Here is a 223269-nt window from a genome sequence, read left to right as displayed (position 1 = left end):
CCGGTGCCGTCGTGCTTGGTGATGACGGCCGTACCGTCCTCATGGATCTCGGCGAGCGGGAAGCCGGGCCGCAGCAGTTCCCGCTGCGAACGCTCCCCGAAGAAGGCGTAGTTGCCCCCGGTGGCCTGCGTCCCGCATTCGAGGATGTGCCCGGCGACAACGGCCCCGGCGAGCCGGTCGTGATCGCCTTCCCCCCACCCGAAATGCGCGGCGGCGGGCCCGGTCACGAGGGCGGCATCGGTGACGCGCCCGGTGACGACGACATCGGCTCCGGCGCGCAGGCAATCAGCGATTCCGCCGCCGCCGAGGTAGGCGTTGGCGGTGAGCGCGTCCGGGAAACGCCCCCCGAGATCATCACCTTCGACATGCGCGACGCGCACGCCCACCCCGAGCCGCCCGTCCAACTCCCGTACGGCATCGGCGAGTCCGGCGGGATTCAGTCCACCCGCATTGGCGACGATCTTGACGCCCCGCTCCTTGGCGAGGCCCAGACTCTCCTCCAGCTGCCGCAGGAAGGTCTTCGCATAGCCGCGCACGGGGTCCTTGAGCCGGTCGCGCCCCAGGATCAGCATGGTCAGCTCGGCGAGATAGTCGCCGGTGAGGACGTCGAGCGGGCCGCCGGTGAGCATGTCGCGCAGGGCGTCGAAGCGGTCGCCGTAGAACCCGGAAGCATTGCCGATCCGCAGCGGGGCGGTCACCGACCGCTCTCCTTGGCCGGGCGCCCGGCACCCGGCGGCCCCGCGAAGGCCTGCGCGATGTCCAGCCACCGCTCGGCATCGGCGCCCTCCGCGTGCACGGCGAGGTCGTCCCGGTGCGCGCGCTGCGTGACGAGCAGACAGAAGTCGAGCGCGGGCCCGGTCACTCGCTGCCCGGCGTCTTCGGGCCCACTGACCCACAACTCACCGGAGGGCAGTCGAAGTTCGACCCGAAAGGCCGCCTCCGGCGCGCTCGCGCCCCGTACGCCGAACGAGAAGTCCCGGGCCCGGACCCCGATATGGGCCACGTGCCGCAACCGGTCCGTCGGCACCCTCTCGACACCCAGCGCGTCGGCGACGTCCTGCCCGTGGGCCCAGGTCTCCATCAGCCGGGCGGTCGCCATGGAGGTGGCCGACATGGGCGGCCCGTACCAGGGAAACCGGGTGCCGCGCGGGGCGGCCGTCAGGGCTTTCAGCAGCGCGTCGCGCCCGCCACGCCACCGCTCGAGCAGCTCACCGGGCGGCAGCACGGCGCCTTTCGCCGCCCCGTCGTCGACGAATGAATCGGGAGCCGCGAGGGCCTCCTCGACGAGCGCCCCAAAGGCGTCGGCGTCGGTGACGGCGGTCAGCGAGGCCTGGTCGGTCCAGGCGAGATGGGCGATCTGATGGGCGACGGTCCAGCCGTCGGCGGGGGTGGGGAGCGCCCAGCGCTCCTCGCTCAACCCCCCGACCAGCTGGTCGAGTTCCTCACTCTCACGGCGCAGATCGTCGAGTACGGGCACGGCTTCGGGCACGGAGCGCTCCCCTCGGGGCACGAATGGGGTCTCCCCTGCTCGAACGAAGTTGAGAGCTTGGGGAAGTGCCCTGGAGCATGGCAGCGCCCAGAGAAACAAGCAAGCGTGCTTGCATTACTTTCCGGACGTCTCCGGAACGGGTTCGCCGGCGGCGACAAGGGCCGCCTCCGGGGTACCCCCCGACACGACCTCCCCGTTCTTCCGGGCCCGGCCGCGCCCGACCTGGGTCCGGACGGCACCCATGCTCGCGGCGATGACGAGCGAGATGGCCAGCGCCTCATTGACGGAGAGGGCCTGGTTGAGCACGAGGAACCCGGCGACGGCCGCGATGGCCGGTTCCAGGCTCATCATGATCGCGAAGGTGGAGGCGGGAAGCCTGCGCAGGGCGAGCAGTTCGAGCGTGTACGGCAGGACGGACGACATCACCGCGACGGCCGCACCGAGCCCGAGCACCTCGGGCCGGATGAGCTTCTCCCCCGACTCGACGAGGCCGAGCGGCAGGAAGAGGACGGCCGCGACGACCATGGCGAGGGCGAGCCCGTCGGCCTGCGGGAAGCGACGCCCCGTACGCGAGCTGAAGACGATGTACGTGGCCCACATGACACCGGCGCCGAGGGCGTAGGCGACACCGGCCGGATCAAGCCCGCTGAACCCACCGCCACCCCCCAGCAGAAAGACACCGCAGAGGGCGAGCCCGGCCCAGACGAGATTCAGGGCACGCCGGGACGCGAAAACGGACAGGGCGAGCGGCCCGAGCACCTCGAGCGTGACGGCGGGGCCCATCGGGATCCGGGCGACGGACTGATAGAAGAGCCCGTTCATCCCGGCCATGGCCACACCGAAGGCAAGGACGGTCCCCCAGTCGGCGCGCGAGTGCCCCCGCACCTTGGGCCTGCAGACGATCATCAGCACGAGCGCGGCGAAGGCGAGGCGCAGGGTCACGATGCCGAGCGCTCCGGCCTTGGGCATCACGCTCACGGCGATGGCCCCGCCGAACTGGACGGAGACGCCGCCCGCGAGCACGAGCCCGACGGGCCCGAGGGCCTCCCAGCGCCCTCCGGCCGCCGCCTCCTGACCACTACGCGACGCGTCCACAACAACCCTTTCCCTTACCTGGACCCCAACCAACCAACCAACCGACCAACCAGTCCACTTCCCTGAACCACCCCGTCCAAGGTAATAGACCACGTAAGGATTGTGGAGCCCTTTCACTGCTGTACGCAAACCACGTCCACATTCCGAGGCAGCGGCCTCCCCACCCCGACTGCAGGAAAGTCCCACCCCCGCAGGGCGTACACCGCGCCACGGCGGAATTTCTGTGTCCCGGCGTCGTCGACAAGTCCGGCCGCGTGCACCTCATCGGTTACGGCCGCGCCAACCGTGCTGAGGCCCGGTCAAGACGGCGTGAACTCGTACTGCAAGGGTTCGTGCCGTGCTCCGCGACTTCAGTGAGCCAGCGATAGGGCCCTCCGGCTCCAGCGGGAGCCACGTACGCCGCTGGACGCAGCGTCTGCTGCCGGTGCTCGCGAACGGTGACCGCCGCCCCTGCGCGGCCAACGGCCGCGCCGCCGCCCCCTCAGCTCAGCACCCTCCACCGCGCCCCGCGGGCCCTCACCCCTCCCCCAACCCCTCAGCCAACACCTCCGCCAGATGCCGCCCCCGCGCCCCCTCCCCCAGGTGCTCCAGCTGCGTCCGGCAGGAGAAGCCGTCCGCCAGGACCACCGCCCCGCCCTCCGCCTCCGGCACGGAACCCCGCACCGCCGGGAGCAACTGCTCCTCCGCGCACGCCACCGAGACCTCGTAGTGGCCCGCCTCGAAGCCGAAGTTCCCCGCGAGCCCGCAGCAGCCGCCGCTCAGCTCGCCCACCAGGCCCGCCTTCTCCCGCAGTCGGCGTTCGGCCGCGTCACCGAGGACCGCGTGCTGATGGCAGTGCGTCTGGCCCACCACCGGCCGCCCGATCCGCGGCGGCGACCACTCCGGGGCCAGCTCCTCCAGGGCCTCGGCGAACGTCCGTACCCGGCCCGCCAGTTCAGCCGCCCGCGCATCCTCCCCAAGCAGCTCCACCAGGTCCGTCTTCAGCGCCGCCGCACAGCTCGGTTCGAGGACCACGAGCAGCGCCCCCGAGTCAAGGAGCGGCCCCATCCGCTCCAGCGTCCGCCGCATCACCGCGCGAGCCCGGTCGAGCTGGCCCGTGGACACGTACGTCAGCCCGCAGCACACATCCCCGGGCGGCACCACGGGACGCAGCCCCGCGTCCTCCAGAACCCGCACCGCCGCCCGGCCCACCCCCGGCGACAGATGGTCCGTGAAGGTGTCGGGCCACAGCACGACCGCCGGGCCCTCCGAAGCGCCGGCATCCTTCCGCCCGCGGAACCACCGCCGGAAGGACTCCCCCGCAAGACGCGGAATCTCCCTCTCCCGCGCGATCCCGCCCACCCGCTTCGCGAGCGACGCCAGCACCCCCACCCGCATCAGGGCATTGGCCACCCCCGCCGTGCGCGTCCGGTCCGCGAGCCGCAGCCACACCGGCAGCCAGCCCATCGCGTAGTGCGCCGCGGGCCGCCTGCGTCCTTCGTAGTGGTGATGCAGGAACTCCGCCTTGTACGTGGCCATGTCCACGCCCACCGGGCAGTCCGACCGGCAGCCCTTGCAGGACAGGCACAGGTCGAGCGCGTCCCGCACCTCCTCCGAGCGCCAGCCGTCCGTGACGACCTCCCCCGCGAGCATCTCGTGCAGCAGCCGGGCCCGGCCCCGCGTGGAGTGCTTCTCCTCGCCCGTGGCCCGGAAGGAGGGGCACATGACGCCGCTGCCCGAACCAGCGGATGCGGTACGGCACTTCGCGACCCCCACACACCGCCGCACCGCCGCCGAGAAGTCCCCGCCGTCATGGGGGTAGCCGAAGGCCACGTCCACCGGCTCCCTCGGCAGCACCGCGAACCGCAGGTTCGCGTCCAGCGGCGCGGGGCGCACCAGCATCCCGGGATTCAGCAGGTCCGCCGGGTCCCACACCCCCTTCACCCGCTCGAACAGCCGGACGAGGTCAGCCCCGTACATCTTCGGAAGCAGTTCCGCCCGTGCCTGGCCGTCGCCGTGCTCGCCCGACAGCGAACCGCCGTGCGCGACCACGACCTCCGCCAGGTCCTCCGAGAAGCGCCTGAAGCGCCGCACGCCGTCGTCGCTCATCAGGTCGAAGTCGATGCGTACGTGGATGCAGCCGTCCCCGAAGTGCCCGTACGGAGTGCCGCGCAGGCCGTGGTCGGTGAGCAGCCCCCTGAAGTCCCGCAGATACGCCCCGAGGCGGGCGGGCGGCACCGCGCAGTCCTCCCAGCCCGGCCATGCCTCGCTGCCGTCCGGCATCCGCGTCGCCGTCCCGCTCGCGTCCTCGCGGACCCGCCACAGGGCTCGCTGCCCCGCCGGGTCCGTCACGACCACCGAGTCCACCGTGTCCCCGGAGACCGCCCGCGCGATCGACTCCGCACGCGCGCGTGCCTCGCCCTCGCTGCCGCCACCCGTCTCCACGAACAGCCAGGCGCCGCCCTTGGGGAGCCCCGTCGCTCCCCGTACGAGATCGGCCGCCATGCCCTCCACCGTCAGGGGCTGGTGGGGCAGCAGTCCAGCCGCCGCCTCCGCCGCCGCGCTCTCGTCGGCGTAACCGAGGACCGCGAGGGCACGCGCGCGTGGCGCTTCTACGAGGCGTACGACCGCCTCCGTCACCACGCCCAGCGTGCCTTCCGAGCCGCAGAAGGCGCGGGCCAGGTCCACGCCGCGCTCGGGGAGCATGGCGTCCAGGGCATAGCCGGAGATACGGCGCGGCAGCTCCGGGAAGCCGGTGCGCAGGAGCTCGAGGTCTCCTTCCACGAGCGGGCGCAGGCCCTCAGGGGCGCCGGACCAGCCCTGCCCCAGAGCGAGCCGGGCGCCCGCCCCGCTCACGACCGAGAGCGACGAGACGTTGTCGGCCGTCGTGCCCCAGGCGACCGAGTGTGAGCCGCAGGAGTTGTTGCCGATCATTCCGCCGAGCGTGCAGCGGTTGTGGGTGGACGGGTCGGGGCCGAAGGTGAGGCCGTGCGCCGCCGCCGCGCCCCGCAGGTCGTCGAGTACGACACCCGGCTGTACGACGGCCGTCTTCGACTCCGGGTCCATCGAGACGATGCGGTTCATGTGGCGGGTGAAGTCGAGGACGAGACCCGTGCCGGTCGCCTGGCCCGCGATGGAGGTGCCCGCGCCGCGTGCGACCACCGGGATACCGCGCTCCCGGCACAGCGTCAGGGCAGCCGTCACGTCGTCCGCGTCCCTCGGGGCGAGGGTGCCCAGCGGCACTCTTCGGTAGTTGGACGCGTCCATCGTGTTCAGGGCGCGTGCGGTGGTGGAGAAGTCGACCTCCCCGCGCACGGCCTTCCGCAGTTCCCGCTCCACGTCTCCCAGATCGCTCATGCCATTCCTCTTCCCCGATCCCGCCCCTTCCCGAACTGGGCTCCGCCCTCTCATGCGCACCGTCCATCACCGGAGGCGTCCACGCTGTGGGGCGGGACGATCTCACCCGGCGGACACCCGGAAGTCGGCCCACCCCGAGCCGCTAGGCTCACCCCGTGGCTGAGATCCGGATTCCCGCTGACATCAAGCCCGCCGACGGACGTTTCGGCGCGGGCCCCTCCAAGGTGCGCACGGAGGCTCTGGACGCGCTCGCCGCCACCGGCACCTCTCTGCTCGGCACCTCCCACCGCCAGGCCCCGGTCAAGAACCTGGTCGGCAAGGTGCGCGAGGGTGTGCGCGACCTCTTCTCCCTCCCCGAGGGGTACGAGGTGATCCTGGGCAACGGCGGCTCCACCGCCTTCTGGGACGTCGCGACGCACGGCCTGATCGAGAACAAGTCGCAGCACCTCAGCTTCGGCGAGTTCTCCTCCAAGTTCGCGAAGGCCTCGAAGCTCGCCCCGTGGCTCGCCGAGCCCACCGTGATCACGAGCGACCCCGGCACGCACCCGGAGCCGCAGGCCGAGGCGGGCGTGGACGTCTACGCGTTCACCCACAACGAGACCTCGACCGGCGTCGCGGCCCCCATCAAGCGCGTGGCCGGCGCGGACGCGGGTTCCCTCGTCCTGGTGGACGCCACCTCCGGCGCGGGCGGCCTCCCGGTCGACATCGCCGAGACGGACGTCTACTACTTCGCCCCGCAGAAGTCCTTCGCGTCGGACGGCGGTCTGTGGATCGCCGCGTTCTCGCCCGCCGCGATCGAGCGTGCCGAGCGCATCCACGCGTCGGGCCGCCACGTACCGGAGTTCTTCTCGCTCCCCACGGCGATCGACAACTCCCGCAAGAACCAGACGTACAACACCCCGGCCCTCGCCACGCTCTTCCTGCTCGCCGAGCAGCTTGAGTGGATGAACAGCCAGGGCGGGCTCGACTTCACGACCGGCCGCACGGCCGCGTCGTCGCAGGCGCTGTACGGGTGGGCCGAGGAGTCCAAGTACGCGACGCCGTTCGTCACGGACCCGGCCAAGCGGTCGCAGGTCATCGGCACGATCGACTTCGCGGACGAGATTGATGCGGCGGCGGTGGCGAAGGCCCTTCGGGCTAACGGCATCGTGGACACGGAGCCGTATCGGAAGCTGGGCCGGAACCAGCTTCGTGTGGCGATGTTCCCTGCGATTGATCCTGCGGATGTCTTGGCGCTCACGAAGTGCGTGGACTATGTCATTGGGCAGCTTTAGCTTCGGCAGCTCCTAGGCGGAGGGGGCGCCGGGCAGGTATCACCTGCCCGGCGCCCCCTTTGCGTTGACCGGCTCGGCTCTCACCCGCGGATGCGTCGTGGCTGGTCGCGCAGTTCCCCGCGCCCCTTCGGGCGCCCTCTCAGCGCACCCCTCACCTGCTCAGTTGCTTGAACTTTCTTACCGCTAGTGGCAGGAACAGGAGTGAGACTGCCACCGGCCACACCACCGCCATCAGTACCGCGTTCTGCTCGACCCAGCTCGCCCCGCCCGCCCCGGGGTTGCCGAACAGTTCGCGTGCTGCCGTGCCCGTGGAGGACACCGGGTTCCATGCGGCGATCGGCGCCAGCCAGTCCGGCATCAGGGACGGGGCCACGAAGACGCTGGAGATCATCGTCAGCGGGAAGGCGACCGCGTAGAGGCCGCCCGCCGCCTCCGGGGTCGGTACGACGAGGCCCAGGAACACGCCCACCCAGATCAGGCTGAACCGCAGGAACAGCAGGAGCCCGAAGGCCGCCAGGGTCTCTGGCAGCCCCTCGCTCGACCGCCAGCCGATCGCGAGCGCGGTGAGCGCGAGGATCGTCAGCTCGGCGCAGGCCACGATCAGGTCGGCGAGGCCGCGCCCCGCCGCCACCGCCGAAGGCGCCATCGGCATCGAACGGAAGCGGTCGATGACGCCCTTCGTCGAGTCCGTGACCACCGCCATCGCGGTGTTCATGAAGCCGAAGGCCATGGTCATCACGAACATGCCCGGCATCAGGAACTGCTTGTAATCGCCGTCCTCACCCCCGCCCGGCACCTTCATCGCCTCGCCGAAGACGAACCCGTACAGAAGCACGGAGATGATCGGGAAGCCCAGTTGCCAGGCGATGTTGACGGGCTGGCGCTGGAAGTGGGTGAGGTAACGGCGGGTGACGTTCCAGGTGTCGGCGAGCGCCCAGTAGAGGCGTCCGCGCGAGGGCTGGGTGTCCATGGCATCCACGGTCTGTACGGCGCTCATGCCGCGACCCCCGTCTTCTCGTCGGTGTCGGCGGCCGGTTCCCCTGCCGTATCCGTCTCGTTCTCCGTGCGGTGTCCCGTGAGCCGCAGGAACACGTCGTCGAGGCTCGGCCTCCGCAGTCCGATGTCCTCCACCGCGACCCCCTGGTCCCGCAGCGTCCGCGCCACGTCCGTCAGGGCGCCGACCCGGTCCGTCACGGCCGCCTGGACGCGCCGCTCCAGGGCGACGGATTCCGGTACGCCTTCGGCGACGCGGGACACGGCGGTCCATGCCGCCCCGAGGTCGGCGGCATCGCGCACCACGACCTCCAGATAGCTGCCGCCCACGGTGTTCTTGAGGCCGTCCGGGGTGTCGTCGGCGATGGCGCGGCCCTGGTCGATGACGGTGATCCGGGATGCCAGTTTGTCGGCCTCGTCCAGATACTGGGTGGTGAGCAGCACGGTCGTGCCGTCCGCGACCAACTTCCTTACGGTGTCCCAGACTTCGAGGCGGCCTCGCGGGTCGAGCCCGGTGGTCGGCTCGTCCAGGAAGAGGACGGCGGGCGCGAGGATCATCGAAGCGGCGAGGTCGAGCCTGCGCCGCATTCCGCCGCTGTACTGGCCCGCCCCCTTGTCGGCCGCGTCCACCAGGTCGAACTGATCGAGGAGCTCCTGCGCGCGCCGCGCGGCCCGCTTGCCGCCCAGGTGGAAGAGGCGGCCGAACATCTCCAGGTTCTGCCGCCCGGTGAGGACCTCGTCGACCGCCGCGTACTGGCCGGTCAGGCCGATGCGGCCGCGTACGACATCGGGGCTGCGTACGACATCGGCGCCCGCCACCTCCGCTCGCCCGCCGTCGAGCCGCACCAGCGTCGAGAGGATGCGTACGGCGGTGGTCTTGCCCGCGCCGTTCGGGCCGAGCAGTCCGTGCACCGTGCCGCGTGCGACGCGGAGGTCGAAGGCGTCCAGGGCCCTCTTCTCCCCGTAGCGCTTGTCGAGCCCCTCGGCCCGCACCGCGTATTCGTTCTCGCTCACTGCCCCTCCAGTCTTTGAGTACGCCGTACCCAGTGGAGAGTACACCGTACTCAATTTCTTGGGTACGGTGTACTCAATAAGCGATCCGACGATTAAGGTGAGCGCCATGACGAGCACGAACGGCGGCGGCACCGACGGCAGCAGCAGCGACGAAACCCAGCGCACCGGCGGCGACATCACCCGCAGCCTGGAACTGCTCTGGGGCGGGGGTGAACGTCCCACGCGGGGCCCCAAGCCCGGCCTCACCCTGGACCGGATCGTCACCGAGGCGGTGCGCCTCGCGGATGCCGAGGGGCTCACGGCGGTCTCGATGCGCCGCCTGTCCACCGAGCTCGGCACCGGCACGATGTCCCTGTACCGCTACGTCCCCGGCAAGGGCGAACTGCTCGACCTGATGCTGGACCGCGTGTACACACCGGCGGGCGAGGCCGAGCCCCCGAGCGGCGGCTGGCGCCAGGCCATGGAGGCGTACGCCCGCGAGACGCTCGTCCTCTACCACGCGCACCCCTGGCTGCTCCAGGTCAACCAGGCCCGCCCGGTACTCGGGCCCGGCTCGGTCGGCGGCCTGGAGCGGACCCTGTCCGGCATCAAGTCGATGCGCCTGACCGACCCCGAGCTGATCGGGGTGATCGTCATGGTCGAGGGGTACGTCACCGGGGTCGCCCGCACCCAGGTGCACGAGGTGGAGGCGGTGAAGAAGAGCGGCCTGACGGACCGGGCGTTCTGGGAGGCGCAGTACCCGACCCTCCACCGGATCATGAGAAGCGGCCGCTACCCCCACCTCGCAGGCCTCTCCGAGGATGCGTTCGGCTCGGACTTCGACCACTTCGAGTTCGGCCTCCAGCGCCTGCTCGACGGTCTCGACGTACTGGTGGCCCAGCGTGAGGAGGGAGAGGAGAACGGCGCCCGGGTCGCCCGGGGGGCATGACAAACCAGGTGATCACTGCCTAGATAGAGACATGACGCCGAAACCCGCGAATCACGCGAATCCCGGAGAGAATCCCGGAGCGAGCCCCGCTCTCGCCCCGTTCGTGAAGCAGTACGCCGTCCTGCTCACGAGCCACAAAAAGGACGGCACGGGCGTGGGCACCCCGGTCAGCATCGTCGTCGAAGGCGACCACGCGTACGTCCGCACCTACGCCACGTCCTGGAAGGCCAAGCGGATGCGCCGCAACCCCCAGGTCGAGATCGCCCCGTCGACGCTGCGCGGCTCGCCGACCGGGCCCGAGATCAAGGCGCGGGTACGGCTCCTCGACCAGGGCAGCGAGGAGAACAAGCACGCGTCGAAGCTGATGCGGCGCAAGCATCCGGTCATGCACGGGGTCCTCGTCCCGCTCGCGCACAAGGTCAAGCGGGACAAGACGCTGCATTACGAGGTGCGGGTGCTGGACGAGTAGCCCCGGCCCCACCCCAGCCCCGCTACTTCCGCTACTTCCGCTACTTCCGCCGGAACATCCGCTTCAGTCCGAAGAAGGCGGCGAGCACGACGGCGACGGCCAGCGCGCCCATCTTGACGTCACCGCCGAACCCAGAGGCCCCGCCCGCCCCGGCCTCACCTGAACTCCCGCCGCTTGAGGACGAGTTGTGGCCTCCGCCCGCGCCATCCACCGCGACGGCCTCGACTTCGCTCTGCTCGCCCTCGGTGCCGTACATGAGGGTCGTCCCGTCCAGGGTGTACGTCACGGACTCGCCCTGCCGCTGCAACGGCACGCTCAGCCGCCCCTCGCGCTCGGGCTTCTCGCCGTCGCCCTTCCAGGCGTACGAGACACCGCCGAAGTATCCGCGCAGCGAGAGCTGCTTGCCGTCGGGCGAGAAGGCGCCGTCGGTGGTCCAGAGCCCCGTACTGGCCACGCGCTTGAAGACATTGACTCCGGAGGCGGACATCTGGGCGGGCCCTTCGTAGAGTGCGCCACCCTCCTCCTTCTTGTCGGCGATGTAGATCCGCCCGGTCTTGGGATGCACCATGAGCGCCTCTGCATCCCGCGCCCCGTCCGCGTACTTCACCGTGTACTGGGTGGCGCGGACCGTCTGGTCGCCCAGCTTCTTCGGCTCGGGCAGCTTGTAGATCCATACGTGGGACCAGGTGCCGCCCAGGTTGTCGCCGATGTCGCCGACGTAGATGTTGCCGTCGCTGCCGACGGAAATGGCCTCGACGTCACGGGGCGTCCCGACGCCGGTCATGGTGACGGTGGCGACGGTCTTCCCCGTCCTGCTGTCCACCGCGTAGAGGAGCGCCCCGCCCTTGTCCTGGTCGTTGTGCGTCCAGTAGACGCCCGGGTGGGCACGGGACGCGGCGAGGCCGCTGGACTCGATGATGCGGGGGTCCTTGACGGTGAACCCTTCGTGGCTGTCATCGGCGGCGGCATGACCAGCGGTGGCAAGGAGGACCAGGCACCCGGCACTCATGGCGCCAATGGCACCCCTGGCACCCCTGGCACCCAGCAAGGAACAACGCAGTGAACGCATGGGCCCAAGCCTGCCACCCCCACCCGGCAGGGCGGGTGTTCAGCCTCACATCGCAGGCCGGGGCGTTGATCCGGGATGATGAGCGGATGCTCAGGTTCATGTTCGTCGGCGATTCGATGACGATCGGAAGCGCGGGGGAACACACCTGGCGCTACCGCATGTGGCAGCACCTGCGGGCGTCGCTCGGTGACGCGCGTTTCGCCGTGGTGGGCCCCCGCCGGGCGCTGCACGACAAGGCCACGGGCGAGCCGGTCTCGTACGCGTACGCCTGCGAGGACCCGGACTTCCCCCGCCACCACTTCGCAGGCTGGGGCGAGGGCTGGCTGCACATGGCGCCGCAGATCGCGGATGCGGTGCGGCGCGATCGCCCCGACGTCCTGCTGATCTCCCTGGGCCTGATCGACCTGGGCTTCTACACGAACGCGGAACAGACAGCGCGGAACATGCACGCCTTCGTCGCGGCAGCGAGGTCGGCGAACCCGCACATCCGGATGGTCATGCTCCCGGTGATCCCGAACGTCCGGGCCAGGACGGACGCCCCCTTCGCGACGGAGGTGTCCCGCTTCAACACGCTCCTCGCGAAGGCGGTGGCGGACCTGGACACGGGCCCGTCCCCGCTGCTCCTGGCCTCGTCACCGCTGTCGTACGAGATCGAGAACGACACATACGACGGGACGCACCCCAACGGAAGCGGCGAGCACAAGCTGGCTGCGGCGTTCGCGGAGGCGATGCATCAGGCGTGGGGAGTGGGGGCGCGGTACGAGCCCGCACCCCCAGCCCCTCTCCGCCCCCTGAACGATCTCTCCCCTACCGGCTGAAGTTGGCCTTGAGGGCCTTGAGCCCGGCGATGTCCCACTTCGTGTACTGCCCGGCGTACTTCCTGGCGCGGGCGTCGGTGCCGCCCTTGGCCCTGCCGTGACCCCCGTTGGGGGAGCACATCACCGGCAGGTCCTTGCTGCTGTTGGAGACGCACTCGTACGGGTCGGCGGTCTTGTTCGCGTCCGGGCCGTCCACATTGGCGTGGTCGAGCCCGATCGAATGCCCCACCTCGTGGCTCATCATGTTCGACACGCGCGCCGGAGACGCCGCCCAGTCCCCCGGGATCCAGTACTCACTGTCGACCCATATCCACCCGCCCCACGCACTCTGGTTACCGCTCGCCGAGCAGGGGTGCGCCTGGGAGTAGCCGGGCTTGTTGCCGGGGGTGAAAGGCCGGTACTTCAGCCCCACGGCGATGACGTGACGCTCGGCGGTGGAGCAGGCCGTCTCCTCCTTCTGATAGCCGCCGGCCAGCGTGAACTTGGTGCCGGTGACCGAAGTCAGCTGGGCGGCGGTCTTCTTCAACTGCGCCCTCAGCTGGGCCTCGGCGGCCTTGGTCCGCGCGGCGTTGAGCTTGGTGTCGGCCGCCTTGGGCTTGACGATCTTGATGACGTACGGGTCGGGGCTGAGCGACTGGATGCCCCGCTGCTTGAGGATCTTCCACCCGGTGCCCTGGTAGACGTCCCCCGCGGCGTGAGCCGGATTACTGAGTGCGACGAGCCCTACGGCGGCGGCGAGAACGCCGAGCGAGCGGGCAATCTTCTTCACGGTCATGCCCCGCATCCTCGCCCACCCCACCAACAACTCCCCAACACCCCCTCCTTCGCCGGACCGCCCTGATCGGCATCGCGGTGGAGCGGGCAGGGCGGCGCGGGCCGATGGAGGTGGCGTTGCGGCGGGTCATGTACCGGGGGTATCGGAGGTGAGGGCGCGGTGCGGGCGGCGCCTCACGCGCCTCACGTGGCCCGCGTCAGCCGGTTCGCCAGCGTCGACATCGTGTACGTACCGATGCCCATGACCACCTCCAGGGCGTTGCGCTCCGTGTGGCCCGCCGCCAGGAACCTCTTCAGCTCCTCGTCCCCGACGCCCCCGGCTGCGGCAAGCACCTCCAGCGTGAACTGCCGTACCGCGTCCAGCCGTTCATCACCCGGCGCCCGCCCTTCCTGCAACGCGGCGATCAGCTCGGCGTCCGCGCCCAGCTTCCGCAGTTTGGCGGTGTGGATGGTCACGCAGATGTGGCACTCGTTGCGTACGGCGACGGTCATGACGACGACCTCCCTGGCCACCGGTTCCAGCGTCGTCCGATCGAAGGACGCGCTCAACTCCAGGAAGCCGTTGAGCAGTTCGGGCGACTCGGCGAGGCGGGCCACCGCGCTCGGCGTTCTACCGAAGGCCGCGGCCGTGCGCTCCATCGCGGCGCGCGACTCCGCGGGGGCGGTTTCCACGGTGTGCTCAGCGAACAAGGCGAACGAGGCAGACAAGGTGTACCCCTTACGATGGACAACATGGTTGACGGAAATAAAGTAAACCAGGTTGTCGATTCTGGCAAGGTGAACGACCCTCCGGCGGACGACGTACGCGGCGACGACGTACGCGGCTTCGAGCTGCCGCTCCTCCTCTTCGCCGGGTTCCGCACCCTGATCGACCGGCTGCACGCCGAGCTGGCCCGCCAGGGCCACCCCGAAGCCCGCCCGGCCCACGGCTTCGCGATGCAGGCGATCGGCGTGCGGGGCGCGAGCGCGAGCGACGTAGGCCGCCGGCTCGGCGTCTCCAAGCAGGCCGCGGGCAAGACCATCGACCGCCTGATCACCCTCGGCTACGCGGAACGCACCGACGACCCCGCCGACGCCCGCCGCAAGCTGGTCCGCCTCACCCCGCACGGCATCGACATGCTGCGCCGCTCGGCGGCGATCTTCGACGAGCTGCGGGGGGAGTGGGCCGGGCAGCTCGGCGCGCGACGCCTGGACGCCCTCCAGGACGACCTGCGCTCGGTCGTCCCCCCGGAGGCGTTCCGGCTCGACGCGGCGGGGTGGCTCGGCGGGTCGTGACCTTGTCTCCGTGCGTATCGTTGTACTGCGCGGCTGTGCTCGACCGAGAGGCGGCCGGGGAGGAGCGCCACGATGACCGTCGTAGAGACCGACAGGATCGAGATGGCTGACGACAACGCCGAGTGGAGCTTGGACCAATGGTTCGAGCTGATCGAGCGGATGGCCCCCGAGGGAATCAAGGCAGAAGTCGTCGAGGGGGCCGTCTACATGGTGCCGCAGCGTGACAGTCACTGGGACATCATCCGCAGGATCGTGCGAGCTGTGGAGGACCAGTTCGGCATGAAAGTCCTGGTCAAGTCGGACGTACGGATCGACTTTCCAGGCCATGACAACGGCTTCTGCCCAGACGTGGCAAAGCTGCGAGACGGGGCCAAGAAGGACGAGCGTGGCCGCTGGAACTACGAGGACGTCGAGTTTGTCACCGAGGTCATCTCACGAGGGACCGGCTTGAACGACTACGGGCCGAAAAAGGCCGCGTACGCCGAAGCCGAGGTCCCCGTCTACCTCATCGCCGATCCGTACCAGGGCCGGTGCCACGTCTACACCCATCCCAAGAATGGCGATTACCTCACGGTGTCGAGGTCCGACTTCGGCGACGAGGTCGACCTGACCGGCACCGTCGTCGACCTGGTCCTCAAGACCGACGAGTTCCCCCGCGACTGACCCACCCCCCCTTGCATAGAGCGCACTCCAAGTCGTTGGCTGGGCAACCATGAAGTACACGCAGCTGGGACGCACAGGACTCAAGGTCAGCCGACTCGCGCTCGGGACCATGAACTTCGGGCCGCTGACCAACGAGTCCGACAGCCACACGATCATGGACGCCGCGCTCGCCGCGGGCATCAACTACTTCGATACCGCCAATGTCTACGGCTGGGACGAGAACAAGGGCCGCACCGAGGAAATCATCGGCACCTGGTTCGCCCAGGGCGGCGAGCGGCGCGACAAGGTCGTGCTCGCCACCAAGATGTACGGGAACATGGCCCTCGACGGGAAGCCCGCCTGGCCCAACCACGATCTGCTCTCGGCGGTCAACATCCGCCGCTCCGTGGAAGCTTCGCTCAAGCGGCTGCAGACCGACTACATCGACATCTACCAGTTCCACCACATCGACCGCCGCACTCCCTTCGAGGAGATCTGGCAGGCGATCGACACCCTCATCACACAGGGCAAGATCCTTTACGCGGGGTCGTCGAACTTCCCCGGATACAAGATCGCCCAGGCCAACGAGATCGCCAAGCGGCGCGGCAGCTACGGCCTCGTCAGCGAGCAGTGCCTCTACAACCTCGCCGAGCGCAGTGCCGAGATGGAGGTCATCCCGGCCGCCCAGGACTACGGCCTCGGCGTCATCCCCTGGTCGCCGCTGCACAGCGGGCTGCTCGGCGGCGTACTGAAGAAGGAAGGCGAGGGCAAGCGGCGCGTCGGCGGGCGGGCCGCATCGGAGCTCGCCAAGCCCGAGGTGCGCGCGCGGGTCCAGGCGTACGAGGACCTGCTCGACAAGCACGGCCTCGCGCCCGGTGAAGTGGCGCTCGCCTGGCTGCTCACCCGGCCCGGCGTGACCGGGCCGATCGTCGGTCCTCGCACCTCTGAGCAGCTCTCCAGCGCTCTGCGCGCGGTCGAGCTCGAACTCTCGGGTGAGCTGCTCGATGCTCTGGACGAGATCTTCCCGGGGCCTGGTCCCTCGCCGGAGTCCTTCGCCTGGTAAGGCCTACGCCTGTGCGGCCGCGGTCATCGCAAGGGGCATCGCCTCACTGGCCGACCGCGGCCGCCACTGCCACCACGACGAACATCAGCACGAGCACACCGGCCATGATCCGGTTCCTGGTTTTCGGGTCCACGTAGTCGAGGTTAACCGGCCCCGCCGAGCGGCCATCGACCGACCACCTCGTAACGGGGCCGCTCCCCCGGCACTCCGCTCCTGGGCAGATTGCTTCGTACGAGGGTCAGCTCGGTCACGGTCCACTCCCCGCCCTCGAACCCGGCAAGATCCTCGACGTACGGGCGAAGGTCCTGCTGCTCGCGGCCACGGGCCAGCGTCAGGTGCGGGCGGAAGTGGCGGTGCTCCTCCATGGTGATGCCGGACTTGTGGGCCGCGGCGTCCGCGCGGCCCGCGAGGATGCGGAGGGCCTCAACGTCGCCCTTGGCCCCTGCCCACAGGGCCCGGTCGCCGAAGTGACCGCCGCCGTGGAGGGAGAGGGGGAAGGGTGCCGTGCGCTTCGCCGCTCGGGACAGCCGCTCGGACAGCTCCGGGACGGTGCCGTCCTCGACCTCGGACATGAAGGCCAGGGTGAAGTGCCAGCTTTCGCGGCGCGTCCAGCGGAGGGTTTCGGCGCCGGGCAGGGTCTTCAACTTCTCCACTGCGTGGGCCAGTTCGTCCACCGGCGCTGCGGGCGGCAGGAGGGCCGCGAAGAGTCTCATAGGGAGAGTCTGGCCTCCGGCGCTTCTCTCCCCGATCCCGCCCCTTCCCGAAGCTGGGGCTCCGCGGCGAAGCCGGTTTCGGGAAGGGGCGGGATTGGGGAAGGCATCCCGCATGGACAGCCACATAACCATCCGCCCCGCCGGACCCGCCGACATCCCCACCGTCCTCGCCCTCTTCGACGACGCCGTCGCCTGGCTCGTATCGCAAGAACGCACCGGGCAATGGGGCGACAAGCCCTGGTCGGGCAACCCGAAGACCGTCGCTCTGGTCGAGAAGTATCTGACCACCGGTTCCGCCTGGATCGCGGAGATCGGCGGCGAACCCGTCGGCACCGTGACCCTCACCGACGGCCCGGGGGCGTACATCCCGGCGGTGGAAGAGCCGGAGCGCTATATCCACCTGCTGGCCGCCCGGCACGGCACCGGCGCGGGCAGCGCCCTCCTCGCGCACGCGGCGGAGGAAACCCGGCGACAGGGGATCTCCCTGCTCCGGGTCGACTGCTACGCGGGCGGTGACGGCAAGCTCGTCGCGTTCTACGAGCGCAACGGCTTCACGCGGACCGAGGCCTTCCTAGAGAAGGACGGCACCTGGCCGGGCCAGATCCTGGCCCGGCGGGTGTGACCGGCCAAGGGCTCACGCCGCCGTAGCCAACTGCTCTCGCGGCACGAACTGCACATGCTGCCGACCGCGCCGCAGATCCACCTTCAGCCGCAGGTTCGCGGCGCGGGCCAGCATCAGGCCGACACCGACGGCGGCGACCGCGCATATGAGCCCGCCGATGGCCATGCTGATCCGGACGCCGTAGGCGTCGGCGAGCCAACCGAAGAGCGGGCCGCCCAGCGGCGTACCGCCGGTGAAGACCATCATGAACAGCGCCATGACACGGCCCCGCATCTCCGGGTCCGTGGCCATCTGGACCGAGGAGTTGGCGGTGACGTTCACCGTCAGGCCGAGGATGCCGATCGGGACGATCAGCGCGACGAACATCCACAGCTCGGGCGCGAACGCGGCCACGATCTGCAGGACGCCGAAGGCGATCGCGGCCCCGGCGAGCAGCCGAAGACGCGAGGTGCCGCGGCGGGCCGCGAGCAGCGCGCCCGCCAGCGAGCCGATCGCCATCAGGGTGTTGAAGAGCCCGTACATCCCCACGCCGCCGTGGAAGATGTCGTCCGCGAAGGCGCTCAGCCAGATCGGGAAGTTGAACCCGAAGGTGCCGACGAAGCCGACGAGGACGATCGGCCAGATCAGCTCGGGGTGCTTGGAGACGTAGTTCAGGCCTTCCTTCAGCTGTCCCTTGCCCCGCGGCTTGCGCGGGGTGTGGTGCAGCTCGCTCGTACGCATCAGCAGCAGGCCGGTGAGCGGCGCGAGGAAGGACAGGCCGTTCGCGAGGAACGCCCAGCCGGGGCCGACGGCCGCGGTCAGACCACTCGCCACGGCGGGTCCGACGAGGCGCGCGGACTGGAAGTTGGCGGAGTTCAGCGATACGGCGTTGCGGACCTGGTCGGGTCCCACCATCTCGGACACGAAGGACTGCCGGGTCGGGTTGTCGACGACCGTGACGAGGCCGGTGAAGAAGGCCGCGAGGTAGACGTGCCAGACCTGGACGTTGCCGCTCAGGGTGAGCGCGGCCAGGAAGAGACCGCTGATGCTCATCGCACCCTGGGTGCAGAAGAGCAGCTTCCGCTTGGCGAAGCGGTCGGCGATGACGCCGCCGTACAGGCCGAACAGGAGCATCGGCAAGAACTGCATCGCGGTGGTGATGCCGACCGCTGCCGAGGATCCTGTAAGGCTCAGGACCAGCCAGTCCTGGGTGATGCGGGCCATCCAGGTGCCGGTGTTGGAGACAACGGCGCCGGAGGCGAAAAGCCGGTAGTTGCGGATCTTCAGCGAGCTGAACATCGATGACTTCGCGGCAGGGGTTTTGTCGAGGGCGGTTGGTGCGGGGGCGGAGTCTGCTCCGGATCCCGTACTCAAAGGCGGTTCGCCTCCTTGGCGTCGTACGGCAGTGCCGATAGGTCTGGTGAATCCGAGTGCGGGTGGGGGTGCGGGTGCGGGTGCGGGTGGGGGTGGGGGTGGGGCTTACAGATGCGCGAGCTTCTCCAGTACCGGAGCGGCCGCGCGCAACCGCGCCCACTCGTCCTCGTCGAGGTCCTCGACCAGACCGGCGAGCCAGGCGTTCCGCTTGCTGCGGCTCTCCTCGAGCATCGCTTCGGCCGTCTCCGTCTGGGTCACCACCTTCTGGCGGCGGTCCTCGGGATGCGGCTCGAGCCGGACGAGACCCTTGGCTTCGAGCAGCGCGACGATGCGGGTCATCGACGGCGGCTGCACATGCTCCTTGCGGGCCAGCTCACCGGGGGTGGCGTGGCCGCAGCGGGCGAGCGTGCCGAGTACCGACATTTCGGTCGGGCTCAGCGACTCGTCGACCCGCTGGTGCTTGAGTCGACGGGAGAGGCGCATCACGGCGGAGCGCAGAGAGTTCACAGCGGCGGCGTCGTCACCATGGGAGAGGTCCGGCATGTTCGTTAGAGTAACTCATTACTCTGGCTAAAGACCACTCGGTTCCCGCGCTACGGGCCACGGAACCCTTTCGTCACCCATATGAGTGAGGCGACTTCGGAAAGTGAGACACGGCCGCGGGGGCGGCAGCGACCCTGTCACGCATGGGATCGACAGTGCTCAGCCTGCGGATAGACGGTGAGCTGCTCGAGCGGCTCAAGCGGCACGCCGCCAAAAGGGGAATGAGCGTCCAGGACTATGTCGTCGGGACGCTCATCCGTGATGACTTCGACGAGCGCTTCCAGAGCGCCGTCGAGGAGACAGAGAGGTTCTACGGGGCGGCCTGACCGACGCGCCCGAAGGGGCGCGGGGAACTGCGCGCCCAGCCCCCACGGGCCCGCAGAGAAGAACGAGCCTACGTAAGCCCCAGCGCCGGCATCAGGTAGTAGAACCCGAACACCGCCGACACCACGTACATGGCGACCGGCACCTGCCGCCCACGGCCTGCGGCCAGCCTCAGCACGGTGAAGCTGATGAAGCCGATGCCGATGCCGTTCGTGATCGAGTACGTGAACGGCATCATCAGCATCGTCAGGAACGCCGGGATCGCGATGGTGAAGTCGGCCCAGTCGATCTGGCCGATGGACCCGGACAGGATCAGGAAGCCGACCGCGAGCAGCGCGGGCGTGGCCGCCTGGGACGGGACCATCGTCGCGATGGGCGTGAGGAACAGCGCGACGGTGAAGAGACCGCCGGTGACGATGTTGGCGAAGCCCGTACGAGCGCCTTCGCCGACGCCCGCCGTGGACTCCACGAAACAGGTGGTGGCCGACGAGGACGAGGCGCCACCGGCGGCGACGGCGATGCCGTCGACGAAGAGGACCTTGTTGATGCCCGGCATGTTGCCGTTGGCGTCGGTCAGCTTGGCCTCGTCGCCGATGCCCATGATCGTGCCCATGGCGTCGAAGAAGCAGGACAGAAGCACGGTGAAGACGAAGAGGATGCCGGTGAGCAGGCCGACCTTCTCGAAGCCCCCGAACAGACTGATCTGACCGACGAGCCCGAAGTCCGGCGACGCGACGGGGTTGCCCGGCCACTCGGGCGTCGTCAGGCCCCAGGAGGGAATCGTCGCCACCGAGTTGATGACCATCGCCGCGATCGTCATGACGACGATGCTGATCAGGATCGCGCCGGGCACCTTGCGGACGAGCAGGCAGAGCGTGAGCAGCGCGCCGAGGACGAAGACCAGGACGGGCCAGCCGGTGAGATGACCGTTGCCGCCCAGTTGCAGCGGCACCGTGGTGTGCGCGGCGTCCGGGATGCGCGAGACGAAGCCGGAGTCGACGAGGCCGATCAGCATGATGAAGAGGCCGATACCGATCGCGATGCCCTTGCGCAGGCCGAGTGGCACGGCGCTCATCACGCGCTCCCGCAGACCGGTCGCCACGAGCAGCATCACGACGAAGCCGGCGAGGACGACCATGCCCATCGCGTCGGGCCACGACATGCGCGGTGCGAGCTGGAGGGCGACGACGGTGTTCACACCGAGTCCGGCCGCGAGCGCGATCGGGACGTTGCCGATGACGCCCATCAGGAGCGTGGTGAAGGCGGCGGTCAGCACGGTCGCGGTGACCAGCTGCTTGTTGTCGAGCTGGTGCCCGTACATGTCCTTCGCGCTGCCGAGGATGATCGGGTTCAGCACGATGATGTAGGCCATCGCGAAGAAGGTGGCGAAGCCGCCGCGGACCTCCCGGACGAGGGTCGAGCCCCGTTCGGTGATCTTGAAGAAGCCGTCGATACCACCCTGCGGGGGCATCGGCGGCTCTTTGGCGTCGACCGGAGCGGTGGCCGAGGAAGACATGCGGGACCTCGTGGACTCAGAGAAGGGGAAGATCGTTAAGTAGTGGCTGCCGGTGATCAATTTGTTTGTTCTTACGAAAACAACCAGCCATTAACGAGTCGTTTCAGTATGAATACATGAGGGGGAAATCGCTATCTCCGCGCGTAGACCCTTGCCCCAACCGGGCACACAAGCCCTGCATCGGCGCTGCATCAGCCCCCTAGGGGCCCCGCCCCGAGTACTCGTAAACTGTCCGCATGGAGAAGTGGACCCCCAAGCACGACGCGCCTGAGCCCCTGGAGGGCCCCGTCGTCGCCACCATCACGGGGGGCACGATCCTCTGGTTCGTCCTCTTCCTCGTGCAGCTGCCGTTCTACGGCTGGTTCGACGACCGCGACGCCACCTGGTGGGTGTGGACCTGCCTGGCCGGCGCGGGCCTCGGCCTGATCGGCATCTGGTACGTACGGGGCCGCGAGGCCGCGATCAAGCAGGACGCGGAGAGCAGGACCGCGGCTGCCCCCGAGTAACCCTCCCGTACTACCCCGGGAGGGTCCGTGTCCTACCGTGGTCGGATCTTTGGGGCACTCGAGGGGTGAACCCCTCATCTCGCCCGTACCGTCGAGTGCATGACGCATATCGACGCGGGCGCCGAGCTCGACCCGGTCCATCCGGTGGCGCTCCCCACCGGACGTGCCACGGGGCTGAGCGCCGCCGAGGTCGCCGAGCGGGTCGCACGCGGCGAGGTCAACGACGTACCCATCCGCAGTTCGCGCTCGACCAACGAGATCGTCCGGGCGAACGTCTTCACCCGTTTCAACGCGATCATCGGCGTGCTCTGGCTGATCATGCTCTTCGTCGCGCCGATACAGGACAGCCTCTTCGGCTACGTGATCATCGCCAACACCGGCATCGGCATCATCCAGGAGCTGCGCGCCAAGAAGACCCTGGACGGACTCGCGGTCATCGGCGAGGCCAAGCCCACCGTGCGGCGCGACGGCAGGGCGGCCGAGATCTCCACCTCCGAGATCGTCCTCGGCGATCTGGTGGAGCTGGGGCCGGGCGACAAGATCCCCGTCGACGGCGAGGCGGTCGAGAGCGACAGCCTGGAGATCGACGAGTCCCTTCTGACCGGTGAGGCCGACCCGGTCATCAAGAAGCCCGGCGACAAGATGATGTCGGGCTCGTTCGTGGTCGCGGGCGGCGGCGCGTTCACCGCGACGAGGGTCGGCCGCGAGGCGTACGCGGCACAGCTCGCCGAGGAGGCGAGCCGCTTCACGCTCGTCAACTCCGAGCTGCGGAACGGCATCTCCACGATCCTCAAGTACGTGACGTGGCTGATGATCCCGACCTCGATCGGCCTCGTCATCAGCCAGCTCGTCGTCAAGGACGACAACTTCAAGGAGTCCGTCGCCTACACCGTGGGCGGGATCGTCCCCATGATCCCGGAGGGGCTCGTGCTCCTCACGTCGGTCGCCTTCGCGATCGGCGTCATCCGCCTGGGCCGCCAGCAGTGCCTCGTCCAGGAGCTCCCCGCGATCGAAGGCCTGGCCCGCGTCGACACGGTCTGCCTCGACAAGACCGGCACCCTCACCGAGGGCGGCATGGACGTGACCGAGCTGCGCCCCCTGAACGGCTCGGACGAGGCGTACGTACGCAAAGTCCTCGGCGCCCTCGGCGAATCCGACCCACGGCCGAACGCATCCCTCCAGGCGATCATCGACTCGTACCCCGACAGCGTCGAGTGGCGCTGCACCGAGTCGCTGCCCTTCTCATCGGCCCGCAAGTACAGCGGCGCCTCCTTCAGCGAGGGCGACGGCGACAACTCGACGTGGCTGCTCGGCGCCCCTGACGTCCTGCTGCCCGCCGAAGACCCGTCCCTCGCCGAGATCGAGGACCTCAACCAGCAGGGCCTGCGTGTGCTGCTCCTCGCCCGCGCCGCCGGTGAACTCGACGACCCGGACGTGGCCGCCGGGGCCCGCGCCACCGCCCTGGTCGTCCTGGAGCAGCGGCTCCGCCCGGACGCCGCCGACACTCTGCGGTACTTCGAGCAGCAGGACGTCAGCGCCAAGGTCATCTCCGGTGACAACGCGGTCTCGGTGGGCGCGGTCGCCGGAAAGCTGGGCCTGCCGGGCGCGGAGAACACCGTGGACGCCCGTCGGCTGCCCACGGAACAGGGCGAGATGGCGGAGTCCCTGGACGCCAACTCGGTCTTCGGCCGGGTCACTCCACAACAGAAGCGCGACATGGTGGGCGCCCTCCAGTCACGCGGCCACACGGTCGCGATGACGGGCGACGGCGTGAACGACGTCCTAGCCCTGAAGGACGCCGACATCGGCGTCTCGATGGGCTCGGGCTCGGAGGCGACGCGGGCGGTGGCCCAGATCGTGCTCCTGAACAACAGCTTCGCGACACTGCCGTCGGTGGTCGCGGAGGGCCGCCGGGTCATCGGCAACATCACGCGGGTCGCGACACTGTTCCTGGTGAAGACGGTCTACTCGGTCGTCATCGCGCTACTGGTGGTCTGCTCGCAGGTGGAGTACCTGTTCCTCCCCCGCCACCTGACGCTGCTCTCGACCCTCACGATCGGCATCCCGGCCTTCTTCCTGGCCCTGGCCCCCAACAAGGAGCGGGCCAAGCCCCACTTCGTACGAAGGGTCATGCGGTACGCCATCCCGGGCGGGGTCGTCGCGGGCGTCGCCACCTTCTGTACGTACCTCCTGGCACGGCACCACTACGCGGGCGCGGGCGCACGGGAAGCCGAGACCAGCGCAGCCACGCTGGCGCTGTTCCTGATCGCCATGTGGGTCCTCGCGATCATCGCCCGCCCCTACACGTGGTGGCGGCTCTGCCTGATCGGCGCGATGGGTCTCGGCTTCCTGCTGGTGCTGACCGTGCCGTGGCTCCAGGACTTCTTCCAGCTGAAACTGGTGGGCACGACGTTGCCGTGGGCGGCGGTCGCGATCGCGGCGGCGGCCTCACTGGTCATCGAGGTCATCTTCCGCTGGGTGGACCGCCGGTTTCCGGCGTAGTCGGGTGCTGGGTACTAGTTGACGTCCACGAAGTCACTGGTCGACGTGACGGCCGGGGTGGTCGATGTGCCCGCGAAGACGTAGCGGTAATAGCCGTCCGCGGAGGCCGTCACCGTGGTCTTCAGGTTGCCCTTGTAGTCGGACGTGACCGTCTTCAGAGTGGAGTAGGAGGTCGCACCCTTCTTCTTGTACTGGAGCTTCACGGACTGCTTGGTGTAGCCCGCGTACTTGGAGGTCTCCCAGTTGGCGCGGGTCAGGGCGCCGGTGACCGTGAGGGTCTTGCCCTTCTTGATGGGCTCTGGGGAGGCGTTGGTGGTGAGGCGGGCATTGCGCTGCATGCTGGCGTAGCCGAACGTGTCCTTGGTGACGTAGTCGCCGTCGTTGCCGATCGCGTTCGCCGACACCTTCCACTTGCCGGCCAGGATGTTGCTGTAGAGGTCGAGCGTCGGGTCGACCGTGACGTTGACCGTGCAGGTGGAGGTAGTCGCGTCGACGACCTTGCACGTGGCCCCGTCCTCATCGGAGAACAGCAGGCCGTCGATGTCGTTCTCGATGTCCGAGCCGTGCCACAGGAAGGCATCGGCGTCGTAGATGCCCTCGAGGTCGGTCGCCGTGATGGCGACGGTGAACTTCTTCTTCTCGGTGGTGCCGACCACGATGTTCTTGCCACCGTTGACGGCGACCTTCGTGATCTCGGTGTCGCCTACGGCCTCGTCGACGGGGGCGTTGGCTTTGAAGGGCGCGAAATTCGGGACGCTCGGCCCGTCGGCCGCCTGAGCGGCCGGGACGACGAGTGCGGACAGAGCCAGGGTGCCGGTCAGTGCGGCCACGGTGGCACGGATGCGCATGTGTTTCCCCAGGTGGGAAGGGGGTTCCGCGGTGCATTGGGGGCTGTCACGCGGAGCCCGGTGATCTAGGAGTCTGTTGACTCGGAAGATCAGACCCGCGAGCGAGGCCTCTGGTTGTACGGGAAGTGAAGATTTTGTGACCGGGATCCGGCCGGACCGCGGGATCCGGCCGCTGCGATACGAGCCCCAAAGGGGCGCGAGGAACGGCGCGACCAGCCACGACGCACCCGCGGACGAGCTAGTCGAACCAGCGGTCCCGGGCCAGTTCCTCGGTCCGCGACGGATCCTCGAGCAGCGCGGCCACCTCGAAGCGGCGCGGCCACTGGTCCGCCGACCAGGCAAGACCGGCGGCGACGCCCTCCAGCGTCGCGGCGTGGACGGTGCCGTCCGGCGTCCGGCGCCAGTCGAGCTCGACGTCCCCGGCGAACAGTTCCTCGTACTCGATGTACGTCTGAGGGGTCGCGGGACCGAGCAGAATCCGCACCGAATCCGGCACCGGATGCTTGGCGCCATCGCCCGTGGGCTCCACCGCCGCCGTCTCGCTCAGCCTGCGCACCTGAAACAGCTCGGCCAGGTCCCGCGCCTTGCGGGGCTGCACGGGGAGCAGCGCCACTCCCCCGGCGAGCGGCAGCAGGTCTGGGGCGTCGGCGACGACCGCGTCCGCCACGTCGACCACCACGACCTCACCGTCCACGACGGCCCGGACCTCGTCCGGCAGCGTCACCTGCTCCGGGTCCAGATCGGCGAGGGCGCCGTACAGGGCATGCAGTTGGGCCGCCGAAACGGTCCTCTCCGGGTCCGCGAGGCGGTCGAGCAGCTCGGCAGCGCCGCCGGGCTCCTCCAGGAGCGCGGCGACCGACGTGCGTACGCCGAGTGCGCGAAGCACCTGCTCGTCGTCGAAACCGGAGGCGTCGGCGGCGTCGTAGAGCCCTTCGAGCAGCGGATCGCCGCCCGAGGCCCGCAGACCGGCGGGGCGCCGGCCGCCCAGAACCGGATTCCCGCGCAGCCACCACGCCGTGTACGAACGGACCGTCTCCGTCGTGCCGTCCGGGAGCAGAATCCGCAGCGGCTGCGTCAACGCGTCGCGCAGCGGCGGGCGCGAGAGCATCGCCAGGGCCTGCGGCCAGCAGTCGTCGTCGACCAGATCCAGATCCCGTACGGCGATGATCTCGGTGGCGACCGGCGGCACGGGAGTCTCCGGCAGCCGGTCGAGCACGTCCTCGGCCCACACGTCGACGGCGTCGAGCAGACCGGCGTCATCGGGCTCGGCGAAGTCGCCGTCGCGCGGCTCCAGTTCGTCGGGGTCGAGTACGACGTCCGTGGTGCGGACCAGCGCGAAGGTGGCGAGGACGCCGCACGCGGCGAGGGGCTGCTCGCCCCAGCGCTCGGCGAGTTCGGCGTCCACCGTGGCGAGTTCGTCCTCGCGCATGACCTGCGCGAAGGGGCTGCCGGGCAGGACCAGTTCACCTGCGGGGGCGAGTTCGCCGTCCTCGTCGTCGGGGAGGGCGAGGGCGCCGAGCCAGGGCTCGTCGCCGGGCGCGAGGTTCGCCTCGCGGGCGAGCGAGAGCACGATGTCCGCCAGTTCCTCGGCGTCCAGGGCGTCCTCGTCCCAGGTGTCGTCGTCGAGCGACGCGGCGACGGCGGCACGGACCTGCGGGGTCGTCAGGACGGCGCGGGGCGTGGCGGGCAGCGCGCCGAGCTTCTCCAGGAGGGGGTGCACGGCGTCGGGGTGCGCGACCTTGAGGCCGAGGCGGGCGAGGGCTGCGGGATCGGTGGTGTCGTCGCCGGTGACGGGGAGGAGGACTTGGCGGGGTCCGATGGTGGTGCGGCCGTCGGCGAGAGGGACGGGAAGTCCGGTCAGCCGGTCGGGGTCGACACCGGCCAGGGTCTCGTACAGCCGCCGCCACCAGCCCGCCTCACGCTCAAGACCGGCGAGCCGGTCGATCGCCTCGGTCAGCGGTACGCGGGCGACACCGAGGGTGCGCAGCTCTGCGCGCCGCTCGAGCCCGGCGGGCAGCAGGCTCGGCAGGACGTCGGCGAGTACGCGTACGGTCTCGGCGCCCGCGCCCTCCACGACCTCCGCGTCACGCGGCCGCAGCGCGACGGGGGCCTCCCACTCGGGCACATCGTCCGAATCCGCCAGGGGTACGGGCTCCACGGCGGGCGGCAGGAAGGGGGTGCGGGGCAGCCGGTCGAGGATGGCCTGACGCAGGCCGCCGTCGAGCTCGCTCTTGCCGAGCGGGCCGGGGACGAGGCTGATGATGCCTTCGCCCACGGGGCGCCAGTCGGCGAGGAGTTCGGCGTACGCGTCGGCCGCGCGCTGCACGAGGAAGTCGGTGAGGGGTCCGGGCGCCGCGTGCCGCCGGGTGGTGTCGAGAGGGAACGACGCGATGAGCAGGGCAGGCACCCCGAGGGGCTCGTCACTCGGGGTCGGCGCGTGCAGGACGGGGGCGCTGCGGGGCGGCCGGGGGGCGCCTTCGCGGTCGGTGGGGACGGCCCAGGTGACGGACCAGTGGGGCCGCAACCGCTCTTCCACGGGCCGGTCGGCGAGGAGGTCCGGCTGGAGCGCCCCTTGCCGGCTGACGGTGCGCCAGCGAGTGGTGCCTTCGCTCTCGCGACTGTCGGAGATGTCCACATAGCCGGGTTCGGCGGTGCGGCGGAGGGTGCGGGGTGTCTGGTCGCCGATCTCGACGACGACTTCCTCGAGCCCGGGAAGGGCGAGGAGCAGCGCATCGTCGATCCCGTCCAGCAGACGGACGACGAGGTCTTCGGCGGCGGCATCGCGCAGCGGCAGGATGACGACGGTGTCGTATCCGTCCGGGGCGGTCCCCTCGGCGGCGAGGGGCAGCCGCAGCAGGGGCACGTGCCCGTCGCGCCGCCGGACCTCGTCCCCGAGCCCCGGGCTGAACCGGGCTGTCTCAGCGGCGAGTTCGCGTGCCTCGCCCAGGGACCAGCGGACGCCGCCGGTACGCCCGACAAGGGCAGGCTCATCCGATACGGCGAGCACCGCGGCAAAGCCGACACCGAAGCGCCCGACGGCACCGTTGTTCTGGTCCTCCCGCTTGGCGGAGGCGCGAAGGGTGGAGAGGGACTCGACGCCGGTGGCGTCGAGGGGGGCGCCGTTGTTGGCCGCGGCGAGGACTCCGTCCCGGAGGGTGAGGGCGAGGCGGCCCTTCACCCCGGTGCGGGCTGCCGCGTCGGCGGCATTCTGGGCAAGCTCGACGATGAGGCGGTCCCGGTACCCGCCGAGTGCGAGGTCCTCCTCGGCGTTGGCGTCCTCCCGGAACCGGGCAGGGCTTGCCGCCCAGGCGTCGAGAACACCTCGCCGGAGCCGTGCCGTGCCGAACGGGTCAGTACCCTCGGCCGCCGGCCGCACGGTCTTGCTCACGGTGTCGTCTCCCTCGCTTGGTTCGCGGGGCGAACGGTATCGCGTCCTGGGGTTTCCCCCTGCGGGGCGGGGCTGTCCGTCCTTCCCCGCGGGGTGCGCGGGGCGCGCGGGGCGCTGGGAACTCGATGTGCGGGCCGGGGGTCGTTGTCCCCGCGCTCCGCGCGGGGTGTTTCCCGCCCACCCGCCCGTTTACCCCGCGGTGATCGTGTGGGTAGGCCCTTTACCGCAGGGCAATCGGGTGGGTGGGCGGGAAAGATCCCGCGCGGAGCGCGGGCCAAAGGAACACCGACCCGCAGGCGGAGAAGAACGGTCAGCCCCACCCACGCAGGGGTAGGCCCCACCCCGCGAGCGCCAGCCCACCCCGCAGGGGGCAGCCCCACCCCGCAGGGGGCAGCCCCACCCCGCAGGGGCAAGCCCACCCGCAGGGTCAGCCCCACCCCCAGTCGCCCCCAGCGGGAGCTCAAGAGTGGCCGAGCTCCTCCGCAGGCCCCTCCAGCGGCACCGAGCCCGAGTCCGGGGCCGGGCGCAAGGGCAGGACGTCCACCCGGGTCTCGTCCAGGACCGGTGCCGCCGGGCGCGAAGCCTTCGGCATCACGGCCGCTTCCGAGTGGCCCCCGCAGCCGTACGCGAGAGACACCACATGGCCGTCCGCAGGACCGAACTCGTTCGCGCACACACCGAACGCCTGCCCGAGCGATCCGCCGATCGGGGCGAGGAAGCCACAGCTGACGCAGGACGCGGGCGCCGCCTGCGCCATCGCCGTCTTCGCGCCGTGCGACTCCTCCCAGCGGTCGGCCGCGACATGCAGGCCATACCGGGAGAGGACGCGCGCACGGCGCATACCCAGCTCGTCCGCGAGCGCGGCGATCGAGCCACGCGCAGGCGCAGGCGGCAGCTCGGCGGCCGGCTCCGCGGTGATCTCGGCGTCCTCCGCCTCGACGAGATCCGCCATCTCCTCCGAGAACACGGAGTTCGGCGGCGGCTCCTCCTCGCCCGAGTAACCGGGCTCGAGGCGCAGATCCTCCGCGTCCGTGGGCAGCAGGTCCCCCGGACCCATGTCACCGGGCCGGAGCCGCTCGCTCCACGGCACCCACTCGGGGGCGAGGAGGGCGTCGGGCCCAGGAAGGAGCACGGTCTCGTCGAGCGTGACCACCTTCGCCCGCGACGCGCGGGCCACCGTCACCGCCCAGCGCCAGCCCCGGTAGCCGAAGTCCTTGCACTCGAACAGGTGCGTGACCACACGGTCGCCCTCGACCACGGCCTCGACATGCTCGCCGACCACACCGGGTGCGGCGGCCTCCTCGGCCGCGTCCCGGGCCAGTCCCACCGCCTCGACGCACAGGCGGTCGGGAGTACGCGGGGTACGCGGGGTACGGCTTCGCGTTGTCGCTGCGCTCACAGGTATCGCTTCTCCATTACGCCGTCTCACGAGTGCGCCACCCATACGCGGGAGTGCGGACGGAGCGGACCAAAGGGCCGCGTCGACGTCCGCGCCCGAACGTCCTCGGGCGCACCTACGTCATCCATTCTGCGGGATGACCGAGAGGCGCGCGGCCAAGAACAACCGCCGCAGGCGCGCTACGCACGCTACCTTCTCCTGGCCCCTGGGCCTACACCGGCGTGCCCGCCCGGCTGCGCCGGGGGCACTCTGTCGCCGCTTCGCGGCGGTTTTCCCACTCACCCGCCCGATTGCCCAGCAGCCTATGCGCACTAGTACACGCCAATAAGGGGCACTATGACGAGGTGGCCACCGCAAGGTCGTCGTCCCACGGAGTGAGCGGACAGCGTCCGGTACTGAACCGGGCCGCCCGCTGGGTCGGCCGCGCCCTGCACCTGCCGTTCACCGGCACCGCCCGCGGTATCCGCAAGGCCACGCACGCCCACGGCGCGGGCGAGTCGGGGCTCGGCAAGCTCATCGAACTGCACGCCGTGAACGGCGCGGGCGACGTCATGATCACCATCGCGCTCGCCTCGACCGTCTTCTTCTCCGTACCGACGGACGAGGCCCGCGGCCGCGTCGCCCTCTATCTCGCCATCACCATGGCGCCCTTCACCCTCCTGGCCCCCGTCATCGGCCCCCTCCTGGACCGCCTCCCGCACGGCCGCCGCTACGCGATGGCCGCCGCGATGCTGGCACGCGCCCTCCTCGCCCTGCTCCTGTCCGAAGCGGTGATCACCGGGAGCCTGGAGCTGTATCCGGCCGCGCTCGGCGTCCTGGTCGCGTCCAAGGCGTACGGAGTGGTGCGAAGCGCCGTGGTGCCACGGCTGCTGCCCAAGGGGTTCTCCCTGGTCAAAGCCAACTCCAGGGTCACGCTCGGCGGGCTTCTCGCCACCGGTATCGCCGCGCCCATAGGAGCGGGACTCCAGGCACTCGGACCGCGCTGGCCCCTCTACGGCGCCTTCGTCATCTTCATCGTCGGGATGTTCCTCTCCCTCTCTCTGCCGCCCAAGGTCGACTCGGCGAAGGGTGAGCGCAAGGCGCTGCTGGCCGCCGACGAGGAGCATCTGCACCTCCTCGCCCGCACCGAAGCGGCGGCGGACACCTCCAAGAAGCGGCGCCTGGGACTGCGTACGGTCGGCCCGGCCGTCACGCACGCCCTCACCGCCAACGCGACCCTGCGCTGCCTCTCCGGGTTCCTCATCTTCTTCCTCGCCTTCCTCCTGCGCGAGGAGCCGCTCGCAGGCCAGAGCGCCGCGGTGTCCCTGGGGATAGTGGGTGTCGCGGCGGGCGTGGGCAACGCGCTCGGCACGGCCGTCGGCGCCGGGCTCAAGTCGCGGGCGCCGGAGGTCATCATCGTGACGGTCGTCGCCGTCGTACTCGGCGTGGCGATCACCGCCGCGGTGTTCTTCGGGGCGGTGGGCGTCGCCTGCCTGGGTGCGGTGGCGGGCTTCGCGCAGGCCATGTCGAAGCTGTCCCTGGACGCGCTGATCCAGCGGGACGTGCCGGAAGAGGTACGGACCTCCGCCTTCGCCCGCTCGGAGACCATTCTTCAGGTGGCGTGGGTGGTGGGCGGCGGAATCGGCATGGCCCTTCCGCTGATCGGGTCACTCGGTCTCTCGGTGGCCGCGGCGATCGTCGCCGTCGGCTGGCTGTCGACGGCACGCGGCCTGCTCGCGGCGGCCCGCCACGGCGGCAGACGACGCCCCCGGGTGGCGTGAGCGGCCCTCCGGGCGCGGCCACGGGCCACGGCACGCCGCGACCCCCACGTGGCGGGACGGCGCGGGGTGCCCGATAGCCTTCGCCCATGACCTCCCTGCTCCGCGGCGGAGCCGCACTCGTAAGCAGCTCGGCGCGCCGCCGCCGCTCCGTGGCCGCCCTTGGCGCTGTCTCCGCCGGACTCCTCGTCCTGTCGGCCTGCGACAAGCCGACGCCGATCGCCACCGTCACCATCGGCAGCAACTCGGTGAACACCGAGGCCTCCTGCTACAACGACGGCAAGGAGCTCAAGCCGTCCCAGCTGCAGGGCTGCCTCAAGGACAAGGACATCGAGTCCATCAAGGTCGATCCCGACGAGAAGGTCCGCTTCGGCGTCGACCCCGAGATCGCCGATAAGGGCTGGACCCTTCTGATGAACGGTCAGCCGCTCACCGAGGCCAGCAAGAAGACGTACGTCGTCATCCCCGGCAGCGTCTTCTTCAACCAGCAGTACGGCGGCGGCACCAGCGCCACCACCGTCAGCCTGCTCGAGGGCGGCAAGGGCTCGCAGGCCAAGGCGACGGGCCTGTGGTCGTTCAAGCTCAAGAAGGACTCCTGACCACGTCCTCCCCACCGGCTCTCCGCGTCCTGGTGGCCACCGCGGTCCCGGCCGAACGGGACGCGGTGGCTGACGGGCTGCCCCCGCACACCGCCGCGATCGCCGTCGGCGTCGGCCCCGCCGCAGCCGCCGCACACACGGCCGCGGCCCTCGCGCGCACCCCGTACGACCTCGTCGTCTCCGCCGGTATCGGCGGGGGCTTCCAGCCGGACGCGCCCATCGGCTCCCTCGTGATCGCCGACGAGATCACCGTGGCCGATCTGGGCGCCGAGACGCCCGACGGATTCCTGCCGGTGACCGAACTCGGGTTCGGCGCCGTCACCCACCGTCCGCCCGCTTCCCTCGTACGAGAGCTGGCCGCCGCCTGTGGCGGACAGGCCGGCACCGTGCTCACCGTCTCCACCGTGACCGGCTCCGCCGCACGCGCCGCCGAGCTGCGGCGACGCCATCCGCACGCCCTCGCCGAGGCGATGGAGGGGTTCGGGGTCGCCGAGGCAGCCGCCGCGTACGGACTGCCCGTCCTGGAGATCCGCGCGGTCTCGAACGCCGTCGGGCCGCGCGACCGCGCCGCCTGGCGGATCGGTGAGGCGCTCGGCGCGCTCGGGGGCGCGTTCGGGAAGTTCGCGCCCGTACTGGAGAGTTGGAACAGGCATGACTGAATCACCGGCTGAATCACCGACTGAATCACCGAAGGACCCGGCCGCCGCGCCGCTGCAGATCGCCTACTCCCCCTGCCCGAACGACACGTTCGTCTTCGACGCCTGGGCCCACGGGCGAGTGCCCGGCGCGCCCGGCCTCGACGTGAGTTTCGCCGACATCGACATCACCAACGGCATGGCCGAACGCGGCGAGTTCGACATCCTGAAGGTGTCGTACGCCGTCCTGCCCTGGGTCCTCGACGAGTACGCGTTGCTGCCCTGCGGCGGAGCGCTCGGCCGTGGCTGCGGGCCGCTGGTCCTGACGCGGGAGCCCGGGGTCGATCTCACCGGCAAGACGGTGGCGGTACCGAGCGAGCGATCGACGGCGTACCTGCTGTTCCGGCTCTGGGCCGCGGACACCCTGTCCGGCGGTGGGGTGGGCGAGATCGTGGTCCTGCCCTTCGACCAGATCATGCCCGCCGTGCGGGACGGGAAGGTCGACGCGGGTCTCGTCATCCACGAGGCGCGCTTCACGTTCCAGAACTACGGGCTCAACTGCCTTGCCGACATGGGCGAGCACTGGGAGCAGACGACGGGCCTGCCCATTCCGCTGGGCGCGATCATCGCGAAGCGGTCACTGGGGGCCGAGCGGCTGCGGCAGCTCGCGGACTCCGTCCGGACCTCGGTGCGGATGGCCTGGGACGATCCCGAGGCGTCGCGGCCGTACGTGCAGGAACATGCGCAGGAGATGGATCCGGCCGTCGCCGATCAGCACATTGGCCTGTACGTGAATGAGTTCACCGCGGATCTGGGGGAGAGCGGGTATGCGGCGATCCGGGGATTGCTGACGCGGGCGGCCGCGGAGGGGCTGGTTCCGCCTCTCGCACCGGATGCGTTGCGCTTCGCTTGAGATGCGGTACTTGAGATGCGGTGATTGACCCCGCGCGCCGGTGGGGGCTGGTCGCGCAGTTCCCCGCGCCCCTCAAGGGGCGCGGGGTTGCCGCCTACACGTCCAGCTGGTCCGCCACCGCCCGCAGCAGGCCCGCGATCTTCGACCCCGATGCCTTGTCCGGGTAGCGGCCCTTTTCCAGCATCGGCGTGATGTTCTCCAGGAGCGTCGTCAAGTCCTGGACGATCGACGCCAGTTCATCCGGCTTACGGCGCTGTGCCGCCGCCACCGACGGGGTCGGGTCGAGGATCGCCACCGACAAGGCCTGGTCACCGCGCTGGCCGGCGACGACGCCGAACTCGACGCGCTGGCCGGGCTTGAGTGTGTCGACGCCTGCGGGCAGTACGGAGGAGTGCACGAAGACGTCGCCGCCGTCATCGCGGGAGAGGAAGCCGAAGCCCTTCTCGCTGTTGAACCACTTGACCTTGCCGGTAGGCACGTGAAGTCCTCGTCCTCGTACTTGTCGTCGTACGCGTCTATGCCGCGGAAAACGGCTCTGGATAGCACTACAGCGGGTCGCCCGACCCGCCGGAACCAAGACTATTGGTCCGGGAGCCGGTGACAAGACGTCCCCGGATTCTTCCTTCGGGCAGGGAACTACCCTGGTCGAGTGCGTGACAAAACCCAAGCGAATTCCGCCGGACCGGGCGATGGCCTCGTCCGGGCCGGAGCGATCGTCTTCTTCCTCGGAGCCCTGGCCACTCTGGTCACGGTGGCCCCACTGTTCCTCGGCACCGACCCCTTCCCATCCATCGCTTATGCGGTGTGCATGATGATGGGCGTCGGGTTCCTCATCGCCGTGGCAGGAGTGCTGCGGGGTATCGCCGTTCAGCGACGCCAGGCGAAGTCCGCGGCTACTTAGGCGCTCGCGCGATCAGCCTCGTACGACGCGAGCCAGGCGGGGAACTCCGTCAGGTCGGTGAGCACGACGTCCGCGCCCGCCGCGCGCAGTTCCGCTGCGTCGCACGGCCCGGTCGCCACCGCGACGGAGAGCGCGCCCGCCGTACGCGCGCCGCGTACATCACCGGTGTGGTCACCGACGTACACCGCCGCGTCGTGCTCGCGCAGCGCCTCCGCCTTCGCCTCGGCCCAGAGCCAGCCGATCACCGCGTCCGCCTCGATGCCGAGGTGCGCCAGGTGCAGCTTCGCGTTGGGCTCGTGCTTGGCGGTCACCACGATCGCCCGGCCGCCGTGGGAGCGCACGGCCGCGATCGCCTCGCGGGCGCCGGGCATCGCGAGCGTGGGGGCGATGGCGTATGTGGGATAGATCTCACGGTAGCGGTCGGCCATCTCCTCGATCCGCTCCTCGGGGAACCAGTGGCGCAGCTCCTGCTCCAGGGGCGGGCCGAGCCGGGAGATCGCGAGATCGGCGTCTATGTACGTTCCGGTCTCGGCGGTCAGGGCCAGGAAGGCCTCCCTGATGCCGGGCCGGGAGTCGATCAGGGTCATGTCGAGGTCGAAGCCGACGGTCAGAGTGCGTGAGGTCATGGGTCCATTGTGCCGAGGCCTCCGGCCGGGAGCTGGGTTCGAGGCCCCCCTTAGACTTAGCCAAGCCTTACCGCACCTACCTTCTTTGCTGCGCCTGCTCAGCCCTACCGACCCGAAACGAGCTCAGCCGATGCGTGTGCCCGCCAGACGCGCTGTCGCGATGACGGTGGCCGTCGTGGCCCTGTTGCTCGCGGTCCTGTTCAGCCTCTCCGTCGGCGCCCGCGCGATCGCGCCGTCCGCCGTCGTCGACGCCCTGCTGCACGGCGGGAACAGCGACGCCGCCGACGTCATCCGCGAGATGCGGGTGCCCCGCACGCTCATCGGCCTGATGGTCGGCGCCGCGCTCGCCCTCGCGGGTACCGTCCTGCAAGGCATCACCCGCAACCCCATCGCCGATCCCGGCATCCTCGGCGTCAGCCAGGGCGCCTCGGTGGGCGTGGTCATGGCGATCGCGTTCGCGGGGGTCCACACCCTGACCGGATACGTCTGGTACGCCTTCGTCGGCGCGGGCATCGCGTCCGTCGCGGTGTACGCGATCGCCGCGAGCGGAAGAGGCGGGGCGACCCCCGTGAAGCTCGCACTCGGCGGCGCCGCGATCAACGCGCTCCTCGTCTCCCTGACCACCGCGGTCCTCACCACCAAGGCATCGGCCCTCGACGAGTTCCGCTTCTGGCAGGTGGGCTCGCTCTCCGGGCGCGACGCGGAGATCGTCGGGCAGATCTGGCCGTTCCTGCTCGTGGGCCTGGTTCTTGTGCTGTCCGTGGCCCGGGGGCTCGACGCGCTCGCCCTGGGCGAGGACGTGGCCAAGGGGCTCGGGCAGAAGGTCGCCACCGTACGGATCGTCGGAGGGCTCGGGGCGACCGTCCTCACGGGGGCGGGCGTCGCCGCCGCCGGGCCCATCGCCTTCATCGGCCTCGCGGTCCCGCATATCGCTCGCGCGATCGTGGGCAGCGATCATCGCTGGGTGCTGCCCATGGCCGCTGTCCTCGGGCCGGTCATGCTGCTCGTCTCCGACACTGTGGGGCGGGTTGTCTTTCCGCCGAGCGAGGTGCCTGCCGGGGTGATGACCGCGCTCATCGGGGTGCCGTTCCTTGTGACTCTGGTGCGTCGGAAGGGGGTGGCTGCCTGATGTCCGTTGCCTCTGAACCGCCGCTTAGCGGCGGATCTCTCCCACCCAGCCACCCGACTCACCGCATCAAACCCGCCGGGTACACCGTGCTTCGGGTTCGCCGTACCGCCTTCCTGCTGCACCGTCGCGCAGCCATGGTCGCCGTCGGCCTCGCCCTACTCCTCGCGGCCTCCTGCCTCACGTACCTCTGCGTGGGCGAGTCGTTCGTACACCCCGCAGAAGCCCTGAAGGTCGTCTTCGGGCAGCCGTCCCCCGACGAACTGGTCGTGGGAACGCTGCGCGAACCCCGTCTGGTCGTCGGCCTCCTCGTCGGTGCCGCGTTCGGCGTCGCCGGCGGGCTCATCCAGACCGTCGCCCGCAACCCCCTGGCCAGCCCCGACATCATCGGCATCAGCCAGGGCGCGAGCGCGCTGACGGTGGGGGCGATGACCCTCGGGGTCACCTCCGCCACCGTCCTGCCCTACCTCTCGGTGCTCGGCGGAGTCGTGGCCGCCTCCCTCGTGTACGCCTTCGCCTGGCGCGGCGGCCTGCACGCCACCCGCTTCGTGCTCATCGGCATCGGCTTCGCGATCGCCCTGCGGTCCGTCACCACGCTCTTCATGACGAAGGGCGACTACCTCGTCGCCCAGCAGGCCCAGATCTGGATGACGGGCTCGCTCAACGGCCGCGGCTGGACGGAGGCCGCGCCGCTCGCATCGGCCCTGCTCGTCCTGCTCCCGTTCGTGTTCTGGGCCGCCCGCGCCCAGCGCTCCGTGACCATGGACGACGACACGGCGACCGCCCTCGGGGTGCGCCTGGGACACGTACGCCTCGGTCTGGTGCTGCTCGGCGTCGTCCTCGCCTCCGTGGCGACCGGCGCCGCCGGGCCCGTCGACTTCGTGGCGCTGCTCGCCCCGCAGATCGCCCGCCGCCTGACCCGCACCGCGCAGATCCCGCTGTTCTGCTCGGCCCTGCTCGGCGCGCTGATCATGGTCGTCGCCGACCTCCTCGCCCGGCGGCTCTTCTCGCCCACCGAGCTTCCGGTCGGAGTGCTCACGGCGGCCGTCGGAGCTCCGTACCTGATCTGGCTGATCGTCAGAAGCCACAGCACCCGTAGCCGTTCCGCCCGCAATGGAGGCACCTCGTGACCGCCCCCGCAGCCCGCCTCAGCGCCCGCGAGCTGACCCTCGCCTACGAGGACAACGAGGTCGTGCACGAGCTCGACCTGGCCGTCCCCGACGGCAAGGTCACGGTCATCGTCGGACCCAACGCCTGCGGGAAGTCGACCACCCTGCGCGCCCTCGGCCGCCTCCTCAAGCCGAAGAGCGGCGCGGTGCTGCTCGACGGCGAAGCACTCACCGGACTCCCCACCAAAAAGATCGCCCAGCAGGTCGGACTGCTCCCTCAGACGCCCGTCGCGCCCGAGGCGATCACCGTCGCCGACCTCGTCGCACGCGGACGCCAGCCCCACCAGCACTGGTGGCAGCAGTGGTCCGACGAGGACGAGCGGGCCGTGACGGAGGCGATGGAACGCACCGACGTCGCCGCGCTCGCCGAACGCCCCGTGGACGAGCTCTCGGGCGGTCAGCGGCAGCGGGTGTGGATCGCGATGGCCATCGCCCAGGAGACGGACATCCTGCTCCTGGACGAGCCGACGACGTATCTCGACATCGCGCACCAGGTCGAAGTCCTCGACCTGGTGCGCCAGCTGGCCGCCGACACCCCGGAGGGCGAGCGCGGCCGGACAGTGGTCGTCGTCCTGCACGACCTCAACCAGGCCGCCCGGTACGCCGACCATCTCGTCGCCATGAAGAAGGGACGGATCGTCGCGGAGGGCGCGCCCGCCGAGGTCGTCACCGAGGAGCTCGTACGAGAGGTCTTCGGCCTGGAGTGCGTCGTGGTGCCGGATCCGGTGACCGGTTCACCACTGGTCGTCCCCGGCGCTCCGTGGACAGCGGGCCCGCGCCTCTCACCCGACCGAAAGGTGGCCCAGAAGCCATGACCAGTTCCCTGCACAGCCGCCGCACCCTGGCCGCGGGGGCGCTCGCCCTCACCGGCACGCTCGCGCTCTCCGCCTGCGGCTCATCGGACTCCGACACCGACTCTGCCTCCGGCAAGACGCACGTCATACGGACAGCCATGGGGGACGTGAAGGTCCCGGTCGCCCCCGAGCGAGTCGTCGTCCTGGACACGGCCGAGCTGGACTCCGCGGTGACGCTGGGCGTGAAGCCGGTCGGTGCCACGCACGTCGAGGCGTCGTCGGGCTTCCCCGGCTACCTGCCCAAGAAGAAGCTCAGCGGCATCAAGGACGTCGGCGAGATGCTGAACCCGAACATGGAGGCCATCGCGGCCCTCCACCCGGACGTCATCCTCACCAGCAAGATCCGGCACGCCGCGAAGTACGACCAGCTGAAGCAGATCGCGCCGACGGTGATGACGGAGAACACCGGATACCCCTGGAAGGAGAACTTCCAGGTGCACGCGGACGCACTGGGCAAGAAGGCAGCGGCGACGAAAGCCGTCTCCGCCTACGAGGCACATGCCAAGAAGGTGACCACGGCCGTCGGCGGCCCGGCGAAGGCCAAGGCGACGAAGGTCAACGTCGTCCGCTTCGTGGAGGGCGCGGACATCCGCATCTACGGCGAGCAGACGTACATCGCCACGCTCTTGAAGGACGTGGGTCTGGGCCGCCCGGCCATCTCCGCCAAGGCCAAGGACGGCTTCTCGTACGACGTGTCGCCCGAGAAGATCGATCTCGCCGACGCGGATGTCATCTTCCGTGCCACGTACGGCGATCCGAAGAAGGCCAAGGAGAACCAGACCATAGGCAGCAGCCTGTGGAAGAACATGGGCGCGGTGAAGAAGGGCAACGTCCACACCGTCGACGACGAACTGTGGATCCAGGGCATCGGATACACGGCGGCGAACAAGATCCTGGACGAAATGCAGAAGGACCTGACGGCGAAGAAGTAGCTGAAGAAGTAGCTGAAGAAGTGGCTACTGCCGGCGCTGCGATCTCCACAACAGATAGAGGGCGGAGGCGACGGCCGCGCCGCGGACCACCCACGGCCACGTATCGGCTATCGCGCCGCTCATGTGGCCGTCGCTGATGGGGTCGCCCCAACGCTCGTCGTTCCTGCCCCACAGCCAGGTGACCCCGGCCGCCACGGCAAGGCCCGGCAGCCCCAGGACGGCCCACTTCGCCTCGGCGCGGGTCAGCCTGCGCGAGGCGTAGGCGAGGAGCCAGCCGCCGCCCAGGGCGAGCCAGTTGCCAAGGATGGCGCCGACGGTGAGGAGGGCAGCGGCGAGCAGGAGGAGGGGGTTGCTGAAACGCGGGGCGGCGGAGGAGTCCGACGCGGGGCGACGCCTACGGATACGGGGCCGCCGCCGGCCAACATCCTCGACCGCATCCTCTTCCTCGTCCTCCCACTCCTCCTCTTCCTCATCCTCTTCGTCTCCCTCTTCTTCCAGGCGCTTCTTCTGCGGGGGCTTGAGTATTTCCGGGATCTCCACGCCGCCCGTGAAGCCGGGGACGCTGTCGGCGAGGCCGAAGGGGCCGCTGTCCCCTCGCTCGACACGCCACCAGTCGGGCTCGGAGCCCGAATCGCCCAGCTCGTCCGTACTGGCGAGGTGCGGCGGGGACGGGCGGAAGTCCTCCTCGGGCAACTCCGGTTCATCGGCCGCAGGGCGGGGCCGGGGAACGATGCGGCGCAGGCGCTTGGGCCGGTCCTGCGATGCGGAGGTGCGCTGGGTGGGGACGGCGGGGCGGGGTACGGCCTTCTCCGCCCCGTCACCTGAACCCGCGGCTTCGACCAACTCCTCCGGGGTGCCGAGGCGGTCCAGGATGCGGCGTATCGCCGCCGGGTTGTCGGCCGTGGCCTTCGCCCTGCTCCGGTCGATCTCGTTCCGCAGCTCGGAGACCAGGCGCATACGGGTGCCGGAGGGCAACTGCCGCTGCTGGGCCAGGTCGCCGACCCTGCTCAGATAGTCGAAGACGAGCTGATCGCTCTCGATCCCCACGAAGTCCCCTCCGGGGCAGCCCCGTTGACGCGCCGCCCGTTGTACCCGGTGGGACGACGGTACCGTGTCCTCCGGCAGGTGGGACCCCCATCCCGATCGCCCCGCTGTCGGCAACGGACGCGCGGGGTCGTGTCGGTATTTCCGCCCGGAGCACGGTTCCCAGAACTCCGGTGCCGCAGCACCCACGCGCCCAGACCGTGATGGCGAGGACGGACATACCGGCGCGGCCCCGCTGCCACCGACGAACCGATGCCGCGTCGCCAACCCCCACCCAACGAGCCACAGGCGCCGCAGGCACCCCCACCCACACACCCGCACAGGCCCGGCAACCCACGCCCCACCCCCCACGAACGCCCAGACCCGCAACCCAACCCGCTACCGTGAGCCTGATGAGCACCGACGAGCAGCCCCAGCGCCCAGCGGACACCCCCCGGTCCCTCGCCGAGGCACTCCGCTCCCGTGACGACGAGTCCCTCGGCGCACTGCTCCATGCCCGGCCCGACCTCCTCACGCCGGTCCCGAACGATCTCACCCAGCTCGCCACCCGCGCGGCGACCCGCGCCTCCGTGGTCCGCGCCCTGGAGCGGCTCGACCGGTTCTCCCAGCAGGTAGCCGAGGCACTCGCCGTGGCCCCGGAACCAGCGACGTACGAAGAACTGCACGCGCTCGTAGCCGGAGACGAGCGAGGCGACACCGCCGTCGACCTCGCGCTCAGCCGCGCGCTGGCCGCCCTCCGCGAGCAGGCCCTCGCCTGGGGCCCCGACGACAAGGTCCGCCTGGTCCGCACCGCACGCGAACTCCTCGCGCCCGCCCCCCAGTACCCCTCCCCCACGGGCCTCGGCCCGACCGTCGGCGAGGCCACCGCGGGCATGTCGCCGAACCGTATGCAGGACATCGTGGCGGCGGCCGGGCTCCCGTCCACGCACGACGCGGTCTCCGCGGTCCGCTCGCTCACCGAGCTTTTCACCGACCGTACCCGGATGTCCGAACTCCTCGACCAGGCCCCCGCCGAGTCCGTCGAGGTCCTCTCGCGGCTCGTCTGGGGCCCGCCGTACGGCCAGGTCACCGCCGACCCGGCCCGCCACCTGCGCTGGCTCCTCGACCGGGGGCTCCTGCTCCCCACATCGCCGGGCACCGTCGTACTCCCCCGCGAAGCGGCCCTGCATCTGCGCGCGGGCCGCGCCCACCGGGTGCTCGAACCGGTGCCGCCCGCCATCGAGCCGCTGCGCGATCACCGTCCACAGGCTGTGGACGCCGCGGCGGCGAGCCAGGCGTACATGGCGCTCGACACCATCGAGGAGCTCCTGAAGGACTGGGACGAGGGCGGCCCCACGGTCCTGCGCGCCGGAGGCCTCAGCGTGCGGGACCTGAAGCGGACCGCGGTGGCCCTGGACGTGCCGGAGCCGGTCGCGGCATTCTGGGTCGAACTGGCCTACGCGGCAGGCCTCGTGGCACCGGACGGTGACGCGGACGAGCGGTACGCGGCGACGCCCGCGTTCGACGACTGGCAGGAACGGCCCGCCCCCGAACGCTGGTCGGTCCTCACCACGGCCTGGCTGACGGCGACCCGCACGGCGGGCCTGATCGGCGGGCGTGACGGCAAGGACCGCACGCTGTCGGCCCTCGGCCCGCACCTGGACCGCTCATCGGCGCCGGAGATCCGCCGCCGGGTCCTCACCCTCCTCACCACACTGCCGGACGGCGCGAGCCCGACGCCGGACTCGCTGCTGGCGCGCCTGCGGTGGGAGCGTCCGCCGAGGGGCTCCTCCGGGGGCGGCGCATCCGCGGGCGGCGTGTCCTCCGGAGGGCACACCTCCGGAGGACACCCCGCCTCCGCGCCCATGGAGCTACGGGCCCGCATCGCCCAATGGACGCTGAACGAAGCGGAGTTGCTGGGCATCACGGGCCGCGGGGCACTCTCGTCGCACGGCCGCGCACTGCTGGGCGCCGACGAGGCGCAGGCCCCCGCGGAGGCCGAGCCCCTGACCGGCACCGGCCCCACCGCGGCCGAGCTGGCCCTCTCCGGCGCCCGAGCCGCCAGGCTCCTCGCCCCCCTGCTCCCCGAACCGCTCGACCACGTACTTCTACAGGCAGACCTCACCGCGGTGGCCCCGGGCCCACTGGAGCGACCGCTGGCCGAGACGCTCTCCGTGCTCGCCGACGTCGAGTCGAAGGGCGGGGCGACGGTGTACCGGTTCACGCCCGGTTCCGTACGGCGGGCGCTCGACGCGGGGAAGGCCGCGTCCGACCTGCACGCGTTCCTGACCGCGCACTCCCGTACGCCGGTGCCGCAGCCCCTCGCGTACCTCATCGACGACGTCGCCCGTAAGCACGGGCATCTGCGGATCGGCGCCGCGTCCGCGTACGTCCGCTGTGACGACGAGGCGCTCCTGAACGAGATCCTGGCCGACAAGCGCTCCCAGAGCCTGCGGCTGCGCCGCCTCGCGCCCACCGTGCTCGCCGCGCAGGCAGACCCCGGGGCGCTCCTCGAAGGCCTGCGGGGGATGGGCTTCGCGCCCGCCGCGGAGAGCGCCGAGGGCGACGTACTGATCACTCGGGCACACGCCCACCGTTCGCCGCCGCGCACGGCGCCCGAGCCGGTCCACGACGGCCCGCAGGTGCCCGACGAGACGCTCCTGGGCGCCGCCGTACGCGCCATCCGCGCCGGCGACCTGGCATCGACCGCGCCCCGCAAGGCGGCCCCCGACGCGGGCAGCGCGCTGCCCCGCACAACGGCCGCGGAGACCCTCGCCACGATGCAGGCCGCGGTCCTGACCGGCGAGGCGGTGTGGATCGGCTATGTGAACGCGGAGGGCTCGGCGAGCCAGCGCGTGATCGCCCCGATCCGGGTGGAGGGCGGCTTCGTCACGGCGTACGACCACACGGCGGACGAGGTGCGGACGTATCCGCTGCACCGGGTCACGGGGGTCGCGGAGCTGGCGGAGTGACGGGGCTCCCGCCGGGCTGAATCCCCCGAAAGTCCCGGCGACACGCCGCGTATGGCGGCGTATCGCCGGGACTTTCGCGCAACGACCAAGCAGTCGGAGGACGCGGCGGAGTTCCGGAAGGCTGCCGTGCCGGGCCTGTAGCCGACGTCGCCCCCCCCGCCCCTCGCCCGATGCGGCACACTGGACGTTTGGCCTTGGCCGATCGTTTGTGGCGGAATCCCATCCCGACCGCTCCCGGTCGGAGCCGGACCACTCCCAGCCGTAGCCGGAAAGAGGCGCACGTGAACGGTCCCCTGATCGTCCAGTCGGACAAGACTCTCCTGCTCGAGGTCGACCACGAGCAGGCCGACGCCTGCCGCCGTGTCATCGCGCCCTTCGCGGAGCTGGAGCGTGCTCCCGAGCACATCCACACCTACCGTGTGACGCCGCTCGGCCTGTGGAATGCCCGTGCGGCGGGGCATGACGCCGAGCAGGTCGTGGACGCTCTTGTGGAGTTCTCGCGGTATCCCGTGCCGCATGCGCTGCTCGTGGACATCGCGGAGACGATGGCGCGCTACGGACGGCTCACGCTGTCGAAGCACCCCGTGCACGGTCTTGTCCTCACGTCCACCGACCGGCCCGTCCTGGAGGAGATCCTCCGCTCCAAGAAGGTGCAGCCGCTGGTCGGGGACCGGGTCGACGCGGACACCGTCGTCGTACATCCGTCCGAGCGCGGGCAGATCAAGCAGACGCTCCTGAAGCTGGGCTGGCCCGCCGAGGACCTTGCCGGGTACGTCGACGGCGAGGCGCACCGGATCGAGCTCGCCGAGAACGGGTGGGCGCTGCGGCCGTATCAGAAGCAGGCGGTCGAGGGGTTCTGGCACGGCGGGAGCGGGGTTGTCGTCCTGCCCTGCGGCGCCGGTAAGACGCTCGTCGGGGCCGGTGCCATGGCCGAGGCCAAGGCGACGACGCTGATCCTGGTGACCAACACCGTCTCCGCGCGACAGTGGAAGAGCGAGCTGATCAAGCGGACCTCGCTGACCGAGGAGGAGATCGGCGAGTACAGCGGGACCCGGAAGGAGATCCGGCCCGTCACCATCGCCACGTACCAGGTCCTGACGACGAAGCGGAAGGGTGTCTACCCGCACCTCGAGCTGTTCGACTCCCGGGACTGGGGCCTCATCGTCTACGACGAGGTGCATCTGCTGCCCGCGCCCGTCTTCAAGTTCACCGCCGATCTTCAGGCGCGGCGGCGGCTCGGCCTGACGGCCACGCTGGTCCGGGAGGACGGCCGGGAGTCCGACGTCTTCTCGTTGATCGGGCCCAAGCGCTTCGACGCTCCGTGGAAGGAGATCGAGGCGCAGGGGTACATCGCGCCTGCGGACTGTGTCGAGGTGCGGGTCAATCTGACGGACTCGGAGCGGCTCGCGTATGCCACCGCCGAGGCCGAGGAGAAGTACCGATTCTGTGCGACGACCGCGACGAAGCGGAAGGTGACGGAAGCGCTGGTCAAGAAGCACGCCGGTGAGCAGACTCTCGTCATCGGCCAGTACATCGACCAGCTGGATGAGCTGGGCGAGCATCTGGACGCGCCCGTCATCAAGGGCGAGACGACGAACGCGCAGCGCGAGAAGCTGTTCGGGGCGTTCCGGGAGGGCGAGATCTCGGTTCTCGTCGTCTCGAAGGTCGCCAACTTCTCGATCGACCTGCCCGAGGCTACGGTCGCGATCCAGGTTTCGGGGACGTTCGGCTCCCGGCAGGAGGAGGCACAGCGGCTCGGTCGCGTGCTGCGTCCGAAGGCCGACGGTCACGAGGCCCGCTTCTACTCCGTCGTGGCACGGGACACCATCGACCAGGACTTCGCCGCGCATCGGCAGCGGTTCCTGGCTGAGCAGGGGTACGCGTACCGGATCGTGGATGCGGATGAGTTGCTGGCCGACAGCTAAGGGCTAGGGCTATGGCTAGCCCCAGCGCCAGCAAGGGATACGGCGACGCCAGCGGTTGTTGCCAGTGAGGTAGTCGCAGGTCCAGGTCGCCCTGGTGCGGGATCAGCCACAGGGTGCGGGCCGTGAAGAGGGTCGCCACCGCCGCAGTCAGGCGGGGGCGGCCCTCTGCCATGAGCAGGGTCAGGAGCGGGACGCACCAGATCCAGTGGTGGGACCAGCTGATGGGGGAGATCAGCAGGGCGGTGAAGGCGGCGAGGAGGATGGCGCGGGGTTCTGTCCTTGCCCGGCGGGCGAGCCACAGGCCGGTGGCGGCGGTGAGGGCTGCGGGGAGGGCCCACAGGAGGCCCGGGTGGGGGTCGTGGGTCGCTCGGGCGATCAGCCCTTGAAGTGACTGGTTGTCGACGATCCATGCTTTGCCGATGCGGCCCGTCTCGAAGATCCGGTGCGTCCAGAAGTCGACGCTGGCGGTGGGCAGTACGAGTGCGCCGAGTACGACGGTTCCGGCGAGGGACGCGGTGGCGGTGACCCCTTCGCGTACGCGTCCTCTGATGAAGAGGTACGCGATGAAGACCGCCGGGGTCAGCTTGATCCCGGCGGCGATGCCGATCGCGAAGCCCTTGCCGGTGGCGCCCGGGGGTCTGGTCAGGTCCCAGAGGATCAGGCAGGCGAGGGCGAGGTTGATCTGCCCGAAGAGGATCGTCTGGAAGACCGGCTCCAGCCAGAGCGCTGCCGCGGTTCCTGCCAGGAGGGGGGCTGGGCGGGTGGGGGTGCCGGTGGGGGTGCCGGTGAGGCGGCAGGAGAGGTGGATGAGGAGTGCGAGGAGGGCGATGTTCCCGATGATGAAAGTGAGCTTGAGGGCGGGGAGGGGGAGCCAGGTGGTCGGTACGAAGAGGATGGCGGCGAAGGGTGGGTAGGTGGCGGGGAGGTCCCACTGGGTGACGGTGAACCCGTAGAGATCGCTCCCGTTCGCGACGGCGGCGCCTTCGGCTCGGTAGACGAGGGTGTCGGCCATGGGGATGCGTTGGGCTGCGCAGAGGGTGCCTAGGGCGGCTAGGGCGGCTAGGGCGGCTAGGGAGCCTGCGACGGTGACTACGTGGAGTGACGGTTTGATCACGGCCGTGACCTTAGTGGGTGGGGAGGCCTGCGGCGCCTGTGGCTCGTGGGGTGGGGGTTGGCGACGCGGCATCGGTCTGTCGGTGGCAGCGGGGCCGCGCCGGTATGTCCGTCCTCGCCATCACGGTCTGGGCGTTGGGCTTCTTCGGTTCTGGAGTTCTGGGAACCGTGCTCCGGGCGGAAATACCGACACGACCCCGCGGGTCCGCTGCCGACAGCGGGTGCATCGGGGCTGAGCCCGGACGGCAGGGCGTGTTCGCAACCCTGCCGACGAGTTCACCACCCCACCCGCCCACGCCATACTGCCCGCTACCCACCCACCGGGCGTACGGGCCACCCACCCACCCCTCAATCACTGCGGGGCAATCGGGCGGGTGGGCGGGAAAGGCTTGTTCGGTACAGGCAACGCTGCGGGGCAATCGGGATGGGGGTCCCCCCTGCTCTTTAAGAGCTTGAGGGAGGGCGGGAAAGCATGTTCGGTGCTGGCAACGCTGCGGGGTGGGCCGGAAAGGCCCCTCGGTGCTGGCGGGGCCGCCGTCCCGGCCCGAGGGTAATTCGGTGGCCCCTCCACGCAGGGGGGCAATAAGATGCTCGGTCTGCCCGCGTGGAACGCGGTCGTCGGCCGGACGGCAACCGGCCGGCCAAGATCCCGCACCCCGGCCGGAGGCACCCGTGCAAGCACATCCAGACCCGCTCTCCCGAGAGCGGAACCACCTCGCCGCATCCCGCTCGGCCCTCCGAGCCATGCGTGAGGACGCCGAGGCGCTCGACATCCGGGATGTCACCGCGAACTGGGTCAACGCCGCCGTTCTGCAGAGCCAGATCGACGAGAGGATCAAGTCCCTCGCCGACCTCTCGCACACCCCCCTCTTCTTCGGGCGGCTCGACTATCTCCATGCCCCCGGCGCCGACCAGGCGGAAGGTGCCGAGGGCGAGCAGTTCTACATCGGGCGGCGGCATGTGCACGATGACGACGGTGATCCCATGGTCATCGACTGGCGCGCCCCCGTCTCGCAGCCCTTCTACCGGGCCTCCAAGAAGGCCCCGATGGACATCGCCCTGCGGCGGCGTTTCGGGTACACGGGCGGGGACCTCACCGCGTACGAGGACGAGCACCTCAGTGACGCCGACGAGGTGGAGCAGACCAGCAGGCTTCTCCAGCAGGAGATCGAGCGGCCCCGCGTCGGGCCCATGCGTGACATCGTCGCCACCATCCAGCCCGAGCAGGACGAGATCGTGCGGAGTGGGCTCGGGGGGTCTGTCTGCGTGCAGGGCGGGCCGGGGACCGGGAAGACCGCCGTCGGACTGCACCGTGTCGCCTACCTCCTGTACGCCCACCGGGAGCGCCTCGCCCGGACCGGCACCCTGGTCATCGGCCCCAACAAGTCCTTCCTGCATTACATCGAGCAAGTGCTTCCCGCCCTGGGCGAGTTGGAGGTCAAGCAGGCCACCGTCGACGACCTCGTCGCCCACGTCGAGGTGCGGGGCGTCGACGAGTCGGCCGCCGCCGTCATCAAGGGCGACGCCCGCATGGCCGAGGTACTGCGGAAGGCTCTGCGGTCTCATGTGAGTACGCCCGGCGAACCCGTCATGGTGGTGCGCGGATCCCGGCGATGGCGCGTCCCCGCGTACGAACTCGAAGAGCTCGTGGGTGAGTTGCTTGCCCGCGACATTCGGTACGGGGCTGCCCGCGACGCCCTTCCGCAGCGCATCGCGCACGCCGTGCTCGTACAGATGGAGCGGGCGGGCGAGGCCCCGGACGACCGCGTGCAGGATGCGGTAGCCCGTAACGCCGCCGTGAAAGCCGCTGTCAAGGCCGCTTGGCCGCCCGTCGATCCCGCCAAGCTCGTGCTGCGGCTGCTCTCCGACGCCGAATTCCTCGCCGTACACGCGGAGGGGATCCTCGATCCCGACGAGCAGAAACTCATCCTCTGGGCGAAGCCCCCGCGCAGCCTCAAAGCCGCCAAGTGGTCCGCTGCCGATGCCGTGTTGATCGATGAGGCCGGTGACCTCGTCGCCCGGACCCACTCCCTCGGGCATGTCGTACTCGATGAGGCGCAGGACCTCTCCCCCATGCAGTACCGGGCCGTGGGTCGCCGGTGCACGACCGGTTCCGCCACCGTCCTCGGCGACCTCGCGCAGGGCACCACCCCGTGGGCGACCCGGAGTTGGGAGCAGGCGCTGGAGCATCTGGGGAAGGGGGACGCCGTCGTGGAGGAGCTCACCGCGGGTTTCCGTGTGCCGCGGGAAGTCATCGCCTACGCGTCCCGACTGCTTCCCGATATCGCGCCGGGCCTCGCCGAGGTGAAGTCGGTGCGTGAGTCCGCGGGTTCGCTCGTGGTGCGGCGCGTCGACGATCTGGACGCCGCGTCGCTGGCCGCGTGCGTCGAGTCGCTCGGACAGGAGGGTTCCATCGGCCTCATCGCCGCCGACGCCCGCGTTCCCGCGCTGGCCAAGGCCTTGGACGCGGCCGGGAGGACGTACCTCGCCCCGGGTGAGGAGACCACCCCCGACACCCGGCTCACCCTCGTCCCCGCCTCCCTCGCCAAGGGACTCGAGTACGACTATGTCGTACTCGACGAACCCGCCGCCGTCGTCGACGGCGAGCCCGATGAGCGGACCGGCCTGCGGCGGCTGTACGTGGCGCTGACCCGTGCGGTGTCGGGGCTGACCATCGTGCATTCGGCCGGGCTGCCCGAGCAACTCGCCTGCTAGGCAGGCGGGTTCGGGCCGGGCTCTCCCCTCGTGGGGCCGTCCGCCGGGGCGTCGGCGGACGGCAGGTGCGTGACGACGAGCACGATGCCCGCGAGCGTCACGATCCGCGTGGCCGCGTCAAGGCCGTTCCAGTCCTCCGACTGCCACATGGCGAACCACTCGCCGCCGATCCCGATGAAGCCCGCCCCGAACAGGACGAGGATCATCAACAGGCCGATCGTTCCCGCCTGTCGGGCTCGGCGCAGCCCTCGGGGACGGCGCAGGGCCCCGATCCACCGGGCCGTCGCCGCGAGGAGGATCAGCGCGGCCAGGGTCTCCCAGACGATGATCCCGACGTACGCGGTGTCCTGCAACGCGGTGGATCCCACCGCGCGCCACATCAGGTCGTCGTCCTTGAAGGTGGTGTCCATCGCCAGGACATGGCGTACGAACTGCTGGTTTGAGTCGAAATCGGTGATGTTCCCGAACGCGACGAGCGTGATGTAGAGCGCCACCGTTCCGGTGAGCAGCGTCGCGGCCACGGGCAGCGCCCCGGCCGCGAGTATCCGGTCCGCAGGGCGCGTCTTGTTCGCTGGTGTCGGCATGAAGTCCCCCTTTTTGCCTCACCAGTTGTATCGCGTCCCGCGGGGAACGCGATCAGCGCCCCACACGGAAAGGGATCAGGCGTCCACCGCTGCCCGCCACCGGGCGACGGCCTCGGCGGAGACAGGTGCCGCCCAGCCGTCCGGGCGCGACGCCCCGCCGATGTGGAACGCGTCGACGCCCGCCGCCTTGAGCCGCGGGAGGTGGTCGAGGCGGAGGCCGCCGCCCACCAGGATCTGCTGTTCGTAGCCCGGTTCGCCGGACCGCGCGGCCTCGGCGAGCAGCGTGGGCAGGCCCTCGTCGACGCCTGTCGCCGTGCCCGCGGTGAGGTAGGTGTCGAGGCCTGGCAGGTCCCCCAGTTGCTTGCGCAGGGCGTCGCGGTCGGGGGTGCGGTCGATCGCCCGGTGGAACGTCCAGCGGCAGCCGTCGAGCGCGCTCACCACCGATTCCACCGCGGCGATGTCGGGGCCGCCCGTCTCGTCGAGGAAGCCGAGCACGAACTCGTCGGCGCCCGCGCCGCGCAGCTCGTGGGCACGGCGTACGAGAGCGTCGACCTGTCGGGGGTCCCCCGCGGCGAAGCCGTCCGCGAGGCGCAGCATCACGCGCAGGGAGATGTCCACGGCGGCGCGGATCTCGGCAAAGGTCTCGCGGGACGGAGTCAGGCCGTCCGCGGCCATGTCGGTGACCAGCTCGAGGCGGTCGGCGCCTCCCGCCTGGGCGGCGACGGCGTCCTCGGCGTCGAGGGCGATCACCTCCAGGACTGCACGCTTGCTCATGGATGTCTTCCTTCGGGTCCGGGGCCACGAGGGCGGAGTCTTCGGCGACTCCATCTACAGGTCTAGTCCAATTACCCAGCCTACGCGCAGATCACCCCCGGCGCGCCCAAGCACACCGGGGGTGATCGTAATGCCATGTACACGTCGCCCTCACCGCAGGTTGAGACCCGCGTCCCCCTGCCGTTCAGCTCAGCGGCTTGAACCCCCGCAGCCGCAGGCTGTTGCCGACCACGAAGACCGAGGAGAACGCCATCGCGGCGCCCGCGATCATCGGGTTCAGGAGGCCTGCGGCGGCCAGCGGCAGCGCGCTCACGTTGTAGGCGAATGCCCAGAACAGGTTGGACCTGATCGTGCCGAGCGTGCGGCGGGAGAGGCGGATCGCGTCCGCCGCCGCTCGCAGGTCTCCTCGTACGAGAGTGAGGTCGCCCGCCTCGATCGCGGCGTCCGTGCCCGTGCCCATCGCCAGGCCCAGATCGGCCTGGGCGAGCGCCGCCGCGTCGTTCACGCCGTCGCCGACCATCGCCACGCTCCTGCCCTGTGACTGGAGGCGCTTGATGACGTCCACCTTGTCCTGGGGCATGACCTCCGCGATCACGTCATCAGGGGCGATGCCCACCTCTGCGGCCACCGATGCCGCGACCGCCTTGTTGTCGCCGGTCAGAAGGATGGGCGTGAGACCAAGGGCACGGAGGCGGCGGATCGCTTCCGGGCTTGTCTCCTTGACCGCGTCCGCCACCTCCAGGACCGCGCGCGCCTCGCCGTCCCAGGCGACCGCGATGGCCGTACGTCCGGCCGCCTCGGCCGCCGTCTTCGCGCGCTCAAGCTCCACGGGGAGCCGGATCGCCCACTCCCTCAGCAGCGCCTCGCGGCCGACCAGGACCGCGTGACCCTCGACGATGCCCTGCACGCCCAGGCCCGCCACGTTCGCGAAGTCCTCGGGGGTGGGCAGCGGGCCGACCTCGGCCGCTGCTCCGGTGGCCACCGCCTGGGCGATGGGGTGCTCGGAGGAGTGTTCCAACGCGCCTGCCAGGCGCAGGACTTCAGCCTCGGTGGTGCCGTCCGCGACGTGCGTGGCGAGCAGGGTCATCTTGCCGGTGGTGACGGTGCCGGTCTTGTCCAGGACGATCGTGTCGACCTTGCGGGTCGTCTCCAGGACCTCCGGGCCCTTGATCAGGATCCCGAGCTGGGCGCCCCGTCCGGTGCCGACCATGAGCGCGGTCGGCGTCGCGAGCCCCAGGGCGCAGGGGCAGGCGATGATCAGTACGGCCACGGCTGCGGTGAAGGCGGCCGTCAGACCGGAGCCGTTGCCGAGCCAGAAGCCGAGGGTGGCGACGGCCAGGGCCATGACGATCGGCACGAAGACCGCCGAGATCTTGTCGGCGAGGCGCTGGGCCGCCGCCTTGCCGTTCTGCGCGTCCTCGACGAGCTTGGCCATGCGGGCGAGCTGGGTGTCGGCGCCGACTCGGGTGGCCTCGACGACGAGCCGTCCGCCGACGTTGAGGGTGGCGCCGGTGACGGAGTCGCCGGACGCGACCTCGACGGGGACCGACTCGCCGGTGAGCATCGAGGCGTCCACGGCGGAGGCGCCCTCGACGACCTTGCCGTCGGTGGCGATCTTCTCGCCGGGGCGTACGAGGAAGCGGTCGCCGACCTTCAACTCGCCTACGGGGATGGTCTCTTCACGGCCGCCGTCACGGATGACGGTGACGTCCTTGGCGCCCAGCTGGAGCAGCGCCTTCAGGGCGGCCCCGGCCTTCCTCTTCGACCGGGCCTCGAAGTACCGCCCGGCGAGAATGAAGGCGGTGACGCCGGCCGCGGCCTCCAGGTAGATGTTCCCGGCGCCGTCGCTGCGGGCGATGGTCAGCTCGAAGGGGTGCGTCATTCCGGGCTCGCCCGCCGTACCGAAGAACAGCGCCCACAGCGACCAGAGGAAGGCCGCGGACGTGCCGACGGAGATCAGCGTGTCCATCGTCGCCGCGCCGTGCCGCGCGTTGGTGAAGGCGGCCTTGTGGAAGGGCCAGGCCGCGTACGTCACGACCGGCGCCGCGAGGGTCAGGGACAGCCACTGCCAGTACTCGAACTGCAGGGCAGGGACCATCGCCATCGCGATGACGGGGAGGGAGAGGAGAACCGCCGTGGTCAACCGATCGCGCAGGGGCCGGAGTTCGTCGTTCGCCTGCCGCTCGTCGTCGGCCGGGGTCAGCTCCTCCGTGCGGGCCGGGGCAGGCTCCTTGGCGGTGTAACCGGTCGCCTCGACGGTCGCGATCAGATCCTGTACGGCGATGCCCTCGCCCCGGTAGCTGACCTTGGCCTTCTCGGTGGCGTAGTTGACGGTCGCCTCGACGCCGTCCATGCGGTTGAGCTTCTTCTCGATACGGGCGGCGCACGAGGCGCAGGTCATGCCACCGATGGCGAGTTCTACCTCTGCCACCTCGGTGGTGCCGGTGGTGCCGGGTGTGGTGGACATGGCTGCGGGCTCCTTATGACGTGGGCGGGGGCTGGAGCTGGTACCTGGGGCGGGTACCGCTTACGAGGTCCATTTATACCCCTGGGGGGTATCGAACGCAAGAGTGCCCACCGCTTGACTTCATACCCCTAGGGGGTATCTTCGTCTGTATCGGGAGCCGCGCGGCTCCACTCGTTCACCCCTTCCTCTCGCTCTCTCCGTCCCTCAGGAGTCGTCATGAACACCGGACTGAAAATCACCGCCTTCGCCGCAGCCGTCGCCGCGACGTTCGGGACCGCGTACGGCGTCGGCACGGGCGTCGGCCCTGTGACCTCGGAGAAGAAGCCCGCGAGCGAGCACGGGGGACACGGCGGGGACGAGGAGACCGCCCCTGAGAAAGGGGCTGCCGAGAGCCAGGGGGACGCCGTCCCCGGTGGCCTTCAGATCTCCGAGCGCGGCTACACGCTCGACCTGAAGACCGCCCGCATCGGCGCCGACAAGCGCGAGAAGCTGCGGTTCGCCGTCGTCAAGGACGGCAAGGACGGCAAGGACGGCTCCGGCAAGAAGGTCACGGCGTACGAGAAGGAGCATGGCAAGGAGCTGCACCTCATCGTGGCTTCGAGGGACCTGACGACCTACCGCCACCTCCACCCGACCCGCGCGGCGGACGGCACCTGGTCGACGCCGGTCGAGCTGCCCGAGGCGGGCGGCTACCGCGTCTTCGCCGACTTCAAGCCGGCGGGCGCGAAGGAGGGGCTGACGCTGGGGGCGGATCTCGCGGTGGCGGGGAAGTACGCGCCGAAGGAGCTGCCGGAGCATGACGCCACGGCGTCCGTGGACGGGTACGAGGTGAGTCTGCGGGGTGACCTGAAGGCCGGGAAGTCGGCGGATCTGACCCTGGACGTGGAGAAGAACGGCAAGCCCGTCACGGATCTTCAGCCGTACCTGGGCTCGTACGGGCATCTCGTCGCGCTGCGGTCTGGGGATCTGGCGTATCTGCATGTCCACCCGAATGGGGAGCCGGGTGACGGTAGGACCAGGCCTGGGCCTGGTGTTTCCTTCGCCGCGACTGCCCCTAGCGGGGGCGCTTATCGGCTGTTCCTGGACTTTAAGCACGAGGGGGTTGTGCGGACTGCGGCGTTCACTGTTCACGTGGGGGGCGGCAGCGGTGGTGGTGACTCTGCCGAGTCGGGCGACTCAGGGCACTCGCACTGAGCCCTGCGGGGGGGCTGCGGGTTCGCTGACTGCGGGTGCGTTGTGGTTGCTCGCGCAGTTCCCCGCGCCCCTAAAGGGCGCCCTCGCACCCCGAAGTGGGGTTCCGCCAGAAAGCCCCGGCCGAAATCGGCCGGGGCTTCCCTTCGTGCCCCCGCCCTCAGTCGAAGATCGGCAGCTCTGCCTCCTTGGCGCCCGCCAGTTCGTAGCGTGTGCCCGCCAGGGGGCGGCCCGTGTAGAGGCGGATCAGGGTGGGGGCGTCGCCGATGTAGCGGGCCGGGGAACGTTTGCCGTCGTGGGCACCGAGGGCGAGCGGCTCGTCGTAGCCGTCGACGTCCGCGTGCAGCGGCAGCGCTTCCGTCCGCCTGCTGTACTCGCCGAGCAGGGCAAGGGCGTCGGGGAGCCCCGCGCCGCCGTACGCGCCGGGCAGGCCCCAGGCCTCGCGTACGTCGCCGGCGTGCACCCACTCCCCCAGCGACACGCCGTCGAGCCGCCCCTTGAACTCCGTGATGACCGGGCCCGCCTCCGTCATGCCGCGCTCCAGCTCGTCCACGATGCGGGAGTTGGACCAGTCGGCGCGCTCGGCGATGTCGCGGTCGTTGCTCTCCGGGCTGTACACGCCCTCCTCGAAGCGCCGCTCGACGACGCGCAGCAGCGCGGAGCTGCAGTGCGCGAGAACGTGCCGCACGGTCCATCCCGGGCAACAGGTCCTGACCGCGTACGCCGAGTCGTCGGCGTCCCTCAACAGCGGGATCAGCAGGTCGCGTTCGGTGCGGAGGAGGCGACCGGGGCGCTCGGGGTCGTAGGTCTCGTCGTGGTGCGAAATGGTGGTCATGCGGCCAACCCAATCGCGTACGCCAGCACACAGCAACGGGCCCGGACCCAGGAGATTCCGGACGCCGCACACGCCGACGGACGGGCCGGAGAAGTATCCAGCCCGTCCGGCGTTTGAGGACGAGTAACGGCGGAGCCGACGATCTGCGGCCACCGCGCTAGGCGTTCGCCTTCTCCTCCGAGGCGGCAGCAGAGGCCGACTCCCCCCGCATCACCAGCAGGGTGATCACACCACCCACGGCAGCTATGGCCCCCGCGCCGGTGAACGCCGCGCTGAAGCCGTCCGTCAGGGCCGGCAGGTTGCCCAACTCCCCCGCCCCCTGCGACGTCGCAAGGGCGGTGAGCCCCGCGAGGCCAAGCGCGGAACCCACCTGGTAGGTGGTGTTGACGATGCCGGAGGCCAGGCCCGCCTGCTCCTGCGGGGCGCCGGACATCGCCGCCATCATCGCCGGGATGTAGGCGAGGGACATACCGAGGGCGGCCACCAGCGAGGCGGGCAGCACGTCGATCACGAAGGAACCCGTCGGGCCGACCTGCGCCAGCCACACCAGGCCGAGGGCAAGCACCAGCAGCCCGCCGCCGATCAGCGGCTTTGCGCCGAAGCGGCCGAGGAGCCGAGCCGTGATCACCGTCATGAAGACCATCAGCAGGCCCGTCATCGGCAGCAGTGCCGCGCCGGACGCGAACGCCCCGTACCCCATGACCTGCTGGAGGTAGAGGTTGAGGAAGTACCACATCGGGATCCAGGCCGCGCCGAGCAGCGCCATCGCCAGGTTCGCCGAGCCGAGCCGCGGCACGCGCCACACCTTGAGCGGCATCAGCGGTTCGCGTACGGACTTCTGGACGAGAAGGAAGAGCGCCAGCAGGGCTGCGGCGCCTACAAGTTGGAGGACCGTCGCCGTCGAGCCCCAGCCCTCCTCCGGCGCCCGGACGACCGCGAAGACGGCGAGCGCGAGCCCTGCCGTGACGGAGACCGCGCCGAGGATGTCGACCGAACCGCGCTTGCCCTCGACGGCGGGGAGGAGTCGTGTCGCGGCCAGCGTGGCGATGCCGATCGGGATGTAGATGATGAACACCCAGGGCCAGCTCAGCCACTCGGTGAAGACGCCGCCGAGGAAGACACCGGCGGTGCCGCCCGCGGGAGCGGCCGCTCCGTAGAGGGCCATCGCCTTGCCGAGCTCCTTCGGGTCGTGCCCGAAGAGCATCATCAGGAGGGTCATGGCGGCGGGCGCGATCAGCGCGCCGCCGACGCCCTGCACGGCACGCCCGACGACCTCGACGGTCGCGGACTGCGCGGCGGCGGCGAGGACCGATCCGGCGAGGAGGACGACCCAGCCGGAGACGAAGACCTTGCGGGCCCCGAGCAGGTCGGAGAGGCGCCCGCCGAGCAGCAGAAGGCCGCCGAAGGCGATGACGTACGCGTTGAAGACCCACTGCAGCTCGCCCTGCGAGAAGCCGAGGTCACGCTGCATCTCGGGGAGCGCGACCCCGATGATCGAGGTGTCCATGATCACCATGAACTGGGCGGTGGCGAGCACGAAGAGCGCCCACCAGCGCTTGGGATTGGCGGTTGACATGACGGATCCCCTCCGACGATTGAGTACCCCCTAGGGGTATCCAGCGCTGGGACGTTAACATACCCCCTCGGGGTACTCAAGAGTCAGGAGGGCAGGGGGTTAGGGTCGCCCCATGGCCGACGACGAGAACCACGAGCTACTGCGCAGGCGCTGGCTCGGGACACTGCTGCGGGCGCGGGACACGGACGAGTGCATCTACGACCCGTTCAGGTACGCCGACAACCTGCTCGCCCGCTGGGCCGAGCCGCAGCGGCGGTACCACACCACCGCTCACCTGACGGCGGTCCTCGACCACATCGATGTACTCGAAGAGCACGCAGACGACCCCGAACTGGTGCGGCTCGCGGCCTGGTTCCACGACGCGGTGTACGCGCCGGACCGCTCGACCAACGAGGAGCGCTCGGCCCGCCTCGCCGAACGCGCCCTCCCTGAGGCCGGGTTGACCGCCGGACAGACCGCCGAGGTGGCGCGCCTCGTCCGTCTGACGATCACCCACGACCCCGCCGACGACGACCCCAACGGCGAGACGCTGTGCGACGCCGACCTCGCGATCCTGGCCGCCGCCCCGGACGCGTACGCCGCGTACGCAGCCGCCGTCCGCGAGGAGTACTCCTTCGTGCCGGACGAGGACTTCCGCGCGGGCCGGGCGGCGGTACTTCGCCAGCTCATCGCACTGCCGAGACTGTTCCGCACGCCCTACGGGGCAGCGCGGTGGGAGGGCCCTGCCCGCGCCAACCTGGCGACGGAAATTGATCTGCTGAGCGCCTGACGCTCCCGTACGCTCGGCGCATGCTTTCCATGGGTGGGGATCAGGTGGACGAGGCCGTGGCGTACGCGGCTAACGTGCTGCGACCGGCGGCGGGGCTCGACTGGAGCGTCAAGGCGGGCGGCCTCGACTGGAACTGCCTGGAGACCGTCGAGCACTTCGCGGGCTGTCTCGTCGCCTACTCGGGGCAGTTGACGGGCCGGGCGACCGACACGTGGGTTCCCTTCGAGGTCATCCTGGACGAGGGCTCCGGGCCCGGTGACGCGATCAGCGTCATCGAGTCGACCGGCGGCCTGCTCTCGGCGGTGGTGCGGACCGCGCCGCCGGGAGTCCGGGCCTTCCATCCGTACCCGCACGGCAGCGCGGACGCGACGGGCTTCGCGGCGATGGGCGTCGCGGAGCTGCTGCTCCACACGTACGACATCGCGCAGGCGCTCGGCGTCGACGCGGAGCCGCCCGCCGCGCTGTGCGAGGCGGTACTCGCCTGGCTCTTCCCGCACGTCATGCCGCCGACCGCGCCCGACGCCCAGTGGGCGACGCTGCTCTGGGCCACGGGGCGCGGCACGCTGCCCGGCCGGGCCCGGCTCGAGCGGTGGCGTTGGCACAACCTCATGGAGATTCCCGCCGCGCGGGTCGCCCTCCGGGAGGTGTCCCCCGCCGCGGCGGCCGATCTCGCCGCGGGCGGCACGGGAGGTCTGACGTGGATCGAAGGCGGGCCCTTCGACGGGACGCGGCGGGCGGCGGAGGGTGTGACGAAGGCGTACGCCTCCGGGGTGCATCGGCCGGGGTGGGGTCTGTTCGCCCTGGTCCGCAGGGAGGACGAGGTCGCCGTGGGTGGGATGGGGTTCCATGGGGCGCCGGACGAGGACGGGGTCGCCGAGGTCGGCTATGACCTGGCGGTCGCCGCGCGAGGGCAGGGCTATGCCTCGGAGGCGCTGGCCGCCCTCTCCACCTGGGCTCTGGACCGCCCGGAGGTCTCGTCCCTCCTGGCCGTCATCTCCCCCGAGAACGCGGCCTCGCAGGCGGTGGTCTCCCGTGCGGGTTACGTCCGGGCCTCGGACCGGGAGGGACTTCGGGCGTACGTGCGGGGCGGCGAGGCCGCGTAAGGCCACGTAAGGCCACGTAAGGCCACCGGCCCGATTGCCCGACTGCCCCGCAGGACACACGCCGCGCCCCGCGCGAAGCCCCCCGCCCGGGATGCTGCTCGCCCAGGCCGTCGCGCGCGATGTCGAAGCGGCGCGGATGCAGGCCGAGTTGGACGAGGTGATCTGATGCCGATCACCGTCGACATCGACGTGATGCTGGCCAGGCGGAAGATGTCCGTGGGCGAGCTCGCGGACCGCGTAGGGATCACGCCCGCCAATCTGGCGGTACTCAAGAACGGCCGCGCCAAAGCGGTGCGCTTCGCGACGCTCGCCGCGCTCTGCGAGGTACTCAAGTGCCAGCCGGGTGACCTGCTGCGCTGGGAGGCCGAGGACGATGTCTGACATGGACGCCGCCGATCCCGGTGCGGCGTCCCCGCCGAAGCGCTCGGTCACGCCGCGCCGGCCTGGATGCGCTCACGCCAAGGGCCGCAGGAACCGCCGCTCATAGCGCCGGATGCACCCCGTCCGGCGTGCGAGCTCGACGGCTTCCTGGCACTCGGGGTCGGTCGCGGCGTCGGTGCGGTACTGCTCGTACGCGGCGAAGCCCGGGAAGGAGAAGAGTGCGTACGCGATGTCGCTGTCGCCCTCGCTGGGCAGGAAGTAGCCGTGGTGGGTGCCGCCGAAGCGGTTGACCAGGACGACCCAGCGGCGGCCGTACTCCTCGAAGTCGTCCATGCGGTCGGGATCGATCTCGTACTTCAGGTGAACCGTGATCATGCGGCCCAGCGTAGGGCTCACGGCTCCCGTTACGCGGGCCTTCCCTTGGGCCTCCGCAGCCCCGCCGCCGTGAGCCTGCGCACCAGTTCCTTGGAGCCGATCTCGACCGCGCCCGCCCGCACCGCGTCCTCGTAGCGGTGCGACGGCAGGTCGTAGTGGTCGCGCTCGAAGGCGCGCGACGGGGCGCCGATGCCCGAGGCGAACGTGTGCAGTTCCTCGTACGAGGCGTCGCTGACCAGGTGCGACCACAGGCGGCCGTGGCCCGGCCAGGTCGGCGGGTCTATGTAGACCGTCACGTCAGGCCGCCCACCGGGGCCACGACGACGCCCGCCTTGCCGCACACCCAGTGCGGGTCCGGGCCCAACTCCGGTTCGACGTCGAGGGCGTGGGGATCGCCCGAGCCGCAGACCGGGCACAGCGGCCAGCGGCCGTAGCGCTCGAGGAGCGCGTCCTGGACGTCCTGGGCGACGAGGCCCGCGACGTACTCGATGCCTTCGGGCCACTGCTCGACCCACCAGCGGCGGTGCGCCACCGACTCCTCGACCAGCGAGACGACCTCGGCCTGGACCACCTCGCGGGTCACGAGGTCGGCTATGACAAGTGCACGAGCGGCGTGCAGCGCCTGCTCCAGGGGGTCGATCGCATCCATGGAGCCATTGTCCACCCCACGCGCAACCCGCCGAAGATCCATCCGCGGTCCGGCCGGGATCGGGACCAACGGGGCCTTGACCCACCCCCCGTATGAAAATATCTTTCAAGCGTGACCAATGATGTGAAGGAAATTTTCGCGGGCATGGCGCCCCCCGCCCCGGCCGCCCTCGCGGCCAAGGTGCGGACCCTGGCGCCATCCATGACCCGCTCCATGCAGCTGGTCGCCGAAGCCGTCGCCGGCGACCCCGCGGGCTGCGCCGCCCTCACGGTCACCGGCCTCGCCGAGCTCACCGGCACCAGCGAGGCCACGGTGGTCCGTACCGCCCGCCTCCTCGGCTATCCCGGCTACCGCGACCTGCGCCTCGCCCTCGCCGGACTCGCCGCCCAGCAGCAGTCGGGCCGCGCGCCCGCCGTCACCGCCGACATCGCCGTCGACGATCCGATCGCGGACGTCGTGGCGAAGCTCGCGTACGACGAGCAGCAGACCCTCGCCGACACGGCCGCCGGACTCGACACCGTCCAGCTCGGCGCCGCCGTCGCCGCGCTCGCCGCCGCGCCCCGCGCCGAGATCTACGGCGTCGCCGCATCCGGTCTCGTCGCCCAGGACCTCGCGCAGAAGCTGCTGCGCATCGGCCACATCGCCTTCGCGCACTCCGACCCGCACCTGGCCGTCACGAACGCCGTCACCCTGCGGTCCAAGGACGTGGCGATCGCGATCACGCACTCCGGGTCGACCGGCGACGTCATCGAGCCGCTGCGGGTCGCCTTCGAGCGCGGGGCGACGACCATCGCGATCACGGGCCGGCCCGGCAGCCCCGTCTCGCAGTACGCGGATCACATACTGACCACATCCACCGCGCGCGAGAGCGAGCTCAGGCCCGCCGCGATGTCGTCCCGCACGAGCCAACTGCTCGTCGTGGACTGCCTGTTCGTGGGTGTCGCCCAGCGGACGTACGAGACCGCGGCCCCCGCCCTCGCCGCCTCGTACGAAGCGCTCGCCCACCGGCACAGTCCGCGCGGCGGCAGCCGCTGAGCCCGGCCCCACCCCCGTACCGCCCACATCGGCGCCACCCCCGCCGCACACGAAAGAGCCGCACCTCATGACCTCCTCCACGACCGACGCCACCCCTCCCCCCGGCAGCGGGGACGAGTACAGCGAACTCCGCGCCCAGCTGGACACCCTCACCACCGAGGCGTTCCGGCCCGAGCTCTCCGAGATCGACCGGCTGCCCACGCTGGAGATCGCGAAGATCATGAACGGCGAGGACGCCACCGTGCCCGCGGCCGTCGCCGAGCAGCTCCCGGCGATCGCCGCGGCCATCGACGGCACCGCCGAGCGCATGGCCCGCGGCGGACGGCTCATCTACGCGGGCGCGGGTACGGCGGGGCGGCTCGGGGTGCTCGACGCGTCCGAGTGCCCGCCCACCTTCAACACCGACCCGGCCGAGGTCGTCGGGCTCATCGCGGGCGGCCCCAAGGCCATGGTCACGGCGGTCGAGGGCGCGGAGGACAGCAAGGAGCTCGCGGCCGATGACCTGGACGGGCTCGGCCTCACGGCGGACGACGTGGTCGTCGGCGTCTCGGCGTCCGGCCGCACCCCGTACGCGATCGGCGCGGTGGAACACGCACGCGCACGCTACGGCGCGCTCACCATCGGCCTCTCCTGCAACGCGGACAGCGGCCTCGCGGCAGCCGCCGACCACGGCATCGAGGTCGTCGTCGGCCCCGAACTCCTCACCGGCTCCACCCGCCTGAAGGCGGGCACGGCCCAGAAGCTCGTCCTCAACATGCTGTCGACGATCACGATGATCCGCCTCGGCAAGACCTACGGAAACCTGATGGTGGACGTACGCGCGTCGAACGAGAAGCTGCGCGCCCGTTCGCGCCGCATCGTCGCCCTCGCCACCGGCGCCTCCGACGAGGAGATCGAGACGGCGCTCGCCGCGACCGACGGGGAGGTGAAGAACGCGATCCTCACGATTCTCGGCGGAGTGGACGGCCCGACAGCCGCCGACCTGCTCGCCACATCGGACGGCCACCTCAGGGCCGCCCTGGAATCCGCACGCACGACCCGTACCACCTGACCACCCTCAGCCGCTGGAAGAACAGCGCCACCCCGCACGCACAGCAAGGCACCCCGAACATGGCAACTGACAAGAACCGCGCCACAGCCGCCGCGATCCTTCCCCTCGTCGGCGGAGCCCAGAACGTCACATCCATCGCCCACTGCATGACGCGCCTGCGCCTCTCCCTCGCCGACCGCTCGCTGGTCGACGACGAGGCCCTGAAGGCGCTGCCCGCCGTCATGGGCGTGGTGGAGGACGACACGTACCAGATCGTGCTCGGTCCGGGGACGGTCGCCCGCGTCACGCCGGAGTTCGAGGCGCTGGTGGCGGAGGGCCGGTCGGCGGCTCCCGCACCGGAGCAGACGGTGACCGCCGATGAACTGGCGGCGCAGGGAGCCGCGCTCAAGGCGGCCAGGAAGGCGAAGAACTCAACCCCCTTCAAGCTGTTCCTGCGCCGCATCGCGAACATCTTCGTGCCGCTGATCCCGGCCCTGATCGGCTGCGGAATCATCGCGGGCATCAACGGCCTCCTGATCAACCTGGAGTGGCTGCCGGGCATCACCCCGGCCCTCGCGGCGATCGCCTCCGGCTTCATGGCGCTGATCGCGGTGTTCGTGGGCTTCAACACGGCGAAGGAGTTCGGCGGTACGCCGATCCTGGGCGGCGCGGTGGCGGCGATCATCGTGTACGCGGGTGTCGCGAACATCGAGGCGTTCGGCCAGAAGCTGTCGCCGGGTCAGGGCGGCGTACTGGGCGCGCTGGGCGCGGCGGTCCTCGCCACCTACGTCGAGAAGTGGTGCAGGAGGTGGGTCCCGGAGGCGCTCGACGTCCTCGTCACCCCCACCGTCACGGTCCTGCTCTCCGGCCTGGTCACGATCTTCGGCTTGATGTTCCTCGCGGGCGAGGTCTCGACGGGCATCGGCACGGCGGCGAACTGGCTCCTGGACAACACGGGCGCGTTCGCGGGCCTGGTCCTGGGCGGCCTGTTCCTCCCCCTGGTGATGCTGGGCCTGCACCAGGCCCTGATCCCCATCCACACCACGCTCATCGAGCAGCAGGGCTTCACGGTCCTGCTCCCCATCCTGGCGATGGCGGGAGCGGGCCAGGTGGGTTGCGCGATCGCGGTCTACAAGCGCCTGCGACACAACACCTCAATCCGTACGACGATCAAGTCGGCGCTCCCCGCAGGCTTCCTGGGAGTGGGCGAACCCCTGATCTACGGCGTCTCGCTCCCCCTCGGCCGCCCCTTCATCACGGCATGTGTGGGCGGCGCGGCGGGCGGCGCGTTCATCGGCTTCTTCTCGATGATCGGCGACAAGGTCGGCTCCACGGCGATCGGCCCTTCGGGCTGGGCCCTGTTCCCGCTCCTGGACGGCAACCAGGTCCTGGGCCTGACGATCGCGATCTACGGCGGCGGCCTGCTGGTCGGCTACGTGGTGGGCTTCGTCGCGACGTACTTCTTCGGGTTCAGCAAGGAGATGCTGGTGGAGTTGAACGTCGACGACACGAGTGCTGCCGCCCCGGAGCAGGTCGTGGCAGGTTCCCCCGCCACGCCCACGGACCCGGCCAAGGCACCGGCGGCGGTCTGACACTCCGGCACCCGAAGGCGGCATCCAGAGGCGGGGCCCCCCCCCCCCCGGGGGGGCCCCCCCCCCCCCCCCCGGCCCCCCCCCCCCCCCCGGGGGGGGGCGCCCCCCCCCCCCCCCCGGGGCCCCCCCCCGGGGGCCCCCCCCGGGGGGGGGGGGCCCCGCCTCACGCCCTCGCCCGTACCGGTCTCCGGAGCAGGTAGACGCCCGCGGTCGAGACCAGGACCGCCATGCACGCGATGAACACGAGACCCGCACCCTCCAGACCCATCGGCCCCGTCAGTACGCCCACCCCGATGACCGGCAGCGAAATGCCCGTGTACGCGACCACGAACAGCGTCGAGATCACCGCCGCGCGCCGGTCCACGGGAGACGCCTCGGCCACCGCCGACAGCGCCCCGCGAAACGCGAGACCCTGCCCGCACCCGCCGACCAGTGCGCTGAGCACCACCAGCGGCAGCAGGTCCCACCGCAGCGCGCCCGCGAGCAGCGCGAGGCCGACGAGAAGACCGGCGCAACCCAGTGGCAGTGATCGCCCCACGCCGACCCGGCCGATCGCCAACTGCCCGGCGGTCGAGGCGAAGAAGGCCAGCGCGACGACAAGACCGCTCACGGCGTGGTTGTCCACGTTCAGGGACTGTGCGAGGAACGCCGGGCTGACCGAGGTGAACACCCCGAACAGCGCGAACCCCACGAACGAGGCGATCCCCGCGGGCACGAACACCGCCCGCACCTGCGGGGGCAGGCCGGGCCGCTTCGGGCGTACCGTGCTCAGCGGCCGCGGCTCCCGTACGGTCTCCGGAAGCCGCAGCAGGACGGCGGCCGCGCCTGCGACCAGTGCGAGGTGCACGGCGAACGGCAAGTACAGCGGCCAGGCGGCGTACTGCGCGAGCACACCGGCGAGCAGTGGACCGCAGCCAAGACCGCCCATGTTGGCAGCTGTCGCCACGAAGGTGGCCCGGGAGGCGCCGACGTGCGGTGCCGAGTCCATCACGTACGCCGTGGCGGCCCCGGTGAACAGTCCGGCGGACAGTCCCGAAAGCAGCCGCCCCGCGTACAACCAGCCGATCCCGACGGCGCACAGGAAGCAGACGGCGCTCGCCGCCGCGCATCCCAGGCCCCACAGCAGCACCGGTCGTCTGCCCACGGCGTCCGAGACGTTGCCCGCAAGCAGCAGCACGCCGATGACCCCGAAGGCGTACACGGCGTACACGACGGTGACCGTCAGCTCGGAGAACCCGAACTTTTCCCGGTAGAGGCCGTAGAGGGGGGTCGGCAGTGTCGTGCCGGCCATGCACACGGCGAAAACCGCTCCGCTGAGGAGGCACTGGCGCCAACGTCGGTGATCAACGTCCATGCGCCGACGCTAACCTCGCACACGCGTCGCTCACGGCCGCCGCTCGGAGTCGTCCGCGAACTTCCCCGGAATTGTCCTTGATCGGTAACGGACTCAACCCCGGTGCATCCTTCGGCCGCCGAACCTCGTCCTGCCATGTGGTCGCAAGTGACCAGGGTTCGGCGAGGGACTGTACGCAAAGGGGCGGACATGGCGCGGCACAGTGGTGGGCGGGGCTGGTACAGCAAGATGGTCGGGGCGGCGCTCGGGGTGACGATCCTCGCCACCGGCGCATCGGTGTGGACCGCACAGGCCTCGGGCGACTCACCGACGGCGAAGGCGCCGACCAAGGCCGTCAAGCCGGTCTCCACGACCATCGCGCACTCCTCGGATGCGGGGAAGCGCGGCGTCAACCTCACCATCGACGACGGCCCCGACCCCAAGTGGACGCCTGAAGTACTCGCCGTGCTGCGGGAGTACGACGTGAAGGCCACCTTCTGCATGGTGGGGACGCAGGCCGAGGCGCACCCGGACATGGTCAAGAAGGTCGTCGCGGCCGGGCACCGGCTGTGCGACCACACGGTGTCGCACAACACGGGCATGGACAAGGACTCCAAGGCCTACCAGTCCCAGCAGATACTCGACGCCGAACGCATGATCACCAAGGCGTCCGGGGGCGTACGGCCGATGTACTACCGCGCGCCCGGCGGAGCCTTCACCCCCTACAGCCGCAAGCTCGCCGCCGACCGGGGGATGCGCCCGCTGGGCTGGAACGTGGACACCAAGGACTTCGAGCGACCCGGCACGAACGCCATCGTCGCCACCGTCCAGCGGGAGCTGCCCAACGGCCCCACGCTCCTCTTCCACGACGCGGGCGGCGACCGCACCCAGACGGTCGAAGCCCTGCGCCGTCTCCTCCCCCAACTCAAGGAGCAGGGCTACACCTTCGGCTTCCCGGTACGCTGAGCGCCACGGCCCGGCCCCGGCCCGGACCCCACCCTGACCCCGCTACGCGGCGCGGTCCGCCACCTCGTTCTGTCCCGAGTATCGCGCTTCCGCCCGGTGGCAAGATCCCTGGCGGTGACGATGCCTCGCGGGCGGGTGTGGCGCCCGTGTCCGTTGTTGGCATCGGGCTGCATCTGTTCTTCGCGCCGAGCCGGGAGGAGGTGCAGTGGGCGGCGGACAGCACGGACTCCGACGAACATCAGCTGACCCTGCTGCTGGCGTTGAAGTCGTACCAGCGCAACTGGAAGGACCTGGCCTTCTACCGGCCGCCCAAGCAGACGAAGTACGTGCACATCGACGCCCTGTTCGGCGAACCCGGCACGAAGGGGAAGGTCGGCGTGATCACCGCCTACTGCAGAGGGGTGCAGAAGTGCCCGTCATGGGTCAACAGCTAGCGGCCATCTCCCCAGATGCGCTGTCCCGTACGCAGTGCGCCGTCGCGGCTGCGTTGTGGCACTACACGACCACTCCGGTCGCCAAGCCGTACTACGTGCGCGGGTGCATCCCAGACCTGAACGGGCCGCGGGTGACTGTAGCGCTGTGGACCGGTCCCGCGGCGCGCGAGAAGAAGAACCTCTTCCTGTCCATCCCACTGGTATCCGAAGGTTCGCCCCTCTCGGCGACGCAAGTCACCCTAGGGCTGCTGCGGCTGGGCCGGGGAACTCATATGTTCGGCTTCACCGGCCACCGCTTCGATGGCAAGCGCGTCCTCAACGGCAGCGCGTTGGTCGAGGGCGTCGCAGCGGTATCACCACCTGGAGAGAGCGGCGGACGGCCGGAAGTGAGAGGCTTCTACTTCGAGCGCCCCGGGCAGTTGAAGAAGTACTGAGCCGACCCGGAGCCCATTGTCTACAGGCAACCAGTGCGCCAAGAGCGGACGCCATCACCCGGAGCAGCGGCTGGAGACTTAAGCCGGCGCGCCTCACTTCCCGCCCGGCGCGCGGAGCGGCTCGGAAGTGTCGGCAAACGATCGTCTGAATCTCATGCCGGAGCGTGGCCTCAAGGTCGAGAAGTACCGCAAGGGCCGCGCCCGGACAGACGGGGCTCTCGCACCCCGTGGGCACTTCAAGGGCCACGGGGAGTGGTCAGCCACGGACGGTGGTGTCCTCATGGCCGTCGAGATCACTTCCCACGACACTGACACCGACCGCCGGCACCGCATCGACAAGCCCGTCGGGTACGCAGAGGCCGGTATCCCCGTCTACCTCCTCATTGACCGGGACAACAACACCCTCACTGTCTTCAGTGACCCGAAGGACGGGGCGTACCAGCAGAACCCCTCGTATCCGTACGGCGCCGACGTCGCGCTCCCCGACCCCGTCGGCATCACCCTGGACACCGAAGAGCTCAAGGACTACACCGACTGATCCCGCCCCCTCTCCGGTCGCCTTCGGGACATACTTCTTCGGGACATACTTCCGCCGTTCCGGCGTACGGGCGCAGACCGCTCGGGGAACCGAGATGGCCGACGCGCCGCCGGTGCCCGCCGGCTCCCCCGCCACGCCCGCCCCTGCCCCCTGGCCAGAGCGTCGCCCCTGCCTCGCGTCACCCCCGTGGACGGCCGAAGTCATGCTGTCCGAAAGGCCCTTCATCCCCGCCCGGATCGCCGCGACCACCTACCGAAGGCCACCCGACGTATCGAAGATGACACCGCACGTCATCACGTCATCGAAGCGGCATAACCGGAGGGGACCTTCATGACCGAGCCCAACGAGCCCGACGAACAGCAGATCTCCGAAGCCCTGGGCGCCGCCGCCCGCATCACCCTCGCGCCCGGCCCCAGGGAGGTCTACGAGGCCGCCCCCGACCCGGACCAGGAGTGGGCGTTACCCGGTGGCATGGCCTGGGTGTACCTCGCCGACCCCGAGGGCGGGCTCACCCGGCCGGTGATCCTCAGCGACGGCTTCAACACCGGGCCCAGCGACCTGAACTTCTTGTGGGAGGGCCTGGAGCGGGGCGGGTACCCGCTCATCAGCGAGCTGCGGCAGCGCGGACGCGACGTCGTCCTGCTCGGCTTCGACGAGCGCAGCGCCTCGATCCTGGACAACGCCAAGGTCGTCAGGTCCGCCGTCCTGGAGGCGCTCGCGCGGCGCACCGGCGGCCACCCGCTCGCTGTCGGCGGCTTCAGCATGGGCGGTCTTGTCACGCGGTACGCGCTCGCCAGGATGGAGCACGAGGGCGTCGACCACCAGACCGCGCTGTACTTCTCGTACGACAGCCCGCATCGCGGCGCCTGGATCCCCATCGCGCTCCAGTCGTTCGCGCACTACATCCGGCGGCTCAACGCGGCCTTCTCGAACCAGATGAACAGCCCGGCCGCGCGGCAGCTGCTGTGGCAGCACATCTCGGAATGGAACGACACCCCCGAGACCGACAAGGAGCGCGTCGAGTTCCTCGCCGAGCTGGAGCGGGTCGGCGGCTGGCCACAACGGCCGATGAAGATCGGCGTGGCCAACGGCGTGCGTACCGGCGAGGGCAACGGCATCGCCCCCGGCGAGCGGGCGTTCCACGGCAAGGGCCTCGCCATCACCGGCACCCACCTCTACACCCAGTCCGCGGGCGAGGACCAAGAGGGCCAACTCGTCGCCCAGCTACGGGTCGTGACCCTGCGCAAGCCACAGATCCGCACCTCGGGCCTGCCCGAGACCGACGGCGCCCCGGGCGGCATCCTGGAGGGCTTCGGCATCCTCGCGGACGAGCTGGACAAGATCCCGGCCATCATCGGCCTCGGCTCGGAGGCGGAGATCCGCGAGCACTGCTTCGTCCCCGCGGTCAGCGCGGTCGCCCTCCGCGACATCGACACCCACGAGAAGCTGTACGAGCCCTTCCCGGAGAGCTCCGGGGAGAGCGAGCTCGACGAGTACCTCTGCGCCTCCCAGAACGAGGGCCACACCCTGGTCACGGAGGAACTCGGCAGCTGGCTCCTGGACCGGCTGCCGTAGCCCCGGCAGGACCGGCAGCACCGGTCGGGCGGCCCCGCCGAAGCGGGGCCGCCCGGCCACCCTCATGCCCCTACGGAGTCGTGAACAGCCACCACTGGTCGGTCCCGTTCTGCGAGCAGAAGAACGACTGCCACTGGCCCGCCTGCTGGCCGTTGTTGCCCGCGACCCAGCAGGACTCGTAGATGGCGTACGGGCCGTACACGCCTCGCGGCGCCGACGCCGACGTGGCGGCGGGGCCGTGGTGCGAAGTGACGGCCGCGGACGAGGCGCCGGCCGTCATCAGCAGTCCTGCCGCCGCGGTCACCGCAACGGCCGCGATCCGAAGGACGCTCTTGCTCATGCGCATGGTGTCTCCCTACTGAGAGGAGTCGGGGCCGGACCCCCTTGGGCCAGCCTCCCCTCACAAGTACCGGCCGCATACCCGCCCTGACCAGGCACTCAGCCCGTCATTCACTCGTGTGAGCTAGGAAGAATCGATCTCTCACCGGGGAGCCGGGGACACGTTCCGTCACCGCGAACGCCGCAGGGGCGGCACCCTCCCGAAGGAGAGTGCCGCCCCTGCGTACGAGCTGCCCGTACAGAAAGGCGCGTACGGACTACGTGCTCAGGACGAACCGATCCGCGAGGATCAGAAGTCCATGTCACCGCCCGGCATACCGCCGCCGGCCGGCGCAGCGCCCGCCTTTTCCGGCTTGTCGGCGATGACGGCCTCGGTGGTGAGGAACAGCGCGGCGATCGACGCGGCGTTCTGCAGGGCAGAGCGCGTGACCTTCGCCGGGTCGAGGATGCCCTCGGCGATCATGTCGACGTACTCACCGGTCGCGGCGTTCAGGCCGTGGCCGATGGGAAGGTTGCGCACCTTCTCGACGATGACGCCACCCTCAAGGCCGGCGTTGACGGCGATCTGCTTCAGCGGGGCCTCGAGGGCCAGCTTCACAGCGGCGGCACCCGTGGCCTCGTCGCCCTCGAGCTCAAGCTTCTCGAAGACAGCGGCGGCCTGGATGAGGGCCACGCCACCACCGGCGACGATGCCCTCTTCGACGGCGGCCTTCGCGTTGCGAACGGCGTCCTCGATGCGGTGCTTGCGCTCCTTGAGCTCGACCTCGGTCGCGGCACCGGCCTTGATGACGGCCACGCCGCCCGCGAGCTTCGCCAGGCGCTCCTGGAGCTTCTCGCGGTCGTAGTCGCTGTCCGAGTTCTCGATCTCGGCGCGGATCTGGTTGACGCGACCCTGGACCTGGTCGCTCTCACCGGAGCCGTCGACGATCGTGGTCTCGTCCTTGGTGATGACGACCTTGCGGGCGCGGCCGAGCAGGTCGAGACCGGCGTTCTCCAGCTTGAGGCCGACCTCCTCGGAGATGACGGTGCCACCGGTGAGGATGGCGATGTCGCCGAGCATGGCCTTGCGGCGGTCACCGAAGCCCGGAGCCTTGACGGCGACGGACTTGAAGGTGCCACGGATCTTGTTGACGACCAGGGTCGACAGGGCCTCGCCCTCGACGTCCTCGGCGATGATCAGCAGCGGCTTGCCGGACTGCATGACCTTCTCGAGGAGCGGAAGGAGGTCCTTCACGTTCGCGATCTTCGAGTTCACGATCAGGATGTACGGGTCGTCGAGCGACGCCTCCATACGCTCCATGTCCGTGGCGAAGTACGCCGAGATGTAACCCTTGTCGAAGCGCATACCCTCGGTGAGCTCAAGCTCGAGCCCGAAGGTCTGCGACTCCTCGACAGTGATGACACCTTCCTTGCCGACCTTGTCCATCGCCTCGGCGATGAGCTCGCCGATCTGGGTGTCGGCGGCGGAGATGGAGGCCGTAGAAGCGATCTGCTCCTTGGTCTCCACGTCCTTGGCCTGCTCGAGCAGGGCGCCCGAGACGGCCTCGACGGCCTTCTCGATGCCACGCTTGAGGGCCATCGGGTTGGCACCGGCGGCTACGTTGCGCAGGCCCTCGCGGACCAGCGCCTGCGCCAGGACGGTCGCGGTCGTCGTGCCGTCACCGGCGACGTCGTCCGTCTTCTTCGCGACCTCCTTGACCAGCTCGGCGCCGATCTTCTCGTACGGGTCCTCGAGCTCGATCTCCTTGGCGATGGAAACACCATCGTTGGTGATCGTGGGGGCACCCCACTTCTTCTCGAGGACGACGTTGCGACCCTTGGGGCCCAGGGTCACCTTGACGGCGTCGGCGAGCTGGTTCATGCCGCGCTCGAGGCCGCGCCGTGCCTCCTCGTCGAACGCGATGATCTTGGCCATGTGAAGTGGTCCTCCCGGACGGGGTGGAAACGCAAACGGATCGGGGCTGCGCCCGCGACGGACGGCCTGCGTGCCGTGTGGTTCCTTGCCCCACCCGGCCCGCGGGCCTCGCTGACCCGACCCAAGTTCTGTCACTCTCACTGGGAGAGTGCTAAGCCCAATGATTAGCACTCGACCCCTACGAGTGCAAGCGCCTCTCATGGATCCCCCGGGTGTACGGGGGTGCGTGTATGGGGGTGCGTGTACGCGGATAGCAGGTGGGGACGCACGAGGGGCCCGCACCCCTGCCGGGATGCGGGCCCCTCGTCACTAGTTGAAGTCGCTGGCCGATCGCGCCGAGATCAGACGGCGAGCTTGACCATGTCCGCCTGCGGACCCTTCTGGCCCTGCGAGATCTCGAACTCCACTCGCTGACCTTCTTCAAGGGTGCGGTAGCCGTCCATCTGAATCGCGCTGTAGTGGACGAATACATCCGCACCACCGTCGACCGCGATGAAGCCGTACCCCTTCTCCGCGTTGAACCATTTGACGGTGCCCTGAGCCATGCCTAACTCCCCTATTACTGGCCCTTGCACGGGCCCGCACTTCGCGGACCCGGGTCAGACCTCACCCCCCCAATGGGTTGTGGAGGCGTGCGCCGGAACGCGTCGACCGCGGCTGAATGTATCTGTCCAACTGCCCTCTGCAACAGGGCAATCGGACGAGAATTCTGGGCACGCGCGATCGGTAATATGCGGAGAATTTGCCGGAATTCAGGGCAAGTCGGGCCAGACAAAGGCCGCAAGAGGCTCAAAAGGGCAGGGCACTTTGGCTACTTCTTGTCGGCCTCGGGCCAACTTCGTATATGCGCTCGGCACAGACGGGGAAGCTCGCTTCCCAACTGTACCGCGCTCAACCATACAGAATTGCCCCCTCCGCTTCTCTCGCGGAGGGGGCAATCAGGTTTACGCAGGGTGTTTCTTTAAAAGATCAGCCACCCGCGACGGCGGGAATGATCGAGACACCCGCGCCGTCCGGCGTCGCCGTCTCGAGACCCTGCTCGAAGCGCACGTCGTCGTCGTTCACGTACACGTTCACGAAGCGCCGCAGCTTGCCCTGATCGTCCAGGACACGGGCCGCGATGCCGGCGTGGTTCTTCTCCAGGTCGGCGATGATCTCACCGAGATTCGCACCCTCGGCGGCGACCTCGGACTGACCACCGGTGTAGGTGCGAAGAATGGTGGGGATGCGGACGTTGACGCTCATGGGGTTCACCTCGGTAACTCAGGGGGCGTGGAGCGCCCCGTCAGGGGCGCGGGGAACTGCGCGACCAGCCACAACGGCCCGCAGTCAAGCAATCAAGCTCAGCCTGCGAGCCCAGCGGCGCGGAACGCCTCGAGGCTAGGACGAATGGTCGCGGTGGCCTGGGACGTCTCGGCGACAGCGTCGAGAGTCTTGAGCCCATCCCCGGTGTTCAACACCACCGTGGTCAGCGACGGGTCGATGAGCCCCGCCTCGAGCAGCTTCTTCGTGACGCCCACCGTCACACCCCCCGCGGTCTCCGCGAAGATGCCCTCGGTCTGCGCGAGCAGCTTGATCGCGTCCACGACCTGCTCGTCGTTCACGTCCTCGACGGCCCCGCCCGTGCGGCGCGCGATGTCCAGGACGTACGGGCCGTCGGCCGGGTTGCCGATGGCGAGCGACTTGGCGATGGTGTTCGGCTTCTGGGGGCGCACGACGTCCTGCCCGGCCTTGAAGGCGGTGGACACGGGAGAGCAGCCCTCGGCCTGGGCGCCGAAGATCTTGTACGGCTTGTCCTCGACGAGGCCGAGCGTGATCAGCTCCTTGAGACCCTTGTCGATCTTCGTGAGCTGCGAACCCGAGGCGATCGGAATGACCAGCTGGTCGGGGAGGACCCACCCCAGCTGCTCGCAGATCTCGTACGCGAGGGTCTTGGAGCCCTCTCCGTAGTACGGCCGCAGGTTCACGTTGACGAAGCCCCAGCCCTCGCCCAGCGGGTCGCCGATGAGCTCGGAGCAGAAGCGGTTCACGTCGTCGTAGTTGCCCTCGATGCCGACGAGCTCGCCGCCGTAGACCGCGGCCATGACGACCTTGCCCTGCTCCAGGTCGTGCGGGATGAACACGCAGGAGCGGAAGCCGGCGCGGGCCGCCGCGGCGCCCACGGCACCGGCGAGGTTGCCGGTGGAGGAGCAGGAGAGCGTGGTGAAGCCGAAGGCGCGTGCCGCCTCGATGGCCTGGGCGACCACGCGGTCCTTGAAGGAGTGCGTCGGGTTGCCCGAGTCGTCCTTGACGAACAGCTTGCCCTGCTCGACGCCGAGTTCACGGGCAAGGTTGTCGGCCTTGACGAGCTTGGTCCAGCCGGGGTTGATGTTCGGCTTGGACGCCACGTCCGCCGGGACGGGCAGCAGGGGCGCGTAGCGCCAGATGTTGTCGGGGCCGGACTCGATCTGCTTCCGCAGCGCCTCGGGGTCCCCGGTCGGCAGGTCGTACGCCACTTCGAGCGGGCCGAAACAGGCCTCGCAGGCGAAGATCGGGCCGAGGGCGTAGAGCTCACCGCACTCGCGGCAGGAGAGGCCCGATGCGGGGCCGAGATCCACGGAGCCCGTGGAGGTGGAGGGGGTGGTGTCGTTCTGTGCGACAGTCTGCGCAGCCATGGAGGCGAGGCCCTTTCTCCTCATCTTCCCCGCGGCGCATCTCGCCGCGAGACGGAATTGGCACCTTCCCCACCGAGACCTCGCGTGCGCGGTCGGCGGGATGGTTGCCGGGGCTTCAACGGGCCGTATCCCTCTGCCCCTCTGGATGAGCGGTATGGCGCCGGGCTCGCGGGCTCCGGGCATTTGTTACGCGACGACCCCCGACATGCGATGGTCATTCGCGTTGTTCAAGACTGTAACCGACGGCCTGGACGGTTGAGATAGTCGTCCGAACCGCGAGATGGATCACATGTAGGTCCCACACAGGCCACACACCGGAGGAGCAACCCGTGCTGGAAGAGGCCGAGCGCTGGCTGACCAGGCGTTCCTGGTCCGTCGCCGACCGTCCGCTCAGCGCCCTCGTCGCCGCCAAACGAGCGTCGGGGGCCACGGTGAGTGTCGTGCTGCCCGCGCTCGACGAGGAGGGGACGGTCGGCGGGATCGTCGCCTCGATCCGCCGTGAGCTGATCGAGAAGGCGGCCCTCGTCGACGAGCTCGTGGTGCTCGACTCCGGCTCGAAGGACCGCACCGCCGAGGTCGCGCGGGACGCGGGCGCGCGGGTCGTGCACCGGGACGACATCCTGCCGCGCATCCCCGCGGTGCCCGGCAAGGGCGAGGTCCTGTGGCGCTCGCTCCTGGTCACCGAGGGTGACATCGTCGCGTTCGTGGACGCGGACCTGAAGGAGTTCTCGGCGGACTTCGTCACCGGGATAGTGGGCCCGCTCCTGACCGAGCCCGACGTGGCCTTCGTGAAGGCGATGTACGACCGTCCCCTGGAGGGGAGCGCGGGCCAGGGCGGCCGGGTCACCGAGCTGATGGCGCGCCCGCTCCTGAACATGCACTGGCCCCAACTGGCGGGCTTCGTCCAGCCGTTGGGCGGCGAGTACGCGGCCCGCAGGTCCCTCCTGGAGCAGCTGCCGTTCCCCGTCGGTTACGGAGTGGAGCTCGGCCTGCTCGTCGACGCGCTGCACACGGTGGGCCTCGACGCACTCGCGCAGGTCGACGTCGGCGTGCGCAAGCACCGGCACCAGGACGGGCAGGCGCTCGGCCGGATGGCGGCGGCGATCTACCGGACGGCGCAGCTGCGCCTCGCGCGCGGCCATCTCGTACGCCCCGAACTCACCCAGTTCGAACGGGGCGAGCAGGGGTTCGAGCCGCGCACCCATTCGGTGGACACGGAGGAGCGCCCACCGATGGCCGAGATCGCGGAGTACGCCGCCCGCCGCGTGGCGTAACCACCCTTATTGGGCATTTTGTCTACATTCCCCACTTATGTGGGTCAGACAGGTAATGGAAAGCGCGCGACGCATCGGTGGCGTGGCCATGGCCACCGCCACACTCGCGGCAGGGGCGCTCGGCGCCGCCGCCACTGCGCCCGCCGCGGCGGATGTGATCGAACCCTTCGCCAAGCGCTACGACGAATCGCTGTACGGCGACTTCAAGACCATCGGCAACACGGTCATGGGCTGCCCGACGACGCCCGCGGACATGGCGGCGCGCTGCGCCACCGCCGCGGGCGGCCAGGGCAAGGACAACAACAACACCTTCGTCATGCGGCGGATCAACACCGCGGGCATGGACCCCGACCACGGATCGAGCACCGGCCGGGTCGCGATCCCGCCCGGCGCGAAGGTCGCGTACGCACGCCTCTTCTTCGGCGGCAACGACGGCACGTACAAGGGTCCGAGCGGCGCGCAGCTGGCGCGCTGCGACATCTCGGGCGCCAATGTGCTGCCGTCCCCCGGTGACCCGCTCGCCGCAGTGCCCGCGGTCAGCGTGGCCGGCGCCACCCCCTCCAACGTCACCCCGTCCCACCTGGTCAAGGACCCGGCGTCGACCAACGGCCCGCACTACTACACCGGCGAGGCCGACGTCACCGGCCTCTTCAGCGGCGTGACCGGCACCGGAACGCCCGTCCCCGTCGCGGTCGGCGACATCTGGGCGCCCACCGGCAAGGGCTGCGTCGCGGGCTGGTCCCTCACCGTCGTCTACAAGTACGACGCGCCGAACGACGACTACGCCCCCGACCGCCGCAACGTCTACGTCTACGGCGGCCACGTCCTCCAGCGCTCCACCTCGCCCGCCACCAGCGTCAAGGTCGACGGTTTCTACCGCACTGACGGCAAGCCGCGCGCCAGCGTCACCGCGTACGAAGGCGACTGGAACACGCCCGGCGACCGCTTCCGGGTCGGCGGCCAGAACATCACCGAGGCACACACGGGCAACACCAACAACTTCTTCATCAGCGAGGACGACGGCGCCCTCGCCCCGAAGATGACCAACAACCTGTCCATCGACGCCAAGGAGTTCGACGTCACGGGCAGCGGGACCCGCGCCCCGGCCGCCGCCGAGCCGATCCCGGTCGGTTCGACCTCCACGACGCTGAGCTTCTCCACGAAGGGCGACACCTACGTCCCCTCGGCCCTCGCGCTCTCCGTCCCGGTCCCCGACCTGGAGGTGACGAAGACCGCGAGCCCCAAGACGGTGAAGCCGGGCGGCACCCTGACCTACACGGTCAAGGCGAAGAACATCAGCAAACTCCCCTATCCGAACGCCAAGTTCAGCGACGACCTGACGGACAACCTCGACGACGCGACGTACAACCACGACGCGAAGGCGAGCACGGGCGACGTCTCGTACACCAAGCCGAAGATCAGCTACACCGGCGACATCCCCGCCGGGCGGACGGCCACGGTGACGTACTCCGTCAAGCTCAACGACCCCGTCAGCGGCGACGGCAAGCTGCTCAACGACGTCGACGTCGCGTCCCCGCGCTCCAACTGCGACGCGGGCAGCACCGACCCCCGCTGCGGGGCCGCGCCTGTCATCTCGCGCACGCAGCCGAAGCTCACGGTCACCAACGTGCCCGCGCGGCGGACCGCACCCGTGTGCAGCGACGTCAAGAACACGATCACCCTCAAGAACCCCTCGGGCAGCACGCGCACCGGAGCCACCGCTTCCTGGCAGGTGACGCCGGGCTCCAAGCCCGTGGCGAGCAGCGGGAAGGTGACGAAGCAGGGCTCGAAGTACGTCTGGAAGGGCGACGTCCGTCCGCACGGCAAGGTCACCGTCACCCAGCAGGTCAAGGTGTCCTGCACTGCCGGAGCGGTCAGGGTGATCACCGTGACCGCCCCCGGCAGCAACTGCCCCAGGTCCGTCCGGGGCGGCGACGACCCGTGCACATCGGCGATCCTCGCCCAGCGGGTGCAGGCGCGCCCCGCCCCGCAGGAGCCGGGCAAGAACGCCAGGCAGGGGCAGCCGGGCAGCGCGCTCGCCGAGACCGGCAGCGACTCGCACACCTTCCTGTACGCGGGCCTCGCGGTGTCGCTGTGCGTGCTCGGCACGCTGGCGGTGGCGGCGGCGAGGAGCAGGCGGGACTGAGTGAGGAGCAGGCGGGACTGATCGCGGGTCTCTGAACGTATACGGCCGGGCCCCTCCAGGGTCCGGCCGCACGTTTGAGGCATTCCGGGAGGGGCTAAGTTTCGCGACATGGTCTCCGAGCACGTCGCCGCCGCCGCCCAGGTACTCGTCGCGTCCAACCGCGGCCCCGTCACCTACGCCCTCGAAGAGAACGGGGAGCTGACGGCCAAGCGGGGCGGTGGCGGACTCGTCTCGGGCCTGAGCGCGATCGGCGGCTCCGGCGACCCCGACGGCTCCGGCGGGGGCACCGAAGCCCTGTGGGTCTGCGCGGCCCTGGGGGACGGCGACCGGGAGGCCGTGCGGCGCGGGGTCGGTGAGCCAGGCGTACGGATGCTCGACATCGACGCGGGCTCGCACGACGGGGTGCACGCCGACGCGTACAACGGCATCGCGAACTCGGTCCTGTGGTTCGTCCACCACATGCTCTACCAGACGCCGCTCGAACCGGCCTTCGGCACGGAGTTCCGGGACCAGTGGGCGTCGTACGAGACCTACAACCGGGCCTTCGCGGAGGCGCTCGCGGAAAGCGCGGCGGACGGGGCGGCGGTCCTCGTCCAGGACTACCACCTGGCGCTGGTGCCGGGGATGCTGCGCGAACTGCGCCCCGACCTCCGCATCGGCCACTTCTCCCACACCCCCTGGGCCCCGGTCGACTACTTCCGGATGCTGCCCGACGACATCGCGGAGCAGCTCCTGCGCGGCATCCTCGGGGCCGACAGGGCGGCGTTCCTGACGGGACGGTGGGCGGACGCGTTCACGGCGTGCTGCGTCGACGTCATCGGCGGTACGTCGGGTACGCGGATCGGGGTGCACGGGCTCGGGGCGGACGCGGATTTCTTGCGGGAGCGGTCGCGGCGGGGGGATGTGGAGGAGCGGCTCGTCGGGTTGCGGGAGCAGGTGGGTCTCGGCCGGAAGGTGATCGTCCGGGTGGACCGGACGGAGCTTTCCAAGAACATCGTGCGGGGGCTGCTCGCGTATCGGCAGCTCCTTGAGGATCACCCCGAGTGGCGTGAGCGGGTGGTGCATGTCGCGTTCGCGTACCCGTCGCGGCAGGACCTCGCGGTGTACCGCGACTACACGGCGGAGGTGCGGCGGGTCGCCGACGAGATCAACTCCGAGTACGGGGTGGCGGGTTGGACTCCGGTCGTGCTGCACGTGAAGGACGACTTCGCGCGGTCGCTCGCCGCGTATCGCCTCGCGGACGTGGCGCTGGTGAATCCCATCCGGGACGGGATGAACCTTGTTGCCAAGGAGGTGCCTGTCGTCTCCGACGAGGGGTGTGTGCTTGTGCTTTCCCGGGAGGCGGGGGCGTACGAGGAGCTGGGCGAGGATGCGGTGGTCGTGAACCCGTATGACGTGACGGGCACCGCTTCGGCTCTGCACGTGGCGCTGACGATGCCGGTGGAGGAGCGGGCAGAGCGCACGAAGCGGCTCGCTGCGGCGGCCACGGCGTTGCCTCCGGCTCAGTGGTTCCTGGACCAGTTGCGGGCGCTGGGGGCCTGATTTCTCCCCGACAAGAAATCCGTCCAACCCCCGCCCACGTTTGTCCATGGGCCCGGGGACCCCCACCTCGCTACCTTCCCGGCATGTCCCTACGCCGCCGCACGAGCACCGTGGCCCTCACAGCCCTCGCCCTGGCAGGGGCCATCACCACGCCCGCCACCGCTGCCAAAGCGGCCACGTACTACGTCGACTGCCAGCGAGGCGACGACGCCGCGCAAGGTACCTCCGCCGGAACGGCCTGGCGGAGTCTCGCCAAGGCCGGCGCTCACACATACCGCCCCGGCGAGAAACTCCTCCTGAAGCGCGGCACAAGCTGCACGGGGGTGCTGGCTCCCAAAGGTGCGGGTGCGGCCGGCGCCCCCGTGCTGATCGACGCGTACGGCAGCGGGGCCGCCAAGCCCCGCATCCAGGCGAACGGCGCCCGCGCCGCCCTGCATCTCGTGAACACCGAGCAGTGGGAGATCCGGAATCTGGATCTCTCCAACACCGGGGCCGCCACCACCACCGACCGACGCGCCGGGCTCCTGGTCCAGCTCACCGACTACGGAACAGCGGAGCACTTCCTCGTCGACGGAGTAGACGTCCACGACGTGAACGGCGCCGACTTCAAGGACCCCGACCCCTCCGGGGGAATCCTCTTCGTCGTCCAGGGGACACAGACTCCCACCCGCTTCGACGGGCTCCGCGTCGAGGACTCCACCGTCCGCCGCGTCGACCGCACCGGCATCGGCACCATGTCGACGTGGGGCAGCGGCACGGATAACGACGCCCAACTGCTCTCCAGCGGAGTGGAGTTCGTACGCAACAAGGCCTACGACATCGGCGGCGACGGCATCGTCATCCACGAGACCCGCAAAGCCCGCGTCGAGCACAACTACGTCGACGGCTTCAACATGCGTTCGGCGGGCTACAACGCCGGCATCTGGGCCTGGGAGGCGCAGGACGCGCTCTACCAGTACAACGAGGTCACCGGTGGCCACGGGACGCGGGACTCGATGGCGTACGACATCGACGGCGGCAACGTACGCAACACCTACCGCTACAACTACAGCCACGACAACGAGGGCGGTTTCCTGCTCGTCTGCAACGGCGAGGACACCGTCAGCGACGGCAACCGCATCCACGACAACATCAGCGTCAACGACCGGAACACGACGTCCCCTTACGGCGTGATCTCCGTCGTCTGCGGGGCCGCCACCGATACGCAGGTCTATCGGAACACCGTCGTCACGAACCGCGCCGACACCGCTCTCGTCTCCAACAACGGACCCACCGGCGTCACCTTCCGCGACAATGTCTTTGTGGGCGCCCCTGGCGCCGGATCGCCCGTCAAGGACACCGTCAGCACCTTCAGCAGCAATCTGTACTGGAACACCAGTCAGCCCCGCGACACCACCGGCGTCACCGCCGATCCCCGATTCGCCGACACGTCACCGGACGCGCCCGGTGACATACGGCTCAAGTCCGGATCCCCCGCTCGCGGGCTCGGCACGGCCGTCGACGACGGGACCACCCGCGACTACTTCGGCAACCTGATCCCAGATCCGCCCAACCTTGGCGCAGATCAGGGGAGTTGAGCAGCCAGCGAGCCGAGCAGCCGCACCACGCCCTGCGGGCCGTCCACCACCAGGTCGGCCCGCTCGGCCAGTTCCTCGACCTCACCGCTTCCGCTGCACACCAGCAGGCCCCGCACCTGGTCCGATCGGAGCTTCTCCACTGCCGCGAAGGCGGGCAGGTCGCCCAGGTCGTCGCCCGCGTAGAGGACGGTCTCGGCGCCCACTTCGCGTACGTACTCGGCGAGGGCCACGCCCTTGTCCATGCCGGGTGGCCTCAACTCCAGGACCAGGCGGCCCGGTTCGACGATCAGGCCGTGGCGGGACGCCAGCTCGGCGAGCGGGTCGCGCAGGGCGTCGAAGGCGGCCTGCGGGTCGCGCGCGCGGCGGGTGTGGACCGCGACCGCGCGGCCCTTCTCCTCTGTCCACGTGCCGCGCCAGGCGCCGATCGCGTCCAGGAAGCCGGGCAGTTCGGCGCGCACGGACGCCACGCCGGGGTGCGGCTCGGCGGCGTGGACCGTGGAGGAGACGGCGTCCCAGCGCTCGGCGCCGTAGTGGCCGAGGACGACGAGGTGTTCGAGACCGGGGACTCCCGCGAGGCCGCCGTAGCGCACCGCCACGCCCGCCGGGCGTCCGGTGACCACCGCGACCGACCGCACCTTCGGCGCGAGCGCGGCCAGTACGGCAACGGCGTCGGGGTGGGCGCGGGCCTGCTCGGGGTCGGGCACGATCGGGGCGAGCGTGCCGTCGAAGTCGAGCGCGATCACGGCACGTTCGGGCCGTGCGAGGAGTGCGGCGAGGCCTTCGCGGCCGGCCGGGGTCACGGGTTCGGGCAGCTCGGCGGAGTAGGAGTACACAAGGTCACCCATGGGCCCGACCCTACGCTCAACGCTCCCCGCGCCGGGACTCCCTGACCCGCCGGAGTCGGTTGACGGTGACCGGATCGTGCGCGAGGGCGCGGGGGTCGTCGAGCAGGGCGTTCAGGAGCTGGTAGTAGCGGACCGGCACCATGTCGAGCTGCTCGCGGATCGCGCGCTCCTTGACGCCGGGACCTGCGACCCAGTCGCGCCGCTCCATGGCGAGAATCGCGCGGTCGCGCTCGGAGAGCCCGGCGGGCCCGGCGGCGTCCGGGGGTCCGTCGTCCTTGGCGTCGCTCATGCCCGCCACGCTATTCCGCGTTCTCCTCGGTCGCCGCGTTCGTCTGGATCTGGCCGAGGATCGACGCCGGATTGCCGTTCTTGTCGACGGCCTTGCCGATGTACTTCTTGATCTCGACGGAGACCTGCGCCCAGGACGTCTTGCCCACCGGGTACAGCTGCGAGGTGGGCAGCTCGTCCAGGAACTCGGCGAGCGCCTTGTCGTTCTTGTTGTCCGTCATCTCCTGCGCGGCGGAGGTCGTGACGGGCAGCAGGTCGTACTCGCGCGAGAAGTCCAGGACGTTCTTCTTGCTGTAGGCGAAGTCGAGGAACTTGCCGATCTCCTCGCGGTGGCCGTGCTGCTTGAAGGCCATCATCCAGTCGGCGACGCCCATCGTGGCCTTGGCATTGCCGTTCACCCCGGGCATCGGCACCATGCCGTACTTCACGCCCTTCTTCGCGGCCATCTGCATCAGCGTGGGATGGCCGTTCAACATGCCCACGTCGCCGCGCGTGAAGGCGGCGAAGGCCTCGGCGCGGTCGAGCTTGGCGGGGGGCGTGGGGCCGGTCAGACCCTTGTCGACGAGGTCGTTCTTCAGCCATTCGAACGTCTTTACGTTCTGCGTGGAGTCGATGTCGTACGTGCCGACGTTGTCGGTGTAGCCGCCGCCACCGCTGAGCAGCCACTGCATCGTCTCGGCCTGCGCCTCTTCCTTGCCGAGCGGCAGGGCGTAGGGGATCTTCACGCCGCGCGCCTTGAGCACCTTGGCGTCGGCCGCGAGATCGGTCCAGCTCTGCGGCGGGGTGAGACCGGCATCCTTGAAGATCTTCTCGTTGTAGAAGAGCAGGCGCGTGGAGGAGGCGAACGGCATTCCGTACTGGACGCGGTTGACCTCGCCCGCCTCGGAGAGGGGTGCCATGAAGTCGGCCTGGGTGGAGATCGAGACCAGGTCCTCGGTGCGGTACAGCTTGTCCTGCGCCGCATAGTCGGCGTACGCGCCGATCTGGGCCATGTCGGGGGCGTCGCCCGCCTTGACCATGTTCTTGACCTTGCGGTCGACGTCGGTCCAGGAGTAGACGCTGACATCGACCTTGATGCCGGGGTTCTCGGCCTCGAACTTCTCGGCGAGCTTGTCCCAGTACTTCTGGGAGCTGTTGCCCTTGGAGTCGCCGTAGTCGGCGGCCACCAGTTTGAGGGTGACATCGTCCGAGCCGCCGGGACCGCCGCAGCCGGCGAGCACCGCCGCCATACCCAGTGCGGATATCGCCGCCGTCAGTCCTGTCGCACGCCGCTGCACAGCCTGTTCCCACCCTCGATGATCTACGTGAACTGCGATTTTCCCCCGTGTACGCACACGAGGTCTACACCACTTCAGTATCGCTTGTGCAACGGGGTGCTGCTGACGTCCCACCATTGCCGAGAGGGCCGGGCGACTGCTAAGCACGTCCCGTTCGTGAAGTTCCGCACTGGCAAGGAGCCTTGGCGCATGTCGCGTACCGCAACAGAGATAGCAACCCAGCCCGCCTGCTGGCACCGGGCGGCCGAGGCCGCTCTCACCTTCGACGGACTGCCGAAGGCGGGCGAGCGGGTGGCCGTCACCGGGTGCGGGACGTCGTGGTTCATGGCCATCGCGTACGCGGCGCTGCGCGAGGCCGCGGGGCAGGGCGAGACGGACGCGTTCGCCTCGTCGGAGTTCCCCGCGGGCCGGACGTACGACCGGGTGGTCGCCATCACCCGCTCCGGTACGACGACGGAGGTCCTTGAGCTGCTCGGCCGGCTGAAGGGCGTGGTCCCGACGACGGCCCTCACCGCCACCCCCAGTCTGGGGACGGAGGCCTCCCCGGTCATGGACGCGGCCGACTCGGTGGCGGTCCTGGACTGGGCGGACGAGCAGTCGGTCGTCCAGACCCGCTTCGCGACGACCGCCCTCGCCTTCCTGCGGGCCGGGCTCGGCGACATCCCCGGCGTGAAGTCGGTCGCCGAGGCCGCGGCCGACGCGGAGCTCGCGGTGACGGACCCGTTGCCTCCGGCGGCGCTCGCCGCTGAGCAGTGGACGTTCCTGGGGCGCGGCTGGACGTACGGGCTCGCCCTCGAGGCGGCGCTGAAGATGCGGGAGGCGGCGGGGGCCTGGACGGAGTCGTACCCGGCGATGGAGTACCGCCACGGGCCGATCGCCATCACGGGGCCCGGTCGGGTGGCGTGGATGTTCGGGGTGCTGCCGGAAGGTCTTGCCGGTGATGTCGCCCGGGTGGGCGGGGAGCTGGTCGCCCGCCAGGAGGTGGACCCCCTGGCGGACCTGATCCGGGCCCAGCGGCTCGCGGTGGCCCTCGCGGAGTCGCGGGGCTTCGACCCGGACCGGCCCCGGAACCTGACGCGGAGCGTCATCCTGAGCTAGTAACCGCCGTTTCGCGGCGGATGTCTCCCCGCGCACTCACCCGATTACCCCGCATCACCCCCGAAGTGGACTAGACCTCTCGCGGGTCTCGCGCGAGACTGTCACCGTGAGACACGTCATCGCCCTAGATGTGGGCGGCACCGGAATGAAGGCCGCCCTGGTCGGGGCGGACGGCACGCTTCTGTACGAGGCGCGGCGGGCCACCGGCCGGGAGCGCGGGGCCGACGCCGTGGTCGAGACGATCCTCGACTTCGCCGCCGACCTCCGCGCCCACGGGATCGAGAAGTTCGGGGAACCCGCCGCCGCGGCCGGTGTCGCGATCCCCGGGATCGTCGACACCGAGCGCGGCATCGCGGTCTACGCCTCCAACCTCGGCTGGCACGACGTCCCCATGCGGGAGCTGCTCAGCCGCAGGCTGGAAGGCGTACCCGTGGCCCTCGGCCACGACGTACGCACCGGCGGCCTCGCCGAGGGCCGGATCGGCGCGGGCAAGGGCGCCGACCGGTTCCTCTTCGTGCCCCTGGGGACGGGGATCGCCGGGGCCATCGGGATCAACGGCGGCATCGAGCCCGGCGCCCACGGCTCCGCGGGCGAGATCGGGCACATCGTCGTACGCCCCGGAGGACCGCCCTGCGGCTGCGGCCAGCGCGGCTGTCTGGAGCGGCTCGCCTCCGCGTCCGCGGTGAGCGAGGCCTGGGCGGCGGCCAGCGGCGACCCCGACGCGGACGCCGCGGACTGCGCGAAGGCCGTGGAGTCGGGCGACCCGCGGGCCATGGAGGTCTGGCAGAACGCGGTCGACGCGCTCGCCGACGGTCTCATCACCGCCCTCACTCTGCTGGACCCGCACACCCTGATCATCGGTGGCGGTCTCGCCGAGGCCGGGGAAACCTTGTTCACACCCCTGCGGGCGGCCATGACGGCACGCATCGTCACGTTCCAGACCCAGCCCCTCATCGTCCCGGCCGCCCTCGGGGACACCGCCGGGTGCCTGGGCGCGGGCCTGCTCGCCTGGGATCTCCTCAGCGCCCCTGACCGCCCCATCGACTCCACGGAGGTAACCGCCTGATGGCCACTAGCAAGGTTCTCGCCGGTGCCCAGGTGGTCCTGCCCACCGGGACCGTCCCCAACGGCCGTGTGATCGTCGACGGCACGCGCATCGCCGGGAGCAGCCCACAAGACGCGGCGGTCATCGATCTCGCCCCCGGCCACTGGGTCGTCCCCGGCTTCGTCGACATCCACAATCACGGCGGCGGCGGTGCCTCCTTCACCTCCGGCACCGTCGACGACGTACTCAAGGGCGTCCACACGCACCGCCTGCACGGCACCACGACCGTCGTCGCGTCGACCGTCACCGGCGAGATGGACTTCCTCGCCCAGCGGGCGGGCCTGCTCAGCGAGCTCGCCGAGCAGGGCGACATCGCGGGCATCCACTTCGAGGGCCCCTTCATCTCGCCGTGCCGCAAGGGCGCGCACAGCGAGGCGCTCCTGCGCGACCCGGACCCCGCCGAGGTCCGCAAGCTGATCGACGCGGCCCGCGGCCGGGCGAAGATGCTCACGCTCGCCACCGAGCTGCCGGGCGGCATCGACTCCGTACGCCTCCTCGCGGAGCACGGCGTGATCGCGGCCATCGGCCATACGGACGCGACGTACGAGCAGACCGTGCAGGCCATCGACGCGGGCGCCACCGTCGCGACGCACCTCTACAACGCGATGCCGGCCCTCGGTCACCGCGCGCCGGGTCCGATCGCCGCGCTCCTGGAGGACGAGCGGATCACGGTCGAGCTGATCAACGACGGCACGCATCTGCACCCCGCCGCCTTCCAGCTGGCCTTCCACCACGCGGGCGCGGCCCGCACCGCCCTCATCACGGACGCGATGGACGCGGCGGGCTTCGGCGACGGGCGGTACATGCTCGGCCCGCTGGAGGTCGAGGTGCAGGACAGCGTCGCGCGGCTCGTCGATGGCGGCTCGATCGCGGGCTCGACGCTCACCCTGGACCGCGCGTTCAAGCGGTCGGTGACCATCGACAAGCTGCCGGTCGAGGATGTCGTGCGGACCATCTCCGCCAATCCGGCCAAGCTCCTCGGGATGTACGACGAGATCGGCTCGCTGGAGCCCGGCAAGAACGCCGACCTGGTGGTCCTCGACGCGGACTTCGAGCTCAAGGGCGTCATGCGCGAGGGCGAGTGGGTAGTTGCTCCCAATTAGGACCAACTCATGCGATTTCACCACTCGTTGAAAAGGCAACGGCGAGAGGCGGTTGGCCCGGACCCCTGGGCCAACCGGCTTCTGTTTGGCATGATCAGCCCCGAAAGAGGACGGCAGCAAGCGCGTTCTCCAGTGATCTCGGGGCTGATGGTCCCGGGTCTTTCGAGGGTGGGTGACAAGTGATCCTCACGGTCACGCTGAACGCCGCTCTCGACATCACCTACCGGGTCCCCGCCCTCACCCCGCACGCCTCGCACCGCGTCACCGAGGTCATCGAACGCCCCGGCGGCAAGGGCCTGAACGTCGCCCGCGTCCTCGCGGCCCTCGGCCACGACGTGACGGCGACCGGCTTCGCGGGCGGCGACACGGGCCGCACCCTGCACGACCGCCTCAGGCACGAGCCCCGCATCACGGACGCCCTCCTGCCCGTCGACGGCGCCACCCGCCGCACGCTCGCCATAGTCGACGCGGCGACCGGCGACACCACACAGCTGAACGAGCCGGGCCCGACCGTATCGCCCGCCGAGTGGGCCACGTTCCGGGAGACGTACGACGAGTTGCTGCGCGGCGGCGCATCCGCCGTCGCCCTGTGCGGCAGCCTGCCGCCGGGGGTCCCCGTCGGGGCGTACGCGGGCCTCGTACGCACCGCACGCGCCGCCGGGGTCCCCGTACTCCTGGACACCAGCGGGGAGCCGCTGCGCCGTGGCGTCGCCGCCCGCCCCGACATCGTCAAGCCGAACGCCGACGAACTCGCCGAGCTCACCGGCGCCCACGAGCCCGCCCAGGCGACCCGTGACGCCCGCCGCAGGGGCGCGCAGGCGGTGGTGGCCTCACTGGGCGCCAAGGGCCTGCGCGCCGTCACGCCGGACGGCACCTGGCTGGCGGTCCCGCCCACCCGCGTGCGGGGCAACCCGACAGGCGCCGGTGACTCGGCGGTCGCGGGCCTGCTCTCCGGCCTGGTGGAGGAACTGCCCTGGCCCGAGCGCCTCGCACGGGCTGTCGCGCTCTCGGCGGCGACGGTGGCCTCGCCCGTGGCGGGCGAGTTCGTGGCATCGACGTACGAAGACCTGCTCGCGCGGGTCGCGGTGACCCGGGAGGCCGCCGCGGCGTGACGACGCGCTGCACAACGGGCCTTGTCGGCCCAGGAATTGGGGACATCCACCATGCCACTCGTATCCACCGGCGAACTGGTCGCCGCCGCGCGCGCGGCAGGGCGCGGAGTCGCCGCCTTCAACGTGATCACCCTGGAGCACGCGGAGGCGATCGCCACGGGCGCGGAGCGGGCGGGCGCCCCCGCGATCCTCCAGATCTCCGAGAACGCCGTGAAGTTCCACGGCGGCCGCCTCTCCGCGATAGCCGCGGCGGCAGCGGCGGTGGCGCGGGACTCGGCGGCTCCCCTCTCCCTGCACCTGGACCACGTCACGGACCCGGAGCTGCTCCGGGCCGCGCACCCCGAGGGCTTCAGCTCGGTCATGTTCGACGCGTCGAAGCTGACGTACGCCGAGAACGTCAAGGCCACAGCGGACGCGGTCCGCTGGGGCCACGAGCGGGGCATCTGGGTCGAGGCGGAACTGGGCAAGGTGGGCGGCAAGGAGGGCGAGGCGCCGCTTGACGCGCACGCGCCCGGCGTACGGACGGACCCGGCGGAGGCGGCGTCGTACGTGGCCGCCACGGGCGTGGACGCGCTCGCGGTGGCGGTCGGCTCCTCCCACGCGATGACGTCGCGCACGGCATCCCTGGACCACGGGTTGATCGGTTCCCTCGCGGCGGCCGTACCCGTACCTCTCGTGCTGCACGGCTCAAGTGGCGTGCCCGACGCGGAGATCCGGGCCGCGGTGGCGTCCGGCATGGTGAAGATCAACGTGGGCACGGCGCTGAACACGGCGTTCACGGGTGAGGTGCGCGCCTACCTCGGCGCCCACGAGAAGGGCGTAGACCCCCGGAAATACCTCGCCCCGGCTCGCGAGGCGATGGCCGGGACGGTGGCGGGGTTCCTGGGGCTGCTGACGCAACCCCAGGAGTGACCTCAGGCGGGTGCGGAGGGCTCAGCCCTCGCTGCCCTCCACGAGCCACAACTGGTCGATGTTCGCCCCGGCCGTCCCGCACAGGTCGCTCTGAGCGCAGGTGAGCGTGATCGCGTTGGTGCCCTTGGTGAGCTGGACCACCGCCCAGGTGTTGGTCCAGCCCTTCTCCCAGTCCCCCTCCTCCGCCTTCGAGAAGTTCCCCATGTTCAGGGGTCGGGTCTGCTTCTTGCCGTTCACGAGGATGGTGGCGTTGGAGTCCTTGCCGGGAACGCCGTACTTCACGTGGAGGCTGTACGAGCCGCTCTTGGGGATGCCGTTGACGGACCACGTCACCTGGGCCCCGACCTTGTCGAACCCTCCTACGTAGACACCGCCGCCGGACTCCGCGCCCTCGATGTCCGAAGCCGTCGTCGTCCCGCCCTCGAGCTTCAGCGCCTTCGCGTCCGTCTTCGGGAGCTCGACCGGGTCCGCCGGGTCCTTCGACGGCTCCTTGCTGGGCTTCACCGTCTCGCCCTGCGTGGCGCCGCCCCCCGCTTCCTTGTCGTCGCCCTTGTCGTCGCCGGACAGCATCGCGGCGCCGATCCCGATGGCGACGACCGCGACGACCGCGATCGCGGCGATCAGGAGGCCCTTGGTGTTGGGGCCGCCGCCGCGACCGCCGGAGCCGCGGGACGCCGGGGTGTACTGCGGTGTCGCGGGGGCTCCGCCGGGCTGCGTCTCCGGAGCGGCGTAGTGCGCGTTCGGCTGGCCGTAGGCCTGCTGCTGCGGGGGCACCTGCTGGCCGTACGTGGGCGATGCCTGCGTGCCGTAGGCGTTGGGACGGCGGTCGCCGACCGCGCGCACCTGGTTGTACGAGGACCGCGTACCCGGGTATCCGTAGCCGCCTCCGCCGCTGGGCGGCGTGGCGCCGGCTGCCTGTCCGTCTTCGTACAGATAGCCGAACACGTCGTCGTCGCCCTCTGGCGCGTTCGGCGTCTGCTCGCCGTTGTTGCCGGGCGTCATTCCCAGGTCACTCCCTCATATCGCTGACCGGGGGAGCCTACCCGCTCCGGATGGGCCCAAGGGGTGGCGTAGGCCTCATCCGGCCCGTCTGTGCTGCTTGGCACGTGAGCGTTTCTCCACGTACATCCGCTGGTCAGCGGAGTGCAACACTTCGTCGGCCGACATCCCGCAATGCGCCCACCCGATCCCGAAACTGGCCCCTACCCGGACCGCACGCCCGTCCACCCGGATCGGCGGAATGATCGCGTTCCGCAGCCGCACCGCGAGGTCCTGCGCGTCGGCGCGACAGAGCCCGTCGGCGAGGACGACGAACTCGTCACCGCCGAGCCTGGCGACCGTGTCCCCGTCGCGCACGCCGCTGGTGAGCCGCCGTGCCACCTCGATGAGGACGGCGTCACCGGTGTGGTGCCCGAAGCGGTCGTTGATCGACTTGAAGCCGTCGAGGTCGCAGAAGAGCACGGCGAGGCCCTTCGTGCCGTCGTCCGTGCCGTCCCGCGCCTCGGGCGGCGCGACGGTGTGCACGTGATGGTCGAAGCCGTCGCCTTCCTGCCGGAGGGCGTGTGCGTTGTTCGAGCCGTAGTCGAAGCTGTGCTGCCCGTCGGCGTCGTACACGCCGTCGTACGCCGCGTCCAGCGAGTCCACCGCGCTCGGCTGGCCCGCGTGCGGCCTGCGGCAGAGACGGGCGCTGAGGCGGGAGCGCAGCTCGGCGGAGTTCGGCAGGCCGGTGAGGGAGTCGTGCGAGGCGCGGTGCGCGAGGTGGAGCTCGCGGCGCTTGCGGTCCTCTATGTCCTCGACGTGGGTGAGGAGGAAGCGCGGTCCGTCGGCGGCATCCGCGACGACCGAATTGCGCAGGGACACCCAGACGTACGTCCCGTCGCGCCGGGCCAGGCGCAGCTCGGCACGGCCGCCCTCGGCGGAGGTCCGCAGGAGGGTGCCGATGTCCTCGGGGTGGACCAGGTCGGAGAAGCTGTAGCGGCGCATCGCGGACGCGGGGCGGCCGAGGAGGCGGCACAGGGCGTCGTTCGTGCGCAGGATCCGCCCGTGCTGGTCGCCGCCCATCTCGGCGATGGCCATGCCGGAGGGGGCGTACTCGAAGGCCTGCCGGAAGGATTCCTCGCTCGCCCGCAGCGCCTGCTGCTCGCGCTCCAGGCGGACCAGGGCGCGCTGCATGTTGGCGCGAAGCCGTGCGTTGCTGATCGCGATCGCTGCCTGGAAGGCGTACATCTGGAGGGCCTCGCGGCCCCAGGCGCCGGGCTTGCGGCCGTTGCGCGGCCGGTCCACGGAGATCACGCCGAGGAGTTCACCGCCGGCGGCGCCCGTCGCGTACATGGGGGCGAAGAGGCGGTCGGACGGGTGCCACTCGTCCTCGAAGCGGGGGTCCGGTCCTTCGGTGTACCACTGCGGGACGTCGTCCTCGTCGAGGATCCAGCCCTCGGTGTACGAGATGAACCTCAGGGCGCCCCAGGCCTCGCCCATGGCGAGCCGCTTCTCCCAGGCGTCGCGGGAGCCGACGCGCCCGGTGATGAGGGCCTCGGCGGCGGTGTTGCCCGCGAAGGCGGCGACGACGAGGTCGCCGTCCGGGCGCACGAGATTGACGCACGCCAGCTCATAGCCAAGGCCGTTCACCACGCCGTCGGCGACGGTCTGCAGCGTGTCCGCCAGGCTCCGGGCCGTGTTGAGATCCGCCACCACCTGATGCAGCTGCCGCAGGGTCGCAAGACGGACGTACGGCTCCGACTCGGTCTCCATTGCTCGCTCTCCCCGAGACCTCGACAGCAACTCCAGGATTCGCAGCGCCCTTAGTGTTCCCTCAGTACTGAGTAGTGCCTGAGTTCCCTCAGTGTCTGATTGCCACCGTCACTGAATCACAGCGAGCAGCTCACCCGGTACACAGGGTCAACAAAATATGGGCCCTGTGACTCAAGTCACAGATGGGAAGCCTTCGTTGGTCCAGTCCACTTCCCCGGCAGACGGCCCGCACGACCTCCTTCGCCCCCTCTTCGCCCCCTGCTCCGCCTTCGGTCCTAGGCCCGGTCTCGGCCCTCGGCCCGATGTGGCGGCGGGTGCGGCGAGGTTAGCGTCGCTCTTGTGGTTCCCGTACTGAAGACATCTCCGGAGAGCGCTCCCGCGACTCCCCCCGCCCCGCCATCCCCCCGAGCCCCGTCCCCGGACGGGCATCCTGTGGGGGTGAGCAACGAAGAGTTCCGTGCCGCCATGTCCCGGCTCGCCGCGGGTGTGGTCCTGGTGACCGCGCGCGAGCCGTCACTGGACGCGGACGACCCGCGGGCACCGGTCGGCGAGGACGTCGGCATGACCGCGACGGCCTTCCTCTCCGTGTCCCTCGACCCGCCGCTCGTGCTGGTCAGCCTGCGTGCGGGCTCCCGGATGGACGACCTGCTCGCCGAGCAGCCGCTGTGGGGCGTCTCGGTGCTCTCCGAGAGCCAGCGCCACATCGCGGGCCGGTTCGCCATGAAGGGCCGGATCAGCGACCGCCTCCTCTTCGAGGACATCCCTTACGTGCGCGGCGAGGAGTCCGGGGCGCCCTTGGTCGGCGGCGCGCTCGCGACACTGGAGTGCAGGACGGAACAGACAGTGACGGCGGGTGATCACACCCTGGTCGTCGGGCGCGTACTTTCGGCTGCTGTGCCGAGCGCGGACGGTGGACCGCTGGCGTACTTCAAGGGGAAGTACCGGACGCTGGGCTGAGCCGATCCGGGGATTTCCGGGCGGGCGGCCTTTGCTACCGGGACTGTTTGCTGCCGTGAGGAGGGGGCCGGGGACGGCCGGGGTGGAGGCTGCCTCGCCGGGGCTCAGCCCCAGCCCTCCCCCGCGCGCCCGCGCTTCGTCTGGCTGCGCTGCTTCTTGTTCCTGAGCCGCCGTTCGTTGATCCCCCGGGGGATCTTCGTGGCGCGGCGGGGCCGCGGCGGCGGTGCGGTGGCCTCGGCGAGGAGCGCGGCGAGGCGGGTGGCCGCCATCTCGCGGTTGCGCCACTGAGAACGGTGCTCCGACGCCCGGACGCTGACGACGCCGCCGACGAGCCGGCTGGCGAGCCGCTCCAGGGCGCGCTCCTTCCAGACCGGAGGCAGCGCTTCCGTCCTGGCCAGGTCGAACCTCAGCTCCACCTGCGAATCGCTGGTGTTGACGTGCTGGCCACCCGGCCCTGACGACCTGGAGAATCGCCACATGAGCTCGGCCTCGGGCAGGGAGACGGAGCCGCGGATGACATAGGGACCGGACATGAGTCCTATGGTCCCGCGTCTGTCCGGTCCACGTCACCCTGATTTCGGGTGGCACCCTGATTTCCGGGGCGGGTTCCGGGGCGAGTAAAGAAAGTAAAAGGAACTGGAACCTCTTGGACCCCGGTCGACGTTCATACGGGTGACGGTAGCTTCGTCCCCAGAACGAAGCCCGTTCTTAAGCAACGAGGGAAGGGACTCCCAACAATGGCAGTAAGCCTGTCCAAGGGTGGCAACGTCTCGCTCACCAAGGAGGCTCCGGGCCTGACCGCCGTCACCGTGGGGCTCGGCTGGGACGTCCGCACCACCACCGGCACCGAGTTCGACCTCGACGCATCGGCGATCGCGGTGAACCCGCAGGGCAAGGTCTTCTCCGACGGTCACTTCATCTTCTTCAACAACAAGTCGACGCCGGACCAGACCATCGTGCACACCGGTGACAACACCACCGGTGAGGGCGAGGGTGACGACGAGCAGATCAACGTCAACCTGGCGGGCCTCCCGGCGGACATCGACAAGATCGTCTTCCCGGTCTCGATCTACGACGCGGAGACCCGCTCGCAGAACTTCGGCCAGGTGCGGAACGCCTTCATCCGCATCCTCAACCAGGCCGGTGGCACGGAGATCGCGCGCTACGACCTCTCCGAGGACGCCGCCACCGAGACCGCCATGGTCTTCGGCGAGCTGTACCGCAGCGGCGCGGAGTGGAAGTTCCGCGCGGTCGGCCAGGGCTACGCGTCGGGTCTCGTCGGCATCGCGAAGGACTTCGGCGTCAACGTCTGAGGTTCGTAAGCGAGACGACAGCCAGTCGATGGCCAGTCGACGAGGGCCCCCGGTGGAATCTCCGCCGGGGGCCCTCGTCGTTGCAGCGGCGGCCGCAAAACCGGAGAATTCGTCAGCACCACCCACCACATGACACACGACACACGACACACGACACACGACACACAAAGGAGTGTGAGGGCCATGGCGACCGTCGTGCTGGTCGGGACGCTCGACACCAAGGGCGAGGAGTACGCCTGGCTGCGCGAGCGACTCAGGGAGTACGGCAGCGACGTACTCCTGATCGACACCGGCATACTGCCGCCACCCCCACAGACGCCCTCCGCCGACGTATCGGCCGACGCGGTGGCCCGCGCCGCCGGGCACGACCTGGCGAAGCTGCGGAGTTCGGGCGAGCGGGGCGCGGCCGTGGCGGCGATGGCGGACGGCGTGACGGAGGTGGTGCTCGGCCTGCACCGCGAAGGCAGGCTGCACGCGGTGCTCGCGGCGGGCGGCAGCGGCGGCTCGTCGATCGCCGCGCAGGCGATGCGGGCACTGCCGATCGGAGTGCCGAAGATGCTGGTCAGCACGATGGCGGGCGGCGACGTCTCGCCGTACGTCGGCAGCAGCGACATCACCCTGATGTACAGCGTCGTGGACATCTCCGGCATCAACGCGGTCTCGCGCCAGGTCCTCGGCAACGCTGCGGCGGCAGCCGCGGGCATGGCCCGCCGCTATGAACGCAACCACGACGAACTGGCGGGCCGGGGCCGCAAGGTGGTCGCCGCGACGATGTTCGGCGTGACGACACCCGCGATCGACGCGGCCCGCACCCGACTGGACGAACTCGGCTACGAGGTCCTCGTCTTCCACGCGACGGGCGCGGGCGGCCGTGCGGTGGAGAAGCTGGCGTCCGACGGCCTGCTGGCCGGCGTACTCGACCTGACGACCACGGAACTCGCCGACGAGCTGGTCGGCGGAGTCCTCTCGGCGGGCCCCGACCGCCTCACGGCCGCGGGCCGCGCGGGCATCCCGCAGGTCGTCGCCCCCGGCGCCCTGGACATGGTCAACTTCGGCCCGGAGCCGACGGTCCCGCCCCGCTTCGCGGACCGCAGCCTCCTGGTCCACAACCCCACGGTCACCCTGATGCGTACGACAGCCCAGGAGATGGCGGCCCTCGGCGCAGCCATCGGCCACAAACTCGCGGCGTCGCGCGGCCCCGCCGAGTTCTTCTGGCCGCTGCGCGGCGTCTCGGCGGTGGACATCGAGGGCGGCCCCTTCGAGGACAAGGCGGCGGACGAGGCCGGGCTCTCGGCACTGCGGACGACGGTGCGGGGCAGCGGCGTACGGCTGCACGAGGTGGACGCGCACATCAACGACACCGCGTTCGCGGTGGCGATGGCGGACCGCTTGGACGAGCTGATCGGCGCACGAGCGCTGAAGCCGTGACAGACACACTCCTACGCGAGGAGAACCAGACGATGACCGGCATCACCCGCCACACGGCCCTCACCCGCCTCAACGCCCAAGTGGCGGCGGGCAGTCCGGTGATCGGGGCGGGAGCGGGCACAGGCCTCTCCGCCAAGTGCGCGGAGGAGGGCGGTGTGGACCTCCTGATCATCTACAACTCCGGCCGCTACCGCATGGCGGGCCGCGGCTCCCTGGCGGGCCTGCTCCCGTACGGCGACGCGAACGCGATCGTGGTGGACATGGCCAGGGAGGTGCTCCCGGTGGTGAAGGACACCCCGGTCCTGGCCGGGGTGTGCGGCACGGACCCGTTCAGGGACATGGGCCGCTTCCTCGACGAGCTCAAGGCGATGGGCTTCACCGGCGTCCAGAACTTCCCCACGGTCGGCCTCTACGACGGCACGTTCCGCACGAACCTCGAAGAGACGGGCATGGGCTACGGCCTCGAGGTGGACATGGTCCGCGAGGCCCACGCCCGCGATCTCCTCACCACCCCCTACGTCTTCGACCCCGCCCAGGCGGCGGACATGGCCCGAGCGGGCGCGGACGTCCTCGTCCCCCACGTGGGCCTGACGACCAAGGGCGCGATCGGCGCGGGCACGGCCATGACCCTCGACCAAGCGGCAACAGCGGTCCAGGAGATGCATGACGCGGCGAAGGCGGTGAACCCCGACATCCTCGTCCTCTGCCACGGCGGCCCCATCGCGGAGCCGGAGGACGCGGCGTACGTCCTGTCCCACACCACAGGAATCGCGGGGTTCTTCGGCGCGTCCTCAATCGAACGCCTCCCGACGGAACGGGCGATCACGGATCAGACCCGGGCCTTCAAATCCCTCAAACCACGTACCTGACCAAGCCGCACACCTGAGACCGCCGGTCGCAGCGAGGCGCGGCGCGACCTCCTCCCTCCCCCGTTAACCTGCGCCGCATGATCCTCGAACCGCTCGTCTCCACGGAAAGCGGCGCGCTCCCCGGCGAGTTGCTCACCGAGCTCACCGCCCTCTACGCCTCGAACCGCGCCTTCCACGCCCTCTCCGGGGACTTCCCCGACCCCGACGACATCCGCCCCGAACAGGTCGCCGCCGCGCTCGCGGACGAGCTGGCCGTGCCGGGGGCCTCGGTGCTCCTCGCACGCTCAGAGGGGCGGGTCGTCGGGGTCGGCATCACGCTCGACCGGCACCCCGACCCCGCTGATCCGGACCCGTGGATCGGGCTGCTGATGGTGGACACCCGCGTCCAGCGCATGGGGTACGGGCGGGAGTTGGTGGGCAAGATCGAGGAGCGGTTCCTGGCGGCCGGGCGGGAGGGGGTGCGCCTTGCCGTCCTCGAAGGGAACGAGCGGGGGTTCGCCTTCTGGGGCGCGCTCGGGTACGAGGTGATCGACCACCGCAGGGACCGCCTCGCGGACCGCCCTTGCTCCGTGCTCCGTAAGCCATTGGATTGAGGGGGAACTCATGACCAAGTCCGTCGCCGTCTACCTCGCCCACCCGCGCCCCGGCAGCTTCAACCATGCCGTGGCCGATGCCGTCGCCGGTGAGCTGGGCAGCCTCGGCTGCCGTGTCGTCGTGCACGATCTGTACGCCGAGCGGTTCGACCCCCTGCTGCCCGCCGACGGGACGGGCACGGTCGACGACGCCGCCCCCGTGGCCGACGACCCCCTCATGGCACGGCACCGCGCCGAAGTGGCCACCCTGGACGCCATGGTGTTCGTCCACCCCAACTGGTGGGGGATGCCGCCCGCCATCCTCACCGGCTGGGTCCAGCGCGTCCTCGCGCCCGGCGTCGCCTACAAGCTGGGGAGCGCCGACGGGGAGCCCGCCGGGCTCCTGAAAGCCGGGCGCGCGCTCGTCCTCAACACCTCCGACACGCCTGCCGCCCGCGAGGAGGGCGAGTTCGGCGACCCCCTCCAGCGCGTCTGGGCCGCCTGCGTGCTGCCCTACGTCGGCGTCGGCGACGTACGCCGCCGAGTCTTCCGCACCGTCTCGGACTCCACCGGCGAAGAGCGGGCCGCCTGGCTGCGCGAGGCCAGAGAGCAGGCCGCCGCCCTCCTCGATCCGTACGCATAACGGACATTGGGCTGCACCATTCGGACAAGAACAAGTAAAGAGTTGTTCGTGAACCGTCAATCAACCGGTCACCGGTGTCACTCTCTCTCCGCCGCTCCCCACAACGGCCGAACCCCTTCAAGGAGAGCCAGTGAGACAGCAGTCCTCCACCCCTCGCAAGACCGCTGTTCGCGCCGCCGCCCTCGCCGCATCCGCCGCCATGGTCGTCATCGGCGTCCAGAGCGGAACCGCCGCCACCGCGGCCGGTGACCAGGACAGCGCCGGCGCGGCCACCCTGCGCCTGAGCGCGTCGCAGCGAGCCGAGGCCATCAAGTCGGCGCAGGCCGACGCCTCTTCGACCGCCGATGCGATCGGTCTCGGCGGCAAGGAGAAGCTCGTCGTACGCGATGTCGTCAAGGACACCGACGGCACCGTCCACACCCGCTACGAGCGCACCTACGCCGGCCTGCCCGTCCTCGGCGGCGACCTCGTCGCGCACACGGCGAAGAACGGCAAGCTGAAGAACGTCGACAAGGCCCACGGCGGGCGGATATCCGTGGCGTCGACGGACGCCGCACTGCCGGCCGCCGACGCCGAGAAGTCCGCGGTCGCCGCCGCGGACTCCGGCAAGGCCGCCGCCAAGGACGCGCGCAAGGTCATCTGGGCCGGGGGCAAGGGCAGTTCGCCCGTCCTCGCGTACGAGACCGTCGTGACAGGCGTCCAGCACGACGGCACCCCCAGTGAGCTGCACGTCGTCACGGACGCCGCCACCGGCAAGAAGCTCTTCAGCCAGGAGGCCATCGAGAACGGCACCGGGACGGGCCAGTACAGCGGTTCCGTGACCGTCGGTTCGACCGCGTCCGCGTCCGGCGGCTTCGACCTCACCGACGGCGGCCGCGGCGGGCACAAGACGTACGACCTGAACGGCGGTACGTCGGGCACCGGCACCCTCTTCCACGACGCCGACGACAAGTGGGGCGACGGGACGCCGCAGAACCGGCAGACCGCCGCCGTCGACGCCGCGTACGGAGCCGCGCAGACCTGGGACTTCTACAAGTCCGAGTTCAACAGGAACGGCATCGCGGGCGACGGCAAGGCCGCCTACTCCCGCGTCCACTACGGCAACGCGTACGTCAACGCCTTCTGGTCCGACGCCTGCTTCTGCATGACGTACGGCGACGGAACGGGCAATCTCAAGCCGCTGACCTCGCTCGACGTGGCCGGTCACGAGATGAGCCACGGCCTCACCGCGTCGACCGCGAAGCTCAACTACAGCCGGGAGTCGGGCGGCCTGAACGAGGCCACCAGCGACATCCTGGGCACGTCCGTCGAGTTCCACGCCAACAACGCGAGCGACATCGGCGACTACCTCATCGGCGAGGAGATCGACATCCGCGGCAACGGCACCCCGCTGCGGTACATGGACAAGCCCAGCAAGGACGGCAGCTCCGCCGACAACTGGTCCCGCAAGGTCGGCAACCTCGACGTGCACTACTCGTCGGGCGTCGCCAACCACTTCTTCTACCTGCTGAGCGAGGGCAGCGGCGCGAAGACCATCAACGGGGTCTCCTACAACTCCCCGACCTCCGACGGCAGCACGGTCACCGGCATCGGCCGGACCAAGGCCTACCAGATCTGGTACAAGGCCCTGTCCGTCTACATGACGTCGACGACCGACTACGCGGGCGCCCGTACCGCCACGGTCAAGGCGGCGGGCGACCTCTACGGCGCGGACAGCGCCGAGCAGAAGGCGGTCGCGGCCGCCTGGTCCGGAGTGAACGTCAAGTAGCAAGTAGCCAGTAGTGCTGGAGCGCTGGAGCGCTGCCGGATCACCCCTCTGCCCGGTCGGTTCAGGGGTGGTCCGGCTTCCCGTCCCCGTACAGCCACGGACCCCAGATCGCGCGCACCTTCTCGCGCGCCGCCTCGCCGCCCGCGTGCTTCTCCACGTACCGCGTGAAGTCCTCGGTGTCCGCGTTGCCATGCCGGTGGGTCTTCGTCCAGCCCTGCACGATGTCGTAGAACGTGTCGTCGCCCACGGCCTGGCGGATCTTGTGGATGACCATGCCGCCACGCTCGTACACCGGACTGTCCGAGATCTGGTCGGCGGACGGCGGCTTCGCGGGCGGGAAGGCCCAGATGGCGTCGTTGTCGTCCTTGTCGTCGTAGTAGTCGCCCGCGTAGACGTTGTCGAAGGTCTCCTGCACGCTGTCGCCGTCGTGGTCCTCCTCCCAGAGCCACTCCGCGTACGTCGCGAAGCCCTCGTTGAGCCACATGTCCTGCCAGGACTTGGGCGTCACGGAGTTCCCGAACCACTGGTGGGCCAGCTCGTGGACGACGAGTTCGGTGCCGGGGGCGCCGGGGAAGGTGGGGCGGGTCTGGGTCTCCAGGGCGTAGCCCGCGTCCTCCTCCTTGTCGACGATCGCGCCGGCCGACGAGAAGGGATAGGGGCCGAAGTTCAGCTCCTGCCACTCCAGGATCTCGGGGATGCGGTTGAGCGCCTTCGCGCTCTTCTTGGCCTGGGAGGGGTCGACGGCCGTGAGGACGGGGATGCCGGACTTCGTCGTCGACTTCTTCACCTCGTACGTCCCGATGGCGACGGTCGCGAGATAGCTGGCCATCGGTTCGGCGCTGTGCCAGGCGAAGGTGGTGCGGCCGTTCTTGGTCGACTCGCGGGTCAGCTCCCCGTTGGAGATGGCCTCCAGGCCGTCGGGGACAGTGACGCGTATGTCGTACGAGGCCTTGTCGGAGGGGTGGTTGCTGGACGGGAACCAGGCCATCGAGCCGGTCGGCTCGCCGAGCGCGAGCGCCCCGTCCTCCGTCCGCAGCCAGCCCTCCTCGGAGTCGTCCGGGTCGGTGATGGTCTCCGGGGTGCCGGAGTAGCGGACGGTCGTGCGGAACGTCTCACCCTTGTCGAGGTCGTCCGGCGGACGGATCGTCAGCTCCTGCCCGTCGCGGTGGAAGGAGGCGTCCTTCCCCTCGACGGTCACGCCCTTCACGTCCAGACCCTTGAAATCCAGGTTGAAGGCACTGAGGTCCTGCGTGGCCCGTGCCGTGACCTCGGCCTTGCCGGTGAGGTGACGCGCGTCGGGGTCGTAACCGAGGGTCAGGTCGTAGTGCGCGACGTCGAAGCCGCCGTTGCCCAGCTTCGGGAAGTACGGGTCGCGCACACCGTCGGCTCCGGGCGTGCCGTGCACTCCGGAGCCGCTACATGCGGTGAGGGCGAGGGCGGTGAGAGCGGCGGCGGAGGTACCGCGGAGGGCCGTGGATCGTAGGTGCACGCGTGTGATCTTATGCGGCATATGTTCGGGGTGCGAGCGCCCCGTAAGGGGCGCGGGGAGCTGCGCGCCCAGCCCCCACCACCCTGCGGAACGCTCAGAGCACCGCGATACCCAACGGCCGCTCCCCCGCCGGAAGGCGATGCGAGCGTCCGCTCTCCAGGTCGATGACGGTGATCCCGTTCCAGAATCCGTCGCGGGTGAAGCCGCCGGTGACATAGGCGGTGCGGCCGTCATCGGAGACGGCGACGTCCTCGTGCGGCCCTTCCAGCGGAAAGACCTTCTCCTTGCCGTCCTTCGTACGCATGGTCAGCGAGGGCCCCTTGTCCGACGAGGGGTCGATGGGCCCCGTGCCGACCGCGAACAGCGTGCCGTCGTCCGTGATCTGCGCGCCGTGCTGATGGGTGTTGGCCGTCATCGGCTCGATGTCGGACTCACCGGTGCGCGGATCGAGTACGACGAGCTTCTCGCCTTCGAAGGGCAGCAGGAGCTTGCCGTCAGAGGGGCGTACGGCGGCGTAGTGCGGCTTGAGCCAGGAGCCGAGGCCGCCTTCCGTGCCATAGGGGGCGACTTCGATGCGGCGGGGCTTCAGGGAGTCGGCGCGTACGACCGTCACGTCGAAGGAGTCATGGTTGGTCGCGTAGACCTCGCGGCCGTCCTTCGACACGTCCACGTCGAAGGGACGGCGGCCGACCGGGACGGTATCGGTGACCTCACGCTTCTCGGTGTCGATGACCTCCAACGTGCCCTTGCCGCCGGGCACGTTGACACCCACGTACACATGCTCGCCGTCCGGGGCGAGGGCGATTCCCATGCCGCCGCCGCGGTACTCGCCGGTGGCCGCGGGCCCGCTGTCCGTCTCGTACGGGATGCGGTCGACGCGTTCACGAGTACGGGTGTCCACGACGGCCACGGCGTCGGCGGTGGCGACCCAGGCGCGGCCGTCATCCCCCACGGTGAGCCCGTAGGGGGCGGTGCCGACCTTCACGGAGCCGATGGGGCCGCGCTCGGGGTCGACGAAGGTGACGGTGCCGGAGCCGAAGTCGGCCACCAGGAGGGTGCCTTCGGGGGTGCGCTGCTCGGTGGGGAGGGTGGCCGTGGCGGTCGGGCGTGAGGGCTCGGGGCGGGATGACGCGGAGCCGTCACCGCCGGTGCCGCAGCCCGCGAGGACGGCGGCCCCCAGGACAACGGCCCCGGCGGAGAGCGCCGCCCGGCCCACCTTCACGAGGCACCCCTGAGCAGCGCGGCGATCTCCGCGAAACCACGGCGCTCCGCGTGCGCGAGGGGCGTGACGCCGTCGCGGTCGGCGAGAGCGGGCGTCGCCCCCGCGGCGAGGAGCAGCACCACGATCTCCTGGTGTGCGCGACCGCCGTCGCCGAGGATCACGGCCTCCAACAGGGCGGTCCAGCCAAGGTCGTTGACATGATCGACATCGATGTCCGTGACGCGCAGGACTTCCCGTACGTACGCGACATGGCCGCGCTCCGACGCCGGGATCACGGAGATGCCGCCGAACCGGTTGCGGAGCTTCAGGTCGGGCCCCGCGGGAAGCAGGACGTGCAGCATGGCGACGCTGCCGGTCACGCCGGTGGCCAGCCAGGGGCTGTCGGCGCGATGGTCCTGTGCGTCGACGTCACCGCCCGCGGCCACCAGAATCCGGGCGGCCTCGACATGATCTCCCAGGACGGCGAGCAGCAGGGGTGTGCGCAGCTCGTCGTCGCGGGCCTCGACGCGGGCACCCGCGTCGAGGGCGGCTCCGACCGCCGTGGCGTTCCCGGCCCGTGCGGCGTCGAGCAGCCGCTGGTCGTCAACGGTCCTTGTCATGATCGTTCTCCTCGTCGTCGTACGGGTGAGGACCGGGAACAGCCTCAACATGCCTTCAGGACTTCAGCGGCTTCAGGACTTCAGCGGCTCAGCGGCTTCAGCGACCGAGCGCCGCGACGCCCGCCTTCGCGAACTTCTCGTCCAGGTCGCCGCTCGGGGCGCCCGCGACACCGATGCCCGCGATGGGCGCACCCTTGGCGGTCACCGGCGCGCCGCCCGCGAGGAACAGGGTGCCGGGGATGTCCTTCAGGTTCGGGGTCTTCTCCAGGTTCTTGGTGAGCTCGGAGGTCGGCGCGTTCCAGGAGACGGCGGTGTACGCCTTCTTCACGGCGGACTCGGGGGACTGCGGTCCCGCACCGTCGCCGCGCAGCTCGACGATCGTGTTGCCGTTGCGGTCGACCACGGCGACCGAGACGCGCTGGTTCTCCTTCTCGGCGGCGTCGAGGGTGGCCTGGGCGGCCTTGGTGGCGGCGTCGATGTTCAGGTGCGTCGACTGCGTGAGGTTCTTGCTGCCCGCGTCGGCGGTGACGGCGGCCTTCGTGGCGGCGTCGGGGGTTCCCGCGGTGGCCGACACGGCGCCGAAGGTTCCGGCGCCGAGGACGGCGGCGGTGGCGGCGATGGTGAGGACACGGGCGCGGCGGGAGATCTTCTGCATCGGGGGCTCCTCGGGAGGTGAAGGTGGGGTTCGGGGGAGGTTGTTTCCCTCTGCCATCAATCCTCCGGCCGCATCCGGGGCGCACCCCTCGACGTACCGGCTGGGAGCCGCGCGCGACTCGGCCGACACCAGGGTCAACCGATCGGTTGACCCTCTCGTGGCCCCACCGGGTCACAATGAGGGTGTTTGCCCAGTTCAACGACCGCGTGACGGCAGTACGCCGTGAGGGCGGTACGACGTGACGGCAGTACGAGAGGAGGCGCCGACAGTGGGACAGCAGCGCACACCGGGCCTCGACCCCCGTATGCCGGACCCCGACGCCCGCTGGCTCGCAGCGGTCATGCACACGGCGTTCTTCCTTCTCCTGGGCTCATCGCTGACCCGCTACCTGATCCGGCATCCCGGCGAACCGCGCACGCCGTGGATCATCGCGCTGTCGGTCTCCCTCGCGCTCCTCTACGTGCTCGGCCCTGTCATCGGCGCCCGCCCCACCGCGCCGCGCCGCCTCATCTGGCTGCTCCTCGTCGTGACGGTCTGGGTCGTCATCGTCCTACTCGCGCCGAGCTTCGCGTGGTGCGCGGTGCCGCTCTTCTATACCGGCCTGCGGACGCTGCCACCGCGCGCGGCCCTGTTCCTGGTTGCCGTCCTGACGGCTTTCGTGGTCGTCGCGCAGTTGCAGCTGGCGGGCCAATTCGACCCGAACCTCCTGCTCGCACCGCCTGCCTGGGCAGCGGTCGCGACCGCCGTCTTCCTCTACATGCAGCGCCAGGCCGCCCGCCAGCGCACCCTCATCGACGATCTCATCCGCACCCGCCGCGAGCTGGCCGCCATCGAACGCCGCGAAGGCACCCTCGCCGAACGCCAGCGCATCTCCATGGAGATCCACGACACCCTCGCCCAGGGCCTGTCCAGCCAGCAGATGCTGCTCCAGGCAGCGGACCGCCTCTGGGACGCGGACCCGGCAAGGGCCCGCACCCATGTCCGTACGGCCGAGTCGATCACCGAACGCGGCCTCACCGAGGCCCGCCGCTTCGTGCACGACCTCGCGCCCGCCGACCTCGCCGACGGCGGCGGCCTCGACGAAGCGCTGCGGACGCTGGCGGCGCGGACCGCGCAGGACGCGGGCCTCACGGTCCGCTTCCACGCCGAGGGCACCCCGGCCCCGCTCCCCGACCGCACGCAGTCCGCGCTGCTTCGTATCGCGCAGGGCGCCCTGGCCAACGTGACGGAGCACGCCGACGCGACCACAGCGGCGCTGACGCTCACGCACCTGGACGACCAGGTGGTGCTCGACATCGCCGACAACGGCCGCGGCTTCACCCCCACCGAACCGCCGCCCGCCCCCGACCGGCGGGGCCACGGGCTGCCCGCGATCCGCGCCAGGGCACGGCAGCTGGGCGGCACACTGACGATCGAGTCGACGCCGGGCGAGGGCACGGTGCTATCGGTGTCGATCCCACTTTCCCCCCAGGAGACCCCATGACGCCCCCTGAAACCCCTCCTCCCCCGGTCCGCCTCCTGGTCTGCGACGACCACATCGTCGTACGCGCCGGCCTCCTTGCCCTGCTGGGCAGCGCACCGGACATCGAGGTGGTCGGCGAGGCGGGCACGGGCGAGGAAGCGATCGCGCTCGCCGCGAAGCTGACCCCGGACGTGGTCCTGATGGACCTGCAACTGGGCGAGGGAATGGACGGCGTAGAGGCAACGCGCCACATCACAACCCCCTCCGACACCTCCACCTCCACCTCCACCTCTGCCTCTGCCCCCACCACCCCACCCCACGTCCTGGTCCTGACGACATACGACACGGACGCCGACATCACCCGGGCCATCGAGGCGGGCGCGACGGGCTACCTCCTGAAGGCCGAGCGCCCCGAGGAACTCTTCGCCGCGATCCACGCCGCAGCGCAGGGCCGCACCACGCTCTCCCCGCCGGTCGCGTCCCGCGTGATGGCCCGTATGCGCAAGCCGCTGCCCACCCTCACCGACCGGGAGCTCGACATCCTCGCCCAGCTCTCCCACGGGCTCGGCAACCGCGACATCGCCCGCGCACTGTTCATCAGCGAAGCCACGGTCAAGACGCACCTGGGCCGGATCTACGACAAGCTCGGCGTCGACACGCGTGCCGGAGCGGTGGCGGTAGCCAAGGAACAGCGCCTGCTGCCCTGACGAGCAGAGCCGTCCAGTCCACCCCCCTCCGGGGCCATGACACCATCACTCACGTGCTCGACATCGGCTACGCCCTCTCCCGCCGCTTCCCGGACCCCCCGCAGTTCGACTACCGCCGCGCGGACGTCCACGCGCTGCGGCACGACCTGTTCTGCGGGGATGTGTATCTCGCGGACACCAAGGCCGACCGGGAACTGTCCACAGCCTGGGGATGGGTTCCCGTCCTCGACTTCGCGTGGGCGCTGTGCGACATCGTCGAGCGGCTCGACCAGGACCCGATGGGGAGCAGGGCCTCGCGGCGCCAATACGCGGAGCTCGACTTCACGGAGTCCACGGACCGCATGTTGTTCACCCGCCGCTTCGGCTGGGTCGACATCGAGGCGGACTGGATGCGGGTGGAGGAGCCCCCGCTGACGTTCTCCCACTCCGAACTCCGCCGCGAGGCACGGGACTTCCTCCAGGATCTCATCGCGGACCTCACCGACCTCCACGAGTCCTTGGCGGACAACCCGGCGATCTGGGACTTGCAGTCTCGCTTTTCCCGGGCCCTGGGAGCCTAGCTTTTCCCTGGCCCCGCAGCCTTGCTCACCGAACAAGCCTTTCCCGCCCACCCGCCCGTTCACCCCGCAGCGTTGCTTGTGCCGAACAAGCTTTCCCACCCACCCGCCCGATTGCCCTGCAGTGATTGAGGGGTGGGCGGGTGGCCCGTACGCCCGGTGGGTGGGTAGCGGGCAGTATGGCGTGGGCGGGTGGGGTGGTGAACTCGGCGGCAGGGTTGCGAACACGCCCCGGCCGTCCGGGCTCAGCCCCGATGCACCCGCTGTCGGCAGCGCTCGCGCGGGGTCGTGTCGGTATTTCCGCCCGGAGCACGGTTCGCGGCACTCCGGGGCCGAAGTACCCATGGGGCCACTGGACGATAGCGAGGACGGACATACCGGCGCGGCCCCGCTGCCCAGACAAACCGAAGCCGCTACACAAACCCCCACCCCACCCGCCACAGGCGCCGCAGGCCTCCCCACCCACACACAGCCGGCCGCTAGTCCACCCGCACTCCCACCTCCGCAGCAAACGCCGGCGCCAGATCCATCAGCTGCCCCGTACTGATCACCGCCCCGGCCAAGCAGTCGATCCCCCGCAGGATGTCCACCTCAGCCGCACCCCGCAGGTCGACGTCCTTCATCCGGACCCCGCTGAAGTCCGCCCCCTTCAGCACACAGCCCACGAACTCCACCCGCTCAAGCATCGCCTGCCCGAAGTCCGGCTCCACCAGCACGCACCCCTCGAAGACGACGTCCCTCAACCGCGCCTTCCGCAGATTCAGATAGTCGATCTTGCCGCCCCGCACGACGACCCGCTCCAGCACACCCCCGTGCAGCTGAACACCCCCAAGACGCGCGTCCACCACCTCCACGTCCCGCAACGAAGCCTCCACCAGCTCCGTGCCGACCCCCCGCAGCTCGCTCAGCACGGAGTCCACGAACCGCGCCCTGTTGAGCCGGGTCTCCGTCACCCCGCACCCGGTCACCGCACAGTCCAGGAACAGCGCTCCCCCGCCGTCCTGCCCCCCGAGGTCGAGGTCCCGGAACTCGACCCCGTCGTAATCCCCATCGGGCTCCAGCTCAGCCGGCCGCCCCTCGTTGAAGGCCCGCAGCTCAGGCAACCGCACCTCAGGCCGCCGAGCCTTCTTCACCACTGCCGCATCCCTCTGTGCCATGCCCCCATCGTGCACCCACTCACTGACAACGCCAGGCCCCCCGATGTCACATCCAGGGCACCCCCACCGTCGTACCAAGCAGAAGCACCGACCAGACACAGACACAGGCACAGACACAGGCACAGGCACAGACACACCCGCCCACGACAGGAGCAGCCCCCCATGACCGCACCCAGGAACCGCAACAACCTGACCATCATCGGCGGCGGCTTCGCCGGCCTCACCGCGGCCATCGTCGCCGCGGAGGCCGGCGCCCAGGTGACCGTCCACGAGTCCCACGACGCCCTCGGCGGCCGAGCCCGCACCGCCGAAGGCACGTACCGCACGAACGAAGGCCCGCACGCCCTCTACAACGGAGGCCCTCACTGGGCCTGGCTCAAGCAGCGCGACCTCATCGGCCCGCTCGCCCAGCTCCCGCCCATCGAAGGCACCCGGCTCCGCCTCCACCACCAGGGCAGGCTCCGCCGAACCCCACCCCTCGCAATGCTGAAACTGCTCCGCCGCAAGCCCGAACAGGCCCCGGTGGACGAGGATTTCATGACCTGGGCCACCCGCGAGGCCGGCGAGGAAGGCGCACGCGCCGCCGCGCACTACATGGCCGTGGCGACGTTCCACCACGACCCCGGCAGCCTCTCCGCCAGGTTCCTGCAAGAGCGCCTGCGCCGCGCCACGAAGCTGCCCCCGGAAGCGCACTACCCGCGCGGCGGCTGGGCCACGATCATCGACCGCATGGCGTCGTTCGCCTGGAACCTGGGCGTACGAGTGGAGACGCTGTCCCGCATCGACGACGTCGGCGCCCTCTCCACCGCCACCGAGGGCCCGGTGATCATCGCCACCTCCCTCCCCGCGGCCCGCCAGCTCCTCAAGGACGACTCCCTGCACTGGGACAGCGCCCGCACGACCCTCATCGACCTGGCCCTGACTTCCCGCAGGGGCGACCTCTTCGTGGTCTCCGACCTGGACAGGACCGGCTGGATCGAACGGTTCACCACCCAGGATCACACCCTCGCCCCCGCAGGACAGGAACTCATCCAGGCCCAGATCCCGCTCTCCCCCGACGAGTCCAAGACGGACGGCGCCGCCCGCGCCGACCACCTGCTCGACCTCGGCTTCCCCGGCTGGCGCGAGCGCCTGATGTGGCGCCGCGACGCCGTGTCCAACGGCCGCACCGGCGCACTCGACCTCCCCGGCACCACCTGGCGCGACCGCCCCGCGATCGACCGCGGCGACGGCGTATACCTGGCGGGCGATCAGGTCGCGGCGCCCGGCCTGCTCTCCGAGGTCTCGTTCAACAGCGCCCTGAAGGCGGTGACGCTGGCACTGACCTCGACGAGGCTTGACCTCAAGTCCGCTTGAGGTACGACATTGGTGAACGACCACCTCACCACCACCTCACCACCGCCTCACCACCGCCCGAGGAGCCAGCCACCATGCACGCCATCCGCCTGCACACCTTCGGCCCCGCCGAGCACCTCACGTACGAGGAGACGCCCGACCCGAGCCCGGCCCCCGGCCAGGTCCGCATCGCGGTGACCGCGGCGGGCGCGCACCTCCTGGACACCGCGATCCGCGCGGGAATCAAGGGCCCGCTCCCCGAACTGCCGGCCCTGCCCACGATCCCGGGGCGCGAGGTGGCAGGCACGGTCGAGTCACTCGGCGAGGGAGTCGAAAAAAGCTGGCTCGGCAAACGCGTCGTGGCCCACATCGGCTTCGCGCCCGGGGGCTACGCCGAACTGACGGTCACAGAGGCATCCCGCCTGCACGAGATCCCCGAAGACCTCGACGACGCACAGGCCGTGGCACTCATCGGCACAGGGCGTACGACGATGGGAATCCTGCAGTTCGCCGAGCTGACCCCCGCCTCCGTGGCCGTCATCCCGGCGGCGGCGGGCGGCATCGGCACGCTCCTGGTCCAGTACGCCAAGCATGCGGGCGCCACGGTGATCGGCCTGGCGGGCGGCCCCGAGAAGACGGCCCTGGTGGAGGCGAACGGCGCGGACCTGGCCGTCGACTACAAGACCCCGGACTGGCCGGACAAGGTGCGCACGTACCTCACAGAACTCAGCGCCAACGACGCCAACGGCTCCAACGGCGCGAACGGCGCCACCGTCGTCTTCGACGGAGTGGGCGGTGAGGCAGGCCTGGCCGCAGTGGACCTCCTCGCCCCCGGCGGCGAGCACATCGTCTTCGGCTGGTCGGGCAAGGGCCTCCACGACGGCGAACCCCTGACCTTCACCGACGAGCAGCTGGCGGCCCGCGGCATCACCCAGACCGGCGTACTCGGCCCGGTGATGATGCGGAAGGCAGGCGGCGACAACCCCGTCCGCACCCTGGAGCTGGCGGCACTCGCCGAAGCGGCGAAGGGCCACTTCACCCCGGCGGTCCAGCGCTACCCCCTGTCGGAGGCGGCAAGGGCCCACGCGGACCTGGAGAACCGCCGCACGGTGGGCAAGGTGGTACTGATCCCGTGAACAAGAACAAGAACAAGAACAAGCGGCCCTGCTAGTCGGTAGCGGCCCCCAGCCCGGCCAACGCCCCATCGGTCAACCGATACACAGTCCACTCGTCCTGCGGCACCGCACCGAGCGACTTGTAGAAGTTGATCGACGGCTCGTTCCAGTCGAGCACGGACCATTCAAGCCGCTCATACCCCCGCTCCACACAGATCCGCGCGAGCTCGGTCAGCAGCGCCTTGCCGTAACCGCCGCCGCGCGCCTCGGGCCGTACGTACAGGTCCTCCAGGTAGATCCCGTGCACCCCGCGCCACGTGGAGAAGTTCAAGAACCACAGCGAGAACCCGACGGCCTCCCCCGAGGCGTCATCCTGCGCGATGTGCGCGAACGCGGCGGGCCGCTCCCCGAAGAGCGCGTCACGCAGCTGCTCCTCAGTGGCCCTGACCTCGTCGAGGGCCTTCTCGTACTCGGCGAGGTCGCGAACCATGGCGTGGATGACGGGAACGTCGTCAGGCGTGGCGATACGAATCATGGCCGCAGGCTAACCAGGCCGCCCGCCGGCACCAACCGGCGTCTCACCACCCGAGCAGCCGTCGCGCGGCCTCCATGTCCTCCTCGTCCGGCGAACGCCCGTCCTCGATCTCCCACAGCGCGTTCTGCATCACCCGGCCCAAGGCTCCCCCGCGTACGCGTACTGCGACTCGATCAGCGCGTCCGGAATGCGAATGTCGATCACGCCCGCGACGCTACCGGCGTGGGTGAATCACCGCATGGGGATTATTCGGGGTACAAGGGCTGCGACTCAGGCAGTCCGGTCCTACATCCGCAGCGCCCCAGGAACGTACATCTGGCTAGCGATCCTCTTCGTCACGACAGTGGCAATGCACCACATGTCACCGGAGTTCGAGAACGACTTCCTACGCCAGCGCTCCACCAACATCCACGAGCTGTCCCACAACCCCGTCCGCGTCCTGATCTCCAGCGCGTTCTGGATCGACGGCGGCAGCTGGCTCCCGTACGCCGTGCTCTACACCCTCTTCCACGCCACCGCGGAACGCTGGCTCGGCACGGCCCGCTGGCTCGCGGTGGCCGCGGGCGCGCACGTCATGGCCACCCTCATCAGCGAAGGCGTCCTCGCGCTCGCGATCCACCACGGCGCCGCCCCGCAGTCCTCGGCCAAGACCCTGGACGTGGGCGTGAGTTACGCGCTCGCGGGCGTGGTCGCGGTCCTCACCTACCGGGTGCCGAAACCCTGGAGATACGCGTACCTGCTCATCGTCCTCGCCGTGTACGGCACCCCGCTGATCACCGGCAGGACCTTCACCGACCTGGGCCACTTCGCATCGGTCCTGATCGGCCTGGCCTGCTACCCACTGACCCGAAGCGCCGTCCGCCCGGCCCCCGGCCCCGGCTCCAGACGGCCGGTCAAGAGATCCCGGACCCCTTGAGCTCCTTGGCGAACGCGTCCTGATCGAACAACGAGTCGCTCGCCGCCTTCTTCCCGTCGATCACGACGGTCGGCGTGCCCTGCATACCGTCGTCGGTGAAGGCCTGCATGGCCACACCGACCCACTTCTTGTACGTCCCCTTCTGCACGGCCTTGTCGAACTCGGCACCCCGAAGCCCGTCGACCGTACCGGCGATCTTCAACAGGAAGGCAGGCGTGTACGCGTCCTCGGTCTCGCTCGCGGCCTGATTGGCGAAGACCGCGGCGTGGAACTGCGGGAACTTGCCCGCATCGACCGAGGCCCGCAGCGCGTTGGCCGCGTTCACCGAGCCGCTGCCGCCGAGATTCTTGTCGAGGAACGAGGCGATCGTGTACTCGACCTTCACCTTGCCCTCGGCCACCGGCTTCACCAGGGCCTGCGCACCGCTGTCCTCGAACTTCTTACAGATGGGGCAGCGCGGGTCCTCGTACAGCTTGACCGTGTGCCCGGCCTTCGGGTCGCCGACCGTGATCACACCGCCCTTCACGGAGGCGGGCGTCCGCGCGAGCGCGTCGCTGCCGGCCGGAGGCGCCTTCACCGCCGAACCACCGGCACCCCCGGACTCCGACCCGGACTCCGAGGGCGACACCGAAGCCGACGACGAACCCGACGCCTTGCCATCGCCCCCGCCCGTCAGGTCCTCGGGCCCGCAGGCGGCCGCGCCCGCGGCGACGAGTGCGGTGGCTGCCACCGCGGCGACGATGCGCCCGGCCTTGCGTACGGCGCGTACGGCCATCTGAACGTTCCTCCAGGATCTCGGCACATGACCCTCCGCCACGCACCGCATCAACGTATCGGACCCCCCGCACCGAAGCCGCATGGCACGGCCCTCCCCAAAGCCCCCATCAGCGCAGTAACGTCCGGCACATGAGCAGCACGATCAACGGCGGCATCTCGTTCTGGTACGCGGACCACGGCACCCCGGCCCCCCGCGAACCGCTCGCGGGCGACGAGAGTGCCGACGTCTGCATAGTCGGCGGCGGTTACACGGGCCTGTGGACCGCGTACTACCTGAAGAAGTCCGCCCCCTTCCTCCGCATCACCGTCCTGGAACAGAAGTTCTGCGGCTACGGAGCCTCCGGCCGCAACGGCGGCTGGCTCTACAACGGCATCGCGGGCCGCGACCGCTACGCCCGCCTGCACGGCAAAGAAGCGGCGGTCCGCCTACAGGAGGCAATGAACGACACGGTCGACGAGGTGATCCGCGCCGCCGCCGAAGAGCAGATAGACGCGGACATCCACCACGGCGGCGTACTCGAAGTGGCGTACACACCAGCCCAGTTGGCGCGCCTGAAGGAATTCCACGCCACGGAGCTCGCGTACGGCGAGAAGGACCGCACCCTGCACGGCGCCCGCGAGACGGCCGACCGCGTACGCGTGGCGGGCGCGGTCGGCTCCACCTGGACCCCGCACGGCGCACGCCTGCACCCGGTGAAACTGGTGAAGGGCCTGGCGGCGGCAGTCGAAGCACTCGGCGTGACGATCCACGAATCGACGCCCGTCACGGAGATCAAACCCAAGCACGCCAGCACGCCGTACGGCACGGTCCGCGCCCCGTACATCCTGCGCTGCACGGAGGGCTTCACGGCGTCCCTCAAGGGCCAGCGCCGCACCTGGCTCCCCATGAACTCCTCAATGATCGCAACGGAGCCACTCACTCCCGCCCAATGGGAGTCGATCGGCTGGGAGGGCCGGGAAACACTCGGCGACATGGCGCACGCGTACATGTACGCCCAGCGCACCGCGGACGGCCGCATCGCACTCGGCGGCCGAGGCGTCCCCTACCGCTACGGCTCAAAAACGGACAACGACGGCCGCACCCAACCGGCCACCATCGAGGCCCTGCACGAAATCCTGACCCGCTTCTTCCCCCAGCTGGCCGGAGTACAGGTGGCCCACGCCTGGTCCGGCGTGCTCGGCGTCCCCCGCGACTGGTGTGCCACGGTCACCCTGGACCGCGCGACGGGCCTCGGCTGGGCCGGCGGCTACGTCGGCTCGGGCGTAGCCACCGCCAACCTCGCGGCCCGCACCCTGCGCGACCTGGTCCAGCAGGACTCGGGCCAGAGCGGTACCACCGACCTGACGACCCTCCCCTGGGTCAACCACAAGGTCCGCAAATGGGAACCGGAACCGTTCCGCTGGCTGGGCGTCCAGGGCATGTACGCGACATACCGCAACGCGGACCGCCGAGAACTCACCACCCCGACCACCCAGGCCCCCCGCCTGGCCCGCATCGCGGACCGCTTGTCGGGCCGCCACTGAGCGCACGTACGGCAAACGCCCGAAGGCCCCGCTCACCGGGAGAGGTGAGCGGGGCCTTCGGGCACTCTGAGCCCCCTGTCGGATTCGAACCGACGACCTACGCATTACAAGTGCGTTGCTCTGGCCATCTGAGCTAAGGAGGCATACAAGGCAGGCAAGGCGTGCGCTGACGTGCTCGAGCAGTGTAACCAACACCGCCGATGCCCCTGTCGAAAATTTCCCCGAAGCTCGCGACTCCCCGACTACTGACAGACCTGTGACCCCCGGGGTACGGTCACGAACAGTTCACTCAGGTGGACTACACCACTCCCTCTACTACGGATCGTCCGGCACGTTCCTGCCGGTGAAGGGGGCCTTCACCATGGCCACTGTTTCGTTCGACAAGGCGACCCGCATCTACCCGGGTGGCGACAAGCCCGCCGTCGATCAGCTCGAGCTCGATGTCGCGGACGGCGAATTCCTCGTCCTCGTCGGTCCCTCCGGCTGCGGAAAGTCCACCTCCCTGCGGATGCTCGCGGGTCTCGAGGACGTGAACGCGGGCGCGATCCGCATCGGTGACCGCGACGTCACGCACCTGCCGCCCAAGGACCGGGACATCGCCATGGTGTTCCAGAACTACGCGCTCTACCCGCACATGACGGTCGCCGACAACATGGGCTTCGCCCTGAAGATCGCGGGCGTCAACAAGGCCGAGATCCGCCAGAAGGTCGAGGACGCGGCGAAGATCCTCGACCTCACGGACTACCTGGCCCGCAAGCCGAAGGCCCTCTCCGGCGGTCAGCGTCAGCGTGTCGCCATGGGGCGCGCCATCGTGCGTGAGCCGCAGGTCTTCCTCATGGACGAGCCGCTGTCGAACCTCGACGCCAAGCTGCGTGTGTCGACGCGTACGCAGATCGCGTCGCTCCAGCGCCGTCTCGGCATCACCACCGTCTACGTCACCCACGACCAGGTCGAGGCCATGACCATGGGCGACCGCGTGGCGGTCCTGAAGGACGGTCTGCTCCAGCAGGTCGACTCGCCGCGCAACATGTACGACCGCCCGGTGAACCTCTTCGTCGCGGGCTTCATCGGCTCCCCCGCGATGAACCTCGTCGAGGTCCCGATCACCGACGGCGGCGTGAAGTTCGGCAACTCGGTCGTGCCGGTCAACCGCGAGGCGCTGTCCGCCGCGGCCGACAAGGGCGACCGCACGGTCACGGTCGGCGTCCGCCCCGAGCACTTCGACATCGTCGAGCAGAACGGCGCCGCCGCGAAGTCCCTCTCCAAGGAGACCGAGGACGCGCCCGCGGGCCTCGCCGTCTCCGTGAACGTCGTCGAGGAGCTCGGCGCCGACGGCTACGTCTACGGCTCCGCGGAGGTCAGCGGCGAGCACAAGGACCTCGTGGTCCGTGTGAACGGCCGCAAGGTCCCGGAGAAGGGCACGCAGCTGCACGTCGTGCCGCGCCCGGGTGAGATCCATGTCTTCTCGACGTCGACCGGTGAGCGCCTCACCGACTGACAGTCCGCCTCATCAGCACGTGCAGGGCCCCGCACCCCTCGGTGCGGGGCCCTGCGCGTGCGGCGGTGTTGTCGACAAATACCCCGGCAGACCAGTCATTTCGACCAGCGCTCGTCAACACGACTCCAAAGAAACCTCATTCTCCGTCGCTCGACCGAGTGACGTAATGTCGCCAAATCATCACCGACCGCTACGCTCACTCGCGTGACGCACTCCGCCAACTACACCCAGAAGTCGCGCCGAGCCCATCGAGGCCCCGCCCGACGCATCGGTCGCACGCTCGCCCTCGTCCTGCCCGTGATGCTGGTGCTCTCCGGGACCCTCGCGGTCACCAGCGTCAACTGGTCCGGGAACTCCTCGGATTCGATGCTCACCGCATCCGCCGACAACCTCTCCGTGCCGGCCAAGTCCCGCGCCCCGCAGGACGTCCTGCGCGACCGGCTGCTCCTGGAGCTCCAGGACAGGAGCCCGGCCGTGGCGCTCACTCATCTCCAGCAGGAGGTGAACCGCCACCCGTCGCTCGCCAGGCACTGTGTCTCCGTCGCCCGTGCCCTGGGCCGCGCCGCAGTCCAGAAGTACGGCCCGAGCCGCGCCCAGTCGTACTCCCGCCCGGTCTGCGACACGTCCTTCGCGGCAGGCGTCGCCGCCCACCAGAACGGCTGACCGGGGCGGCACGTAGGGTTTCCGGCATGACCGGCGACCCCCACGCTCACCAGCCCACGCAGGCCGTCGTCCTGGCCGGAGGCCAAGGCTCGCGCCTGCGTCCGTACACCGACGACCGGCCCAAGCCGATGGTCGAGATCCCTGGCACAGGGACCCCGATCATCGGCCATCAGCTTTCCTGGCTCGCGGCCGAGGGCGTGACGGACGCGGTCGTCTCCTGCGGCCATCTCGCCGAAGTGCTCCAGGAGTGGCTGGAGTCGGCAGATCTCCCGCTGAACGTCACCACGGTCGTCGAGACCGAGCCCCTGGGCCGCGGCGGCGGCCTCAAGTACGCCGCCCGTCACCTGCCGCACGCGGACCGCCCCTGGTACGCGACGAACGGCGACATCTGGACCCGCTTCTCGCTGCGCGACATGGCGGCCTTCCACGCCGAGCGCGACGCCACCGCGACCCTCGCCCTGGCCCGCCCCCGCATTCCGTGGGGCGCCGTCGAGACGGACGCGTTCGGCCACATCACGGACTTCATCGAGTCCCCGCCGTCCCCGTATCTGATCAACGCGGGCGTGTACGTCTTCTCCTCGTCCTTCGCCGCGCTCCTTCCGGACCGCGGTGACCACGAGCGGACCACGTTCCCGCGCCTGGCCCGCGAGAAGAGCCTGGCGGGCTTCCCGCTGCCGCAGGGCGCCTACTGGCGGGCGATCGACACCGCGAAGGACCTCACGGAAGCCGCCAAGGAGCTCGCCGCACAGGTCGGTTGAGGGTCTCGCCAGATTCCCTCCGTACGTCGATGGGGCCCCGCACAGTGTCTGTGCGGGGCCCCATCGACGTACACGGGAGAGAAGACAGAGCAGCGGGTCAGCCGCCGCCCAGCAGTCCGCCCACCAGCCGGTCGTTGCCGCCCGTGCTGCCGCCGCTCGCGCCGCCCTCGGGGGTGCCGCCGCCGCTGCCGCCACTGGATGTGGGGCCCGCTGTGGTGGACGACGGGGGCTGCTGGGGCGTCGACTGCTGGGGCGGGGCCTGTCCTGTGCCCTGCGTCTGGCTCGGCTGACCCTGGCCCGTGCCCGCGGTGGCGGTGTCGGGCGCCGTGCCCGGCGTTGTCGCCGCGCCCGCGCCCTGCGTGGGGCTCGCGGAGCTGCCCTGGGTGGGCGCCTCGGAGGCCGTGGGGCTCTGCGAGTGGCGCTGGCGGTGCTTCTGCTTTCCGCCGGGTTCACCGGGGAGCGGCGAGCCCGGCAGTTCGTTGCGGGGCGCCTCGCCGGGTCCCGGCACGGTCACGCGGTCGGCGTCCCGCACGGCGCCGCCGAGCATGGAGCCGAGCAGCAGGGTGACTCCCACGACGAGCGCTCCGACGAGCCCGCCGCGCCGCAGCACGCGCCGCCGCAGCTCCCAGATGTCGACGCGCGGTCCGAGCGTGCGCCAGGCCTCGCCCGCGAGGCGTCCGTCGACGGAGTAGACGGGTGCGCCCGCGATGATGAGCGGCGACCAGGCGGCCAGGTAGATGATGTCCGGCGCGTCGTAGGCGGGGACGGTCTTCCAGCTGACGGTGACGATGAGCGCGGCGGAGAGCAGTACGCCGATGCCGGCGGCGACCCGCTGCCAGAGCCCGAGCACCGTGAGCACGCCGACGATGATCTGGAGGAAGGCGATGCAGAGCCCGGCGCCGACCGGGTGCGAGAGGGCGAAGTCGCGCAGTGGCTCGGCGAGTGCCCAGGGGTGCAGGGAGTTGAGCCACTTGACCATGGAGCCGCGCTCGCCGCCGTCGAAGTAGACGGGGTCGCAGAGCTTGCCCATGCCGGCGTAGATGGAGATGAACCCGAGGAAGACGCGCAGCGGGAGCAGCACGACGCCGAGGTTCATGCGGCGGCCGGGGTAGTAGGCGTGCCGGACGGGATCCGCGCCGTGTCGCCGGACGGTCTGGCCCTCACCCTCGTCGAACTCGTCGAACTCATCGTCTTCGTACGGGAGTTGCTCGTCGAGGTCGCTCTCCGACATCGGCATACGCGGGATCAGCCGGGTGTCGGGGTTGTGATGCCGGGGACCGATGACGGCAGGTGTGGCCTGCGTACTCTCGAGGCCGTCGCCGAGGTCGTCGTCGAGGTCGATGCGGGGGATGACCTGCGTGGCTCCCCCTTCGTCGTAGGGGGTGCCCCCGGCTTCGGCCGAATGGCGCACGCCGGTGCCGCGCACCGCCTGGAGCAGTCCGGTGGCTCCGGGGTCGCCCGGTTCGGACTTCCCGCTCCAGACGACGGGCGAGCGGCGCCGCGTGGTGGAGCCGACTGCGGGGATGCGCGCGGTGTCGTCGGCGGTGTTCAAGTGCCGTGCGATACGCGGGGATTGGGTCCGCTGCGCGGTGGGGAGCTGCACGCGGAAGCTCGCGTGATTCACGATGACCTGGGCCGGGTCGCTCGGCACCTTCACCATGCTCAGCGCGGGAGCTTCGTCGAAACCTGGCGAGCTTCCCCCCGTGGGATTGCGGGGCGTTCTGGTGTCCACACTCATCTAACCGAGTGATGTGTGTTTAGGACACTGCCTTGACCGTGCGGAAATGTCCGGACCGCGTCAAGATCCTCCCGGTCTCCGGCCGGCCCGGTTTCTCAGGGCCGACCGAAGTCCGGGGGTGATGGCTAACTACGGTGCCGGGACGCCTCGTAGAGCACGACGCCCGCCGCCACACCGGCGTTCAGGGACTCCGCGCCGCCCGGCATGGGGATCCGCACCCGGTAGTCGCAGGTCTCGCCGACGAGACGCGAGAGCCCCTTGCCCTCGCTTCCGACGACGATCACGACAGGGCCGGACAGTGCCGCCAGGTCGCCGACCTCGTGCTCGCCGTCCGCGGCGAGGCCGACGATCGCGAGCCCGGCCTTCTTGTAGGCCTCTAGGACGCGGGTCAGGTTCGTGGCCCGCGCCACCGGCGTACGCGCCGCGGCACCGGCGGACGTCTTCCAGGCGCCCGCGGTCATGCCCGCGGCACGCCGCTCGGGGACGACGACGCCGTGCCCGCCGAAGGCGGAGACCGAACGCACCACGGCGCCCAGGTTCCGCGGGTCCGTCACGCCGTCGAGCGCGACGATCAGCGGGTCCTGGCCGCGGTCGAACGCGGCGGCCGCGAGCTCCTCGGGGTGCGCGTACTCGTAGGGCGGCACCTGGAGCACGAGGCCCTGGTGGTTGAGGCCGTTCGTCATGCGGTCGAGCTCGGGGCGCGGCGCCTCCATGAGGTGGATGCCGCCGCGCTCACCTGCCAGCTGGAGCGCCTCGCGCACGCGCTCGTCGTTGTCGATGAACTGCTGGACGTAGAGCATCGACGCGGGGACGCCCTCGCGCAGCGCCTCGACGACGGAGTTGCGGCCGACGACCATCTCGGACGTGCCCTTGCCGCCGCGCCCCTTCACGGGACGCCGACCGCCACCGCCACCGGGGCCGCCGGTGGCCTTCTTGGCCATGGCGTTGGTGATGCGGTTCTTCTTGTGTCCCTTGCGCGCCTCGGCGGGCGGCGTCGGGCCCTTGCCCTCAAGGCCGCGGCGCCGATTTCCACCGCTGCCGACCTGCGCGCCCTTCTTGCCGGACATGCGGCGGTTGTTAGCGGCCATGGACCTACCTGTCTCTGTGATGCGTGCGGCGGCTGCCTCTGTACGGCGTGACTGCGCACTGCGTGAACTGCGTACGTATATGAAGTGTGCCGCCCGGGTCGCCGGGCGGCACATTGCGAGCCCTGACGGACTCGGACGCTCAGCGCGGGCCGAGTGTCCACCGCGGTCCTGCCGGGCCGTCCTCGATGACGAGACCGGACTGGTTGAGCTGATCACGGATGGCGTCGGCGGTCGCCCAGTCCTTGCGGCCACGCGCCGCCTCGCGCTGCTGGAGCACGAGGCGTACGAGGGTGTCGACGACTCCGTGGAGGTCTTCGCCGCGGTCGCCCTCTCCGGCCCAGTGCGGGTCGAGCGGGTCGAGGCCGAGCACGCCCAGCATGGCCCGCACCTCGGCGAGCCGTGCCACCGCGGCTTCCTTGTCGTCGGCGGCGAGGGCGGAATTGCCCTGCCTGACCGTCGTGTGGACGATGGCGAGCGCCTGCGGGACCCCGAGGTCGTCGTCCATCGCGTCGGCGAAGGCGGGCGGCACCTCGGGCGCGGGCTCGACGACGCCCCCGGCCTTCTCCACCACGCGCTGCACGAAGCCCTCGATCCGCGCGAAGGCGGACTCGGCCTCGCGCAGGGCCTCCTCGCTGTACTCGATCATCGAGCGGTAGTGGGGGGTGCCCAGGTAGTAGCGGAGGACGATCGGGCGCCATGCCTTGACCATCTCGGACACGAGAACCGAGTTGCCGAGCGACTTGGACATCTTCTCGCCGCTCATGGTGACCCAGCCGTTGTGCACCCAGTACCGCGCGAACGCGTCCCCGAAGGCCTTGGCCTGCGCGATCTCGTTCTCGTGGTGCGGGAAGATCAGGTCGATGCCGCCGCCGTGGATGTCGAACTCACGGCCCAGGTACTTGTGGGCCATCGCCGAGCACTCCAGGTGCCAGCCGGGACGGCCGCGGCCCCAGGGGGTCTCCCAGCTGGGCTCCCCCTCCTTGGCGGACTTCCACATGGCGAAGTCACGCGGGTCGCGCTTGCCGGTCTCGCCGTCGCCCGACGGCTGCAGCAGGTTGTCGAGCTCCTGGTTGGACAGCTCCAGGTAGCCGGGGAAGGACTTCACGTCGAAGTAGACGTTGCCGTCCGACTCGTAGGCGTGGCCGCGCTCGATCAGGCCGCGCATCATCTCGATCATCTCGGTGATGTGACCGGTGGCACGCGGCTCGTACGTGGGCGGCAGGCAGCCGAGGACGTCGTAGCCGTCGTTGAAGGCCCGCTCGTTCTCGTACCCGATGGACCACCACGGGCGGCCCTGCTCGGCCGACTTCCGGATGATCTTGTCGTCGATGTCCGTGACGTTGCGGATGAAGGTGACGTCGTATCCGCGGTAGTCGAACCAGCGGCGCATGATGTCGAAGTTCAGACCGGACCGGATGTGCCCGATGTGCGGGGCCGCCTGCACCGTAGCGCCGCACAGGTAGATCGAGACACAACCGTCGATGAGCGGGCTGAAGTCTCGGATCTGCCGGGCGCTGGTGTCGTACAGGCGAATCGTCACCACTCCAGGGTAGTGGGCGCAGGACAGTGCCCTGCGACCTCTCGGGCCAACAGGGCACGGAACTGTGACATGCGCGGGGCATGGGCGGGGGATGCGTGTGCGCGCGAAGCCCTCAGATCCTGCCGACGACCTTGCGTGCGGTGACGCGGACGACGACGCGCGGGGCGTCGTCCGCGGAGCCCGGGTTGAACTCCGCGTACTTCTTTCCGGTGTATTTCAGGGCCAGCTCGTCGATGAGCTCCTGCCCGCCCTCGGTGGTCATCGTCGCCTCGCCGCGGATCTCGGCGTACGAGTACGGCTCGTCGAAGGGCTGGAGCAGCACCGTCACGCGCGGGTCGCGGCGCAGGTTCTGCTCCTTGCGACGGCCGACCGTGGTGGAGAAGAGCAGCTCGTCGCCGTCGCGCTTCACCCAGACCGGTGAGACCTGGGGGCTGCCGTCGGGCTGGATGGTGGCCACGGAGATGAAGACGGGGGTGTCGAGAAGGGACTTGAGCTTGTCGGACAGTTCGGCGGCCATGAAGGGTGCCTCTCTCTCGTACTCGTACGTCGGTGGGTGACGTTGAGCTGCTCTGGGGACGCGTTCCCGATATTGCTCCAACACACCCTCCCGCCGCGGCATTTCACCCGCGGCCGGTACGCCGGTCAGCCCGACCGGACCACGAGTGCCGTGGCGATCGCGGCGAGGCCCTCGGCGCGGCCGGTGAGGCCGAGCCCGTCCGTCGTCGTGCCGGAGACGGCGACGGGGGCGCCCGCGGCGGCGCTGAGCGTCTTCTGCGCCTCGTCGCGCCGCTTGCCGACCTTGGGGCGTACGCCGATGACCTGGACGGCGATGTTGCCGATCTCGAAGCCTTCGGCGCGCACGATCCTGGCCGCCTCGGCGAGCAGCGTCACTCCGGACGCACCGGACCACTCGGGCCTGCTGGTGCCGAAGTGCGCGCCGAGGTCGCCGATGCCGGCCGCGGAGAACAGGGCGTCGCAGGCGGCGTGCGCGGCGACGTCCCCGTCGGAGTGCCCGGCGAGGCCGACGGTCTCGCCTTCCCAGAGGAGCCCGGCGCACCACAGCTCGCGCCCTTCCTCGAAGGCGTGCACGTCGGTGCCGATGCCGACCTGCGGCATACGGAGGGCCGGGGAGTTCTCAGAAGCCATCGTTGGCCCTCCTGCGGGCGAGTACGGCCTCGGCGAGGACGAGGTCGAGGGGGCGCGTCACCTTGAAGGCCTCTTCGTGGCCCGGCACGACGACGACCTGGAGGCCGAGCTGCTCGACCATGCTCGCGTCGTCCGTCACGTCGTCGGTGACCGTCTCGTGGGCGCGGACGAGGGTGTCGCGGTCGAAGCCCTGCGGGGTCTGCACGGCACGCAGGCGGGCCCGCTCGGGCGTGGCCACCACGGGCTCGGGGCGGCCCGGGTTGGCGGGGTCCCCCGGCTCGACCTGCTTGACGGTGTCGGCGAGGGGCAGCGCGGGGACGACAGCGGGGGCCCCTTCGCGTACGGCCTCGATGACGCCGTCGACGGTGTCGACCGGCACCAGGGGGCGGGCCGCGTCGTGCACCAGGACGACGCCGATGCCCTCCGGCAGGGCGTCGAGGCCGAGCTTCACGGACTCCTGACGGGTCTCGCCGCCGGGGACCACCATGAAGTCGGTGCGCTCTGGGAGTGCGTGGTCGGCCAGGAGGGTCTTGACCTCGGCGACGCCCTCCGGTGGGGCGACGACGACGACGAGCGAGACGGCGCGGGATGCGGCCATGGCCCGTACGGCATGGATGAGCATGGGCGTGCCGTTCAGCGCGCGGAGCGCCTTGGGGGCGCCCGGCCCGAGCCGTACGCCGCGTCCGGCGGCGGGAATGACGACCGCGGTGCGGGATTCCTCAGACATCGGTTCCGTTCAGGTTTGTGTGCTCGGCCGAGGTGGGTATGGCCACAGCGACGCCGGGCGCGAGCCCTTGACCGGACCCTTCCGTGACATCTGGTCGAGCCACTGCCCGAGCCCGGCACCCATCACGCGGCACACACACAAGCAGCACCGAGTACGACGTAGGAATTCATTCATTCAGGGATTGCGTCTGAGCACTAGATCTTGTCTGGGGACGAGATCTCGTCTGGGTACGAACATGCCGCAGCGCCCGGCGACACCATTGAGGGTCAGCGGGCACCGCGGCATTTCATGCGCCAAGACGTCGTGCCTGATCATGTCAGGACGCGATCAGCGCGATCAGGACGCGAGAACCTCGTCAAGCAGGGCCTCGGCCTTGTCCTCGTTCGTGTTCTCCGCGAGGGCGAGCTCGCTCACCAGGATCTGGCGAGCCTTGGCGAGCATGCGCTTCTCACCCGCGGAGAGTCCGCGCTCGCGCTCACGACGCCACAGGTCACGCACGACTTCCGCGACCTTGATGACATCGCCCGATGCGAGCTTCTCGAGATTTGCCTTGTAGCGACGGGACCAGTTCGTCGGCTCTTCGGCGTACGGCGCGCGCAGTACTTCGAAGACCCGGTCGAGCCCGTCCTGACCAACCACATCACGTACGCCGACGAACTCCGCATTGTCCGCAGGCACACGTACCGTCAAGTCGCCCTGAGCGACCTTCAGCACCAAGTAGGTCTTGTCCACGCCTTTGATCTGGCGAGTCTCAATGGCCTCGATCAGCGCGGCCCCGTGATGGGGATAGACCACGGTGTCGCCAACCTTGAACGTCATGTGACAGGTACCCCTTCCGTGGCTATCCATCCTAACACGAGAACGGCCTCTTCTGAATGGCGTTTTCGCAGGTCAGGGCATATCTCGGGGCTTGACAACTGCAACAGGAACGTGCTGCGAAGGGCTTCCGGAGCGAGGTATTCGCAGGTGGGAGCGGCTCTCCGGGGAAGCGGAAACGCGCCCGTTACACCCCCTCCGAGAGCGCTCCACGAGGACGAACGTCCCGGTTTGCCAGGTTCCAAGCGGTGAACTTCCGCTACTCCGTTCGGCGACCGGAGAGCCGTGCTAGTCGCCGTTCGGCATGAATCCGGAATTGATCAAGCGACCCCGGTGATCAATTTCCCGGACTTCCCCGGACTTCCCCGAACCGCCATGCATTCCTTACCGGAAATCCGCAGGACGGGCCGCGGCGACTCTTGACGGCTCTTATGTGAATGGTGAACGAGAGGCCAATGGCGCGGATGGTGACGGAGGCGACGGCAGTGACTTCTGCGGCCCCAGCCGCGGCGGGACACGAGAGACACGGAAGAGGCACGCGAGAGGCTCGCGGGCCGTAGGGGCGGGTCGGGTGCGATGGCGCGGGAGCGGCTCGGTAACCTAAGCCCGCTGACACACACTTAGGACGGCTTTACGGCCGTCCGCCTCTCCCTTACCGCCCTCGTTCAAGGAGTTGCCGCCGCCGTGAGCCGCAGCCTTCGACGTGGCGCCATCGCCGCCACCGCCATCGCGTTCTCGCTCGCCTCGCTCGCCGCGTGCGGCGCCGGCAGCAACGCTCAGACGCTCGAGGTGAAGCCGGACAACGCGGCAACCGCCGTCGGGGACATCAAGATCCAGAACGCCATGGTGATCACCCAGCCCGACCTGAAGTCGACGGGCCCCGCCGTGGTCGCCGCGACGATCTTCAACAACGGCCGCACCGACCAGACCCTGGACGGCATCGCGGTCAACGGAACCGGCAAGACGGCCAAGATCACCCCGGCCAAGGACGACAAGGTCTCCAAGCGGGGCGGTCCGCTGACCATCCCGGCCGGTGGCTCCGTCATCATCGGCGGCAAGGACAACGCCTCCGCCGTCCTGCCCAGCAGCCGCGAGGCCGTCAAGGACGGCAACGCGCAGCCGGTCACCTTCAGCTTCAGCAAGACCGGCGACGTGAAGATGAAGACCTTCGTCGTGCCGGCGGACAGCTACTTCAAGAAGTGGGGCCCGAGCGAGGTTCCGGACGCTTCCGAGGCTCCGGGTTCGAAGCCGTCGGGTAAGCCGACGGGCGTGGCGAGCGGTGAGCCCGCCCCCGACGGTGCGAGCACCAACCCTTCGGGGAAGCCGTCGGGCGACGCCTCCGGCGCGGCGACGGACCCGTCGGGCGCCGCGTCGCAGAACGCGGGCACTCAGCACTGATACGACGCACATGCGAGAGGGCGGGAACCCGGTGCCGGGTTCCCGCCCTCTCGCATGTGCGTCTCTCGTATGTGCGTCTACTGAGGTGTGGTTTACGGCTCGAACTTGTAGCCCAGGCCCCGCACCGTCACCAGGTAACGCGGCGCCCCCGGGTCCGGCTCGATCTTGGCGCGGAGGCGCTTGACGTGGACGTCGAGGGTCTTGGTGTCCCCCACGTAGTCCGCGCCCCAGACGCGGTCGATGAGCTGCATACGGGTCAGGACGCGGCCCGCGTTGCGCAGGAGCATCTCCAGGAGGTCGAACTCCTTGAGGGGCAGGTCGACCTTGGAGCCGGAGACCGTGACCACGTGACGGTCCACGTCCATGCGGACCGGACCCGCCTCCAGGGCCTGCGGTGCGACCTCCTCGGGCTCGCCGCGGCGGCGCAGGACCGCACGGATGCGGGCCACGAGTTCGCGTGAGGAGAAGGGCTTGGTGACGTAGTCATCGGCTCCTATTTCCAGGCCGACCACCTTGTCGATCTCGCTGTCCTTGGCGGTGACCATGATCACCGGGACGTTGGAACGGCTGCGCAGCTGGCGGCAGACCTCCGTGCCGGGCAGGCCCGGCAGCATCAGGTCGAGCAGGACGAGGTCGGCGCCGTTGCGCTCGAACTCGTCGAGTCCGTCGGGTCCGGTGGCCGCGATGGCGACCTCGAAGCCCTCTTTGCGGAGCATGTAGGACAGGGCGTCGCTGAAGGATTCCTCGTCCTCGACGACGAGCACTCGGGTCACGGAAGGACCTCCGGGGCAGGGATGGGTTCGTACGCAGTGGTCTCGTCGGGCCGTGCGGTGCCGGCTTCGCTGCCGTCTCCGCCGTGACCGGATCCGCGGTCGCGGTTGGCGGCTGCTTCGGGCAGCCGCAGGGTGAAGGTGGAGCCCTGTCCCTCGGAGCTCCACACGGTGACCTCCCCGCCGTGCGAGGCGGCCACGTGTTTGACGATGGCGAGGCCGAGGCCGGTGCCGCCGGTGGCCCGTGAGCGGGCCGGGTCCACTCGGTAGAAGCGCTCGAAGATGCGCTCCTTGTCCTTGTCGGAGATGCCGATCCCCTGGTCGGTGACGGCCACCTCTATGAGATCGCCGCCGGGTGCGGTGACCCGGCGGGCCGCGATGCCGACGCGGGTGCGGGCGGGCGAGTAGTTCACGGCGTTCTCGACGAGATTGCCGAGTGCCGCCGCGAGCTGGCCGCGGTTGCCCCATATCTGGAGGTCGGCGGTGCCGCCCGCGGCCATGGTGATCTGTTTGTGGGATGCCTGGTGACGGCTGCGGTCGATCGCTTCCGCCACCAGTTCATCGACACGGACGGGTTCGGCGTCCTCCAGGGGGTCGTCGTTCTGGACCCGGGAGAGGTCGATGAGCTCCTGGACGAGGCTGGTCAGGCGGGTCGCCTCGATCTGCATCCGGCCCGCGAACCGCTCGACGGCCTCGGGGTCGTCCGAGGCGTCCATGACGGCCTCGGAGAGGAGGGAGAGTGCCCCTACGGGGGTCTTGAGCTCATGGCTCACGTTCGCGACGAAGTCGCGTCGTACGGCTTCGATGCGGCGGGCCTCCGTGAGGTCCTCCACCAGGAGCAGTACGAGGCGGGAGCCGAGAGGGGCCACGCGTGCGGAGACGGCGAGGGCCTCGCCCCGGCCGGTGCCGCGGCGTGGCAGGTCGAGCTCGACCTGGCGTATCTCTCCGTCGCGGCGGGTGTCGCGGGCCATCTGGAGCATGGGCTCCACGGCGAGCTTGCCGCCGCGGACCAGGCCGAGGGCGTACGCCGCCGAGCTGGCCTTGACCACGCTGTCCGCCTCGTCGAGGACGACGGCGGACGAGCGGAGCACGGAGAGAACCGTGTCGACGCCCGGTGGCAGTACGGCGTCTGTGTGCAGGGAGGTCCGGGTGGGGCGTTTCAGGTCGCGCTCGCTCCAGCGGAACGCCAGCATGGCGATGACACCGGTGCACACCCCGGCGATCGCTGCCGCTGCGGCGACCGCCGCGTTCACGTCCATGCCTCCAGGTTATGCGCCCTTTACGCACCGGCCACAGCCATACGGGTGCGGCCTCGAACACTCGTCGCCCAGAGTTCACCGAGGGGACGGTGATGGTTCACTTCCGCCGAACGGGTTACGCCGGGCCGCGTCAGGGCCGCGCCGGGCGTGGCACTCCCCGTCGCCCATAGTTCACCTCGGTGACAGGGACGGTTCACTCCGGATGCCGGAAACGGACGCGTCGGGGCCGCACCGTGGGAGCGTGGGGGTCACCCCCCGGGACGTACTAGAGAGGGACATCCACATGCGGGACGCGTACCACGAGGAACTTGACTCGATCGGCGAGGGCCTGGTCGAGATGGCCCGGCTTGTCGGGTCCGCGATCGGGCGCGCCACCACGGCCATGCTCGACGCCGACCTGAAGATGGCCGAAAGCGTGATCGCCGCTGACCAGAAGGTCGACGATCTTCAGCACGAGCTGGAGGCGCGCGCGATAGCCCTGCTCGCACGGCAGCAGCCGGTCGCCACCGACCTGCGCATCGTCGTGACCTCGCTGCGGATGAGCGCCGACCTGGAGCGCGCGGGCGACCTCGCCCAGCACGTCGGGAAGCTGACGCGCCTGCGCTTCCCGACGTCGGCCGTTCCACACGACCTGCACGCGACGATCCTGGAGATGGGGCAGCTCGCGCAGCGCCTGATGGCGAAGGCGGCGGAGGTCATCATCACGAAGGACGTCGACCTGGCGCTCCAGCTGGAGCAGGACGACGACGAGATGGACCTGCTGCACCGGACGCTCTTCCAGCACCTGATGGACGACCGCTGGAAGCACGGCATCGAGACGGCTGTCGATGTGACGCTCCTGGGCCGTTACTACGAGCGGTTCGCGGACCACGCCGTGTCGGTGGCGAAGAGGGTCGTCTACCTGGTCACCGGTGAGCACGCGGACGAGATCCAGCCGACGGGAACGCCGGTGGAGGGCGCCTGAGCCGTCCCGTCCATCGGCCGGCGTGCGCGCGATGACGAGCAGTGGGGTGTGCCCCGCACCGATGCGACGGTGCGGGGCACACCCCGTCGTTCGTTCCGGCGCCTCAGCCGCAGCAGCCGCCGCACTGGCACGGTCCGCCCGACTGGCAGCCGCAGCCGCAGCCCGAGCCGCAGCCGCAGCCGCCGAGAAGCACGAGTGCGGGCAGGCCCGGCGTATCGACCGACTGCTCGGGGACGCGTTCGGTCATGGGGGACTCGGCCATGGGTCTCCTCCTCTAAGGCGTACTGCTGAGGCTCGAAGGCGTACTGCTAGTGCGTACTGCCTGTTGCCCCTTCCATGCCCACTCCTGAGGGGCGCACCAACGGCGCACACGCGCGCGGCGCCTCAGCGGGGAGCCCCCTCATGAGCGACCAGTAGCCGAAGGCGGCGACGGTTCCGATGACCGCGCAGGTGCCCCAGAGCCACTCGGCACCGAAGCGGTCGATGACGAAGCCGGACATCAGCGGGGCGACGAGCGCGGCGACGGCCCAGGACAGGGTGTACATGCCCTGGTAGCGGCCTCTGCCGTGGAGGGGCGAGAGGCGCACGACGAGTCCGGTCTGGGTGGGCGCGTTCACGATCTCGGCGAGGGTCCAGACGCACACGGTGAGGGCGAAGACGCCGATGGATCCGGCGAAGGCGGTGAGCCCGAAGCCGTAGCCGGCGAGGAGCGCGGAAATGATCAACAGGCGCTGCGGGTCCCGGTGTTCGATGAACCGGGTGACGGGGATCTGCAGGACGACGATCAGTACGCCGTTGACGGCGATGGCCATTCCGTAGTCGGCGGGCGTGAATCCGGCCTCGCCCATGGCGACGGGCAGTCCCACGGACCCCTGCTGGAAGATGAGCGCGATGAGGAAGGAGAGCCCGACGACTCCCATGAAGCGCCCGTCACGCAGAACGGTCCCGAGTCCGACGTCCGGCTCCGAGGCCTTCTCCAGGGCGGTCCGCACGGGCCGCGACTCGGGCAGCTTCGCGAACACGAGGATGGCGCAGGCCATGGTCATGCCCGCCTCGATGAGGAACCCGGCGAGGTAGCTGAACTCGGCGATGAATCCGGCGCCCGCTGAGGAGATGGCGAAGCCGAGGTTGATGGCCCAGTAGTTGAGGGAGAAGGCCCGCACCCGGTCCTCGGGCCGCACGATGTCGGCCATCATCGCCTGGACGGCGGGCCTCGACGCGTTGCTGGCCATGCCGACGAGGAAGGCGACGGCGGCGATGGCCAGGGGCTCCTTCATGAAGCCGAGGAGGGCGACGGAGAGGGCGGTGGAGGCCTGGGCGATGAGGAGGGTGGGGCGCCGCCCGAGCCGGTCGGTCATGACACCGGCACCCAGCGAGGAAACGACACCGCCGAGCCCGTGGAGGGCGGCGACGAGTCCGGCGTAGGTCGCCGAGTAGCCGCGGTCGAGGGTCAGATAGAGCGCCATGAAGGTGGCGACGAAGGCGCCGAGCCGGTTGACGAGGGTGCTGGTCCACAGCCACCAGAACTCGCGGGGAAGCCCGGATACGGACTCCTTGGCGGCACGTCTCAGGGCGGCGAGCGACATCGGTTTTCCCCCACGGTCAGACAGAAATGTAAGTGGCTCAAGCGCGGAGTGAACATTACGATCTCGCTGCCCCGAAGAGCCAGCGGATTAGCGGAAACCGTCAACTGACCCGGCTGCTGTCCGGGCTGCGGGCGGACGCGCGGGGTGCCCGGCGGTTCGATTACGCTCAGGGGCATGGCCGACGCACCGTACAAGCTGATCCTCCTCCGCCACGGCGAGAGCGAGTGGAACGCGAAGAACCTGTTCACCGGCTGGGTGGACGTCAATCTCAACGAGAAGGGCGAGAAGGAGGCGGTCCGCGGCGGTGAGCTGCTCAAGGACGCCGGCCTGCTCCCCGACGTGGTCCACACGTCGCTCCAGAAGCGCGCGATCCGCACCGCGCAGCTGTCCCTCGAGGCCGCCGACCGCCACTGGGTCCCGGTCCACCGCAGCTGGCGCCTGAACGAGCGTCACTACGGTGCGCTCCAGGGCAAGGACAAGGCGCAGACGCTCGCCGAGTTCGGCGAGGAGCAGTTCATGCTCTGGCGCCGTTCGTACGACACCCCGCCGCCGGCGCTCGCCCGCGACGCGGAGTACTCCCAGTTCGACGACCCGCGCTACGCGACGCTCCCGCCGGAGCTGCGCCCCCAGACGGAGTGCCTGAAGGACGTCGTCGTCCGGATGCTCCCGTACTGGTTCGACGGCATCGTCCCGGACCTGCTGACCGGCAGGACGGTCCTGGTCGCCGCCCACGGCAACTCGCTGCGCGCCCTGGTCAAGCACCTGGACGGCATCTCGGACGAGGACATCGCGGGCCTGAACATCCCGACGGGCATCCCGCTGGCGTACGAGCTCGACGCGGACTTCAAGCCGGTGAAGGCCGGGGGGACTTACCTCGACCCTGATGCGGCCAAGGCTGCCATCGAGGCGGTCAAGAACCAGGGTAAGAAGAAGTAAGCACGCTCGAGAAGCCCTCTGCCCGCGGTTGGTCCGCCGGGTGGAGGGCTTTCCACTGTCAGCGTCCCTGCGTCAGGAGCCCACGTGGTTGCATCCCGGTCCGCCCTCGCCCTGCTGAGCTGCGCGGCCCTATTGCTCACCGGTTGCGCGGGCGATGGCGGGAACCGGGACGGGACAGCGGATGGCGCGGGGAAGAGCCGCCCGGCCCCGCGGGATCGCGACGGTCGCAGCGAGCCCGGCATCGGTGACTTCGACAAGGACGGCTACGACGATTTCGTCACCGTCGAAGCGAGCCGCGTCTCCGGCGGGTCATGGGCCTGGCACGTGGTCGTCGTCCCGGGCTCGAAGAGCGGCCTCGACGCGGGCCGCGCCACGCGTTACAGCGACGTCTACAGCGGCCCGCTGCTCCGCGGCGACCTCGACGGCGACGGATTCACGGACCTGGTCGCCACCCGCGAGCCCTGGGGCCCGGACGGGAAGACCGAGCCGGACGCCCTCTACCGGGCAGTGATCATGTTCGGCGGTACGAACGGCCTCGGTGAGCCGGTGACGGTGGCCGCCGAGCGCCAGTTCCTCGCGATGGCCGTGGCCGACGTCAACGGCGACGGGGCCCTCGACCTGATCGACCGCGGCAAGGGGGCACAGGAGAAGGACCGCTCCCGGATACGAGGGCGGATCGCGTACGGGCCGTTCGACCGGGATGGTGCCCCCGCCCGTCTTGTGGGGCAGGAATGGAGGGCCGCCGGCGGCGGGACCACCGCCGGTGACTTCGACGGCGACGGCTTCCACGACCTGCTCTTCACCGGCGCCCCTCCGTATGCGGACGACGAGGAACCGGGCTCCGACCCGATCCCGGCAGCCGCCTACTTCCGCGGCGGCCCCGACGGCCCTGTCCCCGCCGCCGTGCCCAAGGGCCTGGACAACGGCACCGAGGACGGGGTCCTGACCCCGCTGGCCGGCGACGTGGACGGCGACGGCATCACCGACCTCCTCGTCGGAGGAGGGGGCGTTTCGGCCCCGGCCGACGGCCTCGACACGGGACAACTCGCCATCGTCTACGGCGCGAAGGGCGGACCCGGCACGGGCCGCCGCACCACGGTGTACAACCAGGAGACCCCGGGCATCCCCGGCGATTCGCAGGGCAACGACAGGTTCGGTGCCGTCTCCGGCACCGGCGACGTGACCGGAGACGGGCATCCGGACCTGGTGGTCAACACCCCGGGCGAGGACAAGGCGGGCCGCTTCACGCTGCTGCCCGGCGCGACGGACGGCTCCGGCCCTGACCCGTCCCGGGCCACCGCCTTCGACGCGGCGGCCTACGGCTGGGAGTCGATCAAGGCCACCCTGCCTCCGCTGGACATCAACGGCGACGGACATGCGGACGTGGTGGCCGAGACGTCGGGCGGCCTCCTGCTCTTCCCAGGAGGCGAAGCGGAGTTCCCCGCCGGGGACCCGAAGCTCACCAGAGCGGCGAAGGTGGGGATGGACGTGCGGGGCTGACGGCACCGGCCGTTGAGTTCCGCCGGTGGGGCGTGGCCGGTGGCCTCAGCTCTCGCCCCTGCGGGCGACATAGACGGTGTTGGTCGCGGTCCCGCCCTGGAGCGGGTTCGCGAAATCGACCACGTGCGCGGCGGTCTCCTCGAAGACCTCTGCGAGCACCGCGCCGAACTCGTCGTCCGGCGGGTCGTTCGACCACAGCGCGAACACGCCTCCGGGGTGGAGCAGTTCGGCCAGCGCGGTGAGGCCCGCCGGGCGGTACAGCGCGGCGTGGCCGGGGTGCAGTACGTGGCGTGGTGAGTGGTCGACGTCCAGCAGGATCGCGTGGAAACGGCGGCCGGGGGTCTCGGGGTCCAGGCCGCTCGGGGCAGCACCGGAGCCGTCGGCCGTATCCCCCGCGGGGACAGGGCCGCCCGCCGCCGCGCTCCCCGCGGCCATCGCGAAGAAGTCCCCGCGTACGAGTTGGCACCGGGGGTCCGATGCCAGCCCTTCGCCCAGCGGTACGAGCCCGCGCCGGTGCCAGTCGATCACCTCTGCCAGGGCGTCGACGACGATCAGCGAGCGCACCCGCGGATCGTCGAGCGCTGTCCGGGCCGTGTACCCGAGGCCGAGTCCGCCCACGGCGACATCGAGCGGGGTGTCCGGCAGCTCAGCGAGGCCGAGCCTGGTCAGCTCGACCTCGCCTTCGGTGAAGAGACTGGACATCAGGTACTCGTCGTCGAGCTTCACCTCATAGATGTCATCCCCCGACACCGGGTCCCGCCGACGCCGCAGGCTGATCTCGCCCATGGGTGTGGTCCGCCAGTCGATCTCTTCGAAACGTGCGCTCATCTGGCGAACCGTACTGGCTGGGCGAGCTCCCTTGCTTCCGCTCGGGGCTCACGGGCTGCCCGCGTCCGTGACGCCCTGCGCGAGTTCACCCACGACGTTCAGGATTCCCTGCCCGAAGGTGGTCGGGGCGATCAGGATCCCGAAGACCAGCACGATGACCACGGTCAGTTGCTCGTCGTTCCGGCTCCTGGCCTGTGTACGTCTTCGTAGCCGTAAGACGATGACGACAGCCAGCAGAACCGCCACATTGATCGTCAGCACCACCGGCCGGTCCTCCCGTCAGGCAATCAGGCAAGAACGTTCCAGTCGTCCTGTGTAGCCCGAACCACGCGGTGCGGTCGCGCAGTTACCGACGGTTGGCGGCATAGTGCCCATTCGGGGCTGGAACGGCTCGTGCCTGACGGGTATGCCAGGAACCCGGCGGCGATGTCGACGGCTACGCCTAAGCGACCCCCCGCTGCCCCTCGTACAGATTCCGTGGCCGCACCACGCCAGTGGTCCCGTAGAGCTCGATGCGCGAGTGGAGGTCTCCGGAGAAGTCCGGTACGTCGATCTGGTCGAACTCACGGACCTCGTTGACCCCGACAGTGGTGCTGTAGGGGGCCAGGCCGTCGATCCTCATCAGGCCCGCTCGTTCATTGGTGACGCGGATGTTCCAGTGCGTGAAGCGGGCTCCGAAGAGTGGGCCCGCTGACGCGTCTCCGCCGTGGCGGCCGTTGTTGTTGACCGTGATGTCCGTGCGGACGTTCGCGAAGGGCATTCCTCTGTGGCTGTCGAACGTGCCCATCCGCATGTCGCCCCGCGACCAGACGTTGTACGAGGACAGGCCCTCTACGTTGATGCCGTGGAGTTGGGTGCCTGAAGGGGCCGGGACCGTGCGGTCGTCGATCCTGAAGTCCTCGATCAAGTTGTCGTGCGAGCCCTCCCGGCAGAAGTACGGGTGGTGCGAGCCCCGGCCCGCCACCCGCGTGCGGCGCACCGTGCAGGCCGACGCGCTCACCAGGCCGAAGCCGTTGTCCACGTGGCGCACCACCACGTCGTCCGCCCAGCAGTCGTACGCGCACTGGAACGTCACCCCGTTGTAGCCCTTGTCCAGGAGGTGCGGGGACTGGGGGGTCTCGACCGCCTCCAGGGTCAGCCCTTCAACTCCCGCGCCCGTCAGCGCCTTTACGTGGGTTGTCAGGCGGGGGTCCCATTCCGGGCGTACGTCCAGGGGGAGGGGGCGTTCCAGAGTGACCGCGCCCGTGCCTGTACCCGCGCTCTTCTTTACTGAAGTGATGCGTACCGGCCACTCGTACGGGACGTACGAGGTGAGCTTCGTCTTGTCGTCCCACGTGTACGACTCCGGGCCCTCGCCCCCTCCAGCCATGTGTTCCAGGAGCGTGTGGTCCGCGTCGTCCGCCAGGCGGAGGAGGACCAGGTCGCCCTTGTGGAGGCGGGAGGTGTCCGCCACCTTCAAGGTGCGGTCGCCTCGTTTCGCGGGGGCTGTGGTGGTGAGCGTTTCCCATTCGTCGCGCTTGTTGCCCGTCCAGCCCTCGAAGGGCCACACCTTCGCCTTGATGGCCGTCGTCAGCGCGTCGTAACGGGGCTGTGGGCAGAGCCAGATGAGGCCGCCCGCCCAGGACCAGCTCGACTTGTCCCCGCCGTAGCGGGAGCCGTACGGGCCGATCAGTTCTGTGAGGTTCTTTGTCGCGTGGAGGGTGGTGCGGGTGCTGCCCGCCCCCTGGAGGACCACGTTGTCGTGGGCTATGCGGATGATGCCGTCGATGCGGTACTCGCCGGGCGGGACGACGACCGTGCCGCCGCCCTTCGCTCCCGCTTCCGCGAGGGCGCGGTTGATCGCGGGGGCCGCGTCCTGAGTGCCGTCCGGCTTCGCTCCGTAGTCCCTCACGTTCGCGACCACCTTCCGGCGAGGGAGGTGGCGGGTTCCTGAGCGAGCGCCCGCGCGGGCTATATAGGGGATCTGGGGGTGCGTGTAGGGGGTTTCCTCGAACTCCCGCCACAAGGTGGGGGTTTCGCCGGGCTTCGCCCATGCCGTCCCGCCGGTCACGCCCGTCGCGGCAACCGCCGCCACGGCTATCGCGCCGCCGAGTACGCCCCGTCTGCTCGGATGCTCCATGCCCACCGCCACCTTCCATGGATGTGAACGCCATTCATGTCTGCGATGGGCGCGAGCATGTCACGGGTGCCCCGCACGGGGAAGATGTCCTGCGGGGACGGAGAGACTGACTACGTCGGCGTGACTAGCCCTTCGGCTGAGTCAAGTGAGTGAACGCGTCCAGGTTCCGCGTGGGCTCGCCCCGCGACACCCGCCACGCGTACTCCTTGCGGATCGCCGTCGCGAAACCCAGCTCCAGGAGCGTATTGAAGGAGCCGTCCGCGTTCTCGAGGACCGAGCCGAGCAGGCGGTCGAGCTCGTCCGGGGTGACCGCGGAGAGGGGGAGTTTGCCGGTGAGGTAGATGTCGCCGAGCGGGTCGATCGCGTAACTCACGCCGTACACGCGCAGGTTGCGCTCCAGGAGCCAGCGGTGGACCGCCGCGTCGTTCTCGTCCGGGTGCCGGATCACGAACGCGGTCAGCGAAAGCGCATGTTTGCCGACCTTCAGCGAGAGGGTCGTCGACAGCTTGCGCGTGCCCGGCAGCTTCACCACGTAGGAGCCCGGCTCGGGGCTCTCCCACTCCAGGTCCGCCTCGGTCAGCGTTGCCTCGATGATCGCCGCCGCGTCGTCCTTCGCCGCCTCATCAGCCATGATGCGAGCGTACGCGACGCCTGTGCTCGTGCACGGCCGCCGTGTACACGTCCGCCGTGGCGGATGCCGCCGTGTCCCAGCCGAAGGATTCCGCGTGCTGTGCGGCCGCCTCGCCCATGCTGTCCACAAGGTGTGGATGATCGGCGAAATCGCGCAGCACGCGCGCGTAGTGGGCCGGTTCGTGACCGGGGACGAGGAATCCCGTCACCCCGTCGCGCACCGCGACCGGCAGGCCGCCCACCGATGCCGCGAGGACCGGAGTGCCCGCCGCCTGTGCCTCTATGGCGACCAGGCCGAACGACTCGCTGTACGAAGGCATCACAAGCACCGAAGCCGCCCTGAACCAGTCCGCCAACTGCTCCTGGCCCACCGGCGGCTGGAAGCGGACCACGTCCGCGATGCCCAGCTTGGCCGCCAGCTTCTGCAGGCCCTCCGGCTTCGCAAGGCCGCTGCCGCTCGGACCGCCCACCACGGGGACGACGATGTTCGAGCGCAGCTCGGGGCGCTCGTCCAGGAGGACGGCGACCGCGCGCAGCAGTACGTCAGGCGCCTTCAAGGGCTGGATACGGCCCGCGAAGAGCGGGACGAGCGCGTCCTGCGGGAGGCCGAGGCGGTGGCGGGCCGCCGCGCGGCCGTCTCCGGGGCGGAAGCGGTCCAGGTTCACGCCGGGGTGGACCACGGCGACCTTGCCCGCGTCCGCCTCATAGTGGCGGACGAGCTCGTCGGCCTCTTCGGAGGTGTTGGCGATGAGGCGGTCGGCCGCCCGGACGATCTGTGTCTCGCCGATCACGCGGGCGGTCGGCTCCGGGGTGTCGCCGAGTGCGAGCGCCGCGTTCTTGACCTTCGCCATCGTGTGCATGGCGTGCACGAGGGGCACGCCCCAGCGCTCGGCGGCCAGCCAGCCGACGTGGCCGCTGAGCCAGTAGTGCGAGTGGACCAGGTCGTAGTAGCCGGGGCGGTGGCCCGCCCACGCCTGCATCACGCCGTGCGTGAAGGCACAGAGCTGAGCGGGCAGCTCCTCCTTCGCCAGGCCTTCGTACGGTCCCGCGTCCACGTGGCGCACGAGGACGCCCGGGGCGAGTTCGACGGCGGGCGGCACCGCGCCCGTCGTCGAGCGCGTGAAGATCTCCACCTCGATGTTGATCGCCGCGAGACGCTTGGCCAGCTCGACGATGTAGACGTTCATGCCGCCCGCGTCGCCCGTGCCGGGCTGGTGCAGCGGCGAGGTGTGCACGCTGAGCATGGCCACCCGGCGTGGCCGCCGGTGTGTACCGGGGAGCCGGAGCCTGCTGGGCGCCGCCGGTGAGCGGCGACCGAGCCTGGTCACGTACTGGCTCACGTGGCGGTCCTCCTTGTACACGCGCGGGCAGGGCTCGTGCTTGGCGGGCATGACTTAAGGGAGGGCGTGCACGGTCCTCCAGAGGGAGAACATCGGAAGGTTCGACTCCATTTCCTCTTTGCCAAATCATTACTGGGTCGGGATCAACCAATGGGGCTCAGCCGATGGGCTCAGGTGACGGGCCTGGCTGACGGGCCCAGCTGACGGGCTCAGGTGACGGGCCCCAGCTGACGGGCCTGGCGGCGCATACCCTTTCCCCATGGCCTCCCGCACCCCCTCCCGCCCCGTGGGAACGGTGACGCGCGGGACCACCAACCCCAACCGCCTGCGCCGCATGGACCGCTGGATCGCCGCCACGCACGGCGCCGGGCTGCGGCGCTCCCCCGACCCTGTGGCCGTCGATCTCGGCTACGGAGCCGCCCCCTGGACCGCCGTCGAACTGCTCGTCCGGCTCAGGACCACCGCCCCCCGCGTGCGCGTGGTGGGCGTCGAGATCGATCCGGCGCGGGTCGCCGCCGCGAAGCCGTATGAGCGGGAAGGGCTCACCTTCCGGCACGGCGGCTTCGAGATCCCGCTGCCGGGCCCGGGGCGGCCCATGCTGATCCGGGCCGCGAACGTGCTCAGGCAGTACGACGAGGAGCAGGTCGCCGCCGTGTGGGAGCGACTGCGCGGGCGCCTCGCACCCGGCGGTCTGCTCGTCGAGGGGACCTGCGACGAGATCGGCCGACGGCACGTCTGGGTCGCGCTCGGCCCCGAGGGCCCGCGCACGGTGACCTTCGCGACCCGGCTCGGCTCGCTCGACCGCCCTTCCGACCTCGCCGAGCGGCTGCCCAAGGCGCTGATCCACCGGAACGTGCCGGGCGAGCCGGTGCACGCGTTCCTGCGCGACTTCGACCGCGCGTGGGCCGCGGCGGCGCCCTACGCCTCGTACGGCGCCCGGCAGCGCTGGATCAGGACGGTGCGGGAACTGACCGCGGACTGGCCGGTGGTGGACCGGTCCCCGCGGTGGCGGCAGGGCGAAGTGACGGTGCGGTGGGAGGCGTTGGCGCCGCGCCGGGGGTGAACGCACGAGGCATCCCGGGGTGAACTCGCGAGACACCGGCGGGTGAACTCCGCGTGCGGCGCGCCGTGCGTGGAACGATCTCCGGGTGCCGTTCGTCACATGGGACGGGTGGGGATCTGAGTTGCTGTCGCGCCCTGTCGTATTGCGCGTCGGCATGGCACCATCCCCGAGGCACTCGTAAGTTACTGACGGTAAATCAGTTTTGGGGGAGGCGGACGTGACGGGCAAGCGGAGTTCGACGATGGCCGGCCTGGCGCTGATCTGCGCCGCGGCGGTGCTCAGCACACCGGGCGCGGCCTACGCGAGTCCGGCGAAGCCAACACCCGGCAAGACCAAGTCTCTTGAGAGCCTGCGCAAGGAGATCGAGAAGCTCTACCACGACGCGGGCGTCGCCACGGATGCGTACAACGCGGCCGAGGAGAAGACCGAGAAGCAGTCCAAGCAGATCGTGAAGCTCGCCCGCTCCATCAGCAAGGGCCAGCAGAAGCTGGACAGGCTCAAGTCCCGTGCGGGCGCGGCGGCCCGCGCTCAGTACCGCGGCGGCGCGATGCCCTCAGAGGCCCAGCTGATGCTGAGCGACGACCCGCAGGAGTTCCTGGACGGCGCCGGGCTGATGCGGCAGGGCGAGAAGGCCACCAAGGGCATGTTGACGGAGCTCGAGCGGACGCAGGAAGACCTGCGGATCTACGCCAAGGACGCCACCGCCCAGTGGAAGAAGCTCGAGGCCAACCGCAAAGCGAAGGCCGAGTCGAAGAAGAAGATCAAGAAGAAGATCAAGACCGCCGAGGAGATGGAGTCGAAGCTCGAGAAGAAGGAGCGCGAGCGGCTCCGGAAGCTCGAGGAGGAAGCCCAGCTCAAGAAGCAGTCGGCGTGGGTGAGTTCGGGCGTCCTGAAGGACATCAAGGGCAAGGCGACCGGGCCGGGCAAGAAGGCCATCGAGTTCGCCACCGCGCAGCTCGGCAAGCCGTACGTATGGGGCGCCGAGGGACCCTCCTCGTACGACTGCTCGGGCCTCACGTCCAAGGCCTGGGCCGCCGCGGGCAAGGGAATTCCGCGTACGTCACAGGAGCAGTGGAAGCAGCTGCCGCACGTCGGCATCAAGAACATGCGCCCCGGTGACCTGATCATTTACCACGCGGACGCCAGCCACGTCGGGATGTACGTGGGCGACGGCGCGATCGTGCACGCGCCGCGGCCTGGGCGCGATGTCACCGTCGCGGGCGCGGGATCGATGCAGATTCTCGGGGTCGTGCGGCCTGACAAGTAGTCGGTAGGCCTCACAGCTAGCCTCATCTGTGCCGTACGTAGCCCCATCTGTGCCGTACGTCATGTGCCGTACGTCATGTGCCGTACGTCATGTGACCCACCGCACCCTCCCCCACCCTCTCAACCCTTCAGGCGTGATGTTCGTCATCCTGGTCGGGACCTGTCGTGCCCAATTGCGGTCCTTGTTGCGGCATATGACGGTGGCCGTTTGCCGTGCGGCATTCCAATCGGGCCTCGGCTAACGCTATGGTCCCCGTCGGTGGAGCGTTCGACCGTCGGTCCACCATGCCCTCGGGGGGAGGGAAGGAACCAAAGCCATGCCCGTACCCATACCGCGGCAGAGAGCGATCCCGGCCGCGGAAGGCGGTCAGGCTGACGCTCTGCCGACGCCCATGCCCGAACCCGTGCCCCCGACAGAACCTACGAACAGCACGAACAGCACGAACGGCACGAGCCTCAGCCTCCTGGTGATCGAGGACGAGGCGGGCTCGCTCAGCGTCCCCGCGATGCTCGACTCCGCGGGCAAGCCGATCCGTATCCGCACCGCCCGCAACCTCACCGAGGCCGAGCGGCTGCTCACGGACGACGTGCACTGCATCCTCCTCGACCTCGCCCTGGCGGGCCCCAGCGGCTCTGGCGGCTCTGGCGGCTCCGAGGAGGACGAGGACGAGCTGACCGCGCTCAAGCACGTCCTGCGCCTCGCGCCCCGGCACGCCGTCCTCGCGCTCACCGCGAACGGAGACGCCGAGCGGGGCGCGGAGGCCGTGCGGGTCGGCGCCCAGGACTATCTCTTCCGCGACGAGCTCGACGAGCGCCTCCTGAGCCGCGCCATCCGGTACGCCGTGGAGCGCAAGCGCGCGGACGCCGCCCAGCGTCAGCTGACGGAGTCGCGGCTTCGGGCCCAGGAGAACGCCCGCCTGGAGCGCGGCCTGCTGCCGACGCCGCTCCTGGACGGCTCACCGCTGCGGTTCGCCGCGCGCTACCGCCCCGGGCGCTCACGGGCACTGCTGGGTGGCGACTTCTACGACACGGTGCGCACCCCCGACGGCTCCGTGCACGTCATGATCGGCGATGTCTGCGGCCACGGCCCCGACGAGGCCGCGCTCGGCGTGGAGCTGCGCATCGCCTGGCGGACGCTGACCTTCGCGGGCCTGTGCGGCGACGAGCTGCTCTCCACGCTGCAGAAGGTCCTGGAGCACGAGCGCGCCGACGAAGAGATCTTCGCGACGCTCTGCACGGTCGACATCGCACCGGACGGCCGCCGGGCGGGGCTCTGCCTGGCCGGTCACCCGTCGCCGCTGATCGCCCGCGACGGCCGCCTCGCCGAGCTGCTCCCGTACGAGAGCAGCGGCCCGGCGCTCGGCCTCCTGCCGAACGCCCGGTGGCCGCGCCGCCAGGTGGAGCTCGGCGGCAAGTGGAGCCTGATGCTCTACACGGACGGCCTGATAGAGGGGCGCATCGGCCAGGGCAATCAGCGCCTGGGGCAGGAGGGCATGGTGGAGATGGTCCGCCGCCAGATCGCCGCGGGGCTGCGGGGCGACGAGCTGCTCGAGGCCGCGGTCAACGAGGTGCGCGAGCTGAACGGCGGCGACCTGACGGACGACGTGGCCGTACTGCTCCTGGACAGGGACCGCTAGAGCCCTTCGCCGAGTGACCCCGGCTATCGGCTAGCGACCGCCGTTGTACGGCCCGTACGGCCCGTCACTGCTGGAGCCGCCGCGACGACCGCCACCGCGTCCGCCGCCGGTGATCTGCCGCAGTGCGGGCCGCACGTCGACCATGTAGACGATGGTCGCGACGAGCCCGATGATCGGCAGGAACGACATGATGTTGAAGATCAGGTTCACGATGAAGGCGAGCCCGAGGATGATCAGCCAGAACGGCTTGGTCTTCTTGTCCGCCGCGCGGTAGGCGTCCTCACGTCGGACGGCAGCGTCGACGAGCGCGAAACCGCTGAAGGCGATCAAGGCCAACGAGAGCAGCCACATGAAGTTCGCGAAGCCCTGCATCAGCACAACATCCACCACCAGTCTCGGCTCTTGAGGCTCTTTCGGCTCTTGAGTACGCGGACACCGTACCCGCTACCCGGAGAACGGGCCGGACACTCAGAGAGTGCCCGGCCCGCACCCATGACAACTTTGCTGCCTACTTGCTGCCTACTTGGCGGGCGGCGTGGTCTTCTTCGCCGTCGTCTTGCGGGCCGGGGCCTTCTTGGCGGCGGGCTTCTTCGCCGGGGCCGGGGCAGCGGCGGAGGCCGGCTCGGAGGCGGGCGCCGCCTCGGACTCCGCGTCCGGCTCGACGGCCACGGCCAGCTCCGAGATCTCCTCGGCGGCCTCGCCGCGCCAGGTCTTCACGGCCTGCTCACCGTGCTCGGCGACCTCTTCGTACTTCTCGCGCGCCTTGACCGCGTACTCGGCGGCCACACCGACCGAGCTCAGGGCAAAGCCCTGGGCGCTCTCGCCGAGCTTCTTCAGGTCGGTGTCGAGCGAGCCGAGCAGTTCCGTGACCTTGGCCTGGAGGGTCTCCTGCGCCTCCTTGGCACGGGCGACGGCCTTGTCCTGGACAGCCTTGGTGTCGGTGTTGCGCACGGCGTCGATACGGGCAGGCGCCTCAGCGATCAGCTGCTCGATGATGCCCGGCACCTTCCTCGCCTGCTGGTACGCCAGATCGGCGGTGCCCGCGGCGAAGTACGCGGGAGTGGGGTCGGAGATGGCGTTGCGCAGGTCGTCCTTGATGGCCATAGGGATGGTCCTCCCGGATTCGCGTCAGCTTGAAGGGTGGTCCTTGGGGCTGGCATCACTGCCGTCGACCGTGCGGGGGCCGTCAGCGGTGGCGTCCACGTCATCCGCGTACGAAGACTCATCCACGTACGAAGACTCATCCACGTGCGACGAGTCGTCCGCGTACTCCGAGACCTCGAAGCCGTTCTCCTTGCGGAACGACTCATAGATCTGCAACAGGACCTGCTTCTGCCGCTCGTTGATGGAGGGGTCGGCGAGGATGACGGCGCGCGTCTCCAGCTCGTCCCGCTCCTTCTCGTCGAGGATCCCGGCCCGGACATAGAGCGTCTCGGCGGAGATCCGCAGCGCCTTGGCCACCTGTTGCAGCACATCGGCACTCGGCTTGCGAAGCCCGCGCTCGATCTGGCTCAGATACGGATTGGACACCCCGGCGGCGTCGGCGAGCTGCCTGAGCGACAGCTCCGCATTGCGCCGCTGCTCACGCAGATACTCGCCGAGATTGCCGACGTTGAGTGATGCCATGTGTCGATACTGCCCGCCCCTTGCTAACTATTGCAAGCACATGCTTGCAAAAGTGCGCTACGCCACTACGTCCACGTGACGTGCCGTGCCGTGCCGTGCCGTGCCATCGACCGTGCTGGGGCTGGTCGATCCGCGACTGCGTTCCGGCCAGATCCGGGACTTGGAAGCCAAATGGACCGAGGAATCCGTCCAGCGGATCACCACCGATGGCCGAGCCCTGGACGAACGTCGGCGACACGACGCTGGTCTCCAAGGCCGCCGACTTCACCGTGGCGTGATCCACACGCGCGCCCGCTGCGCGACCACCCGTCGAGCCCGTGGACACCTCGATGCCCGCTAATTTCGTTGAGCCCGCACCCTGCGATCGTGTTGGCTGGCGGCACCGAACTGTCAGTACCGCAGGTGTCATCCGCTCGGCTGTAGCAGGGAGTTGAACGTGCAGGACGTTGTTGTCGACCCCGTTGCCCACAATCGGGCATCCTGGGACAAGTGTGTCCAAGAGGGCAACGAGTGGTCGAGGCCGGTGAGCGCTGAGGATGTCGAGCGCGCCCGCAGGGGCGACTGGTCGATTGTTCTCATCGGGCGTGAGCCGGTCGACCGCTCCTGGCTGCCGACGGACCTGACCGGCAAGGACGTGTTGTGCCTGGCCTCCGGCGGTGGCCAGCAGGGTCCGATCCTCGCCGCCGCAGGAGCGCGGGTCACCGTATTCGACAACTCACCCCGCCAGCTCGGCCAGGATCAGATGGTGGCGGCGCGCGACGGACTCGAACTGCGCACCGTCCTGGGCGACATGCGCGACCTCAGCGCCTTCGGCGACGCGACATTCGACGTCGTGTTCCATCCGGTCTCCAACCTGTTCGTACCCGACTTGGCACCGGTGTGGCGTGAGTGCTTCCGCGTCCTGCGACCGGGCGGAACTCTGCTCGTGGGCTGCCTCAACCCTGATGTGTACTTGTTCGACCACGAGGCGCTCGACGAGCGCGGCGAGCTGATCGTCGTGCACAAGCTGCCCTACAGCGATGTCACGCAGTACTCCGCCGAGGAACGCGCCACGAAGTTCGGCGCGGATGCCCCCCTTGAATACAGCCACACCCTCACCGACCAGATCGGCGGGCAACTCGCCGCGGGGTTCGTCCTCACCGCCTTCGCGGAAGCGCCGCACCAGTCCAACGCATCCGCTCAATACATGTCGAACTATTTTGCGACCCTGGCGGTCAAGCCGGGCTGACCCAGCCGCGGGACCGGCCGAGACAGCCGTGTCTCCGAATGGCCAAGGAGAGCGCTGCTCCGACGAGGCGGCGGCAGTTGACCGAGCCGACCGCCCCGTCCATCCTGATCATCCTTCCGCCCGGAACCACCGCACCCTGGAGCTGACATGGCTGACGTGATCGCGCCCGACCCCGTCACGCGCGACATTCTCGCGATCTTCGAGAACGTGCGATTCCGGCTGTTCGAGCGCATGAAGGACCTGACCGACGCCGAGTACCACTGGGAGCCGGTCAGCGACTGCATCAGCATCCGCCCCGGCGACGACGGTGTCTTCCGCGTCGCCACGTTGTTTCCGGAATCGGGTCCGGAGGAACCGGACCCCTTCACGACGATCGCCTGGCGCATCTGGCACATCGGCAACCTCTGCCTGCGCGGCTATGTGATCCACTTCTTCGAGGACGTCCCCGAGCTCGGCGACCGCCACGAGTGGCCCGGCACCGCGAAAGAGGGCATCCAGGCGCTGGCCGAGGACTGGGAGCACTTCATCTCCCGTATCGCGGCCCTCGGCGACAAGCGCCTCATGGAGCCGATAGGCATGGGCCCAGGCGGTTGGGCCGATGAGACTTATCTGAAGCTCGCGCTGCACGCCCTGAAAGAGGTCACACACCACGGCGGCGAGATCGGCCTGCTGCGCGACCTGTACCTGCGCGAAGGCGTCTGATCCTGGCGGCGGGCGGCCACCACCCGTGACGGAGCGGCATCAGTGCGACCACACCGCACCCACACTCCGGTGAGACCGCGCAAGCACCGCCGAGTTCGATCCGCAGAGCATCCACACCGACCCCGAGTCCGCCGCAGCAGGACCAGAGTGGCGGCGGCCCCGCCGTGGCGAACTGACACGTCTCGGTAGGATCGGTACGACCGGGCCGCAGTACGGGCAGCTCGACGAGATCGCCTGGTACCGCGGCAACTCGCACGAGCGCATCCACGCCGTGGGCGGCAAATACCCCAACCCGTGGGGTCTCTACGACATGCTCGGCAACGTATGGGACTGGTGCTGGGACGTCTACGACGCCGAGGTCTACGGCACCTACCGGGTGCTCCGCGGCGGTGGTTGGTTCGATGAGCACTGGAGTTGCCGGGCCTCTGCGCGGCGCCGCAGCCACCCGACATTCCAGGTCGACGACGTAGGGTTCCGCATCGCGCGCTCTACCGTGTGACGGCCGTCAATGAACCCGGTCGCTCTTCGGTCCGATGTCTTTGATCCTGGTCGGAGTTCCGTCCGGGGCGAACGAGTGGTGGAAGGTGAAGGCGTGCGGCGCGGAGCCGTGGTCGTGGAGGTGCTCCAGCCTGGAAACCCCGTCCCGCCAGGTGGGTATCACGCCGTCGGAGACCCACCAGAACACGTAAGCCGGGTGCCCTGTCCTCTCGAACCAGTCGTAACGCCTGTTCAGCGCCTCACGGTGCAGACCGGTGTAGATGGCGTCGAAGGCGGGGCGCAGGTCGGTCCAGAGTGAAAGGGTCGCGGCCAGGGCGATGGTTTCCGCCGTACGGCCCTTGCCGTACCAGGTCGGTACGGCGAACTCTCCCCACGCGCCCCACTCCAAGTCGAAGAATGTGCCCCGGCTGCCGTCCGACGGCTCAGCACGACCGAGGTATCCGGGGTGCTGGCTGATCCTCCGGTAGTTGGGCTCACCACTGTCCTGGAACTCGCGCGTGAGAGGTGCGGGATCGGCGAGAGGTGACTTCAGGACGCCGAACGTGTACAGAGCAAGACGGGGCATACGACTCTCCCTGGTTGAGGGTGCCTGGTGTGGCGCCGGTTCGGTGGGCGATCGCCGAAGACCAGGTGAAGGTAGCTGCCTCTGCGGACCATGTCGAAGTTGTGTTTTTCCCGCCCAAGTGGCTTCTTGTACAGGCCTTTTCGGGGCTGGGACGCGAACGGCTCCGGCGGCCCCGCAACGTCAGTTGCGTGGTCGCCGACGTCATGGAACTGCCCCTCGAGTCTCAGGAGTCCTGAGGCTTCGCGAGAGGCCTGGGGGCGAGGACGCAGAACTCGTGGCCCTCCGGGTCGGCCAGGCATTTCCACGGGACGTCGCCCTGGCCGAGGTCGAGGTCGGTGGCGCCGAGGGATCGCAGCCGGGCCACCTCCGCCTCCTGGTCCTCACCGGCGTACGGCAGCAGGTCGATATGGACGCGGTCCGGCGTGGTCTTCGCGCCGGGCACGCGGAGGAACTCGAGATACGGGCCGACGCTCTTGGCTGAGCGCAGCACCGCGTGATCGTCGGTTACCTCGTGCAGGGTCCAGTCCATCGCCTCGCCCCAGAACCGCGCCATGGCTCGCGGATCCGCGCAGTCGACCACTATCGCGGCGACCGGCCCGGTGTCCCGGTAGATCTCCCGAGGCTCGAGGACGCAGAACTCATTACCCTCCGGGTCGGCGAGCACCGTCCACGGCACGTCGCCCTGCCCCACGTCGGCGGGCGTCGCGCCGAGAGCCTGGAGGCGCGCGACCAACTCCGCCTGGTGGGCCGCGGAGGTGGTGGCGAGATCGAGGTGCATACGGTTCTTCGCCGCCGTCTTGCCCTCCGGGACGATGACGACGTCGACGCAGACGGCCACCGCGTCCGGCCAGACGAAGTCGCCGGTGGGTTCGGCGTTGGTCACACCGGGCCCCTCGCTGGAGACACCCCAGCCGAGCGCCTCCGCCCAGAACCGGCCGACCGCCGAGTCATCAAGAGCCTTCATGTTCACGTTCACAGGTCGCAGTGCCATGTCGGCGACCCTAGCTCGCGGCCTACCGCGCGAGTTCGGCCGGTTCGTCGAGCCGCGTCAGCTTCCGCGGGTTCCTCATCAGGTAGACCCGCGTGACCTGCCCGTTCTCCACCACGACGCTCAGCGCGGTGGCCAGCTCGCCGTCGATCTCGATCCGGCCCGCGGGTGCGCCGTTGAGCCACACCGTCGTCGTCTCGAGCGCGTCCGCCGTCCGGTTCGCGCGCGCGAGCAGCTCCGCCACCAGCTCGGCCCCGTGGATCGGAGCCAGCGCGGCGGGCGCCAGCCCTCCACCGTCGGCGATCAGGACCACGTCGGGCGCCATGATCTCCAGGAGCTCCTGCAACCGCCCGGTGCGCAACGCGAGCAGGAACCGCTCCACCACCGCCTGCTGCTCCGACCTGCTCACCCTGACCCGCGGCTGCCGGGCCGCCACGTGCTCGCGGGCCCGCCGCGCGATCTGCCGCGCCGTGGCCGCGGACTTCCCGATGGCCCCGGCTATCTCGCCGTACGGCATATCGAAGACCTCGCGGAGCACGAACACCGCCCGCTCCGTCGGCCCGAGCGTTTCCAGGACGGTCAGCATCGCGATCGACACGCTCTCCGCGAGTTCGACGTCCTCGGCGACATCAGGGCTGGTCAGCAGCGGTTCCGGTAGCCACTCGCCGACGTAGTCCTCGCGGCGGCGCGACAGCGTCCGCAGGCGGTTGAGCGCCTGCCGTGTGACGAGCCGGACGAGGTAGGCCCGCGGATCGAGCACCTGAGCGTGGTCGACGTCGGCCCACCGCAGCCAGGACTCCTGCAACACGTCCTCCGCGTCGGCCGCCGACCCGAGCATCTCGTAGGCGACCGTGAACAGCAGGGGGCGATGGGCGACGAACGGGTCGCCGGTCATGACGTCGCCAGCGGAATCTCGCACGCGGCGGAGAAGCCCTGCGACTCGACCCCGTTCGCCACATTGGCCCTGGTCGCCAGATTGACGAAGGCGATGTACGCGGTGAGCTCGATCATCGCCGCGGGGCCGAGCCTGGCGAGCAGGCCCGCGTAAAGCTCGTCGGTGACGGTCGGCGGCGTGTTCGTCATGGCCTCGGCGTACTCGAGGACCTCCCGCTCCAGCGGCGTGAACACCTCCGACTCGCGCCAGCGCGGCACCTGGCTCGCCTTGGTCAGGTCCAGGTCCTGGTTCAGCGCCTGGAAGTAGCCGACGTCGAGGCACCAGCTGCAGCCGACCTGCGCCGCGACAACCATGTGCGCGAACGTCTTGAGGCTCGCGTCGGCCGCGTCCCACGCGCCGACCTTGCCGCCGAACTCCAAGTTGTCCTGGGCGACCTGAGGGCTGTGCCACAGCACCTCGACGTTCTCGGCCACGGCACCGAACTGCTTGATCATGTTTTCCGCGAGCTCTGCGGGAAGCTCGGCCTTCGGGACGCGGAGCGCCATGGTGTCCTCCATATACGTACGTATACCCACCGGCCTGTTGGCCTGTTGGCCTGCTGGCTTGTTCGACATGAAGACACCGGCGGGCGTACGAATGTGACGACTCCGAGGGCCCGCGCTCGGCCGGGCCGGGATTCCCCGGCGGCGGTACCGTGATCGTGTGTCTCTCGACGACCTCGTCCGCCTGCGCAAGGCCCGTGACCAGATGGACCGCGACTACGCGCAGCCGCTGGACGTCCCCGCACTCGCGCGGGGCGCCCTCATGTCGCCGGGCCACTTCTCGCGCAGCTTCCGCGCCGCCTACGGCGAGACGCCGTACAGCTATCTCATGACCCGCAGGATCGAGCGGGCCAAGGCACTGCTGCGCCGTGGCGACCTGACGGTGACGGACGTCTGCATGGCGGTCGGCTGTACCTCGCTCGGCTCCTTCAGCTCGCGGTTCACCGAGCTTGTCGGGGAGAGCCCCAGCGCATACCGGGCCCGCGACCACGACCACAGCGCCGCCATCCCGGCCTGCATCGCCAAGATGTACACCCGACCGGTCAGGAACGGACCGGTCAGCAATGGACCGGTCAGCAATGGACCGGTCAGGAACGGAGAAGCAGAATCCGCCGGGAGTCCTTAGCGTGATGGACATGGACCTCAAACTCGCAACCTGCTTCATCGCCGTCGACGACCACGACAAAGCACTCGCCTTCTACCGCGATGTACTCGGCCTCGAAGTCCGCAACGACGTCGCTTTCGAGGGGATGCGCTGGGTGACCGTCACCACCCCGTCGCAGCCGGACGTGGAGATCGTCCTCGAACCGCCGCTCGCGGACCCGAACGCCACCGATGCCGACAGGCAGGCCATGGCCGAGCTGATGGCCAAGGGCATGTTGCGTGCCGTCATCTTCCGGACCGACGACTGCGACGCCACGTTCGAGCGGATCCGCGCCGCGGGCGCCGATGTGCTTCAGGAACCGATGGACCAGCCGTACGGCGTACGCGACTGCGCCTTCCGCGACCCGGCGGGGAACATGCTGCGGTTCAACCAGCCGCGCAACAAGTAAGTACAAGAAGTAGGTACAAGAAGTAGGTAACGGGAGCAATGGGGGCGGGACGGGGGTGCGCTACGCCAGCCACTCCCCGTCCCGCATCAGGACCCTGCCCCGCAGTTCCGGCTCCCCTCGCCAGGCACGCACTGTGCTCGGTACCACGCGCAGATATACGAACGGGCCTTCCTCCGTACGCGGATCCCACCCGAACTTGCCGGCGAACCCGTCCCCCGCGTCCCGCGGCACACCCCCGGCCGGGAAGCACTCCGCCACCCCCTGAAGCAGCACCACATCGGATGTGTCCGGCAACGCCAGGCGCACCCGAGGCTCCTGCCGGGCGTTGCGGGCCGTCGCGGAAGTACTGCCGGTGCACATCCACACCGCGAGGCCGTCCCACCGGAACCACAGGGGCACCTGGTGCGGGCCGTGCTCCGGATGGGACGTCGACACCCATATGTCCCGTTCCTGAGCGAGCCGTTCCAGGGTGTCGCGCCTGCGCTGCGGCCCACCACGACGGGCGATCTCCGTGTTCTGCATGAACGCAGACCCTATGCAGCGCGCTCGCGGCGCGCATGAGGCGCTGGTCCTACGCCCGAGGACCGACGCCCACACCCACACCCACACCCTCACCGAACGCCCGCCGGTAGTCCCCCGGTGACACCCCCACCTGCTTGAGGAAGTGGTGGCGGAGATTGTTCGCCGTGCCGAGGCCGCTCAGTTCGGCGATCTTGTCGATCGGGGCGCCCGTCGACTCCAGGAGGCTCGGACACGGCTGCGACAGCTACGCGAGCGTGATCGAGGTGCTCCGGGGGGCGCCGCAGAGTCCCACCGTGTGACCATTCGGCAACAACCCGGGCAAGATCCGTGCGGCCATGTGCATGATGAAGCGTCATCACGCCTTGGGGGCACGGGTCTTGGGGGGACCATATGAACAGGCCGCTGCGCCACATAGCCATCTTCTGCGGCGTGCTCACGCTCGCTCTGCTCCTGCGTGCGACCTGGGTGCAGTTCGCCGATGGCGACTCGCTGGCGAAGCACGAGAAGAACCGGCGCGTCCAGATCGAGGCCTTCTCGCACCCCCGCGGCGACATCATCGTCGGCGGGAAGCCGGTCACAGGCTCGAAGGAAGTCGGCGGCACCGACTTCAAGTACCAGCGGGTCTTCAAGAACGGCCCCATGTACGCGCCGGTCACCGGCTACTTCTCGCAGGCCCAGGGCGCCACCTTCCTGGAAGGCGTCGAGAACGACGTGCTCAGCGGCGATGACGACCGCCTCTTCATCCGCCGCACCCTGGACATGCTGACCGGCGAGAAGCGGCAGGGCGGCGACGTCGTCACGACGATCGACCCGAAGGCCCAACAGGCCGCCTACCAGGGCCTGGTGAACCTCAACGCCCGGGGCGCGGTCGTCGCCCTCGACCCCCGCTCCGGGAAGGTGCTCGCGATGGCGAGCACCCCTTCGTACGACCCCTCCGTCTTCGCGGGCATCTCGGCGAAGGAGGGCAAGGAGTTCACGCGGCTCAGCAAGAACAAGGACAAGCCGCTCTCCAACCGGGCGCTCCGCGAGATCTATCCGCCGGGATCCACCTTCAAGATCCTCACCGCGGCGGCCGCCCTCGAGCACGGCGTGATCGACGACATCGACGAGCCCACCGGCGCCAAGACCCCCTACAAGCTGCCGCTCAGCTCGACGACGATCGGCAACGACGTTCCCGGCGCCCCCTGCGACAAGGCCTCCCTGAAGGTCGGTATGCAGTGGTCCTGCAACAACGTTTTCCTCGACACCGCGCTCAAGGTCGGCGACGACGACATGCGTGAGACGGCGGAGAAGTTCGGCTTCAACAAGGAGCAGTTCGTCCCCGTGCGCTCGTCCGCGAGCAGCTACCCGAAGGACCTCGACAAGCCGCAGACCGCACTGACCGGCATGGGCCAGGGCAGCCTGACCAGTACGCCGATGCAGATGGCGATGGTCGCGTCGGGCCTCGCCAACGACGGCAAGCTGATGAAGCCGTACATGGTCGAGGAACTGCGCGGCCCCGACCTCTCGACGATCGAGAAGGGCAAGCCGGAGGTCCTGAACCAGGCCGTCTCCGAGGACACCGCGGGCAAGGTGCAGGAAATGATGGAGAACACCGTCGAGGAGGGCACGGCGAACAAGGCGAAGATCGACGGCGTCACGGTCGGTGGCAAGACCGGCACCGCCCAGCACGGCTCGAACGTCAACGACGAGCGGCCGTACGCCTGGTTCGTCTCCTACGCCAAGCAGGACGACGGGTCATCGCCCGTCGCCGTCGCGGTGTTCGTCGACCCGAAGGACATGAACATCCCGCGGTCGGAGATCGCCGGTGGAAAGCTGGGGGCGCCGATCGCGAAGGCGGTCATGGAGGCGGTACTCAACGACTGAGGGTGCCGGCGACTGGGGATGTCAACGACTGAGGGTGCCGGCGACTGGGGATGTCAACGACTGACGATGTCAGCCCTCCAGGAGCTGGCCCGCGAGGCGCTCGATCCGCGCGTGCCACGCGGCCAGCGCCTCGCCCGTGTCCGCCGCGCTGCCGAAGGGGCCGGTCTGTGTGAGGACGAGCCGGGCGCCGTAGCCCGTGCCACGGGCCAGCTCCCAGCGCACCTCGCCCTTGGGGTGCACGGCGTACGTAAGGGACGTCGGCGACGTCACCGAGGTGATCGGGCCCGCCGAGACGCCGTCCGCGAGGAAACCGTCGGGCGCGGTGTCGCCCTCCAACGGCTCCTCCCCCGCGCAGAGTTCGGCCCACACCGCGTCCGCCGGGCGCACCAGCTGGCGCTCGAAACGGATGCCACCCTCGGTGACCGCGCCGTGCCCGAGGTCGAACTGCTCCAGATACGCCTCGTGCAGCTCGCCCGCGTCCCGGCTCACCTCGGCCTGTCCGCCGTCGAGGAACTGGCCGAGCGCCGAGATGCACAGCTGCCAGCCCGCGGCGAAACTCGGAGCGCCGAAACGGTCGCCGAAGGTGTGGACGAGGGTGAGCAGCGAGCCGCGCCCGTCCGGTCCTTCCGGGGCGATCTCCCAGCGCAGGTGGTCATCGCCCCAGCTGAAGGCGAAGAGGCGCGGCTCCTCGGCGTCCGTGACCTCGCCGGTCATGCCGGGCCCGTCGTCCCCGGGGAAGTGGAAGCCCATCTCACCGCCCGGCCGCAGCTCGAGCGTCACCTCGGAAGGGAACCACTGGGCGAGGTGCGCGGGCTGGGTGATCGCGGCCCAGACCTTGGCGGGCGGGTGCGCGAGACGGCGCTCCATCCGCAGGACGCTGTGTTCGCCTTCCTCGTCGGGGGCGAGGCTGTCGGAGTGCGGGTTCATGAGGAGTCACCGTCCATGGTGTCGAGGTGCCGCTCGAGGGCGTCGAGTCTGCCGGACCAGAGGTGCCGGTAGTGCGACAGCCACGCGTCGAGCTCCGCGAGGGGCTCGGGCCGCAGTTCGTACCAGCGGCGCTGCGCGTCCTGCCGCACCCGCACGAGCCCCGCGTCGCGCAGGACCCGCAGATGCTTGGACGTGCCGGGCTGGCTCAGACCGATCCGCTCGGTGATCTCACCGACCAGATGGGGACGCTCGAGGAGCAGATCGAGGATCTTCCGGCGGCTCGGTTCGGCGAGTACGTCGAACGGTATGGGCATGTCTTGAAGATACCCCTGTGGATATATAACCGCAACGGCATGGAAGGGTTTGTGGAAGGGTTTATGGAAGTGTCTACGGAAGCGCCTCGGGTCCCTATGCCTCCTCCCACGGCAGCGGCCTGCTGTGCAGTACGTCGAGCCGGGACACCGCCCTGGTCAGGACCACGTACAGGCGGCTCGGTCCGCGGCTCTCCGCCTCCGCGATGGCGGCGGGCTCGACGGCCACCACATGGTCGTACTCAAGCCCCTTCGCGACGGACGCGGGAAGGACGGTCACGCGCGCGCCGAGATCGTCCGGGCCCGCGCTCTCGATGCCCGCCGTGGCGAGGGCCGCGCGCAGGCGGGCAGTGTCGGCGTCGGCGGCGATGACACCGACCGAGCCCTCACGGCCCAGCGCGGCACGCACCGCGTCAACGGTGGCGGCGTCCACGTCACGTTCACCCGCTCCTACCTGCTGAATCCTCAACTCACCGTCCGTACGCAGAGATTGAGCAGGCGGTACGTTGACGTCGAGCGAGGCGAGGACGCGGTTGGCGAGGCCCACGATCGCCTTCGGGACGCGGAAACCGATGGTCAACGGGGTGACGGAGGCTTCGGGCTTGCCCAGGTGGGCGAGGAGTTCGGGCCAGCCGCGGGCCGACCACGGGGTGGTGCCCTGGGCGAGGTCGCCGAGGACCGTGAGCGAGCCGAAGTCCGCGCGGCGGGCGATCGCGCGCGCCTCCATCGGGGAGAGGTCCTGCGCCTCGTCGACGACGATGTGACCGTAGCCTTCGGGCCGTTCGAGCAGCCCCGCGAGCTCGTCGAGCAGGACGAGATCGGCGGCGGACCACTTCGCCGACTTGTACGAGCGCGGGGGCTTGGTCCAGCTGATCGCCTGCTGCTCGTCGGCGCTGAGGATGCCGTCGGCCGCGGCGGCGAGCGCGCCGGGGTCGGCGAGCAGTCCCGCGAGCACCTCTTCGGGCTGTGTCCTCGGCCAGGCCTCGTCGACGAAGGCCGAGACGGAGCGGGCGCGGGAGATCTTCTGCAGCCAGGTGTTGTTCACCGTGCCCGCGCGGCGCTCGGCCTGCTCCTGGATATGGCGGACGGCGCGGGTGCGGACGCGCTCGCGGCCGATGGCGTACGGAGGCGCGGGCTCCTCGGCGCGCACGTCCGCGATGATCCGCTCCAGGTCGTCGAGAGGGACCCGCCAGGTGTACGAACCGTCCGGCACCGCGACGGAGTCGGTGGGCGCCGCGACGCGCGAGTAGAGCGCGCGGCGCAGGACGGCCGCCATCCGGGCGTCGTGCTTGACGCGGGCCGCCGCCTCGTCGTCCTGGGCGCGCACGGGGGCCGCGGGCCTGGCGATCTCGTCCTCGACGGTGGACTGGCGCACGCCCGTCTCGCCGAGGGAGGGGAGCACCTCGGCGATGTAGCGGAGGAAGGTGCGGTTGGGGCCGAGGATGAGGAGTCCGGCGCGCTGGACGCGCTGGGGGTAGGTGTAGAGGAGATACGCGGCGCGGTGCAGGCCGACCGCCGTCTTGCCGGTGCCAGGGGCGCCCTGGACGCAGACGGACGCGGTGAGTTCACCGCGGACGAGGTCGTCCTGCTCGGGCTGGATGGTGGCGGCGATGTCCCGCATGGGGCCTACGCGGGGGCGCTCGATCTCGCTGTCGAGGATGCGGCTGCGGTGGTTGGGGGTGTGGTTGGGGACGGGGTTGGGGGTGTGATTGGGGGTGTGGTTGGGGCCGCTTTTGAGGGCGGGGCTCGTCTCGGTGGCCAACGGCTCGTCCTCAAGGCCCGTGAGGTCGGCGGATTCGCCCTTGCTGCCGGGCGCCCAGCCGAAGCGGCGGCGGACGGCGACGCCTTGGGGGGCGCGGGCGCCTGCCTGGTAGAAGGCGCGGGAGACGGGGGCGCGCCAGTCGACGACGAGGGGCGGGGCCGAGGGGTGTTCGGTGATGCGGAGGCGGCCGATGTGGTAGCTCTGCCCGCGGTGATCGCCCGCCTCCGCGGCTTCGGGGCCATCGGCGGCGAAGTCGAGACGGCCGAAGAAGAGCGGGGCCTCGGGGAGTTCGCGCATCGCTTTGGCGTGACTGCGGAACTGGTAGCCGAGGACTTCGGCGTCGGCGCCGGACGCGGAGACGTCTGCTCCGCTGACAACCTGTTCCTCCGCTCCGTCGACCATGCCGGTGAGGGCGGTGCGGCAGGTGTCGTGGTACCGGCGTTCTTGGTCGAGGGCTTGGTCGGGGGCGGGGTCGGGGGTCCTGCCGGGGGCCGCGTCGCTTGTCGTCATGCCGCCAAGAGTAGCGAAAAATGTAACCGAGTTAAATTTATTACCGAGAATCAATAGTGCGGTAGACTCGCCCCATGGTGGACGAAAGAGAGCCCGGCAACGGCGGAGCCAACGGCCCCGGCCTGCGCGAGCGCAAGAAGCAGCGGATGTACGAGGCGGTCTCCGACGCGGCGATCGCCCTCTTCCTGGAGAAGGGCTTCGAGAAGGTGCCGGTCGCGGAGGTGGCCGCCGCCGCCGAGATCTCCAAGCCGACCCTGTTCCGGTACTTCCCCACCAAGGAGGACCTCGTCCTCCACCGTTTCGCAGACCACGTGGACGAGGCGGCCCGAGTGATCACCGCCCGCCCCGCGAAACGCGCCCCACTGGACGCCCTTCAGCGCAACTTCCTCGACGGCCTGGAGCGCCACGACCCGGTGACGGGCCTGTGCGACAACGTCCACGTACTCGCCTTCCACCGACTCCTCTACGGGACGCCGTCACTGGTGGCACGGCTGTACGGGTATCAGGAGCGGTCGGAACAGGCGCTGGGCGAAGCCTTGGCCGAAGCGCAGGGCGACGGCATCCTGGCCGCGCGCCTGGCCGCCGGCCAGATCATCGCCGTACAACGGATCCTCGCCCTGGAGAACTGGCGCCGGATCGACGCGGGCGAGAGCACGGAGGCGGTGTGGCCGGACGCGGTGGTGGCCGCGAACCGGGCGTTCGGGCAGCTGCGGTCGGGGTTGGCGCGGTACGCGTGAGGGAGGCGGCCCGACCTCAACCGCCACCGCCCTCGAAAGCACCCCCGCCCCCGCCCCTCAACTAACCTCCGCACCCCCGGACTTGTCCTCCACAACCCTGTCCTCCACAACCCCGTCCACCAGAACCGCCACCCCGTCGAGCACCCGCGCGATCCCGAAGTCGAACTCCGCGTCCTCGGCGTCCGCGACGTCAAGAACGCCCGACGCGAGGGACCGCCGCAGCGCCGGAAACCGCCCGGGGTCGATGGAGGTCAGCGCGTCGATGGTGCGCGCGTACCGCCGCATCACCTCGTCGGGGTCCTGCCCCTCCGCCCGCATGGCCACGTCCAGATCGGCCATGAGCATGACCTCGTTGCGCACGAAGCCGCCCACGAGCATCAGCACGGACAGCTTCCACCCCTCCTCCAGACCGCTCTCACCGAGGGCCGCGAGCCCCTGTTCCATCCACTCCAGCTGGTGGGGCGTCGCGGGCGGCGAAGTGATGGGGATCCGCACGAGCCACAGGTTGCGCCGGAAGACCTCGCGCTGGGCCCGCGCCCACCACTCCAGACGTGGCCGCCAGCCGGTCACGTCCGCCGGAATCCCGGGCGGGGTGCCGGTCGCGACGTCCTGCATCAGGATGTACAGCTCGTCGCGGGCGGAGACGTACCGGTAGAGGGACATGGTCGAGACGCCGAGTTCCTTGGCGACCCGCCCCATCGAGACGGCGCCGATCCCCTCCGCGGCGGCGACACCGATGCCCGCGTCGACGATGCGCTCGAGACTCAGCCCGGGTCTGGGCCCTTTCGAGGGGCGTTCGCGCAGCCCCCAGGCCGTTTCGAGGCTCGCGGGCAGCCCTGTGCCGCCGCTCGCGCCTCCACCGTCCACCGCCATAGCCACTGCCTCCCTGCTTCCGAGCCGTCTCGCCCCGCCCTGCCCTCCTGCTTGACGCACATCGTAGTTCTGCGTAACCCTTACTCAGTAATGCGTAACCTATACGCAGTAGGAGCTACAGGGGACCCTCATGCCCGAAACCGGACCACAACCACAACCACAACCCGCACCACCCCCAGCCATCCAAGCCACAGCCCTGACCAAGACCTACGGCTCCGGCGACCGAGCCGTCCACGTCCTGCGCGGCATCGACCTGCACGTCCCGCCCGGCACCGTCTTCGCACTCCTCGGCCCGAACGGCGCCGGCAAGACGACAGCCGTCCGCATCCTCACCACGCTCACCACACCCGACGCGGGGACGGCACGCGTGGCGGGCCATGACATCCGTACGGGGCGGCGCGAGGTCCGCCGCGCGATCAGCCTCACCGGCCAGTTCGCGGCGGTCGACGAGACGCAGACCGGCGGGGAGAACCTCCGCATGATGGCGAGGCTCGCGGGCCTGCCCCGTCCGGCGGCCCGCGCACGAGCGGCCGAGCTCCTGGACCGCTTCGGCCTCACGGAGGCGGCCGACCGCCTGGTCCGCACGTACTCGGGAGGTATGCGCCGCCGTGTCGACCTGGCGGCGGGCCTGGTGGGCGAACCGGAGGTCATCTTCCTGGACGAGCCGACGACGGGCCTCGACCCGCGCAGCCGCCAGGAGATGTGGGCGGTGGTACGCGACCTCACCGCACAAGGCACGACAGTCTTCCTGACGACCCAGTACCTGGAGGAGGCGGATCAACTGGCCGACAACATAGCGGTGCTGCACGAGGGAGCCATCGCGGCGGAGGGGTCACCGTCGACCCTCAAATCCCTGGTGGCGGGCCATCGCCTGGACGCGACGGTCACCACCCCGGAGGCGTACCTCCACCTGTCCCCGAGGGCCACGCACCACTCCCCCGAGACCCTGACGCTCGGCTTCCCGACGGACGGCACGGCAAGCAACGTACGAGCACTACTGAACGAACTGGACCCGAACGACACGGAACTCAGGACCTTCACCCTCCACACCGCCACGCTGGACGACGTCTTCCTGGCCCTCACGAATCCGTCGAACCCATCGGACCCATCGGACCCATCGGACCCATCGAAGCCATCGAAGCCATCGAAGCCATCGAAGCCGGAGGGTCTCACCCATGTCTGAGTCCAACGCTGCCCTGATCCTGACCGGCCGGGCGATCCGCATCAGCCGCCGCAACGTGGACGCCCTGATCACCTCCATGGCGCTCCCGGTGATGCTCCTGCTGATCTTCGTCTACTTCTTCGGCGGCGCGATCGAGACGGACACCCGTTCGTACGTCACGTACGTGGTCCCCGGAGTACTCCTGCTCTGCGCGGGCTTCGGCTCATCGAACACGGCGATAGCGGTCACGGAGGACCTCAAGGGCGGCATCATCGACCGCTTCCGCTCCCTGGACATCGGCGGCACCCAGATCCTGGCGGGCCACGTCTTCGCCTCGGTGGCCCGCAACCTCATCGCGACGTCCCTGGTCCTGGCCCTGGCCTTCGCGATCGGCTTCCGCCCCTCGGCATCCCCCGCGGCCTGGCTCGCGGCAACGGCCATCCTCCTGTCCTTCATCCTGGCCCTGTCCTGGCTCTCGGCAACGGTGGGCCTACTGGCCAAGTCCCCGGAAGCGGCGGGAGGCTTCACGTTCTTCGTGAGCTTCCTGCCCTACCCGAGCAGCGCCTTCGTCCCGACATCCTCCATGTCCGACTGGCTACGCCCCTTCACCGACAACCAGCCGGTGACCCAGGTCATCGATTCCCTCCGGGGCCTGCTCCTCAACCAGCCGGTGGGATCGACACCTTGGGTGGCACTGGCCTGGTGCGCGGGGATTCTGGCGGCCTCGGTGGGGGCTTCGGGGGTGCTGTTCAGGAGGCGGACGGCGTGAGGGGGCGGGCTACGTCCCAGAGGGTGTCGAAGAGCTCCTTGCGCTGCTTGCACTTCTCACGGGCGGACACACCCGCGTCGATGTGCCAGTACGTCAACGAGGCGTCGTAGCCCATGAGATCGAGGACCTGGCGGTCCGGCGGCTTGTCCGCGGGGCGCTTCTTCACTTCGTCGTAGATGCCGTCGAACAGCTGCTCATCGTTGATCAGGCAGAACTTCAGAAAGGGAGAGATGTGCAGGACACGGAACTGCGGGTCGAGATCGGCCTTGCGCTCGCGTTCCTGTCTTGTGGCAAGGACCGTCATGTCGCGCTCGTACCCGCGAACCTTGCCGAGCAGTTCCTCCCGGAATCCCTCGTCGTCCGCCGCCTGCCCCGCGCCATCGAGCCTGCCGGGTATCTCCATCGGCTTGGTGAAGTCCGGGACAAGGATGCGTATCGCCACCCGCGGCCGTACCCCCTCGGGGAGGGCCTCCAGGCTTCTGCTGATCTGGTAGATCACGGTCTCGCCGGTGAAGCCAAGAGCGTCGACGCGGGTGTCGCCCTTCCGCAGCACCTCATCGAAGTAGGGCTTCAGACTGCTCGGCAACACCGTCTCCCTGGCGGCGGGACGCATCGCGGCGTTCAGCTTCTGGACCTCGCTGTACAGCACATAGCCCACCAGGCTCAGCACAGCACCGCCGAGATACGCCTTGCCCTCGAGGGCGTCACCGACCGGCCGTACGAACTGGGCGACCAGACCGAGACCGAAGATGGACAGGAGCAACATCCTGGTCACGATGCTCTCCGACCGCGCCCACCCCTCCACGGCGTGCTCCCGAACAGAACGGCTCCTCGGCACCAAGTCCCCCTCATATCAACCGTGTTGATCCGAGGAGCTCATGGTGCCCTCTTCCGGACCGGTCAGGAAGGGCCCGACTCCGCCAGGTCGACCAGCGGCTGAAGCGCGGTGGTGACGATCTCTGCCCCGGCGGCGCGCAGTAGAGCTGCCTCGCCCTTGCCCCGTGCGTAGCCGACGAAGCGAACCCCGGCCTTCTCCGCGGCCTCCAGGTCGGTCACTGTGTCGCCGATCATCAGCGCGTCGCCAGGCGGGGAACCCAGGGCTTCCAGGGCCCGGATCACAGGGTCCGGGTTGGGCTTCAGAAGACTGGGCTGGTCCGTCCGCCCATAGATGTGCGGCCCGAACGCATCCAGCAAGCCCTCCCTTTCGAGATGAGCGACCACAGCCTGCGGCGAATTGTTCGTCACCACGGCGATCCGGCAGCCCTGCGCCTTCAGAGCACGGATGAGGCTGTCCGCCCCGGGAGTGGGCAGGGCTGTAGGCGCCGCCTGCACCTCCCCGTCCGTGAGCAGCGCTTCGAGCTCGGCGACAAGACTCTGCCCCAGAGGATCCTGGTCCATGGCGCGCAGTACGTCCTGTGGGTCGATGCTCTGCTCCGCCTCCTCCGTGAGGCGATCCCTCAACCCACGCTCGGAAACGAGGTCCCTGAGGTTCTGGGCGACGGACTCCGAAGACCCGTTCGAGAAGAGAGCGCAGATGGGGCCGTCGAAGTCGAAGAGCACACAGCGGTCGCCCGCAGGTGTGAGCCAGTCGGCGAGCTCCCTGAACTCACCGGTTCCGATGAACTCGCGTGCGCGATCGTCCTCCACAGGGCCCCTTTCCTGCCACTCCCGCAATGCCCGCGCCACCTGCCGCTCGTCCGGTACGTCCGCCAGCATCAAGGGCTCAGCCGCACGCCGCAAGGCCCTGCATACCTTCGAGGCCGCAGCCTTGAAGTCATCGTCGTCCGCATCAGCCCCCAAGGCGAGTGCCGCCCTCATGACATCGGGAAACACCGACTGGGCGTATTCGAAGTCCAGATAGACACCGAGGTCGGAGTCGAGTCCCGCCGTCATGTCCTCGTGCCCCGCGCGCACCATGGCCTCGGACCACAGCACCCTCATCCGGCTCTGCTCGTCCTTGTCGTAGCCCATGCGTACGAGATGGGTGGCGAGGTCGTGCAGTGGATCACCGAATATCGCCAATTCCCAGTCGATGACGATCAGTTCATCCCCGTCGATGACGGCGTTGGCCCGATGGACGTCGGTGTGCAGCAGACAGAAAGGGCGTGCCGTCAGGGAAGGCCGGTGAGGATTCTCCTTGAACTTCGTCACGGCGTCGGCCCGGATACCCACAGCCTCGAAGAGGGTGTCGAACCGCGCCCGGTTCGGGCGGTGCACTCGCTCCTCAGTGAAATCGATCAGCCAGTCGAGAAACCGCTGACTCTCACCGGACCTGGGCCAGTCTCCGGGTCTCGGTGGCAGCTCCCCCTCCGGAACACCCGCTGTTCGGGCGAAGAACTCGGCAAAGGACCGCATGAGTTCATCGTCCACCGGTCCATCAGGATTCACATCGGACAATGCCTGCCCCGCCCGGTAGGCGTGCATCGACCAGTCCCCGAAGTCCGCCAAGCACCGTGGCACTTCACGGAGGTACCGGGTCACCACCTTCAGCAACTGCGCCTCACTGGGCCAGATGCGTGGCACCACCTCCACCCCTGCGAGCGGCGTCCGGCACTTGACCTGCGCCCGAAAGGGCATCAGCAGGAGCAGAGCCAGCGACCAGCCGAGGGGCACGACGTAGTTGAAATTATGGTGCCCTTTCGCCATATGCCCATCAGGACGATTCCGGTAGGAATCGGCGAGGCGGCGCACCAAGGCCTGATGGGCTCTGCGAGGCAGAGGTGACGACATGAGCGCAGAGGTTATCGCCTACACCACAGTAGCCTGCAACCCGCCTCGTTCTGGGCCTGTCGGAGCGTTTCCGGCCGGGTCTGCCCTTCGCTGACCTTCACTGACCTTCGCTGACCAGCTGCCGACCGGACGTCCTGCTGATCGCGCCGTCGGCCCGCCCTGCTGATCGCATCGTCGACCCACCCTGCTGATCCGCGCCGTCGGCCCGGCAGCGGACTCAGATCTGCCCGCGCAACACCCTCAGCACCGGCTCCAGAGAACTCACCACCGAAACCGCCCCCGCCTTCCTCAGCAGCTCCGCCTTCCGTGCGTTACGCGCGTAGCCCAAGAAGCCGACTCCGGCCTCCTCGGCCGCTACGAAGTCCGTGGGAGCGTCGCCGATCATCAGCGCCGCCGAGGGAGGCGCACCCATCGCGCTGAGGGCGCGGTTGAGGCAGTACGGATCGGGCTTGAGGAGGTGGAGGTCATGCGTGCGGCCGTAGATGTGCGGGGTGAAGCACTGGGTGAGGCGGCGGTCTTCGAGGTAGCGGCTCACCGCTCGGGGGGAGTTGTTGGTAGTGACGGCCAGGCCTGAGCCCATCGCGTGCCACGTCATGATGAGGGGGTCCGCGTACGGGGTCGGCCATGCGGAGGGCGCGGCGGCGAGCTCCTGCTGGGTGAGCCGTTCCTCCAGCTCGACCACCAGATCGCTGCCGGGGTGCCTGCGGTCGACCGCGCGCAGGACGGCATGTGGGTCCGGCTCCGCCCGCTCCTCCTCGGTCAGCAGCCCGTGCAGCCCTCTCTCCTCGAGCCAGCGGACCTGATCGCTCGCGATCTGCTCCGCCGAGTGCCCGGCGAACAGCCGGCAGATAGGGCCGTCGAAGTCGAAGAGCACGAAGCGGGCAGGAACGATCAGTTCCCGGAGCTTCGCGGTCTCTTCTGCCATCTGCTCGGTCTGCGTCGTATCAGGAGTCACTAAGAGAGTGTCAGGTCCGTCGCGATCGTTGCCCAGAGTGCGTCGAACCATTTCTGGGACTCGTCCACGAACGCCCCGTCCCGCCCTGACGCCTCCTTCTCGAACGAGAAGAGCGGGGATCTCAGCCCGGAGACATCGAACGCCTCCACCTCCGAGCTGTCGAAATCCAACATGCTGCGCTCGATCGTGTAGTAGGCGAGGAGCGCCTCCCGCTGGTTCAGCAGGTACAGCTTCACCGGCGGTGTGAACGGCAACGCGCGGAACGAGACGTCGACGTCGATGCCGTGCGAGGCCCGCAGCGCGCGCAAGTTGTGGCGCAGCACCTGCCCTTGGGTGTTGCGCAGCGCCAGCCAGCGCCGGTGGACCTTGCCGCCCTCGTCCTGGCCGGTGATCGGCCTGGGGAAGGCCAGATCGATGTCGCTGCTGGGCAGCAGGATCCGTACGCTGATCGACTCCGGATGGTTGCGTCCCTCGTGGATGAGCCGCACCGGCTCCCCCAGTGCCAGCATCAGCGTCTCCGCCGTGTACGACACCACGTCTATCCGCACCTGCGGCCGCGAGAACGCCTCCGCGAGCCGTGGCGCGAGGCCGACCATGGAGGCCTGCGGTTCCACGCCCGCCGGTGTCACCCCGGGCGGTTCCGCAGCGATGCGTGGTGGGCTGCCCTTGGTCACGTTGGCCAGGAGTCCGGCCTCCTGCAGTTCCTTCAGCGCTTGGCGCACCGTGCCGCGTTCCACGCCGAACTCCTCCGCGAGCACCGCTTGCGTGGGGAGGCGGTCGCCCGGCTTGAGGTCGCCGGCGCGGATGCGGTCGCGGAGGGTGTCTGCGATGTCCTGGGGCGTGAGTTTTCTGCTGCCGTTCACTGAAACGTTCTCCTGAGTCACGACCAGACGATACAACTCCGCGCCATCTCAGGGGAGTTGTCTTGAAGTTGTTTATAAGGTCGGACCAAGTGGGGACAACTCAAGTGTAGTTGGTTGCCAACTTACCCAAGATGGCAGAAGGGGGAACCACCATGACCGTCATAGCCCTCCTCGCGGCCGTGTTCGCCGTGACCTTCGAGCAGTTCGTGCAGTGGCAGTACGGACCCCTCGGCATCATCGGCCTGCTCCTGCTGACCATTGGCATCAAGGCGAAGAGCCCCACCTGTAGTTCGATCGGCGCCCTCGTCCTCGCGCTGATGATGACGAGGCCGGCCATCTAGACGAGACCGGCCATCCAGGGGTTCACCCAGGGGTCCATCCGGGGGTTCACCCAGGGGTTCACCCGCGGCCCATCTCAAGCTCCAGGTCCTGACTGATCGTGCCCCACAACGCGTTGAACCAGAGATGCGACTGCTCCACGAACGTCGTGTCCCGCAGGCCCTCGCCCTGATGGAAGGGGAAGAGCATCGACTGCGCGCCCTGGGCGTCGTACATCTCCAGGTGCTCGTGGTCGATCTCCTCGCTCTGCTTCACGAGGGTGTAGTACGCGAACAGCGCCTCGGACCCGTTCAGCAGATACAGCTTCACCGGCGGCGTGAACGGCAGCGCACGGAACGAGACGTGCACGTCGATGTCGTGCGAGGCCCGCAGCGCCAGGAGGTTGTGGCGCAGGACCTGGCCCTGCGCGTTCCGCTGGTCGAGCCAGCGCCTGTGCACCTGGCCGCCCTCGTCATCCCCGCTGTCCACCGGCGCCGGAAAGGCGAGGTCGATGGTGCGGCTCGGCAGCAGCACCCGGACGTCGACCTTGGCCGGTTTCCGCTGTCCGGCGTGAATCTGACGGAGGGGTTCCCCGATCGCCATGGTGAGCGAGATGGACGTCAGACAGAGCGCGTCGATCTCCACATGCGGGGACTCGAACGCGGCGGCGATGCGCGGAGCGAGGCCGACCATGGTGGGCTGCGGCTCGGCCACTCCGCGCCCGGACAGCACATGGCCCGCGAGGTCGGCGACCGTCGCCGGGCGGCCCTTGGACACGTTCGCCAGCAGGCTCTCGCCTTGCAGGATGCGCAGCGCCTCACGGATCGCGCCACGCTCGACGCCGAACTCCTCGGCCAGCTCGGCCTGGGTCGGCATACGTTGCCCCGGCCGCAGCAACCCGGAGCTGATCCGGTCGCGCAGCTCGTCGGCCACCTCACGGTGAGACCTGTGCGGCCTCTTCATCCCATTGACTGGGGCAGATTCCGTGCTCACAACCAAACAGTACAACTTCGCGCCATCTTTGGGGAGTTGCTTGGAAGATGGTTATTAGTCGAGCCATCACGGAGATAACTCAAGTGAAGTTGGTAGCCAAGCTAGGCAACCTGGTCGGCATCCTTAGGGGTTGGCCACCAGCTGTTGGCCATCGGTCGGCTACCGACCGGGTGGGGTCCGGCGCCCCATCCCGAAAGGGGGAACGTCATGCCGCTCATCGCCATCGTCATCGCTGCCCTCGCCATCGGATTCGAGCAGCTCATCCAGTGGAAGTACGGGCCGATGGGCATCGTCGCCTTCGTCCTGCTGACTGTGGGCATCAAGGCTCAGAACACCAAAATCAGCGGGGTCGGGGCCGTGATCCTCGTCCTGCTGCTCGCCCAGTCGGGCTGACAGAGCTGGTTGGCCGGGCTCCCATCCGGAGGGGAGCCGGGAGTCCGGTCAGCCATTTGACCGAGGGCCGCTCGCGCGAGCGGCCCTCTGGCACTCAGACCTTCAAGCCCTGAATCCCTCAAGCCCTGAATCCCTGAATGTCTCAAGCCCACAAGCCCACAAGCCCACAAGCCCTCAGAACGCCGCCCGGATCTCGCCCACCTCGACCGCCCCGCCAAGCAGCGGGGCATGGGCGACCCGGCTCAGGACGGGGGAATCGACGCCGGCCAGGCGCAGTGCGCGGGCCAGGATCGGGCCCAGGGCCCTTATCCCGCCGTCGTCCACCTTGAAGGCGAGGGCGCGGCCGTCCGGCAGCGCGAACGCCTGGACCGCCTCGGCGCCCATCTTGGACAGGGCGCCCGGGATCTCCTGCATGATCCATGTGTCGGGGCGGCGCGTGCCCGCCACGTACTCGGGATGGGCCCGCATCGCGTCCGCGACCCGGCGCTCGGCCGTGTCCTCGGGGGCGAGGACGAAGTGCCGGAAGGCGCGGGCCAGGCCGGTCAGGGAGATCGCCATCAGGGGGGCTCCGCAGCCGTCCGTGCCGACGGCCGCCACCCGCTCCCCCGCCGCTTCCTCGACCACCTGGAGGATCAGCTCCTGGAGGGGATGCCGCGGGTCGAGGTAGGAATCCTTGGGCCAGCCGTTCAGGTCGCAGACCGCCAGCATCGCAGCGTGCTTGCCGGAGCAGTTCATCGTTACCCGGTCACGAACGGCACCCGCTGCCAAATATGTCTCGGCCTCGACCGCGTCCAGCGGGAGGTCCGGCGGGCACTGCAGATCCGCCGCCGTCAGGCTGTGCTCCGCCAGCATCTTCTGTACGAGGTCCCGGTGGAACCCCTCCCCGGAGTGGCTCGCCGCGGCAAGCGCGAGCCGCTCGCCCGAGAGCGGGAGCCCCGCCCTCAGCACGCCCGCCGCCTGCATCGGCTTGTTCGCGGACCTCGGGAAGACGGGGGCGGCCACATCCCCCATCGCCAGCTCCACGCTGCCGTCCGCCGCGAGCAGCACCAGGCTTCCCCTGTGACGGCCCTCTACGAAGCCAGAACGTACGACCTCGGCGAGGACCGGGGATATGAGAGGGGCAGCGACGGACTCGGCTGACGAGGAGGTCATCTTCGGCCTTCCGGGGGCGATGGTGGCGGTGGCGCGACGGCCGCCCCCGGAAGCCGGGATCACCGGGTCACGAGAGCAGGTCGTCTACTTGTGCTTCGCCTTCACGGTACCTGCGGGCGATCTCCGTGCTGCAATCGTCCGCCGTACGCTGCAGATGCTGGCGGCGCCGGGAAACCTGCTGTTCGTAGCGTGTGAGCCGCCCCATGGCCGTGTGCAGCTCGTCGTCCGTACGGGCGTCCAGGTCGGAGAGCTCCACCTCGGCGAGCATCTCCGTGGCCAGGAGGCCGTACTCCGCGCTGTGCGGCGTGCCGAGCGTCACGTGCCGGGCCGACGAGCGGTGCCTCGCCGGGCCGTCCGTGAGGATCTCCGAGAGCCGGTGCACGACCGAACTCTCCCGGCCCAGCCCTTCCGGACGCGCCCCTTCCGGACCCGGCCCCTCCGGACCCGACCCTTCCGGACCCGGTGCCGCCGGGTCCTTACGGCGGGCGACCTCGGCCCGCAGAATGTCGATCCGCCCCTGGAGCAGGCGCCGGACATAGCTCAGATCCGCCTCGTTCTGCTGGGCGTCCCTGCGCAGCTCACGCAGCTCGCGCAGGAGCATCGCGCCCAGGTCGTGCTCGGGCAGCTTCGCGCTGCCCGTGCGCTGGATGGGCGGACGCGGCACGTTCGTACGTCGCGCAGCGCTCATCCGGGTCAGCGACACAGGTCCGGGCGGCTGCCCCGTACTTGGTGTGCTCATGTGGCTCTACCGTCCCCTCGACCGGCGCGGTACCGCGTGTGAGCATGGTGCCACCACCGGTGGCCGCTATGTGAGCGAGTGCCCCCAATCGGCCCCAGATGGGGGGTTCAGGGCACTCCATGGGCGGCGCATCCGGCGGCGCGTCACGGCTGTACGGAGCAGGCATGATGGGCCATATGCGTGCTGTGGTGCAGAGAGTGGACGGGGCGAGCGTCGTCGTCCAGGGCGAGAACGGCCCCGAGACGGCCGGCGAGATCAGTGGCGAAGGACTGTGCGTCCTCGTGGGCGTCACCCACGAGGACACGAAGGAGAAGGCGGCCCAACTGGCCCGCAAACTCTGGTCCGTTCGGATGCTGACCGACGAGAAGTCCTGCTCGGACATCGACGCGCCACTGCTGGTCATCAGCCAGTTCACGCTGTACGGCGACGCGAGGAAGGGCCGTAGGCCTACCTGGAACGCGGCCGCCTCCGGCGAGGTGGCCGAGCCCCTGGTGGACGAGGTCGTCGCCCAACTGCGGTCGCTCGGCGCGACGGTGGCCTGCGGCCGGTTCGGCGCACAGATGCGGGTGTCGTTGACGAATGACGGGCCGTTCACGGTGCTGATCGAGATGTGACCGCCGCTTCGCGGCGGCTCAGGGTTCGACCACGACCTCCTGCGCCGCAGCAGTTGCCCCCGCGACAAGACCCGCGTCCAGCGGTACGTTCCGCTTGATGAGGGCCAGCGCGATCGGGCCCAGCTCGTAGTGGCGTACGGCCGTCGTGATGAAGCCCAGCTTCCGGCCCTCCTCGCCCTCCGAGGCGAGACGCAGCTCCGTGCCTGCTGCCGGCAGGTGCACCTCGCTGCCGTCCAGGTGGAGGAAGACCAGGCGGCGGGGCGGCTTGCCCAGGTTCTGGACGCGGGCGACCGTCTCCTGGCCGCGGTAGCAGCCCTTCTGGAGATGCACCGCCGTGCCGATCCAGCCCAGCTCGTGCGGGATCGTGCGGTGGTCCGTCTCGAAGCCGAGCCGCGGCCTGTGCGCCTCCACGCGCAGCGCCTCGTAGGCGAGGATGCCGACCGCGGGGCCGTTCTCGGCGGCGTACGACTCCAAGGACGTACGCGGCAGGAACAGGTCACGCCCGTGCGCGGTCTCGCGTACGACGACACCCTCAGGGACCGCCGCGATCGAACCGGCCGGGAGGTACACCACCGCGAACTCGTCCGTGCGGTCGGCGACTTCGACCCGGTTGAAGAACTTCATGCTCTCCAGATACGCGACAAGCGCGTCCTGCGTGCCGGGCTCGACGTGCGCCCACACCGTCTCGCCGTCGTCGACGAGATAGAGGGCGTGCTCGATGTGGCCGTTCGCGGAGAGGATCAGCGCCTCGGTGGCCTGGCCGACGGGCAGCTCGGTCACGTGCTGGGTGAGCAGCAGGTGCAGCCAGCTCAGCCGGTCGGGTCCGGAGACGGTGACGACACCGCGGTGCGAGAGATCGACGAAACCGGTGCCGTCGGCGAGGGCGCGCTGCTCACGGAACAGATCGCCGTAGTGGGCGGCGACGCCTTCGTCCACGCCCTCGGCGGGGACGGCGCCGGGCAGGGACAGGAGGGGGCTCTTCATGTTCACCCACACTACGACCCGGTTGTGAGCGTTCTTATTCCCCGGTGACCTTGGCGCCCTTGGTGTCCTTGGCGTCCTTGGCGTCCTTGGCGTCCCCGGCATCCTTGCCTGAGCAGTTCTCGCAGCGCCCGAAGATCGCGAAGTGCTTCAGATCGGTGTCGAACCCGAAGGTGTCCCGCAGCTTCGCGGTGAACTCGGCGGCCACCGACACATCGGCCTCGATGACGTTCGTACAGTCCCGGCACACCAGGTGGATGTGGTGGTGGCGGTCAGCGAGGTGGTAGGTCGGCGCCCCGTGCCCCAGATGCGCATGGCTGACCAGGTCCAGCTCCTCCAGGAGCTCGAGCGTCCGGTACACCGTGGAAATGTTGATCCCCGACGCCGTCTTCCGCACTTCGCAGAGGATGTCGTCGGGGGTCGCGTGCTCAAGGGCGTCGACGGCTTCGAGGACAAGCTGGCGCTGCGGCGTCAGCCGGTAGCCGCGCTGTCGCAGGTCGCTCTTCCAGTCGAAGTCGGTGCTCGCCACACCTCGGAGTCTAGGCCTACTTGAAGAAAGCGATGCCGTCGTCCGGAAGATCACCGAGGCCCCTGGCCATCTCGGCGACGTCCTCGGGCGAGACGACCTTCTTCAGCTGGGCCGACATGTAGGGCCGCAGCGGCACCTCGGGGGTCTGCTTCTCGCCGACCCACATCAGGTCGCCCTTCACATACCCGTAGAGACGCTTACCACCGGTGTACGGGCCGGCGGCGGCTGTGCGGGCCACCGCGTCCGTGACCAGGTCGATCTGCGGCTTCTGGTCGGCAAGCTCGCCGTACCAGACCTCGACGACGCCGTTGTCGCGCACCATCACGGTCTCGACCTTGCGGTCCTTGTCGATGCGCCAGAAGCCCGACTCGGACTCGAGCGGCTTGACCTTGTTGCCCTCGGCGTCGAGCACCCACGTGTGCGAGTGGTACTCGATGAAGTCCCGCCCGTCATGGGTGAAGGAGGCTTCCTGGCCGAAATTCGCCTTCTCGGCGTCGGGAAAGTCGGTGACGCCCGCGCCGGCCCAGTTGCCGAGGAGCCAGACGAGGGGCACGAGGTCGGGATGCAGGTCGGACGGAATCTCGATCATGGGAAGCTCAGGCGATCTCTAGGTGGCGTACGGGGCTCAGCGCTGACCCTGGTACAGCTTCTTCACGGACAGTCCGGCGAAGGCGAGAACGCCGACGCAGACCAGAACCAGCAGGGTGGAGAAGAAGGCCTCAAGCACGGGGTGCTCCTCGGTGAGCTATTGGGGCAGGTATCAGAGCCGATCCCACTGTAGTCGGGCGCGACCCGGCCCTCTCTTCGAGGTGGCCCACATGGGGCCTCATGGGGTGGCCTTACGATGCGGCCATGGCGAAGAAGCTCGTGATCAAGGTGACCGCGGGGGCCGATGCCCCCGAACGCTGCTCACAGGCGTTCACGGTGGCGGCCGTGGCCGTGGCCAGCGGGGTGGACGTCTCGCTCTGGCTGACCGGCGAGTCGTCGTGGTTCGCGCTGCCGGGACGCGCGGCGGAGTTCGAACTGCCGCACGCGGCGCCGCTCCCCGACTTGATCGACTCGATCGTGGCGGCGGGCAAGATCACACTCTGCACGCAGTGCGCGGCGCGCCGCGAGATCACCGAGAAGGGCGTGATCGACGGGGTACGGATCGCGGGCGCGCAGGTGTTCGTGAAGGAGGCGATGACGGACGGCACTCAGGCGCTGGTCTACTGAGCCACTGCTGAACGGCTGGTAGGCCGCCACCTCCACTGGAGCTACTGCCGGGGCCGCTACTGCCGGGGCCGCCGCTTCCCGTCCAGCTCGTCCCACCACTCGTCGGACTTCGAGTCCCCCGATGGGTCGTCCCACCAGCGGTCGTCAGGACCTCGCCGGTTGGCCACCATGGCGGCGACGGGCGGAATCACCATCGCCACGACGCACATCGCGACGGCCGCGGGAATGGACCAGAGCCGTACGACACCCCAGGCCAGGACGAAGAGGACGATGCACGTCCCCATCATGGCGAAGTAGGCGTGCCGCCTTCGCGCGTACATACACCCAGCGTAAGCCGGAAGACCGCACCCCGTACCAGTGGCGTCCAACCCCCTGGGGTGCGGCCCTCCGGCCGTCAGTGATCCGCTGTCGTCAAACGGCGATCGCGACCTCCGCGAGGCCGCCCGTCTGGGCCACGACCGTGCGGTCGGCCGTGCCGCCCGGGATCAGGGCGCGCAGCGTCCACGTGCCCTCGGCCGCGTAGAAGCGGAACTGGCCGGTCGCCGAGGTCGGGACCTCGGCGGTGAACTCGCCGGTCGAGTCGAGCAGGCGTACGTAGCCGCTGACGGGCTCGCCGTCGCGTGTCACCTGGCCCTGGATGGTGGTCTCGCCGGGCTTGATCGTCGAGGCGTCAGGGCCGCCGGCCTTCGCTCCACACATATTTCGATTCCGTCCTTCAGGCCTTCTTGAGTCTTGAGGGTTACTTGTTGGCGCCGAGCTCGATCGGGACGCCGACGAGGGAGCCGTACTCGGTCCACGAGCCGTCGTAGTTCTTGACGTTCTCGACGCCGAGGAGCTCGTGCAGCACGAACCAGGTGAGCGCCGAGCGCTCACCGATGCGGCAGTACGCGATGGTGTCCTTGGCCAGGTCGACCTGCTCGTCGGCGTAGAGCTCCTTGAGCTCGTCGTCCGACTTGAAGGTGCCGTCGTCCTTGGCGTTCTTCGACCACGGGATGTTGCGCGCGGACGGGACGTGGCCCGGACGCTGCGACTGCTCCTGCGGAAGGTGGGCCGGGGCGAGCAGCTTGCCGCTGAACTCGTCGGGCGAGCGCACGTCGACCAGGTTCTGCGAGCCGATGGCCTTCACCACGTCGTCGCGGAAGGCGCGGATCGAGCTGTCCTGGGGCTTGGCCTTGTACGTGGTGGCGGCGAGCTGCGGCACCTTGTCGCCGTCCACCAGGTCGCGGGAGTCCAGCTCCCACTTCTTGCGGCCGCCGTCGAGGAGCTTCACGTCCTGGTGGCCGTAGAGCTTGAAGTACCAGAAGGCGTAGGACGCGAACCAGTTGTTGTTGCCGCCGTAGAGGACGACGGTGGTGTCGTTCGCGATGCCCTTGCCGGAGAGGAGCTTCTCGAAGCCCTCCTGGTCGACGAAGTCGCGACGGACCGGGTCCTGGAGGTCGTCGGTCCAGTCGATGCGGATCGCGTTCTTGATGTGGTTCTTGTCGTACGCGGAGGTGTCTTCGTCGACCTCGACGATGACAACCTTCGGGTCGTCGATGTGGGCCTCGACCCAGTCGGCGTCTACCAGGACGTCGCTGCGGCTCATACTTCTTCTCCTCCGGGGCAGTTGCGGCGGGGCTGCGGTGCTGTGCGAGGGGATGCCGGGTACGGGCGGGGATCGCACGAGTGCGTCTAGTTGCTTCGTACGCGGCACGGGGTGGCCCTGACGGGGTCAACGGGCCTGGGGGATGCGGGAGTTGGAGCTCCCGCTCAGAAGGTGCGACAGAGCATGGCGGCGACGCGGCACAGGTCTACTGCCCGCCGCTTCGTGAGGTCCGCCTGTCGGTGCATGTGTCCGATCGTAAGGACGTAGGGGCGGCCGTGTCACCGGCGTGTCGGATTATGAGACGCGATCGTCCACGATGCGGGATTGATTGAAGAATGAAGCCGCCCGCACGGGGGCGGAGGGGCATATTCACCCCCGCCGCATCCACCGCGCGGACGGCTTCGTCTCGTACTGCGGAATGTTCCGCGAAACGCTCTGGGAAACGCTCGGCGGCCTCAGCCCGCGAGCTCCACGTTCGTGCCCTTCACCGCGATGTCCACGCCGTCCTGCGCCGCCTTCACCGTGTCGATCTTGATGCCGCCCGGCAGTCCGCTGACCTTCTCCTCGAAGTCGGTCACATCACGGACCAGACCCTCGGGGAGCGGGATCGAGATGCCCATGACCTGGAGACTCTTCGGGATCTCATCGGCGTGCACCTTGATCGTGTCGCCCTCGACCCGGGCCGAGCTCAGCACGTTCACCGGCTTCGGCAGCTTCGTGCCGCCCTTGCTCACCTCGACCTCGACCTTGATCTTGCCGTCGCCGCCGTCGGAGAGGCCGACCACCTTGCCGGTCGCGCCGAGCGGCAGCTCGACCGCCGGGCCGCCCTGCGCCTCCTTGAGCAGCTCGTCGTACGAGATCCGGGCCGTGCCGGTGGCCTCGGCCGCCGTCGCGGAGCTGTAGTCGCCGGAGAAGTCGACGCCCTTCATCTGGGCGTTCAGGTCCGCTATGCGGATCTTGTCGGAGCCGGAGGTGGCGTCGTAGTCCTTGATGCCGATCTCGACGTCGTCGAGCGTGCCGCCCACGACCTGGGTCAGGAAGGGAAAGCCCTTTATGGAGACGTCGGGCGTCTCACCGAGCCCCTCGCTGGTACGCAGCTTCTTTGCCGCCTCGTCCTCCGCGAAGCCCACCGCCAGGCGGTCGGCACCCACGAAAAGGCCCCCCAGGATCACGACGACGATCAGAAGTGTTCGTACGGCGCGCTTGCTCATGTCCGGTGTTCCCCCACCTTGTTCCCCCGCCTGGAATGTCGTTGCCGCGAGCCTAAAGGACAGGTCCCCGGCGGAAGAGCCCGGCCGGGGACCTGTCGATCAGCTGTGACGATCAGCTGTGACGATGAATCTCCGTCGGTCAGCCGATGGCACGGCCGAGGAGGTAGACGGCGGGAGCGGCGGCGGCGAGCGGCAGAGCGACACCCGCCGTCATGTGCACGAAGCGGGACGGATAGTCGTAGCTCGCGACCCGGTGGCCGATCAGCGCGCAGACACCGGCCCCGAGGCCGAGCAGCGCGCCCTTGCTGCCGAAGTCCGTCGTACCGCCGATGGCGATACCGGCCCCGGTGGCGGCCAGCAGCGCGACGACCACGGAGGCGGGCGTCGGCAGCGGCAGTGCGCGGGCGATCACGGCGACGGCGACGGCGATGCCGCCCACCGTCACGGCATCGTCCGAAGCCGCGAGATGCCCGGTCGCGATGATCGCGAGCGCGGCGGAGGCGACGGTCGCCATGAGCCCGGCCATCCGCTCGTCGGCGGAGGCCCGGCTGCGCAGTTGCAGGACGAGCACGAGCAGCACCCATACGCCCAGGGTGCCGAGGATGGCCGCCGGCGCGTTCTCCTTGCCGGTGGCGAGCAGCGCGATGTCGGCGACGACACCGCCCATGAAGGCGAGCGCGATGCCCTGCCGGGCGGGCCACATCCCGTTGAGCCGGAACCATCCGGCGGCGGTGACGGCCTGGAGCAGGATCAGCGGTACGAGGAGTGCGTACTGCCCGATGGCGGCCGTCCCTGCGAGCAGCAGCCCGAGGACGGCGGTCAGCGCGGCGGGCTGGATCCCCGGCTCTATGACCGGCGACCGCCCCTCGGCACGGGCCCGCTGGGCGTCGGTGACACGGGGGTTGCCCGTGGTGGTGGCGGGGCCGTAGGTGGCGGGGTCGTCCGCGACCTCGGGTTCGGCGGCCGTGCCCATGGGCAGGCGGGCGTGGGTACCGACGCTGCCGGGCTCCGTGTGGACAGGCGGCGCGTCGTACGAGGGTGCGGACTGTGCGGACTCCGGAGGCATCGGCTGCCCATAGGCCTGCGGGGGCAGATACGCCGTGTCCGTCACGTCCACCACCGGTGACGGCTGGACCTGGGTGTCCCAGGTCTGTCCCTCCCACTGCTGGGTGTACGCGTCCTGGGCGTACGGCTGCTGCTGTTGCTGCTGATGCTGGGGGTACTGCTCTGGCGGATATTCCTGGCGGTACGGGTCATGATCCCCGTACTCGCCGTACCCCTCGTACCGCGGATCGCTCATAGCGCTGCTCACCCTCCTGCGAACGGCGGGAGCACCTCGACCGTGCCGCCCTCGGCCAGCCGTACCGTCTCATGCCCACGGGTACCCACGGGGTCTCCGTCGATGAGGAACGAGCATCGCCGCAGTACACGGACCAGCTCACCGGGGTGTCGCTCGCGTGCCGCGTCCAACGCTTCGGCGAGCGTCGCCGCGGCGTACGGCTCCTCCGCGATGCCTGCGGCTGCTTTGGCCGCGGCCCAGTAACGAATGGTGCCGTTCACCATGGCAGCTCCTCTCCTTCGACGGTTGCCGATCCCTCGGCGGTTGCCGTTCCTTCGGCGGTTGCCGTTCCTTCGGCGGTTGCCGACGTCCATGATGCCGTGGCCCACTCGGCGATCCGACCGAGCAGCGCGTCGCCCGCCGCGTTCTCCGCGTGCCCCATCCCCGCCTCCAGCCACAGCTCCGCCCCGCCCGCCGCGGCGGCCAGCATCCGGGGGTGGTCCACCGGGAAGTACGGATCCCGGTCCCCGTGCACGATCAGCAGGGGCGTGGGCGCGATCAGCGGGACCGATTCCACCGGCGACAGGGGGACGGGGTCCCACTCGTGCGGGTGAATTCGCGTACGCAGGCCAAGGCGGCCGACCATCCGCCCCATGGGCCGCGTCACCACCCAGTGCAGCCGCCGCATAGGGGCTGTCCCCTGGTAGAACCAACGGGCCGGAGCGCTCACAGCGACCACCGCGTCGACCCGCGCTTCCGTGCGCCCCCCGTGCGCGGAACCGGCGAGCGCCGCGTGCCGGAGCACCACGGAACCGCCCATCGAGAAGCCCACGGTCACCACCCGCGTATGGCCGATGGACCGCGCCCACTCCACCGCAGCCGCCAGATCGAGCACCTCGCGGTCGCCGACCGTGGAGAGCCCGCCGGACGCGCCGTGCCCCCGGAAGGAGAACGTGATCACGGCCGCACGCTGCGTGAAGACGCCCGCCGCGCGGCGCACGTGCGGCCGGTCGAGGCCCCCGGTGAAGCCGTGCGCGAGCACGATCGCGAGCTCCCCCGCCGGGTCGGGACCAGGGTCGTACGCTGCGTCGATGTCGACCCCGTCCCGTGTACGGAGCGTTGCGTGCTGTTGAACGCGGGAGGGAGCGCGAGTGATCGGCGGCACAGAAGATCCCGCCGCTCGACCTGCCGGACCGGAAGTCATGTGGGCTATTCTCCTTGGCAGAGGATCCGGGCAGCGAAGCCCCCGGGTCCTTTCGTGCTTTCTGCGGGCTTGTATACGAAGCCGGGAAATCGCACGTGGAGAGCCCAGGGCGCGGGCTCCCCGCCGCAGTACCGCAGTAATCAGTACGAAGCAGTGCCGTAAACGTCCTCGCAGGGACCGAGGAGGAACCGACGTTATGGGCGAGCGAACCGTGCACAACCGTAAGACGACCGTGGCAGGTGGGCGGCGATGAGTTCTCTGCTGCTCCTTACCAATGCCCTTCAGCCGTCGACGGAGGTGCTTCCCGCTCTCGGCCTGCTGCTGCACAACGTGCGGGTGGCCCCCGCCGAAGGCCCGGCCCTCGTCGACACCCCTGGTGCCGACGTCATCCTGATCGACGGCAGGCGTGACCTCCCGCAGGTCCGCAGCCTCTGCCAGCTCCTCCGCTCCACGGGACCCGGCTGTCCGCTGGTCCTCGTCGTCACGGAGGGCGGCCTCGCGGCCGTCACCGCCGACTGGGGCATCGACGACGTACTCCTCGACACGGCAGGTCCTGCCGAGGTCGAGGCACGGCTGCGGCTCGCGATGGGCCGCCAGTCGATCACCGCCGACGACTCCCCGATGGAGATCCGCAACGGCGATCTCTCCATCGACGAGGCGACGTACAGCGCGAAGCTCAAGGGCCGGGTCCTGGACCTGACCTTCAAGGAGTTCGAGCTGATCAAGTACCTGGCCCAGCACCCCGGCCGTGTCTTCACGCGGGCCCAGCTGCTCCAGGAGGTCTGGGGCTACGACTACTTCGGCGGCACGCGGACGGTCGACGTGCACGTACGGCGTCTTCGCGCGAAGCTCGGCGTCGAGCACGAGTCGCTCATCGGCACCGTCCGGAATGTCGGCTATCGCTTCGTGACGCCGGAGAAGGTCGAGCGTGCCGCGGACGAAGCGAAGGCGAAGGCGGCGAGGCCGCCGGCCGAGGGTGAGCACCGGGAGCTCCCGAAGGCGCCCGCGGCTCCACCCGCGGCCCGCTCCGCATCCGTGCCGAAGGAAGCTGACGTACGGCCTGCCCAGCGGTAGTTCCATCCGCGTAGACTCCGCGCGTGGCCAAGGTGACTCGGGATGACGTGGCGCGACTTGCGGGTACTTCCACCGCCGTCGTCAGCTACGTGATCAACAACGGACCCCGGCCGGTTGCCCCGGCCACGCGCGAGCGTGTACTCGCCGCGATCAAGGAGCTGGGGTATCGGCCCGACCGGGTCGCCCAGGCGATGGCGTCGCGGCGGACCGACCTCATAGGCATGATCGTGCCGGACGCGCGGCAGCCGTTCTTCGGGGAGATGACACATGCCGTGGAGCAGGCGGCGTCCGAGCGCGGAAAAATGGTGCTCGTCGGCAACACGGACTACGTGGCCGAGCGCGAGACCCACTACCTGCGGGCCTTCCTCGGCATGAGGGTCTCCGGGCTCATCCTCGTCAGCCACGCCCTGACGGATTCGGCCGCCGCCGAGATCGACGCGTGGGACGCGCGGGTCGTGCTCCTTCATGAGCGGCCCGAGGGCATCGACGACGTCGCCGTCGTCACGGACGACCTGGGCGGCGCGCAGCTGGCCACCCGGCACCTTCTTGAGCACGGGCACGAGTACGTGGCGTGCGTCGGCGGCACCGCCGAGACCCCGACGGTGGGTGACCCCGTCTCCGACCACGTCGAGGGGTGGCGGCGGGCCATGCGGGAGGCGGGGCGTTCGGTCGAGGGGCGGCTCTTCGAGGCACCGTACAACCGGTACGACGCGTATCAGATGGGCCTGGAGCTGCTGGCCCGCCCGGACCGGCCGACGGCCGTCTTCTGCTCGACCGACGACCAGGCGATCGGCATCCTCCGGGCCGCGCGGGAGCTTCGCATCGATGTGCCGGGGCAGTTGGCTGTCGCCGGGTTCGATGACGTCAAGGAGGCGGGGCTCACGGATCCGCCGCTTACGACTGTGGCGTCGGATCGGCCTGCGATGGCGCGTGCGGCGGTCGACCTGGTCCTGGACGACGGGCTTCGTGTCGCCGGGTCGCGCCGGGAGCGCTTGAAGGTGTTCCCGTCCCGCCTTGTGGTCCGGCAGTCCTGCGGCTGTAACTGAGATACCGCCCCGGGCGGCTTTATATGGGGCATACGAGGTTCTACCGGCATTCTCAGGGCGTCCTCAGCCCTCTCTCATGAACGCCCAGCAGCCTAGAACCCATGACCGACACCTTCCGCCACAGCGGCGAGTACCCCCAGCAGCACCAGTCGTCAGCATCTGCGCCTGTGCACCATGGCGGTACGCAGGGCGGCGGACCGTACCCGCCCCCGCCCGCTCACGCACCGGAGGAGCCGCAGAAGCACCGGCGCCGAGCGAAGGGCCCCCTGGCCCTGCTCGCCGCCGTCGCCATCGCGGCAGCGGCAGTCGGCGGAGGTACCGCCTACGCCTTCCAGGAGCTGACCGGCAAGGACGGCTCGTCCAGCAGCGCCATCAACACGAACGTGGTGCCGACCAGCCAGAAGGGCACCGTCTCCGGCGTCGCCGAAGCAGTCAGCCCCAGCATCGTCGAGATCAGCGCCAAGTCCAGCGCCGGCTCCGCCACCGGATCCGGCGTGATCATCACGGACGACGGCGAGATCATCACCAACAACCACGTGATCTCCGGAGCTTCGTCGGTCAAGGTGAAGACGAGCGACGGCAAGTCGTACGACGCCAAGGTCGTCGGCACCGACAGCAAGAAGGACCTGGCGCTCATCAAGGTCGAGGGTGCCTCCGGGCTGAAGGCCGCCAGCCTCGGTGACTCCGACAACGTCAAGATCGGTGACGATGTCGTGGCGATCGGCTCCCCCGAGGGCCTGACCGGCACCGTCACGAGCGGCATCATCTCCGCCCTCGACCGGGACGTCACCGTCTCCACGGACGAGGACCAGGGTCAGGGTCAGGAGCAGCAGGGCGGCGGCAACTGGCCCTTCGAGTACGGCGGCGAGCAGTTCAACGGCGACACGGGATCGTCGAAGACCACGTACAAGGCCATGCAGACCGACGCCTCGCTCAACCCCGGCAACTCCGGTGGCGCCCTCATAGACATGAACGGCAACATCATCGGCATCAACTCGGCGATGTACGCGCCCAGTTCATCGGGGAGCGGCAGCGGCGGAAGCGGCGGAAACGGAAGCGGCTCCGGCAGCGTCGGCCTCGGCTTCTCCATCCCGGTCAACACGGTCAAGGCCGACCTCGACACACTGCGGTCCGGCTCCACCGACTGACGTCAGACGCTCCCTCTGGAGGCCCCCATGTCCGGAACCCTGATCACCGTCAACCGCGCCCGGCACGCCATCGCCGCCACCATCGGCTGGGGCACCGACCCTGCGGGACTCGGCCTCCCCCTCGCTGTGGCCAGGGACCTGCACGGCGCCGCCGCGGTCCGCGCCCCCGAAGTGGCCACGGCCGCTGTCCGCCCCGCCGCGCACCGCAAGCCCCGCGCGCGCGTGCGAGGCTGATAGCGGCCCCGTCCACCACCCCGTACCCGAGGAAGACCAAGCCGATGAGCCCCGCCGAAGGCGAACAGCAGCCGCGCATCCTGATCGTCGACGACGAGCCCGCCGTGCGGGAGGCGCTACAGCGCAGCCTCGCCTTCGAGGGGTACGGCACGGAGGTCGCCGTCGACGGCGCCGATGCCCTGGAGAAGGCGGCGGCCTACCGCCCCGACCTCGTCGTACTCGACATCCAGATGCCCCGCATGGACGGCCTCACCGCCGCGCGCAGGCTCCGTTCGACCGGCTCTCTCACGCCCATCCTGATGCTCACCGCACGCGACACCGTCGGTGACCGCGTCACCGGACTCGACGCGGGCGCCGACGACTACCTGGTCAAGCCGTTCGAGCTCGACGAACTCTTCGCCCGCATCCGGGCGCTCCTTCGGCGCAGTTCGTACGCCGCCGGTGCGGGGCAGGCCGAAGAAGGCGACACCCTCGCCTTCGCCGACCTGAGCATGGACCTCGCGACGCGCGAGGTGACGCGGGGGGCGCGGACCGTGGAGCTGACCCGCACCGAATTCACCCTCCTCGAGATGTTCCTCGCGCACCCCCGGCAGGTCCTTACCCGGGAGCAGATCCTGAAGGCGGTCTGGGGCTTCGACTTCGAGCCCTCGTCCAACTCCCTTGATGTGTACGTGATGTACCTGCGCCGCAAGACGGAGGCAGGGGGCGAGCCCCGCCTCGTTCATACGGTGCGAGGTGTGGGGTACGTGCTGCGGCCGGGTTCCTCCGGAGGCGGCGAGTGAAGAGGCTGATCCGGCGGTACCGCGCGATGCCGCTCCGCTCGCGTCTGGCGATGCTGGTGGCCACGGCGGTGGCGTTCGCCGTGGCCGCTGCGGCGGTCGTGTGCTGGTTCGTGGTGCGGACCGCGCTGATCAACTCGCTGGACGACGCGCTGAGTTCGAGCCGCGTACCGGATCAGCTCGTACTCAGCCTGATCGACGAGAACGGACAGTGCCGCCACGCGTCCGTCATCAGCAACCAGGCGAACGATCCGAACCCGTTCAAGTCGACGGTCCAGGTCGTCGACCGCAAGGGCAACAGCTGCGTCATCTCCGGCAAGCAGTCCATCGAGGTCTCCCCCAACGACATCGAGGTCGCCGACCACAAATCGCCCCAGGAGATCCACACCGCCACGGCGTCGAACGGCGCCAAGTACCGCGTCCTCACCTACCCCCTGGACGGGCAGCCCCTCGCGGTCTCCGTGGCCCGCCCCCTCAGTGAGGTCGACGACACCCTGGACAACCTGGTCCTCGTACTCGTCCTGGTCGCCGGAATCGGCGTCCTCGGCGCAGGAGCGGCCGGCCTCTGGGTGGCCCGTACGGGACTCCGCCCGGTGGACGAGCTCACGGCGGCGGTGGAGCATGTGGCCCGCACGGAGGATCTGGACCTGCGGATCCCCGCCGAGGGCGACGACGAGATCGCCCGTCTCTCGCGGTCCTTCAACTCGATGACCGCCTCCCTCGCCTCGTCCCGCGACCTGCAACAGCAGCTCATCGCCGACGCGGGGCACGAGCTGCGCACCCCCCTCACCTCGCTCCGTACGAACATCGAGCTGCTCGCCCGCAGCGAGGAGACGGGCCGGGCCATCCCGCCCGACGACCGCAAGGCGCTGCTCGCCTCCGTCACCGCGCAGATGACCGAACTCGCGGCGCTGATCGGAGACTTGCAGGAGCTGTCGCGTACGGACACGGGGCTCGGCGGCAAGGTGCAGGTCATCGCCCTGCACGAGGTCGTGGGGACGGCCCTGGAGCGGACGCGGCTCCGCGGGCCCGAGCTGACGTTCGCCGCGGACCTCGCCCCTTGGTACGTACGCACGGAGCCCGCGGCGCTGGAGCGGGCCATTGTGAACATTCTGGACAACGCGGTGAAGTTCGGGCCCCCGGGCTCCGCCGTCGAGGTCGTTCTGAAGGACGGTGCACTGACCGTCCGCGATCACGGCCCCGGCATCCCCACCGACGAGCTCCCGCACGTCTTCGACCGCTTCTGGCGTTCCCCGTCGGCCCGCAGTCTCCCCGGATCGGGCCTCGGCCTGTCCATCGTGGCCCGCACCATGGAGCAGTCGGGCGGCCAGATCACGCTCCGGCCCGCCGAGGGCGGCGGGACGGTGGCGACGGTCCTCCTGCCGGGCGCCCCGACCCCGCCCCCCACTACGTAGACCCCCTGCCCCCTACTTGCCGATGCCGAGCCCCGTCCCGCTCAGCCGCACCCGGATCCCGTCCTTCTGCACGCTCACGTCCTGAAGCCACACGTTCCCCTTGCCCGGCAGCTTCGGCAGCTGGAAGGCGAGGGTGAGGCGGTCGGCGAGCACGGGCCGGGTCAGCTGGGAGAGGCCCTTCAGGAGCGCCGGGTCCAGGCCCAGCTTCTTGAGGAGCTCGGGGTGGCCCATCGCGACGTCGATGAGGTTGAGGCCCATCACGTCGTTCACGAAGCGCGGGGAGCCGACGAGCTCGTTCAGCTTGGCGTCGCTCTGCAAGGCGCCGCTGACGACGGAGTCCGGGACGCCGAGCCGCTTGACGATCGACGGGACGGAGAGCAGCGCCTTCGCCTTGGCCGTCTCCTTGGTGAGGTGGTCCGCGGTGGCCTTGCTGAGGTGCAGGCCCTCGGACTCGCGGGTGCCGGGGCGGTAGGTCGCCAGGTCGCCGATCTGGAGGCTCATCCTGCCGATGTCGGTGGAGATGCCGCGGTCGCCGTTGCGCTCGATGCGGGCGTCGGCGCGCAGCTTCAGGTCGTGGCCCGCGACGGGCAGGGTGCCTCGGGCGAGCACCTGGTCGCGGCCGTGGCCGGTGAACGTGACCTGGGAGGCGCCCAGTTCGCGGTTCAGGTCGTCGAAGGAGAGCAGCACCTCGCCGTGCATCTCGCGGATGAGGGCGCCCTTGATGTCGGTGGGCCCGTCGCCCTTGATCATCACGTCCGTGCCGGTGGCGGAGACCTGGGCGAGCGAGATCCGGTCGGCCGCGACGTCGGGGACGGTGACCTTGACCTTGTCGACGCGCTGGTCGAAGACCTGGGTCAGGAAGGGGAAGCCCTCGATGTCGACCTCGGGCGTGGCGCTCAGGTGCATCGAGTCCTTGAGCTTCTGCGCGGCCTCGTGCTCGGCGTAGAGCAGGGCCCAGCGGTCACCGAGCCCGAGGAAGGCGGTGGCGACGAGGAGCGCGACGACGGCCTTCGCGGCGAGCGGGAGCCCGGCGAACCGGTTGCGGCGGCGGCTGCCGCGGCGGTGGTTCGGAGGCTGCCAGGGTCCGTCGGACTTGCCGTCTTCGTCGTCATCGTCCGCTTCGTGGAGGAATTCCTCCAGCGGGTTCGGAGCGAGGGCGCCGAGCTCGTCGTACGGGTTGAGCGGGGCGGTGGTCTCTACTGCCTCGTGAGGTGCGTGAGGCGCGTGAGGCGCTTCTGGGGGAACCGATTCGGCGTGCCAACCATCAGACGGATAGGCCTGGTTGTGATCGGGCGGAAGCGTGGCTATGCGGTGGGGGGAACGCATCAGCTGATTTCACCATACGTTCACACCCCACCCCAAGCCTTACGCCCAGTAACCACCGATTTCGGCCACTTAGTGAGCGCGTCTGTTAACGCGTCATTCACTTCACGATGGTGATCCTGTCCGCCTTGGGCGGCGCGATCGGCTTGTCCGCCGAGGAGTTGGCGGTCAGATAGTCGTTGAACGCCTTCAGGTCGTCGCTGCCGACCAGCGGCTTCGCACCCTTGCCGAGCTCGGCGAAGCCATCGCCGCCGCCCGCCAGGAAGGAGTTCATCGCCACACGGTAGGTAGTGGCTGGATCTATCGCTTTGCCGCCCAGCTTGATCGAGTCTGCCACAACACGGTCGGCGCCCGACTTCGTCATGTCGAGCGTGTACGTCAGGCCGTCCGAGATCTGAAGAATCTTCGGAGATGCCTCGTTCGACCCGCTGACCTGCTGCTTGAGCCCGGTGATCAGCTGGGCGCCGGTCAGATCGACGAGATTGACCGTGTTGCTGAACGGCTGCACGGTGAAGCCCTCGCCGTACGTCACTACGCCGTCACCCTCGTTCCCGCTCGCCTTGGAGACAAGATCGGAGCGGATACCACCCGGGTTCATCAGCGCCAGATCCGTCTCCGGGTCGAGCGACTTGCCGTGCGCGAGCTGCGCGTCCGCGATCAGGTCGCCGAGCGGCGCCTCGGGGGTGGTGGCGCCGCGGCCCGGGATGTCGGCGGAGATGAAGCCGACGGGCTTGTTGGCGACCGGGGCGGCCAGCTTGTCCCAGCGCTTGATGAGCGAGGTCATGTCGGGTGCCTTGGCCTGCTCCCGGCTGACGACGTGATTCGCCGATTTCGCCGGCTTCCCCGATTTCACTGACGTACGGACGATGTCCTTGGTCTTGCGGTCGTACGTGAGTGTCGTGTCCGTGTAGAGCTTCCCGAAGGACGAGGCGGACGTGACCATGCGGGGCTTGCCTGCCGGGTCCGGGATGGTGCAGACGTACGCCGCGTGCGTGTGCCCGGTGACCAGGGCGTCGACCTTGGGTGTGATGCCCTTGGCGATGGTGGTGATGGGGCCCGAGATGCCGTCGCCGGCGCCCGGGGAGTCGCAGTCGTAGTTGTAGGCACCCGACGCGGGGGCGCCGCCCTCGTGGATCAGCGTGACGATCGACTTCACGCCCTGCTTGTCGAGCTCCTTGGCGTACTTGTTGACCGTCTCGATCTCGTCGTGGAACTTGAGGCCCTTGACGCCGTCGGCGGAGACGATGTCCGGCGTGCCCTCAAGCGTCACCCCTATGAAACCGACCTTGACGCCCTTGTGCTTCCACACCCAGTACGGCTTGAGGATGGGCTTGTCCGACTTCTCGTCGGTCACGTTGGCCGCGAGGTAGGGGTAGTCGGCCCCCTTGAACTTCTTGCCCTTCTCGAAGCAGCCGTCCTTGGGGTGACAGCCGCCCTTCTGCATACGGGCCAGCTCCCTGGCCCCTTCGTCGAACTCGTGGTTGCCGACACTCGTGACGTCGAGGTCGAGCTTGTTCATCGCCTCGACGGTCGGCTCGTCGTGGAAGAGCCCGGACAGGAGCGGGCTCGCACCTATGAGGTCACCGGCCGCCGCCGTCACGCTGTAGGGCTTGCCCTTGCGGGCCGTACGGAGAGACGTGGCGAGGTACTCGGCACCGCCCGCGTCGATCTTCTTCTCGGTCCCGTCCGGCTGCTTCTCCGTCACCTGGCCCGACGAGCCCGCGGGCGGCTGCAGATTCCCGTGGAAGTCGTTGAAGGACAGCAGCTGCACGTCGACGGTGCGCTTCTTGCCCGCAGCGCCCGCCGCACCCGCATGATCCTGCCCGGCGCTGGCGGGCAGCGCGGCGGCCATCGCACCGAGCGTGGCGAGACCGGCCGCGGCGGCGAGCACACGGGTGGCGCGGCGTCTTGGCCGACGTGGCTGAGGAGTGGCTGACACGTGTCCCCCTGGGAGAGGTATGAGGCGGCTGAGGCTGTGACACTCGGTGCGCAGCCTAGGGTCAACGCGCGTAGCGCGACAGGGGGTTAGGGGTTACGGCCTGGTTGCCGTCGGGGTGTCACAGCCACTTTCACGGACACTTCGGGCAAGGGTGACCGGCCGCCGGGACGATCACGAGTACATCCCGCGGCCTGCTCCACGACCGGCCGCCGCCGTACCCTCGACACCATGACTGACGAGCAGCAGCCTCCCGCCCCCTCGCGGCAGATCGACACCTTCGCCGCCCTCACCCCCGACCAGGCCGAAGCCGTGCTCGGGCTCATCGCGGAAGCGGCCCGTGCGGACGGCCAGCAGGCCGTGTCCGAGCAGGGGCGGCTGCAGCTGCGGGGAGGTGCGCGGACGGGGGTGCGGCATCTGCTGCTCAGCGCCGACGGCGAGCTCTGCGGGTACGCGCAGCTGGAGGACACCGACCCCATCGAGGCGCCCGCCGCTGAACTCGTCGTGCACCCCGCGCACCGCGGCAAGGGGCACGGCCGTGCGCTCGGCACCGCGCTGCTCGGCGAGTCCGGCAGGCGGCTGCGCATCTGGGCGCACGGCGGGCACTCGGCGGCGCGGCATCTGGCGCAGGTCCTCGGGCTCACCCTCTTCCGTGAACTGCGGCAGATGCGGCGCCCGTTGGCGGACCTGGATCTGCCGGAGCCTGTCCTCCCCGAAGGTGTCTCCGTACGCACCTTCGTCCCCGGCCAGGACGACGCGGCCTGGCTCACGGTGAACGCCGACGCCTTCGCCCACCACCCCGAGCAGGGCTCGCTCACCCAGCGCGACCTGGACGACCGCGAGGCCGAGCCGTGGTTCGACCCGGCGGGCTTCTTCCTCGCCGAGAAGGACGGCAAGCTGGTCGGCTTCCACTGGACCAAGGTGCACGCGGACGAGGGCCTCGGCGAGGTGTACGTCCTCGGGGTGCGGTCGGGCGCGCAGGGCGGCGGCCTCGGCAAGGCGCTGACCACGATCGGCCTGAACCACCTCGCGGCGGCCGGCCTGCCGACGGCGATGCTGTACGTGGACGCGGACAACAAGGCCGCGGTGAGCGTCTACGAGCGGCTCGGGTTCGTCACGCACGAGACGGATCTGATGTACCGGACGGAGTCCTGAGCGTCGTAGGGGACGGATGACGTAGAGGACGGATGTAGCGGAACGGAGGAAGGGCGCGGTGTTCCCCTGGGGAACTCCGCGCCCTTCGGTTCTGCGGTTCCGGCTACTTCGGCGTGACCGGCGTCAGGCACATCTCGAACTGCACCCGGCCCCGCCGAGTCTGCTCGTAGTGGGACTGACCCGGCTTGCACTCGGCCTCGTACTTGCTCGCGACCTTGTACTCCGCCTTGGCGTCCGAGCAGCCGATGATCTCCATGTCCGGGCTGCTGCTCGACCCCTTGTTCTGCACGCAGTCGCCGACCTCGGCGACCGCGGGCTGCTTGGAGGTCTCGCTGCCGGGCCCGGTGGTGTTGCCCCGGCTCGAATACCACCAGACGCCCGCGACGACAGCGGCGATGAGCAGGACCACCGCCTTCATCACGGGTGACTGCCGGTTGAACGAGCCGCCGCCACCGCCGCGCGGGCGTTGGGGCTGCTGGGGTGGCTGAGGCTGCTGCGGTGCGAACTGCTGCTGGCCGTACGGCTGCTGAGGCTGCTGGCCGTACTGGGGCGGCTGCCCTTGGTACTGCGGCTGCCCCTGGTACGGCTGCTGACCCTGGTACGGCTGCTGGCCGTAAGGCTGCTGAGGCTGCTGGTAGCCGCCCTGAGGCGGCGGAGGCATGGACAACGTAAGTCCCCCGACTTTCCACACATGTTCACGTCAAATGCTGAGCGGCAGACGTTACAAGGTCACCTCCCCCTTGACGGAACTCGCCCCCTTGCACCACCCTTTCACTACTCAATTAGTGAAAGGGTGGTGCAAGGGCATGGTCGAGTTCCGTATCGACCGGCGCAGCGGCGTCGCCACCTATCTCCAGATCGTCCAGCAGACCCGACAGGCCCTGCGTCTTGGCCTGTTGGAGCCTGGCGACAAGCTTCCGACGGCCCGTGAGGTCGTCGAGGCCACGGCCATCAACCCCAACACGGTCCTGAAGGCCTACCGCGAACTGGAACGCGAGGGCCTGGTCGAGGCCCGCCGCGGGCTCGGCACCTTCGTACGGAAGTCGCTGGGTTCGACGCCCACCGACTCCCCGTTGCGCGGCGAACTGAGCCAGTGGGCCGCCCGTGCCCGCGCCTCCGGTCTGGAGAGGGACGACGTCGCGGCGCTGTTCAGCGCCGTGCTGGAAGAGCAGTTCACCGAGTCAGAGCACACAGAGCACGTGACCGAGGGGGACCCCGCATGACCGACACCGCCATCGAGGCGGCCGCGCTGACGAAGAGTTACGGGCGGCGCGGCCACGCCCTGCGCGACTGCTCCTTCCGGCTGCCCGCCGGACGGATCTGTGCGGTCGTCGGCCCCAACGGCGCGGGCAAGTCGACACTGCTCGCCCTCGCCGCCGGGGTGCTCCGTCCCACCGACGGCACGCTCACCGTGCTCGGCACCGACCCGGCCGGCGCGCGTGAGCACATCGCGTACGTCGCCCAGGACAAGCCCCTCTATCCCCAGCTCAGCATCGCCGACACCCTGCGGCTCGGCGCCGAGCTGAACCCCGGGCGCTGGGACGCCGCCATCGCCGAACGTGTCGTACGCGAAGGGGACCTGGACCCGAAGCTGCGCGTGCGCACGCTCTCCGGCGGTCAGCGCACCCGCGTCGCGCTCGCTCTCGCGCTCGGCAAGCGGGCCGAACTCCTGCTCCTCGACGAGCCGATGGCCGATCTCGACCCGCTCGCCCGCCATCAGCTGATGGGGACGCTGATGGCGCAGGCCGCCGAGCACGGCACCACCGTGGCGATGTCCTCGCACATCGTCGGTGAACTGGCCGACGCCTGCGACCACTTGCTGCTCGTCTCCGGCGGCCAGGTCCGGCTCGGCGGCGGCATCGACGACATCGTCTCCGCGCACGCCCTGGTCACCGGGCGCCGCCCCGTCGAGGACCTCGCCCCGCACACCGTCGTCGAATCCCGTGCCACCGGGCGCGGCCTGACCGCGCTGATCCGGCCGGACGGCCCGGTCGGCGAAGGCTGGGACCTCGAAGAGCCGTCCCTGGAGGAACTGTTGCTCGCCCATCTGCGCTCCCCCGACGCGCCTGCGTTGCTGACGCCGAGCACGGCGCCTGCTGCCGAGCGCGAGGTGACGGTATGAGTTCCCCTCTGCTGCGCGGTCCGCGCTGGGCCGACGTCCGGGTACACCGCACCGCGCTGCGCGCAGGCCTCGGCCTCGTCGTGCTCGCCGCCGTGGTGACGGGCCTTCTCCGCTGGGCGAACCACGCCTACCCCGAGCCCACCGGCCCCTGCACCTCCAACGGCTCCTGCGACACGTTCCTCGGCTTCTCCAGCGCCCGGACACTGCTGTACGAGTTCCTGAGGGACTACTCCCTGGGAATGCTCCTGATCCCCATCCTGATAGGAGCCTTCGTCGCGGGCCCGGTCATCGCCCGCGAAATGGAGTCGGGGACCCACAAGCTCGCCTGGACCCAGTCGGTGTCGCCCGCGCGCTGGCTGCTGTCGAAGCTGACGGTGTTCGCCGTGACGAGCGTGGCGGGCGGGCTCGCGCTGATGGCGGTCTTCTGGGGCGGCCGGTCCGGAGTCGGCGGGGTGTGGGACCTGGGGTGGGCCGACCGCGGCGTCTATGAGTCCATCGGCCCGGTACTCGTCGCGTACTGCCTTCTCGGCGTCATGGTCGGCGCACTCGTCGGTCTCCTTGTGCGTCGCACGCTGGTGGCGCTGGCCGCCGGGGGCCTTGTCACCGGACTCGTACTGCTGGTCATGGGCAATGTGCGGTGGCAGCTGTTCCCGGTGAAGACGATCTCCGGGCCCGCCTCGGGCACGTCCACGAGCTACACGATGCATGACGTCCCCGTGGACTCCCTCATCATCGACATGGGGGTCCACAACGCCGCCGGCGAACGTTTCATCGACAGGCAGTGCTCCCCGGAGCAGACGGCCGACTTCCCCTGCCCGTCCGACACCCGCATCACCGGCTGGTACGCCGACGTCCACCCCCATTCCCACTTCTGGTACGTCCAGTTCATCGAGACCGGCATCGTCCTCGCCCTCGCCGCGACTGCCGCGTACGCCGCGTTCCGCGTGCTCAGGCGTCGTACGCCCTGACGGACGGACCCCGGAAGCACAGGCCCCCGGATGTGTAGACGCCCGGGGGCCTCCGGTACATGTCCCGCACGTCATGTCGCCGTAACCAGTGATTCAGACTGGCTTGCGACGCTCACTCAATGCAGCCCGCCGTGCCCGACCCTCCTCCCCTGAACGGGAAGCTCGTCATCGCCCCGGCACTCTCCGACGCGCCCATCGGGGTCCCCGCGCGGAAGAATGGGGCCATGAGCCAGCCCAGCACGCAAGGACAGGTCCAGCACGCCCAGCCCTCCGTGGGTTCCATCGCCGCGCACCGCCCGCACACGCTGTCGGCCGCGGTGTCCGACCTCGACCCCGACATCGACGCGGATCTCGACGCGTACGACGAGGACGGCCAGGTGGGGCACGACGGCCAGGAGCTTCCGCAGGGCCGTTTCCTGGACCGGGAGCGCAGCTGGCTCGCCTTCAACGAGCGCGTCCTGGAGCTCGCCGAGGACCCGAACACACCACTCCTCGAACGGGCCAATTTCCTCGCGATCTTCGCCTCGAACCTGGACGAGTTCTTCATGGTCCGGGTGGCAGGCCTGAAGCGGCGCATCGCGACCGGCGTCGCCACCCGTTCGGCCTCAGGCCTGCAACCCCGTGAGGTCCTGGAGCTGATCTGGAACCGCTCCCGCGAGCTCATGGCCCGGCACGCCGCCTGCTACCAGGAGGACGTCGCCCCCGGCCTGGCCGACGACGGCATCCACCTGGTCCGCTGGAACGAGCTGACCGAGAAGGAGCAGTCCCGCCTCTTCACGCTCTTCCGGCAGCAGATCTTCCCCGTCCTGACCCCCCTCGCGGTCGACCCGGCGCACCCCTTCCCGTACATCTCGGGGCTCTCGCTCAATCTCGCCGTGGTCGTGCGCAACCCGGTATCGGGACATACACACTTTGCTCGCGTGAAAGTTCCGCCCCTCCTCTCCCGCTTCCTTGAGGCCTCCCCGCAGCGGTACGTCCCCATCGAGGACGTTATCGCGGCTCCCGCGCACCTCGCGGAGCTGTTCCCGGGCATGGAGATCCAGGAGCACCACATGTTCCGGCTCACCCGGAACGAGGACCTCGAGGTGGAGGAGGACGACGCCGAGAACCTCCTCCAGGCCCTGGAGAAGGAGCTCATGCGGCGCCGCTTCGGGCCGCCGGTGCGGCTCGAGGTCGAGGAGTCCATCGACAGGAACGTCCTGGACCTCCTCGTACGCGAGCTGAAGATCAGCGAGGCCGAGGTCTATCCGCTGCCGGGCCCGCTCGACCTGACCGGGCTCTTCGGCATCGCGGCGCTCGACAGGCCCGAGCTGAAGTACCCGAAGTTCATCGCGGGCACGCACCGCGACCTCGCCGAGGTGGAGTCGGCGTCCGCGCCGGACATCTTCGCTGCCCTTCGCGAACGCGACGTACTACTGCACCACCCGTACGACTCCTTCTCCACGTCCGTACAGGCCTTCCTGGAACAGGCCGCCGCCGACCCGGACGTCCTCGCGATCAAGCAGACGCTCTACCGGACATCCGGCGACTCCCCCATAGTCGACGCGCTCATCGACGCCGCCGAGTCGGGCAAGCAGGTGCTCGTACTCGTCGAGATCAAGGCGCGCTTCGACGAGCAGGCGAACATCAAGTGGGCGCGGAAGCTGGAGGAGGCGGGCTGTCATGTCGTCTATGGCCTGGTCGGCCTGAAGACGCACTGCAAGCTGTCGCTCGTCGTCCGCCAGGAGGGCGAGACGCTGGTCCGCTACTCGCACGTGGGCACGGGCAACTACCACCCCAAGACGGCCAGGCTCTACGAGGACCTGGGGCTGCTCACCGCCAAGCAGGAGGTGGGCGCCGACCTGTCCGACCTCTTCAACAGGCTCTCGGGCTACTCGCGCCGCGAGACCTACCGCCGTCTCCTCGTCGCCCCCAAGTCCCTGCGCGACGGGCTCATTTCACGCATCGAGAAGGAGATCCAGCACCACCGTGCGGGTCGCCCCGCCTCCGTGCGCATCAAGTGCAACTCGATGGTCGACGAGGCGGTCGTCGACTCGCTCTACCGCGCGTCCCAGGCGGGCGTGCCGGTGGATGTGTGGGTACGCGGAATCTGCGCGGTACGGCCCGGCGTGGCGGGTCTCTCGGAGACGATCCGGGTGCGTTCCGTTCTCGGCCGCTTCCTCGAGCACTCCCGCGTCTTCGCCTTCGGCAACGCGGGCGAGCCCGAGGTGTGGATCGGCAGCGCCGACATGATGCACCGCAACCTCGACCGACGTATCGAGGCCCTTGTCAGAGTCACCGACCCGGCGCACCGGGCAGCGCTGAACCGGCTCCTGGAGACCGGCATGTCGGACACCACAGCTTCCTGGCACCTGGGCGCGGACGGCAACTGGACCCGGCACTCGCTGGATCCGGAAGGCCAGCCCCTGCGGAACGTACAGGAGATGCTCATAGACGCCCGGAGGCGCCGGCGTGGCACAGCTAAACCATGAGACGACGGCGGGCGACATCCTGTCGGCCTACCTACAGGGCCAGGCCACGGAGTTCCTGCGCTCGCTGCGGCTGCACCGCGAGTCGACGACGGACGCACAGGGCGCGGAGGAGTCCCTGGAGGCAGCCAAGGCCCTGCGCCACGCGGCACGGCGCATCGGCGGCACCCTGCACACTTTCCGCCCGCTCCTGGACCAGGAGTGGGCGGCCGGACTGCGCCCCGAACTGGCGTGGCTCTCCGGCACGTTGGCCCGGGAGCACGCGTACGCGACGCGCTTGGAACGCCTGCTGGACGCGCTACACCGCCTTTCGGGTACGCCGACGGTGCCGCAGCCCCCGGTTCGCGGCGACGTCACCGCCGTGGCAAGCACGCCCGCAGGCGCGCACCCCACCCAGGCCGTCCCGGCTGTGGGCAGGCGTTCCGCACGGCGGAACGGGTGGGCACAGCCCATGACGCCGGGTGCGGATGAACAGGGCGGAACTCCGAGGGGCCTCACGGTCGGCGCAGCCAAGGCAGCAGCACTGCTGGAGCGGCAACTCACCCTCGCGAGGACGCGGGCCCACTCCACCGCCCTCCAGGCCTTCGGCTCCTCCCGCTTCCACGCCGTGGCGGACAACGTAGCGGTACTGGCCAGCGAGGTCCCCCTGCGGAACAACACGGTGGACGACCTCAAGCCCCTGGCAGCCAGAGCGGAGGAGAACCTCACGGAGGCCGTCACCGACCTCCCCCTGGGTCAGGCAGGCCACCCCTACAACGCCGAAGCCCTGGTGCACGGCCTCGCCGCGGACGCCGCGCCCGAGGCGCAAGACGCCCCCTGGCTGAAGACCCGCGCCCTCCTGCGCCTGCACAGGTACGCCCAGGAGGTCCTCACCGGCAGCCCTGACGGCGATCTCCGCCTCTCCGACGCGGGCCACGCCCTGGACCGCCACCGGGAGGCCGCGGACGCCGCATCCGCCGCCGCCGCTGCCGCCCGAACCCCCCGCATCGCCCCTGCGACGGCGTACGCGCTCGGCGTCCTGCACGCCGACCAGCGCCACGAGGTCGAGGCGGCCCGCTTCGAGTTCCACCAGGCCTGGCTCCGCGAACTCCGCGAAACGGAGGCGGTGGGCTCCCCATGACCGTGCGGCAGGACGGCGGCGTCGGCGGCAGCAGCGGCGTCATCCGGGCCGCCGGCTGCGTCCTGTGGCGCCACTCCCCGTACGACGGAAAGCTGGAGATCTGCCTGGTCCACAGGCCGAAGTACGACGACTGGTCGCACCCGAAAGGCAAGCTGAAGCGAGCCGAGGCCGAGACGCCCCTCGCAGGCGCCCTGCGCGAGGTCGAGGAAGAAACCGGCCACCGCTGCGCCCCCGGCGCCCAGCTCCCCACTGTCCGCTACCTGGCCCAGGGCCGCCCCAAAGAGGTCAGCTACTGGGCGGCGGAAGCGACGGACGGACACTTCACGCCGAACAGTGAGGTGGACCGCATCATCTGGCTGCCCCCAGCCGCGGCCAGGAACCGCCTCACGCAAACCCGTGACCAGCAGCTTGTGGACGCCCTGCTCAGCATCCTCAACCCGGCGTGACGGATCAGCTACTTTCCGTAGCAGATCGCCTAACCAGGCCGACTGCCGAGGTTCACCCTCCGTTCACTCCTGCCCATCGGCCGCTTCACCTGCCCTGCCTAATTTCGGCCTTACAACACAACGTAAGACCGCAGAACCGCAGCACCTCAGCACCGCAACAACGACGAAGACCTCGCACGCCGCCAGCACAGGGCCGGCGGCTCCCGGAAGGAAAACCCGAAAGTGAAGCTTCAGCGCAAGAACCGGCTCCGCGCCCTCTCGCTCGGCGCCATCGCCGTCTCCAGCGCCCTGGCCCTCACGGCGTGCGGCTCCGACGACACGAGCGGCGGCGACGGTGGCACCGGCAAGGAGAGCAACGCCAACGCCAACATCAAGTGTGACGACGCCAAGGGCCAGCTCGCGGCCTCCGGCTCGTCCGCGCAGAAGAACGCGATCGACGCCTGGCGGAAGGTCTACTCGACCAACTGCAAGGACGTTCAGCTGAACTACAACCCGACGGGTTCCGGCGCCGGCATCACCGCGTTCATGCAGGGCCAGACCGCCTTCGCGGGCTCCGACTCGGCGCTCAAGCCCGAGGAGATCGCGGCGTCGAAGAAGGTCTGCAAGAACAGCCAGGCCATCGACCTGCCGATGGTCGGCGGCCCGATCGCCGTCGGCTACAACGTGCCCGGCGTGGACAACCTCGTCCTGGACGCCGAGACCCTCGCCAAGATCTTCGACAACAAGATCAAGACCTGGGACGACAAGGCCATCCAGACGCTGAACCCGGACGCCAAGCTGCCCAAGACCAAGATCCAGGCGTTCCACCGCTCGGACGAGTCCGGCACCACGGACAACTTCACCAAGTACCTCAAGGGCGCCGCCCCGGCCGCCTGGTCGCACGAGCCCGGCAAGTCCTGGGAGGCCAAGGGCGGCCAGTCCGCCAACGGCTCCGCCGGTGTCGCGGGCCAGGTCAAGCAGACCGAGGGCGCCATCTCGTACTTCGAGCTCTCCTACGCCTCCGAGGGCGTCAGCACGGTCGACCTGAAGACCGACGCCAAGGAGCCGGTGAAGGCCACCGTCGACAACTCCTCCAAGGCCATCTCCGAGGCCAAGGTCGTCGGCAAGGGCAAGGACCTCGCCCTCGAGCTGAACTACAAGCCCACCGCCGAAGGCGCGTACCCGATCACCCTGGTGACGTACGAGGTCCTCTGCGAGAAGGGCAACAAGGCCGAGTCGCTCGCCGCGACCAAGTCCTTCCTGACCTACATCGCCAGCGAGGACGGCCAGAACGTCCTCAAGGAGAACGACTACGCGCCGATCCCGGCCGAGATCATCTCCAAGGTCCGCACGACCGTCGCGGGCCTGAGCTAGCTGAACCGAGTGCGGCCGGCCCCGCTTTTCAGGGCCGGCCGCACCGTCCGGTGCACCGCCGCCAGGAGCGACTCCCGCCGAAAGAGCGGCCGTTGGCTCCGCAGACCGGAGAACCCCATGGATATACCAAGCAGTACGACAGCACCCCCACCCCTCAACGACGTGCGGCCCTCGGGCATCACGCCCAAGCGTCCCCGCCGCAGCGCGACCCGCCCCGGCGACCGGATCTTCCTCGGCCTCTCCCGTGGCTCCGGCATCACACTTCTCGTGATCATGGCCGCCATCGCGGCCTTCCTGACCTACCGTGCGGCCCTCGCCATCTCGGACGACACGGGCAACTTCCTCACCACCTTCGAGTGGGACCCGGCCGGTGCCTCCACCGGCGGAAAGCCGTACTTCGGCATCGCGGTCCTGGTCTTCGGCACCGTGGTGAGCTCGGTGATCGCCCTCGTGATCGCCGTCCCCATCGCCATCGGCATCGCGCTGTTCATCTCGCACTACGCGCCGCGCAAGCTGGCGACCCCCATCGCCTTCGTGATCGACCTCCTGGCCGCCGTGCCGTCGATCGTCTACGGCCTCTGGGGCGCCCTCGTGGTCGCGCCCAACCTGACCGGCCTCTACAGCTGGCTCGACGACTACTTCGGCTGGACCGGCGTCTTCGAGTACCAGGGCGGCGCCCCGCGCTCCCTGATGACCGTCGGAATCCTGCTCGCGATCATGATCCTGCCGATCATCACGAACGTGAGCCGTGAGGTCTTCCTGCAGGTCCCGAAGATGCACGAGGAGGCCGCGCTCGCGCTCGGCGCCACGCGCTGGGAGACCATCCGCATGTCGGTGCTCCCCTTCGCCCGCTCGGGAGTGATCTCCGCCTCGATGCTGGGCCTGGGCCGCGCGCTCGGCGAGACCATCGCCGTCGCCACCGTGCTCTCCCCGACCTTCCTCATCAGCGCGTCCGTGCTCGACCCCGGCGGCGGCACCTTCGCGCAGAACATCGCCAGCAAGTTCAACGAAGCCAGTGAGTACGGCCGTGACGCGCTCATCGCGTCCGGCCTGGTCCTCTTCGTCATCACGCTGCTGGTCAACGGCGCGGCCCGCCTGATCATCGCGCGCCGCAAGGAGTACTCGGGGGCCAACGCATGAGCGCCACCATCGTCAAGCCCTCGAGCCTTCAGGGCGCCCGCCTCCCGCGCTGGACGCCGCTCGTCGTCGCGCTCGGCTCCGCCGCCGCCGGTATCGGCATCGGTGCGGGGGCCGACCTGGACAGCCGTATCCAGTGGGGCCTGATCGCGGCCATCCTCTTCATCCTCGTCTCGTACGCCGCCGCGGTCACCGTCGAAGGCGGACGCCAGGCCAAGGACCGCCTCGCCACCTCGCTGGTGTGGGTCACCTTCCTGCTCGCCGTCGTCCCGCTCGCCTCGCTGATCTACGAGACCGTCGAGCGCGGCTCCCACGTCTTCAGCGGCTACTTCCTCACCCACTCCATGGGCGTGGTCGCGGACGACGAGCCCGGCGGCGGCATCTACCACGCGATCATCGGCAGCCTGGAGCAGGTGCTCCTGGCCTCCGTCATCGCCGTACCGATCGGCCTGCTCACCGCGATCTACCTCGTCGAGTACGGGCGCGGGAAGCTCTCCAAGGTCGTCACGTTCTTCGTGGACGTCATGACCGGCATCCCGTCGATCGTCGCGGGTCTGTTCGTCCTCAGCTTCTGGATCCTGATCCTGGGCTTCGACTTCTCCGGCTGGGCAGGCGCCATGGCGCTCGCCATCCTGATGATGCCGGTGATCGTGCGCTCCACCGAGGAGATGCTCAAGCTCGTACCGAACGAGCTGCGGGAGGCGTCACTCGCCCTCGGCATCCCGAAGTGGCGGACCATCCTCAAGGTGGTCCTGCCCACCGCGATCGGCGGCATCACGACCGGCGTCATGCTCGCGGTCGCCCGTATCGCGGGCGAGACCGCACCGGTGCTGCTCCTGGTCTGGGTGAACCCCATGATCAACACGAACCCGTTCGAGGGCTCGCAGGCCTCGCTGCCGCTGTACATCTACCAGCAGTACGCGGCGGGCAACCAGGCCGGTTACGACCGCGCCTGGGCGGCGGCGCTCGCCCTCATCGGCTTCATCATGATCCTCAACCTGGCGGCCCGCGGCGTAGCCCGCTGGAAGGCCCCCAAGACGGGCCGCTGACCGCGGCCACTCAGCGACCCTCTCGTACCCCCTCTAAGGCAGTGATCCCCATGGCCAAGCGAATCGACGTATCGGGCCTGACCGCTTACTACAGCGCCCACAAGGCCATCGAGGACATCTCGATGACCGTGGAGCCCCGCTCCGTGACGGCCTTCATCGGCCCCTCCGGCTGCGGCAAGTCCACCTTCCTGCGCACCCTCAACCGTATGCACGAGGTCACCACCGGTGGCCGCGTCGAGGGCAAGGTGCTCCTGGACGACGAGGACCTCTACGGCCCCGGCGTCGACCCGGTCGCCGTGCGCCGCACGATCGGCATGGTGTTCCAGCGCCCCAACCCGTTCCCGACGATGTCGATCTTCGACAACGTGGCGGCGGGCCTGCGGCTCAACGGCTCGTACAAGAAGAGTGAGCTGAACAACATCGTCGAGAAGTCCCTCAAGGGCGCCAACCTCTGGAACGAGGTCAAGGACCGCCTGAACAAGCCCGGCTCCGGCCTCTCCGGCGGCCAGCAGCAGCGTCTGTGCATCGCCCGCGCGATCGCGGTAGAGCCCCAGGTGCTCCTGATGGACGAGCCCTGCTCGGCCCTGGACCCGATCTCGACGCTCGCCATCGAGGACCTCATCGGCGAACTGAAGGAGCGCTTCACGATCGTCATCGTGACGCACAACATGCAGCAGGCGGCGCGCGTCTCGGACCGTACGGCGTTCTTCAACCTCTCCGCGGTCGGCCAGCCCGGCAAGCTCGTCGAGATCGACGAGACGGAACGGATCTTCTCCAACCCGTCCGTACAGGCCACCGAGGACTACATCTCGGGCCGCTTCGGCTAGGCCACGTCCTCGACCACCCCGACTCCTTGCGGTGCTGCATGGCGGTGCCACCGCAGGGGCAACAAAGAAAGGCCCGCCCCCTGGCTCCCGGGGGGCGGGCCTTTCCGTTGCTGCTTTCCCGCATTCCTACAGGAACGCGAGATTCACGATCCAGAAACTCACCGCGGCGACAATGGCCGCGGCCGGCATCGTGATGAACCACCCCAGGATGATGTTCTTCGCAACACCCCACCGCACCGCGTTCACGCGCTTAGTCGCACCCACACCCATGATCGCGGAAGTAATCACATGCGTGGTGGAGATCGGCGCGTGGAACATGAACGCGGTGGTGAACATGATGCCCGCGCCCGTGGTCTCCGCGGCGAATCCCTGCGGCGGGTCCAGCTCGATGATCTTGCGGCCGAGCGTACGCATGATGCGCCAGCCACCCGCGTACGTACCGAGCGACAGCATCAGCGCACACGAGATCTTGACCCAGATCGGAATGGGCGCGTCGGCATCCTGCACATCGGAGATGACCAGGGCCATCACGACGATGCCCATGGTCTTCTGCGCGTCCTGAAGACCATGACCCAGCGCCATACCGGCCGCGGACACCGTCTGCGCGATACGGAATCCGCGCTTGGCCTTGTGCGGGTTGGACTTGCGGAACATCCACATGATCGCGCACATCACCAGATAGCCGACGACCAGGCCGACGACGGGCGAAAGGAACATCGGGATGACGACCTTGTCGAGGACTCCCGACCAGATCACCCCGATTCCACCGGCGAGCGCGGCCCCGACCATTCCACCGAAGAGTGCGTGGGAGGAGGAAGAGGGAAGCCCGAAATACCAGGTGACGAGGTTCCAGACGATGGCACCCACCAGGGCGGCAAAGAGGATCCACATCCCCTTGTTGCCTTCTGGCGTCTCGATCAGGCCCTTACTGACCGTCTTGGCGACCCCGCTGCCCATGAAGGCACCGGCGAGGTTCATGACGGCGGCCATCGCGAGTGCCGCACGGGGCGTCAGCGCACGGGTGGAGACGGAAGTGGCGATGGCATTCGCAGAGTCGTGAAAGCCATTCGTATACGTAAATCCGAGCGCGACGCCAATGGTCACGATCAAAGCAAAGGTGTCCATGGAGAGGCCTCAGGACTCCTTGACCGCGATGGTCTCCACCGTGTTCGCGACATGCTCGAACGCGTCGGCCGCCTCTTCAAGCACGTCGACGATCTGCTTCAGCTTCAGGACCTCCATGGCGTCGTACTTGCCATTGAAGAGCTGGGCGAGAAGCTTGCGGTGAATCTGGTCGGCCTGGTTCTCCAGACGGTTGACCTCGATCCAGAACTCGGTGAGGTTGTCCATCGTCCGCAGATTCGGCATGGCCTCGGCCGTGAGCTCGGCGGCTCGCGACAGGACCTCGATCTGCTGCTCGACTCCCTTGGGGAGTTCCTCGACCTGATAAAGAACGACCAGGTCGACGGCCTCCTCCATGAAGTCCATGATGTCGTCCAGACACGACGCCAGGTTGTAGATGTCCTCGCGGTCGAAGGGCGTGATGAAGGAGGAGTTCAGCTGGTGGAAGATCGCATGTGTCGCGTCATCTCCAGCGTGCTCCGCGGCCCGCATACGCTCTGCGATCTCGACTCGGGCGGAGGCGTCAGCCCCGAGCAGTTCCATCAGGAGCTTCGAGCCCGTGACAATGTTGTCCGCGGAAGCGGCGAACATGTCGTAGAAGCTCGTCTCCCTGGGGGTCAGACGAAAGCGCACGTGGGGTCCTCGGGGTGCTTTGGATTCGGTCAGGCTGATGCTAGGCGCATCATCCGGCCACGGCTAACCGGCCAGACCCCAGTGTCGCCCATCAGGCACAGTGATCAGCACGGCCCCCGAGCAATCGAGTATCCTATACCCGTTGGGGGTATAGGAAAACCGTCGGCTTTCCCACTAACTGCCCAGCAGAGTGACTGTCCAATCAGGAGGACGCGATGACGACCACCGAGGCGGCCGGTACGGCCATCACCCCCGATGCGCCCTCCGAGCAGGATGCACCCCCCGAGCAGCAGGTGCACGGCTACCACAAGCAGAAGGACGAGCACCTCAAGCGGCTGCGCCGCATCGAGGGCCAGATCCGCGGCCTGCAGCGCATGGTCGAGGAAGACGTCTACTGCATCGACATACTCACGCAGGTCTCGGCGAGCACCAAGGCTCTCCAGTCCTTCGCCCTCCAGCTCCTGGAGGAGCACCTGCGCCACTGCGTGGCGGACGCGGCGGTCAAGGGCGGCGCGGAGATCGACGCGAAGGTCGAGGAAGCAACGAAGGCGATCGCGCGCATGATGCGCACCTGAGACTGCCGGTGATGGGTGGGCGAGTGGGAAACCTCCGCCGCGAAGCGGCGGTCCTGGATCTCGAAGGAGCACGGCGGGGCCCAGGCCGCACCCACCCCGATGGCCGGGCCCAGGGACTAGTCCCGGCCCTCACCACGATCCCGCTCCACGTCAGTGGAGACATTCAGGACCTCGTCGATTCGGTCGGCACTCAACCGCTCCTCGCCCGCAGCCGCGCTCGCGGCGATGATGAGTTCGCCGCACAGCTCGATCTCGGCGAGGGCAACGTGGTCCTGAACAGTCGTACCGCGCACCGGAGCCACGCTCATCACCTCTTCCTGACCTTGCTTCCTGCCGGTACCGACTTCCTAGAGTAGGGAGCGGCCTACACACCGCGCATGGCACGGACGGACCATTTCCACACCGCCGGACGCGACTAGCCACCCATACCGGGTGCCCCCTACTTCTCGGCAATCTTCCCAGCGAAGATGTCCGCACTCGCGGGCAACCGCACATCCACCGGCGCCCCGAAGTCATAGAGCAGCGTGGTCGACGCGACCTCCGCGTTGGCGATGCTGAACCGCTGGCGCAGCTTCCGCAGCCGCCCGTCCTCGTCGACGTACGCGTCGAACGGCACCGCACCCTTGCTGAACCCTTTCGCCGCCGCTCCCAGCGCCTTCCGCTGCCCCTCCGAAGCGGACTTCGCGGCACTCGGCAGGTCAGCGGTACCGCGGTAGTGCCGCACCTTCACCCCGGCCACCGCCGTCTCCCCGACGTACGACGCCCTGCGCACGCCCCTCAGCAGCTCGGCCGCGGCGAGCGGATCGGTGGCGCCCCCCGTGACGAGGTTCCCGTCGGAGAGCGATGCCGTGTCGATCCGTACCCACTTGTCGGCGGGCACCCCGGCCCCCCGGTTCTTCATGTAGAGCGCGCCACTGGCCATCAACTCGGTGATGGGCCGGTGCTCGTCGTCCCCGGCGGGATCTTTCGGAAGGACCACCACGAATCGCCCCACCTGCCGCCTGAAGTCGTACGCACCCTCTCCACGGATGGTCACACGGGTCCCCCCGCTGGCCATCTCCATGGACGTACGCGCCTTGGAACTGCCCGCCCGGACAAGGGAGTCCGCGGAGCCCCGCACCACATCGACCGCGTCCTCGGAGGTGCTCCGCCCGTCGTCGGCGGCTGCTCCGCTCCCCGAGCATCCGGTGGCGACGGCCATGAGACCCACCGCCGCGGCCGTGAGAACCGCCCCGCCTGTGCGCCTGTGCTGCTGACCCATCGCCCGACGTACCCCCAAGCCTTCCTGCGAGATGTGTGTCCCCCTGTTGTTCCTGTAACGACCGGTACGTTGACCCGTCACGCGTAAGAGCACCGGCCCGGCGTGGGTACGGTGGAGCGGTGGCCGAGCAGCAAGAGGACGAACCCCACCGCACGACGACGGTCGAGCAGGGCCGTTTCTGCACAGCCCGGTGCAGTTGTGGCTGGCGCGGCCCGGCCCGCAGAGCGCGCAGCAAGGCGCGGACGGACGCCGAGTCCCACACATCTGAGGCGTAGTCCCACGAGTAGACCTCCCGCTCCCCGGAACCCGTAGCTCCCGTACGCCGTCTCGTAGTCCGGGAAGCAAACGGGAGGCTCGTCATGGAACGACGTACGTTCATCGGTGCGACAGCGGCGGCAGCGGCGGCCTTCGCGGCCACGGGCTGCACCAGTTCGGGCGGCGGGGGCGGGGGCGCGGGCGGCGGAACCACGGCCCGCAGCGCCAGCACGTCACGCTCGGGCACTCCCCTGCGCACGTCGAGCGCCGCCGCGTCCGCGGCGGCGAACCTCACCGCCCTCGCCAAGGACCTGGACGGCACCTTGGTCAAGCCGGGCGAGGCGAAGTGGGCAGCGGCCAGGCAGCTCTACAACACGCGCTACGACAGCCTGAAGCCGACGGCGGTCGCGTACGTGGCGAACCCCGACGACATCCGTACGACGCTGGCCTACGCCCGAGCACACGACATCCAGGTGGCGATACGCAACGGCGGCCACTCCTACGGGGGTTGGTCGTCCGGCACGGGACGCCTGATCGTCGACGTGTCGAAGCTGAACAAGACACGGGCCAGTGGTTCGACGGCCACGGTCGGCGCGGGCTCGAAGCTGATCGACGTCTACCGTGTGCTGGCGGCGAAGGGCGTGACGATCCCGGCGGGCTCCTGCCCGACGGTGGGCATCTCGGGCCTGACGCTCGGCGGCGGCCATGGAGTGGTGTCCCGGGCGTACGGCCTGACCTGCGACAGTCTCACCTCGGCGACCCTCATCACCGCGGACGGCAAGCAGCTGACGGCGAGCAAGAGCGAGAACAAGGACCTGTTCTGGGCCCTGCGGGGCGCGGGCAACGGAAACTTCGGCGTGGTGACGGAGCTCCAGTTCCGCACGCACGCGGCCCCGCAGGGGGTCTCGGCGTACATGACCTGGCCCTGGTCGAAGGCGGCGGCGGTCATCAAGGCATGGCAGGAGTGGGGCCCCGACCAGCCGGACGAGATCTGGTCGTCGGCACACCTGGCGAACACGCCGGGCGGCACGCCCACGGTGTCGGTCGCGTGCTTTTCGCTGGGCACGTACGGGGAGTTGCAGAACGCGGTGGACCGCCTGGCGGACAAGATCGGCGCCCCGGCACGCAGCGTTTCCCTCAAGCGACGCTCGTACGAGGAATCGATGGAGGTGTACGCGGGCTGCTCGTCCTTCGCGTCGGACGCCCAGTGCCACCTGCCCGGCACGACGCCGGGAAGGAGCTCGCAGGGCGCCCTGAACCGCGAGACGTACGCCGCGGGCTCGGACTTCTTCGACCGCTCGCTGTCCGCGGCGGGCATCCGCGCACTGCTCACGCAGATCGAGAACGTGACGGGCGCGAGCGCGGGCAGCATCGCGCTGACCGCACTCGGCGGCGCGATCAACCGGGTCGACCCGACCGCCACCGCGTTCGTGCACCGCCGCTCCCGGATGCTCGCGCAGTACGTGGCGGCCTGGCGCCCCGGCACATCCGGCAAGCCGGCCCAGGCATGGCTGAAAACGGCCCACGGAGCGATGGGACGCTACGCGTCGGGGGCGGCGTACCAGAACTACGCGGACCCGACCCTGAGCAACTGGCGTGAGGCGTACTACGGTTCGGCGGCAAGCCGCTTGAAGCAGCTGAAGAAGCAGTACGACCCGAAGCGGTTCTTCGACTTCCCCCAGGCTTTGTAAATCTTTTCAGCCCGTCGTGGGGGTCCCCCGTACGGCCGCCTCCGCAACCCGAACAGCCCACCCGACACGCCCTCAGCTGGCCCACTCCCCAGGACCCGGCTGCTCTGAATGCATGAGGCCACGAATAGCCAAGACCGCAGCCGCCACCACCCTCCTCCTCGCCCTGGCCACCCCCGCGGCCCAGGCGAGAAGCACAGAACCAGAACACCCGGCCGCAGGCCCCCTGACCGCCGCCTCCGCAGGAGTGACCGCGGCGGCGGCCGCCACCGGCTGGTGGCTGCTACGGCGGCGGCGCGAGCAGACCGCGGCTGCGCCTACGCCGCGAGATCCCGCTCATCAGGACCGGACACCGGCGGCTGAGCCAGCTCCGCCACAGCCTCCCCCTCAGCCCCCTCGCCCTCCAGAGCCGGCTTCGCCCACACCAGCCACCCGACCCGCCGGGTCCGCCCAACAGCCTTGGCCACAGGCGTGAGCAGCGCCATCGCCAGCGGCGAGAGCAGCAGGGCGACCGCCGTCCCGAGCGCGAATCCGCCCACGACGTCCGTCGGATAGTGCACGCCCATAAAGACCCGGCAGAAGCCTTCGAAGAGGGCGAGGGCAATGCCGACAAGACCGAACTTCCGGTTGGCCACGAAAAGGGCGGCACCCAGAGCCATGGCCAGCGTCGCGTGATCACTCACGAAGGAGAAGTCGGTCTTTCCCTTGACCAACACCTCAAGACCGTCATGGACCTTGAAAGGCCGTGGACGTTCGACAAATCCGCGGATCGGCACATTCACCAGGACAGCGATCCCTGCCGCGAGCGGCGCCCAGACAACGGCGGCAACGGACGAAGCGGCGTCATCCAGTTTCCCGCGCTTCCGCTGCCCCCACCAGCACCAGACGACCAGCAGAACAAGGGCGAGCAGCAGCCCGTACTCACCGACGAATTCCATCGACTTGGCCAGCAAGGCCGGCGAATCCTCAGCCAGGCCGTTGATGTCGTAGAGCAGGCTGACGTCGGGGTTCGACCCAGTTGTGTCGAGTCCAGCCATGGTGCTGCGGCCCCTTGTCTTCTCGCCATGGACGCACCTTGCCGTGCGCCCTGCCATCAACCCCCGTGGTCAGTGCTGCTTGCTGCGTGGTCAGTGCTGCCCGCTACTGGGTGGTCTCGCTCTTTCAGTCAAGGAAACGCGTGGTCCCCCTACATACGTTCCACGCTCTACCGAATGATCACTCAGACGTTATCGAAGAGAGACTCATCGCCGCAGCTCAGGGGAGCACACTGACGGAGAGTTCAAGCCACATCACGCCCCGCGCACGCCCCTGTGCGGGGTGTGCGCGAGGACCTCTCAGACCTCGGAACGCCGGCCGGACACCTTGTCGGACACCTCGCCGGGCTGCTTCTCGGGCAGCGCCTTCGCCCCGTCCTCGGTGACGCGAGTCGCGCCAAAATAATCCGGTGTGTCGATCGGGTCGAACCGGATCACGGCACCGGGCCGCGGCGCGTCGATCATGTAGCCGCCGCCCACGTAGATCCCCACATGTCGGATGGCGCGGGAATTGGTGAGGTCGTCCGAGAAGAACACCAGGTCGCCCGGGAGCAGTTCGTCCCGTTTCGGATGTGCTCCCGCGTTGTACTGGTCGTTCGCGACGCGCGGCAGCTCGATATCCACGCTCCGATAGGCGGCGAGCGTAAGGCCGGAACAGTCAAACCGACCGTTCTGATCGGCTGTTCCATTCCCTCCCCACAGATACTCCGTGCCGAGCTTCTTCTGTGCGTAGTAGATGGCTCCGGCGGCCTGCTGCGAGGGCTGCACGCGGCCGGTGGGCTTGGCGAAGCTCTTCGCCAGGGTCGTGATGGTCTGCACGTAATTCTGGGTCTCGCTGTAAGGCGGCACTCCGCCGTACTTGATGACGGCGTAGGCGCCCGCGTTGTACGCGGCGAGCATGTTCTTCGTCGGGCTTCCCGCCGCGTCCTTCACATAGCTGGCGAGTTTGCAGTCGTACGAGGCGGCGGACGGGATGGCGTCCTGGGGATCCCAGACGTCGCGATCGCCGTCACCGTCACCGTCGACCCCGTGCGAGGCCCACGTCCCCGGGATGAATTGCGCTATCCCCTGGGCCTTGGCCGGGCTCTTCGCGTTCGGGTTGAACCCGCTCTCCTGATACAGCTGGGCGGCGAGCAGGGCGGGGTTGATGGCCTTGCAGAGATTGCCCCACTTCTGGACGAGGGGCTGATAGGTAGCGGGCACGGCGCCTTTCGCGAGCCCGACGTTCCCCTCACCGGCCCCGTTGGCGATGCTCCCGGCGGCCATATACGTGCCCACGACGAGCAGGGCGATAAAGCTCATCGCCCCACTGATGCCGACGGCCGCGACCAGCCACGTCTTACGCACCGTCAACCACCCCTCACCGCGCGGGAGTCCACCGCGCCTCAGTGTAGAGGCGGCACCTGTGCCTGCGGGGGATCACACGTAGACCCCTGCCTACGTGGCCCGTCCCCGTTACCTACGTGGCCCGTCCCCGTACATCGGGAGCCCGTCCGTCGCGATGTCGGAGCCGATGGGATGAGGCAGCGGCACGGTCTCGCCGTACTTTCCTCGCACCGTGTCCTGGTAGGCGCCCTTCTCCGGCCGCGTGCGCAACGTCCACGTCCCGTTCCGGGGGTCGACGACCAAGAGCACGGCGACACCCGCCCTCGCATACCAGTCGGCCTTGTCCCTCATCTCCTTGGACTTCTCGGACTTGGAGATCACTTCGACGGTGAGCCCGGCGTCCTCGGGCGCGGCCAGCCAGTCGTCGTCGTCCTCCCATTCCTCGGGCAGAACGATGAGGTCCGGCGTGACGTAATCGTCCGGGTCGTCGGGCAGCGCGATCGAGGACACCTCGTACGCCGCCAGCCCTTCGGGGAGGGCCGACTCCAACTGCCTGCGCAGCCTTGCGATCACGCCCGCATGCTTCCCACGCGGAGTCGGGGACATCACGAGGCTTCCTCCCACGATCTGCGCGCGCAGACCAGTCGCGTTCTCGATCTTCTCGGCGACCTCGCGCAGATTCCCCGGACGGGGGAGCGGCCACATCTTGGACTCGGGCGACACGGACATCGTTCGCGGCCTCCGACCCTCAGACAGTGCGGCTGCGCGAGCGGGAGAGAGGGGAGGACCCGTATCCCGCTCGGCTGTGCTCTCACCGTACTGTGCCGGATCGCCTGCGGCCTGAACTGTTCCCTCCGCACGTCCACACGCCCGAGCCCTCATGCGCTGCCGCTGCTCTGCGTCGGTCACGCCACCCACCCCTTCCGCCACTGTCTGTCCACCTTCCATCACGGTAGGCGACCGCACTGACACTCACCCCCGCCCGCACTCGGCCCACAGCAGCTTGCCGCCGTGCGTGGCGGGAGTGCCGCCGAGGGCGTACGCACCCCACGCGTCGGCGCACGCCTGCACGAGGTGCAGGCCGCGCCCGCTCTCGGCGTCCGCCGCAGCCACCGGGGCGGGTGGGCCGCCGGGTTGCCCGAATCCGGGCGGGATCTGCGGACTGGAGTCCCACACGGCGACGCGGATCCCCTTCGGGGAGGAGTGGCGGAGACGGAGGGCGTAGGGGCCTTCGGTGTGGCAGTGGGCGTTGTTCAGCATCTCCGCCGCGAGGAGTTCGGCGGTGGGGGCGAGTTCGGCGAGGCCGTACGTGGCGAGGACCGCGCGGAGGGTGGCGCGGGCGATGCCGGGGGCGCGGGGGTCGTGCGGGAGTTGGAGGGTGTAGCTCCAGGGCGGGGATACGGTTGTGGGCGGCATGGAAGTCTCCGTTCAGGGACGGGAGTTACGGGGTTCTGCCCGGTGACGCTGCCGCTCCGTCGAGCGGGGTACTTCCGGGGATCGGCGCCATACATAACGTAGCGGCGGCTTGTTAAGGTGTTAATCGAAAACCTGAAAAGCCCTGCACAACCACTCGTGTGAGTGACTGGACAGAGGAGAGGCGAGCGCGCCCGTGAGAACAAACCCGACGGGACGTCAACTCCGGCTGGGCAGTGAGCTTCGCAAGCTCCGTGAACGGGCAGGCCTCACCTCGACGGAGGCAGGGAAGCTGCTTGGCGTGAAGCAGAACCAGGTCAGCAACATGGAGTCCGGTCGGCTCGGCATGAGCTCGGCACGGGTACGCGCTTTGGCCTGCCACTACGACTGCTCGGACAAGGCCCTCATCGAGGCGCTAGCCGCCATGACCACTGAACGGACACGCGGGTGGTGGGAGGAGTACCGCGAGATCCTGCCCGCCGGACTCCTCGACCTGGCCGAGGTCGAACACCACGCCACGTTGCTGCGAACCGCCGTGACCGTCCACATCCCCGGCCTCTTTCAGACCACGGATTACGCCCGCGAGATCTTCCGCCAAGACGTGCCGGAGCTGTCACCTCCGGACATCGAGCACCGCATCTCGTACAGGATCAAGAGGCAGGCCGTCCTGTTCCGCGACGGGCCGACAGCAAACCAGGCGATCGTCCACGAGGCGGCCCTCCGCATGCAGTTCGGTGGCCTCACCGTGACCAGGGCTCAGCTCAAGCACCTCGTCGACATGAGCGAGCGGGAGCACATCACCATCCACGTGATCCCGTTCGCCGCCGGTACGTTCCCCGGCTCAGGGCAGTCGATTTACTACTCAGCGGGCACGGTTCCCCAACTCGACACAGTGAACCTCGACCAGTCACACGGCCCCGTGTTCCTCGACGCCGAGGCCCAGCTCGCCAAGTACCGCGTATTGCTCGACCGCATGGAAGCCACAGCGCTCCCACCCGTGAAGTCCCGCGACTTCATCCACAGCATCATCCGAGACCTGTAGAGGAAGCTGAAGATGCCCGAGCTCACCTGGCAGAAGTCGTCCTACTGCGCCCAGGGCAACTCCTGCGTACACATCGCCGCAAGCCCCACCGGAACCGCAGTCCATCTGACCGAAAGCGCCGACCCCACCCGGGCGATACTCACCGCCACACCCACAGCCTTCGCCGCCCTACTCCGCACTGCAAAGGAGACCCGCCATGCCTGACGGCACATGGCAGAAGTCGTCCCGCTGCCAGGAAGGCGACGCCTGCCTCCACGTCGCCCCGGGCCCCAGCGGCGCGGTCCGCCTAACCGAGTCCGCCGACCCCACCGGGGCAACACTCACCACCCACCCCTCCGCCTTCGCAGCCCTGCTCCGCACCCTCAGCCCGTCCGGCGCCTGAGGACCGGGGTCTGGGGCGGAGCCCCAGTCTCGGGAAGGGGCGGGATGGGGGAAAGCCCCGCAGGGGCCCCCCCCCCCCCCCCCCCCCCCCCCCCCCCCCCCGGCCCCCCCCCCCCCCCCCCCCCCCCCCCCCCCCCCCCCCCCCCCCCCCCCCCGGGCGCCCCCCCCGCGGGGGGGGGGGGGGGCCCCCCCCCCCCTCTCGGGAAGGGGCGGGATGGGGGAAAGCCCCGCAGGGCCCACCCCCCGCACGCCCCCACCCCCACAAGAAAGGACCCTCACCATGGCCGACACGCCCGCCCCCGAGATCCCCACCGACCTCGACTGGATCCGCGCCGCCCCCGAGGGCGAGGAAGGCCCCGGCCCCTGGATCGAGATCGCGTACGGCCCGGAGGACGCCGTGTACCTCCGGGAGACCAGCGACCCCGAGAACGTGGTCACGACGACCCGGAAGAAATGGGACGCGTTCGTACTCGGCGTACAAGCAGGCGAGTTCGACCACTTCGTCGAGGGCATCGAGGGCGTCTAGGACGTCGAAGGCGTCGAAGGTACCGGCTGACGGCACCCGTATCCGCATCCACACCCGCATCCACATCCCACACCGCCGTCCCAGGCGACCCACATACCCACAGGTCAGAACGGTTATACCGTCCCAGCGTCCCGCATGATCCGATCTCCCTTGCCCCCGGACAGAGCCCTCAGGTTCGCTGTGGTCAGCACCAGGGCGACGGCGTCGACCGTGACAGAACACGGACACCACGGCCGACACCTCGTAACTGATTGCACGCTACAAATAGGTATCGCCGCCCAGTACACGCATCCGCTCCCCGGGGGACTCCCATGAAGCACATCCGCATGAACCACCGTCGCAAGGCCGCCGCCACCGTCATCGGCCTCGTCGCCGCACTCTCGCTCACCGCGTGCAACGGGGACGACAACGCGTCGGCGGACACCTCGGCGGACACGTCGACCACCGCCCCCACCGACTCGGGGGACGCGGACCAGGGAAGCGACGACAGCAAGGGCGACAGCACCACGGGCGGCGGCAGCGGCAGCGGCGACACCTCCGGTGGAGACGAGGCCACCCAGAAGCCCGACGACGCTACCGGCGGCGGCACCAACGCCCCCGACGAGAAGGTCGGCATCTGCCGTACCGACGAGCTCGAGGTGAACGCGGCCGACAACACGACCGGCAAGACGGAGGGCGTCGTCACGGTCGAGTTCAAGAACGGCGGCGGCCGTGCCTGCGCCATCAACGGCTACGCGGGCGTCGACCTGACCTCGTCCATGGGCGACAACGTCTCCGTGGCGCGCAACGGCGAAAAGGCCATCCCGGGAATCCTCAAGGAGGGCGGGTCCGCCGCCTTCAACATCACGTTCCCGGTCAACAACACCGGCGGCTCCGGCGTACGCATCACCAAGCTCGTCGTGACGCCCCCGAACGAGACCAAGCACGTCACGCTCGACTGGCCCGCGGGCACGCTCCCGGTCTCCGACGGCGAGAGCGGGGGCAAGCTGGAGATCAGCCCGGTGACGCGCGTCAGCGACTCCCCGGCCGGCTGATCCAGCCCGCCCCCGGTCCTACTTGGCCCGCGGTCGCACCACCTTGATGCCGAACCCGTACGACCCGATCGCCTCCGCAACCCCCATGAACAGCAGCGCGAAGTACTCCTGACCGCGTGCGGTCCCGATGCCTCCCAGGTCCAGCTGGGAGGCATCCGGCCGTCCCAGGCCGGTCAGGAGCTGCCGCGTCGTCCGCTTTACGGCATCATCATCGCGACGGGCGTCTCGGGAAACGCGTACTGAGCCATGCCTCAAGCAACTCCGCAGCGGCCCGCTCCTTGGGCGAGCGCGATCCCAGTACGACGTCATGTCCCGTCGCCTGCCGGCCAGTTGCCAGCACACGAGCCCAACCCGAGTTCGCCGAGAACAACGTCGACGTCAGCTCAGCTCAGCTCAGAGAACCCTCTGCTTGAGCTCGCGGGGTGAAGATTTTGGCCAGGTGATAGTCGAGCGTGCGCCGTACGTCGTCCAGGGTGCGGCGCTCGTGCAGTACGTCCCCTCCGAGCCCGACCGCCGCCGCCACCAGGAGGTCGGCCTCGCGTTGGGCGTCCAGGCCGGGAGCCGTCTGCCCGCCCACCTGGGCCGTGGCGATGAAACCGGCGACCAGCTCCTCCAGGGGGTGGTCGTCGCTCAGGAAGACCGCCGCGATCGCGGGGTCGGTGAGGCTGCGGGCGTAGTACGCGGAGAACACCCGCAAAGCCATGGCCCGTTGGGCGTCGAGCGGCAGGAACTCGTCGAGCATCGCGCTGAGTACGCCGCGCAGGTTCTCGGGGTCGAAGTGGACGCGGGTCCTCGCGAGGCGTTCGTTCTCGCGGTGGAGCAGGTGCAGGGCCGCGACAAGAAGCTCGTGCTTGCTGCCGAAGTGGTACTGGACCACGCGCAGCGACACCCCCGCCTCGATCGCGATCTCCCTCATGCTGGCAGCCTCCAGGCCCCGCTCGGCGGCGATGCGCCACACCGCACCGGCGATCTGGCGGCGCCTGCGTGACCGGGCGTCGGAGGCGGGCGCGGGGCGCTCGGGCGCCGGGACCGGGGGCCGTTTCCGCTGCCGGTACGCCCTCGCCTGGCAGCTGCGGGAGCAGTAGAGGGAGGGGCGGCCGCGCTTGCCCGCAACGCTGATTCCGGCACGGCAGACCGTGCAGCGGGCCGCCTTCTTTTCGTCACGCATGATTCCCATTATAGAACCTGGAATGTGTGACGTAATTGGGATAATGCGCCTTGTTTATAAGGACATTCGCAATCTCCGCTGATACGTTCGTAACGTGAAGTACGACATCCTGCAAATCCTCGGCGCAGTCCTGATGTGTTTCTCCGCGCAAGGCGTCATCCGACTGCTCATCGACCACGACTACACCGGCCTCCTCGGCCCGCTCCCCGGCGGCTTCGCGGTTCATCTGATCGCCTACGCCATGCCGCTCGCCGTCGGCGTACTCCTGACGGGCTGGTCCCACACCCAGGCGAAGGCGCTCGGGCGCCGCGACTGAGGCCTGCACAAGCGCTTGACGGTTGTCCAACTTTCGCCGAACGTAGGGGAATTGGGCGCAAATCTACGCGCTGCGTTGTGACGGCTGGGGGGAGCCGAACATGCAACCTGGTGACGAGCACGCCGCCGGAGCCGACCACGGAACCGACCACGGGGCCGGCCAAGGAGCCGAACCAAACGACGCGGTGCCTGGCCAGGGGCCCAGCGATGAGGCTGCCGGCCCCCGTGACAGCACGCCCGACGGCACCGCTCCGGTCCCGGAAGGCGAGAGCCACAGCCCGGAGCCGAGCCAGGAGCCGAGCGGGGAGCAGAGTCCGATGCCGGGCGCTGCTCCGGGTGAAGCCCCGAGTGAAGCCCCGGGCGCAGGCCCACCCACTCCCCCGGCCCAGGCGCCCCACGGAGGCCAGTTCGGACCACCGCCCCCGATGGCACCCATGGCACCGATGACACCCATGGCACCGCCACCCCCGCCCCTCCCACCGCCTCCCACCGCCCCGCCCACCATCGGCCCGCCCCAGGCGCCCGCACCCGCACCCGCCGCCCCCGACGCCCTGCGCGCCCTCTCCGCCGCCCTCCTCAACCTCACCGGCCTCGGCCTCGGCTACGTCCTCCTGAGGCGTTGGCTCCTGGCCGCCCTCTGCTGGGCCGCGACCGCCGCGCTGCTCTTCGTGGCGTTGCCCGCCGAAGTCGACGGCGTCCCCGGCGGCGTAGTCGTCGGGTTCGTCGCCTTCCTCGCCCTCGCGGCGGCCGACGGGGCCCGCCGCGCGCTCCGTACGCACCAGAACTGGCCGCTCCGCGCACCCCTCGCCGTCGGGCTCGGGCTCGTCCTGCTCGCCGTCCCCGCCGGAGGCGTCATCGCGTACGACGCCGCGCGCGACGAAGCCGTCGAGGAGATGCTGCTCGACCGGCTCGACAAGGCCGACAAGATCGTCACGGCCGCCGAAGGACGCACCTTCGAAGCCGCCAAGGACGACTACCGCTCCGCCCTCGCCGTCTACCGCGACCTCGGCGACGACCACGCCGGATCGAAGGCCGCCAAGCGCGTCCCGGACAGCCTCGCCGCGTACTACAAGTCCGTCGCCGCCCCCTACGACGAGCGCAAGTACTGCGACGCCCTCGAGCCCCTCAAATACCTCCGCACCCTCCCCGACTCCCTCGGCAAGGACCGCCTCGGCACCCTCGCCACCTGGCCCGACGACCGCCTGGCCAGCTCCCTCTACGAGTGCGGCAGCCAGGGACTCGGCACCGCGAAGGCAACCGGCGGTGGCGGGTCCGGCGGTGGCGGGTCCGGCGGTGGCGAATTCGGCGAACTCCTCCGCACCTTCCCCGACTCCGACCAGGCCGGGAAGGTCGAGCCCGCCATCCGCGAAGCCATCGACTCCCGCTCATCGGACCTGAAGGGCGCCGAACCCTGCCGCGCCACCGAAGAACTCCGCAGCATCGGCTCCACCGCCAAAGCCCTCCCCGGCGACGCGGGCGGCAGCCTCTCCGGCGACGCCGCCGGTGCGGTGGAGTCCGGGATGTACGCCTGCGGTGTGGACGAGTTCAAGGACGGGAAGTTCGGGGAAGCCGCCAAGACGCTCAACGGCTTCGCCGGGACCTACAAGAGCAACGGCAAGCGCGACCGTGCCAAGCAGATCGCCATCGCCGCCGAGATCGCCGCCACCCGCCCGGCGGCGGGCCGCAGCCTGCCGCCCACCAAGTCACCGGGCGGCGCGAAACTCACTTACATCGTCGAGAACGGCGGCCCCGGCCCCCTCGAAGTCCTCTACACCGGCCCCACCACCGGCAGCCTCAAGCTCACGTCATGTGGCAACTGCAAGACGTACGCCAGCAAGGCCAAGGGCAAGAAGGCCTGCCTCGCTGGCAAGGGCTACCCGAAGCGGACCCTCCAGCTGCCTCCCGGCGACTACCACTTCCTCTACAAGCGCGGCTCGAGCAGCGGCGCGGGAAGCGTCCGCAACAACGCCGAGGGCAGCAAGGTGCAGCCCGGCTACCGCTACACCGACTGCTCCTACGTCGTGACGGGCGGCGGCCTCGGAGACCTTGACGGCCTCGACGGGCTTACCTGACGGGGCATGTGAGACTCAGTCACCTAACCAGGTCACAATGAGAGGAGTTCATGACCTCTCGTCATGAGACCTGGTCAGAGGGCTCGCCGGGCCCTCATTGCCCGGCGTCACTCACCGTGATACACAGAGTGACCATACGTTTCAGCCAACGAATGACGCCAAGTCGACATGCACTGGCCCGTTTGTCGGCGAGAATGAGCTGTCCTCTGCACTGCGGTAGGCAGAGGTGACAGAACAACCCACTAGGGGCGGTGAGTTACACATGCTTATGGCAGCCGAAAAGGGCGACATCACCACCATCATCGGCGGGATCGCCCCCGACTGGGGCCCCTTCGGGAGCCTGGGCAACGAGGCACGGGTGATGATCGAGGTCGTGATGGCGATCGCCATCCTCCTCTGTCTCGGCATTGCCATCTGGGGCGCGGCGAAGCAGCGCATCGGCGCGACGGCGCTGCGCGACACCTTCAGCGCCGAGCAGGGCAAGGGCCTGATCATCGCGGGCCTGACCGGCGTCTTCATCATCGGGTCGCTCGGCACGGTCTTCACCATCGTGTACGGCATGGCGGTCTAGTCCCGGAGCCCTCCCACGTCCCCTTCCCCCACCCCCTGTCCCCCTTCGACCCACCCATCCGTCGTGCCCACCGGCAGAGGTTGCTGCTCCCTGATGTCGAGTCACCACACCGCGCCCGCGCGGGAACCAGCACGGCTACCGTCGTACGTGGCGGTTCACCGAGAGGTTGAGGGGGCGTACACGTCATGAGTCCCGACGACGAGCGGAACGACGGCCGCTTCGGCGGCTCGGGCGAGACCCGGACGCGGCTCCCGGAGGGCGAGGGGGGCGGCCAGGGTGTGTACGGGGGAGCGCGCAGATCCAGCCGTTCTTCGTCACGGAGCCTCGTGACGGTGGTGGGTGTGGTCGTACTGCTCATCGCCGCTATCGCGTTCGCGAACCGGAGCGGCGACGATTCCTCCGGAGGCGGGGGCGGAGACGGGGACGGCAAGAAGGCGGGGGCGGCTCCTACCGCGCCCACGGGGGAGAAGCCTGTCGACGGCAAGACGTCGGGGATTGCTTCGGGGTTCGCGAAGAGTGAGCAGGGCGTACAGAGCGCCGCGTCCAACTACGCGGTGGCGCTGGTCTCGGCCGACATCCTCAAGCCCGCCCGCAGGACCGAGATCGTGCGTCAGGTCTTCCTCCCCAACAAGGTGGACGAGCTTGAGCGGGATTTCGCCAAGACGTACTCCAAGGAGTTCCTGGACAAGGTCGGCCTGGACGCGAACGGCAACTCCGCGCCCGGCGAGACCTACGTATCCCGCACCGTGCCCGTCGGCACCAAGACCACGGCGTACGCGGGCAACGCGGCGACCGTGCAGGTGTGGTGCACGGGCGCCTTCGGTACGGCCGGGCAGAAAACGACGAACCCCGTCAGCAACGACTGGTTCACCATGACGTTCAAGCTGCGGTGGTCCGGCGGGGACTGGAAGGTCGAGCGGTACTCCTCGAAGGACGGCCCGTCCCCCGTGAACGGCGACAACAAGGTCTCCACGGCCGACGAGATCGCCAAGGCCGTCCAGGAGTACGGAGGGTTCACGTATGCCCGGTAGCCGACGTGCCCTGAAGCTCACGGCCACGGCTGCGGCCGTGCAGTCCGCTGCGATCCTGCTCGCCTCGCGTGCCTACGCTGTGCCCGAACCGGACGACGACAAGTGCGACCTCATCGTCGGCCCCGCCAAGGAGTACTGCGAAAAAGGCAACGACAGCGGCAGCGGAGGTGGAGGAGGTGGCAAATACCCCACAGACGACCCCCTCAACTCCACCCTCGACCCCCTCTCCTCCCTGGCAAAGGGCTGCGCGGAGGCCGCCTCCTGGACCGTCGACAAGCTCTCCACCGCCGTCAAGGAGACCGCCGAGGTCGACTTCACCAACGCCAACTTCCTCAAGCAGTACGCGGTCGTCTTCGCCGCGTCGACCATCCTGACCCTGCTCCTCTGGCTTCTCGCCGTCGCCAAACGCGCAGTGCGCGGCGTCCCCCTCACCACCGCGCTCTCCGAAGCCATCGGGTTCCTCTGGCTGACGGTCCTCGCCTCCGCGTTCACGCCGCTGATCCTCTATACGGTCGTCTCGGCGACCGACGGCGTCACGGACGTCATCGCGAAAGCGACGGGCGGTCAGACGGACACGTTCTTCGGGACGTTCTCAGGGGCACTGAAGAAGGGCGAGGACATCGGCGGCGGGCCGATCATGCTGATCGTCGTCTCGCTCGTCTCGATCCTCGCGGCCGGCGTGCTGTGGCTGGAGCTCGTCATCAGGGCCGCCCTGCTCTACGTAGGCGCACTGCTCGGCACCGTCGTGTATGCGGGCCTCGTCGACAAGAACCTGTGGACGCACGTCCGCCGCTGGGCCGGGATCATGATCGCGGTGATCCTCGTCAAACCCATCATCGTGATCGTGCTCGGCCTCGCCGGCGCGCTCTCCGCCGATGACGGGCCCGACTCCTTCTCGGCGGTCGTCTCCGGACTCTCGATCATCCTGCTCGCCATCTTCGCGAGCGCCATGATCTACCGCTTCGTCCCCGGCTTCGGCGACGAGATCGCCAACTCCAGGAACAACCGCATCTCCCAGGGCGCCCAGAACCGCGCCGCCGCCGTCATCACCTCCCCCGCGTCCCTCGTCTCCCAGGGCATCAAGACCCACAGCTCACGTGGAGGCGGCGGAGGAGGAGGCGGCAACAACCAGGCGCGGCCTTCCAACCCCGTCAGCGGCGGCGTAGCCGCCCACAGCAGCCGCCCCAGCTCCGGCGGAGGCGGCGCCAGCGGAGGCGGAGGCGGCGGATCCGCCGCGCCCCCCGCACGCAACAGCGCGACAAGTACCCCTCACGCGCGCAACCGCGGCACAGGCACAGGCACAGGAAATGGCTCCACAGGCAGTAGCAACCGCACGGGAGGTGAAGGGCGTTGACGACTCAGTCCCACGTGTCGCAACCGATCGCGCCCCGCCGCACATATCTGATCGGCCGCGCACGGCCGAACGCCATCGTCGGCAAGAACCGGGAGACCGGCGAGATCGCGCTGATCATCGCGGGGGCCTTCCTCGGGATGATGTGCGGACTCCTCGTCCCTGTCCTCTCCCTGCGCATCGTGCTGCTCACGGGCTTCCCGATGCTGGCGATCGCCGCGGTCTACGTCCCCTACAAGGGCCGCACGTTCTTCAAGTGGTTCGAGATCAACCGCAGCTACAAGCGCTCCCTGAAGCGCGGCACCGCCTACCGCTCCACCGTCCCCGAGGCGGGCGTCCGCTTCGACGGCAAGGAGGTCGAGGTCGGCCCACCGCCCGGCATCGGCCGCATCAACTGGCTGGCCGCGCCCTTCGGACCGGATGAGATCGCCGTACTGCTGCACGCCGACCGGCGTACGGTCACCGCCGCCATCGAGATCGAGGGCCCCGGCGTAGGCCTTCGTGACTCCGAGGACCAAGAGACCCTGGTCGACCGGTTCGGCACGCTGCTCAAGCATGTCGCCAACGGCGACGGCTTCGTGACGCGCCTTCAGATGCTCGCGCGCACCCTCCCCGCCGACCCGGACGCCCACGCCAAGGACGTCGGCATACGAGGCGACGACCGCGCACTGCCCTGGCTACAGCAGTCGTACGAACAGCTCCAGTCGATGGTCTCCACCAGCAGCGAGCAGCACCGCGCGTATCTGATCGCCTGTATGCACTACTCCCGCGATCTGGCCGCCGAGGCCCAGGCGATGGCCCGCGCCAGCCGCCCGCTCGGCGGCCGGAAGCTCGACAAGGACGCCGGTCTCGCGGTCGTCATGGCGCGCGAGCTGACCGACATCTGCTCGCGGCTCCAGGAAGCCGACATCCGCGTACGCCAGCCACTCGGCCAGGGACGGCTCTCCTCCCTCGTGCACTCCATGTACGACCCCGACCACCCCATCGACCACATCCAGGCCATGACGAAGCGCAACGCCTGGCCCGCCGAGCTCGACGCCATGGAGCCCACCTACCTCCAGGCCAAGACCCGCGAATCCTCCACCCGCGCCCCCTGGTGCCACGCCACGGCCTGGGTCAAGGAGTGGCCGATGACGCCGGTCGGCGTCAACTTCCTCGCCCCGCTGCTCGTCCACACCCCGGACGTGATCCGCACGGTCGCGGTGACCATGGACCTCGAACCCACCGAGGTCGCCATCGAGCGGATGCTGACGGAGAAGACGAACGACGAGGCGGAAGCCAGCCGCCAGGCCAAGATGAACCGCACCGTCGACCCCCGCGACATCGCGTCCAACTCCCGCCTCGACCAACGCGGCGAGGACCTGGCGAGCGGCGCGGCCGGAGTCAATCTGGTCGGCTACATCACCGTCTCGTCCCGCTCCCCCGAAGCCCTCGCACGCGACAAGCGCACCATCCGGGCCTCGGCCGGGAAGTCGTATCTGAAGCTGGAGTGGTGCGACCGCGAGCACCACAGGGCCTTCGTCAATACGCTGCCGTTCGCGACCGGCATCCGACGCTAGAGGCGAGGGCTGCGAAGATGCGGGATCCGCTGACCATCCTCACGGACGCCTTCACGTCCTTCCTGTTCGGAAAGGTGGAGACGACCAGACTCCCGGTACGTACGTCGACGGGGCAGGCTCAGGCGGTCTATCTGCCGACCGCCGCACCCGGCCTCGGCGACTCGGGCGTGATCATCGGGCGCGAGGTGTACTCCGGCAAGGGCTACATCTACGACCCCTTCCAGCTGTACGGGCAGCAGCTCCCGGCCCCGCACTGGCTGGTGCTCGGCGAGTCGGGCAACGGCAAGTCGGCGCTCGAGAAGACGTACGTACTACGGCAGTTGCGCTTCAAGGACCGGCAGGTGGTCGTCCTTGACGCACAGGGCGAGGACGGCGTCGGCGAATGGAACCTCATCGCCGAGGAACTGGGCATCACCCCCATCCGCCTCGACCCGACAGCCGCCCTGGACATGGGCATCCGCCTCAATCCTCTCGACCCGGCCATCACGACGACCGGTCAGCTGGCGCTGCTCCGCACCATCATCGAGGTCGCGATGGGGCACGGCCTCGACGAGCGCTCGGGCTTCGCGCTCAAGGTCGCCCACGCGTACGTGAACGAGACGATCGTGGAGCGCCAGCCGGTCCTGACCGACATCGTCGAGCAGCTCAGGCACCCGGAGCCGGAGTCCGCCGAGGCCATGAACGTCGCCATAGATGACGTACGGGCATGGGGTCTGGACGTCGCGCTCGTCCTGGACCGTCTTGTCGACGGCGACCTGCGGGGCATGTTCGACGGCCCGACGACGGTCGGCATCGACCTGGACTCCCCGCTCATCGTCTTCGACCTCTCCCACATCGACCGCAACTCGATCGCGATGCCGATCCTGATGGCGATCGTGGGCGTCTGGCTCGAACACACCTGGATCCGCCCGGACCGCAAGAAGCGCATCTTCCTGGTGGAGGAGGCGTGGCACATCATCAACTCCCCCTTCGTGGCACAGCTCTTCCAGCGCCTGCTGAAGTTCGGCCGACGGCTCGGGCTTTCCTTCGTGGCCGTGGTCCACCACCTGAGCGACGTGGTGGACGGGGCGGCGGCGAAGGAAGCCGCCGCGATCCTGAAGATGGCCTCCACGAGGACGATCTACGCCCAGAAGGCGGACGAGGCGCGAGCTACGGGCCGGGTGCTCGGCCTGCCCCGCTGGGCGGTGGAAATCATCCCCACCCTCACGCCCGGCATCGCGGTGTGGGACGTGAACGGCAACGTCCAGGTGGTCAAACACCTGATCACCGAGACGGAACGCCCCCTGGTCTTCACCGACCGCGCCATGACGGAATCGTCGGCGGACCAACTCCTCGGCGACGACGCGCTGCGGGCGGCCGAGCTGGAGGCGGAGGAGCGGGCGGCGTACATGGAACAACAGATGAACGACCCCTCGTCATCGTCGTCGTCATCATCGTCGTCATCGCGTTCCGGGGTGGCGTGAGGGATGGGATACCGGGAGCCTGAGCCCTCCGAGTACCGCTACCGGGGTGGGCGCCGCGAGTCGAGGGAACGGGGCATCCCGGACGGCCTCCTGGTGGGCGGCCTGGCCTTCGTCCTCGGCCTGACGGTCCTGTTCTGGTCGTCCACGGGCCTCGCGGGCTTCTTCTCCCACGGCTCCTGGCCCCAGCACGTCACCTTCGCCAATACGCCGGTGGCGATGCGGCACCTGGTCCAACAACCCCACGACATCGCGGGCGCGTGGCCGACGACCCCGGCATCACAGCTCACGGGCTACGGCCTGGTCTGGGGCCTGCTGATCGGCCAGCTGATGGTGCTGGTGGTACTGACGATCTTCGTGATGGGCACGGTCACGCGGTGGCGCGCGGTGCGCAGGGCGAGGCGGTTGCCTGGGCCTGTGGCTCCGGCACAGGAGCCATTCGAGCAGTCGGCTCCGGTCGAGGCCGCTCCCGCCGAGACGGCTCCCGCTGCTGCCCCCGCTGTGGGCAATCGTTCCGCAGGGCGATGGGGGTCCCCCCGCTCGAAGGGAGTTGAGAGTGGGGGAGGGTGGGCACAGCCCACGATGCCGGGCGCCGATGAAATGAGCGCCAGCCCCGCCGAGGGGCACAGCACAGAAACCCCGAGCACCGAGAAAGCCACGGTCCCAACCCCCCGCACCCCCTTGGTACTCGGCCCCGCCGAAACCCGCCGCGAACACGCGATCCAGGCCATCCGCGACGCGGAAAGCGCGGCCCTCGTCCTCACATCGGACCCCACCCTGTGGGAGGAAACCAAGGACGCCCGAGCGAAGCTGGGCCCCGTCCTGGTCTACGACCCCTCCCACCTCTGCGACACCCCCGCAAGAATGCACTGGTCCCCCACCACCAACTGCGAGGACAAGGCAGTGGCCGCACAAAGAGCCACCGCCCTGCTGGCCGCCATAAGGCCCAGCGCCAAGCTGGACAGCAGCGTCGCCGACACCGCCGAAACCCTCCTCCGCAGCTTCCTCCACGCGGCAGCGGTGGACGGCCGCCCCATCAAGCACGTCCACCGCTGGGCGCAAGGAACCGGCGTCCAGGAAGCCGTCCGCATCCTCCGTACCCACCAGAAGGCCACCTCGGGCGCGGCGGGCGAACTGGAGGCGGCCCTCACCGCGTACCCGGAACGGCGCGACATCGCCCAAGAGTTGACGGCCCGCGCCCTCTCCGCCCTCTTCACCCTGAACGTACGAGAATCCTGCACCCCAAACCGAACTGATTCGCTCACCCTGGATTCCTTCATCAATGAAGGGGGCACGCTTTTCGTGGTGGGTGAAGCCATCGAGGACCCCAAATCGCCCAAGGGGCCGGGCGCGATGCCCCTCCTCACGGCGCTCGCCTCAAGCGTGGTCGAGCACGGCCGGCGCATGGCCGAACGGTCATCCTCCGGCCGGCTCGACCCACCAATGACACTGGTCCTCGACGATGTCGCCGCCGTGGCGCCGCTGCCCCAGCTCCCGGAGCTCCTGTCCACCGGCGCGGACCGCGGCCTCCCCACCCTGGCCCTCCTCCGCTCCCGCGAACAGGCCCGCACCCGCTGGCCCCACGCGGAACTTCCGGGCTAGGCACGGTCCGGCGCCCGCTAGGTACGGTCCGGCCCTCAGGGTCCCCGTCCTACCCCGGTACTACCCGCCCCCACCCACATCCCGCCCCAGGTCCGACGCCCCGCGCCCCCGCGAGCGCCAGCATCGGAAGCATGATTCGGGCCTACGAACTGACCAAGCGCTACGGCGACAAGACCGTCGTCGACAACCTGACCTTCACCGTCCACCCCGGCACCGTCACCGGCTTCCTCGGCCCCAACGGCGCGGGCAAGTCCACCACCATGCGGATGCTCCTCGGCCTGGACGCCCCGACCCGAGGCCGCTCCACCATCGGCGACCGGACGTACGCGGCGCACACCGCACCCCTGCACGAGGTGGGCGCGCTGCTGGAGGCCCGGTCCGTCCACCCGGGCCGCACCGCCTTCCACCACCTGATGGCCCTGGCCCACACGCACGGCATCCCACGCCACCGGGTCGACGAGGTCCTGGACCTCGTAGGCATCCACGAGGTGGCCCGCAAGCGCGTGAAGGGCTTCTCACTCGGCATGGGCCAGCGGCTCGGCATCGCCGCCGCGCTCATCGGCGACCCGGCCACGGTCATCCTCGACGAGCCGGTCAACGGCCTCGACCCCGAGGGCGTCCTGTGGATCCGTAACCTCCTCAAGTCCCTTGCTGCGGAAGGCCGTACGGTCCTCGTCTCCTCGCACCTCATGAGCGAGATGGCGCTGACCGCCGAGCACCTGATCATCATCGGCCGAGGCAGGCTCCTCGCGGACACGACGGTCGAGGCGTTCGTACGCGATTCGGGCACCGGCTCCGTCAGGGTCGTCACCCCCGAGGCGGGCCTGCTCGGCGAGCTGCTCGCAGCACCCGGCGTACAGATCACCAGCGAGACGTCGGGCGTCCTCGACGTACGCGGCACGGACGGCGAGCACATCGGCCGCACAGCGGCACAGCACGGAATCCCTCTCTTCGAACTCACCCCGCACACCGCGTCATTGGAGCAGGCGTTCATGGACCTGACGCGGGACTCGGTCGAGTACGTCGCAACGGTCTCGGCCCCCGTGCCGGAAGGAGCAGCCGCATGAGCACCACCACGACAACCACCACCTCCACCACCTCCACCACAGCCACCCCAACCGCCCCCTACCACCTGACCTCCCGCGGAATCCTCCGCTCCGAGTGGCACAAGCTGTGGACGCTCCGCTCCACCTGGATCATGCTCGGCCTGGCAAGCATCTTCACGATCGCCCTCGGCATGATCCTCGCAGCCACCTACACACCCGACCCGGCCGACGAGGTCGACCCGGTCACCTACACCCTGCTCGGCACCCAGATCGGCCAGGTCGCGATCGCGGTCCTCGGCATCCTGATCACCGCGGGCGAGTACTCGACGGGCATGGTGCGGGCCACGATGGCCGCGGTGCCGCGCAGGCTGCCGGTGCTGTGGTCCAAGGCCGCCGTGTTCGGGACAATCGCGCTCGGGACGCTCCTCGCCACCAACTTCCTCGCGTTCCCGCTGGCCGAACTGTTCCTCGGCGGCACGGACCTGGAGGCGTCCCTCGGCGACCCCGGCATCGCACGCGCCCTGGCAGGCTCCGCCGCGGGTACCGCACTCATCGGCGTCATCGTGCTCGGCCTCGGCTCGGCGCTGCGCAGCGTTCCGGGGACGATCGGAGCGTACGTAGGCGGCCTGATCCTCCTGCCGCAGCTCGCCACGATGATCCCGAACGACACGGTGCAGGACGCCCTCAGCTACTTCCCACTCCCGGCCGCCGAGTCCCTCGCGGCCCTGCATCCCGCGTCCGGTGACTTCTCACCCGGTGCGGGCCTACTGACACTGTGCGCGTGGGCGGTGGCATCCCTGGCAGCGGCGGCGTATCTGCTGAAGCGGCGCGACGTATGAGCGTTGCTCGTACGAGGATGAAGCCGTGACCCCGGCCCTGAGGACCTCGGACAAAGGCGCCCCGGACCCCGACCATGACCACGACTGGTCCGCGGGCGCCCAGCCCCTGACCCGCTACGTCGAGCGCGGCGTCCAGTGGCTGCGCTCCTTCGACCGGCGGCACCCGTGGGCCTGGGACCTCCACCTGGCCGGGTTCTTCGTGTTCGCCGCGTTCATCGACCTCATGGGCGACGGCTGGCGGAACATCGCCCAGAACACTGACGTCCCGGCCTGGGCCCTGTACGCGATCACGCTCGCCGTGACGGTGCCGCTCCTGTGGCGCCGCACCCACCCGCTCGCGGTCTACGGCGTCATGCTGCTGGCATCCCTGGCCAACAACTGGACGGGCGCCGTACTCCAGGCATCGCTCACCCTGCTCATCGTCGTCTTCAACATCGCGATGCGGCTTCCACTGCGGACGCTGGCCTGCGCATACGGCCTGACCTTGGCGCCGGTCGTGGTCGGCCGCCTCCGCTATCCGAAAGGCAGTTGGGACCAGCAGATCGTCCCGACCCTGATGAGCTTCGCGATCGTCGCCCTGCTCGGCATCGCGGTCCGCACCCGCCAGGAGTACATGGCATCGCTGGTGCAGCGCGCCCGTCAGCTCGAAGTCGAACGCGACCAGCAGGCACAGCTCGCCACCAACGCCGAACGCACGCGCATAGCCCGCGAGATGCACGACATCATCGGCCATAATCTCTCGGTCATCACCACCCTCGCCGACGGCGGTTCGTACGCCGCCGCCAAGTCCCCGGAGCGCGCCGCCCAGGCCCTCACCGCCATCGGCACCACAAGCCGCCAGGCCCTGACGGAACTGCGCCGACTCCTGGACGTACTGCGGGAGGACGCTCCCGAGACCGCCGCCGCGCTCGCTCCCCAGCCCGCCATGACCGACCTGGACCAACTCATCGACGGCGTACGGTCCGCGGGCCTTCCGGTACGCAGCACGGTGCGCGGCCGGGCGGACTCCCTCCCGGCGGGCAGACAGCTCGCGGTCTACCGGGTGGTGCAGGAGGCCCTCACGAACACCCTCAAGCACGGGGGCCCGGGGGCGACGGCATCTGTGGAGGTCGTGTACGGCGATGAAGGCGGCGGGGACTACGGGGTGCTGGCGACGGTGACGGACACGGGGGTCGGCGGCACCCCGGCCGGATCGACCGGCCGTGGCCTCACGGGAATGCGCGAGCGAACAGCCCTCTACGGAGGGACACTTGAGACAGGCCCACTACCGCACCCGCCGGGCGGCTGGCGCGTAGAACTCCGTCTCCCGCTCCCGCTCCCCCTCCCGAAGGACTCCGCAGAGTGACCACTGTCCTCATCGTCGACGACCAGCCGATGCAGCGCTTCGGGTTCCGTATGCTCCTGGAGAGCCAAGACGACATGAGGGTGGTGGGCGAGGCCGGCAACGGCAGCGAGGCGGTCCGTATGACCGCCGAACTCCACCCGGACGTCGCCCTGATGGACATCCGTATGCCGGGCCTCGACGGCATCGAGGCCACCCGCCGCATCGTTGCCGCCGGCGACCGCACGAGGGTCCTCATCCTCACGACCTTCGACCTCGACGAATACGCCTACGCGGGCCTGCGTGCGGGAGCTTCCGGCTTCCTCATCAAGGACGCCCTGCCGGAGGAACTCCTCTCCGGCATCCGCGCGGTCGCCACAGGAGACGCGGTAGTCGCCCCCAGCCTGACCCGCCGCCTCCTCGACGCGTACGCCGACCACCTGCCGAGCCACTCCGGCGAGCACACCGACCCATACCGAGATCCGCGCCTGGCTTCGCTGACGGACCGGGAGCGCGAAATCCTGACAGTCATCGGACAGGGCTGGACGAATGCGGAGATCGCGGGGCGGCTGCACCTCGCGGAGTCGACGGTGAAAACGCATGTGGGCCGCATTCTCGCGAAGACGGGGGCGAGGGACCGGGTGCAGGCGGTGATTCTGGCGTACGACGCGAAATTGGTGAGGCCGGAGTAGAGGCCGGAGTAATTCCCCTTGATCGCCCCTGAATGCCACTGAACCCCCTGAATGCCCCTGAACGCAGAAAACCCCCGCACCCAGAGGGTGCGGGGGTTTCCCGTTAATAATAGTTCGGCGGCGTCCTACTCTCCCACAGGGTCCCCCCTGCAGTACCATCGGCGCTATGAGGCTTAGCTTCCGGGTTCGGAATGTAACCGGGCGTTTCCCTCATGCTATGACCACCGAAACACTATGAAACTGTCAACCGCACCGTAGTCGTGGCCCGACATACGGGGTTGTTCGTGGTTTCAGAACCAACACAGTGGACGCGAGCAACTGAGGACAAGCCCTCGGCCTATTAGTACCAGTCACCTCCACCCGTTACCGGGCTTCCAGATCTGGCCTATCAACC

General features: G+C 69.6%; 221 protein-coding genes, 1 tRNA gene, 1 rRNA gene, 6 pseudogenes and 1 riboswitch (1 of these 230 only partly in view). Of the genes and pseudogenes, 119 read left to right on the top strand and 110 right to left on the bottom strand.

The window, feature by feature from the left end:
• The 5 genes and pseudogenes from ACGFSB_RS26605 to ACGFSB_RS26585 all read right to left on the bottom strand — a co-directional run.
• Positions 1-698 carry the beginning of an acyclic terpene utilization AtuA family protein gene (locus ACGFSB_RS26605; protein ID WP_393404074.1) on the bottom strand. It extends 1093 nt beyond the left edge of the window, so the window shows 698 of its 1791 coding nt (coding positions 1-698); the start codon lies at positions 696-698; the stop codon falls past the left edge of the window.
• Positions 695-1489 (bottom strand): TIGR03084 family metal-binding protein, encoded by a 795-nt coding sequence (locus ACGFSB_RS26600; protein ID WP_393404071.1) that lies wholly within the window; start codon positions 1487-1489, stop codon positions 695-697. Before ACGFSB_RS26600 ends, ACGFSB_RS26605 begins: the two co-directional genes overlap by 4 nt.
• Before the next feature lie 114 nt (positions 1490-1603).
• Positions 1604-2584, bottom strand: a complete 981-nt coding sequence (locus ACGFSB_RS26595) for a DMT family transporter (protein ID WP_393404068.1) — start codon at positions 2582-2584, stop codon at positions 1604-1606.
• A gap of 316 nt (positions 2585-2900) precedes the next feature.
• Positions 2901-3047 (bottom strand): annotated as a pseudogene (locus ACGFSB_RS26590) (GntR family transcriptional regulator); the annotation flags it as partial.
• 53 nt (positions 3048-3100) lie between these two features.
• Entirely contained in the window at positions 3101-5920 is a 2820-nt protein-coding gene (locus ACGFSB_RS26585; RefSeq protein WP_393404065.1) for an FAD-binding and (Fe-S)-binding domain-containing protein, read from the bottom strand.
• 155 nt (positions 5921-6075) lie between these two features.
• Here ACGFSB_RS26585 and serC point away from each other — a divergent pair, with 155 nt between their 5' ends.
• Positions 6076-7194 carry a phosphoserine transaminase gene (gene serC / locus ACGFSB_RS26580; RefSeq protein ID WP_393404062.1) on the top strand — a complete coding sequence of 373 codons (1119 nt, stop codon included), beginning with the start codon at positions 6076-6078 and terminating at the stop codon, positions 7192-7194.
• A gap of 151 nt (positions 7195-7345) precedes the next feature.
• Here the strand turns inward: serC and ACGFSB_RS26575 are convergent, their stop codons facing one another.
• Both ACGFSB_RS26575 and ACGFSB_RS26570 read right to left on the bottom strand, forming a co-directional pair.
• Complete coding sequence (locus ACGFSB_RS26575) at positions 7346-8191, bottom strand: ABC transporter permease (protein ID WP_393404059.1); 846 nt, start codon at positions 8189-8191, stop codon at positions 7346-7348.
• Positions 8188-9201, bottom strand: a complete 1014-nt coding sequence (locus ACGFSB_RS26570; protein ID WP_393404056.1) for an ATP-binding cassette domain-containing protein — start codon at positions 9199-9201, stop codon at positions 8188-8190. Before ACGFSB_RS26570 ends, ACGFSB_RS26575 begins: the two co-directional genes overlap by 4 nt.
• 106 nt (positions 9202-9307) lie before the next feature.
• Here ACGFSB_RS26570 and ACGFSB_RS26565 point away from each other — a divergent pair, with 106 nt between their 5' ends.
• Complete coding sequence (locus ACGFSB_RS26565) at positions 9308-10129, top strand: TetR/AcrR family transcriptional regulator (RefSeq protein WP_393404053.1); 822 nt, start codon at positions 9308-9310, stop codon at positions 10127-10129.
• Between the two features lie 31 nt (positions 10130-10160).
• Positions 10161-10598, top strand: a complete 438-nt coding sequence (locus tag ACGFSB_RS26560; RefSeq protein ID WP_393404050.1) for a PPOX class F420-dependent oxidoreductase — start codon at positions 10161-10163, stop codon at positions 10596-10598.
• Between the two features lie 40 nt (positions 10599-10638).
• Here ACGFSB_RS26560 and ACGFSB_RS26555 read toward each other — a convergent pair whose 3' ends face one another.
• Positions 10639-11607 (bottom strand): WD40 repeat domain-containing protein, encoded by a 969-nt coding sequence (locus tag ACGFSB_RS26555; RefSeq protein WP_393404047.1) that lies wholly within the window; start codon positions 11605-11607, stop codon positions 10639-10641.
• Between the two features lie 146 nt (positions 11608-11753).
• On the opposite strand from ACGFSB_RS26555, the gene ACGFSB_RS26550 reads away from it, so the two are divergent.
• Positions 11754-12485: a GDSL-type esterase/lipase family protein gene (locus ACGFSB_RS26550; RefSeq protein ID WP_393404044.1), complete on the top strand. Its 732-nt coding sequence runs from the start codon at positions 11754-11756 to the stop codon at positions 12483-12485.
• On the opposite strand, the gene ACGFSB_RS26545 is transcribed toward ACGFSB_RS26550, so the two are convergent.
• Together ACGFSB_RS26545 and ACGFSB_RS26540 are read right to left on the bottom strand one after the other, a co-directional pair.
• Positions 12475-13260 carry a hypothetical protein gene (locus ACGFSB_RS26545; protein WP_393404041.1) on the bottom strand — a complete coding sequence of 262 codons (786 nt, stop codon included), beginning with the start codon at positions 13258-13260 and terminating at the stop codon, positions 12475-12477. The two genes, ACGFSB_RS26550 and ACGFSB_RS26545, sit on opposite strands and share 11 nt — an antisense overlap.
• A 182-nt stretch (positions 13261-13442) precedes the next feature.
• Positions 13443-13898 carry a carboxymuconolactone decarboxylase family protein gene (locus ACGFSB_RS26540; RefSeq protein ID WP_393404257.1) on the bottom strand — a complete coding sequence of 152 codons (456 nt, stop codon included), beginning with the start codon at positions 13896-13898 and terminating at the stop codon, positions 13443-13445.
• An 84-nt stretch (positions 13899-13982) separates the two neighbouring features.
• Here ACGFSB_RS26540 and ACGFSB_RS26535 point away from each other — a divergent pair, with 84 nt between their 5' ends.
• The 3 genes from ACGFSB_RS26535 (at position 13983) to ACGFSB_RS26525 (ending at position 16239) form a co-directional block, all read left to right on the top strand.
• The gene (locus tag ACGFSB_RS26535; RefSeq protein WP_393404038.1) at positions 13983-14534 is read left to right on the top strand and encodes a MarR family winged helix-turn-helix transcriptional regulator; all 552 of its coding nucleotides are present in this window, start codon (positions 13983-13985) and stop codon (positions 14532-14534) included.
• Between the two features lie 72 nt (positions 14535-14606).
• Complete coding sequence (locus tag ACGFSB_RS26530; protein ID WP_393404036.1) at positions 14607-15197, top strand: Uma2 family endonuclease; 591 nt, start codon at positions 14607-14609, stop codon at positions 15195-15197.
• A 49-nt stretch (positions 15198-15246) separates the two neighbouring features.
• Positions 15247-16239 (top strand): aldo/keto reductase, encoded by a 993-nt coding sequence (locus ACGFSB_RS26525; RefSeq protein WP_393404033.1) that lies wholly within the window; start codon positions 15247-15249, stop codon positions 16237-16239.
• Positions 16240-16382: 143 nt separating this feature from the next.
• On the opposite strand, the gene thpR is transcribed toward ACGFSB_RS26525, so the two are convergent.
• Positions 16383-16952 carry an RNA 2',3'-cyclic phosphodiesterase gene (gene thpR / locus ACGFSB_RS26520; RefSeq protein ID WP_393404031.1) on the bottom strand — a complete coding sequence of 190 codons (570 nt, stop codon included), beginning with the start codon at positions 16950-16952 and terminating at the stop codon, positions 16383-16385.
• A gap of 112 nt (positions 16953-17064) precedes the next feature.
• Here thpR and ACGFSB_RS26515 point away from each other — a divergent pair, with 112 nt between their 5' ends.
• Positions 17065-17574: a GNAT family N-acetyltransferase gene (locus ACGFSB_RS26515; protein WP_393404028.1), complete on the top strand. Its 510-nt coding sequence runs from the start codon at positions 17065-17067 to the stop codon at positions 17572-17574.
• Between the two features lie 12 nt (positions 17575-17586).
• Here the strand turns inward: ACGFSB_RS26515 and ACGFSB_RS26510 are convergent, their stop codons facing one another.
• Together ACGFSB_RS26510 and ACGFSB_RS26505 are read right to left on the bottom strand one after the other, a co-directional pair.
• On the bottom strand, positions 17587-18927 hold the full coding sequence (locus ACGFSB_RS26510) for an MFS transporter (RefSeq protein ID WP_393404026.1): 1341 nt from the start codon (positions 18925-18927) through the stop codon (positions 17587-17589).
• A 105-nt stretch (positions 18928-19032) separates the two neighbouring features.
• The gene (locus ACGFSB_RS26505; RefSeq protein WP_393404023.1) at positions 19033-19470 is read right to left on the bottom strand and encodes a MarR family winged helix-turn-helix transcriptional regulator; all 438 of its coding nucleotides are present in this window, start codon (positions 19468-19470) and stop codon (positions 19033-19035) included.
• Positions 19471-19613: 143 nt separating this feature from the next.
• Between ACGFSB_RS26505 and ACGFSB_RS26500 the strand changes: the two genes are divergently transcribed.
• Entirely contained in the window at positions 19614-19796 is a 183-nt protein-coding gene (locus tag ACGFSB_RS26500) for a ribbon-helix-helix protein, CopG family (protein ID WP_393404021.1), read from the top strand.
• A gap of 68 nt (positions 19797-19864) precedes the next feature.
• Here the strand turns inward: ACGFSB_RS26500 and ACGFSB_RS26495 are convergent, their stop codons facing one another.
• A complete protein-coding gene (locus ACGFSB_RS26495; protein WP_393404019.1) occupies positions 19865-21310 on the bottom strand; it encodes an NCS2 family permease in 1446 nt (481 codons plus the stop codon).
• 236 nt (positions 21311-21546) lie between these two features.
• On the opposite strand from ACGFSB_RS26495, the gene ACGFSB_RS26490 reads away from it, so the two are divergent.
• Together ACGFSB_RS26490 and ACGFSB_RS26485 are read left to right on the top strand one after the other, a co-directional pair.
• Positions 21547-21816: a DUF2530 domain-containing protein gene (locus tag ACGFSB_RS26490; protein ID WP_393404017.1), complete on the top strand. Its 270-nt coding sequence runs from the start codon at positions 21547-21549 to the stop codon at positions 21814-21816.
• Between the two features lie 99 nt (positions 21817-21915).
• Positions 21916-24318 carry an HAD-IC family P-type ATPase gene (locus tag ACGFSB_RS26485; protein ID WP_393404014.1) on the top strand — a complete coding sequence of 801 codons (2403 nt, stop codon included), beginning with the start codon at positions 21916-21918 and terminating at the stop codon, positions 24316-24318.
• 14 nt (positions 24319-24332) lie between these two features.
• Here ACGFSB_RS26485 and ACGFSB_RS26480 read toward each other — a convergent pair whose 3' ends face one another.
• The 3 genes from ACGFSB_RS26480 to ACGFSB_RS26470 form a co-directional block, all read right to left on the bottom strand.
• Positions 24333-25166: a DUF5707 domain-containing protein gene (locus tag ACGFSB_RS26480; RefSeq protein WP_393404011.1), complete on the bottom strand. Its 834-nt coding sequence runs from the start codon at positions 25164-25166 to the stop codon at positions 24333-24335.
• 238 nt (positions 25167-25404) lie between these two features.
• Positions 25405-28554, bottom strand: coding sequence for a sacsin N-terminal ATP-binding-like domain-containing protein (locus tag ACGFSB_RS26475; protein WP_393404008.1), 3150 nt, complete (start codon positions 28552-28554; stop codon positions 25405-25407).
• A 460-nt stretch (positions 28555-29014) separates the two neighbouring features.
• The gene (locus ACGFSB_RS26470; protein WP_393404006.1) at positions 29015-29953 is read right to left on the bottom strand and encodes a DUF3027 domain-containing protein; all 939 of its coding nucleotides are present in this window, start codon (positions 29951-29953) and stop codon (positions 29015-29017) included.
• 374 nt (positions 29954-30327) lie between these two features.
• On the opposite strand from ACGFSB_RS26470, the gene ACGFSB_RS26465 reads away from it, so the two are divergent.
• The 4 genes from ACGFSB_RS26465 (at position 30328) to ACGFSB_RS26450 (ending at position 33857) form a co-directional block, all read left to right on the top strand.
• A complete protein-coding gene (locus ACGFSB_RS26465; protein WP_393404254.1) occupies positions 30328-31713 on the top strand; it encodes an MFS transporter in 1386 nt (461 codons plus the stop codon).
• 86 nt (positions 31714-31799) lie between these two features.
• Positions 31800-32309, top strand: a complete 510-nt coding sequence (locus ACGFSB_RS26460; protein WP_393404003.1) for a DUF2771 domain-containing protein — start codon at positions 31800-31802, stop codon at positions 32307-32309.
• Positions 32279-32968, top strand: a complete 690-nt coding sequence (locus ACGFSB_RS26455; RefSeq protein ID WP_393404000.1) for a futalosine hydrolase — start codon at positions 32279-32281, stop codon at positions 32966-32968. The genes ACGFSB_RS26460 and ACGFSB_RS26455 overlap by 31 nt, the downstream gene beginning before the upstream one ends.
• Positions 32961-33857, top strand: coding sequence for a 1,4-dihydroxy-6-naphthoate synthase (locus tag ACGFSB_RS26450; RefSeq protein ID WP_393403998.1), 897 nt, complete (start codon positions 32961-32963; stop codon positions 33855-33857). The genes ACGFSB_RS26455 and ACGFSB_RS26450 overlap by 8 nt, the downstream gene beginning before the upstream one ends.
• Before the next feature lie 94 nt (positions 33858-33951).
• Here ACGFSB_RS26450 and ACGFSB_RS26445 read toward each other — a convergent pair whose 3' ends face one another.
• Positions 33952-34335 carry a cold-shock protein gene (locus ACGFSB_RS26445; protein WP_393403995.1) on the bottom strand — a complete coding sequence of 128 codons (384 nt, stop codon included), beginning with the start codon at positions 34333-34335 and terminating at the stop codon, positions 33952-33954.
• 171 nt (positions 34336-34506) lie between these two features.
• On the opposite strand from ACGFSB_RS26445, the gene ACGFSB_RS26440 reads away from it, so the two are divergent.
• On the top strand, positions 34507-34758 hold the full coding sequence (locus ACGFSB_RS26440) for a hypothetical protein (protein WP_393403993.1): 252 nt from the start codon (positions 34507-34509) through the stop codon (positions 34756-34758).
• On the opposite strand, the gene ACGFSB_RS26435 is transcribed toward ACGFSB_RS26440, so the two are convergent.
• Complete coding sequence (locus ACGFSB_RS26435; RefSeq protein WP_393403991.1) at positions 34755-35384, bottom strand: HAD family hydrolase; 630 nt, start codon at positions 35382-35384, stop codon at positions 34755-34757. The genes ACGFSB_RS26440 and ACGFSB_RS26435 overlap by 4 nt on opposite strands.
• 130 nt (positions 35385-35514) lie before the next feature.
• Between ACGFSB_RS26435 and ACGFSB_RS26430 the strand changes: the two genes are divergently transcribed.
• From ACGFSB_RS26430 to ACGFSB_RS26415, 4 genes are read left to right on the top strand one after another with little or no spacing between them, the layout of a single operon-like run.
• Complete coding sequence (locus ACGFSB_RS26430; RefSeq protein WP_393403988.1) at positions 35515-36513, top strand: FecCD family ABC transporter permease; 999 nt, start codon at positions 35515-35517, stop codon at positions 36511-36513.
• Entirely contained in the window at positions 36513-37640 is a 1128-nt protein-coding gene (locus ACGFSB_RS26425) for a FecCD family ABC transporter permease (protein ID WP_393403986.1), read from the top strand. The genes ACGFSB_RS26430 and ACGFSB_RS26425 overlap by 1 nt, the downstream gene beginning before the upstream one ends.
• A complete protein-coding gene (locus ACGFSB_RS26420; protein ID WP_393403984.1) occupies positions 37637-38494 on the top strand; it encodes an ABC transporter ATP-binding protein in 858 nt (285 codons plus the stop codon). The genes ACGFSB_RS26425 and ACGFSB_RS26420 overlap by 4 nt, the downstream gene beginning before the upstream one ends.
• Entirely contained in the window at positions 38491-39465 is a 975-nt protein-coding gene (locus ACGFSB_RS26415) for an ABC transporter substrate-binding protein (protein ID WP_393403981.1), read from the top strand. Before ACGFSB_RS26420 ends, ACGFSB_RS26415 begins: the two co-directional genes overlap by 4 nt.
• A gap of 24 nt (positions 39466-39489) precedes the next feature.
• Here ACGFSB_RS26415 and ACGFSB_RS26410 read toward each other — a convergent pair whose 3' ends face one another.
• Positions 39490-40512, bottom strand: a complete 1023-nt coding sequence (locus ACGFSB_RS26410; RefSeq protein WP_393403978.1) for a hypothetical protein — start codon at positions 40510-40512, stop codon at positions 39490-39492.
• Positions 40513-40901: 389 nt separating this feature from the next.
• Between ACGFSB_RS26410 and ACGFSB_RS26405 the strand changes: the two genes are divergently transcribed.
• On the top strand, positions 40902-43460 hold the full coding sequence (locus tag ACGFSB_RS26405; RefSeq protein WP_393403976.1) for a helicase-associated domain-containing protein: 2559 nt from the start codon (positions 40902-40904) through the stop codon (positions 43458-43460).
• Positions 43461-43741: 281 nt separating this feature from the next.
• Positions 43742-45385: a DNA repair helicase XPB gene (locus ACGFSB_RS26400; RefSeq protein ID WP_393403973.1), complete on the top strand. Its 1644-nt coding sequence runs from the start codon at positions 43742-43744 to the stop codon at positions 45383-45385.
• On the opposite strand, the pseudogene ACGFSB_RS26395 reads toward ACGFSB_RS26400, so the two are convergent.
• A pseudogene (locus ACGFSB_RS26395) lies at positions 45327-46397 on the bottom strand (glycosyltransferase 87 family protein); the annotation flags it as partial. The gene ACGFSB_RS26400 and the pseudogene ACGFSB_RS26395 overlap by 59 nt on opposite strands.
• 773 nt (positions 46398-47170) lie before the next feature.
• On the opposite strand from ACGFSB_RS26395, the gene ACGFSB_RS26390 reads away from it, so the two are divergent.
• Entirely contained in the window at positions 47171-49213 is a 2043-nt protein-coding gene (locus tag ACGFSB_RS26390; protein ID WP_393403969.1) for a HelD family protein, read from the top strand.
• Here ACGFSB_RS26390 and ACGFSB_RS26385 read toward each other — a convergent pair.
• From ACGFSB_RS26385 to ACGFSB_RS26375, 3 genes are all read right to left on the bottom strand, one after another.
• Entirely contained in the window at positions 49210-49797 is a 588-nt protein-coding gene (locus ACGFSB_RS26385; RefSeq protein WP_393403967.1) for a DUF2165 domain-containing protein, read from the bottom strand. The two genes, ACGFSB_RS26390 and ACGFSB_RS26385, sit on opposite strands and share 4 nt — an antisense overlap.
• A gap of 75 nt (positions 49798-49872) precedes the next feature.
• On the bottom strand, positions 49873-50571 hold the full coding sequence (locus ACGFSB_RS26380; protein ID WP_393403965.1) for a copper homeostasis protein CutC: 699 nt from the start codon (positions 50569-50571) through the stop codon (positions 49873-49875).
• Between the two features lie 184 nt (positions 50572-50755).
• Positions 50756-53038 (bottom strand): heavy metal translocating P-type ATPase, encoded by a 2283-nt coding sequence (locus ACGFSB_RS26375; protein WP_393403963.1) that lies wholly within the window; start codon positions 53036-53038, stop codon positions 50756-50758.
• Between the two features lie 216 nt (positions 53039-53254).
• Here ACGFSB_RS26375 and ACGFSB_RS26370 point away from each other — a divergent pair, with 216 nt between their 5' ends.
• On the top strand, positions 53255-54232 hold the full coding sequence (locus ACGFSB_RS26370; RefSeq protein WP_393403960.1) for a hypothetical protein: 978 nt from the start codon (positions 53255-53257) through the stop codon (positions 54230-54232).
• 157 nt (positions 54233-54389) lie between these two features.
• Here ACGFSB_RS26370 and ACGFSB_RS26365 read toward each other — a convergent pair whose 3' ends face one another.
• The gene (locus tag ACGFSB_RS26365) at positions 54390-55064 is read right to left on the bottom strand and encodes a maleylpyruvate isomerase family mycothiol-dependent enzyme (protein WP_393403957.1); all 675 of its coding nucleotides are present in this window, start codon (positions 55062-55064) and stop codon (positions 54390-54392) included.
• A 157-nt stretch (positions 55065-55221) separates the two neighbouring features.
• A complete protein-coding gene (locus tag ACGFSB_RS26360) occupies positions 55222-56640 on the bottom strand; it encodes an MFS transporter (RefSeq protein WP_393403954.1) in 1419 nt (472 codons plus the stop codon).
• A 112-nt stretch (positions 56641-56752) separates the two neighbouring features.
• On the opposite strand from ACGFSB_RS26360, the gene ACGFSB_RS26355 reads away from it, so the two are divergent.
• The 4 genes and pseudogenes from ACGFSB_RS26355 (at position 56753) to ACGFSB_RS26340 (ending at position 58893) form a co-directional block, all read left to right on the top strand.
• Entirely contained in the window at positions 56753-57409 is a 657-nt protein-coding gene (locus ACGFSB_RS26355) for a hypothetical protein (RefSeq protein ID WP_393403951.1), read from the top strand.
• Between the two features lie 20 nt (positions 57410-57429).
• Positions 57430-58512, top strand: a complete 1083-nt coding sequence (locus ACGFSB_RS26350) for a GNAT family N-acetyltransferase (protein ID WP_393403949.1) — start codon at positions 57430-57432, stop codon at positions 58510-58512.
• Between the two features lie 91 nt (positions 58513-58603).
• Positions 58604-58678: pseudogene (locus tag ACGFSB_RS26345) on the top strand (DUF2975 domain-containing protein); the annotation flags it as partial.
• Entirely contained in the window at positions 58678-58893 is a 216-nt protein-coding gene (locus tag ACGFSB_RS26340; protein WP_393403946.1) for a helix-turn-helix domain-containing protein, read from the top strand. The pseudogene ACGFSB_RS26345 and the gene ACGFSB_RS26340, both read left to right, overlap by 1 nt.
• A 72-nt stretch (positions 58894-58965) precedes the next feature.
• Here the strand turns inward: ACGFSB_RS26340 and ACGFSB_RS26335 are convergent, their stop codons facing one another.
• The 3 genes from ACGFSB_RS26335 to ACGFSB_RS26325 are packed head-to-tail and all read right to left on the bottom strand — an operon-like array spanning position 58966 to position 59917.
• Positions 58966-59268 (bottom strand): NIPSNAP family protein, encoded by a 303-nt coding sequence (locus tag ACGFSB_RS26335; protein ID WP_393403944.1) that lies wholly within the window; start codon positions 59266-59268, stop codon positions 58966-58968.
• A 29-nt stretch (positions 59269-59297) separates the two neighbouring features.
• Positions 59298-59564: a DUF4031 domain-containing protein gene (locus tag ACGFSB_RS26330; protein WP_393403942.1), complete on the bottom strand. Its 267-nt coding sequence runs from the start codon at positions 59562-59564 to the stop codon at positions 59298-59300.
• Positions 59561-59917 carry a hypothetical protein gene (locus tag ACGFSB_RS26325; protein WP_393403939.1) on the bottom strand — a complete coding sequence of 119 codons (357 nt, stop codon included), beginning with the start codon at positions 59915-59917 and terminating at the stop codon, positions 59561-59563. The genes ACGFSB_RS26330 and ACGFSB_RS26325 overlap by 4 nt, the downstream gene beginning before the upstream one ends.
• Positions 59918-60028: 111 nt before the next feature.
• Between ACGFSB_RS26325 and ACGFSB_RS26320 the strand changes: the two genes are divergently transcribed.
• From ACGFSB_RS26320 to ACGFSB_RS26310, 3 genes are all read left to right on the top strand, one after another.
• Positions 60029-60952: a MurR/RpiR family transcriptional regulator gene (locus ACGFSB_RS26320; RefSeq protein ID WP_393403937.1), complete on the top strand. Its 924-nt coding sequence runs from the start codon at positions 60029-60031 to the stop codon at positions 60950-60952.
• A 67-nt stretch (positions 60953-61019) separates the two neighbouring features.
• Positions 61020-62003: an N-acetylmuramic acid 6-phosphate etherase gene (murQ, locus tag ACGFSB_RS26315; RefSeq protein ID WP_393403936.1), complete on the top strand. Its 984-nt coding sequence runs from the start codon at positions 61020-61022 to the stop codon at positions 62001-62003.
• 59 nt (positions 62004-62062) lie between these two features.
• Positions 62063-63574, top strand: coding sequence for a PTS transporter subunit EIIC (locus tag ACGFSB_RS26310; protein WP_393403934.1), 1512 nt, complete (start codon positions 62063-62065; stop codon positions 63572-63574).
• A gap of 163 nt (positions 63575-63737) precedes the next feature.
• Here ACGFSB_RS26310 and ACGFSB_RS26305 read toward each other — a convergent pair whose 3' ends face one another.
• Positions 63738-64928 carry an MFS transporter gene (locus ACGFSB_RS26305; RefSeq protein ID WP_393403932.1) on the bottom strand — a complete coding sequence of 397 codons (1191 nt, stop codon included), beginning with the start codon at positions 64926-64928 and terminating at the stop codon, positions 63738-63740.
• Between the two features lie 189 nt (positions 64929-65117).
• Here ACGFSB_RS26305 and ACGFSB_RS26300 point away from each other — a divergent pair, with 189 nt between their 5' ends.
• The 5 genes and pseudogenes from ACGFSB_RS26300 to ACGFSB_RS26280 all read left to right on the top strand — a co-directional run bounded on the left by ACGFSB_RS26300 (position 65118) and on the right by ACGFSB_RS26280 (position 68854).
• Positions 65118-65873 (top strand): polysaccharide deacetylase family protein, encoded by a 756-nt coding sequence (locus tag ACGFSB_RS26300; protein WP_393403930.1) that lies wholly within the window; start codon positions 65118-65120, stop codon positions 65871-65873.
• A 146-nt stretch (positions 65874-66019) separates the two neighbouring features.
• On the top strand, positions 66020-66307 hold the full coding sequence (locus ACGFSB_RS26295) for a hypothetical protein (RefSeq protein ID WP_393403927.1): 288 nt from the start codon (positions 66020-66022) through the stop codon (positions 66305-66307).
• On the top strand, positions 66292-66741 hold the full coding sequence (locus ACGFSB_RS26290) for a hypothetical protein (protein WP_393403925.1): 450 nt from the start codon (positions 66292-66294) through the stop codon (positions 66739-66741). The genes ACGFSB_RS26295 and ACGFSB_RS26290 overlap by 16 nt, the downstream gene beginning before the upstream one ends.
• A gap of 145 nt (positions 66742-66886) precedes the next feature.
• Positions 66887-67279, top strand: a pseudogene (locus tag ACGFSB_RS26285) (Uma2 family endonuclease); the annotation flags it as partial.
• A gap of 330 nt (positions 67280-67609) precedes the next feature.
• Entirely contained in the window at positions 67610-68854 is a 1245-nt protein-coding gene (locus ACGFSB_RS26280) for an esterase/lipase family protein (RefSeq protein ID WP_393403922.1), read from the top strand.
• 70 nt (positions 68855-68924) lie between these two features.
• Here ACGFSB_RS26280 and ACGFSB_RS26275 read toward each other — a convergent pair whose 3' ends face one another.
• From ACGFSB_RS26275 to thrC, 5 genes are all read right to left on the bottom strand, one after another.
• Entirely contained in the window at positions 68925-69194 is a 270-nt protein-coding gene (locus ACGFSB_RS26275; RefSeq protein WP_393403919.1) for a hypothetical protein, read from the bottom strand.
• A 288-nt stretch (positions 69195-69482) separates the two neighbouring features.
• Positions 69483-71108 (bottom strand): chaperonin GroEL, encoded by a 1626-nt coding sequence (gene groL / locus ACGFSB_RS26270; RefSeq protein ID WP_393403916.1) that lies wholly within the window; start codon positions 71106-71108, stop codon positions 69483-69485.
• A gap of 341 nt (positions 71109-71449) precedes the next feature.
• Complete coding sequence (locus tag ACGFSB_RS26265) at positions 71450-71653, bottom strand: cold-shock protein (protein ID WP_005315736.1); 204 nt, start codon at positions 71651-71653, stop codon at positions 71450-71452.
• Positions 71654-72077: 424 nt separating this feature from the next.
• A complete protein-coding gene (locus tag ACGFSB_RS26260) occupies positions 72078-72353 on the bottom strand; it encodes a MoaD/ThiS family protein (protein ID WP_393403913.1) in 276 nt (91 codons plus the stop codon).
• Positions 72354-72451: 98 nt separating this feature from the next.
• Complete coding sequence (gene thrC / locus ACGFSB_RS26255; RefSeq protein ID WP_393403911.1) at positions 72452-73762, bottom strand: threonine synthase; 1311 nt, start codon at positions 73760-73762, stop codon at positions 72452-72454.
• A 17-nt stretch (positions 73763-73779) separates the two neighbouring features.
• Positions 73780-73914: riboswitch (SAM riboswitch) on the bottom strand.
• 177 nt (positions 73915-74091) lie between these two features.
• Between thrC and ACGFSB_RS26250 the strand changes: the two genes are divergently transcribed.
• From ACGFSB_RS26250 to ACGFSB_RS26235, 4 genes are all read left to right on the top strand, one after another.
• Positions 74092-75036, top strand: coding sequence for a glucosyl-3-phosphoglycerate synthase (locus tag ACGFSB_RS26250; protein WP_393403908.1), 945 nt, complete (start codon positions 74092-74094; stop codon positions 75034-75036).
• Between the two features lie 88 nt (positions 75037-75124).
• Positions 75125-77182: a hypothetical protein gene (locus ACGFSB_RS26245; RefSeq protein ID WP_393403906.1), complete on the top strand. Its 2058-nt coding sequence runs from the start codon at positions 75125-75127 to the stop codon at positions 77180-77182.
• 108 nt (positions 77183-77290) lie between these two features.
• Positions 77291-78724, top strand: coding sequence for a trehalose-6-phosphate synthase (locus tag ACGFSB_RS26240; RefSeq protein WP_393403903.1), 1434 nt, complete (start codon positions 77291-77293; stop codon positions 78722-78724).
• 83 nt (positions 78725-78807) lie between these two features.
• Positions 78808-80301: a hypothetical protein gene (locus ACGFSB_RS26235; protein ID WP_393403899.1), complete on the top strand. Its 1494-nt coding sequence runs from the start codon at positions 78808-78810 to the stop codon at positions 80299-80301.
• Here the strand turns inward: ACGFSB_RS26235 and otsB are convergent.
• From otsB to ACGFSB_RS26220, 3 genes are read right to left on the bottom strand one after another with little or no spacing between them, the layout of a single operon-like run.
• Positions 80289-81146: a trehalose-phosphatase gene (otsB, locus tag ACGFSB_RS26230; protein ID WP_393403896.1), complete on the bottom strand. Its 858-nt coding sequence runs from the start codon at positions 81144-81146 to the stop codon at positions 80289-80291. The genes ACGFSB_RS26235 and otsB overlap by 13 nt on opposite strands.
• A 16-nt stretch (positions 81147-81162) precedes the next feature.
• Complete coding sequence (locus ACGFSB_RS26225) at positions 81163-81435, bottom strand: DUF3263 domain-containing protein (RefSeq protein WP_393403893.1); 273 nt, start codon at positions 81433-81435, stop codon at positions 81163-81165.
• Between the two features lie 10 nt (positions 81436-81445).
• The gene (locus ACGFSB_RS26220; RefSeq protein WP_393404251.1) at positions 81446-82663 is read right to left on the bottom strand and encodes an ABC transporter substrate-binding protein; all 1218 of its coding nucleotides are present in this window, start codon (positions 82661-82663) and stop codon (positions 81446-81448) included.
• Positions 82664-82900: 237 nt separating this feature from the next.
• Between ACGFSB_RS26220 and ACGFSB_RS26215 the strand changes: the two genes are divergently transcribed.
• The 5 genes from ACGFSB_RS26215 (at position 82901) to ACGFSB_RS26195 (ending at position 88041) form a co-directional block, all read left to right on the top strand.
• Entirely contained in the window at positions 82901-83809 is a 909-nt protein-coding gene (locus ACGFSB_RS26215) for an SIS domain-containing protein (protein ID WP_393403890.1), read from the top strand.
• 106 nt (positions 83810-83915) lie between these two features.
• Positions 83916-84875 carry an ROK family protein gene (locus tag ACGFSB_RS26210; RefSeq protein ID WP_393403887.1) on the top strand — a complete coding sequence of 320 codons (960 nt, stop codon included), beginning with the start codon at positions 83916-83918 and terminating at the stop codon, positions 84873-84875.
• Positions 84875-86017 carry an N-acetylglucosamine-6-phosphate deacetylase gene (gene nagA, locus ACGFSB_RS26205; RefSeq protein ID WP_393403884.1) on the top strand — a complete coding sequence of 381 codons (1143 nt, stop codon included), beginning with the start codon at positions 84875-84877 and terminating at the stop codon, positions 86015-86017. Before ACGFSB_RS26210 ends, nagA begins: the two co-directional genes overlap by 1 nt.
• A gap of 179 nt (positions 86018-86196) precedes the next feature.
• Positions 86197-87129, top strand: a complete 933-nt coding sequence (locus tag ACGFSB_RS26200; RefSeq protein ID WP_393403882.1) for a 1-phosphofructokinase family hexose kinase — start codon at positions 86197-86199, stop codon at positions 87127-87129.
• Between the two features lie 51 nt (positions 87130-87180).
• Positions 87181-88041 (top strand): ketose-bisphosphate aldolase, encoded by an 861-nt coding sequence (locus ACGFSB_RS26195; RefSeq protein ID WP_393403879.1) that lies wholly within the window; start codon positions 87181-87183, stop codon positions 88039-88041.
• Positions 88042-88062: 21 nt separating this feature from the next.
• Here ACGFSB_RS26195 and ACGFSB_RS26190 read toward each other — a convergent pair whose 3' ends face one another.
• Positions 88063-89043, bottom strand: a complete 981-nt coding sequence (locus ACGFSB_RS26190; RefSeq protein ID WP_393403876.1) for a carbohydrate-binding protein — start codon at positions 89041-89043, stop codon at positions 88063-88065.
• A 75-nt stretch (positions 89044-89118) separates the two neighbouring features.
• Positions 89119-90792 carry a diguanylate cyclase CdgB gene (gene cdgB, locus ACGFSB_RS26185; protein WP_393403873.1) on the bottom strand — a complete coding sequence of 558 codons (1674 nt, stop codon included), beginning with the start codon at positions 90790-90792 and terminating at the stop codon, positions 89119-89121.
• A gap of 465 nt (positions 90793-91257) precedes the next feature.
• Between cdgB and ACGFSB_RS26180 the strand changes: the two genes are divergently transcribed.
• Positions 91258-91749, top strand: coding sequence for a flavin reductase family protein (locus ACGFSB_RS26180; protein ID WP_393404248.1), 492 nt, complete (start codon positions 91258-91260; stop codon positions 91747-91749).
• A 104-nt stretch (positions 91750-91853) separates the two neighbouring features.
• Here ACGFSB_RS26180 and arfB read toward each other — a convergent pair whose 3' ends face one another.
• Positions 91854-92291, bottom strand: a complete 438-nt coding sequence (gene arfB / locus ACGFSB_RS26175) for an alternative ribosome rescue aminoacyl-tRNA hydrolase ArfB (RefSeq protein WP_393404245.1) — start codon at positions 92289-92291, stop codon at positions 91854-91856.
• Positions 92292-92486: 195 nt separating this feature from the next.
• Between arfB and ACGFSB_RS26170 the strand changes: the two genes are divergently transcribed.
• The 6 genes from ACGFSB_RS26170 (at position 92487) to ACGFSB_RS26145 (ending at position 98342) form a co-directional block, all read left to right on the top strand.
• Positions 92487-93062, top strand: a complete 576-nt coding sequence (locus tag ACGFSB_RS26170) for a TerD family protein (RefSeq protein WP_393403870.1) — start codon at positions 92487-92489, stop codon at positions 93060-93062.
• Positions 93063-93245: 183 nt separating this feature from the next.
• Complete coding sequence (locus ACGFSB_RS26165; protein ID WP_393403867.1) at positions 93246-94490, top strand: Tm-1-like ATP-binding domain-containing protein; 1245 nt, start codon at positions 93246-93248, stop codon at positions 94488-94490.
• Positions 94487-95359, top strand: coding sequence for a phosphoenolpyruvate hydrolase family protein (locus ACGFSB_RS26160; protein WP_393403864.1), 873 nt, complete (start codon positions 94487-94489; stop codon positions 95357-95359). Before ACGFSB_RS26165 ends, ACGFSB_RS26160 begins: the two co-directional genes overlap by 4 nt.
• A 77-nt stretch (positions 95360-95436) precedes the next feature.
• On the top strand, positions 95437-95952 hold the full coding sequence (locus ACGFSB_RS26155; RefSeq protein ID WP_393403861.1) for a GNAT family N-acetyltransferase: 516 nt from the start codon (positions 95437-95439) through the stop codon (positions 95950-95952).
• 10 nt (positions 95953-95962) lie between these two features.
• Positions 95963-96574, top strand: a complete 612-nt coding sequence (locus tag ACGFSB_RS26150; RefSeq protein WP_393403859.1) for an NAD(P)H-dependent oxidoreductase — start codon at positions 95963-95965, stop codon at positions 96572-96574.
• Positions 96575-96704: 130 nt separating this feature from the next.
• Positions 96705-98342 (top strand): M4 family metallopeptidase, encoded by a 1638-nt coding sequence (locus ACGFSB_RS26145; protein ID WP_393403856.1) that lies wholly within the window; start codon positions 96705-96707, stop codon positions 98340-98342.
• 61 nt (positions 98343-98403) lie between these two features.
• Here the strand turns inward: ACGFSB_RS26145 and ACGFSB_RS26140 are convergent, their stop codons facing one another.
• The 4 genes from ACGFSB_RS26140 to ACGFSB_RS26125 all read right to left on the bottom strand — a co-directional run bounded on the left by ACGFSB_RS26140 (position 98404) and on the right by ACGFSB_RS26125 (position 102307).
• Positions 98404-99852 carry a M1 family metallopeptidase gene (locus tag ACGFSB_RS26140; RefSeq protein WP_393403853.1) on the bottom strand — a complete coding sequence of 483 codons (1449 nt, stop codon included), beginning with the start codon at positions 99850-99852 and terminating at the stop codon, positions 98404-98406.
• 73 nt (positions 99853-99925) lie between these two features.
• The gene (locus ACGFSB_RS26135) at positions 99926-101047 is read right to left on the bottom strand and encodes a hypothetical protein (protein ID WP_393404242.1); all 1122 of its coding nucleotides are present in this window, start codon (positions 101045-101047) and stop codon (positions 99926-99928) included.
• A gap of 2 nt (positions 101048-101049) precedes the next feature.
• Complete coding sequence (locus ACGFSB_RS26130; protein ID WP_393403850.1) at positions 101050-101652, bottom strand: ankyrin repeat domain-containing protein; 603 nt, start codon at positions 101650-101652, stop codon at positions 101050-101052.
• A 97-nt stretch (positions 101653-101749) separates the two neighbouring features.
• The gene (locus ACGFSB_RS26125) at positions 101750-102307 is read right to left on the bottom strand and encodes a heme-binding protein (protein WP_393403846.1); all 558 of its coding nucleotides are present in this window, start codon (positions 102305-102307) and stop codon (positions 101750-101752) included.
• Between the two features lie 304 nt (positions 102308-102611).
• Here ACGFSB_RS26125 and ACGFSB_RS26120 point away from each other — a divergent pair, with 304 nt between their 5' ends.
• From ACGFSB_RS26120 to ACGFSB_RS26110, 3 genes are read left to right on the top strand one after another with little or no spacing between them, the layout of a single operon-like run.
• A complete protein-coding gene (locus ACGFSB_RS26120; RefSeq protein ID WP_393404239.1) occupies positions 102612-103790 on the top strand; it encodes a sensor histidine kinase in 1179 nt (392 codons plus the stop codon).
• Entirely contained in the window at positions 103787-104476 is a 690-nt protein-coding gene (locus tag ACGFSB_RS26115) for a response regulator (RefSeq protein WP_393403844.1), read from the top strand. The genes ACGFSB_RS26120 and ACGFSB_RS26115 overlap by 4 nt, the downstream gene beginning before the upstream one ends.
• Positions 104477-104529: 53 nt before the next feature.
• Positions 104530-105036, top strand: coding sequence for a hypothetical protein (locus tag ACGFSB_RS26110; RefSeq protein ID WP_393403842.1), 507 nt, complete (start codon positions 104530-104532; stop codon positions 105034-105036).
• 476 nt (positions 105037-105512) lie between these two features.
• On the opposite strand, the gene ACGFSB_RS26105 is transcribed toward ACGFSB_RS26110, so the two are convergent.
• On the bottom strand, positions 105513-106190 hold the full coding sequence (locus tag ACGFSB_RS26105) for a pentapeptide repeat-containing protein (RefSeq protein WP_393403839.1): 678 nt from the start codon (positions 106188-106190) through the stop codon (positions 105513-105515).
• Between the two features lie 162 nt (positions 106191-106352).
• Here ACGFSB_RS26105 and ACGFSB_RS26100 point away from each other — a divergent pair, with 162 nt between their 5' ends.
• Together ACGFSB_RS26100 and ACGFSB_RS26095 are read left to right on the top strand one after the other, a co-directional pair.
• Positions 106353-107546: an FAD-dependent oxidoreductase gene (locus tag ACGFSB_RS26100; protein ID WP_393403836.1), complete on the top strand. Its 1194-nt coding sequence runs from the start codon at positions 106353-106355 to the stop codon at positions 107544-107546.
• A 74-nt stretch (positions 107547-107620) separates the two neighbouring features.
• Positions 107621-108661, top strand: a complete 1041-nt coding sequence (locus tag ACGFSB_RS26095; protein ID WP_393403834.1) for a zinc-binding dehydrogenase — start codon at positions 107621-107623, stop codon at positions 108659-108661.
• Positions 108662-108692: 31 nt separating this feature from the next.
• Here the strand turns inward: ACGFSB_RS26095 and ACGFSB_RS26090 are convergent, their stop codons facing one another.
• Entirely contained in the window at positions 108693-109175 is a 483-nt protein-coding gene (locus ACGFSB_RS26090) for a GNAT family N-acetyltransferase (protein WP_393403832.1), read from the bottom strand.
• A 238-nt stretch (positions 109176-109413) separates the two neighbouring features.
• Here ACGFSB_RS26090 and ACGFSB_RS26085 point away from each other — a divergent pair, with 238 nt between their 5' ends.
• Positions 109414-110091, top strand: a complete 678-nt coding sequence (locus ACGFSB_RS26085; protein WP_393403829.1) for a rhomboid-like protein — start codon at positions 109414-109416, stop codon at positions 110089-110091.
• Here the strand turns inward: ACGFSB_RS26085 and ACGFSB_RS26080 are convergent.
• Positions 110069-110866, bottom strand: a complete 798-nt coding sequence (locus ACGFSB_RS26080) for a DsbA family protein (RefSeq protein WP_393403827.1) — start codon at positions 110864-110866, stop codon at positions 110069-110071. The two genes, ACGFSB_RS26085 and ACGFSB_RS26080, sit on opposite strands and share 23 nt — an antisense overlap.
• Before the next feature lie 131 nt (positions 110867-110997).
• On the opposite strand from ACGFSB_RS26080, the gene ACGFSB_RS26075 reads away from it, so the two are divergent.
• Positions 110998-112392, top strand: coding sequence for an NAD(P)/FAD-dependent oxidoreductase (locus tag ACGFSB_RS26075; protein ID WP_393403825.1), 1395 nt, complete (start codon positions 110998-111000; stop codon positions 112390-112392).
• A 69-nt stretch (positions 112393-112461) separates the two neighbouring features.
• Here the strand turns inward: ACGFSB_RS26075 and ACGFSB_RS26070 are convergent.
• Positions 112462-112535: transfer RNA gene (locus ACGFSB_RS26070), tRNA-Thr, on the bottom strand.
• 218 nt (positions 112536-112753) lie between these two features.
• Between ACGFSB_RS26070 and ACGFSB_RS26065 the strand changes: the two genes are divergently transcribed.
• The 3 genes from ACGFSB_RS26065 to ACGFSB_RS26055 all read left to right on the top strand — a co-directional run bounded on the left by ACGFSB_RS26065 (position 112754) and on the right by ACGFSB_RS26055 (position 115311).
• Entirely contained in the window at positions 112754-113890 is a 1137-nt protein-coding gene (locus ACGFSB_RS26065; protein ID WP_393403822.1) for an ABC transporter ATP-binding protein, read from the top strand.
• 204 nt (positions 113891-114094) lie between these two features.
• Positions 114095-114553, top strand: a complete 459-nt coding sequence (locus tag ACGFSB_RS26060) for a hypothetical protein (protein ID WP_393403820.1) — start codon at positions 114095-114097, stop codon at positions 114551-114553.
• A 26-nt stretch (positions 114554-114579) separates the two neighbouring features.
• The gene (locus ACGFSB_RS26055) at positions 114580-115311 is read left to right on the top strand and encodes an NDP-sugar synthase (RefSeq protein WP_393403817.1); all 732 of its coding nucleotides are present in this window, start codon (positions 114580-114582) and stop codon (positions 115309-115311) included.
• 97 nt (positions 115312-115408) lie between these two features.
• Here ACGFSB_RS26055 and ACGFSB_RS26050 read toward each other — a convergent pair whose 3' ends face one another.
• The 7 genes from ACGFSB_RS26050 to ACGFSB_RS26020 form a co-directional block, all read right to left on the bottom strand.
• Positions 115409-117049: a DoxX family protein gene (locus tag ACGFSB_RS26050; protein ID WP_393403815.1), complete on the bottom strand. Its 1641-nt coding sequence runs from the start codon at positions 117047-117049 to the stop codon at positions 115409-115411.
• Between the two features lie 125 nt (positions 117050-117174).
• A complete protein-coding gene (rlmB, locus tag ACGFSB_RS26045; RefSeq protein ID WP_393403812.1) occupies positions 117175-118137 on the bottom strand; it encodes a 23S rRNA (guanosine(2251)-2'-O)-methyltransferase RlmB in 963 nt (320 codons plus the stop codon).
• A 139-nt stretch (positions 118138-118276) separates the two neighbouring features.
• Positions 118277-119677, bottom strand: a complete 1401-nt coding sequence (gene cysS, locus ACGFSB_RS26040; protein WP_393403809.1) for a cysteine--tRNA ligase — start codon at positions 119675-119677, stop codon at positions 118277-118279.
• A 112-nt stretch (positions 119678-119789) separates the two neighbouring features.
• Positions 119790-120194: a PPOX class F420-dependent oxidoreductase gene (locus ACGFSB_RS26035; protein ID WP_393403806.1), complete on the bottom strand. Its 405-nt coding sequence runs from the start codon at positions 120192-120194 to the stop codon at positions 119790-119792.
• 125 nt (positions 120195-120319) lie between these two features.
• Entirely contained in the window at positions 120320-120823 is a 504-nt protein-coding gene (gene ispF / locus ACGFSB_RS26030) for a 2-C-methyl-D-erythritol 2,4-cyclodiphosphate synthase (protein WP_393403803.1), read from the bottom strand.
• Positions 120813-121550: a 2-C-methyl-D-erythritol 4-phosphate cytidylyltransferase gene (gene ispD, locus ACGFSB_RS26025; RefSeq protein ID WP_393403800.1), complete on the bottom strand. Its 738-nt coding sequence runs from the start codon at positions 121548-121550 to the stop codon at positions 120813-120815. The genes ispF and ispD overlap by 11 nt, the downstream gene beginning before the upstream one ends.
• A gap of 336 nt (positions 121551-121886) precedes the next feature.
• Positions 121887-122369, bottom strand: coding sequence for a CarD family transcriptional regulator (locus ACGFSB_RS26020; protein ID WP_003953493.1), 483 nt, complete (start codon positions 122367-122369; stop codon positions 121887-121889).
• A 681-nt stretch (positions 122370-123050) separates the two neighbouring features.
• On the opposite strand from ACGFSB_RS26020, the gene ACGFSB_RS26015 reads away from it, so the two are divergent.
• Positions 123051-123764, top strand: a complete 714-nt coding sequence (locus tag ACGFSB_RS26015) for a DUF461 domain-containing protein (RefSeq protein ID WP_393403797.1) — start codon at positions 123051-123053, stop codon at positions 123762-123764.
• 92 nt (positions 123765-123856) lie between these two features.
• On the opposite strand, the gene ACGFSB_RS26010 is transcribed toward ACGFSB_RS26015, so the two are convergent.
• Both ACGFSB_RS26010 and ACGFSB_RS26005 read right to left on the bottom strand, forming a co-directional pair.
• Positions 123857-124537 carry a response regulator transcription factor gene (locus ACGFSB_RS26010; RefSeq protein WP_030362171.1) on the bottom strand — a complete coding sequence of 227 codons (681 nt, stop codon included), beginning with the start codon at positions 124535-124537 and terminating at the stop codon, positions 123857-123859.
• The gene (locus tag ACGFSB_RS26005) at positions 124534-125793 is read right to left on the bottom strand and encodes a sensor histidine kinase (RefSeq protein ID WP_393403793.1); all 1260 of its coding nucleotides are present in this window, start codon (positions 125791-125793) and stop codon (positions 124534-124536) included. Before ACGFSB_RS26005 ends, ACGFSB_RS26010 begins: the two co-directional genes overlap by 4 nt.
• Before the next feature lie 283 nt (positions 125794-126076).
• Between ACGFSB_RS26005 and phoU the strand changes: the two genes are divergently transcribed.
• A complete protein-coding gene (gene phoU / locus ACGFSB_RS26000) occupies positions 126077-126757 on the top strand; it encodes a phosphate signaling complex protein PhoU (RefSeq protein ID WP_393404236.1) in 681 nt (226 codons plus the stop codon).
• A gap of 103 nt (positions 126758-126860) precedes the next feature.
• On the opposite strand, the gene ACGFSB_RS25995 is transcribed toward phoU, so the two are convergent.
• The gene (locus tag ACGFSB_RS25995) at positions 126861-127019 is read right to left on the bottom strand and encodes a hypothetical protein (protein ID WP_393403790.1); all 159 of its coding nucleotides are present in this window, start codon (positions 127017-127019) and stop codon (positions 126861-126863) included.
• A gap of 46 nt (positions 127020-127065) precedes the next feature.
• Positions 127066-128343 (bottom strand): MDR family MFS transporter, encoded by a 1278-nt coding sequence (locus ACGFSB_RS25990; RefSeq protein WP_393403787.1) that lies wholly within the window; start codon positions 128341-128343, stop codon positions 127066-127068.
• Between the two features lie 174 nt (positions 128344-128517).
• On the opposite strand from ACGFSB_RS25990, the gene ACGFSB_RS25985 reads away from it, so the two are divergent.
• Positions 128518-129279, top strand: coding sequence for a phosphoglyceromutase (locus ACGFSB_RS25985; protein WP_393403784.1), 762 nt, complete (start codon positions 128518-128520; stop codon positions 129277-129279).
• A gap of 84 nt (positions 129280-129363) precedes the next feature.
• Positions 129364-130779 carry an FG-GAP repeat domain-containing protein gene (locus ACGFSB_RS25980; RefSeq protein ID WP_393403781.1) on the top strand — a complete coding sequence of 472 codons (1416 nt, stop codon included), beginning with the start codon at positions 129364-129366 and terminating at the stop codon, positions 130777-130779.
• A 45-nt stretch (positions 130780-130824) separates the two neighbouring features.
• Here ACGFSB_RS25980 and ACGFSB_RS25975 read toward each other — a convergent pair whose 3' ends face one another.
• From ACGFSB_RS25975 to mshA, 5 genes are all read right to left on the bottom strand, one after another.
• Positions 130825-131607: a spermidine synthase gene (locus tag ACGFSB_RS25975; protein ID WP_393403778.1), complete on the bottom strand. Its 783-nt coding sequence runs from the start codon at positions 131605-131607 to the stop codon at positions 130825-130827.
• Positions 131608-131655: 48 nt separating this feature from the next.
• A complete protein-coding gene (locus tag ACGFSB_RS25970) occupies positions 131656-131871 on the bottom strand; it encodes a hypothetical protein (RefSeq protein WP_393403775.1) in 216 nt (71 codons plus the stop codon).
• Positions 131872-132049: 178 nt separating this feature from the next.
• On the bottom strand, positions 132050-133726 hold the full coding sequence (locus ACGFSB_RS25965) for a glycoside hydrolase family 55 protein (protein ID WP_393403772.1): 1677 nt from the start codon (positions 133724-133726) through the stop codon (positions 132050-132052).
• A 124-nt stretch (positions 133727-133850) separates the two neighbouring features.
• Complete coding sequence (locus tag ACGFSB_RS25960) at positions 133851-134357, bottom strand: YbjN domain-containing protein (RefSeq protein ID WP_393403769.1); 507 nt, start codon at positions 134355-134357, stop codon at positions 133851-133853.
• The gene (gene mshA, locus ACGFSB_RS25955) at positions 134350-135696 is read right to left on the bottom strand and encodes a D-inositol-3-phosphate glycosyltransferase (protein WP_393403767.1); all 1347 of its coding nucleotides are present in this window, start codon (positions 135694-135696) and stop codon (positions 134350-134352) included. The genes ACGFSB_RS25960 and mshA overlap by 8 nt, the downstream gene beginning before the upstream one ends.
• Before the next feature lie 259 nt (positions 135697-135955).
• Between mshA and ACGFSB_RS25950 the strand changes: the two genes are divergently transcribed.
• From ACGFSB_RS25950 to ACGFSB_RS25940, 3 genes are all read left to right on the top strand, one after another.
• Positions 135956-136759 carry a class I SAM-dependent methyltransferase gene (locus ACGFSB_RS25950; protein WP_393403764.1) on the top strand — a complete coding sequence of 268 codons (804 nt, stop codon included), beginning with the start codon at positions 135956-135958 and terminating at the stop codon, positions 136757-136759.
• A 241-nt stretch (positions 136760-137000) separates the two neighbouring features.
• On the top strand, positions 137001-138026 hold the full coding sequence (locus ACGFSB_RS25945) for an NlpC/P60 family protein (protein WP_393404233.1): 1026 nt from the start codon (positions 137001-137003) through the stop codon (positions 138024-138026).
• A gap of 316 nt (positions 138027-138342) precedes the next feature.
• Entirely contained in the window at positions 138343-139662 is a 1320-nt protein-coding gene (locus tag ACGFSB_RS25940; RefSeq protein ID WP_393403762.1) for a PP2C family protein-serine/threonine phosphatase, read from the top strand.
• A gap of 30 nt (positions 139663-139692) precedes the next feature.
• On the opposite strand, the gene ACGFSB_RS25935 is transcribed toward ACGFSB_RS25940, so the two are convergent.
• The 3 genes from ACGFSB_RS25935 to ACGFSB_RS25925 form a co-directional block, all read right to left on the bottom strand.
• Entirely contained in the window at positions 139693-140034 is a 342-nt protein-coding gene (locus ACGFSB_RS25935) for a DUF2516 family protein (protein ID WP_393404230.1), read from the bottom strand.
• 147 nt (positions 140035-140181) lie between these two features.
• On the bottom strand, positions 140182-140766 hold the full coding sequence (locus tag ACGFSB_RS25930) for a hypothetical protein (RefSeq protein WP_393403759.1): 585 nt from the start codon (positions 140764-140766) through the stop codon (positions 140182-140184).
• A 24-nt stretch (positions 140767-140790) separates the two neighbouring features.
• The gene (locus ACGFSB_RS25925) at positions 140791-141288 is read right to left on the bottom strand and encodes a helix-turn-helix domain-containing protein (protein WP_393403756.1); all 498 of its coding nucleotides are present in this window, start codon (positions 141286-141288) and stop codon (positions 140791-140793) included.
• A gap of 436 nt (positions 141289-141724) precedes the next feature.
• Here ACGFSB_RS25925 and ACGFSB_RS25920 point away from each other — a divergent pair, with 436 nt between their 5' ends.
• The 3 genes and pseudogenes from ACGFSB_RS25920 to ACGFSB_RS25910 all read left to right on the top strand — a co-directional run.
• Positions 141725-142516, top strand: coding sequence for a class I SAM-dependent methyltransferase (locus ACGFSB_RS25920; protein WP_393403753.1), 792 nt, complete (start codon positions 141725-141727; stop codon positions 142514-142516).
• A 147-nt stretch (positions 142517-142663) separates the two neighbouring features.
• Positions 142664-143218 carry a DinB family protein gene (locus ACGFSB_RS25915; protein ID WP_393403750.1) on the top strand — a complete coding sequence of 185 codons (555 nt, stop codon included), beginning with the start codon at positions 142664-142666 and terminating at the stop codon, positions 143216-143218.
• Positions 143219-143405: 187 nt separating this feature from the next.
• A pseudogene (locus ACGFSB_RS25910) lies at positions 143406-143717 on the top strand (formylglycine-generating enzyme family protein); the annotation flags it as partial.
• 6 nt (positions 143718-143723) lie between these two features.
• Here the strand turns inward: ACGFSB_RS25910 and ACGFSB_RS25905 are convergent.
• The 4 genes from ACGFSB_RS25905 to ACGFSB_RS25890 all read right to left on the bottom strand — a co-directional run bounded on the left by ACGFSB_RS25905 (position 143724) and on the right by ACGFSB_RS25890 (position 146709).
• On the bottom strand, positions 143724-144281 hold the full coding sequence (locus ACGFSB_RS25905; protein ID WP_393403747.1) for a DUF3291 domain-containing protein: 558 nt from the start codon (positions 144279-144281) through the stop codon (positions 143724-143726).
• Between the two features lie 223 nt (positions 144282-144504).
• On the bottom strand, positions 144505-145272 hold the full coding sequence (locus ACGFSB_RS25900; RefSeq protein ID WP_393403744.1) for a VOC family protein: 768 nt from the start codon (positions 145270-145272) through the stop codon (positions 144505-144507).
• A 22-nt stretch (positions 145273-145294) separates the two neighbouring features.
• Entirely contained in the window at positions 145295-146164 is an 870-nt protein-coding gene (locus tag ACGFSB_RS25895; RefSeq protein ID WP_393404228.1) for an RNA polymerase sigma-70 factor, read from the bottom strand.
• Entirely contained in the window at positions 146161-146709 is a 549-nt protein-coding gene (locus ACGFSB_RS25890; protein ID WP_393403741.1) for a carboxymuconolactone decarboxylase family protein, read from the bottom strand. Before ACGFSB_RS25890 ends, ACGFSB_RS25895 begins: the two co-directional genes overlap by 4 nt.
• A gap of 157 nt (positions 146710-146866) precedes the next feature.
• Here ACGFSB_RS25890 and ACGFSB_RS25885 point away from each other — a divergent pair, with 157 nt between their 5' ends.
• Together ACGFSB_RS25885 and ACGFSB_RS25880 are read left to right on the top strand one after the other, a co-directional pair.
• Positions 146867-147331, top strand: a complete 465-nt coding sequence (locus tag ACGFSB_RS25885; RefSeq protein WP_393403738.1) for a helix-turn-helix transcriptional regulator — start codon at positions 146867-146869, stop codon at positions 147329-147331.
• Positions 147332-147341: 10 nt separating this feature from the next.
• The gene (locus ACGFSB_RS25880; protein WP_393403736.1) at positions 147342-147758 is read left to right on the top strand and encodes a VOC family protein; all 417 of its coding nucleotides are present in this window, start codon (positions 147342-147344) and stop codon (positions 147756-147758) included.
• A 60-nt stretch (positions 147759-147818) separates the two neighbouring features.
• Here the strand turns inward: ACGFSB_RS25880 and ACGFSB_RS25875 are convergent, their stop codons facing one another.
• Entirely contained in the window at positions 147819-148280 is a 462-nt protein-coding gene (locus tag ACGFSB_RS25875; protein WP_393403733.1) for a pyridoxamine 5'-phosphate oxidase family protein, read from the bottom strand.
• Between the two features lie 49 nt (positions 148281-148329).
• Positions 148330-148506, bottom strand: a pseudogene (locus ACGFSB_RS25870) (AraC family transcriptional regulator); the annotation flags it as partial.
• Positions 148507-148670: 164 nt separating this feature from the next.
• On the opposite strand from ACGFSB_RS25870, the gene ACGFSB_RS25865 reads away from it, so the two are divergent.
• Positions 148671-150146, top strand: coding sequence for a peptidoglycan D,D-transpeptidase FtsI family protein (locus tag ACGFSB_RS25865; protein ID WP_393403730.1), 1476 nt, complete (start codon positions 148671-148673; stop codon positions 150144-150146).
• Positions 150147-150215: 69 nt separating this feature from the next.
• Here ACGFSB_RS25865 and ACGFSB_RS25860 read toward each other — a convergent pair whose 3' ends face one another.
• The 3 genes from ACGFSB_RS25860 to ACGFSB_RS25850 all read right to left on the bottom strand — a co-directional run bounded on the left by ACGFSB_RS25860 (position 150216) and on the right by ACGFSB_RS25850 (position 153656).
• Complete coding sequence (locus ACGFSB_RS25860) at positions 150216-151073, bottom strand: SRPBCC family protein (protein ID WP_393403727.1); 858 nt, start codon at positions 151071-151073, stop codon at positions 150216-150218.
• Complete coding sequence (locus ACGFSB_RS25855; RefSeq protein ID WP_393403725.1) at positions 151070-151387, bottom strand: ArsR/SmtB family transcription factor; 318 nt, start codon at positions 151385-151387, stop codon at positions 151070-151072. The genes ACGFSB_RS25860 and ACGFSB_RS25855 overlap by 4 nt, the downstream gene beginning before the upstream one ends.
• 94 nt (positions 151388-151481) lie before the next feature.
• Positions 151482-153656, bottom strand: a complete 2175-nt coding sequence (locus ACGFSB_RS25850) for a HelD family protein (RefSeq protein WP_393403722.1) — start codon at positions 153654-153656, stop codon at positions 151482-151484.
• A 74-nt stretch (positions 153657-153730) separates the two neighbouring features.
• On the opposite strand from ACGFSB_RS25850, the gene ACGFSB_RS25845 reads away from it, so the two are divergent.
• Positions 153731-154393: a TetR/AcrR family transcriptional regulator gene (locus ACGFSB_RS25845; RefSeq protein WP_393403720.1), complete on the top strand. Its 663-nt coding sequence runs from the start codon at positions 153731-153733 to the stop codon at positions 154391-154393.
• Between the two features lie 57 nt (positions 154394-154450).
• On the opposite strand, the gene ACGFSB_RS25840 is transcribed toward ACGFSB_RS25845, so the two are convergent.
• The gene (locus tag ACGFSB_RS25840; protein WP_393403717.1) at positions 154451-155266 is read right to left on the bottom strand and encodes a TetR/AcrR family transcriptional regulator; all 816 of its coding nucleotides are present in this window, start codon (positions 155264-155266) and stop codon (positions 154451-154453) included.
• Between the two features lie 130 nt (positions 155267-155396).
• On the opposite strand from ACGFSB_RS25840, the gene ACGFSB_RS25835 reads away from it, so the two are divergent.
• Both ACGFSB_RS25835 and ACGFSB_RS25830 read left to right on the top strand, forming a co-directional pair.
• A complete protein-coding gene (locus tag ACGFSB_RS25835; protein WP_393403715.1) occupies positions 155397-156449 on the top strand; it encodes an ATP-binding cassette domain-containing protein in 1053 nt (350 codons plus the stop codon).
• On the top strand, positions 156442-157197 hold the full coding sequence (locus ACGFSB_RS25830; protein WP_393403712.1) for an ABC transporter permease: 756 nt from the start codon (positions 156442-156444) through the stop codon (positions 157195-157197). The genes ACGFSB_RS25835 and ACGFSB_RS25830 overlap by 8 nt, the downstream gene beginning before the upstream one ends.
• Here the strand turns inward: ACGFSB_RS25830 and ACGFSB_RS25825 are convergent.
• From ACGFSB_RS25825 to ACGFSB_RS25810, 4 genes are all read right to left on the bottom strand, one after another.
• Positions 157178-157972 carry an ATP/GTP-binding protein gene (locus tag ACGFSB_RS25825; protein WP_393403709.1) on the bottom strand — a complete coding sequence of 265 codons (795 nt, stop codon included), beginning with the start codon at positions 157970-157972 and terminating at the stop codon, positions 157178-157180. The genes ACGFSB_RS25830 and ACGFSB_RS25825 overlap by 20 nt on opposite strands.
• A 125-nt stretch (positions 157973-158097) precedes the next feature.
• Positions 158098-159843 (bottom strand): HAD-IA family hydrolase, encoded by a 1746-nt coding sequence (locus ACGFSB_RS25820; protein ID WP_393403706.1) that lies wholly within the window; start codon positions 159841-159843, stop codon positions 158098-158100.
• 301 nt (positions 159844-160144) lie between these two features.
• A complete protein-coding gene (locus tag ACGFSB_RS25815) occupies positions 160145-160933 on the bottom strand; it encodes an HAD family hydrolase (protein ID WP_393403703.1) in 789 nt (262 codons plus the stop codon).
• Positions 160882-161772, bottom strand: coding sequence for a GntR family transcriptional regulator (locus ACGFSB_RS25810; protein WP_393404225.1), 891 nt, complete (start codon positions 161770-161772; stop codon positions 160882-160884). The genes ACGFSB_RS25815 and ACGFSB_RS25810 overlap by 52 nt, the downstream gene beginning before the upstream one ends.
• A 125-nt stretch (positions 161773-161897) precedes the next feature.
• Here ACGFSB_RS25810 and ACGFSB_RS25805 point away from each other — a divergent pair, with 125 nt between their 5' ends.
• On the top strand, positions 161898-162086 hold the full coding sequence (locus ACGFSB_RS25805; protein WP_393403701.1) for a hypothetical protein: 189 nt from the start codon (positions 161898-161900) through the stop codon (positions 162084-162086).
• Positions 162087-162144: 58 nt separating this feature from the next.
• On the opposite strand, the gene ACGFSB_RS25800 is transcribed toward ACGFSB_RS25805, so the two are convergent.
• A complete protein-coding gene (locus ACGFSB_RS25800; protein ID WP_393403699.1) occupies positions 162145-163026 on the bottom strand; it encodes a winged helix-turn-helix domain-containing protein in 882 nt (293 codons plus the stop codon).
• Positions 163027-163263: 237 nt separating this feature from the next.
• Between ACGFSB_RS25800 and ACGFSB_RS25795 the strand changes: the two genes are divergently transcribed.
• Positions 163264-163449: a hypothetical protein gene (locus ACGFSB_RS25795; RefSeq protein WP_393403696.1), complete on the top strand. Its 186-nt coding sequence runs from the start codon at positions 163264-163266 to the stop codon at positions 163447-163449.
• Between the two features lie 174 nt (positions 163450-163623).
• Here ACGFSB_RS25795 and ACGFSB_RS25790 read toward each other — a convergent pair whose 3' ends face one another.
• Both ACGFSB_RS25790 and ACGFSB_RS25785 read right to left on the bottom strand, forming a co-directional pair.
• Positions 163624-164601: an asparaginase gene (locus tag ACGFSB_RS25790; protein ID WP_393403693.1), complete on the bottom strand. Its 978-nt coding sequence runs from the start codon at positions 164599-164601 to the stop codon at positions 163624-163626.
• Positions 164602-164668: 67 nt separating this feature from the next.
• Positions 164669-165340: an ABC transporter substrate-binding protein gene (locus tag ACGFSB_RS25785; protein ID WP_393403690.1), complete on the bottom strand. Its 672-nt coding sequence runs from the start codon at positions 165338-165340 to the stop codon at positions 164669-164671.
• Between the two features lie 176 nt (positions 165341-165516).
• On the opposite strand from ACGFSB_RS25785, the gene dtd reads away from it, so the two are divergent.
• Entirely contained in the window at positions 165517-165954 is a 438-nt protein-coding gene (gene dtd / locus ACGFSB_RS25780; protein ID WP_393403687.1) for a D-aminoacyl-tRNA deacylase, read from the top strand.
• 18 nt (positions 165955-165972) lie between these two features.
• On the opposite strand, the gene ACGFSB_RS25775 is transcribed toward dtd, so the two are convergent.
• Genes ACGFSB_RS25775 through ACGFSB_RS25765 form a run of 3 tightly spaced genes read right to left on the bottom strand, consistent with a single transcriptional unit; the run spans position 165973 to position 168053 of the window.
• On the bottom strand, positions 165973-166938 hold the full coding sequence (locus tag ACGFSB_RS25775; RefSeq protein ID WP_393403684.1) for a YgfZ/GcvT domain-containing protein: 966 nt from the start codon (positions 166936-166938) through the stop codon (positions 165973-165975).
• Positions 166939-166972: 34 nt separating this feature from the next.
• On the bottom strand, positions 166973-167464 hold the full coding sequence (locus tag ACGFSB_RS25770) for a Fur family transcriptional regulator (RefSeq protein WP_393403682.1): 492 nt from the start codon (positions 167462-167464) through the stop codon (positions 166973-166975).
• Between the two features lie 16 nt (positions 167465-167480).
• Complete coding sequence (locus tag ACGFSB_RS25765; protein ID WP_393403679.1) at positions 167481-168053, bottom strand: FABP family protein; 573 nt, start codon at positions 168051-168053, stop codon at positions 167481-167483.
• 263 nt (positions 168054-168316) lie between these two features.
• Here ACGFSB_RS25765 and ACGFSB_RS25760 point away from each other — a divergent pair, with 263 nt between their 5' ends.
• The gene (locus tag ACGFSB_RS25760) at positions 168317-168679 is read left to right on the top strand and encodes a DsrE family protein (RefSeq protein WP_393403677.1); all 363 of its coding nucleotides are present in this window, start codon (positions 168317-168319) and stop codon (positions 168677-168679) included.
• A gap of 56 nt (positions 168680-168735) precedes the next feature.
• On the opposite strand, the gene ACGFSB_RS25755 is transcribed toward ACGFSB_RS25760, so the two are convergent.
• The 8 genes from ACGFSB_RS25755 to ACGFSB_RS25720 all read right to left on the bottom strand — a co-directional run bounded on the left by ACGFSB_RS25755 (position 168736) and on the right by ACGFSB_RS25720 (position 173958).
• A complete protein-coding gene (locus ACGFSB_RS25755; RefSeq protein WP_393403674.1) occupies positions 168736-168999 on the bottom strand; it encodes a DUF3099 domain-containing protein in 264 nt (87 codons plus the stop codon).
• Positions 169000-169090: 91 nt separating this feature from the next.
• Positions 169091-169378 (bottom strand): DUF1416 domain-containing protein, encoded by a 288-nt coding sequence (locus ACGFSB_RS25750; RefSeq protein WP_160505842.1) that lies wholly within the window; start codon positions 169376-169378, stop codon positions 169091-169093.
• 40 nt (positions 169379-169418) lie between these two features.
• The gene (locus ACGFSB_RS25745; protein ID WP_393403670.1) at positions 169419-170264 is read right to left on the bottom strand and encodes a sulfurtransferase; all 846 of its coding nucleotides are present in this window, start codon (positions 170262-170264) and stop codon (positions 169419-169421) included.
• Positions 170265-170428: 164 nt separating this feature from the next.
• On the bottom strand, positions 170429-170509 hold the full coding sequence (locus ACGFSB_RS25740) for a putative leader peptide (protein ID WP_350893136.1): 81 nt from the start codon (positions 170507-170509) through the stop codon (positions 170429-170431).
• Between the two features lie 210 nt (positions 170510-170719).
• Entirely contained in the window at positions 170720-171475 is a 756-nt protein-coding gene (locus ACGFSB_RS25735; protein ID WP_393403668.1) for a DUF2993 domain-containing protein, read from the bottom strand.
• Positions 171476-171614: 139 nt separating this feature from the next.
• The gene (locus ACGFSB_RS25730) at positions 171615-172775 is read right to left on the bottom strand and encodes a hypothetical protein (RefSeq protein ID WP_393403666.1); all 1161 of its coding nucleotides are present in this window, start codon (positions 172773-172775) and stop codon (positions 171615-171617) included.
• Positions 172776-172783: 8 nt separating this feature from the next.
• The gene (locus ACGFSB_RS25725; RefSeq protein ID WP_393403664.1) at positions 172784-173038 is read right to left on the bottom strand and encodes a MoaD/ThiS family protein; all 255 of its coding nucleotides are present in this window, start codon (positions 173036-173038) and stop codon (positions 172784-172786) included.
• On the bottom strand, positions 173032-173958 hold the full coding sequence (locus tag ACGFSB_RS25720) for an alpha/beta hydrolase (protein ID WP_393403661.1): 927 nt from the start codon (positions 173956-173958) through the stop codon (positions 173032-173034). The genes ACGFSB_RS25725 and ACGFSB_RS25720 overlap by 7 nt, the downstream gene beginning before the upstream one ends.
• 249 nt (positions 173959-174207) lie before the next feature.
• Here ACGFSB_RS25720 and ACGFSB_RS25715 point away from each other — a divergent pair, with 249 nt between their 5' ends.
• The 6 genes from ACGFSB_RS25715 (at position 174208) to ACGFSB_RS25690 (ending at position 179654) form a co-directional block, all read left to right on the top strand.
• Positions 174208-175032: a response regulator transcription factor gene (locus ACGFSB_RS25715; RefSeq protein ID WP_393403659.1), complete on the top strand. Its 825-nt coding sequence runs from the start codon at positions 174208-174210 to the stop codon at positions 175030-175032.
• Positions 175033-175055: 23 nt separating this feature from the next.
• Positions 175056-176078, top strand: a complete 1023-nt coding sequence (locus tag ACGFSB_RS25710; protein WP_393403656.1) for a LacI family DNA-binding transcriptional regulator — start codon at positions 175056-175058, stop codon at positions 176076-176078.
• Positions 176079-176179: 101 nt separating this feature from the next.
• Positions 176180-177226 (top strand): S1C family serine protease, encoded by a 1047-nt coding sequence (locus ACGFSB_RS25705; protein ID WP_393403654.1) that lies wholly within the window; start codon positions 176180-176182, stop codon positions 177224-177226.
• Positions 177227-177253: 27 nt separating this feature from the next.
• Positions 177254-177460, top strand: a complete 207-nt coding sequence (locus ACGFSB_RS25700) for a hypothetical protein (protein WP_393403652.1) — start codon at positions 177254-177256, stop codon at positions 177458-177460.
• A 44-nt stretch (positions 177461-177504) separates the two neighbouring features.
• On the top strand, positions 177505-178242 hold the full coding sequence (locus ACGFSB_RS25695) for a response regulator transcription factor (RefSeq protein ID WP_393403650.1): 738 nt from the start codon (positions 177505-177507) through the stop codon (positions 178240-178242).
• Complete coding sequence (locus tag ACGFSB_RS25690; RefSeq protein ID WP_393403648.1) at positions 178239-179654, top strand: ATP-binding protein; 1416 nt, start codon at positions 178239-178241, stop codon at positions 179652-179654. The genes ACGFSB_RS25695 and ACGFSB_RS25690 overlap by 4 nt, the downstream gene beginning before the upstream one ends.
• Positions 179655-179666: 12 nt before the next feature.
• Here the strand turns inward: ACGFSB_RS25690 and ACGFSB_RS25685 are convergent, their stop codons facing one another.
• The gene (locus ACGFSB_RS25685; protein ID WP_393403646.1) at positions 179667-180980 is read right to left on the bottom strand and encodes a DUF2993 domain-containing protein; all 1314 of its coding nucleotides are present in this window, start codon (positions 180978-180980) and stop codon (positions 179667-179669) included.
• A 97-nt stretch (positions 180981-181077) separates the two neighbouring features.
• Positions 181078-182916: a bifunctional metallophosphatase/5'-nucleotidase gene (locus ACGFSB_RS25680; RefSeq protein ID WP_393403644.1), complete on the bottom strand. Its 1839-nt coding sequence runs from the start codon at positions 182914-182916 to the stop codon at positions 181078-181080.
• Between the two features lie 228 nt (positions 182917-183144).
• On the opposite strand from ACGFSB_RS25680, the gene mshD reads away from it, so the two are divergent.
• Positions 183145-184068, top strand: coding sequence for a mycothiol synthase (mshD, locus tag ACGFSB_RS25675; RefSeq protein WP_393403642.1), 924 nt, complete (start codon positions 183145-183147; stop codon positions 184066-184068).
• Positions 184069-184171: 103 nt separating this feature from the next.
• Here mshD and ACGFSB_RS25670 read toward each other — a convergent pair whose 3' ends face one another.
• A complete protein-coding gene (locus tag ACGFSB_RS25670) occupies positions 184172-184729 on the bottom strand; it encodes a hypothetical protein (RefSeq protein WP_393403640.1) in 558 nt (185 codons plus the stop codon).
• 145 nt (positions 184730-184874) lie between these two features.
• Between ACGFSB_RS25670 and ACGFSB_RS25665 the strand changes: the two genes are divergently transcribed.
• The 10 genes from ACGFSB_RS25665 to pstB all read left to right on the top strand — a co-directional run bounded on the left by ACGFSB_RS25665 (position 184875) and on the right by pstB (position 195558).
• Positions 184875-185291 carry a GntR family transcriptional regulator gene (locus ACGFSB_RS25665; protein ID WP_393403638.1) on the top strand — a complete coding sequence of 139 codons (417 nt, stop codon included), beginning with the start codon at positions 184875-184877 and terminating at the stop codon, positions 185289-185291.
• A complete protein-coding gene (locus ACGFSB_RS25660) occupies positions 185288-186190 on the top strand; it encodes an ABC transporter ATP-binding protein (protein ID WP_393403635.1) in 903 nt (300 codons plus the stop codon). The genes ACGFSB_RS25665 and ACGFSB_RS25660 overlap by 4 nt, the downstream gene beginning before the upstream one ends.
• The gene (locus ACGFSB_RS25655) at positions 186187-187158 is read left to right on the top strand and encodes an ABC transporter permease (protein WP_393403633.1); all 972 of its coding nucleotides are present in this window, start codon (positions 186187-186189) and stop codon (positions 187156-187158) included. The genes ACGFSB_RS25660 and ACGFSB_RS25655 overlap by 4 nt, the downstream gene beginning before the upstream one ends.
• A 224-nt stretch (positions 187159-187382) precedes the next feature.
• A complete protein-coding gene (locus ACGFSB_RS25650; RefSeq protein ID WP_393403631.1) occupies positions 187383-189629 on the top strand; it encodes an RNA degradosome polyphosphate kinase in 2247 nt (748 codons plus the stop codon).
• Entirely contained in the window at positions 189610-190746 is a 1137-nt protein-coding gene (locus ACGFSB_RS25645) for a CHAD domain-containing protein (protein ID WP_393403629.1), read from the top strand. Before ACGFSB_RS25650 ends, ACGFSB_RS25645 begins: the two co-directional genes overlap by 20 nt.
• A complete protein-coding gene (locus tag ACGFSB_RS25640) occupies positions 190743-191192 on the top strand; it encodes an NUDIX hydrolase (protein ID WP_393403627.1) in 450 nt (149 codons plus the stop codon). The genes ACGFSB_RS25645 and ACGFSB_RS25640 overlap by 4 nt, the downstream gene beginning before the upstream one ends.
• Before the next feature lie 222 nt (positions 191193-191414).
• Positions 191415-192545 carry a phosphate ABC transporter substrate-binding protein PstS gene (gene pstS, locus ACGFSB_RS25635; RefSeq protein WP_393403624.1) on the top strand — a complete coding sequence of 377 codons (1131 nt, stop codon included), beginning with the start codon at positions 191415-191417 and terminating at the stop codon, positions 192543-192545.
• Between the two features lie 117 nt (positions 192546-192662).
• Positions 192663-193685 carry a phosphate ABC transporter permease subunit PstC gene (gene pstC, locus ACGFSB_RS25630; protein ID WP_393403622.1) on the top strand — a complete coding sequence of 341 codons (1023 nt, stop codon included), beginning with the start codon at positions 192663-192665 and terminating at the stop codon, positions 193683-193685.
• Positions 193682-194731 carry a phosphate ABC transporter permease PstA gene (gene pstA, locus ACGFSB_RS25625; protein ID WP_393403620.1) on the top strand — a complete coding sequence of 350 codons (1050 nt, stop codon included), beginning with the start codon at positions 193682-193684 and terminating at the stop codon, positions 194729-194731. Before pstC ends, pstA begins: the two co-directional genes overlap by 4 nt.
• A gap of 50 nt (positions 194732-194781) precedes the next feature.
• On the top strand, positions 194782-195558 hold the full coding sequence (pstB, locus tag ACGFSB_RS25620) for a phosphate ABC transporter ATP-binding protein PstB (RefSeq protein WP_393403617.1): 777 nt from the start codon (positions 194782-194784) through the stop codon (positions 195556-195558).
• A 126-nt stretch (positions 195559-195684) separates the two neighbouring features.
• Here the strand turns inward: pstB and ACGFSB_RS25615 are convergent, their stop codons facing one another.
• The gene (locus ACGFSB_RS25615) at positions 195685-196683 is read right to left on the bottom strand and encodes an anion permease (RefSeq protein WP_393403614.1); all 999 of its coding nucleotides are present in this window, start codon (positions 196681-196683) and stop codon (positions 195685-195687) included.
• Between the two features lie 9 nt (positions 196684-196692).
• Positions 196693-197313, bottom strand: coding sequence for a DUF47 domain-containing protein (locus tag ACGFSB_RS25610; RefSeq protein WP_383282026.1), 621 nt, complete (start codon positions 197311-197313; stop codon positions 196693-196695).
• Between the two features lie 215 nt (positions 197314-197528).
• Here ACGFSB_RS25610 and ACGFSB_RS25605 point away from each other — a divergent pair, with 215 nt between their 5' ends.
• Positions 197529-197888 carry a metal-sensitive transcriptional regulator gene (locus ACGFSB_RS25605; RefSeq protein ID WP_393403610.1) on the top strand — a complete coding sequence of 120 codons (360 nt, stop codon included), beginning with the start codon at positions 197529-197531 and terminating at the stop codon, positions 197886-197888.
• Positions 197889-198004: 116 nt separating this feature from the next.
• On the opposite strand, the gene ACGFSB_RS25600 is transcribed toward ACGFSB_RS25605, so the two are convergent.
• A complete protein-coding gene (locus ACGFSB_RS25600; RefSeq protein ID WP_393403608.1) occupies positions 198005-198196 on the bottom strand; it encodes a hypothetical protein in 192 nt (63 codons plus the stop codon).
• Positions 198197-198327: 131 nt separating this feature from the next.
• Positions 198328-199149 carry a hypothetical protein gene (locus ACGFSB_RS25595; protein ID WP_393403606.1) on the bottom strand — a complete coding sequence of 274 codons (822 nt, stop codon included), beginning with the start codon at positions 199147-199149 and terminating at the stop codon, positions 198328-198330.
• A 119-nt stretch (positions 199150-199268) separates the two neighbouring features.
• On the opposite strand from ACGFSB_RS25595, the gene ACGFSB_RS25590 reads away from it, so the two are divergent.
• Together ACGFSB_RS25590 and ACGFSB_RS25585 are read left to right on the top strand one after the other, a co-directional pair.
• Positions 199269-199424 (top strand): hypothetical protein, encoded by a 156-nt coding sequence (locus tag ACGFSB_RS25590; protein ID WP_393403603.1) that lies wholly within the window; start codon positions 199269-199271, stop codon positions 199422-199424.
• 84 nt (positions 199425-199508) lie between these two features.
• Entirely contained in the window at positions 199509-201095 is a 1587-nt protein-coding gene (locus ACGFSB_RS25585) for an FAD-binding oxidoreductase (protein ID WP_393403601.1), read from the top strand.
• 314 nt (positions 201096-201409) lie between these two features.
• Here the strand turns inward: ACGFSB_RS25585 and ACGFSB_RS25580 are convergent, their stop codons facing one another.
• From ACGFSB_RS25580 to ACGFSB_RS25565, 4 genes are all read right to left on the bottom strand, one after another.
• Positions 201410-202129 (bottom strand): phosphatase PAP2 family protein, encoded by a 720-nt coding sequence (locus ACGFSB_RS25580; protein ID WP_393403599.1) that lies wholly within the window; start codon positions 202127-202129, stop codon positions 201410-201412.
• Between the two features lie 297 nt (positions 202130-202426).
• Positions 202427-203473 (bottom strand): NlpC/P60 family protein, encoded by a 1047-nt coding sequence (locus tag ACGFSB_RS25575; RefSeq protein WP_393403597.1) that lies wholly within the window; start codon positions 203471-203473, stop codon positions 202427-202429.
• A gap of 108 nt (positions 203474-203581) precedes the next feature.
• The gene (locus ACGFSB_RS25570) at positions 203582-204181 is read right to left on the bottom strand and encodes a Uma2 family endonuclease (RefSeq protein WP_393403594.1); all 600 of its coding nucleotides are present in this window, start codon (positions 204179-204181) and stop codon (positions 203582-203584) included.
• 243 nt (positions 204182-204424) lie between these two features.
• The gene (locus tag ACGFSB_RS25565) at positions 204425-204868 is read right to left on the bottom strand and encodes an ATP-binding protein (protein ID WP_393403591.1); all 444 of its coding nucleotides are present in this window, start codon (positions 204866-204868) and stop codon (positions 204425-204427) included.
• A 193-nt stretch (positions 204869-205061) separates the two neighbouring features.
• On the opposite strand from ACGFSB_RS25565, the gene ACGFSB_RS25560 reads away from it, so the two are divergent.
• From ACGFSB_RS25560 to ACGFSB_RS25540, 5 genes are all read left to right on the top strand, one after another.
• A complete protein-coding gene (locus ACGFSB_RS25560; protein ID WP_393403588.1) occupies positions 205062-205907 on the top strand; it encodes a helix-turn-helix domain-containing protein in 846 nt (281 codons plus the stop codon).
• A 12-nt stretch (positions 205908-205919) separates the two neighbouring features.
• Positions 205920-206111 (top strand): DUF397 domain-containing protein, encoded by a 192-nt coding sequence (locus ACGFSB_RS25555; protein ID WP_393403586.1) that lies wholly within the window; start codon positions 205920-205922, stop codon positions 206109-206111.
• Positions 206104-206289, top strand: a complete 186-nt coding sequence (locus ACGFSB_RS25550) for a DUF397 domain-containing protein (RefSeq protein WP_393403583.1) — start codon at positions 206104-206106, stop codon at positions 206287-206289. Before ACGFSB_RS25555 ends, ACGFSB_RS25550 begins: the two co-directional genes overlap by 8 nt.
• 279 nt (positions 206290-206568) lie before the next feature.
• Positions 206569-206814 (top strand): DUF397 domain-containing protein, encoded by a 246-nt coding sequence (locus ACGFSB_RS25545; RefSeq protein WP_393403580.1) that lies wholly within the window; start codon positions 206569-206571, stop codon positions 206812-206814.
• A 326-nt stretch (positions 206815-207140) separates the two neighbouring features.
• Positions 207141-207848, top strand: a complete 708-nt coding sequence (locus tag ACGFSB_RS25540; protein ID WP_393403577.1) for a DUF4232 domain-containing protein — start codon at positions 207141-207143, stop codon at positions 207846-207848.
• A gap of 18 nt (positions 207849-207866) precedes the next feature.
• Here ACGFSB_RS25540 and ACGFSB_RS25535 read toward each other — a convergent pair whose 3' ends face one another.
• On the bottom strand, positions 207867-208103 hold the full coding sequence (locus ACGFSB_RS25535) for a hypothetical protein (protein ID WP_393403575.1): 237 nt from the start codon (positions 208101-208103) through the stop codon (positions 207867-207869).
• A gap of 133 nt (positions 208104-208236) precedes the next feature.
• Complete coding sequence (locus tag ACGFSB_RS25530; RefSeq protein WP_393403572.1) at positions 208237-209016, bottom strand: TetR/AcrR family transcriptional regulator; 780 nt, start codon at positions 209014-209016, stop codon at positions 208237-208239.
• 94 nt (positions 209017-209110) lie between these two features.
• Here ACGFSB_RS25530 and ACGFSB_RS25525 point away from each other — a divergent pair, with 94 nt between their 5' ends.
• The 12 genes from ACGFSB_RS25525 to ACGFSB_RS25470 all read left to right on the top strand — a co-directional run bounded on the left by ACGFSB_RS25525 (position 209111) and on the right by ACGFSB_RS25470 (position 222875).
• Positions 209111-209332 (top strand): hypothetical protein, encoded by a 222-nt coding sequence (locus ACGFSB_RS25525; RefSeq protein ID WP_393403570.1) that lies wholly within the window; start codon positions 209111-209113, stop codon positions 209330-209332.
• A 451-nt stretch (positions 209333-209783) separates the two neighbouring features.
• Entirely contained in the window at positions 209784-211403 is a 1620-nt protein-coding gene (locus ACGFSB_RS25520; protein ID WP_393403567.1) for a hypothetical protein, read from the top strand.
• Positions 211404-211665: 262 nt separating this feature from the next.
• A complete protein-coding gene (locus tag ACGFSB_RS25515; RefSeq protein WP_160505898.1) occupies positions 211666-211974 on the top strand; it encodes a hypothetical protein in 309 nt (102 codons plus the stop codon).
• 185 nt (positions 211975-212159) lie between these two features.
• Positions 212160-213005 carry a hypothetical protein gene (locus ACGFSB_RS25510; RefSeq protein ID WP_393403564.1) on the top strand — a complete coding sequence of 282 codons (846 nt, stop codon included), beginning with the start codon at positions 212160-212162 and terminating at the stop codon, positions 213003-213005.
• Positions 212995-214359, top strand: a complete 1365-nt coding sequence (locus ACGFSB_RS25505; RefSeq protein ID WP_393403562.1) for a hypothetical protein — start codon at positions 212995-212997, stop codon at positions 214357-214359. Before ACGFSB_RS25510 ends, ACGFSB_RS25505 begins: the two co-directional genes overlap by 11 nt.
• Positions 214356-215915 (top strand): SCO6880 family protein, encoded by a 1560-nt coding sequence (locus ACGFSB_RS25500; RefSeq protein WP_393403560.1) that lies wholly within the window; start codon positions 214356-214358, stop codon positions 215913-215915. The genes ACGFSB_RS25505 and ACGFSB_RS25500 overlap by 4 nt, the downstream gene beginning before the upstream one ends.
• Before the next feature lie 17 nt (positions 215916-215932).
• Positions 215933-217378: an ATP-binding protein gene (locus ACGFSB_RS25495; RefSeq protein ID WP_393403557.1), complete on the top strand. Its 1446-nt coding sequence runs from the start codon at positions 215933-215935 to the stop codon at positions 217376-217378.
• A 3-nt stretch (positions 217379-217381) separates the two neighbouring features.
• Positions 217382-218977, top strand: coding sequence for a type VI secretion protein (locus ACGFSB_RS25490; RefSeq protein ID WP_393403554.1), 1596 nt, complete (start codon positions 217382-217384; stop codon positions 218975-218977).
• A 131-nt stretch (positions 218978-219108) separates the two neighbouring features.
• A complete protein-coding gene (locus ACGFSB_RS25485; RefSeq protein WP_393403551.1) occupies positions 219109-220044 on the top strand; it encodes an ATP-binding cassette domain-containing protein in 936 nt (311 codons plus the stop codon).
• Positions 220041-220862 carry an ABC transporter permease gene (locus tag ACGFSB_RS25480; RefSeq protein WP_393403548.1) on the top strand — a complete coding sequence of 274 codons (822 nt, stop codon included), beginning with the start codon at positions 220041-220043 and terminating at the stop codon, positions 220860-220862. The genes ACGFSB_RS25485 and ACGFSB_RS25480 overlap by 4 nt, the downstream gene beginning before the upstream one ends.
• 25 nt (positions 220863-220887) lie before the next feature.
• Positions 220888-222207 (top strand): sensor histidine kinase, encoded by a 1320-nt coding sequence (locus ACGFSB_RS25475; RefSeq protein WP_393403546.1) that lies wholly within the window; start codon positions 220888-220890, stop codon positions 222205-222207.
• Positions 222204-222875: a response regulator gene (locus ACGFSB_RS25470; RefSeq protein WP_393403543.1), complete on the top strand. Its 672-nt coding sequence runs from the start codon at positions 222204-222206 to the stop codon at positions 222873-222875. Before ACGFSB_RS25475 ends, ACGFSB_RS25470 begins: the two co-directional genes overlap by 4 nt.
• A gap of 112 nt (positions 222876-222987) precedes the next feature.
• Here the strand turns inward: ACGFSB_RS25470 and rrf are convergent.
• Positions 222988-223104 (bottom strand): 5S ribosomal RNA (rrf, locus tag ACGFSB_RS25465).
• Positions 223105-223269 lie beyond the last annotated feature (165 nt).

It is taken from the genome of Streptomyces sp. NPDC048441 (genome assembly GCF_043200235.1).
Classification (GTDB): domain Bacteria; phylum Actinomycetota; class Actinomycetes; order Streptomycetales; family Streptomycetaceae; genus Streptomyces.
Note: the sequence above shows the minus strand (reverse complement) of the source record. Positions and strands in the feature narration are given on the sequence as shown.

What these genes read in the sequence shown, in the direction of transcription:
- ACGFSB_RS25850 (WP_393403722.1), bottom strand. Translation starts at nt 153,656, where the DNA reads ATGACGACAAGCGACGCGGCCCCCGGCAGGACCCCCGACCCCGCCCCC.
- ACGFSB_RS25520 (WP_393403567.1), top strand. Translation starts at nt 209,784, where the DNA reads ATGGCACCGCCACCCCCGCCCCTCCCACCGCCTCCCACCGCCCCGCCC.
- ACGFSB_RS25515 (WP_160505898.1), top strand. Translation starts at nt 211,666, where the DNA reads ATGCTTATGGCAGCCGAAAAGGGCGACATCACCACCATCATCGGCGGG.
- ACGFSB_RS26245 (WP_393403906.1), top strand. Translation starts at nt 75,125, where the DNA reads ATGGCCACCGCCACACTCGCGGCAGGGGCGCTCGGCGCCGCCGCCACT.
- ACGFSB_RS25495 (WP_393403557.1), top strand. Translation starts at nt 215,933, where the DNA reads ATGCGGGATCCGCTGACCATCCTCACGGACGCCTTCACGTCCTTCCTG.
- ACGFSB_RS25735 (WP_393403668.1), bottom strand. Translation starts at nt 171,475, where the DNA reads ATGAGCAAGCGCGCCGTACGAACACTTCTGATCGTCGTCGTGATCCTG.
- ACGFSB_RS26405 (WP_393403976.1), top strand. Translation starts at nt 40,902, where the DNA reads ATGAGCACCGACGAGCAGCCCCAGCGCCCAGCGGACACCCCCCGGTCC.
- ACGFSB_RS26495 (WP_393404019.1), bottom strand. Translation starts at nt 21,310, where the DNA reads ATGTCTTCCTCGGCCACCGCTCCGGTCGACGCCAAAGAGCCGCCGATG.
- ACGFSB_RS25640 (WP_393403627.1), top strand. Translation starts at nt 190,743, where the DNA reads ATGACCGTGCGGCAGGACGGCGGCGTCGGCGGCAGCAGCGGCGTCATC.
- ACGFSB_RS26460 (WP_393404003.1), top strand. Translation starts at nt 31,800, where the DNA reads ATGACCTCCCTGCTCCGCGGCGGAGCCGCACTCGTAAGCAGCTCGGCG.
- ACGFSB_RS26180 (WP_393404248.1), top strand. Translation starts at nt 91,258, where the DNA reads ATGTCCCGGCTCGCCGCGGGTGTGGTCCTGGTGACCGCGCGCGAGCCG.
- ACGFSB_RS25740 (WP_350893136.1), bottom strand. Translation starts at nt 170,509, where the DNA reads ATGCACCGACAGGCGGACCTCACGAAGCGGCGGGCAGTAGACCTGTGC.
- ACGFSB_RS25845 (WP_393403720.1), top strand. Translation starts at nt 153,731, where the DNA reads ATGGTGGACGAAAGAGAGCCCGGCAACGGCGGAGCCAACGGCCCCGGC.
- ACGFSB_RS25670 (WP_393403640.1), bottom strand. Translation starts at nt 184,729, where the DNA reads ATGCCTCCGCCGCCTCAGGGCGGCTACCAGCAGCCTCAGCAGCCTTAC.
- ACGFSB_RS26515 (WP_393404028.1), top strand. Translation starts at nt 17,065, where the DNA reads ATGGACAGCCACATAACCATCCGCCCCGCCGGACCCGCCGACATCCCC.
- ACGFSB_RS25480 (WP_393403548.1), top strand. Translation starts at nt 220,041, where the DNA reads ATGAGCACCACCACGACAACCACCACCTCCACCACCTCCACCACAGCC.
- nagA (WP_393403884.1), top strand. Translation starts at nt 84,875, where the DNA reads ATGGCCACTAGCAAGGTTCTCGCCGGTGCCCAGGTGGTCCTGCCCACC.
- ACGFSB_RS25605 (WP_393403610.1), top strand. Translation starts at nt 197,529, where the DNA reads ATGACGACCACCGAGGCGGCCGGTACGGCCATCACCCCCGATGCGCCC.
- ACGFSB_RS25730 (WP_393403666.1), bottom strand. Translation starts at nt 172,775, where the DNA reads ATGAGCGATCCGCGGTACGAGGGGTACGGCGAGTACGGGGATCATGAC.
- ACGFSB_RS25925 (WP_393403756.1), bottom strand. Translation starts at nt 141,288, where the DNA reads ATGGCATCACTCAACGTCGGCAATCTCGGCGAGTATCTGCGTGAGCAG.
- ACGFSB_RS25565 (WP_393403591.1), bottom strand. Translation starts at nt 204,868, where the DNA reads ATGCCGCCCACAACCGTATCCCCGCCCTGGAGCTACACCCTCCAACTC.
- ACGFSB_RS26555 (WP_393404047.1), bottom strand. Translation starts at nt 11,607, where the DNA reads ATGAGTGCCGGGTGCCTGGTCCTCCTTGCCACCGCTGGTCATGCCGCC.
- ACGFSB_RS25915 (WP_393403750.1), top strand. Translation starts at nt 142,664, where the DNA reads ATGGCTGACGTGATCGCGCCCGACCCCGTCACGCGCGACATTCTCGCG.
- ACGFSB_RS26150 (WP_393403859.1), top strand. Translation starts at nt 95,963, where the DNA reads ATGACCAAGTCCGTCGCCGTCTACCTCGCCCACCCGCGCCCCGGCAGC.
- otsB (WP_393403896.1), bottom strand. Translation starts at nt 81,146, where the DNA reads ATGGGTGACCTTGTGTACTCCTACTCCGCCGAGCTGCCCGAACCCGTG.
- ACGFSB_RS26085 (WP_393403829.1), top strand. Translation starts at nt 109,414, where the DNA reads ATGGGGATTATTCGGGGTACAAGGGCTGCGACTCAGGCAGTCCGGTCC.
- ACGFSB_RS26100 (WP_393403836.1), top strand. Translation starts at nt 106,353, where the DNA reads ATGACCGCACCCAGGAACCGCAACAACCTGACCATCATCGGCGGCGGC.
- ACGFSB_RS26450 (WP_393403998.1), top strand. Translation starts at nt 32,961, where the DNA reads ATGACTGAATCACCGGCTGAATCACCGACTGAATCACCGAAGGACCCG.
- ACGFSB_RS25655 (WP_393403633.1), top strand. Translation starts at nt 186,187, where the DNA reads ATGAGTTCCCCTCTGCTGCGCGGTCCGCGCTGGGCCGACGTCCGGGTA.
- ACGFSB_RS26490 (WP_393404017.1), top strand. Translation starts at nt 21,547, where the DNA reads ATGGAGAAGTGGACCCCCAAGCACGACGCGCCTGAGCCCCTGGAGGGC.
- groL (WP_393403916.1), bottom strand. Translation starts at nt 71,108, where the DNA reads ATGGCCAAGATCATCGCGTTCGACGAGGAGGCACGGCGCGGCCTCGAG.
- ACGFSB_RS25930 (WP_393403759.1), bottom strand. Translation starts at nt 140,766, where the DNA reads ATGGCCATCAAGGACGACCTGCGCAACGCCATCTCCGACCCCACTCCC.
- ACGFSB_RS25945 (WP_393404233.1), top strand. Translation starts at nt 137,001, where the DNA reads ATGGCCGGCCTGGCGCTGATCTGCGCCGCGGCGGTGCTCAGCACACCG.
- ACGFSB_RS26305 (WP_393403932.1), bottom strand. Translation starts at nt 64,928, where the DNA reads ATGGACGTTGATCACCGACGTTGGCGCCAGTGCCTCCTCAGCGGAGCG.
- ACGFSB_RS25950 (WP_393403764.1), top strand. Translation starts at nt 135,956, where the DNA reads ATGGCCTCCCGCACCCCCTCCCGCCCCGTGGGAACGGTGACGCGCGGG.
- ACGFSB_RS26485 (WP_393404014.1), top strand. Translation starts at nt 21,916, where the DNA reads ATGACGCATATCGACGCGGGCGCCGAGCTCGACCCGGTCCATCCGGTG.
- ACGFSB_RS25990 (WP_393403787.1), bottom strand. Translation starts at nt 128,343, where the DNA reads ATGTCGCTCGCCGCCCTGAGACGTGCCGCCAAGGAGTCCGTATCCGGG.
- ACGFSB_RS26500 (WP_393404021.1), top strand. Translation starts at nt 19,614, where the DNA reads ATGGGATCGACAGTGCTCAGCCTGCGGATAGACGGTGAGCTGCTCGAG.
- ACGFSB_RS25975 (WP_393403778.1), bottom strand. Translation starts at nt 131,607, where the DNA reads ATGAGCGCACGTTTCGAAGAGATCGACTGGCGGACCACACCCATGGGC.
- ACGFSB_RS25510 (WP_393403564.1), top strand. Translation starts at nt 212,160, where the DNA reads ATGAGTCCCGACGACGAGCGGAACGACGGCCGCTTCGGCGGCTCGGGC.
- ACGFSB_RS25580 (WP_393403599.1), bottom strand. Translation starts at nt 202,129, where the DNA reads ATGGCTGGACTCGACACAACTGGGTCGAACCCCGACGTCAGCCTGCTC.
- ACGFSB_RS25860 (WP_393403727.1), bottom strand. Translation starts at nt 151,073, where the DNA reads ATGAACCCGCACTCCGACAGCCTCGCCCCCGACGAGGAAGGCGAACAC.
- ACGFSB_RS26165 (WP_393403867.1), top strand. Translation starts at nt 93,246, where the DNA reads ATGGCGACCGTCGTGCTGGTCGGGACGCTCGACACCAAGGGCGAGGAG.
- ACGFSB_RS25660 (WP_393403635.1), top strand. Translation starts at nt 185,288, where the DNA reads ATGACCGACACCGCCATCGAGGCGGCCGCGCTGACGAAGAGTTACGGG.
- ACGFSB_RS26545 (WP_393404041.1), bottom strand. Translation starts at nt 13,260, where the DNA reads ATGACCGTGAAGAAGATTGCCCGCTCGCTCGGCGTTCTCGCCGCCGCC.
- ACGFSB_RS26235 (WP_393403899.1), top strand. Translation starts at nt 78,808, where the DNA reads ATGTCCCTACGCCGCCGCACGAGCACCGTGGCCCTCACAGCCCTCGCC.
- ACGFSB_RS26480 (WP_393404011.1), bottom strand. Translation starts at nt 25,166, where the DNA reads ATGCGCATCCGTGCCACCGTGGCCGCACTGACCGGCACCCTGGCTCTG.
- ACGFSB_RS26155 (WP_393403861.1), top strand. Translation starts at nt 95,437, where the DNA reads ATGATCCTCGAACCGCTCGTCTCCACGGAAAGCGGCGCGCTCCCCGGC.
- ACGFSB_RS25760 (WP_393403677.1), top strand. Translation starts at nt 168,317, where the DNA reads ATGGCGAAGAAGCTCGTGATCAAGGTGACCGCGGGGGCCGATGCCCCC.
- ACGFSB_RS26360 (WP_393403954.1), bottom strand. Translation starts at nt 56,640, where the DNA reads ATGTCAACCGCCAATCCCAAGCGCTGGTGGGCGCTCTTCGTGCTCGCC.
- ACGFSB_RS26215 (WP_393403890.1), top strand. Translation starts at nt 82,901, where the DNA reads ATGTCGCGTACCGCAACAGAGATAGCAACCCAGCCCGCCTGCTGGCAC.
- ACGFSB_RS26090 (WP_393403832.1), bottom strand. Translation starts at nt 109,175, where the DNA reads ATGATTCGTATCGCCACGCCTGACGACGTTCCCGTCATCCACGCCATG.
- ACGFSB_RS25490 (WP_393403554.1), top strand. Translation starts at nt 217,382, where the DNA reads ATGGGATACCGGGAGCCTGAGCCCTCCGAGTACCGCTACCGGGGTGGG.
- ACGFSB_RS25840 (WP_393403717.1), bottom strand. Translation starts at nt 155,266, where the DNA reads ATGGCGGTGGACGGTGGAGGCGCGAGCGGCGGCACAGGGCTGCCCGCG.
- ACGFSB_RS26115 (WP_393403844.1), top strand. Translation starts at nt 103,787, where the DNA reads ATGACGCCCCCTGAAACCCCTCCTCCCCCGGTCCGCCTCCTGGTCTGC.
- ACGFSB_RS25830 (WP_393403712.1), top strand. Translation starts at nt 156,442, where the DNA reads ATGTCTGAGTCCAACGCTGCCCTGATCCTGACCGGCCGGGCGATCCGC.
- ACGFSB_RS25570 (WP_393403594.1), bottom strand. Translation starts at nt 204,181, where the DNA reads ATGTCCGTGTCGCCCGAGTCCAAGATGTGGCCGCTCCCCCGTCCGGGG.
- ACGFSB_RS25600 (WP_393403608.1), bottom strand. Translation starts at nt 198,196, where the DNA reads ATGAGCGTGGCTCCGGTGCGCGGTACGACTGTTCAGGACCACGTTGCC.
- ACGFSB_RS26550 (WP_393404044.1), top strand. Translation starts at nt 11,754, where the DNA reads ATGCTCAGGTTCATGTTCGTCGGCGATTCGATGACGATCGGAAGCGCG.
- ACGFSB_RS25745 (WP_393403670.1), bottom strand. Translation starts at nt 170,264, where the DNA reads ATGAGCCGCAGCGACGTCCTGGTAGACGCCGACTGGGTCGAGGCCCAC.
- ACGFSB_RS25900 (WP_393403744.1), bottom strand. Translation starts at nt 145,272, where the DNA reads ATGGCACTGCGACCTGTGAACGTGAACATGAAGGCTCTTGATGACTCG.
- ACGFSB_RS26260 (WP_393403913.1), bottom strand. Translation starts at nt 72,353, where the DNA reads ATGAGCGTCAACGTCCGCATCCCCACCATTCTTCGCACCTACACCGGT.
- ACGFSB_RS26195 (WP_393403879.1), top strand. Translation starts at nt 87,181, where the DNA reads ATGCCACTCGTATCCACCGGCGAACTGGTCGCCGCCGCGCGCGCGGCA.
- ACGFSB_RS26265 (WP_005315736.1), bottom strand. Translation starts at nt 71,653, where the DNA reads ATGGCTCAGGGCACCGTCAAATGGTTCAACGCGGAGAAGGGGTACGGC.
- ACGFSB_RS26365 (WP_393403957.1), bottom strand. Translation starts at nt 55,064, where the DNA reads ATGACCACCATTTCGCACCACGACGAGACCTACGACCCCGAGCGCCCC.
- ACGFSB_RS26075 (WP_393403825.1), top strand. Translation starts at nt 110,998, where the DNA reads ATGAGCAGCACGATCAACGGCGGCATCTCGTTCTGGTACGCGGACCAC.
- ACGFSB_RS26575 (WP_393404059.1), bottom strand. Translation starts at nt 8,191, where the DNA reads ATGAGCGCCGTACAGACCGTGGATGCCATGGACACCCAGCCCTCGCGC.
- ACGFSB_RS26340 (WP_393403946.1), top strand. Translation starts at nt 58,678, where the DNA reads ATGCCGATCACCGTCGACATCGACGTGATGCTGGCCAGGCGGAAGATG.
- ACGFSB_RS25890 (WP_393403741.1), bottom strand. Translation starts at nt 146,709, where the DNA reads ATGGCGCTCCGCGTCCCGAAGGCCGAGCTTCCCGCAGAGCTCGCGGAA.
- ispF (WP_393403803.1), bottom strand. Translation starts at nt 120,823, where the DNA reads ATGGCTTCTGAGAACTCCCCGGCCCTCCGTATGCCGCAGGTCGGCATC.
- ACGFSB_RS25505 (WP_393403562.1), top strand. Translation starts at nt 212,995, where the DNA reads ATGCCCGGTAGCCGACGTGCCCTGAAGCTCACGGCCACGGCTGCGGCC.
- ACGFSB_RS26080 (WP_393403827.1), bottom strand. Translation starts at nt 110,866, where the DNA reads ATGGCCGTACGCGCCGTACGCAAGGCCGGGCGCATCGTCGCCGCGGTG.
- ACGFSB_RS25555 (WP_393403586.1), top strand. Translation starts at nt 205,920, where the DNA reads ATGCCCGAGCTCACCTGGCAGAAGTCGTCCTACTGCGCCCAGGGCAAC.
- ACGFSB_RS25530 (WP_393403572.1), bottom strand. Translation starts at nt 209,016, where the DNA reads ATGCGTGACGAAAAGAAGGCGGCCCGCTGCACGGTCTGCCGTGCCGGA.
- ACGFSB_RS25995 (WP_393403790.1), bottom strand. Translation starts at nt 127,019, where the DNA reads ATGGCCGAGTCCCCCATGACCGAACGCGTCCCCGAGCAGTCGGTCGAT.
- ACGFSB_RS25715 (WP_393403659.1), top strand. Translation starts at nt 174,208, where the DNA reads ATGAGTTCTCTGCTGCTCCTTACCAATGCCCTTCAGCCGTCGACGGAG.
- ACGFSB_RS26055 (WP_393403817.1), top strand. Translation starts at nt 114,580, where the DNA reads ATGACCGGCGACCCCCACGCTCACCAGCCCACGCAGGCCGTCGTCCTG.
- ACGFSB_RS26325 (WP_393403939.1), bottom strand. Translation starts at nt 59,917, where the DNA reads ATGGATGCGATCGACCCCCTGGAGCAGGCGCTGCACGCCGCTCGTGCA.
- dtd (WP_393403687.1), top strand. Translation starts at nt 165,517, where the DNA reads ATGCGTGCTGTGGTGCAGAGAGTGGACGGGGCGAGCGTCGTCGTCCAG.
- ACGFSB_RS25905 (WP_393403747.1), bottom strand. Translation starts at nt 144,281, where the DNA reads ATGCCCCGTCTTGCTCTGTACACGTTCGGCGTCCTGAAGTCACCTCTC.
- ispD (WP_393403800.1), bottom strand. Translation starts at nt 121,550, where the DNA reads ATGTCTGAGGAATCCCGCACCGCGGTCGTCATTCCCGCCGCCGGACGC.
- ACGFSB_RS26525 (WP_393404033.1), top strand. Translation starts at nt 15,247, where the DNA reads ATGAAGTACACGCAGCTGGGACGCACAGGACTCAAGGTCAGCCGACTC.
- ACGFSB_RS25895 (WP_393404228.1), bottom strand. Translation starts at nt 146,164, where the DNA reads ATGACCGGCGACCCGTTCGTCGCCCATCGCCCCCTGCTGTTCACGGTC.
- ACGFSB_RS26355 (WP_393403951.1), top strand. Translation starts at nt 56,753, where the DNA reads ATGGCCGACGACGAGAACCACGAGCTACTGCGCAGGCGCTGGCTCGGG.
- ACGFSB_RS26425 (WP_393403986.1), top strand. Translation starts at nt 36,513, where the DNA reads ATGTCCGTTGCCTCTGAACCGCCGCTTAGCGGCGGATCTCTCCCACCC.
- ACGFSB_RS25815 (WP_393403703.1), bottom strand. Translation starts at nt 160,933, where the DNA reads ATGGTTCGACGCACTCTGGGCAACGATCGCGACGGACCTGACACTCTC.
- ACGFSB_RS25935 (WP_393404230.1), bottom strand. Translation starts at nt 140,034, where the DNA reads ATGCAGGGCTTCGCGAACTTCATGTGGCTGCTCTCGTTGGCCTTGATC.
- ACGFSB_RS26415 (WP_393403981.1), top strand. Translation starts at nt 38,491, where the DNA reads ATGACCAGTTCCCTGCACAGCCGCCGCACCCTGGCCGCGGGGGCGCTC.
- ACGFSB_RS26125 (WP_393403846.1), bottom strand. Translation starts at nt 102,307, where the DNA reads ATGCAGAAGATCTCCCGCCGCGCCCGTGTCCTCACCATCGCCGCCACC.
- ACGFSB_RS25855 (WP_393403725.1), bottom strand. Translation starts at nt 151,387, where the DNA reads ATGCCCATACCGTTCGACGTACTCGCCGAACCGAGCCGCCGGAAGATC.
- ACGFSB_RS25965 (WP_393403772.1), bottom strand. Translation starts at nt 133,726, where the DNA reads ATGGAGCATCCGAGCAGACGGGGCGTACTCGGCGGCGCGATAGCCGTG.
- rlmB (WP_393403812.1), bottom strand. Translation starts at nt 118,137, where the DNA reads ATGGCCGCTAACAACCGCCGCATGTCCGGCAAGAAGGGCGCGCAGGTC.
- ACGFSB_RS25985 (WP_393403784.1), top strand. Translation starts at nt 128,518, where the DNA reads ATGGCCGACGCACCGTACAAGCTGATCCTCCTCCGCCACGGCGAGAGC.
- ACGFSB_RS26380 (WP_393403965.1), bottom strand. Translation starts at nt 50,571, where the DNA reads ATGAGCAAGCGTGCAGTCCTGGAGGTGATCGCCCTCGACGCCGAGGAC.
- ACGFSB_RS25875 (WP_393403733.1), bottom strand. Translation starts at nt 148,280, where the DNA reads ATGCAGAACACGGAGATCGCCCGTCGTGGTGGGCCGCAGCGCAGGCGC.
- ACGFSB_RS26050 (WP_393403815.1), bottom strand. Translation starts at nt 117,049, where the DNA reads ATGAGTGTGGACACCAGAACGCCCCGCAATCCCACGGGGGGAAGCTCG.
- ACGFSB_RS26170 (WP_393403870.1), top strand. Translation starts at nt 92,487, where the DNA reads ATGGCAGTAAGCCTGTCCAAGGGTGGCAACGTCTCGCTCACCAAGGAG.
- ACGFSB_RS25615 (WP_393403614.1), bottom strand. Translation starts at nt 196,683, where the DNA reads ATGGACACCTTTGCTTTGATCGTGACCATTGGCGTCGCGCTCGGATTT.
- ACGFSB_RS25820 (WP_393403706.1), bottom strand. Translation starts at nt 159,843, where the DNA reads ATGGCGAAAGGGCACCATAATTTCAACTACGTCGTGCCCCTCGGCTGG.
- pstA (WP_393403620.1), top strand. Translation starts at nt 193,682, where the DNA reads ATGAGCGCCACCATCGTCAAGCCCTCGAGCCTTCAGGGCGCCCGCCTC.
- ACGFSB_RS25795 (WP_393403696.1), top strand. Translation starts at nt 163,264, where the DNA reads ATGCCGCTCATCGCCATCGTCATCGCTGCCCTCGCCATCGGATTCGAG.
- ACGFSB_RS25765 (WP_393403679.1), bottom strand. Translation starts at nt 168,053, where the DNA reads ATGATCGAGATTCCGTCCGACCTGCATCCCGACCTCGTGCCCCTCGTC.
- ACGFSB_RS26275 (WP_393403919.1), bottom strand. Translation starts at nt 69,194, where the DNA reads ATGAGCAAGAGCGTCCTTCGGATCGCGGCCGTTGCGGTGACCGCGGCG.
- ACGFSB_RS25585 (WP_393403601.1), top strand. Translation starts at nt 199,509, where the DNA reads ATGGAACGACGTACGTTCATCGGTGCGACAGCGGCGGCAGCGGCGGCC.
- ACGFSB_RS26530 (WP_393404036.1), top strand. Translation starts at nt 14,607, where the DNA reads ATGACCGTCGTAGAGACCGACAGGATCGAGATGGCTGACGACAACGCC.
- ACGFSB_RS26350 (WP_393403949.1), top strand. Translation starts at nt 57,430, where the DNA reads ATGCTTTCCATGGGTGGGGATCAGGTGGACGAGGCCGTGGCGTACGCG.
- ACGFSB_RS26535 (WP_393404038.1), top strand. Translation starts at nt 13,983, where the DNA reads ATGGACAACATGGTTGACGGAAATAAAGTAAACCAGGTTGTCGATTCT.
- ACGFSB_RS25485 (WP_393403551.1), top strand. Translation starts at nt 219,109, where the DNA reads ATGATTCGGGCCTACGAACTGACCAAGCGCTACGGCGACAAGACCGTC.
- ACGFSB_RS26385 (WP_393403967.1), bottom strand. Translation starts at nt 49,797, where the DNA reads ATGCCGACACCAGCGAACAAGACGCGCCCTGCGGACCGGATACTCGCG.
- ACGFSB_RS26560 (WP_393404050.1), top strand. Translation starts at nt 10,161, where the DNA reads ATGACGCCGAAACCCGCGAATCACGCGAATCCCGGAGAGAATCCCGGA.
- ACGFSB_RS26035 (WP_393403806.1), bottom strand. Translation starts at nt 120,194, where the DNA reads ATGGCCGCCGAACTGTCCGACAAGCTCAAGTCCCTTCTCGACACCCCC.
- murQ (WP_393403936.1), top strand. Translation starts at nt 61,020, where the DNA reads ATGACCTCCTCCACGACCGACGCCACCCCTCCCCCCGGCAGCGGGGAC.
- ACGFSB_RS25775 (WP_393403684.1), bottom strand. Translation starts at nt 166,938, where the DNA reads ATGAAGAGCCCCCTCCTGTCCCTGCCCGGCGCCGTCCCCGCCGAGGGC.
- ACGFSB_RS26290 (WP_393403925.1), top strand. Translation starts at nt 66,292, where the DNA reads ATGGGTCAACAGCTAGCGGCCATCTCCCCAGATGCGCTGTCCCGTACG.
- ACGFSB_RS25595 (WP_393403606.1), bottom strand. Translation starts at nt 199,149, where the DNA reads ATGGGTCAGCAGCACAGGCGCACAGGCGGGGCGGTTCTCACGGCCGCG.
- ACGFSB_RS26220 (WP_393404251.1), bottom strand. Translation starts at nt 82,663, where the DNA reads ATGGCGGCGGTGCTCGCCGGCTGCGGCGGTCCCGGCGGCTCGGACGAT.
- ACGFSB_RS26225 (WP_393403893.1), bottom strand. Translation starts at nt 81,435, where the DNA reads ATGAGCGACGCCAAGGACGACGGACCCCCGGACGCCGCCGGGCCCGCC.
- ACGFSB_RS26435 (WP_393403991.1), bottom strand. Translation starts at nt 35,384, where the DNA reads ATGACCTCACGCACTCTGACCGTCGGCTTCGACCTCGACATGACCCTG.
- ACGFSB_RS25545 (WP_393403580.1), top strand. Translation starts at nt 206,569, where the DNA reads ATGGCCGACACGCCCGCCCCCGAGATCCCCACCGACCTCGACTGGATC.
- mshD (WP_393403642.1), top strand. Translation starts at nt 183,145, where the DNA reads ATGACTGACGAGCAGCAGCCTCCCGCCCCCTCGCGGCAGATCGACACC.
- ACGFSB_RS25650 (WP_393403631.1), top strand. Translation starts at nt 187,383, where the DNA reads ATGAGCCAGCCCAGCACGCAAGGACAGGTCCAGCACGCCCAGCCCTCC.
- ACGFSB_RS25960 (WP_393403769.1), bottom strand. Translation starts at nt 134,357, where the DNA reads ATGGCTGATGAGGCGGCGAAGGACGACGCGGCGGCGATCATCGAGGCA.
- cdgB (WP_393403873.1), bottom strand. Translation starts at nt 90,792, where the DNA reads ATGGAGACCGAGTCGGAGCCGTACGTCCGTCTTGCGACCCTGCGGCAG.
- ACGFSB_RS26005 (WP_393403793.1), bottom strand. Translation starts at nt 125,793, where the DNA reads ATGGACGTGAACGCGGCGGTCGCCGCAGCGGCAGCGATCGCCGGGGTG.
- ACGFSB_RS26105 (WP_393403839.1), bottom strand. Translation starts at nt 106,190, where the DNA reads ATGGCACAGAGGGATGCGGCAGTGGTGAAGAAGGCTCGGCGGCCTGAG.
- ACGFSB_RS26120 (WP_393404239.1), top strand. Translation starts at nt 102,612, where the DNA reads ATGCCGGACCCCGACGCCCGCTGGCTCGCAGCGGTCATGCACACGGCG.
- ACGFSB_RS26065 (WP_393403822.1), top strand. Translation starts at nt 112,754, where the DNA reads ATGGCCACTGTTTCGTTCGACAAGGCGACCCGCATCTACCCGGGTGGC.
- ACGFSB_RS25685 (WP_393403646.1), bottom strand. Translation starts at nt 180,980, where the DNA reads ATGCGTTCCCCCCACCGCATAGCCACGCTTCCGCCCGATCACAACCAG.
- ACGFSB_RS26505 (WP_393404023.1), bottom strand. Translation starts at nt 19,470, where the DNA reads ATGCCGGACCTCTCCCATGGTGACGACGCCGCCGCTGTGAACTCTCTG.
- ACGFSB_RS25880 (WP_393403736.1), top strand. Translation starts at nt 147,342, where the DNA reads ATGGACCTCAAACTCGCAACCTGCTTCATCGCCGTCGACGACCACGAC.
- ACGFSB_RS25665 (WP_393403638.1), top strand. Translation starts at nt 184,875, where the DNA reads ATGGTCGAGTTCCGTATCGACCGGCGCAGCGGCGTCGCCACCTATCTC.
- ACGFSB_RS26300 (WP_393403930.1), top strand. Translation starts at nt 65,118, where the DNA reads ATGGCGCGGCACAGTGGTGGGCGGGGCTGGTACAGCAAGATGGTCGGG.
- ACGFSB_RS25725 (WP_393403664.1), bottom strand. Translation starts at nt 173,038, where the DNA reads ATGGTGAACGGCACCATTCGTTACTGGGCCGCGGCCAAAGCAGCCGCA.
- ACGFSB_RS26240 (WP_393403903.1), top strand. Translation starts at nt 77,291, where the DNA reads ATGGTCTCCGAGCACGTCGCCGCCGCCGCCCAGGTACTCGTCGCGTCC.
- ACGFSB_RS25800 (WP_393403699.1), bottom strand. Translation starts at nt 163,026, where the DNA reads ATGAAGAGGCCGCACAGGTCTCACCGTGAGGTGGCCGACGAGCTGCGC.
- ACGFSB_RS26585 (WP_393404065.1), bottom strand. Translation starts at nt 5,920, where the DNA reads ATGAGCGATCTGGGAGACGTGGAGCGGGAACTGCGGAAGGCCGTGCGC.
- ACGFSB_RS25835 (WP_393403715.1), top strand. Translation starts at nt 155,397, where the DNA reads ATGCCCGAAACCGGACCACAACCACAACCACAACCCGCACCACCCCCA.
- ACGFSB_RS25865 (WP_393403730.1), top strand. Translation starts at nt 148,671, where the DNA reads ATGAACAGGCCGCTGCGCCACATAGCCATCTTCTGCGGCGTGCTCACG.
- ACGFSB_RS25720 (WP_393403661.1), bottom strand. Translation starts at nt 173,958, where the DNA reads ATGACTTCCGGTCCGGCAGGTCGAGCGGCGGGATCTTCTGTGCCGCCG.
- ACGFSB_RS25790 (WP_393403693.1), bottom strand. Translation starts at nt 164,601, where the DNA reads ATGACCTCCTCGTCAGCCGAGTCCGTCGCTGCCCCTCTCATATCCCCG.
- ACGFSB_RS26095 (WP_393403834.1), top strand. Translation starts at nt 107,621, where the DNA reads ATGCACGCCATCCGCCTGCACACCTTCGGCCCCGCCGAGCACCTCACG.
- pstC (WP_393403622.1), top strand. Translation starts at nt 192,663, where the DNA reads ATGGATATACCAAGCAGTACGACAGCACCCCCACCCCTCAACGACGTG.
- ACGFSB_RS26190 (WP_393403876.1), bottom strand. Translation starts at nt 89,043, where the DNA reads ATGACGCCCGGCAACAACGGCGAGCAGACGCCGAACGCGCCAGAGGGC.
- ACGFSB_RS25540 (WP_393403577.1), top strand. Translation starts at nt 207,141, where the DNA reads ATGAACCACCGTCGCAAGGCCGCCGCCACCGTCATCGGCCTCGTCGCC.
- ACGFSB_RS25785 (WP_393403690.1), bottom strand. Translation starts at nt 165,340, where the DNA reads ATGAGCACACCAAGTACGGGGCAGCCGCCCGGACCTGTGTCGCTGACC.
- ACGFSB_RS25695 (WP_393403650.1), top strand. Translation starts at nt 177,505, where the DNA reads ATGAGCCCCGCCGAAGGCGAACAGCAGCCGCGCATCCTGATCGTCGAC.
- thrC (WP_393403911.1), bottom strand. Translation starts at nt 73,762, where the DNA reads ATGGCTGCGCAGACTGTCGCACAGAACGACACCACCCCCTCCACCTCC.
- phoU (WP_393404236.1), top strand. Translation starts at nt 126,077, where the DNA reads ATGCGGGACGCGTACCACGAGGAACTTGACTCGATCGGCGAGGGCCTG.
- ACGFSB_RS26370 (WP_393403960.1), top strand. Translation starts at nt 53,255, where the DNA reads ATGAACACCGGACTGAAAATCACCGCCTTCGCCGCAGCCGTCGCCGCG.
- ACGFSB_RS25700 (WP_393403652.1), top strand. Translation starts at nt 177,254, where the DNA reads ATGTCCGGAACCCTGATCACCGTCAACCGCGCCCGGCACGCCATCGCC.
- ACGFSB_RS26140 (WP_393403853.1), bottom strand. Translation starts at nt 99,852, where the DNA reads ATGCCGCATAAGATCACACGCGTGCACCTACGATCCACGGCCCTCCGC.
- ACGFSB_RS25940 (WP_393403762.1), top strand. Translation starts at nt 138,343, where the DNA reads ATGCCCGTACCCATACCGCGGCAGAGAGCGATCCCGGCCGCGGAAGGC.
- ACGFSB_RS26280 (WP_393403922.1), top strand. Translation starts at nt 67,610, where the DNA reads ATGACCGAGCCCAACGAGCCCGACGAACAGCAGATCTCCGAAGCCCTG.
- thpR (WP_393404031.1), bottom strand. Translation starts at nt 16,952, where the DNA reads ATGAGACTCTTCGCGGCCCTCCTGCCGCCCGCAGCGCCGGTGGACGAA.
- ACGFSB_RS26540 (WP_393404257.1), bottom strand. Translation starts at nt 13,898, where the DNA reads ATGGAGCGCACGGCCGCGGCCTTCGGTAGAACGCCGAGCGCGGTGGCC.
- ACGFSB_RS25705 (WP_393403654.1), top strand. Translation starts at nt 176,180, where the DNA reads ATGACCGACACCTTCCGCCACAGCGGCGAGTACCCCCAGCAGCACCAG.
- ACGFSB_RS26020 (WP_003953493.1), bottom strand. Translation starts at nt 122,369, where the DNA reads ATGACGTTCAAGGTTGGCGACACCGTGGTCTATCCCCATCACGGGGCC.
- ACGFSB_RS25550 (WP_393403583.1), top strand. Translation starts at nt 206,104, where the DNA reads ATGCCTGACGGCACATGGCAGAAGTCGTCCCGCTGCCAGGAAGGCGAC.
- ACGFSB_RS26335 (WP_393403944.1), bottom strand. Translation starts at nt 59,268, where the DNA reads ATGATCACGGTTCACCTGAAGTACGAGATCGATCCCGACCGCATGGAC.
- pstB (WP_393403617.1), top strand. Translation starts at nt 194,782, where the DNA reads ATGGCCAAGCGAATCGACGTATCGGGCCTGACCGCTTACTACAGCGCC.
- ACGFSB_RS26430 (WP_393403988.1), top strand. Translation starts at nt 35,515, where the DNA reads ATGCGTGTGCCCGCCAGACGCGCTGTCGCGATGACGGTGGCCGTCGTG.
- ACGFSB_RS26310 (WP_393403934.1), top strand. Translation starts at nt 62,063, where the DNA reads ATGGCAACTGACAAGAACCGCGCCACAGCCGCCGCGATCCTTCCCCTC.
- ACGFSB_RS26130 (WP_393403850.1), bottom strand. Translation starts at nt 101,652, where the DNA reads ATGACAAGGACCGTTGACGACCAGCGGCTGCTCGACGCCGCACGGGCC.
- ACGFSB_RS25805 (WP_393403701.1), top strand. Translation starts at nt 161,898, where the DNA reads ATGACCGTCATAGCCCTCCTCGCGGCCGTGTTCGCCGTGACCTTCGAG.
- ACGFSB_RS25755 (WP_393403674.1), bottom strand. Translation starts at nt 168,999, where the DNA reads ATGTACGCGCGAAGGCGGCACGCCTACTTCGCCATGATGGGGACGTGC.
- ACGFSB_RS26565 (WP_393404053.1), top strand. Translation starts at nt 9,308, where the DNA reads ATGACGAGCACGAACGGCGGCGGCACCGACGGCAGCAGCAGCGACGAA.
- ACGFSB_RS26375 (WP_393403963.1), bottom strand. Translation starts at nt 53,038, where the DNA reads ATGTCCACCACACCCGGCACCACCGGCACCACCGAGGTGGCAGAGGTA.
- ACGFSB_RS25750 (WP_160505842.1), bottom strand. Translation starts at nt 169,378, where the DNA reads ATGTGTGGAGCGAAGGCCGGCGGCCCTGACGCCTCGACGATCAAGCCC.